Origin of the sequence: Arthrobacter pascens (assembly GCF_030815585.1) — a bacterium.
GTDB classification, from domain to species: domain Bacteria; phylum Actinomycetota; class Actinomycetes; order Actinomycetales; family Micrococcaceae; genus Arthrobacter; species Arthrobacter pascens_A.
This window is the reverse complement of the sequence record NZ_JAUSWY010000001.1, coordinates 3,088,920-3,319,605: the sequence shown is the minus strand read 5'-3', so window position 1 is coordinate 3,319,605 and position 230,686 is coordinate 3,088,920. Positions and strand designations below refer to the sequence as shown.

At 63.7% G+C, this 230,686-nt stretch carries 197 protein-coding genes, 1 tRNA gene, 13 pseudogenes and 1 riboswitch (2 of these 212 only partly in view); of the genes and pseudogenes, 119 read left to right on the top strand and 92 right to left on the bottom strand.

Annotated elements, in window-relative coordinates; translation table 11 throughout:
• On the top strand, positions 1-402 hold the end of the coding sequence (locus QFZ30_RS15285; RefSeq protein ID WP_307077612.1) for an FAD-binding oxidoreductase. 975 nt of this gene lie to the left of the window's left edge; 402 of the gene's 1,377 nt are visible here — the last part of the coding sequence; the start codon falls outside the window, past its left edge; it ends in the stop codon at positions 400-402.
• 96 nt (positions 403-498) lie between these two features.
• Here QFZ30_RS15285 and QFZ30_RS15280 read toward each other — a convergent pair whose 3' ends face one another.
• The 3 genes from QFZ30_RS15280 to QFZ30_RS15270 all read right to left on the bottom strand — a co-directional run bounded on the left by QFZ30_RS15280 (position 499) and on the right by QFZ30_RS15270 (position 2,477).
• Positions 499-1,524 (bottom strand): DUF808 domain-containing protein, encoded by a 1,026-nt coding sequence (locus QFZ30_RS15280; protein WP_307077610.1) that lies wholly within the window; start codon positions 1,522-1,524, stop codon positions 499-501.
• A 165-nt stretch (positions 1,525-1,689) separates the two neighbouring features.
• Entirely contained in the window at positions 1,690-2,106 is a 417-nt protein-coding gene (locus QFZ30_RS15275) for a hypothetical protein (RefSeq protein WP_307077608.1), read from the bottom strand.
• Complete coding sequence (locus QFZ30_RS15270) at positions 2,103-2,477, bottom strand: PadR family transcriptional regulator (RefSeq protein ID WP_307077605.1); 375 nt, start codon at positions 2,475-2,477, stop codon at positions 2,103-2,105. The genes QFZ30_RS15275 and QFZ30_RS15270 overlap by 4 nt, the downstream gene beginning before the upstream one ends.
• Positions 2,478-2,661: 184 nt before the next feature.
• On the opposite strand from QFZ30_RS15270, the gene QFZ30_RS15265 reads away from it, so the two are divergent.
• Entirely contained in the window at positions 2,662-3,249 is a 588-nt protein-coding gene (locus QFZ30_RS15265) for a hypothetical protein (protein WP_307077602.1), read from the top strand.
• Positions 3,250-3,366: 117 nt separating this feature from the next.
• Here the strand turns inward: QFZ30_RS15265 and QFZ30_RS15260 are convergent.
• Positions 3,367-3,738, bottom strand: a pseudogene (locus QFZ30_RS15260) (diacylglycerol kinase); the annotation flags it as partial.
• 326 nt (positions 3,739-4,064) lie between these two features.
• Between QFZ30_RS15260 and QFZ30_RS15255 the strand changes: the two are divergent.
• The gene (locus QFZ30_RS15255; RefSeq protein WP_373462895.1) at positions 4,065-5,138 is read left to right on the top strand and encodes a methyltransferase; all 1,074 of its coding nucleotides are present in this window, start codon (positions 4,065-4,067) and stop codon (positions 5,136-5,138) included.
• 21 nt (positions 5,139-5,159) lie between these two features.
• On the opposite strand, the gene QFZ30_RS15250 is transcribed toward QFZ30_RS15255, so the two are convergent.
• Entirely contained in the window at positions 5,160-6,116 is a 957-nt protein-coding gene (locus tag QFZ30_RS15250; protein WP_307077598.1) for a lipid kinase, read from the bottom strand.
• Between the two features lie 341 nt (positions 6,117-6,457).
• Here QFZ30_RS15250 and QFZ30_RS15245 point away from each other — a divergent pair, with 341 nt between their 5' ends.
• Positions 6,458-6,778, top strand: coding sequence for a GYD domain-containing protein (locus tag QFZ30_RS15245; protein WP_307077596.1), 321 nt, complete (start codon positions 6,458-6,460; stop codon positions 6,776-6,778).
• 106 nt (positions 6,779-6,884) lie between these two features.
• On the opposite strand, the gene QFZ30_RS15240 is transcribed toward QFZ30_RS15245, so the two are convergent.
• Positions 6,885-7,202, bottom strand: a complete 318-nt coding sequence (locus tag QFZ30_RS15240) for a hypothetical protein (RefSeq protein ID WP_307077594.1) — start codon at positions 7,200-7,202, stop codon at positions 6,885-6,887.
• 192 nt (positions 7,203-7,394) lie between these two features.
• On the opposite strand from QFZ30_RS15240, the gene QFZ30_RS15235 reads away from it, so the two are divergent.
• Complete coding sequence (locus QFZ30_RS15235; RefSeq protein ID WP_307077592.1) at positions 7,395-8,066, top strand: SRPBCC family protein; 672 nt, start codon at positions 7,395-7,397, stop codon at positions 8,064-8,066.
• Positions 8,067-8,210: 144 nt separating this feature from the next.
• Here QFZ30_RS15235 and QFZ30_RS15230 read toward each other — a convergent pair whose 3' ends face one another.
• Both QFZ30_RS15230 and QFZ30_RS15225 read right to left on the bottom strand, forming a co-directional pair.
• The gene (locus tag QFZ30_RS15230; protein WP_307077590.1) at positions 8,211-9,869 is read right to left on the bottom strand and encodes a thiamine pyrophosphate-binding protein; all 1,659 of its coding nucleotides are present in this window, start codon (positions 9,867-9,869) and stop codon (positions 8,211-8,213) included.
• 120 nt (positions 9,870-9,989) lie between these two features.
• Positions 9,990-10,493: an Lrp/AsnC family transcriptional regulator gene (locus tag QFZ30_RS15225; RefSeq protein WP_307077588.1), complete on the bottom strand. Its 504-nt coding sequence runs from the start codon at positions 10,491-10,493 to the stop codon at positions 9,990-9,992.
• A gap of 93 nt (positions 10,494-10,586) precedes the next feature.
• On the opposite strand from QFZ30_RS15225, the gene hisC reads away from it, so the two are divergent.
• Complete coding sequence (hisC, locus tag QFZ30_RS15220; protein ID WP_307077586.1) at positions 10,587-11,684, top strand: histidinol-phosphate transaminase; 1,098 nt, start codon at positions 10,587-10,589, stop codon at positions 11,682-11,684.
• Between the two features lie 54 nt (positions 11,685-11,738).
• A complete protein-coding gene (locus tag QFZ30_RS15215; RefSeq protein ID WP_307077584.1) occupies positions 11,739-13,151 on the top strand; it encodes an amino acid permease in 1,413 nt (470 codons plus the stop codon).
• Positions 13,152-13,674: 523 nt separating this feature from the next.
• Here QFZ30_RS15215 and QFZ30_RS15210 read toward each other — a convergent pair.
• Positions 13,675-15,810, bottom strand: coding sequence for a CHAT domain-containing protein (locus QFZ30_RS15210; RefSeq protein WP_307077582.1), 2,136 nt, complete (start codon positions 15,808-15,810; stop codon positions 13,675-13,677).
• Positions 15,811-16,076: 266 nt separating this feature from the next.
• On the opposite strand from QFZ30_RS15210, the pseudogene QFZ30_RS15205 reads away from it, so the two are divergent.
• Positions 16,077-16,643 (top strand): annotated as a pseudogene (locus tag QFZ30_RS15205) (IS3 family transposase); the annotation flags it as partial.
• Positions 16,644-16,674: 31 nt separating this feature from the next.
• A pseudogene (locus QFZ30_RS15200) lies at positions 16,675-16,950 on the top strand (IS1634 family transposase); the annotation flags it as partial.
• Positions 16,951-17,775: 825 nt separating this feature from the next.
• Here the strand turns inward: QFZ30_RS15200 and QFZ30_RS15195 are convergent.
• On the bottom strand, positions 17,776-19,590 hold the full coding sequence (locus QFZ30_RS15195; RefSeq protein WP_307077580.1) for a hypothetical protein: 1,815 nt from the start codon (positions 19,588-19,590) through the stop codon (positions 17,776-17,778).
• Positions 19,591-20,163: 573 nt separating this feature from the next.
• Between QFZ30_RS15195 and QFZ30_RS15190 the strand changes: the two are divergent.
• The 3 genes and pseudogenes from QFZ30_RS15190 (at position 20,164) to QFZ30_RS15180 (ending at position 25,326) form a co-directional block, all read left to right on the top strand.
• Positions 20,164-23,283 (top strand): annotated as a pseudogene (locus QFZ30_RS15190) (DUF3427 domain-containing protein).
• Positions 23,284-23,326: 43 nt separating this feature from the next.
• Positions 23,327-23,815 (top strand): hypothetical protein, encoded by a 489-nt coding sequence (locus QFZ30_RS15185; protein WP_307077578.1) that lies wholly within the window; start codon positions 23,327-23,329, stop codon positions 23,813-23,815.
• Between the two features lie 2 nt (positions 23,816-23,817).
• The gene (locus QFZ30_RS15180) at positions 23,818-25,326 is read left to right on the top strand and encodes a hypothetical protein (protein WP_307077574.1); all 1,509 of its coding nucleotides are present in this window, start codon (positions 23,818-23,820) and stop codon (positions 25,324-25,326) included.
• Between the two features lie 153 nt (positions 25,327-25,479).
• Here QFZ30_RS15180 and folE2 read toward each other — a convergent pair whose 3' ends face one another.
• Genes folE2 through queC form a run of 4 tightly spaced genes read right to left on the bottom strand, consistent with a single transcriptional unit; the run spans position 25,480 to position 27,970 of the window.
• Entirely contained in the window at positions 25,480-26,274 is a 795-nt protein-coding gene (gene folE2, locus QFZ30_RS15175; RefSeq protein WP_307077572.1) for a GTP cyclohydrolase FolE2, read from the bottom strand.
• On the bottom strand, positions 26,264-26,647 hold the full coding sequence (queD, locus tag QFZ30_RS15170) for a 6-carboxytetrahydropterin synthase QueD (RefSeq protein WP_307077571.1): 384 nt from the start codon (positions 26,645-26,647) through the stop codon (positions 26,264-26,266). Before queD ends, folE2 begins: the two co-directional genes overlap by 11 nt.
• A complete protein-coding gene (gene queE / locus QFZ30_RS15165; RefSeq protein WP_307077568.1) occupies positions 26,644-27,279 on the bottom strand; it encodes a 7-carboxy-7-deazaguanine synthase in 636 nt (211 codons plus the stop codon). Before queE ends, queD begins: the two co-directional genes overlap by 4 nt.
• Before the next feature lies 1 nt (position 27,280).
• A complete protein-coding gene (gene queC / locus QFZ30_RS15160; protein WP_307077567.1) occupies positions 27,281-27,970 on the bottom strand; it encodes a 7-cyano-7-deazaguanine synthase QueC in 690 nt (229 codons plus the stop codon).
• 111 nt (positions 27,971-28,081) lie between these two features.
• Here queC and QFZ30_RS15155 point away from each other — a divergent pair, with 111 nt between their 5' ends.
• From QFZ30_RS15155 to dbpB (QFZ30_RS15140), 4 genes and pseudogenes are all read left to right on the top strand, one after another.
• Positions 28,082-28,972 carry a hypothetical protein gene (locus QFZ30_RS15155; RefSeq protein ID WP_307077565.1) on the top strand — a complete coding sequence of 297 codons (891 nt, stop codon included), beginning with the start codon at positions 28,082-28,084 and terminating at the stop codon, positions 28,970-28,972.
• The gene (dbpB, locus tag QFZ30_RS15150; RefSeq protein WP_307077563.1) at positions 28,969-30,102 is read left to right on the top strand and encodes a DGQHR domain-containing protein DpdB; all 1,134 of its coding nucleotides are present in this window, start codon (positions 28,969-28,971) and stop codon (positions 30,100-30,102) included. Before QFZ30_RS15155 ends, dbpB (QFZ30_RS15150) begins: the two co-directional genes overlap by 4 nt.
• Before the next feature lie 15 nt (positions 30,103-30,117).
• Positions 30,118-31,347: pseudogene (dpdA, locus tag QFZ30_RS15145) on the top strand (tRNA-guanine transglycosylase DpdA); the annotation flags it as partial.
• Complete coding sequence (gene dbpB / locus QFZ30_RS15140; RefSeq protein ID WP_307077561.1) at positions 31,340-32,443, top strand: DGQHR domain-containing protein DpdB; 1,104 nt, start codon at positions 31,340-31,342, stop codon at positions 32,441-32,443. The pseudogene dpdA and the gene dbpB (QFZ30_RS15140), both read left to right, overlap by 8 nt.
• Positions 32,444-32,647: 204 nt before the next feature.
• Here the strand turns inward: dbpB (QFZ30_RS15140) and dpdD are convergent, their stop codons facing one another.
• The 8 genes from dpdD to dpdE are packed head-to-tail and all read right to left on the bottom strand — an operon-like array spanning position 32,648 to position 50,584.
• The gene (gene dpdD, locus QFZ30_RS15135) at positions 32,648-34,882 is read right to left on the bottom strand and encodes a protein DpdD (protein WP_307077559.1); all 2,235 of its coding nucleotides are present in this window, start codon (positions 34,880-34,882) and stop codon (positions 32,648-32,650) included.
• Positions 34,879-35,397 carry a phospholipase D-like domain-containing protein DpdK gene (dpdK, locus tag QFZ30_RS15130; protein ID WP_307077557.1) on the bottom strand — a complete coding sequence of 173 codons (519 nt, stop codon included), beginning with the start codon at positions 35,395-35,397 and terminating at the stop codon, positions 34,879-34,881. Before dpdK ends, dpdD begins: the two co-directional genes overlap by 4 nt.
• Positions 35,394-39,887 (bottom strand): protein DpdJ, encoded by a 4,494-nt coding sequence (gene dpdJ, locus QFZ30_RS15125; protein WP_307077554.1) that lies wholly within the window; start codon positions 39,885-39,887, stop codon positions 35,394-35,396. Before dpdJ ends, dpdK begins: the two co-directional genes overlap by 4 nt.
• A complete protein-coding gene (locus tag QFZ30_RS15120) occupies positions 39,884-40,588 on the bottom strand; it encodes a hypothetical protein (protein ID WP_307077552.1) in 705 nt (234 codons plus the stop codon). Before QFZ30_RS15120 ends, dpdJ begins: the two co-directional genes overlap by 4 nt.
• Positions 40,589-40,590: 2 nt before the next feature.
• A complete protein-coding gene (dpdH, locus tag QFZ30_RS15115; protein ID WP_307077550.1) occupies positions 40,591-43,626 on the bottom strand; it encodes a protein DpdH in 3,036 nt (1,011 codons plus the stop codon).
• On the bottom strand, positions 43,623-44,540 hold the full coding sequence (gene dpdG, locus QFZ30_RS15110) for a protein DpdG (protein ID WP_307077548.1): 918 nt from the start codon (positions 44,538-44,540) through the stop codon (positions 43,623-43,625). The genes dpdH and dpdG overlap by 4 nt, the downstream gene beginning before the upstream one ends.
• Entirely contained in the window at positions 44,541-47,144 is a 2,604-nt protein-coding gene (gene dpdF, locus QFZ30_RS15105) for a protein DpdF (protein WP_307077546.1), read from the bottom strand.
• Positions 47,141-50,584 (bottom strand): protein DpdE, encoded by a 3,444-nt coding sequence (gene dpdE / locus QFZ30_RS15100; RefSeq protein WP_307077544.1) that lies wholly within the window; start codon positions 50,582-50,584, stop codon positions 47,141-47,143. The genes dpdF and dpdE overlap by 4 nt, the downstream gene beginning before the upstream one ends.
• A gap of 320 nt (positions 50,585-50,904) precedes the next feature.
• Between dpdE and QFZ30_RS15095 the strand changes: the two genes are divergently transcribed.
• The 3 genes from QFZ30_RS15095 (at position 50,905) to QFZ30_RS15085 (ending at position 53,086) form a co-directional block, all read left to right on the top strand.
• Positions 50,905-51,453, top strand: a complete 549-nt coding sequence (locus QFZ30_RS15095) for a VUT family protein (protein WP_307077542.1) — start codon at positions 50,905-50,907, stop codon at positions 51,451-51,453.
• A 71-nt stretch (positions 51,454-51,524) separates the two neighbouring features.
• Positions 51,525-52,370, top strand: coding sequence for a hypothetical protein (locus tag QFZ30_RS15090; RefSeq protein WP_307077540.1), 846 nt, complete (start codon positions 51,525-51,527; stop codon positions 52,368-52,370).
• A 446-nt stretch (positions 52,371-52,816) separates the two neighbouring features.
• Positions 52,817-53,086, top strand: coding sequence for a hypothetical protein (locus QFZ30_RS15085; RefSeq protein WP_307077539.1), 270 nt, complete (start codon positions 52,817-52,819; stop codon positions 53,084-53,086).
• Between the two features lie 39 nt (positions 53,087-53,125).
• Here QFZ30_RS15085 and QFZ30_RS15080 read toward each other — a convergent pair whose 3' ends face one another.
• Positions 53,126-53,830: a hypothetical protein gene (locus QFZ30_RS15080; protein WP_307077537.1), complete on the bottom strand. Its 705-nt coding sequence runs from the start codon at positions 53,828-53,830 to the stop codon at positions 53,126-53,128.
• Positions 53,831-54,001: 171 nt separating this feature from the next.
• On the opposite strand from QFZ30_RS15080, the pseudogene QFZ30_RS15075 reads away from it, so the two are divergent.
• From QFZ30_RS15075 to QFZ30_RS15065, 3 genes and pseudogenes are all read left to right on the top strand, one after another.
• Positions 54,002-54,201, top strand: a pseudogene (locus QFZ30_RS15075) (IS630 family transposase); the annotation flags it as partial.
• A 665-nt stretch (positions 54,202-54,866) separates the two neighbouring features.
• On the top strand, positions 54,867-55,751 hold the full coding sequence (locus QFZ30_RS15070) for a hypothetical protein (protein WP_307077535.1): 885 nt from the start codon (positions 54,867-54,869) through the stop codon (positions 55,749-55,751).
• A gap of 342 nt (positions 55,752-56,093) precedes the next feature.
• Positions 56,094-56,537 carry an SRPBCC family protein gene (locus tag QFZ30_RS15065; protein WP_307077533.1) on the top strand — a complete coding sequence of 148 codons (444 nt, stop codon included), beginning with the start codon at positions 56,094-56,096 and terminating at the stop codon, positions 56,535-56,537.
• Between the two features lie 54 nt (positions 56,538-56,591).
• Here QFZ30_RS15065 and QFZ30_RS15060 read toward each other — a convergent pair.
• Positions 56,592-56,933, bottom strand: a pseudogene (locus QFZ30_RS15060) (fibronectin type III-like domain-contianing protein); the annotation flags it as partial.
• 160 nt (positions 56,934-57,093) lie between these two features.
• Between QFZ30_RS15060 and QFZ30_RS15055 the strand changes: the two are divergent.
• The 5 genes and pseudogenes from QFZ30_RS15055 to QFZ30_RS15035 all read left to right on the top strand — a co-directional run bounded on the left by QFZ30_RS15055 (position 57,094) and on the right by QFZ30_RS15035 (position 64,993).
• Positions 57,094-58,374 (top strand): MFS transporter, encoded by a 1,281-nt coding sequence (locus QFZ30_RS15055; RefSeq protein ID WP_307077530.1) that lies wholly within the window; start codon positions 57,094-57,096, stop codon positions 58,372-58,374.
• Positions 58,375-58,414: 40 nt separating this feature from the next.
• Positions 58,415-61,009, top strand: a complete 2,595-nt coding sequence (locus QFZ30_RS15050) for an alpha-L-rhamnosidase (RefSeq protein WP_307077529.1) — start codon at positions 58,415-58,417, stop codon at positions 61,007-61,009.
• A 113-nt stretch (positions 61,010-61,122) separates the two neighbouring features.
• A pseudogene (locus QFZ30_RS22060) lies at positions 61,123-61,491 on the top strand (universal stress protein).
• Between the two features lie 486 nt (positions 61,492-61,977).
• Positions 61,978-63,627, top strand: coding sequence for a S8 family peptidase (locus tag QFZ30_RS15040; protein WP_307077527.1), 1,650 nt, complete (start codon positions 61,978-61,980; stop codon positions 63,625-63,627).
• 16 nt (positions 63,628-63,643) lie between these two features.
• On the top strand, positions 63,644-64,993 hold the full coding sequence (locus tag QFZ30_RS15035; protein ID WP_307077526.1) for a flavin monoamine oxidase family protein: 1,350 nt from the start codon (positions 63,644-63,646) through the stop codon (positions 64,991-64,993).
• Between the two features lie 32 nt (positions 64,994-65,025).
• Here the strand turns inward: QFZ30_RS15035 and QFZ30_RS15030 are convergent, their stop codons facing one another.
• Positions 65,026-65,493 (bottom strand): ester cyclase, encoded by a 468-nt coding sequence (locus tag QFZ30_RS15030; protein WP_307077525.1) that lies wholly within the window; start codon positions 65,491-65,493, stop codon positions 65,026-65,028.
• Between the two features lie 327 nt (positions 65,494-65,820).
• Between QFZ30_RS15030 and QFZ30_RS15025 the strand changes: the two genes are divergently transcribed.
• A complete protein-coding gene (locus tag QFZ30_RS15025) occupies positions 65,821-67,038 on the top strand; it encodes an integrase catalytic domain-containing protein (protein WP_307077523.1) in 1,218 nt (405 codons plus the stop codon).
• A 114-nt stretch (positions 67,039-67,152) separates the two neighbouring features.
• Here QFZ30_RS15025 and QFZ30_RS15020 read toward each other — a convergent pair whose 3' ends face one another.
• Positions 67,153-67,350, bottom strand: coding sequence for a hypothetical protein (locus QFZ30_RS15020; protein ID WP_307077522.1), 198 nt, complete (start codon positions 67,348-67,350; stop codon positions 67,153-67,155).
• Between the two features lie 217 nt (positions 67,351-67,567).
• On the opposite strand from QFZ30_RS15020, the gene QFZ30_RS15015 reads away from it, so the two are divergent.
• Complete coding sequence (locus QFZ30_RS15015; RefSeq protein WP_307077521.1) at positions 67,568-68,305, top strand: hypothetical protein; 738 nt, start codon at positions 67,568-67,570, stop codon at positions 68,303-68,305.
• A gap of 127 nt (positions 68,306-68,432) precedes the next feature.
• Here QFZ30_RS15015 and QFZ30_RS15010 read toward each other — a convergent pair whose 3' ends face one another.
• On the bottom strand, positions 68,433-70,022 hold the full coding sequence (locus QFZ30_RS15010; protein ID WP_307077520.1) for an alkaline phosphatase D family protein: 1,590 nt from the start codon (positions 70,020-70,022) through the stop codon (positions 68,433-68,435).
• A 167-nt stretch (positions 70,023-70,189) separates the two neighbouring features.
• Here QFZ30_RS15010 and QFZ30_RS15005 point away from each other — a divergent pair, with 167 nt between their 5' ends.
• The 3 genes from QFZ30_RS15005 (at position 70,190) to QFZ30_RS14995 (ending at position 73,003) form a co-directional block, all read left to right on the top strand.
• A complete protein-coding gene (locus QFZ30_RS15005) occupies positions 70,190-70,714 on the top strand; it encodes an RNA polymerase sigma factor (protein ID WP_307077519.1) in 525 nt (174 codons plus the stop codon).
• Positions 70,711-71,907, top strand: a complete 1,197-nt coding sequence (locus tag QFZ30_RS15000; protein ID WP_307077518.1) for a hypothetical protein — start codon at positions 70,711-70,713, stop codon at positions 71,905-71,907. Before QFZ30_RS15005 ends, QFZ30_RS15000 begins: the two co-directional genes overlap by 4 nt.
• A gap of 76 nt (positions 71,908-71,983) precedes the next feature.
• Positions 71,984-73,003, top strand: a complete 1,020-nt coding sequence (locus QFZ30_RS14995) for an alpha/beta fold hydrolase (protein ID WP_307077517.1) — start codon at positions 71,984-71,986, stop codon at positions 73,001-73,003.
• Positions 73,004-73,126: 123 nt separating this feature from the next.
• On the opposite strand, the gene QFZ30_RS14990 is transcribed toward QFZ30_RS14995, so the two are convergent.
• The 5 genes and pseudogenes from QFZ30_RS14990 to QFZ30_RS14970 all read right to left on the bottom strand — a co-directional run.
• Positions 73,127-74,104: an ABC transporter substrate-binding protein gene (locus QFZ30_RS14990; RefSeq protein WP_307077516.1), complete on the bottom strand. Its 978-nt coding sequence runs from the start codon at positions 74,102-74,104 to the stop codon at positions 73,127-73,129.
• A 105-nt stretch (positions 74,105-74,209) separates the two neighbouring features.
• Positions 74,210-76,246 (bottom strand): ABC transporter permease, encoded by a 2,037-nt coding sequence (locus tag QFZ30_RS14985; RefSeq protein ID WP_307077515.1) that lies wholly within the window; start codon positions 76,244-76,246, stop codon positions 74,210-74,212.
• Complete coding sequence (locus QFZ30_RS14980) at positions 76,243-77,277, bottom strand: quaternary amine ABC transporter ATP-binding protein (protein ID WP_307077510.1); 1,035 nt, start codon at positions 77,275-77,277, stop codon at positions 76,243-76,245. Before QFZ30_RS14980 ends, QFZ30_RS14985 begins: the two co-directional genes overlap by 4 nt.
• A pseudogene (locus tag QFZ30_RS14975) lies at positions 77,274-77,510 on the bottom strand (aldehyde dehydrogenase family protein); the annotation flags it as partial. The gene QFZ30_RS14980 and the pseudogene QFZ30_RS14975, both read right to left, overlap by 4 nt.
• Before the next feature lie 11 nt (positions 77,511-77,521).
• A pseudogene (locus tag QFZ30_RS14970) lies at positions 77,522-77,687 on the bottom strand (Rieske 2Fe-2S domain-containing protein); the annotation flags it as partial.
• 232 nt (positions 77,688-77,919) lie between these two features.
• On the opposite strand from QFZ30_RS14970, the gene QFZ30_RS14965 reads away from it, so the two are divergent.
• The 8 genes from QFZ30_RS14965 to QFZ30_RS14930 all read left to right on the top strand — a co-directional run bounded on the left by QFZ30_RS14965 (position 77,920) and on the right by QFZ30_RS14930 (position 82,765).
• The gene (locus QFZ30_RS14965; protein ID WP_307077509.1) at positions 77,920-78,084 is read left to right on the top strand and encodes a hypothetical protein; all 165 of its coding nucleotides are present in this window, start codon (positions 77,920-77,922) and stop codon (positions 78,082-78,084) included.
• A 30-nt stretch (positions 78,085-78,114) separates the two neighbouring features.
• Positions 78,115-78,414, top strand: a complete 300-nt coding sequence (locus QFZ30_RS14960) for an FAD-dependent oxidoreductase (RefSeq protein WP_307077508.1) — start codon at positions 78,115-78,117, stop codon at positions 78,412-78,414.
• Positions 78,415-78,527: 113 nt separating this feature from the next.
• Complete coding sequence (locus tag QFZ30_RS14955; RefSeq protein ID WP_307077507.1) at positions 78,528-78,935, top strand: hypothetical protein; 408 nt, start codon at positions 78,528-78,530, stop codon at positions 78,933-78,935.
• A gap of 361 nt (positions 78,936-79,296) precedes the next feature.
• Entirely contained in the window at positions 79,297-79,689 is a 393-nt protein-coding gene (locus QFZ30_RS14950; protein ID WP_307077506.1) for a YciI family protein, read from the top strand.
• Between the two features lie 19 nt (positions 79,690-79,708).
• A complete protein-coding gene (locus QFZ30_RS14945; RefSeq protein ID WP_307077505.1) occupies positions 79,709-80,944 on the top strand; it encodes an RNA polymerase sigma factor in 1,236 nt (411 codons plus the stop codon).
• A gap of 421 nt (positions 80,945-81,365) precedes the next feature.
• Positions 81,366-81,650 carry an ArsR/SmtB family transcription factor gene (locus QFZ30_RS14940; protein WP_307077504.1) on the top strand — a complete coding sequence of 95 codons (285 nt, stop codon included), beginning with the start codon at positions 81,366-81,368 and terminating at the stop codon, positions 81,648-81,650.
• The gene (locus QFZ30_RS14935) at positions 81,647-82,060 is read left to right on the top strand and encodes a VOC family protein (protein WP_307077502.1); all 414 of its coding nucleotides are present in this window, start codon (positions 81,647-81,649) and stop codon (positions 82,058-82,060) included. The genes QFZ30_RS14940 and QFZ30_RS14935 overlap by 4 nt, the downstream gene beginning before the upstream one ends.
• Positions 82,061-82,204: 144 nt before the next feature.
• Positions 82,205-82,765, top strand: coding sequence for an SRPBCC domain-containing protein (locus tag QFZ30_RS14930; RefSeq protein WP_307077500.1), 561 nt, complete (start codon positions 82,205-82,207; stop codon positions 82,763-82,765).
• Between the two features lie 104 nt (positions 82,766-82,869).
• Here QFZ30_RS14930 and QFZ30_RS14925 read toward each other — a convergent pair whose 3' ends face one another.
• Positions 82,870-84,279 carry an MFS transporter gene (locus QFZ30_RS14925; RefSeq protein ID WP_307077498.1) on the bottom strand — a complete coding sequence of 470 codons (1,410 nt, stop codon included), beginning with the start codon at positions 84,277-84,279 and terminating at the stop codon, positions 82,870-82,872.
• A gap of 114 nt (positions 84,280-84,393) precedes the next feature.
• On the opposite strand from QFZ30_RS14925, the gene QFZ30_RS14920 reads away from it, so the two are divergent.
• Positions 84,394-84,942, top strand: a complete 549-nt coding sequence (locus QFZ30_RS14920; RefSeq protein WP_307077496.1) for a TetR/AcrR family transcriptional regulator — start codon at positions 84,394-84,396, stop codon at positions 84,940-84,942.
• Positions 84,943-85,064: 122 nt separating this feature from the next.
• Complete coding sequence (locus QFZ30_RS14915; protein WP_307077494.1) at positions 85,065-86,306, top strand: S8 family serine peptidase; 1,242 nt, start codon at positions 85,065-85,067, stop codon at positions 86,304-86,306.
• 7 nt (positions 86,307-86,313) lie between these two features.
• Here the strand turns inward: QFZ30_RS14915 and QFZ30_RS14910 are convergent, their stop codons facing one another.
• Positions 86,314-87,393, bottom strand: a complete 1,080-nt coding sequence (locus QFZ30_RS14910; protein WP_307077489.1) for a DMT family transporter — start codon at positions 87,391-87,393, stop codon at positions 86,314-86,316.
• A gap of 33 nt (positions 87,394-87,426) precedes the next feature.
• Here QFZ30_RS14910 and QFZ30_RS14905 point away from each other — a divergent pair, with 33 nt between their 5' ends.
• The gene (locus QFZ30_RS14905) at positions 87,427-88,038 is read left to right on the top strand and encodes a TetR/AcrR family transcriptional regulator (protein WP_307077488.1); all 612 of its coding nucleotides are present in this window, start codon (positions 87,427-87,429) and stop codon (positions 88,036-88,038) included.
• A 35-nt stretch (positions 88,039-88,073) separates the two neighbouring features.
• Here QFZ30_RS14905 and QFZ30_RS14900 read toward each other — a convergent pair whose 3' ends face one another.
• On the bottom strand, positions 88,074-88,859 hold the full coding sequence (locus tag QFZ30_RS14900; protein WP_307077486.1) for an alpha/beta fold hydrolase: 786 nt from the start codon (positions 88,857-88,859) through the stop codon (positions 88,074-88,076).
• Between the two features lie 190 nt (positions 88,860-89,049).
• On the opposite strand from QFZ30_RS14900, the gene QFZ30_RS14895 reads away from it, so the two are divergent.
• Entirely contained in the window at positions 89,050-89,574 is a 525-nt protein-coding gene (locus QFZ30_RS14895; protein ID WP_307077483.1) for a DUF2087 domain-containing protein, read from the top strand.
• Between the two features lie 101 nt (positions 89,575-89,675).
• The gene (locus QFZ30_RS14890; protein WP_307077482.1) at positions 89,676-90,431 is read left to right on the top strand and encodes a DinB family protein; all 756 of its coding nucleotides are present in this window, start codon (positions 89,676-89,678) and stop codon (positions 90,429-90,431) included.
• Here QFZ30_RS14890 and QFZ30_RS14885 read toward each other — a convergent pair.
• Both QFZ30_RS14885 and pdxA read right to left on the bottom strand, forming a co-directional pair.
• On the bottom strand, positions 90,428-91,204 hold the full coding sequence (locus tag QFZ30_RS14885) for a DeoR/GlpR family DNA-binding transcription regulator (RefSeq protein WP_307077481.1): 777 nt from the start codon (positions 91,202-91,204) through the stop codon (positions 90,428-90,430). The two genes, QFZ30_RS14890 and QFZ30_RS14885, sit on opposite strands and share 4 nt — an antisense overlap.
• A gap of 79 nt (positions 91,205-91,283) precedes the next feature.
• Positions 91,284-93,650: a 4-hydroxythreonine-4-phosphate dehydrogenase PdxA gene (pdxA, locus tag QFZ30_RS14880; RefSeq protein WP_307077479.1), complete on the bottom strand. Its 2,367-nt coding sequence runs from the start codon at positions 93,648-93,650 to the stop codon at positions 91,284-91,286.
• A 187-nt stretch (positions 93,651-93,837) separates the two neighbouring features.
• Here pdxA and QFZ30_RS14875 point away from each other — a divergent pair, with 187 nt between their 5' ends.
• The 11 genes from QFZ30_RS14875 (at position 93,838) to QFZ30_RS14825 (ending at position 104,234) form a co-directional block, all read left to right on the top strand.
• Positions 93,838-95,412, top strand: a complete 1,575-nt coding sequence (locus tag QFZ30_RS14875) for an ABC transporter substrate-binding protein (protein WP_307077477.1) — start codon at positions 93,838-93,840, stop codon at positions 95,410-95,412.
• A 3-nt stretch (positions 95,413-95,415) separates the two neighbouring features.
• Positions 95,416-96,351 (top strand): ABC transporter permease, encoded by a 936-nt coding sequence (locus tag QFZ30_RS14870; protein WP_307077475.1) that lies wholly within the window; start codon positions 95,416-95,418, stop codon positions 96,349-96,351.
• Positions 96,348-97,304 carry an ABC transporter permease gene (locus QFZ30_RS14865; protein WP_307077473.1) on the top strand — a complete coding sequence of 319 codons (957 nt, stop codon included), beginning with the start codon at positions 96,348-96,350 and terminating at the stop codon, positions 97,302-97,304. The genes QFZ30_RS14870 and QFZ30_RS14865 overlap by 4 nt, the downstream gene beginning before the upstream one ends.
• A 1-nt stretch (position 97,305) precedes the next feature.
• Entirely contained in the window at positions 97,306-98,253 is a 948-nt protein-coding gene (locus QFZ30_RS14860; RefSeq protein WP_307077471.1) for an ABC transporter ATP-binding protein, read from the top strand.
• Positions 98,246-99,079 carry an ATP-binding cassette domain-containing protein gene (locus QFZ30_RS14855; RefSeq protein WP_307077469.1) on the top strand — a complete coding sequence of 278 codons (834 nt, stop codon included), beginning with the start codon at positions 98,246-98,248 and terminating at the stop codon, positions 99,077-99,079. Before QFZ30_RS14860 ends, QFZ30_RS14855 begins: the two co-directional genes overlap by 8 nt.
• Before the next feature lie 55 nt (positions 99,080-99,134).
• Entirely contained in the window at positions 99,135-100,124 is a 990-nt protein-coding gene (locus QFZ30_RS14850; RefSeq protein WP_307077467.1) for an aldo/keto reductase, read from the top strand.
• 78 nt (positions 100,125-100,202) lie between these two features.
• On the top strand, positions 100,203-100,979 hold the full coding sequence (locus QFZ30_RS14845; RefSeq protein ID WP_307077466.1) for an HpcH/HpaI aldolase family protein: 777 nt from the start codon (positions 100,203-100,205) through the stop codon (positions 100,977-100,979).
• 7 nt (positions 100,980-100,986) lie between these two features.
• The gene (locus QFZ30_RS14840; protein ID WP_307077464.1) at positions 100,987-102,255 is read left to right on the top strand and encodes a sialidase family protein; all 1,269 of its coding nucleotides are present in this window, start codon (positions 100,987-100,989) and stop codon (positions 102,253-102,255) included.
• A complete protein-coding gene (locus QFZ30_RS14835; protein ID WP_307077462.1) occupies positions 102,245-102,925 on the top strand; it encodes an SDR family NAD(P)-dependent oxidoreductase in 681 nt (226 codons plus the stop codon). Before QFZ30_RS14840 ends, QFZ30_RS14835 begins: the two co-directional genes overlap by 11 nt.
• Before the next feature lie 229 nt (positions 102,926-103,154).
• Complete coding sequence (locus QFZ30_RS14830; protein ID WP_066274236.1) at positions 103,155-103,358, top strand: cold-shock protein; 204 nt, start codon at positions 103,155-103,157, stop codon at positions 103,356-103,358.
• Between the two features lie 189 nt (positions 103,359-103,547).
• Complete coding sequence (locus tag QFZ30_RS14825; protein WP_307077460.1) at positions 103,548-104,234, top strand: hypothetical protein; 687 nt, start codon at positions 103,548-103,550, stop codon at positions 104,232-104,234.
• A 41-nt stretch (positions 104,235-104,275) separates the two neighbouring features.
• On the opposite strand, the gene QFZ30_RS14820 is transcribed toward QFZ30_RS14825, so the two are convergent.
• From QFZ30_RS14820 to QFZ30_RS14805, 4 genes are all read right to left on the bottom strand, one after another.
• The gene (locus tag QFZ30_RS14820) at positions 104,276-104,725 is read right to left on the bottom strand and encodes a glycosyltransferase (protein WP_307077458.1); all 450 of its coding nucleotides are present in this window, start codon (positions 104,723-104,725) and stop codon (positions 104,276-104,278) included.
• A complete protein-coding gene (locus QFZ30_RS14815) occupies positions 104,685-105,368 on the bottom strand; it encodes a hypothetical protein (RefSeq protein WP_307077457.1) in 684 nt (227 codons plus the stop codon). The genes QFZ30_RS14820 and QFZ30_RS14815 overlap by 41 nt, the downstream gene beginning before the upstream one ends.
• A 121-nt stretch (positions 105,369-105,489) precedes the next feature.
• Positions 105,490-107,244 carry an aa3-type cytochrome oxidase subunit I gene (gene ctaD, locus QFZ30_RS14810; RefSeq protein ID WP_307077455.1) on the bottom strand — a complete coding sequence of 585 codons (1,755 nt, stop codon included), beginning with the start codon at positions 107,242-107,244 and terminating at the stop codon, positions 105,490-105,492.
• A 195-nt stretch (positions 107,245-107,439) separates the two neighbouring features.
• Positions 107,440-108,174 (bottom strand): FadR/GntR family transcriptional regulator, encoded by a 735-nt coding sequence (locus QFZ30_RS14805; protein WP_307077454.1) that lies wholly within the window; start codon positions 108,172-108,174, stop codon positions 107,440-107,442.
• A 191-nt stretch (positions 108,175-108,365) separates the two neighbouring features.
• Here QFZ30_RS14805 and QFZ30_RS14800 point away from each other — a divergent pair, with 191 nt between their 5' ends.
• The gene (locus tag QFZ30_RS14800) at positions 108,366-108,911 is read left to right on the top strand and encodes a gluconokinase (RefSeq protein ID WP_307077452.1); all 546 of its coding nucleotides are present in this window, start codon (positions 108,366-108,368) and stop codon (positions 108,909-108,911) included.
• A gap of 58 nt (positions 108,912-108,969) precedes the next feature.
• A complete protein-coding gene (locus QFZ30_RS14795) occupies positions 108,970-110,373 on the top strand; it encodes a GntP family permease (RefSeq protein WP_307077451.1) in 1,404 nt (467 codons plus the stop codon).
• Positions 110,374-110,494: 121 nt separating this feature from the next.
• Here the strand turns inward: QFZ30_RS14795 and QFZ30_RS14790 are convergent, their stop codons facing one another.
• Positions 110,495-110,872: a TfoX/Sxy family protein gene (locus QFZ30_RS14790; protein ID WP_307077449.1), complete on the bottom strand. Its 378-nt coding sequence runs from the start codon at positions 110,870-110,872 to the stop codon at positions 110,495-110,497.
• 182 nt (positions 110,873-111,054) lie between these two features.
• On the opposite strand from QFZ30_RS14790, the gene QFZ30_RS14785 reads away from it, so the two are divergent.
• Positions 111,055-111,873: an SDR family NAD(P)-dependent oxidoreductase gene (locus tag QFZ30_RS14785; protein WP_307077446.1), complete on the top strand. Its 819-nt coding sequence runs from the start codon at positions 111,055-111,057 to the stop codon at positions 111,871-111,873.
• Between the two features lie 67 nt (positions 111,874-111,940).
• Here QFZ30_RS14785 and QFZ30_RS14780 read toward each other — a convergent pair whose 3' ends face one another.
• On the bottom strand, positions 111,941-112,492 hold the full coding sequence (locus tag QFZ30_RS14780) for a dihydrofolate reductase family protein (protein ID WP_307077445.1): 552 nt from the start codon (positions 112,490-112,492) through the stop codon (positions 111,941-111,943).
• Positions 112,493-112,885: 393 nt separating this feature from the next.
• On the opposite strand from QFZ30_RS14780, the gene QFZ30_RS14775 reads away from it, so the two are divergent.
• A complete protein-coding gene (locus tag QFZ30_RS14775) occupies positions 112,886-113,431 on the top strand; it encodes a hypothetical protein (RefSeq protein ID WP_307077443.1) in 546 nt (181 codons plus the stop codon).
• Between the two features lie 15 nt (positions 113,432-113,446).
• On the opposite strand, the gene QFZ30_RS14770 is transcribed toward QFZ30_RS14775, so the two are convergent.
• The 3 genes from QFZ30_RS14770 to QFZ30_RS14760 all read right to left on the bottom strand — a co-directional run bounded on the left by QFZ30_RS14770 (position 113,447) and on the right by QFZ30_RS14760 (position 119,198).
• Positions 113,447-114,355 (bottom strand): GGDEF domain-containing response regulator, encoded by a 909-nt coding sequence (locus tag QFZ30_RS14770; protein ID WP_307077440.1) that lies wholly within the window; start codon positions 114,353-114,355, stop codon positions 113,447-113,449.
• A complete protein-coding gene (locus QFZ30_RS14765; RefSeq protein ID WP_307077438.1) occupies positions 114,352-117,759 on the bottom strand; it encodes a PAS domain-containing hybrid sensor histidine kinase/response regulator in 3,408 nt (1,135 codons plus the stop codon). Before QFZ30_RS14765 ends, QFZ30_RS14770 begins: the two co-directional genes overlap by 4 nt.
• Positions 117,760-117,863: 104 nt before the next feature.
• On the bottom strand, positions 117,864-119,198 hold the full coding sequence (locus QFZ30_RS14760; RefSeq protein ID WP_307077436.1) for an MBL fold metallo-hydrolase: 1,335 nt from the start codon (positions 119,196-119,198) through the stop codon (positions 117,864-117,866).
• Between the two features lie 284 nt (positions 119,199-119,482).
• Between QFZ30_RS14760 and QFZ30_RS14755 the strand changes: the two genes are divergently transcribed.
• The gene (locus tag QFZ30_RS14755; RefSeq protein WP_307077433.1) at positions 119,483-119,692 is read left to right on the top strand and encodes a hypothetical protein; all 210 of its coding nucleotides are present in this window, start codon (positions 119,483-119,485) and stop codon (positions 119,690-119,692) included.
• A 3-nt stretch (positions 119,693-119,695) separates the two neighbouring features.
• Here the strand turns inward: QFZ30_RS14755 and QFZ30_RS14750 are convergent, their stop codons facing one another.
• From QFZ30_RS14750 to QFZ30_RS14730, 5 genes are all read right to left on the bottom strand, one after another.
• A complete protein-coding gene (locus QFZ30_RS14750; protein WP_373462848.1) occupies positions 119,696-121,840 on the bottom strand; it encodes a putative bifunctional diguanylate cyclase/phosphodiesterase in 2,145 nt (714 codons plus the stop codon).
• Between the two features lie 167 nt (positions 121,841-122,007).
• Positions 122,008-122,274 (bottom strand): GlsB/YeaQ/YmgE family stress response membrane protein, encoded by a 267-nt coding sequence (locus QFZ30_RS14745; RefSeq protein WP_307077432.1) that lies wholly within the window; start codon positions 122,272-122,274, stop codon positions 122,008-122,010.
• Positions 122,275-122,366: 92 nt separating this feature from the next.
• Positions 122,367-123,776 (bottom strand): UDP-glucose dehydrogenase family protein, encoded by a 1,410-nt coding sequence (locus QFZ30_RS14740; RefSeq protein WP_307077431.1) that lies wholly within the window; start codon positions 123,774-123,776, stop codon positions 122,367-122,369.
• A complete protein-coding gene (locus tag QFZ30_RS14735; protein ID WP_307077427.1) occupies positions 123,773-124,924 on the bottom strand; it encodes a glycosyltransferase family 4 protein in 1,152 nt (383 codons plus the stop codon). Before QFZ30_RS14735 ends, QFZ30_RS14740 begins: the two co-directional genes overlap by 4 nt.
• 394 nt (positions 124,925-125,318) lie before the next feature.
• Positions 125,319-126,248, bottom strand: coding sequence for a hypothetical protein (locus QFZ30_RS14730; protein WP_307077426.1), 930 nt, complete (start codon positions 126,246-126,248; stop codon positions 125,319-125,321).
• Between the two features lie 188 nt (positions 126,249-126,436).
• Here QFZ30_RS14730 and QFZ30_RS14725 point away from each other — a divergent pair, with 188 nt between their 5' ends.
• Both QFZ30_RS14725 and QFZ30_RS14720 read left to right on the top strand, forming a co-directional pair.
• Complete coding sequence (locus QFZ30_RS14725) at positions 126,437-127,654, top strand: integrase catalytic domain-containing protein (RefSeq protein WP_307077424.1); 1,218 nt, start codon at positions 126,437-126,439, stop codon at positions 127,652-127,654.
• Between the two features lie 257 nt (positions 127,655-127,911).
• Positions 127,912-128,355, top strand: a pseudogene (locus QFZ30_RS14720) (PRC-barrel domain-containing protein); the annotation flags it as partial.
• 72 nt (positions 128,356-128,427) lie between these two features.
• On the opposite strand, the gene QFZ30_RS14715 reads toward QFZ30_RS14720, so the two are convergent.
• The 3 genes from QFZ30_RS14715 to QFZ30_RS14705 all read right to left on the bottom strand — a co-directional run bounded on the left by QFZ30_RS14715 (position 128,428) and on the right by QFZ30_RS14705 (position 130,969).
• On the bottom strand, positions 128,428-129,294 hold the full coding sequence (locus QFZ30_RS14715; RefSeq protein WP_307077420.1) for an HNH endonuclease: 867 nt from the start codon (positions 129,292-129,294) through the stop codon (positions 128,428-128,430).
• 135 nt (positions 129,295-129,429) lie between these two features.
• Positions 129,430-130,257: a DUF1206 domain-containing protein gene (locus tag QFZ30_RS14710; protein ID WP_307077418.1), complete on the bottom strand. Its 828-nt coding sequence runs from the start codon at positions 130,255-130,257 to the stop codon at positions 129,430-129,432.
• Between the two features lie 250 nt (positions 130,258-130,507).
• Entirely contained in the window at positions 130,508-130,969 is a 462-nt protein-coding gene (locus QFZ30_RS14705) for a DUF4383 domain-containing protein (protein WP_307077416.1), read from the bottom strand.
• A 134-nt stretch (positions 130,970-131,103) separates the two neighbouring features.
• Between QFZ30_RS14705 and QFZ30_RS14700 the strand changes: the two genes are divergently transcribed.
• Together QFZ30_RS14700 and QFZ30_RS14695 are read left to right on the top strand one after the other, a co-directional pair.
• The gene (locus tag QFZ30_RS14700; protein WP_307077414.1) at positions 131,104-131,796 is read left to right on the top strand and encodes a hypothetical protein; all 693 of its coding nucleotides are present in this window, start codon (positions 131,104-131,106) and stop codon (positions 131,794-131,796) included.
• 72 nt (positions 131,797-131,868) lie between these two features.
• Positions 131,869-133,179 carry a cell division protein PerM gene (locus QFZ30_RS14695; protein ID WP_307077412.1) on the top strand — a complete coding sequence of 437 codons (1,311 nt, stop codon included), beginning with the start codon at positions 131,869-131,871 and terminating at the stop codon, positions 133,177-133,179.
• A gap of 30 nt (positions 133,180-133,209) precedes the next feature.
• Here QFZ30_RS14695 and QFZ30_RS14690 read toward each other — a convergent pair whose 3' ends face one another.
• Entirely contained in the window at positions 133,210-133,641 is a 432-nt protein-coding gene (locus QFZ30_RS14690; RefSeq protein WP_307077410.1) for a hypothetical protein, read from the bottom strand.
• A 39-nt stretch (positions 133,642-133,680) separates the two neighbouring features.
• Here QFZ30_RS14690 and purN point away from each other — a divergent pair, with 39 nt between their 5' ends.
• Together purN and QFZ30_RS14680 are read left to right on the top strand one after the other, a co-directional pair.
• Positions 133,681-134,247 carry a phosphoribosylglycinamide formyltransferase gene (gene purN / locus QFZ30_RS14685; RefSeq protein ID WP_307077408.1) on the top strand — a complete coding sequence of 189 codons (567 nt, stop codon included), beginning with the start codon at positions 133,681-133,683 and terminating at the stop codon, positions 134,245-134,247.
• 475 nt (positions 134,248-134,722) lie between these two features.
• Complete coding sequence (locus QFZ30_RS14680; RefSeq protein WP_307077406.1) at positions 134,723-135,352, top strand: hypothetical protein; 630 nt, start codon at positions 134,723-134,725, stop codon at positions 135,350-135,352.
• Positions 135,353-135,412: 60 nt separating this feature from the next.
• On the opposite strand, the gene QFZ30_RS14675 is transcribed toward QFZ30_RS14680, so the two are convergent.
• A complete protein-coding gene (locus tag QFZ30_RS14675; RefSeq protein WP_307077404.1) occupies positions 135,413-136,765 on the bottom strand; it encodes an MFS transporter in 1,353 nt (450 codons plus the stop codon).
• Between the two features lie 140 nt (positions 136,766-136,905).
• Between QFZ30_RS14675 and purH the strand changes: the two genes are divergently transcribed.
• Positions 136,906-138,597 carry a bifunctional phosphoribosylaminoimidazolecarboxamide formyltransferase/IMP cyclohydrolase gene (gene purH / locus QFZ30_RS14670; RefSeq protein ID WP_307077402.1) on the top strand — a complete coding sequence of 564 codons (1,692 nt, stop codon included), beginning with the start codon at positions 136,906-136,908 and terminating at the stop codon, positions 138,595-138,597.
• A gap of 108 nt (positions 138,598-138,705) precedes the next feature.
• Here purH and QFZ30_RS14665 read toward each other — a convergent pair whose 3' ends face one another.
• The 5 genes from QFZ30_RS14665 to QFZ30_RS14645 form a co-directional block, all read right to left on the bottom strand.
• Entirely contained in the window at positions 138,706-139,671 is a 966-nt protein-coding gene (locus tag QFZ30_RS14665) for a trypsin-like serine peptidase (protein ID WP_307077400.1), read from the bottom strand.
• A 597-nt stretch (positions 139,672-140,268) separates the two neighbouring features.
• Positions 140,269-141,060: an ABC transporter ATP-binding protein gene (locus QFZ30_RS14660; protein WP_307080288.1), complete on the bottom strand. Its 792-nt coding sequence runs from the start codon at positions 141,058-141,060 to the stop codon at positions 140,269-140,271.
• Between the two features lie 52 nt (positions 141,061-141,112).
• The gene (locus QFZ30_RS14655; RefSeq protein ID WP_307077398.1) at positions 141,113-141,886 is read right to left on the bottom strand and encodes an ABC transporter permease; all 774 of its coding nucleotides are present in this window, start codon (positions 141,884-141,886) and stop codon (positions 141,113-141,115) included.
• On the bottom strand, positions 141,883-142,743 hold the full coding sequence (locus QFZ30_RS14650; protein WP_307077396.1) for an ABC transporter permease: 861 nt from the start codon (positions 142,741-142,743) through the stop codon (positions 141,883-141,885). Before QFZ30_RS14650 ends, QFZ30_RS14655 begins: the two co-directional genes overlap by 4 nt.
• 15 nt (positions 142,744-142,758) lie before the next feature.
• On the bottom strand, positions 142,759-143,766 hold the full coding sequence (locus QFZ30_RS14645; RefSeq protein WP_307077394.1) for an ABC transporter substrate-binding protein: 1,008 nt from the start codon (positions 143,764-143,766) through the stop codon (positions 142,759-142,761).
• 251 nt (positions 143,767-144,017) lie between these two features.
• On the opposite strand from QFZ30_RS14645, the gene QFZ30_RS14640 reads away from it, so the two are divergent.
• Both QFZ30_RS14640 and QFZ30_RS14635 read left to right on the top strand, forming a co-directional pair.
• Positions 144,018-144,488, top strand: a complete 471-nt coding sequence (locus QFZ30_RS14640) for a MarR family winged helix-turn-helix transcriptional regulator (RefSeq protein WP_307077393.1) — start codon at positions 144,018-144,020, stop codon at positions 144,486-144,488.
• A gap of 177 nt (positions 144,489-144,665) precedes the next feature.
• A complete protein-coding gene (locus tag QFZ30_RS14635; protein WP_307077391.1) occupies positions 144,666-146,885 on the top strand; it encodes an NADP-dependent isocitrate dehydrogenase in 2,220 nt (739 codons plus the stop codon).
• Positions 146,886-147,048: 163 nt separating this feature from the next.
• Here QFZ30_RS14635 and QFZ30_RS14630 read toward each other — a convergent pair whose 3' ends face one another.
• The 11 genes and pseudogenes from QFZ30_RS14630 to QFZ30_RS14580 form a co-directional block, all read right to left on the bottom strand.
• Positions 147,049-147,528: an SRPBCC family protein gene (locus QFZ30_RS14630; RefSeq protein WP_307077389.1), complete on the bottom strand. Its 480-nt coding sequence runs from the start codon at positions 147,526-147,528 to the stop codon at positions 147,049-147,051.
• Between the two features lie 223 nt (positions 147,529-147,751).
• The gene (locus tag QFZ30_RS14625; protein WP_307077387.1) at positions 147,752-148,246 is read right to left on the bottom strand and encodes a hypothetical protein; all 495 of its coding nucleotides are present in this window, start codon (positions 148,244-148,246) and stop codon (positions 147,752-147,754) included.
• Positions 148,243-149,511 (bottom strand): serine/threonine-protein kinase, encoded by a 1,269-nt coding sequence (locus QFZ30_RS14620; RefSeq protein ID WP_307077385.1) that lies wholly within the window; start codon positions 149,509-149,511, stop codon positions 148,243-148,245. The genes QFZ30_RS14625 and QFZ30_RS14620 overlap by 4 nt, the downstream gene beginning before the upstream one ends.
• 324 nt (positions 149,512-149,835) lie before the next feature.
• A complete protein-coding gene (locus tag QFZ30_RS14615) occupies positions 149,836-151,389 on the bottom strand; it encodes a hypothetical protein (RefSeq protein WP_307077383.1) in 1,554 nt (517 codons plus the stop codon).
• A gap of 89 nt (positions 151,390-151,478) precedes the next feature.
• Positions 151,479-152,288, bottom strand: coding sequence for a hypothetical protein (locus QFZ30_RS14610; RefSeq protein WP_307077381.1), 810 nt, complete (start codon positions 152,286-152,288; stop codon positions 151,479-151,481).
• Between the two features lie 268 nt (positions 152,289-152,556).
• The gene (locus tag QFZ30_RS14605; protein ID WP_307077377.1) at positions 152,557-153,627 is read right to left on the bottom strand and encodes a Gfo/Idh/MocA family protein; all 1,071 of its coding nucleotides are present in this window, start codon (positions 153,625-153,627) and stop codon (positions 152,557-152,559) included.
• Positions 153,628-153,753: 126 nt separating this feature from the next.
• Positions 153,754-153,906: pseudogene (locus QFZ30_RS14600) on the bottom strand (ABC transporter ATP-binding protein); the annotation flags it as partial.
• A gap of 282 nt (positions 153,907-154,188) precedes the next feature.
• Positions 154,189-155,283 carry a substrate-binding domain-containing protein gene (locus QFZ30_RS14595; RefSeq protein WP_307077375.1) on the bottom strand — a complete coding sequence of 365 codons (1,095 nt, stop codon included), beginning with the start codon at positions 155,281-155,283 and terminating at the stop codon, positions 154,189-154,191.
• 57 nt (positions 155,284-155,340) lie between these two features.
• Entirely contained in the window at positions 155,341-156,627 is a 1,287-nt protein-coding gene (gene mmsB / locus QFZ30_RS14590) for a multiple monosaccharide ABC transporter permease (protein WP_307077374.1), read from the bottom strand.
• An 18-nt stretch (positions 156,628-156,645) separates the two neighbouring features.
• Entirely contained in the window at positions 156,646-158,232 is a 1,587-nt protein-coding gene (mmsA, locus tag QFZ30_RS14585; protein WP_307077372.1) for a multiple monosaccharide ABC transporter ATP-binding protein, read from the bottom strand.
• Positions 158,233-158,363: 131 nt separating this feature from the next.
• A complete protein-coding gene (locus QFZ30_RS14580; RefSeq protein WP_307077370.1) occupies positions 158,364-159,554 on the bottom strand; it encodes an ROK family transcriptional regulator in 1,191 nt (396 codons plus the stop codon).
• Positions 159,555-159,755: 201 nt separating this feature from the next.
• On the opposite strand from QFZ30_RS14580, the gene QFZ30_RS14575 reads away from it, so the two are divergent.
• Entirely contained in the window at positions 159,756-160,553 is a 798-nt protein-coding gene (locus QFZ30_RS14575; RefSeq protein WP_307077368.1) for a nitrilase-related carbon-nitrogen hydrolase, read from the top strand.
• On the opposite strand, the gene QFZ30_RS14570 is transcribed toward QFZ30_RS14575, so the two are convergent.
• On the bottom strand, positions 160,532-162,157 hold the full coding sequence (locus QFZ30_RS14570; RefSeq protein WP_307077366.1) for a PucR family transcriptional regulator: 1,626 nt from the start codon (positions 162,155-162,157) through the stop codon (positions 160,532-160,534). The two genes, QFZ30_RS14575 and QFZ30_RS14570, sit on opposite strands and share 22 nt — an antisense overlap.
• A complete protein-coding gene (gene alr, locus QFZ30_RS14565) occupies positions 162,147-163,361 on the bottom strand; it encodes an alanine racemase (protein WP_307077364.1) in 1,215 nt (404 codons plus the stop codon). The genes QFZ30_RS14570 and alr overlap by 11 nt, the downstream gene beginning before the upstream one ends.
• A gap of 121 nt (positions 163,362-163,482) precedes the next feature.
• Between alr and QFZ30_RS14560 the strand changes: the two genes are divergently transcribed.
• Positions 163,483-165,021 carry an amino acid permease gene (locus QFZ30_RS14560; RefSeq protein ID WP_307080286.1) on the top strand — a complete coding sequence of 513 codons (1,539 nt, stop codon included), beginning with the start codon at positions 163,483-163,485 and terminating at the stop codon, positions 165,019-165,021.
• Positions 165,018-166,757, top strand: a complete 1,740-nt coding sequence (locus tag QFZ30_RS14555; RefSeq protein WP_307077362.1) for a flavin monoamine oxidase family protein — start codon at positions 165,018-165,020, stop codon at positions 166,755-166,757. The genes QFZ30_RS14560 and QFZ30_RS14555 overlap by 4 nt, the downstream gene beginning before the upstream one ends.
• Here QFZ30_RS14555 and QFZ30_RS14550 read toward each other — a convergent pair.
• The 3 genes from QFZ30_RS14550 to purU all read right to left on the bottom strand — a co-directional run bounded on the left by QFZ30_RS14550 (position 166,754) and on the right by purU (position 168,913).
• On the bottom strand, positions 166,754-167,272 hold the full coding sequence (locus QFZ30_RS14550) for a gamma carbonic anhydrase family protein (RefSeq protein WP_307077360.1): 519 nt from the start codon (positions 167,270-167,272) through the stop codon (positions 166,754-166,756). The two genes, QFZ30_RS14555 and QFZ30_RS14550, sit on opposite strands and share 4 nt — an antisense overlap.
• A 92-nt stretch (positions 167,273-167,364) precedes the next feature.
• A complete protein-coding gene (locus QFZ30_RS14545) occupies positions 167,365-168,048 on the bottom strand; it encodes a class I SAM-dependent methyltransferase (RefSeq protein ID WP_307077358.1) in 684 nt (227 codons plus the stop codon).
• Between the two features lie 4 nt (positions 168,049-168,052).
• Positions 168,053-168,913 (bottom strand): formyltetrahydrofolate deformylase, encoded by an 861-nt coding sequence (gene purU, locus QFZ30_RS14540; RefSeq protein ID WP_307077356.1) that lies wholly within the window; start codon positions 168,911-168,913, stop codon positions 168,053-168,055.
• A 42-nt stretch (positions 168,914-168,955) separates the two neighbouring features.
• Positions 168,956-169,041, top strand: a riboswitch (ZMP/ZTP riboswitch).
• Positions 169,042-169,186: 145 nt separating this feature from the next.
• Between purU and glyA the strand changes: the two genes are divergently transcribed.
• From glyA to QFZ30_RS14475, 13 genes are all read left to right on the top strand, one after another.
• Positions 169,187-170,485, top strand: a complete 1,299-nt coding sequence (gene glyA, locus QFZ30_RS14535; RefSeq protein WP_307077354.1) for a serine hydroxymethyltransferase — start codon at positions 169,187-169,189, stop codon at positions 170,483-170,485.
• Between the two features lie 8 nt (positions 170,486-170,493).
• On the top strand, positions 170,494-171,405 hold the full coding sequence (locus QFZ30_RS14530; protein ID WP_307077352.1) for a bifunctional methylenetetrahydrofolate dehydrogenase/methenyltetrahydrofolate cyclohydrolase: 912 nt from the start codon (positions 170,494-170,496) through the stop codon (positions 171,403-171,405).
• 115 nt (positions 171,406-171,520) lie between these two features.
• Positions 171,521-172,738, top strand: a complete 1,218-nt coding sequence (locus QFZ30_RS14525; protein WP_307077350.1) for a sensor histidine kinase — start codon at positions 171,521-171,523, stop codon at positions 172,736-172,738.
• Positions 172,735-173,400 carry a response regulator transcription factor gene (locus tag QFZ30_RS14520; RefSeq protein WP_307077347.1) on the top strand — a complete coding sequence of 222 codons (666 nt, stop codon included), beginning with the start codon at positions 172,735-172,737 and terminating at the stop codon, positions 173,398-173,400. The genes QFZ30_RS14525 and QFZ30_RS14520 overlap by 4 nt, the downstream gene beginning before the upstream one ends.
• 158 nt (positions 173,401-173,558) lie before the next feature.
• Positions 173,559-173,864: an SHOCT domain-containing protein gene (locus QFZ30_RS14515; protein ID WP_307077345.1), complete on the top strand. Its 306-nt coding sequence runs from the start codon at positions 173,559-173,561 to the stop codon at positions 173,862-173,864.
• Positions 173,865-174,035: 171 nt separating this feature from the next.
• Positions 174,036-174,965, top strand: a complete 930-nt coding sequence (locus QFZ30_RS14510; protein ID WP_307080284.1) for an ABC transporter ATP-binding protein — start codon at positions 174,036-174,038, stop codon at positions 174,963-174,965.
• Between the two features lie 10 nt (positions 174,966-174,975).
• The gene (locus QFZ30_RS14505; protein ID WP_307077343.1) at positions 174,976-175,809 is read left to right on the top strand and encodes an ABC transporter permease; all 834 of its coding nucleotides are present in this window, start codon (positions 174,976-174,978) and stop codon (positions 175,807-175,809) included.
• The gene (locus tag QFZ30_RS14500) at positions 175,806-176,639 is read left to right on the top strand and encodes an ABC transporter permease (protein ID WP_307077341.1); all 834 of its coding nucleotides are present in this window, start codon (positions 175,806-175,808) and stop codon (positions 176,637-176,639) included. Before QFZ30_RS14505 ends, QFZ30_RS14500 begins: the two co-directional genes overlap by 4 nt.
• Positions 176,640-176,787: 148 nt before the next feature.
• A complete protein-coding gene (locus tag QFZ30_RS14495; protein ID WP_307077339.1) occupies positions 176,788-177,357 on the top strand; it encodes a hypothetical protein in 570 nt (189 codons plus the stop codon).
• A gap of 10 nt (positions 177,358-177,367) precedes the next feature.
• Complete coding sequence (locus QFZ30_RS14490; protein WP_307077337.1) at positions 177,368-178,201, top strand: exodeoxyribonuclease III; 834 nt, start codon at positions 177,368-177,370, stop codon at positions 178,199-178,201.
• Between the two features lie 19 nt (positions 178,202-178,220).
• Positions 178,221-179,264, top strand: coding sequence for a tryptophan--tRNA ligase (gene trpS, locus QFZ30_RS14485; RefSeq protein WP_307077335.1), 1,044 nt, complete (start codon positions 178,221-178,223; stop codon positions 179,262-179,264).
• 4 nt (positions 179,265-179,268) lie between these two features.
• Positions 179,269-179,868 (top strand): 2'-5' RNA ligase family protein, encoded by a 600-nt coding sequence (locus QFZ30_RS14480; protein WP_307077333.1) that lies wholly within the window; start codon positions 179,269-179,271, stop codon positions 179,866-179,868.
• 37 nt (positions 179,869-179,905) lie between these two features.
• The gene (locus QFZ30_RS14475) at positions 179,906-180,955 is read left to right on the top strand and encodes a YihY/virulence factor BrkB family protein (protein WP_307077331.1); all 1,050 of its coding nucleotides are present in this window, start codon (positions 179,906-179,908) and stop codon (positions 180,953-180,955) included.
• Here QFZ30_RS14475 and QFZ30_RS14470 read toward each other — a convergent pair.
• From QFZ30_RS14470 to sdhC, 5 genes are all read right to left on the bottom strand, one after another.
• Entirely contained in the window at positions 180,912-181,682 is a 771-nt protein-coding gene (locus QFZ30_RS14470) for an alpha/beta hydrolase family protein (protein WP_307077329.1), read from the bottom strand. The two genes, QFZ30_RS14475 and QFZ30_RS14470, sit on opposite strands and share 44 nt — an antisense overlap.
• Positions 181,683-181,843: 161 nt before the next feature.
• Complete coding sequence (locus tag QFZ30_RS14465; protein WP_307077327.1) at positions 181,844-182,626, bottom strand: succinate dehydrogenase iron-sulfur subunit; 783 nt, start codon at positions 182,624-182,626, stop codon at positions 181,844-181,846.
• Between the two features lies 1 nt (position 182,627).
• A complete protein-coding gene (gene sdhA, locus QFZ30_RS14460; protein WP_307077324.1) occupies positions 182,628-184,433 on the bottom strand; it encodes a succinate dehydrogenase flavoprotein subunit in 1,806 nt (601 codons plus the stop codon).
• Between the two features lie 103 nt (positions 184,434-184,536).
• Positions 184,537-185,016 (bottom strand): succinate dehydrogenase hydrophobic membrane anchor subunit, encoded by a 480-nt coding sequence (locus QFZ30_RS14455; protein WP_307077322.1) that lies wholly within the window; start codon positions 185,014-185,016, stop codon positions 184,537-184,539.
• A gap of 3 nt (positions 185,017-185,019) precedes the next feature.
• Positions 185,020-185,400, bottom strand: a complete 381-nt coding sequence (sdhC, locus tag QFZ30_RS14450) for a succinate dehydrogenase, cytochrome b556 subunit (protein WP_307077320.1) — start codon at positions 185,398-185,400, stop codon at positions 185,020-185,022.
• A 258-nt stretch (positions 185,401-185,658) separates the two neighbouring features.
• On the opposite strand from sdhC, the gene QFZ30_RS14445 reads away from it, so the two are divergent.
• The 24 genes from QFZ30_RS14445 (at position 185,659) to QFZ30_RS14330 (ending at position 210,847) form a co-directional block, all read left to right on the top strand.
• Entirely contained in the window at positions 185,659-186,792 is a 1,134-nt protein-coding gene (locus tag QFZ30_RS14445) for a mannose-1-phosphate guanylyltransferase (RefSeq protein WP_307077318.1), read from the top strand.
• Positions 186,793-186,878: 86 nt separating this feature from the next.
• Positions 186,879-188,078 (top strand): amidohydrolase, encoded by a 1,200-nt coding sequence (locus QFZ30_RS14440; protein ID WP_307077316.1) that lies wholly within the window; start codon positions 186,879-186,881, stop codon positions 188,076-188,078.
• A gap of 132 nt (positions 188,079-188,210) precedes the next feature.
• A complete protein-coding gene (locus QFZ30_RS14435; RefSeq protein WP_307077314.1) occupies positions 188,211-188,645 on the top strand; it encodes a MarR family winged helix-turn-helix transcriptional regulator in 435 nt (144 codons plus the stop codon).
• Between the two features lie 94 nt (positions 188,646-188,739).
• Positions 188,740-189,171, top strand: a complete 432-nt coding sequence (locus tag QFZ30_RS14430) for an organic hydroperoxide resistance protein (protein ID WP_307077312.1) — start codon at positions 188,740-188,742, stop codon at positions 189,169-189,171.
• Entirely contained in the window at positions 189,168-190,190 is a 1,023-nt protein-coding gene (locus tag QFZ30_RS14425) for an NADP-dependent oxidoreductase (RefSeq protein WP_307077310.1), read from the top strand. Before QFZ30_RS14430 ends, QFZ30_RS14425 begins: the two co-directional genes overlap by 4 nt.
• Positions 190,191-190,521: 331 nt before the next feature.
• Positions 190,522-191,628: a BMP family lipoprotein gene (locus QFZ30_RS14420; RefSeq protein ID WP_444875972.1), complete on the top strand. Its 1,107-nt coding sequence runs from the start codon at positions 190,522-190,524 to the stop codon at positions 191,626-191,628.
• Positions 191,629-191,802: 174 nt separating this feature from the next.
• The gene (locus QFZ30_RS14415) at positions 191,803-193,437 is read left to right on the top strand and encodes an ABC transporter ATP-binding protein (protein WP_307077308.1); all 1,635 of its coding nucleotides are present in this window, start codon (positions 191,803-191,805) and stop codon (positions 193,435-193,437) included.
• Positions 193,430-194,803 (top strand): ABC transporter permease, encoded by a 1,374-nt coding sequence (locus QFZ30_RS14410; protein WP_307077306.1) that lies wholly within the window; start codon positions 193,430-193,432, stop codon positions 194,801-194,803. Before QFZ30_RS14415 ends, QFZ30_RS14410 begins: the two co-directional genes overlap by 8 nt.
• Complete coding sequence (locus QFZ30_RS14405; RefSeq protein WP_307077303.1) at positions 194,800-196,125, top strand: ABC transporter permease; 1,326 nt, start codon at positions 194,800-194,802, stop codon at positions 196,123-196,125. Before QFZ30_RS14410 ends, QFZ30_RS14405 begins: the two co-directional genes overlap by 4 nt.
• A gap of 5 nt (positions 196,126-196,130) precedes the next feature.
• A complete protein-coding gene (locus QFZ30_RS14400; protein ID WP_307077301.1) occupies positions 196,131-196,556 on the top strand; it encodes a cytidine deaminase in 426 nt (141 codons plus the stop codon).
• Entirely contained in the window at positions 196,553-197,875 is a 1,323-nt protein-coding gene (locus QFZ30_RS14395) for a thymidine phosphorylase (RefSeq protein WP_307077298.1), read from the top strand. Before QFZ30_RS14400 ends, QFZ30_RS14395 begins: the two co-directional genes overlap by 4 nt.
• A gap of 4 nt (positions 197,876-197,879) precedes the next feature.
• The gene (locus QFZ30_RS14390) at positions 197,880-198,509 is read left to right on the top strand and encodes a DedA family protein (protein WP_307077297.1); all 630 of its coding nucleotides are present in this window, start codon (positions 197,880-197,882) and stop codon (positions 198,507-198,509) included.
• A gap of 196 nt (positions 198,510-198,705) precedes the next feature.
• Positions 198,706-199,437 (top strand): DedA family protein, encoded by a 732-nt coding sequence (locus QFZ30_RS14385; protein ID WP_307077295.1) that lies wholly within the window; start codon positions 198,706-198,708, stop codon positions 199,435-199,437.
• A gap of 39 nt (positions 199,438-199,476) precedes the next feature.
• Positions 199,477-200,631, top strand: a complete 1,155-nt coding sequence (locus QFZ30_RS14380) for an adenosine deaminase (RefSeq protein WP_307077293.1) — start codon at positions 199,477-199,479, stop codon at positions 200,629-200,631.
• A gap of 82 nt (positions 200,632-200,713) precedes the next feature.
• Positions 200,714-201,295: a MazG nucleotide pyrophosphohydrolase domain-containing protein gene (locus QFZ30_RS14375; RefSeq protein WP_307080281.1), complete on the top strand. Its 582-nt coding sequence runs from the start codon at positions 200,714-200,716 to the stop codon at positions 201,293-201,295.
• 140 nt (positions 201,296-201,435) lie between these two features.
• A complete protein-coding gene (eno, locus tag QFZ30_RS14370) occupies positions 201,436-202,716 on the top strand; it encodes a phosphopyruvate hydratase (RefSeq protein ID WP_306905149.1) in 1,281 nt (426 codons plus the stop codon).
• Positions 202,717-202,841: 125 nt separating this feature from the next.
• Positions 202,842-203,543 (top strand): FtsB family cell division protein, encoded by a 702-nt coding sequence (locus tag QFZ30_RS14365; RefSeq protein ID WP_307077291.1) that lies wholly within the window; start codon positions 202,842-202,844, stop codon positions 203,541-203,543.
• Between the two features lie 28 nt (positions 203,544-203,571).
• Positions 203,572-204,240, top strand: a complete 669-nt coding sequence (locus QFZ30_RS14360) for a DUF501 domain-containing protein (protein WP_307077289.1) — start codon at positions 203,572-203,574, stop codon at positions 204,238-204,240.
• Entirely contained in the window at positions 204,237-205,184 is a 948-nt protein-coding gene (locus QFZ30_RS14355) for a Ppx/GppA phosphatase family protein (RefSeq protein WP_307077287.1), read from the top strand. Before QFZ30_RS14360 ends, QFZ30_RS14355 begins: the two co-directional genes overlap by 4 nt.
• 20 nt (positions 205,185-205,204) lie before the next feature.
• Entirely contained in the window at positions 205,205-206,581 is a 1,377-nt protein-coding gene (locus QFZ30_RS14350) for a S8 family serine peptidase (protein ID WP_307077285.1), read from the top strand.
• 34 nt (positions 206,582-206,615) lie between these two features.
• Entirely contained in the window at positions 206,616-208,106 is a 1,491-nt protein-coding gene (locus QFZ30_RS14345) for an NAD(P)/FAD-dependent oxidoreductase (RefSeq protein WP_307077284.1), read from the top strand.
• A 143-nt stretch (positions 208,107-208,249) separates the two neighbouring features.
• Entirely contained in the window at positions 208,250-209,194 is a 945-nt protein-coding gene (locus QFZ30_RS14340) for an N-acetyltransferase (RefSeq protein ID WP_307077282.1), read from the top strand.
• 20 nt (positions 209,195-209,214) lie between these two features.
• Positions 209,215-209,288, top strand: a tRNA-Leu gene (locus QFZ30_RS14335).
• A 206-nt stretch (positions 209,289-209,494) separates the two neighbouring features.
• On the top strand, positions 209,495-210,847 hold the full coding sequence (locus QFZ30_RS14330; RefSeq protein ID WP_307077280.1) for an ABC transporter substrate-binding protein: 1,353 nt from the start codon (positions 209,495-209,497) through the stop codon (positions 210,845-210,847).
• Positions 210,848-211,012: 165 nt separating this feature from the next.
• Here QFZ30_RS14330 and QFZ30_RS14325 read toward each other — a convergent pair whose 3' ends face one another.
• The 4 genes from QFZ30_RS14325 to QFZ30_RS14310 are packed head-to-tail and all read right to left on the bottom strand — an operon-like array spanning position 211,013 to position 215,057.
• Entirely contained in the window at positions 211,013-211,783 is a 771-nt protein-coding gene (locus tag QFZ30_RS14325; RefSeq protein WP_307077278.1) for an ABC transporter ATP-binding protein, read from the bottom strand.
• Positions 211,780-212,799 carry an ABC transporter ATP-binding protein gene (locus tag QFZ30_RS14320; protein ID WP_307077276.1) on the bottom strand — a complete coding sequence of 340 codons (1,020 nt, stop codon included), beginning with the start codon at positions 212,797-212,799 and terminating at the stop codon, positions 211,780-211,782. The genes QFZ30_RS14325 and QFZ30_RS14320 overlap by 4 nt, the downstream gene beginning before the upstream one ends.
• Positions 212,796-213,764 (bottom strand): branched-chain amino acid ABC transporter permease, encoded by a 969-nt coding sequence (locus QFZ30_RS14315; RefSeq protein WP_307077274.1) that lies wholly within the window; start codon positions 213,762-213,764, stop codon positions 212,796-212,798. The genes QFZ30_RS14320 and QFZ30_RS14315 overlap by 4 nt, the downstream gene beginning before the upstream one ends.
• 9 nt (positions 213,765-213,773) lie before the next feature.
• Positions 213,774-215,057 carry a branched-chain amino acid ABC transporter permease gene (locus QFZ30_RS14310; RefSeq protein WP_307080279.1) on the bottom strand — a complete coding sequence of 428 codons (1,284 nt, stop codon included), beginning with the start codon at positions 215,055-215,057 and terminating at the stop codon, positions 213,774-213,776.
• Positions 215,058-215,553: 496 nt separating this feature from the next.
• Between QFZ30_RS14310 and QFZ30_RS14305 the strand changes: the two are divergent.
• A pseudogene (locus QFZ30_RS14305) lies at positions 215,554-216,478 on the top strand (Bax inhibitor-1/YccA family protein).
• 98 nt (positions 216,479-216,576) lie between these two features.
• Here QFZ30_RS14305 and galK read toward each other — a convergent pair.
• From galK to QFZ30_RS14290, 3 genes are read right to left on the bottom strand one after another with little or no spacing between them, the layout of a single operon-like run.
• Complete coding sequence (gene galK / locus QFZ30_RS14300; protein WP_373462847.1) at positions 216,577-217,767, bottom strand: galactokinase; 1,191 nt, start codon at positions 217,765-217,767, stop codon at positions 216,577-216,579.
• Positions 217,764-218,924, bottom strand: a complete 1,161-nt coding sequence (galT, locus tag QFZ30_RS14295; protein WP_307077272.1) for a galactose-1-phosphate uridylyltransferase — start codon at positions 218,922-218,924, stop codon at positions 217,764-217,766. The genes galK and galT overlap by 4 nt, the downstream gene beginning before the upstream one ends.
• On the bottom strand, positions 218,921-219,802 hold the full coding sequence (locus tag QFZ30_RS14290) for a DeoR/GlpR family DNA-binding transcription regulator (RefSeq protein ID WP_307077270.1): 882 nt from the start codon (positions 219,800-219,802) through the stop codon (positions 218,921-218,923). The genes galT and QFZ30_RS14290 overlap by 4 nt, the downstream gene beginning before the upstream one ends.
• A gap of 137 nt (positions 219,803-219,939) precedes the next feature.
• On the opposite strand from QFZ30_RS14290, the gene QFZ30_RS14285 reads away from it, so the two are divergent.
• From QFZ30_RS14285 to QFZ30_RS14270, 4 genes are read left to right on the top strand one after another with little or no spacing between them, the layout of a single operon-like run.
• On the top strand, positions 219,940-220,902 hold the full coding sequence (locus tag QFZ30_RS14285; protein ID WP_307077268.1) for an aldose 1-epimerase family protein: 963 nt from the start codon (positions 219,940-219,942) through the stop codon (positions 220,900-220,902).
• A 40-nt stretch (positions 220,903-220,942) separates the two neighbouring features.
• On the top strand, positions 220,943-222,298 hold the full coding sequence (locus tag QFZ30_RS14280) for an AI-2E family transporter (protein ID WP_307077266.1): 1,356 nt from the start codon (positions 220,943-220,945) through the stop codon (positions 222,296-222,298).
• Positions 222,299-222,301: 3 nt separating this feature from the next.
• Positions 222,302-223,540, top strand: a complete 1,239-nt coding sequence (ilvA, locus tag QFZ30_RS14275; RefSeq protein ID WP_307077264.1) for a threonine ammonia-lyase — start codon at positions 222,302-222,304, stop codon at positions 223,538-223,540.
• 9 nt (positions 223,541-223,549) lie between these two features.
• A complete protein-coding gene (locus QFZ30_RS14270; protein ID WP_307077262.1) occupies positions 223,550-224,170 on the top strand; it encodes a rhomboid family intramembrane serine protease in 621 nt (206 codons plus the stop codon).
• Between the two features lie 78 nt (positions 224,171-224,248).
• Here QFZ30_RS14270 and greA read toward each other — a convergent pair whose 3' ends face one another.
• On the bottom strand, positions 224,249-224,743 hold the full coding sequence (greA, locus tag QFZ30_RS14265) for a transcription elongation factor GreA (RefSeq protein WP_307077260.1): 495 nt from the start codon (positions 224,741-224,743) through the stop codon (positions 224,249-224,251).
• Positions 224,744-224,894: 151 nt separating this feature from the next.
• A complete protein-coding gene (locus tag QFZ30_RS14260; protein ID WP_307077258.1) occupies positions 224,895-225,353 on the bottom strand; it encodes a DUF4307 domain-containing protein in 459 nt (152 codons plus the stop codon).
• A gap of 138 nt (positions 225,354-225,491) precedes the next feature.
• On the opposite strand from QFZ30_RS14260, the gene mca reads away from it, so the two are divergent.
• From mca to QFZ30_RS14245, 3 genes are all read left to right on the top strand, one after another.
• The gene (gene mca, locus QFZ30_RS14255; protein WP_307077256.1) at positions 225,492-226,397 is read left to right on the top strand and encodes a mycothiol conjugate amidase Mca; all 906 of its coding nucleotides are present in this window, start codon (positions 225,492-225,494) and stop codon (positions 226,395-226,397) included.
• Positions 226,398-226,504: 107 nt separating this feature from the next.
• The gene (locus tag QFZ30_RS14250) at positions 226,505-226,825 is read left to right on the top strand and encodes a hypothetical protein (protein ID WP_307077254.1); all 321 of its coding nucleotides are present in this window, start codon (positions 226,505-226,507) and stop codon (positions 226,823-226,825) included.
• Complete coding sequence (locus tag QFZ30_RS14245; protein ID WP_307077252.1) at positions 226,803-229,076, top strand: thioredoxin domain-containing protein; 2,274 nt, start codon at positions 226,803-226,805, stop codon at positions 229,074-229,076. The genes QFZ30_RS14250 and QFZ30_RS14245 overlap by 23 nt, the downstream gene beginning before the upstream one ends.
• Before the next feature lie 57 nt (positions 229,077-229,133).
• Here the strand turns inward: QFZ30_RS14245 and trhA are convergent, their stop codons facing one another.
• Positions 229,134-229,856: a PAQR family membrane homeostasis protein TrhA gene (trhA, locus tag QFZ30_RS14240; protein ID WP_373462846.1), complete on the bottom strand. Its 723-nt coding sequence runs from the start codon at positions 229,854-229,856 to the stop codon at positions 229,134-229,136.
• A 152-nt stretch (positions 229,857-230,008) separates the two neighbouring features.
• Here trhA and QFZ30_RS14235 point away from each other — a divergent pair, with 152 nt between their 5' ends.
• Positions 230,009-230,686: the 5' portion of an isoprenyl transferase gene (locus QFZ30_RS14235; RefSeq protein ID WP_307080273.1), read on the top strand. It continues 84 nt past the right edge of the window; only the first 678 of its 762 coding nucleotides appear in the window; the start codon lies at positions 230,009-230,011; its stop codon lies beyond the right edge, outside the window.

Sequence of the window (230,686 nt, the reverse complement as noted above, 5' to 3'; positions counted from 1 at the left end):
GAGCTGAGCGACGATGTGATCGGGGTTGCCCGGAATTTCGGAGCCGGCGTGCCCAGTCCCCAAACCGCCAATCATTTCTACCCGATTAATGGTGCGGCCCAACGCGTAGGACGGGATGAGACTGCCTTTCCTTACCGGGATGCCAACTTCTCGGTAGCCATCGCCGGAATGTGGGAGTCCCCGGAGGACAACGACGCCAACACGAGGTGGGTCAGAGAGTACCAACAGGCCCTGCATCCTTATGGATCCGGCGCCGGCTATGTTAATTTCCTTGATGCCGACGACCAGTCCAACATCGAGGACAACTACGGCGGCAACTACCCCCGGTTGGCCAAGATCAAGGCGAAGTACGATCCCGGCAACCTGTTCCATATCAACCAGAACATCAAACCGGTGGCCTGAGACGGCGTTGAGGCTGGGGAGTACGACGGCGGCGCTCGCCCAGGGTGCTGGGACCGGCTTCACCGCAAGGAAACGTAGAAAACGACGGCGAGACCGCTACGGGGAGGGATCCGCGTTACGTTTCGTCGGCCGATAGCCGGCAAGTTCGGCACGGAGGTCGCCCTCCTCGTGCCCGCCCTTCTTTTTGCCGAACGGCAACACGTTTAGCAGCGGATGCACGATAGCCATGACGATGAGGCCCCAGGCGAGCCCGATGACGGCTGAGCACAAGGTGTTCACGAGCCAGGCCAGGAAGGCGCCCACAACCGCGATCCCGGCGAAGGGGTGCTCGAGGACATGGACTATGTCATAGGGCGCATGCCAGCCGAGGTCGTAGGCCCCCTGCAGCATAATGTGGCCACCAACCCAAAGCATGGCTATGGTCCCAATGAAGGTGATTGCGGCCAGCACGGCGGGCATCCCCCTGACGAGAAGCTCGCCGAGGCGCTTGGAGCCTGCAGAATCTTTAGCGGCCAGGTGCAGGCCGATGTCGTCCATCTTGACGATCAGTCCGACGGCGCCGTACACGAGAACCGTGATCACGAGGGCCACGACGACCAGGATGATCGCCCTGGACAACAAGGAATCTGCGGCAACCTCGTTCATCGAGATAACCATGATCTCGCAGGACAGGATGAAGTCGGTGGTGATGGCGCCCTTGATGACCTTGGCCTCGGCCTCCGGGCCGCGCTCAACCGCGGGCGCATCCTCCTCCGCGGTGTGGTGGCCGCGCAGCTTGTGCCAGACCTTTTCGGCGCCCTCGTAGCAAAGGTAGGTGCCGCCCAGCATGAGGATGAACGGGATGGCCCAGGGGACGAAGGCGCTGACGAGCAGCAGGGCCGGCAGGATGATCAGCAGCTTGTTCCGGAGCGAACCCCAGAAGATCTTCTTGATCATCGGCAGTTCGCGGGACGGGTCCGCGCCGGACACGTACTGCGGGGTGACGGCGGCGTCGTCGATCACCACGCCGGCGGCCTTGGCCCCCGCCTTCGCCGCTCCGGCGGCGACGTCGTCCACCGAGGCGGCCGCTATGCGGGCCAGGGCTGCGATGTCATCCAGCAGGGCGACGAGACCGCCGCTCACAGATCGCTCCCGTACTGCTCGAGGGTGGACGGCTGAGTGTGGTTGCCTGGGTCGAGGCGAGTGATTGGCATATTTGGAGTATATCGACGGCGGGCAGCCCGTCGACGCCGTAGGGGTGGCCGTCACGAGATCAGCACGGCCTGCCGCGGGCTCCTGCCAGATCGTCTATTCGAACAGATCCTTGCCTCTGTACCCTTGGTAGGTCCGCCGCATTCTCATCTGGATAAGGACGGTGACTGCGGCGCACACGAGTGAGCACACCAGGACAGCGGTCCAGCTCAGCGGCATGATCGTGGGCCAGAAGAGTTTGCCGCCCAGGAAGACGACGATGGCCATGAGGAGAGAAAAAGCCGCGTAGCTCATAGCCGGATGGTATTGCCGTGTGGCAGCGTTGTCAGCGATACCGGTTATGAACCCGCTGATAAACCAGACCGCACCGTAGGCGACTCCCGTGATGCCGGCACCGAGCTGGGCTCCAGTGACAACGAACTGGTTGAAGAGTGGCAGGAATACGAGAGTGCTGATCGTGTTCACGAGAATAAACCACTTGAGGTTGGTGCGCAGGATGACCTGTAGGTTCATGTCTGGGTCCTCTCGATAATGTTCTGGACTTCGGGTTGTGAGAACGGCTGTATGTTCCGGTACGCGAACTGCTCCAGGACTTGACGCCCGCGCCTTGAGAGCCTGTACAGCTTCCTGGGCGGACCGGCGGGACTGTTTTCAAGCCGCACTTCTACCAGGCCGACATCCAAATGGCGGCGCAGCTGACGGTACAGGGTCTGGTCGGCCGGGTCATAGGTGCCGTTGGTCAGCTGCTTTACGCGGGTCTTCAGGCTCGCTACGTCGTGCCATTCTGCGTCCAGCGCCACGAACGTCCAGAACGTCAGTAGGCCCTGACGGAAAACGGCCTCCCAGTCCTTCAGGGTGCTTGCAAGCTCCTTTTCCTTGGCCATGCCAGTACTATACCGCATGTACAATACTGGCGATATAGAACGTGATGTTCTCCTGCCCGAAGTTCCTTACCGCCAGTGAGCAGTTCGACTCCGTTCCCAGCGGCGGCGCCAAAATCTATAGTGAGACATGGCCATGTTGAGGGTCTCTCTTCGCTTGTCAGCAGTGTCGTTTGCGGTTACCGGTGTGTTGCTCATCGCTCTGACGTTTTTGCATCCGAGTATTTTCGATCGGCCGGTCAGTGACGTGGTCCTGGAAGCGGCGGCGTGGTGGGTCCCTGTGCACCTGGCTGGCTTGGTTGTCTTTGTTCTGACAGTTTTTGGAGCGGCCGGCATTGTCGCCGCCCATGGGGACCAGATGGGCAGGCTGGGACGCGCAGGCCTGATAGTCACCCTGGTGGGTGCGGGCTGTACCGGCGCCCTTGCCGCCGTCGAAGCCGTAGTATTTCCCGTGCTTGCGGAGCGGGCTCCTGACCTGCTTCGGCTGGACGGGCCGCTGGTGGCTTCCTGGCCGTTTGCCGTCGTCGGCGTTGCAGCCCTCGGATGGCTGCTGGGTCTGGGGATGATCGGTGCCGCGGCGGCCCGGTGCTCCGTTTTCCCCCGCGCAGCAGGGGTGCTGCTGGCAGTCAGCAGCTTTCTATTCCTCGCCCTTGAGGGTCCGTTCGTTCCGGTGTTGGGCCTACTCGCGGGCGTGCTTTTTGGGGCCGTCCTGATCTGGTGGGGCTGGCTTTTGGGGAAGGCCGCTGCTGGACCTTCCCCGCTGCCATCGCCCTGACGACTCCGGCGCCCTGGCGTTCAGAACGGAAGAGCCCGACGTCGGCGCCAGGCTTGGGTGCGCCGCCGTACGCTCGAGGTGATCCGGCCGCCGGCCACGAAGGGGGCTAACAAGCTTTCAAAGGGACGGCCAGTCCGCGGCGCCCGGTCCGTCAAGCAACGCGCTGGTGCTGCTCTGGGGTACCACGACGTGGACGGCGTTGCGCTGGACGGTGAAGTCGGTGGGCGTGGTGGTCGCGATTTCGCCGTCGAGGTTCACCGGCAGCGGCAGCTCGGTGACCAGCCGGACACGTCTGGTGGTCAGGTGGTACACCCGGTTGTGTTCGATGAAGCTTCCGTCCTTGAGTAACCGTGCGATGTTCATGTGCTCCCGGAGCGGCGCCGCCAGGATTGCGTAGATATCAAGAGTGTGATCGTCGATCCCAGCCGTCGGGGAAACCGTGTTGCCGCCGCCGTAATGCCGGCCGTTGCCGACGGCCACCTGAAGCAGGGCGGCAGCCAGCTGCTGCAGCGGAAGCGGGGGCGCCGGCCACGGCACACCTGTATCCTGACAATGCAGGTTGAATGGTTCCAGCGTCCATCAACCAAGCTCGGTTCGCGGCCGGATGACGGTTCGGAATCCTGGGCCGTAGCCTGGGACGTCGTGGAATCGCCGCCGCAATCGTCAGTCTCCGATCGCCCCAACTCTTGGAATGGATCTATATCAGTACTGACACACCAGCTCCCCTGGAAATCCCGACGTCGGACCCCAAGCCCTCGCACACAGCTGCGGAGGACGAGCCCGCTCTCGTGTCCTGGGTCGAGGCTGGTGTCACCATGGCCGCGCGATGGCGTTCGGCGAACAGCAGGCCTGCGCCGACGCGCGTCGAAGTTGTCTCCGATTCCCTCACGGCCGATGATGCGAACCGGATGGCGTCACAGGGGATCGCGATGCTCTGGCACGGTGATTTCCACAATGCGCGGCAGATCCTCAACGCTTTGGACCGGCGGGTAGGCGCCGGAAAGAAGATCGCAGGAACTCCGGCCGAGACGTTCTATCGGCATCGCCAGTCCCGCTCACATCGGGCACGCATTCTCGGCCTCCTGCTGATTCCCCTTGATCCGGGCCCGGTGGTGCCGCTGCGCCGGGCACCGGATATCCGGGAGGCCGCCGCTGAAGCGTACGGCGATGTCGGCGAATCTTCCGTTGTGTCCCTGCATGAGCTTGTCGGGGCAATTGGCGCCCACGAGTGGCGACGGAACGGCGTCTACGTCGATGCCCTACAGGGCCGCATCCACCCGCACTATGGCACGTTCTTCCCCACCCGGAGTGAATATGTGGATCTCGTGGCCGCCGCTGCGCTGCCCTCTGACACGCTGGCGTTCGACGTCGGAACCGGCACGGGGGTGCTCGCTGCCGTCCTCGCGCGCCGTGGCGTCCACCGCGTGGTGGCGACGGACAATGAACCGCGTGCCATCGCCTGCGCCGCTGAGAATTTCCGGAACCTCGGTGTCCAGGACCGTGCTGAGGCCGTCCTGACCGACATGTTCCCGCCCGGACGGGCACCGCTCGTCGTGTGCAACCCGCCCTGGATTCCGGCCACGCCGCACTCCACCCTGGACAACGCCGTCTACGACCCCGGGAGCAGGATGCTGTTCCGCTTCCTGAACGAACTTCCCGACCACCTGGAGCCGGGCGGTGAGGGCTGGCTGGTCCTCTCCGACCTGGCCGAGCACCTTGGCCTGCGGTCGCGTGACGATCTGCTGACCGCCATCAAGGCGGCCGGGCTGACCGTGATCGAACGGCTCGACACCAAGCCAACGCATCCGAAGGCATCGGACCGCGACGATCCCCTGTTCGAGGCGCGCACGGCCGAGGTCACGTCCCTGTGGCGGCTCGTCAGCCGATAGTCACAAGCTTCCCGTCGGAAATTACGACGGCGGCCAGTTCGCGGCGCCCGGTCCGTCGAACAATGCGCTGTTGCTGCTCTGAGGTACCACGACGTGGACGGCGTTGCGCTGGATGGTGAAGTCGGTGGGGGTGGTCGTTGCGATCTCGCCGTCGAGGTTCACCGGCAGCGGCTGATCGGTGACCAGCCGGACGCGCCGGCTGGTCAGGTGGTGCACCCGGTCGTGTTCGATGAAGCTTCCGTCCTTGAGGAACCGCGCGATACTCACGTGCTCACGGAGCGGCCCTGCCAGGATGGCGTAGATGTCAAGGGTGTGGTCGTCGATCCCTGCCGTGGGGGAGACCGTGTTGCCTCCGCCGTAGTGCCGGCCATTGCCGACGGCCACCTGAAGCAGGTTTTCGAGCTCCAAAGGCTCGTGGTCCCCCTCGGGGAACTCGAGACGGGCCCGGAACGCCTTGTGCCCGGCATAAGCGCGCAGGGTGGCAACGCCGTAGGCCAGCGGCCCGAGATGCCGCTTCAGGCGGGGGCTGAGAGCTTCGGTAATAGCCACCGACAGGCCCACGGACGCGACGTTGAGGAATGGCTCGCCGTTGGCCCGGCCGAGGTCGATGTCCACCACCTTGCCTTCGGCGATGGAGGCGCACGCCTCGGCAAGATTATTCGGTATCTCCAGTGTGCGGGCGAAGTCGTTGGCGGTGCCCAGCGGAAGAACGCCGAGCACGACGTTGGTGGCGGCAACCCGACCGGCGGCGTAGGACACAGTCCCGTCGCCGCCACCGACAACCACCAGGTCGTGCCCGTCCGCAAGCACCCGGTCAAGCGTCCCGGCCAGGTCTGCCCCCGACAGCACGTGGTGCACGGCGGAGATGGGCACGCCTGCCTTTCGCATCGTGTCCACAGTAAGTTCGTGTGCCGCCCCTCTGCGTGATCCGGCGTTGATCACCACGGCGGCAGAGCGGGCGTCCCGGGCAGCCTTCATGTGGACATGTTAGGCCGTTGACCTGTGAATTCCCGCAGGGGCTGGGCGGGATCTAGTGCGTGCCCGGGGGACTGAGCCTGAGCCCGGAAGGGACCGGCCATTAGATATCCCCGCGTATTGACTGCCTGTAGCCCGAGGAATAGCGTCGGCGGTAGCGGGGTCATTCACCCCGTTTCCACGGGATAAGGGGCCGGATCTGGGCACCGTTCCTGCAAGGCCATGGGGGAGCCAGGTGAGGAGGATTCTGTGTGGACGTCATCCTGCATCAAACCTACGGGGTCCGCGGATGCCCTCCGGATGGCCGTGGAACACCGTGACAGGGATCCAGGGAAGGAAAGACTATGCCGAAGTATCTGTTTGAAGCGACGTACGTTGGCCAGGGAATCAAGGGGCTCATGGAGGAAGGCGGCACCAAGAGGCGTGATGCCTTGGTGGAGGCCCTCAGCTCCGTGGGAGGAACGCTGGAGAGCTTCTACTACGCGTTTGGCTACTACGACGTCCTCGGCGTTTTTGAGGCGCCGGACGATGCCAGTGCCGCAGCACTGTCGCTGCTGATCAATTCGACGGGGAGCGTCAACGTCCGCCTGAAGCCGCTCCTGTCCGTGGAAGACCTCGACGAAGCAGCCAGGAAGACGCCGTCCTACCGCGCCCCGGGACAATAGGCGCCGGGGACAATAGGGGAGTTTGGCACCCTGCCAGCGGGCCGCCGTCGTAAATTGCGACGGCGGCCCGCTAGGGAATGGGACTTACGGAGGCCATGTCCTGCGCCTAGCCGGTTTGCGCACCGTCTCCGGTGTCCTCCCACATGACATCCAGATTGTGGAAGACCACGGGTCCGTCGCACAGTGCCGCCATCTTGGCAGCGAACTCCGATGTTTCCGGCCGGCCGGAATTCTCCATCGCGGAGTCAAAGGAATCGAAGTCGACGATGGTGAAATAGGTCCCTGGGTGGTCCCTGTCCGCCGCGGCAACAATGCGACGGAACGTGGGCTGGGTGCTTCCCTCGGTTCTTGAGGGACGGCCCAGCTCTTCGATCTCCTTGATGCGGGAGGTCCTGAATTCGATGATCTGCACAAACCCGGCCATGACGACTCCTCGACGGCGGTGGACACTGATGCACATCACGCTAGTCCCCACGGCGGGCGGTGCACAGGGGAGAAATGCCCTTTTCAGGCCAGCTGCTGCGCGTCCGCCCGTCACTTTCAGAAGTCGCCTGCACGTCGGCGGTTCAATATCGTCCTGCTTCCTGGACCGGCGTCAACGTGTCACTGTTATCGAGTGAAGCGAGCAGTAAGTGTTTATGCGGCTATCCTCCAGATAACTGGATTTATCACACTCGCCCTGTACGGAGTGTCCCGATTCAAAAGCCAGGACCCCCGCGGCGTAGCTGTTCTTACCCTGTTAGGGTGCGGGCTATTACTGACGCTGGCCTACTTCGGGTGGCACTATTGCAATGTCAAAAACATGCGCCGGATGGCCGCGGGAGAATCATTCCGGGCGCACACCTTTCATTCACATGCCGCTGCAGAGTACGGACACGCGCCCGAGACTGTTTGGCAGCTGATCCGGCCCGCCGAGGCTGCCATGCTCATAGATGGTGATGCCCAGGCATTCAAAGTGCCTGGTACCCCGGATGGGGAAGGCGAGCGGCAGTGCTTCATCTCGGCAGATGGCGAAGTTTCGGTCATTGAAGTTCTCAGCGAAGTTCCTGGTCGCACTGCCGTGACGAGAGCGGTCTGTCCGCCAGATCTCCCGTCCGCTATTACGACGTACACCCTGGAACCCACCACGGTTGGCTGCAGGCTGACGATGGAAACCCTGATTGAATTCCCGGTTCCGATGTCGGCTGTCCAGAAGCAAGCGATACGGGCGTATGAGCGAAGCTTTGTGGAAAAAGTCGGGCACTTGCTGGAGAGGCAGTCCGTGCAGAAGGGCAACCAGAACCTCTAGCGGCGGGTAATCTGTGGCCCAAATCGACACTGGAAGGTAGCGATCTCATAGCCGGGACACTAGGGGAGTTTGGCAGCCTGCCGGCAGGCCGCCGTCGTAAATTACGACGGCGGCCCGTTGGGTGTGTGCGGCAGGCACCACCAGCTAGCCGGCCACCGCCGCCTTCGCGTCCTGCTTGGCCTTCATCCACTCGCTCATCCACGGGGCCCGGACGCTCGAGGTGATCCGGCAGTCGGCCACGAAGGTTCCCTTGGCGCCGTCGTCGATCCAGTCCCTGAGGTCATCAAGGTCCGCCAGTGAACGGATGATCGCAGACTCGGCACCGAGGGCGCGGGCGATGCCGCTGAAGTCCACCTCAGGGATCAGCATGGGCTTTTCGGTCAGGCCCTGGGAGCCGTACTGATGGATTTCGGCTCCGTAGGCGGCATCGTTGTAGATCACGACGACGGCACTGCTTGCCGCGGCAATGAGCGATTCGAGGTCGGACAGGCCCATCAGGAAACCGCCGTCGCCGGACGCCAGCACCACGGTGCGGCCGTCCTCCACGGCCCGGCTCGCCCCGACGGCGCTGGCAAGGCCGAGCCCGATGGTCTGGTACGCGGTCCCCACCATGACCAGGTCCTGGGGCCTCGGAATGCGCCAATACATGGGTGCCCAGCCCATGAAGTGCCCGCCGTCCTGGACCACCGTGCGACGCTCCGGCAGCATGGCATCCAGTGCCGCGGCAAGGGAGCGCGGGTCAAGCCGGCCGTCCGGGGTCTCCGCGGAGCCTGCAGAGTGGGCCGGTCCTTCGGCCAGGCGCCTGCGGGCTTCCGCGCGCCAGGCTTCACTCGAAGTTCCGCCATCCAGGACCCGGAGGATGTGGCCCGCAGCTGACTTCACGTCAGTGCTGACGAACGTGTCCACCCGGTGGTGCGTGGGCTGCAGGGCGGTGTCGATCTGGATGACCGTGCTGTCCGGACCGAGCAGGTGCCCGAAGCGCATGGTGAAGGGGCTCAGGCTCGCCCCGGCCACCAGGATCACGTCAGCCTCACCCATGAGCCCTGCCGCAGTATCCGTGCCGAAGCCGCCGGCGACGCCGAGGTACCCGTCGCCCTCGAGGAGGTTGAGCGCCAGGGCTGTTCCGGCGGTCAGGGCGCCCAGACGGTCGGCGAGCTCCCGGAGCTCCGGGCCGGCTCCGGCGAGATGCGCACCGCGGCCGGCGAGGATCAGCGGCCGCTTCGCCCCGGCGAGCAGCCGGGCTACCTGCCCAAGGCCGCCGTCGACGTCGTCCGTTACCTGAGGTGCCAACGACGCCGGAAGTTCTTCTTCCGCAGCCTCAAGTGCCACGAGGTCGTAGGGAATGGCAATCACGACGGCGGTGCGCTTGGTGAGTGCGTACTCCACTGCCTGCCGGGTGATGGAGCCTGCGGCGTCGCGGGTGACGGTGAAGGTGGCCGCGCCGAGGCCCCCGGCTATGGCCGTCTGGTCCACGTCCTGAGGCCGGGAGCCGCTGCTCGGAGCGTCCCCGGTGACCAGCACGACAGGGATTTGCGCCTGGACCGCCTCGGCCAAGGCGGTGAGTGCATTGGTGTAGCCGGGGCCGTAGGTGGTGGTGCCCGCTGCGAGGCGTCCCGACGCCCGGTAGTACGCGTCGGCTGCCGCGATGGCGGCGCCTTCGTGTCGGACGGGGGAGAAGCGGAGGCCCAGCTTCTCCGACGCGTCCAGGAAATGGACGTTTCCGTTGCCCATGACGCCGAAGACATCGTTGAGATAGCTGCTGAGGACCTGCGCCACGCGGCCGGAGACGGTAAGTGAATTCATGCAGGAATCTTCTGCCTTAGCCCCCAGATAGGCAACAGAGCCGAATTGGAGTGGGACTTTTGGCAGGAAGCCGAGGCTCAAACTGAAAATATGACTGCTTGTGGCGTGCGTCACCGTTGGTTAGTCAGAAGGGCGGGCTTCCTGCTTTGACAGCCGGCTCAGGAGGCCGTCGTAGCGGGGCGGCATGAGTTCCAGTACCGAAATGGCCGTGCTGGTCCGCTGGATCCCCTCGATTTCCAGGATCTGGTTGGTAATGCGGTAGAGATCGGCCGTACTCCGGGCCACCACCTTGGCCATGAGGTCCGCGTCCCCGGTGGTGGCGTGTACCTCGATGACCTCCGGGATCGCGGCGAGCCCGTCTTCCACCGCACCCGTCCGCGTCTGGCTGATGGACAGGGAGAGGAAGGCCATCAGGTCGTAGCCCAGCGCGGCGGGGTCCAGCCTGCGGCTGAAGGAGCGGAGGGCGCCGCTGCGCTCGAGCCGGGCCAGCCGGGCATGGACCGTGTTGCGTGCGACGCCGAGCGTCCGGGAGAGTGCCAGGGCGCTGGCTTCGGGATCCTTGTCCAGGGCCAAGATGATCCTGCCGTCGAGGGAATCGAGGGTGCGGGGGCTGGGGATGGTCATATTTTCACCAGAGTCACTAGAGGTTGAGCAGAAGTCCCAATGGGATGAGGGTATCTTGCATTGTGGGCCGGGTCACAACCATGATCGGTCCTCATGACCAGTGATCAACTCCTGACCGCACCGGATACCGTGCTCCCCGCCCTTCGTGGCGCTGTGGCCGGGCTTCCGTCCTACGTCCCGGGCCGGCGCAGCGCCGGCATGGACATCGCAGCCCTCGCCAGCAACGAAAGCCACTACGAACCATTGCCTGCTGCCGCGGCTGCGGTGGCCGAAGCGGCCAGCACCATGAACCGCTACCCGGATAGCGCCGCCGTCGAACTCCGTGAACGGCTCGCCCGGCACCTGGGCGTCACCGCCGGAGAAGTCGCGGTGGGGCCCGGCAGCGTGGGCGTCCTCCAGCAGATCATCACCGGACTGTGCGACGCCGGGGATGAAGTGATTTTCGCGTGGCGGTCCTTCGAGGCCTATCCCATCCTGGTTGAGCTGGCAGGGGCCCGGCGGGTCCACATCCCGCTGGACGAGGCCGAGGGCCACGACCTGGACGCCATGGCCGCGGCCGTCACCGACCGCACCAAGGTGATCCTGCTCTGCACCCCCAATAACCCCACCGGCGTGCCGATCAGCCACGAACGCATCGAGGTTTTCCTGCAGGCTGTGCCTTCCAGCGTCCTGGTGGTGATCGACGAGGCCTACGTGGAATACGCTGAAGCGGGCAGCGGCCCCGATTCCCTGGCCCTTTACCGCCGGTACCCGAACGTCTGCATCCTGCGCACCTTCTCAAAGGCCTACGGACTCGCCGGCCTGCGCGTGGGCTACGCCGTGGCGGCGCCGACCATCGCCGAGGGACTGCGCCGCACCGCACTTCCCTTCGCCGTGAGCGCGCTGGCCCAGATGGCCGCCGTCGCCTCGCTGGACGCGGGGGAGGAGATGGAAGCGCGGGTGGCCGCCGTCAGGCAGGAGCGTGCACGGATGGCCGCACATCTCGAAGCCCGGGGCTGGAAACTGAAGCCGAGCCAGGGCAACTTCCTGTGGATCCGTGCGGATGGCAGCCTCCGGGCGAGCCTGGTGGACGCGTTCGACGCCTCGGGCATCCTGGTCCGGGCGTACCAGGGCGACGGCGTGCGGATCACCGTGGCCGACTCCGCCTCCAACAACCGTGTGCTCCGGATTCTGGAAGCCCACGCGGCCTGACAACTAACTGACCCAACACCCCAACTAGTTCCACCTACAACCAGAGGAATCCCCATGGAACAACAGACAAAGACGTCTGGCCGCGCCCTCGGCGCCGCACTCAAACCTCGCCAGCTCACCATGATGGGCCTGGGAAGCGCCATCGGCGCGGGCCTGTTCATCGGCTCCGGCGCCGGCATCCAAGCCGCCGGGCCGGCGGTGCTGATCTCCTACCTCGTGGCCGGCACCCTCATCATCCTGGTGATGTGGGCGCTCGGCGAGATGGCCGCCGCCAACCCGGACAGCGGTGCCTTCTCCGTCTACACCGCCAAGGCCTACGGGCCGGTGGCCGGTGCCACCGTGGGCTGGCTCTGGTGGCTGCAGCTGGTGGTGGTCATCGCGGCCGAGGCGCTGGGTGCGGCGGGCCTGCTGGCCACCATCTTCCCGGCCCTGCCGGTGTGGCTGATGGCCTTCGTGTTCATCGTGGTGCTCACTGCAGTGAACCTCACCAGTGTGAAGAACTTCGGCGAGTTCGAGTTCTGGTTCGCTTTGCTCAAAGTTGCAGCAATCGTCGGGTTCCTCCTGGTGGGCGCTGCCCTGCTCTTCGGCTGGCTGCCCGGCGTCCAGTCGCCGGGCCTGGCCAACTTCACCGGACACGGATTCGCGCCCGATGGTTTCGCCGGGATCGCCACGGCACTCTTCGTGGTGGCATTCGCGTTCGGCGGCACCGAGATCGTGTCCGTGGCGGCAGCTGAGACCGCGGAGCCTGCCCGCAGTGTGCGGACAGCAGTCCGCACGGTGCTGTGGCGCATCCTGGTCTTCTACATCGGTGCGATCTTCGTTATTGCTGCGGTGGTTCCCGTGGGTTCGGCCGGGCTGAAAAGCCCGTTCGCTGCCGTGTTGGAGGCCGCGGGCATGCCCGGCGCAGCCACCGCCATCACCCTGGTGGCCGTGGCAGCACTGCTCTCCGCCCTCAACGCCAACCTCTACGGCGCCTCCCGGATGGCCTACTCCCTGGCCGAGCGGGGCGAAGCGCCGCGTCTGCTCGCTTCGGTTTCCACGGCCCGGGTTCCGGTGGTCGCGGTACTGGCAAGCGTTGCCTTCGGAGTTGTCACGGTTGTACTGGAGCTGGTTTTCCCCGAGATGGTGCTTGGCGTCCTGCTCAACATTGTGGGCTCGACGTGCCTGCTGGTCTGGACGTCCGCGCTCCTTGCCCAGCTCGCATTGCGCCTCCGCGCCGACCGTGAGGGGACGGAACTTCCGCTGCGGATGCCCGGCTTCCCGTGGCTGACGGTGCTGGGCCTGGTTATCCTCGTTGCGATCTTTACCGTGGGCTTCATCGGCGAGGATTCCCGTCCCCAGCTCCTGAGCACTTTCGCACTCGTAGCGCTTCTGGCGGTGGCGAACTGGCTTCACCACCGTTCCGGGAAGGTTGTGGGCGGCGTTGAATCGTCGGAGGGTGCTAAGCAGTCGGTGCTCATCGACTGAAACAGGCGCTGTAAACCACTCCGCGGGGACGCTGCCAAGTCGGCCACCTCGACTAGGCGTCGCGTCCACCGTGCTTCGTCATCGGCCTTCCAATGGGGCCCTGCCACCATCCCGGGATGGCGTCGAGTGCCGCCTGTAGACGGGGGAGGGACTGCCAGTCTCGGTCTCCTGCCTGGGCCGGTGCAGCCAAACCCAACGCACTTTCCAATGCGGTGGCGTCACTGCTGGTGGCAGCCAGCCCTCGGCTCTGTGCAGGGCTAGGACGGCCTCCAAGTTCCGCCAGGCTGATGCTGTCGCCCGAGGAGCACTGGGGGTCGCGTTGACTGCTCCTTCCGGATGGACGGTTCCAGGTGTGCGGCACCGGCCGGGTGATGCCGCACGGTGCTGGATGCCACCCCGGCGGCCGCGGGGATGATCCGGGTTGTGAGGCCCTGCTGGCGCATCTGCACTACTCCGGATCAGGGGCGGTCCGCCTATGCTCCCGCGCGGATGCCCTCTCGCCTACGGCCTTCGCCGTGTTCGCTTAGATACTGGATGGATCTTTGGGCTGTTGCAGATGAATCCGATCGGGATCACCGATGAGGCAATAGAAGGCAGACTCCGGAACATAGTCATTTTTCAACCAATTCGTAACGCGATCCTTGTCCCCGAAACCGTCGGCGATCTCCAACAAGCGGGCTTCCGTATCACCGTAGACGTTCCCGCGACGGAGCCGCTTCGCTGAACCGCCTAGCTTGAATATTTCGTGCGGGGAGGGACCGCCGGCAGGAGGCCGAGTCATGAACCACTTTTCAAACATCGGGTGCCCGGACGTCACATCGTGGACGGCGTTGCTCGTCTGAACGCGATGCCATACTTCGCGGACCGACCTATGATCCTCTCGGCCGGCCAGAACTTCGGTCATGTATACCAACAAGCGCTGCATCAACACCGCGTTGTGTAGGACGTTCACAGGCACCAGCGTCCCTAGCACGGCGATGGCCCCTTCGCGCAGAAGAAGATCGGCAACCGTAACGGCGCCGGTCCCTCTCGGTGCGACATGGCAGGCGCTCAAGATGACCAACGGCGGCAGCGGGCCAAGGTCGATGCCCAGCGAAAGCTCTTTTCCGACTTGGATGCCCGCCACATTCTGCGCGGGATTGGAAAACCCGTGGGCACTAATGACCAGTACGTCTGGCGTGTGCTCTGCGATGGCACTTCTTAAATCATCGACCGACAAGGTTACCTGGTATGTCATCGATGACCGAGGATCGTCTCGGGAAAACATTGCGGAGACGGCCCCCCAAGCCCGTCGAGAGGCTTGCCCGACCGGGTCCTCGGCAAGAATGCACTCGGCCACTAGCACCTTGAATCCTTCGCCAAGCTGCGCGTCGCGTCGTGGCAACAAACCGTTCGGGACCGACCTGGTCAAGGGCAGGAGCGGACGGTACGAAACAGGCATCAAACATGAGAGCGCGTCAGATGATCCCGGAGGGCTGCTCAGTCCGATGGGGAAGCTTCCAATGACGGTGAGGGCGGAGGACCGCACTAGGTTGTTTGCCAAGGGGGCTTCCCAAACTGGCAGCATTGCCTTGTTCAGCTGCTTTAGCAGTTTTCGCACAGCCGGCGGGCGCGCGCTTTGGCCACGCTTTGCAAGGTCGGAACAGTGCTGCTCTAATGCGGCCAGGGCTGTGAATGCTTTGGGAGGAACGGCAGGCATCATCATCCCTATGGAGTCGTCGGCGACGGCTTGATGCGCAACCAATAGCGCGATGGCCGAGGACTCAATCTCAGAATCGGAGGCAACCTCGTAACGTTCAGGCCAAGCTGAGATGGATGGGCCACCAGGGGTCACGACGGGCGTAGGCGTATCCTCGTGCTGCACCTGGTACAGACGCCGCTGCTTCGGGGACACACCCGGCAGCCCAATCGTTAGTGGGCGTCGAAGTCGCTGCGCAGCGGCTTCCCACTCCGACGATAATCGATCCCCTGCCTCTGCCGCTGTGCAGTTCTCGGAGTCAAGTCGAGCGAGTGCGGAGACAAATGCTTGTATTCTCCAGGCCTCAAGAACCATGCTCTCTGGATCGGTCGGCAGCTCCATGTTCTTGTTGCCGAGTTGTCGTAGTAGGCGACGCGTGGGCAGTTCGATTCCCGCCGTATCCAATGCCCTAACAGGTTCGATGTCGGTTTCGCGTAATCCTGCAGGAACAGGACCAGCATGGATCTCAGCAATGGCCTTCCAATGGGTCCGCAACGACATCGTGGACAGCTCAGAGAACACGGCCACGGGCAGGCCGAAGCCAAGGTCGCGGCCCAATCGGTCTAGCTCCGCGCGCTCATCATCAGGACCTATCAGCAGGGTGCGAGACCATTCGTTCGGAATCCCCATCACCGACCGGCGCACCAAACCCATAGGGACTAGCAGCACATTGTGCGCGAAGGCTGCCTTCTGAAGCCAAGGCAGGTATTTGATTCGAATATCGACAACGTCATGAGGGCTCTTGGGCAGATGAAGACAATACCAAAGAGCCGGAAGGGCTGGAACTATCTCTCGGCTTAGCAGTTGGGGGCGCGTACTGCCCTCTCCCGATTGCTCCCAGTCAGTAGTGATGGGGCTATATGCGGCATCCGAGTCGTCTTCCGAGGAGAAAGCCACCACGTAGAGGATTGGTTCGCTCATCTAGAAGTCTGCTCCAATGTCCGAGCCTCCCTTTGGCGGGCACGGGCCCTATTCTTGCATCTCTCCAGCTGTGGCCTGGGTGTCGCAATCATGCGTGGCGTTCCCCTTGGGTAAGTTTGAGTGAGCCGTGCTAAGGGAGGGCCCGTCCGGGCTTAGCTTGGCTCTCGGAACAGTCCCGATCTGATCAACAGTAAGTGCTTCTACACAGGAAGGTCGGTTGCCATGGTCGGCGTTCAACACCTCTCGATGCGGGTCCCGTGGCGGGGGGCCTGAACCGCAGACCCGGACCACCGGTACACGATGACCTGGTGGAGAGGGACTTCACCGCAGAGGCGCCGAACGAGCTGTGGCTGACAGACATCACCGAGCGCCCCACCGCCGAGGGCAAGCTCTACCTCTGCGCGGTCAAGGACGTCTATTCCGGAAGGATCGTAGGGTACGCGATGGACTCGCGGATGAAATCCTCGCTGGCGGTCTCCGCGCTGGAGAACGCGGTCCGGGCACGCCGCCCGGCAAGGACCGTGGTGCACTCGGACCGCGGCTCCCAGTTCCGGTCACGCCGGTTCGTCGAGTCTCTCCGGCACCACGGGCTGACAGGCTCGATGGGCAGGGTCGGCGCGTGCGCGGACAACGCCGCGATGGAATCGTTCTTCTCGCTGCTGCAGAAAAACGTCCTGGACCGTCAACGGTGGCTCACCAGGAAGGACCTGCGGCTGGCAATCACGACCTGGATCGAAAGGACCTACCACCGGCGGCGACGGCAAAGACGGCTGGGAAAACTCACGCCCATCGAATATGAAACAATCAACCGGACCGCGCTCACAGCGGCCTAAGACCCCGAGTCAACAAAAGCCGGGGCAGTCCCGGATGAGCAAGTCGGACCTGCGGGCCAGGCCCATGTTCCACCGCACGCGCGACGCGATCGAGGCACACCTGACCATCGTGTTCACAGCGCTTGCCGTCTCACGAACCGTCCAGAACAGGACAGGACTCGCGGTGCGTAACGTCATCAAACAACTCCGGCCCCTGCGCTCAGCGACCATCACCATCAACGGCACCACCCAGACATTTGCCCCCAACATCGCCGCCGAGCAGCAGGCCATTCTCGATGCCATCCACGGCCCGAAACTCACGCACTAAGCAAAAGAGCCAAGTCAGGTGGATGTCTCGCTTGACATGGTAGCGAGGGTGCGGGAGCTGTTCCCGATGTTCCGGCAGCGGCGGCTGTAGCGGGTTTGCGCCCACCGGCACCACCGTGCATTGATTGACATGCACAGCGGCGTAGCGGCCAGCGCCATTCAGCCGGCAGCCTAACGGATTGGGTTCGCCCTGCTACGGCGATGGGAAACTTCGAGTTAAGGCTGGTTATAGGAGCGGTGGTCGCGCTCAACGCCTTAGGCGCATGGTCGTCCGAAGTCGCTAGACCCTGTCGTACGTCCGTCTGGTCTAGCAGGTTCGACAAAGATCGGGATTGATAAACCGAATACTTGCAGGATCCGATTTAGGCAGCGATCATCGGGCTGCGACTGCCCCGTATCCGAAGGCGCATCCATCCACCCTTCATACCGGAACCGTTCACTGACTCTAGGGAATCACTCTGGGCATGTTAGAAGGCTGGGTAGACACGTCGATGGGAGGAAACGGTTATCGGCGGCGCACATGGAGCCCTAGGGCTACTTGCTTCGATTTGCCTGCGGAAGTCGAGGGAGAATGCTCGTGGAGGTGTCCTCAACCTTCCGAACGTACTCGCTGTAGATTTCTTTCATACTCTTGCCCAGAACCTCATAGGTGTGTTCGGACAAGGCCGGCAGTCCGACAAGCTGGGTCGGCTGACCCGACGGCACTAAAACCCCCACTGTGGCTCCCTACTAAGTTGTTCAAATGGGCTTACATGCGACCCATGCCCTCATGATGCTACAGAAGAGGCAAATGGGATAGATCCCACGCTGTCCTAGCCCAAATGTTTTACCAAGCGGCCAGTCGGTCGTTGTATCTCCAGCTTCGCAACAGGAAGTGCCATCCTATCGAAAAAAAACTTGCGGAGACACTCAAGCACAGCAGCCCAATGAGGATTGAGTCGGAATGCAGTTCAAGAAAATCGAACTGCTCTGAGCGATTTCGGGCATCGACCAGTGCGGACGGCAGTAACGCCGCAAACAGAGAGTTGACGATGTACCAAGCGATGTTGCCAGCGGTGGCCAGCGACATCCGTGCCAGAGAATCAGCGCTAAGTCGGCTGACCATCCAGCCTGCGAGGATTGCGGGGAGGCTGGCGAGGATTGCTGGGATCGAGCCCTCAGCCTGGTGCGCTTGGTAAAACCCGGTTACATAAAACACCAAGAAGCCGGTGGCAAGCGATCCCATCAACAGAGCCAATCCTGCTCCCGGAGGGGTCTCTCTGACATGCAGGGCGAAATAGGCCACTGGATCAGGCTCCTCGGTGGCGCCCGAAGACTCGGCCATTGAGCGAGAGGATTTTATATCCCTATAAGTTTCGTGGACTAGCGTTGTCCCGATGCTGCTGCTGTGCGGAAAGGCGACCCCGCGGCCGTCCGTTGAGGCATTACTGCTAGGTAGTTGTTTTCCGTCCACCACCGCCATGCCCTTGTAGTAGTACATTCCCTCCGGTATGACAGCCTCCAGATGGTAGCTATGCGCGCGGGTGACCGACAACATACGAACGAAAAATAGACGCGGCGCTAGGCCCAGGATAGCCCTAAGCTGTTCGGCTGCATGTCCTGGTCTATGGACGCCACCGGAAACTAGGCGCCGCTTAATGCTCCAACAACGTCCTACCGTGATGAAAGTACCTCGCTTCAAATCCTTAGTAACGCCGTAAATAAGTTGTTGTTTGGAGAGTTGCAATATCAACTGACACAAATAAACCAATAGCTTCTGTTGTTCTGAATCCTGATCCGATACGCATCGTCCTTTTATCTGATGAAGCAGCTTTTTGACTTTTTTATCGGGTAGCTGTCTGTCTGACAATATGACCTCTCGCACTTGGCGCTGGAGAAGGTCGTGGTGTTCCCCAAGAACTTGAAGCATTAATGAATCCACCGTCAGAAGAGATACCGCATGAGCCTCTTTGGAGCCTAAGAGGTCGACGTTATCGTCATCTATGGTTGCAGAAAATTCGTTAAGTAGAAATCCCTTTTCTATCCAGCCAAGGGGGATTATGTCATTTTTTTGCCCAGGGCGTGGGTCAGCATCAGATTCGACGTCGTCTTCTGCGGGTAATGAGGACCGAGGAACCCGTCTCGTTTCCAGCGTCTCTACGCCTATCGTGGGCGGCGTCAGGGTGTACTTGTCCCGAGCCCTAACTACTACTTCGAGGAAGGATAAGACGTAACCGCTTGCTCGCTGCACGTCGTCGGCCGTTGCCCACTTTGCCAATTCCATTATCTCCGGTAAGCCCAGGTGTTCGGCTTTTACGGACGAATCCACTTGAGTTCGGCTTCTGGCGAATTTATCGGACGGGTGCCCCGTGACAGATTGATCGAAGTGAACGAGGGCAGCATTCTTCATTGGACCATCTTCAAGTTGCCCTGAGATGTTTCTGCGAGCAATGCTACAAATTGCGGCGATCGAACCTAGGGCAATTGCAAGGACGATTTTATCTTTGGTTACACTTATATACGGCTCAAATAACCAAATTGATGCGAGCGCTGTTAGGGAGCCCACGACCAAAACATTCAAGATCAGGCGAGGAATTGAATAATAAAGATAGACAGAGACGTCATCGCGCGAGAGTTTGCTAAACCATGATCTCGGGCTCAAGGTGCTCCTGCCAATTGTGAACGACTATGCGTTGTTGTGTTCTGATCCTCATTATGGCTCGAAGAGGCAGCGGGATCCACTAGAGCCGGAGGTGCTTGCATCATATGGTCCCAACTCTCTCGGCTGTTACCACTACCGACATGCCCACTATCCACTAAGAGCGACACAAACGGGCGCCTAGATGCGAGCTTTGGTCATATCTGCCATCAACGGTCTCCAGGACGACCGCGCGCAGGGGCATAAAACCGGCGTTGGAAGGCATCACGACCAGCAACCAATGCGTCGAATATCTCGCTATGGCTACCAGTTGAGTGTATGAAAAACAGTGCGCCACGAAATGCCTTGATTGTACGTTTCGGCACGGCCTGTTGATGCCTTTGCCGATTCATCCGGCAGGTTCTGTGCGTCGGAACAGTGTGCTAATCACAATCTTCTTCGTCCCGTCTCGCAGGCGGCAATACCGGTTCGAAGTGAGTGGTCATCAGCTGATGTAGCGCAAAGTTCGTCATTGTCGTACTTACGCAATACCCTGGCGCAGTGACTACATCCACTGGGGGACAGGCGGCAGCGCGTTTGCCCGAGGGCATATATGAATTGCTGCACACAGAAGCCCTTGCCTTGAGGGTGGAACAACTGCCGGATCTAAGTCCGAGCTTCGCAGATGTTGATGACGAAGACACCCCAGACGTCCTGTCCCGTCACGTGGCCGACGCAGTCCGCCAGTCGCTCGCTGCGGCCAAGCCAGCAGACAGGGTTGCCCTGGCCAACCGACTTCTCCAGGAACTGAACACTGCAGACCGCATCGCAGACGGCCCAACCCAACTCCAGTCCCTCCACCGCCCGGACGCACTCAAGCGCAGACAACTCCGTCGCCCCACAACTAAGCTGAGCGATTCCGCGCTCCTAACCAACAGCAAGGACGATCCGAACCTCGCCGCGGAGCTCCGAGCAGAGATTGAGTCGGCCAACACCGTCGATCTTCTCTGCGCGTTCGTCCGCTGGACCGGCCTCCGCCTTCTCCAGCCGGCGCTCGAAGAGCTCAAGGAACGCGGCGCAAAACTCAGAGTCCTCACCACCACGTACATGGGCGCCACGGAGCGCCGCGCTATCGACGAGCTCGTCAAACGGTACGGCGCCGAAGTGAAGATCAACTACGAATCTCAGGCCACCCGCCTGCACGCCAAGGCCTGGCTGTTTCGCAGGGACTCCGGCTTTGACACCGCCTATGTCGGCAGCTCCAACCTAAGCCAGGCCGCCCTCCTTGACGGCCTCGAATGGAACGTCAGGCTCAGCTCGGTCGGCACACCCACGCTGCTGCAGAAGTTCGAGGTCACCTTCGACAGCTACTGGGAGCAGCGCGCCTTCCAAAGCTACGATCCGCAACGCGACGGCGAAAAGCTGGACGCCGCCCTGGAACGCAACGGCGGCCGGCGCACGGCAGTCCCAGGCGCGGCCACCGGGCTAGAAGTCCAGCCGTTCCTCCACCAGGAGGAGATGCTCGAGGATCTGGAAGCCGAGCGTCTCAAGGGTTTCAACGACAACCTCGTGGTCGCGGCCACCGGCACCGGGAAGACCGTCATTGCTGCCCTGGACTACAAGCGCCTGTGCGAATCGGCCGGCCGCGATCTGAAGCTGCTCTTCGTCGCCCACCGGCAGGAAATCCTGAAACAGGCCATGCGCACCTACCGTGACGTCATGCAGGACGGCGCCTTTGGCGAGCTCTACGTGGGGGAGCACAAACCCGCACAGTGGAAGCACATCTTCGCCTCCGTCCAGTCGCTGTCCTCGCTCGGCATGGAACAGCTGGAGCCGGACTTTTTCGACGTCGTCGTCATTGACGAATTCCACCACGCCATGGCACCCACCTACCGGCGCCTGCTGGACCACCTGCGGCCGCAGCAGCTCCTGGGACTTACGGCGACGCCGGAACGCGGCGACGGAGTCGACGTCGCCAAGCAGTTCTTCGACGGCCGCACCGCCAGTGAGCTCAGGCTGTGGGACGCCCTGGACGCCGACCTGCTGGTGCCGTTCCATTACTTCGGTGTCTCGGACGACGTCGACCTGAGCCAGGTGGAGTGGAAACGCGGCAGCTACGACACCGCGCAGCTGAACAACCTCTACACCGGCAACGACGCCCGCGCCGCCAAGGTGATCCGCGAACTCCGCGACAAAGTGACCGGCACCGACCAGATGCGCGCCATCGGCTTCTGCGTTTCGGTCCAGCACGCCCACTACATGGCCCAGGTCTTCAACCGTGCCGGCATCGCCTCCGTTGCGGTAGACGCCAGCACCGACGACGTCGAGCGTGCAGCGGCACTGGAACGCCTCCGCAGACGGGAGATCAACTGCATCTTCGCCGTCGACCTCTTCAACGAAGGCTTGGATCTGCCGCAGGTGGACACCATCCTGATGCTCAGGCCGACGCAAAGCGCGACGATCTTCCTTCAGCAGCTGGGACGTGGACTGCGCCGTGCCGAGGGCAAAGCGGTGCTGACTGTTATGGACTTCATCGGCCAGCAACGCCGTGAGTTCCGATTTGATCTGCGCTACCGCGCGCTCACGGGCTACGGGCGCAAGGAGCTGGAGAAGGCAGTCGAGGACGAGTTCCCGTACCTGCCATCGGGCTCGCAGATCGTGCTGGACCGGGTGGCGCAGAAAGTGGTGATGGACAACATCAAGACACAGCTGCGGTTCAACCGTGTGCAGCTGGTCCGGGACATTGCCTCGTATGCGGAGACCGAGCTGGAGGCCTATCTGGAGCGGTCCGGGAACGACGTGAAGTCGATCTACCGTTCGACCAGGGATTCGTGGACCGGCTACCTCCGCCAGGCGGGGCTGATTGAGGGGTTCTCACCCTTGGAGTCGGTCTTGATTGGGAGGATTCAGGAGCTCTCGGATGCCGGTGAGAAGAAGCTCCTCGGCCGCATGGCAGCGCTGATCCATGTGGACGATCCGGAACGCGCAGAGGCCTACTCAATGCTGGTTGGCGCCGATGCGCCCCGCTACGCGGAGCTCGGAAGGCGCGAGCAGGCTTTCGCCAGGATGCTGTTCTATACGCTGTGGGACGACGGCGGCGGTTTCCAGATGTACGACGCCGGCCTGGACTATCTGCGCGGCTACTAGTTCGTCTCCGGCGAGATTCGGCAGCTCGTGAAGCTCGGACTGGCCGCCTCAAAGCACGCCGCTAAGGGCTTGGGCGCAGGTCTCCAGGATGTTCCTTTGCTCTCGCACGCAACCTACCGCCGCGAAGAGATCCTTGCGGCTCTCCAGTATGGGTCGCTGGAGCTCGGCAAGAACGTTCAACACCGCGAAGGCGTGGCTTGGTGCCCGGCTACTTCCACCGACGCCTTCTTTGTCACACTCAACAAGGACGACCGAAAGCACTCGGCGACGACGATGTACAAGGACTACGCCATCAGCCCCGAGCTGTTCCACTGGGAATCGCAGAACGCGACCTCACCCGGCAGCTCGACGGGGAGGCGGTACCTGGACAAGGATTCGCACGGCTCGAAAATCCTGATCTTCATCAGAGGTACGGCCGATGACGCGACCGGTCTGACCGTTCCCTACACATGCCTGGGGCAGGTTGATTACGTTCAGCACGTGGGCGAGAGGCCAATTGCGATCACATGGAAGCTGCATCGGTCGATGCCGGCGGATGTATATGCGACAGCTGCTGCCGTGGCGCAGTAGGTTGACAGCATCTCTTCGCTCTATTGTAGGATCTCTTGAAGAGATGGGGGATTACTTGGAAGGGAACGATCTTCCGGCGGATGCTATTTTTGCACACGAATGTCGAATTCGAGATATGTATGCCAGTCGGCTTAGGGAATTCAGACCCACCGAAAAACTGCTTAAGACCGAATATAAGTTCGATGGTTCATTCATGCGGGCAGATATGCGGACCGTCGATATTTCGGACATCCTCCGGGTTTGGGAATTCAAGTTAATCGGTTCATATGAGGGACTGGGCCAGCTCCTGACGTACATTGCCCTCGCCCGATTGGCTGAAGACTTCTCGCGTCCAGTAAAAGGGGTATTTGCGGCCTTCGGTTGGCAGCCAGAAGTGAAACTTGCCGTTGAAGTCCTGAATTTGGGTGTGGAGCTCGTCACCATTCCCGCCAAGCTCCGCCTCGCGGGTGGAGTCCCGACGGAGAACGCTCCGATGTCTTCACCGCCAGTCATTCCCTTCCTGCCCAACCAGAATATGCTAAGTGAGGCGTAGCCATGGTCCTGCCCGTCATCCCTCAAGTTCACCTAATCCCAGATGCTGAGATACCCGGTGACCCGAAGTTCAAAGGCCTCAAGATCGTGCGCTTCCAGAGCAACCTGGACGCCCAGGACGCATACCTCAACCACAGGTTCGAGTTCCAGCACGAATTGTCCAGGCGTCACATGATCAACGGCGCAACGCTGAGCCTGAAGGGCGCCAGCCCGCACTACCGAATCACGACACTGATGCACCCGACGCTTCGCCAATTCATTGACATCGTCAAGTATGATCCTTCAGCACCGCCCATCGAAGACTTTGAGGCCCTGGGCATGAAGGAAGCGCACGATCAAACGCAGCAAGACTTCAAGGGCGCAAAAAAAGAAAACCTCGCCAACTTTAAGCAGTATCTCGTAGAAGCTGTCCGGGGGGATCGCTCGGCCTACCTCCCGCCGATCAGCGGATGGCAATCCAGCGAGGTCTTCGACGATACGATTTTCGTTACCCTAGATGAGTCGAACCCCATGGCGCTGTACGGCATTCTCTATCTACCGAAGAAACCGGTCATGCAGTCCGACGGTCAGACACAGACAGCGGCGCTCTTTCAGGCCGCCAGCACTGGTGTGGCCATCAAAGGGGGAGCGCTTGACTCCTTCGGCACAACTCTTGAAATCGAGCTTAACGTTACGACAGAAGAAGCTGGGCAGAGTTTCGCGGACCGAAACGGCCGTGGGTCCAAGAAGAATAAGAATTTAGTCGCTCAGATGGACGGGTCATCGGCACTCGCGAAGCTCCGCACGCAGGCCATCAAGGGAACTATTTTTGAAGGGCGCCTTGCTGATGGCCGCTCTGTGGGCGCCACCGAGACCGCGACCAAAAACATTGTTGATCTCTCCACTCTCGATCAGATGCTGATGAACGTGGTTTCACGCGGCACGAAGAAGCCGGAGCAGATCAAGCACTACCACGTTGAACCGCTCCTCCCGTTCTGCCGTGAGTTCATCGAACTTCTCCAAGAATTGTTCGGAGAGAATTGGCCGGATCCCACTCCGAAGGATTCGGAACCGTATCGGCGCCTGTATATCCACGGATGGGCCTTCGCGCTTAAAGCCATTGCGATTACGTACTACGACAGCCGACGTGACAAGATCTCGCCTCTTTCCAGCCCAATAGGCACCATGAGCCGAGACGAGCACACGACGGCGGATGAAGCGAAGGAAGCCTATCTAGCAGCGACCAAGAATGTCGCGACACAAGACCCAGTCGTGCCGCTCGAAGAACTAAAAGCACGTCTGAAGGCAATTGAATGGCTTCGGTACCGAAAGCACTGGATCGCCATAACAGGCTCCAAACTGGACCGAGAGGGTCGGTTAAAAACCCGAACCATCAAAGACGGCACTCCGCAAGGTCGACAGGTCGTGGAGGGGAAGGCCGAGAATACAGCGGCGACGATCAACAGCGTGGTCAATAAGATTCTGTCAGCGACCTGGAAGGACCTCACATCGAAGATCGATGCCAAGTTCTAAGGTTGCTCGTACGGGACTCGATGGCCCCGCGCGACTGACTAGACGATCTTCACCGGGAGACTATGCCGGCGGGCTTACCCGGGCAGCGTTACGCGGCGATCAAGAGACCAAGCGCCAGAAGTTGCACGGAATCGGCAGCGTCTCACGCTTGGTTTAGCTGGCGGACAAAGCAGCCGGAGTCCACGACACGGATGCGACTGCATCGTGGCTGTGTATGCTCTCCAAATTCCGGATGTTTACGCTGTGGCCGACGTTTCTCCTTCGCAACTCCAGCGAGAGGTCTCGGGCCATGTCTTCAACGAACGCGGGGTTGTCGTACGCCGTCATTGTGATGGCACGCTCATCGGGGCGCTTAACAACGGGGTAGACCGGGCATGAACCGCTAGCTCGAATGAGGTGGACAAGATCCGCAACGTTGAGCGGGTACGGGTCGCCATCCGTTCCGAAGACCGATACCTTCACGTCGCTGCGTTGATTATGGGCACCATAGTCACTAATGGTCTTGCTGCAGGGGCAAAGGCTGGTCACCTGCGCAGTCACTGAAGTGATTAGCGTGAATGAACCGGTGTCAATGGTGGCCGACAGATGCAGGTCACTTGCCTGGAACGCTTTCAGGCCGGACACAGGCGCGACGACGGCCGTGGCTATAGGCAATGCAACGCGGACATGGGCCCTATCGATGTCCATCCTGGCGGCTACTTGCTTCATGATGACCGGCAGTTCTCGGGGATCGATGACTGCCAACTGCTCCTGCACCAACTGAACCATGCGGCTCATGTGCGTACCCCTGCGATCTGAGGGAAGAGTCACAACAACATCGAACGACCCAATGCCTGCCTGCCGCGTTGCCCCGTCTGTGAACTCAGTCGGATACCTGAGCCCAGAGATTCCGACTTCATCTAGTGCAACGCCGCGGATATCGGCTTCGTTTTGTACGTCAGGCAGCATGATGTGAGTCTCCGCGATAAATACATCCCGACGTGCACGTTTCTCGCACCTGTATCGCCGAAAGATTGGGCAGCGCGTTTGCCAACCGGGTCCATATCCACTTAGCAAGTATCTCGCTCGTCGGGTTTTCCAAACCCGGCACCTCATTAAGGTAGTTGTGGTCTAGCTGATCTTCTAGAGGTTTGAAGGCAGCCTTGATGTCGCCAAAATCCTGCACCCAACCTGTATCGTCGCCTACTGCACCGGCGACATGAACCTCGACGCGATACGAGTGACCATGCAGGCGACTGCACTTATGACCGTCAGGCACGTTCGGGAGTCGATGAGCCGCTTCAAAAGTGAACTCGCGGTATATCTCTGCCAAGAAGGTCATGGAATTCCTAGGTACTTGTGGGTTTGCATGCTGAGTTGCCAGTTTGGGTGCTCCAAGCAGAACTCGACGGCAAGTCGAGTGTTCTCAACGATGTCCGGGCCGTCCATCGGTTGCACGCGAAATGTCCCGAAATCCAGTTGCTCAAAGATGGTGGGGTCAACTCCGGCCTGCGGGTAGACGAATTTCAATTCATGTCCCCCCGAGACGACTAGATCGGCACCGATTTTTGGGCTCACGCACAACCAGTCAATGCCGTCAGGAGGAATCTGCGTACCGTTGGTCTCGACTGCGACGTAAAAGCCACGCCGTTTCAAGGCCGCCACTGCGTCGTTGTCGAGTTGGAGAAGCGGTTCTCCGCCGGTGCAGACGACCATACGATTGCCCTCCCAGCCTGCCGGCCAGGCTGCCTCTACCGCGTCAGCCAGGTCCTCGGGCGTCGCGAACTTTCCTCCGCCTTCTCCGTCAGTTCCCACGAAATCCGTATCGCAAAACTTGCAAACCGCACGTGCACGGTCTGCTTCCCGGCCTGTCCACAAGTTGCAGAGACTAAATCGGCAGAAAACCGCGGGACGGCCGGCGTGCGTTCCTTCCCCTTGAAGTGTGTAGAAAATTTCCTTGACTTTGTAGTTCAAGCTACCCTTCCTGGTAAGCGATGGGGTCTTGGCTTCCCGCGTCCGCGAAGCCTTTGAGGCGGAGGAGGCATGAGTCGCAGTGGCCACATGCGCGCCCCGAATCATCCGGGTCGTAGCACGATGAAGTCAGTCCATAGTCGACGCCGAGGGCTAGGCCCATTTGGACAATTTCACCTTTGGTTTTTTCCATGAGCGGAGTGTGTATCTTGATCATGCCGCCTTCTACACCGGCTCGCGTTGCGAGGTTCGCCATTGCCTCGAATGCTTCTATGAACTCGGGACGGCAGTCCGGATAGCCGGAGTAGTCGAGGGCGTTCACGCCAATGAAGATGTCCATGGCTCCCAACACCTCGGCATAAGCCAGAGCATAAGACAGGAAAACTGTATTCCTTGCCGGAACGTAAGTAACTGGGATATTCTCTTCTACTTGGTCGACGGAATCGTGCTTTGGAACGTCAACGTCTGCGGTTAGTGCGGAGCCGCCGAACACTCGAAGGTCGATATCGCACACGACGTGATTGCGGACGCCTTGTGCCTCTGCGACGCGTTTCGCGGCCTCGAGTTCTATCGCGTGGCGCTGCCCGTATCGGAAGCTCAGGGCGTAGGGCTCGAAGCCCTCGCTCTTTGCGTGCGCTAGTACTGTCGTTGAATCCAGTCCGCCGCTCAGTAGAACGATTGCTTTGCGTGTCATGCCATCCCTAACTTCGATCTGCTCCTCGTCCCAAGGTGTGTAAACCCAGCCTAGCGAGAAACTACACGATACAGTAGGTACGGCACACCGACAGTTATGAGGCAAGGGCAAATGAGCGTGGCAGAGAAACTGACCCTGATCGTCACATGCACTGACCGAAAATCTGCGCAGCCCGTCGAGGGCCTGCGGGTCGGAAACCTTCCGTCTGCCCATCTCAAGGATCGTGCAATCCAGTGGCGCAATGCGCTTGCCAAGGAGCGCTCCCGCATCTGTCTGAGGGAGCTCTATCAGGGAGACGCATGGACTCAGGCACTCAAATTGGAATATTCGGCGCGGCGCGCTGGTTTCGATCCCACTTTGGTCGTTGCCTCTGCAGGGCTCGGACTGGTGGATGCGGATGAAGAGTGGCCAGCCTACGCGGCCACCTTTTCACCCCGACACGCCGATTCAATTGGCAGCGGTCCAAAGGAGAACAGGGACTGGTGGCGCCTAATGACGGATGGTCAGACGAACTTCACCGAGCAAACGGCTGGCCAAACGCTACTGGTTCTCTCTGAAACATATTCCGCAGCGATGGCCGCGGACGTCAGCACATTGGAAAACCGTGAAGATGTAGTTGTATTTGGGGGTTCGCCCGAGGTCCCTGACCATCTGCGTATTCCAGCGGATAGGGGCTTGAGGTCTGCCCTGGGTGGGACTACCGGCAGCCTGAACCTGCGGACTGCAGTTGCTTGGATCGAGAGCCTGAGCGCTCCGACGCTGGTGGCGCAGCGCGATCACATCGAGTGGAGAAACTGGGTCCAGGGGACCCGCAAGCTTGAGGCCTACAACAGGACCGTTATGTCGGATGCTGATATTCTCAGTTTTCTTCGTGACATCCGCCGGGTGCAACCAGAGATCTCGAAAAGCCGGGCACTGCGTGTGCTCCGTGACTCGGGCTCGGCCTGCGAGCAGAAGCGATTTGGCGGGCTCTTTAGCATCGCCACAAAGGAAGAGAAATGACTCAACAGTGGCTCGAACGTCGCGCCCTTAAGGTTCTTCAGAACGAGGGGACGCCTCTTTACTTGTTCGCTCTGGCCGCTGAAGAGATTGATCTCATTGCCTCCGTTGCCCGAATAAGCCGAAGCGAAGCGGGAAAACTCATCGGGTATCAACGGCCTGAGAAAAAGAAGCATGTGAAGCAGATACAGGACTACTTGGACAGCGCCGACGTTCTCTTTCCGAACGGGTTGATTCTCGCTCTTCCTCCGGAAGTGCGATTCAGATCCAGTCGCGGCCCAGCGACCAGCGACGGTCTTGTAATTGCGGGCACGCTCGAAATCCCAATGGGTGAAGGTCCTGATGGGCCCCGCCCAGCTTGGATCGTCGATGGACAACAGCGAAGCCTCGCGCTTTCACGGACCAAGAACCGCCGTCTACCCGTTCCAATTGCCGGTTTCGTGGCCGACACCTTGGAACTCCAGCGCGAGCAGTTTCTAAGGGTCAATACTGTGCAACCGCTGCCGGCCAACTTAGTAACAGAACTTCTGCCGGAGATAACTCGAGTGCCGTCCGGACGGATGCCGACGCGAAAGCTTCCGTCTGCCTTGGTCGACATGCTGAATCAGGACCCGCTGTCGCCATTCTCCGGAATAATAAAGCGTGCATCGACAACTGACGAGGCGAGGAAATCTGCCATTGTCACCGATACAGGCCTCGTGGAAGCCCTAAAGGAGTCCCTCGAGTCGCCATCGGGCGTCTTGTTTCCCTACCGCAATATCGCAACCGGAACAACCGACACTGAGGGAATTCGGGACGTCCTGATCACGTACTGGAGCGCGGTGAGGAATACGTTTCCTGAAGCGTGGGGTCTGCCACCGACCAAATCCCGGCTTATGGGAGGTGTTGGAATCCGAGCGATGGGACGGCTAATGGAGCGCGTAATGGCACATGTGGATTCCGCGGCACCAACGGCTGTTAAGGATGCGGAGGCAGAGTTGCGGCTCATCGTTGACTCGTGCTTTTGGACACAAGGGACGTGGCCCGAACTGGGCTTGCCCTGGGACGAACTCCAAAACACGCCACGTCATATCAGCGCATTGTCTAACTACTTAGCCAGGGCATACGTGACTAGCCGTGCGGCGTTGAAATGAACGTTCTTTTTTCCGGACAGTCAGGACCTGGTCAGCCCTGGTTACGACTTTAAGCACGATGAATATCCTGCGACGCGAGTCAGGCAGCGGGATGATCTGTACGCGCACGAGATTCTGGACACGCCGCCCTACAGTGGCATCCTGGTGAGCAAATCCATCGTGGACGGCGCTATGAAGGGCGCGGGGAAGTACACGGGTGCACAGCGAGCCCGACTCTACAGGTTGGGGATACGTCGTTTCTTCCGCTTGCCCGCTTCCGTCTTGTCGCTTGGAGACAACGGGGCTTTCAACTACGCCGATGAGCTAGTCCCTCCTGTGACGGTCGAAGAAACTCTCGATTTTTACGAAGGCTGCGGTTTCGATGCCGGAGTGAGTGTTGACCACATTATCTTCGGGTACGACCCACAGGCGTCCTTTGAAGAAGTCGACGCAGCATGGGCGGAACGCCGCAGAATCACCCTTCGTTTAGCAGAGGAATTTATTACTCGCATATCCGACGAAGGGCTAAAGGTCCAACCGGTTGGCGCTGCGCAGGGTTGGAGCCCGGCTAGTTACGCAGATAGCGTTCGTCAGTTGCAGTTGATGGGCTACAGTCGGATCGCGCTAGGCGGAATGGTTCCTTTGAAGACCAAAGATATTCTTGAGTGTCTGCGGGCGATCGATGCAGTCCGCTCACCATCCACAGAACTGCACCTTTTGGGTATCACTAGATTCGACTCAATGGATGCATTCAGCGAATATGGCGTGACGAGTTTCGACAGTACTTCTGCGTTTAGACAAGCCTTCATGGACGACCGGAACAACTTTCATACTGAGACCGATTCGTTCATCGCCTTACGCGTCCCTCAAGTCGATGGAAACCCCACCCTAAAGCGAGCAATCCTGGCAGGGAGAGTTTCCCAGAAAGAAGCTGTGGCGCAAGAACGAATGTGCCTTCGTGCCCTCCGCGACTTCGATGGCAGCGAACGGGCTGTCCAAACAACGCTCACGGAGCTCGGTACGTACGAGACGATTTGTCAGATCAACAAGAGCAACCTTCCTGAGTACGAGCGGACGCTAAGGGCCGCTCCGTGGACTGTGTGTGAGTGCTCGCTATGTCGGCAGTTGGGTATTGAAATTGCGATATTCCGAGGCACCGAACGGAACAAACGTCGCGGCTTCCATAACATGTCGGTGCTTGCAAGCAAGATGAAAAAACTGAAGAGCAATATGCTCGTGTCCACAATAAGGAGTAACCATGGCTGACCGCTACGAGATGAGGCTTCCGGCGATCCGTCTGCAACAAGGTGGACAGCATATCTATTGTTTTGGTGTGGATGGCAAGCGTATCCACGACTTCGCTACAGTGTCCCGCGTTCATCGCGACAACGACCTTCTTCAGGGATATCAGAGGCCCGAAGTGTTGAGCCACATCCGAGCAATTCGTCGCTATCTGGAGTCGGACTCGCCGCTACTGCCCAACGCTATTGTCCTGGCCTTTGACGAACGTGTGATATTTGAGCCCACTGCCCCGGTGGGAGATTTGGCGTACTCGACAGTTGGGGAACTCGTCATCCCAGTTGACGAATCATTGCCCGACGACGAAAAGCCGGCCTGGCTCGTCGACGGCCAGCAACGCAGCGCAGCAATTCGTGATGCCGACCTTGCTGAGTTTCCCGTGGCGGCGGTTGGCTTCATCGCACATGGTGAGGCAGAACAACGCTCGCAATTCATCCTCGTGAATAACACAAAACCCCTGCCCAAGGGTCTCATTCATGAACTCCTGCCGGACACGGCTGGGCACCTCCCCGCGGCATATGCGAGAAAGCAACTCCCGGCGTTGATCATGACGCACATTAATGCCTCAGCCAAGCAGATTGGCACACCATTCGGCGGAAGGATCGCTACTCCGACCACTCCCGACGGGTACATCAAGGACAACAGTGTCCTGAGAATGATCGAGAATAGCCTATACGAGGGGGCACTGTACCAATATCGCGATCCTAGTGATGGGTCAGCGGATGTCGCACAGGTTGAACTTCACCTCAACTATTTCTGGACCGTCGTCCAGTCTGTCTTTCCGGAGGCATGGGCGCTACCGCCACTCAAATCACGCCTTACCCATGGGGCGGGCATCCAGTCCTTGGGATATGTTATGGATTCACTGACCGAGGGCGTACCGGCGGCCGAACTCCCCGGTCTGGATCTCGAAAGTGCAATCTACAAGCTCAAGCCTCATGTCGCGTGGACGAGCGGAACGTGGGAATTTGCGACCGACAACGTGCGTCGATGGAATGGTTTGCAGAACACTCCGACAGATGTTCGGCTGCTGACGAACCATCTCCTCAGGGCTCTAAAATAACCGTGGTGAAGTCGTCCGACGAAATCGGCTACCCGGCCACTAAGGGCGGTGCGTCTCTGGGTGCAAGCTGTTATCAAGCCCCATCGCATAACAGATTTGCGCAAACCATTTGTGATGGGTAAGGACGGCGACGTCACGGCGTTTCCTATCGACTGTCTAGACGCTGAGACAGCGGGGCTCAAAAGCAGGACAAGTCAGCGGGGACTACCCATGCCCAGCAGTGACATGGGGCCGGTGTCCGGACCCGGGTGTGGACTTCGTAAGTTCGCGTAGGATTGCGGAGGATCCTCGAGAGTTGACCCAAACTATAGGACGGCTCCCGCGGTGGCCGGCGATGAATGTCGTCGCCGCGTGCTTTGCAGCAGCTGTGACCACGACGAAAACGTCAGCGTTGGCGCTCATCTGTGCAAGTTGTGTGCTGCCGTCGTGGTCGGAGTTTGTGCTTACGTCGACGCTCGGCACCAGGCGCTTTAGCACCTGCGCGGCGCGTGCAATGGCAGTTTCAGTCAGGGAATGTAGGACTACTTTTTTCCCTTCCAGATATCGGTACGAAGCAGTCGGATCAATCCCGCCGGCTTCGACTGCCGCCGCACGGAAGTCTGCCGGCAGTTCGGTGCCGAGTTCTGCAGCAACTATCGCCAGTGCTTCGACATCAGCGTTGGCGAGTGCTGTCCGGTATGGGCGGATGACCTCGATCGCTTTGAAGTAGAACGACAGCACTGACGCGGTACTGCCGGGCGCTGGGATCGCCGTGAGCGTCTGAACGATGTCACAGATCCACGCCACAGTGATTGCCGCGGCATTCGTCTCCATTATTTCAGCGGTCCAATCCAGGGCATCCTGGTAGATAGCCTGGGAAGGACTACTAGCGCTGAGCGACTCGATCAGTGCTAGTGTCTGCACACGAACGCCTGCCGAAGCCTTGCTCCCCAAAGCCATGGATGCAATCAGTCGCAACGTAACTTCCGACTCGAAAACATCACTGTGCGCAGCAAGGAACTGGCCACCGCATTCCCCAAGTTTGCCCAGTGTTGTATCTGAGGCCTCGGTTAGTAGTACCGTGAGCTTGTTCGCACTAAGAGGCTTCCACTCCTGCACAGTCTCGTTTGACAGCCGCAGGGTTGCGGACTCGGGGTCCTCGAGGCTCGCAAACCAATCGTCCCAGCCGCGAACCGGCCACTCAAGTCGGACAGACTCCAGCCAAGCCACGTCCGTGCGAAGTATGGGTGTCGTAGATGCGACCGCCTCCTTGAGGTCGTGTGCGACGAGATAGTCCACGACTTTGTTTGCCCAACTCGCGCTGGCCATCTGACGCGCAGCGTAAACAAGCGCACGTCCCGCTTCCAAACTCGGCTCGCTGGCTACACCCAATTCAATGCACGCGGCATACTCGCCTTGGAGCATCAAGGAGGCAATCGACGTCGTGGTGGGTGTCGGCTGTTCGATCCGCACCTCGGGAACTCGGTCGGGATTGTTCTCCATAGGAACGAAGGCTTCGACAATGCGGAGGAACTGCTCGTCGAGTCCCGACTGAATATTGGGTGCGAGACCGAGGAGTTCGATAACAGCCGTATCGGTCGCGGAACGGGTGGTCAGTAACCTGCAGACGAGTTCGACGACGGCTTCTGCTCGATTGTTAGGCGGGGCACCGGTGTAGAGGTCGCGGAGGGCAGGCTCCAACTCCTCGGCGGCAGCTCGAAGGTCGGCCTCCGCGCCCCGGTGATCGACGTCCCTGAACCGCTCGTAGTAGAGACCCGACTGGATAACCCGAGTGACCCCCAACGGACGCCGCATGGACAGCACATGGTCCAGGGCTGGATCTTTGAACATCGCGGCCCAATCGTGCATGCCTGCGTAGTTGCGGAGCCTGAGGAAGGCCAGATTCGCCTCATCCAGATCTGCCGACTGCTCGAGCTCGGCCATGCATGCTTCTGCCAGCGCCCGGTCATGCGCGGCGACGGCGTGGCCGAGGTCGTCGAGGATCTCCACGGTCGTTCGCATGGCGTCGAACTGCGAGGGCGGGCGCTCGTTCGCAAGTCGGGTTAGTATCGTCAGGGCGTTACGGACCGCTTCTTTGGCCTGGGCCGAGTGCGGAGCCACCCGCGGCAGTACTTCAAAGCGCAAGGGCATGACCTCACGACTGGCGAGTGCGGCGTCGAATGGATCGGATGGTTCCAATTCACCGCGGTTTTTTTCGAGGTCGCTGTAGGTTGGACCGACCCATGCGTCGAGGAGGCCGAGTAGTTCGCGGCGCTGTCGTTGGGAAGGCGCGAAGGCGTACCAGTAGGTGCGCTGCTGCGCGCGGCGTGGCAGGAAGCCGACCGCGCCGCGCCTGATCGCGGCTTGCCAATGATCGAGCAGAGCTTGCATCGTTGGGTCCACGGCGGCCGGCTTGATTTCGTTGCCGGCTTCGAAGAAATCATCAAGGACGTCACTCACGAAACCTGGTACCTCCTCTGGTAGTCCAGGCGGGCTCGGGCGATCGCGTCGGCATCTGATGTCACGGTGACGCCCTCCTCGTTTACTGCTTGTCCGTAGAACGTGAAGTTCATTGATCCGTATACGTGGAAGCGGTCGCTCAGCAACCCTTTGTCGTGAAGGTTGTCACGGATGAGGATCTCGGGACGAGAGCCGGACGCGGGCAGACTGTTGATTCGGGTGCGGACGGCGGTGTTCTTGTCATCGTTGCGGATCATGATACGCACCCGGGTGCCACGTCGGGCTAGTTCGGTCAGGACCTCGGTGAAGCGGATGGGGCGGGCCGGGATGCCTGGCAGGATGCTTTTGAACTGCCCTGCGGAGTTGTCAATGACAACGATGTCGGAGATCCACGGTGAGAGTATGAGCAATTCACTGGATGGGTCCAGCAGTTCGGTGACAAGCAACGTCTGAAGGAGGTCGTTGACCAGTCGTGCCTGCCCGCCACCTCGGGTGGCGATGCGTCGGGTGCTCATAGAGCCACCTCCGCAAGTTCGAGTGAGACAGTTGCTGTTCCGTCGGACAGATGTCTGATTTCGGTAATGCGTGGGTAGACCTGGAGGAAGTCCGTCTCGATCGCTTTGGTGGTGAGTCCCACCAGAAGGTCGGAAAGTTCGGCGGAGTGTTCGGGCCTGGCTGTGAGTTGCGCTGAGCCGTCTTGGGCGAGTAGTTCCCGGATGTGGCGGTCGGCTTCTTGTGTAGCCACGTCGATGGTGGTTTGGGAGGTGGTGAGCATGGAACGGAAGAGTTCGGGTGCTGACGGCAGGGTTTTGGCGTAGGGGTTGTACGATTCCAGTTCGCTGGCGCGCAACTGCCATCCCCGTGGCCAGAGTAGGCTCTGGATCGCATCGATTCGGTGTTGCTCCGTGTTCAATGCCGAGGTGTTGAGGCCGTCGTCTAGGTCGGTGCGCTGGCGCATGAGATAGGCCCAAGTTCGCGATGGAATCTCCACTTCCAGTCGATCTTCTTGTTGGCGCCATTCGTTGACGAGCGTTTGGAGAGTTTGGTCGGTTGTGGTGGTTGAGCCGGGGCGAAGGAGACGGTTGGCCATGCATGACACGACGGATTGCTCCGCACCGTATACACCGGCCTGGCGCATTTTCGTGATGATGGTGCCCAGGATTGTTACGCGCTCTTCCTGGGATGCTGCGGAACGGAAGCCGGAGATGGTTGTGCTCCACTGGGATTCGGCATTGATCAACTCCAGCAGGCGGTGCATGTGTGCGTCGACGAGTTCGTTTGTCCCTGGTTGGAGGGCGCGGGCAATGAGGCGTAGGAAGCGGCGTGGATCTGGGCGGACCCGGGTGGCAAGGGCCTCGATGAAGCCGCCGCCGCCGATGGATGCCTCCGTGAGCCATACCTCGTCGGTGCGTGGCCTCCCGGATGCTTCGAGGCCTGGTTCGATGTCGACGAAGAGGCCGTCGGGGTCGTGTTCGGGGCAGATCTCGCGGGCGGCCCACAACATGGCCTGACCGAACGTGCACAGCACGCGATTATGCAGCCAGGCCTGGTAGACGCCGGTATCGGGCTTCCACGCTTGTGCCACGAGGTAATCGAGGCGGGCCACAATGGCAGGATCGTGCAGCAACTCGGTGAGGCGCTTACCGAGTTTGGTCATCGTGCCGTCACCTTCGATGTCACTCTCGACGTCGATGTCGGAGCTGCGGAACATCGCTTTAAGGGTTTCTTGCAGTTTACTGGCGAAGCCCGTGCGCACCTCCGCGTATGCAACTTCGAGGGTGCATTGCTTATCCACCGCGGTCGTTAGCAGCATCGCTTCGACGGTCTCGACGAGCCAGGCCAGTTGGAACGTGTTGACCTGCTCCAGGAGTTGCGGGTCGGTCGTGACGACGTGGCGGAACCACGCGCTCTTGATACCGGGGGCGATCTCCTTGGGTAAGTCGATAACGGCAGGAAGTTCGATGTGGACGGACATGCCGTCCACATCGTGTGTCGCGCCGAGACCGACGCGTTGCCCATCGAGGTGGAAGCAGGTGCGCACACGCTGGTCGTCGCCGCCTTTCATCATCACGGTGGCTTCGGACTCGATCGCTGCCCGACGCACTTCGACGTGGGAGTTCTGCGCGTGAAGATAGAATCGCGCGTCTTTGACGAAGTGGCCAACGGGGTCGGTTGTCGGGATGCGTATTTCCAGACCTGCGCCGGTCACGGTGAATTGCATCGACCAGGTGAGCAATGCGTTCGAGGAGTCTTTGACCTCGTCCGGTGCGAGTTCGAGTTTGAGTTGGTCGGGTCGGACTAACTTGAGCATGGTCGGAGTCCTGTCGATGTCAACAAGGATGTCCGAGTCGTGGCGGAATGAGGTCAGGACTGTGGGGATGTCGATAACGGCATCGCGAACGTCCGTCGGTACCGGGATCCAGTGCCGATGGCTGAGATCATGTGTAGCGAAGCGACGGGAGACCCGACCCGGAGCGAATTCGCGCAGCATTTGCGTCATGCCCATTGCCAGCATCTCGGGTTCAGTGGAATCCCGGCGCTGTGGTGGCACCAAGACGTAACTCTCCGGGAGCGCGAGGTCGCTGAATAGGTTCAGAGGGAAGAAATCCGGGAGAGGATTGCCCCCGAGGACATCCTTGCCCGGGACGAGTTCGCCGGGTTCTGCCACCGCCCACTCGGCTCGCAGGCGACGGGCCAGCGTTGGCACTGCAGCCAGGATAACGGCACGAGGCGGGTGCCAGAGGATCTCATCGACGGCCTTATCGGGCAGGTTGAGAGCCCCCCCGATCCATCGGCGAAGGCTGTGCTGCAGTGACGGGTTGCGCAGCACCTTGGTGAGCGTGTCGGCGGCAGCGATTTGGGTCTCCCGCTGTTTTTGGCCGTAATCAGCGTTGTTGATGCTCGAGAGGTCACGCCAGAGGTTCGCGGAGGGCTTCTGGGAGCGCACCTGTTCAGCAAGCCAATCCATCGTGGCTAGTGCGGCCTGCATGCGGAGCACAGCACTGTTACGGATCGGCAGGACGAGTCGGGGTAGCGTCGGGTCAAAGAGCACGTCCCATGCTTCGTATGTCGCTCGGTCTCTGCCATAGTCAGAGAGGACAACGGCCGTATAGGGACGCATGCCGCGGACTCTGCCGGCACGTCCCTTGCGCTGCAGAAACGCAGCGACACCCCGCGGAGCCTTGTGCTGCAGCACGGCGCCGACGTCGGGATCATCGAAACCCACCTCCAGCGATGCCGTCGCGATAATCAATTGCGAATCGACATCGACTCCCGCGTCCTGGGACGACGTACGGCTCACCTTCAGGCCCGTGCTCTTGAAGTCGTGTCCAAGGTCCAGCGGCAGGTCCCAACTCTGGCCGGCGCGCCGCTGTCCGCCCCCATCGCCAGGAATGGGCATGCGCATCGAAGCGAGCGGAGCCTTCACCTGTCTGGCCCGTTGCCCCGCGTAATGCTGCCCCTCGGCATCAAGCAGATTGGAGAAGAGTCGGTTCGTGACGTCCAGGTCGTCAGTGAACACGAAGGCCTTGGTACCAAACGCCCCCTGGGAGTTTCTAGCCGTGGGGGCATCGAGGATACGTGGAAGCAGCATCGACGTTTGAATGGTCGTGGACAGGACGCTAGCACCACTCGTCGGGTCGCTCCGCACAGCGATCATATATTCGGCACCTTCGTACTCCATTTCCTCGGGCGCGGGTTCTATACTCGTGACGAACTCGTCGTCAACGCCAGTGAGATCACTGAAGTGACGCACGGCACTGGCAAGCGTGGCGGAGAGGCCCACGAAACACACGGGGCCCTGCACGCTGTGGTGCCAGCGGCGGATGGTCATCCCGGCCTGCGCACCGCTCGTGCCCTCGTAGGTGTGGATCTCGTCAAGAAGCAGGAGACGGGGCTTCTTCGTGACTCCTATTCCGAGCACGTGGCGCGTCTCCAAATTGCTGATGTTGCGATTCAACATCTCAGTCGTAGTGAAAAGCACGTCCGGCGGCGACTGGCTCATCCGCTTGCGCGTCAGCACAACAACGGAGGAATCAAACGACGTCTTGCATGAGCCGCAGACCAGGCGTTCCGTGCCTGCGGCGGCATCGGCCTCGGGCCAGTGGAGCGTGCCGCCATCGCTCGGGCAGGTGAGGGTCGGGCACCGGTAACCCTGTGGCGACCTCTTCCACGTCGAGTAACTGGCCTTCAGTGATGCGGTCGTCGTGGGAGTATCGCCGTTGAGCACACCCATGGTGAGCGGACGGCCATTAACAGCCACGGCAACGGAATCGAGTTTACGCGCATTCGCAAAGGCCGTAGAGAACTGGTCCCGCAGCAGTTCATTGCGCGGATACACGGCAATCGCCCGGGTCCATGCGCTGGAATCCTGGATCGCGGCGATATGGGCGAGCGCAGGCATATAGAACGCCAGTGTTTTGCCGCTACCGGTACCGGCGCCCACGACGGTGCCCGATGTGGTGTGGGCCTGTAGTGAGGCGAGGATGTGGGCGGTGGCACGCACCTGGAAGCCAGCGATGTCGAAATTCCCGGAACCGTGCTCGGCCGGCTTGGCAGTGAGGAGTCGCAGCACTTCTCGATATGTCGTGTGGTCGGGTTCGCCGGTGAGAGGAGAGTCCCATTTCTGGTCACGCTTTGGATAGGCGCGCGCTCGCCGGGCATAGCGGTAGTCCGCAACCAGTTGTGCGCCGTGTCGCCACGCTGCCTGAGGATTGTTCGAGAGAAAGACCTGCCGTAGCCGTGCCAGCAACCGCAAGGTTTCGCCATTGCGGGTGCGCCATAGTTGCGGGGAAATGGAGTCATCGCACAGGATGAGGCCCTGCTGTAGCAGGATCTCGGCGAGGTCTTCGGGGCTCCCGAACTCACCTGCTTCCAGGATGACCTGGTCCAGGGCTCGCAAGAGTTCCTCTTCGGTCAGGCCGCCATCTACAACACCCCAGCACAGGAGGGGGTCCTCCAGTGCCTCTAGCGCGTCGAGTGCCTGCAGGACGGTCGTCTTTTTCACGTCAGCACGACCCGGAACCGGTCGAGGATGCCGAGTTTCTCTAGCGCTACAATCACTTCAGAGGTCATCTCTGAGTATGGGACGCCGCCGTCTTGGGCCCGCACGACGAGGTCGGCTATTGCGGGGTCTATGAGTTCGCCGATGCGTGCGCCGATGGAGTTCAGAGTGTCGAGGGCTTGGCGCATTTTGGCAACATCGCCTGCTTGGGGGAGTACTCGGTATTTGAGAGTCAGCAGGGCTGATTCCGCGTTGTCGATATCGGAGCGGATCGCCTCCACGTCGATGCCACCGTGCTCGAGGGCATTCAGTAGGTCGTCGTGATCGGCGGATGTTGGGGAAGATACGTATGCCTTCCAGGTGCTGGTGACGAATTTCTCAGAGTTCTTGAAATGCGCCTCGACGCTATTTCCGTGAATCTTGATCAGGTCGAACTTCGTCTCAATCGGCAGGCTTTCGATTGTGTTGATGAGGTCCTTAACTACGGAGAGGGCCAAGGCGCGGTCCTGGTCGTAGCCGTCTTGCGTGTATCCGGCAGTCTGGAGCTCTTCACGTCCGGCAGTGACGCTTGCAGCGTTTGCGGTCGTACGCTGTAGGAGTTCGCGCAAGGCTGTGAACTCGCCGGAGCGGCTCTTGATCTTGTTTTCGTCATCGGCGGCGACAGCATTCAGACGCAACTTGCCGATTTTCTCGAGGTACGTCATGCCTACTCCTTCGTCTCTCCGGCTTGGTCAAGCAGTTCGGCCAACTCCTGCAGTGTGGTGAGGAGTTCAGCTCGGGTCTTTTCGTACTCTAGTTGGGCTGCGGAGTTGGCGCCGCCACCGAACTTGGTTTCCAAGGCTTGAATTGTGGTTGTGGCGAGGGTGTGCCACTGCAGTACCCGTGCGGCGGCTTCGTCCCAGTCGTCGGTGAGGAAACGTACTTGATCGTCAAGCGAGAGGGCATCCCAGTCGTCGAGTTTGGAGCGTGCCCCCTCGACGCGATTCTGGTCGCCTGGCCTGATCGCCTGGCCTGCCGTAGTGAGGCCATTTTGGTTTATCGCTGCCGGGATTTGTCCGACGGCGGCCCGTTCCGTGACGAGGCTGTCGAGTTGCTTGATGACTTCAGAGAGTTCGCCGCCCAGAGTGCTGAGGTCCGGGACCATCGTGCTTGCTTCATCACGCAAACTGGGCAGCATGCCCTGGTGCATTTTGATCCACTTGACGGTCTCCCCGAGGAGTCCGGTCGCGGCCGGCAGGTCAGTGCCGCTCTCCTTGCCTCGCAACGCCCGAGTCACGCGAGGCAAGTCTAGGGCCTGGGGGACACCAGCACCCTGTGTGAAGGATGCCAGGCGCAGCACACGCAGTTGGAGTTGCTCACGCGAGAGGCGCTGGGAGTCCTGGGAAAGACGCTGCTGCCACGCTCGCAACTTCTGGCGGGGTAGCGAGGGGTTGACTGTCACGGGAGCAAAGAGCGCGCGGGCACGGCTCAGTGAGTCGTCCTTGAACGCCTCAGGGATGCCCAACGCCTTGCTTGCCGCGAGCAACGCATGGGCGGTCACCGCGAGTTCGGTATCATCGCGCTTGTCACGATCCGGCAGGAGGGCGTCGCCGACGGCGGCCGTCCAGGCCGAGAGTTGTTCCTCGACCAGGATTTGGAGTTCTTCACCTTTCTCCACGGCATTCCACTCACCCGTTGAGTCGAACCAGACAAGCGCTCGCAGGGCACGGACAGCGGTGGGATCGGTCCTGTCGATCGTGATGAGTGGCTGGGCCACTAATTGGTCGCCGATCTTAATGGAAGACTGGGCGTTGAAGGCCGTATCCCACGGCTTCTTCGCGTCCGTCCACAAGGGGGAGCCGCCAAGCCCATCATCGAACATGAGTCGCCCGGTGACTGCCCCGTGGACGAGATTGCGCAATCGGTTGCGCACAGTCTGGGTCATCAGGCCTGTTGCGTTCCAGTCATCGAGAATCTGGACGAGTCCGGGTTTGTTCTTCTGCTTCGGCGGCTCCGGAGTCGGGGCTGGGACCGGAGCGGTTGGTGGCATAAGGCCAGGAGTGGGAGCAGGAGCAGTCCCGACACCGATGACGCCCGGGCCTGGCAAGCCTGCTATCGGGGGGATCCCGAACGCTTCGTGGATCGTGGGCAGGAGGTTGCGAGGCCCGGTACCCTCGGGGCCCCAGTAACGCACGAGGTTTATCCGTCGACTGGACATCTCGGGATTGCCTGGTGTTGCCAGTTGGTGTTCGTCTTCCACACTGTCGAGCGAGCCGATGGCTCCGGCTCGGAATTCTGTGTCGAAATCCATGGGCGGGAAAGTTCCAGCGTCGATGTCATCATGGTTTTTGAACAACACTGGGCGCAGGACTCGCGTCAGGAAGTCACGGACGCTGAGGCGTTCCTCGACAACTTTGCTCTTCACGGCTTTATCGAGCACGTGCTTGTTGAATGGGAAGAGGCCGTAACCGTCGACCGCCCCGAATGCCTTATGGCAGGCATCGTTGACCGGGCACTGCTCACATGCGTTGGGAGTCTCCGCCTTGCTTGCGTAGGCCTGTTCCAGGCCTTTGCTGCCGACACGGATCGCATTCAGATAGCGGGCCGCTAGCGCTTGCGTATCAAAGGAGACCTGGGGCTTTGGATCGTCGAGATCGAAGACCTTGTAGACGCGGGTATAGACGGTGTCGGGCATCTGGTTGCGGAAGTAGCCTGTGGTAACTGCCATGACCACGCGCATCGGGCAGATGTCGTTATTCTGGGTTGGGATCAGCGTGATCGCGTCGAGGAGACCGCCCTGGATACCCTGAAAGATCGAGAAATCTTCGATGAGGAGCAGGAGTTCGAGACCCTGCTTCTTGAACTCACCGCGGACCTCCACGAGCAGGTCTTTTAGATCGGCACCGCCGATGCCGAAAACCTGACTGACCGCCGGGCCGAGTTGCTCATTGAGCATCTTGGCCGCCACTTCACGAAGTTCGGGTCCGCTTATCAGGTTAGAGGCAACATCCGTGGCCGCTGCACCGGCCCGACTGACGTCATCAACTGACATGTTGAGATTATCGGCAGTGAAACCGAACGCCTCGTCCTTATCCTCTGCGCCTTTGCCGTTGAGCTTTTCGCGGACGAGTCGGGTGATCGGTCCCTTGTCACTGAGGAGGGCATCGCGAAAAACATCGTCTCCCAGCAGTGCCGGAAGCCCCTCGCGCGATGCGAGGTAGACGCGGAGGTCTTGTTCTTCGGAAGAACCTTCAGTAAGCGAATTCTGCGTCTCGATCAGGAGAGCAAGTTCGCTACGCAGACGTAGTTTGGCTACTTCCTCGTTTGCGAACCCCTCCGCGGCCGTGGCGACTTTGTGACGCAACTCGTTGGCGCGATCACCCGTGGCATACTTGAGGATCTCATCGAGGATGCCACGAAGTGACATCTGGTGCTTAGGCACGAAGATGTCGCGACGTGATTCCTCCGGTGGCAGTTTTGCGCGCAGCCACCGCACGAGGTGCGATTTTCCGGTGCCAGAGCCGCCGATGATCGGCAGGATCGGCTGATCAGCCGGTTGCTCCGCCACAGCCTGAAGAAGTGCTTCTTCGTTCGTTTTGTTGGCGCGCTTCGCGTTAACGACAACATCACGAAGGAATAGGGGGATTGAACTGTGGGTAGCCAGGAAGACGCCGTCTGAGGGTGTCTCCGCTTCGGTGGGGATGATCCTAGTTGCTTCGACTGCTTCCCAGCAGGTGGGGGCAAGAGGGCCTCGCCAACTCATCGCTTCTTGCCGCCTTTCAGTGTGACGTGTGTAGTGCGATTGTGGCTGCTGCGCGACAGGAATACGCCACTGGCGTCGGCCAGATTGTCCAGCGTAAGATGCCCACGAGCCTCGAGGATTCGAAGTACTTGGGCGATGGAGGTGTCGAGGGCATCGCCCTGCACGCCGGGATCCGGATCGACATTGAGCCGTGCCACGAGTCCGTTGCGGATTACTCCACCTGGAAGGACGGGAAGTTTCCGGCAGATGGAGTCGAGGAAATCCTGGATTGGCATGTGTCCATTCGGCAGTTCGGCGACGGCGTCGGCGATGGCGAGCGTGGGGAGCGGCACCAAACCTGAGTTGCCGCTTGCGATCGACGGCACCGCCAATCCAAGCGCCGGGGCCCAGCGCGAAAACGCGTTCCACCGGGTGTCGTTTGCGATCGGCCACTGGTCGTTTTGCGTGGTGCCGAACTGATCGGCTTGCATCTTCTGGACGTTGTCATTCCAGCTGAGGGCTGTGCCGAGTGCGTCTTGCGCAAGGAACCACGACAGCGCGCGAGTCAGGTCGCGAGCGCCGCTGGTGCTGGCCTCCTCATCACCCACAGCCCAGGGGTTGCCGTCCCTGCTGAGGTCAAGGACATGGCTGAGCATCAGGCGCCTGAATTCATCGCGCCCAAACCTGGAGCCACGCATGGTGACACGGTTGGTGACAGTGGTGTTGCCCTGGCCGTTGTTCTCAAGCATGCCGATGGCGCGGAAGGCGCTGAGAGTATTCTTGATGCTTTCGGCGCCTCCGTCGTCGTTCACGCCTGGGGGTTTGAAGGCATCGATGAGCTTTGCTTCATCCCAGTTGCTGCGGTTTTCGATCAGGAAGTTAATGATTGCCCTGCCCAGGCCCGGAAGGACACGAGGGGGGTTCAGTACGGCCATTCAGATTCTCCTCAGGAACTCTTTAAGGTCCCAAACTGGGGTGCGATAGTCCCTGATCTTTTGTCCGGGCTTTACGGGGTCGTTCATGTCCTCAGGTAAGACGACGACACGCAAAGGCCCGGTCGATGGATTGATCCAGGACAGACCGGCGGAGTCTCCCTTGTCGAGCAGGATAAGCGTGGGTACGGCAAAGGCAACCTGCGGGACTCTGCTGCTCACGGTGTCTACCATGACAAATCCTTCGTCGGCTGACTGAGCAGCAGTGGTTGTCACGGCGGAGACGCCTGCGAATGAGGGTGACGCCAGGAGTCCACGGATGCCGTGTGAGACGCAACGACGCACGAGGTTCGGCAGTGCAAGGCGCAGGCTGCCAGGATAGGTGACGATCACGACATTTCCGCCAGCGGAGAGGTCTTTCAGCGTGTTGCTGACTTCCCTGTGGAGGCACGGCATGGCCGCGTCAGCGATCACTGGCATGGCCGCGTCGTAGCGCGGACGACGCTTGTGTTTTTCAGCGGGGCACCCGGAGCACGCTGCGGCTGCCGAGAGCGTCGCGTGCATCGCGCCGACATCACTGAGGGTGTATTCGGAGGCGATCACGCTCGCCCAGCACTCTGACCTCGCCAGCAGTCTGTCGATGCGCGCTCGTGAAGCCTTCTCCGTGGCGCGGATCTCGCCACGGAGTTCACCGAGTCGATTCTCAAATGTGTCTTGATTGAGGTTGACCCCTCCCGCAACGCGTACACGGACCTGCTTGCTGAACGCCTCCCAAACCGCCGATCGCCGACGTTCGAAGTCGGACTCGTCCTCGTCATCACCTTTCACGACGTTGGGTGGGGGAGACGGCTCGACGGAGATGAGCCCTGCCCGCTCCATAAGCGTGAGTGTGTTGCGGTTCCAGAGCCGATTCTTCCCCGACTGGTAGAGAAGGGCCTCTGGCACAACATTCGTGTCGACGACGAGCAGGCCCGGGTCGGTCTCGGCCTTTGTAGATCGAAGGCGCATGGTCTCCCAGCGCGGCCATGCCTTCTTGTCACCGATCAGGGTGCTGCCCTCGATGTGGCGTCCGAGGCTCACATCGCCGGGGGCTGTGAGCCAGACCGCCACGGCAGCGTGCCCGTCGCGCCCTGCACGGCCGACCTCCTGGTAGTAACGGTCGACAGATGCCGGTACGCAGGCGTGAACGACAGTCCGCACGTCACTCTGATCGACTCCGAGGCCGAAAGCGCTCGTGCCGACGACAACGTCGATCTCCGTAGGACCGTGCGACCCCGACCATCCGTTCAGGATACGGAGGCGCTCGGGACCCTGGACGTCACCGTGGAACGCCTCCGTGCGAGCAAACCCGGCGCCGCGAAGTTGGCGGACGAGTTCCTCGGCATCAGCTTTGCGGCTGACGTACACGATGGCCGGCCGCGGCAGATGATGCATCGCCTCCACGACGCGGTTGAGTCGCTCTGCAGGCGACGGGGCTGCGCTCATGAGATAGCGGAGTTCTGTGCGGAGAAATGTGGAACCGATGAAGAGTGACTCGTCAGATCCGCGGAAGAGGGCGTCGTTGAGTTCGAGCCCCTCCTCGGAGAGCGTTGCGGTGAGCAGGGTGACCTGCGGTTCCTTGTGACCTGCGGCTGCTGCGATAGCGCGGACCTCACTGACCAACGCGCCGATCAGTTGGAACTCTGGACGGAAGTCGAGACCCCAAGTACGAACCAAGTGAGCCTCGTCGATCACAATGCTGGTGAGTTTGCCGGTGGCGGCCATCGCATGGAGTGGCACAGTAAGTCCGCTCACCAGCGCTTCAGGTGAGGTGAACAGTACCCGCTGGGTGCCCTCACGAAGACGCTGTCGGATCGCTTCCTTGTCGCCTGCTGGGCGGTCGCCATAGTAAGCAAGTTCAGCAGGAAGATTCATGCCGGGGAACTGCTTGTGGATGGTGCGCTCCTGGTCAAGGGCGAGCGCAATGGTGGGAACTACCACGACCGTGTTGCCACCGGGGCGCAGCATGCCCGGGGCGAGGCCGACGATGGACTTGCCGGTGCCTGTGGGGAGTACTACGTGGAGAGTAGAGGCAGGGTTCGCGAGGGTGGCGGTTCGGATTGCGTTGGCTTGTGTTCGGGAACGGTACTGAGCGAGACCGGGGGCGATTGCTTTGAGTGCGGGATCGATCGGCACGGGGGTGTCCGGGCGTGCATAGGTCGATGCTTCCTCAGTGGAGCCTCCGAGATAGGGCCCGGGGCTGGAGCATGCGACGTCAATCCATCGGGGATCACCTCGCAGCCACTCAGGGGCCCAGGTATCCGTGAGCGTGACGAGGTGCTCGGTCTTGCCGAAACGGGTGCAGTGGACGTTGCTCCGGGCGAGCACGTCCGTGGAGATTGCACGATCGTCCAGTTTGAGCCGAAGTCGGGGGCTTGCAATGGATGCCACGTCTCTCTCATGTCGAAGCACTTGCGAGATGAGCGCGGCAGCGTCCGCGGCGATCTTCCCGCCCGGGTAATCCGAAAGCCATGTATCGAGGAGACGACGGTGCGGTCCCGCGAGCTTGTCCAGTGCTCCGAAGTCCCCGTCTAGGGCATTCTGGAGGGCTTCGAATTGGAGTGTCATGCGTCACCGTCCATGGTCAGTTCCTCACCGGAGACGATCACGATGCCCGTGCCATCGAGACGAAGCGTCGGAGTTGCTATCGCCTTGGTGAGAGCCAGTCCTGCGGCCTCCTCGACAGTGGCCTCGTGCTCGAGGGCCACGCGTTCGCTGCCCGCGGCACGAGTAGCGCGCAACATCAGTTGCTTGACACGCTTCGCGGAGTCGGCCTGGGCCTGCTGGAGAGCCGTCGCGATGGCGTCCTGGACCTCGGCAAGACTCTGAACGAGACTCACCGCAGCAATCTCCGCATCGTGCCACTCCTGGGACCATTGAGCGGCCGGAACGTAGTGGTAGGCGGCCTCGATGCGTGAACGGCTGAGGGAGTAGTCACCACCGGCAGGCTTGTCCTGAGGCTTCCTGTATGGCTCCTGCAGAACTTTTAGGAGGTCGGAGTCGGTCAACTGATGGCCGGAATCATCGACCCACACAGTAACGATCAGTGGCGGAAACAAGCCGTCCGCCCGGTGCGCCAATGTAGCCCGTGCGGTCTCGTTACCGAGGGGTTGGGCCTCAACGGCATAGTCGAAGCGGTACGCGATCCGTTCGCCGTACCCCCAGTCCGGGACCCAGCGCCACATGCCGAAGGCACGCCCGCGGTCATCGTTCCACAGGAAGTCGGAGACCGCGTCGATGAAGGGATCACCATAACGGTAGAGGTGCGTGTCACGATGCTTGATCGCGATGCTGCGGAGATAAGTGCCGCGCAGGTCACGGATCGGGAGGAAATCGCGCTTTAACCGTTCTACAGGGACAAGAGGGATGTGCAATTTGCCGGGAAGGCCCGAGAGGACCTTGTAACCCCCCACGCCGTTTACCGGGTCCCCGACAACATTGAACCGGAGATTGCCCGGCACGGTAGCGAGGAGAGCATGGGTTAGTCCTGCGAACTCGGATTCGCTGGACTCGAACTCTGCCAGTTGGCTATAGACGGAGCCGCGCTCGCTGCTGGACTCGATGCTGTCAAGGGCATCCTGCTCGCGGATCCGACCGATCTCTTCCTCGAGGGACGAACGGACCGATTTGATGATCAGTTCCGTGGCCTTGATGCCTTCGGCGAAGAGTTGCTGCCAGGCGCTTTCAGTCGCGGCTTCGACTGCGAACTGCAGGCTTGCAATCGATGAGTCGAAGACTCCAAAGCCGTCCTTAAGGATGTGGGTCCACGCGGAATCGAATGTCTCAAATGTGCTGGATTCGGTGACCGTCAAGGAGCGCCACTCACCTTGAACATCATGCATCTGCCAGCGGTCACAGCGCCCAATCCGCTGCTCCATGCGGTTGGCATCGGATGGGACTCCGACGTGGACCAGAAGGTTGGCGAACTGGAAGTTGCGGCCCTCCTCCGCTGAAGAATCTGCGATCAAGACCGCCGTATCGCGAGCGGTCTCGAACCGCCGGATCACCGACTCGATGTGCTCCGGAATATCAGTAGCGCGGTGCTCGAGGACGGCATCGGCGGGGAGGAACTCACGGAGTGCGTTGGCGAGTTCGGCCACAAGGCCGCCGCTCGGGCAGAATACGACAATGCGTTCCTTCGCTTTGACCAGATAAGAGAGGGCGTCCGCGATTGGCCGGGCGACCATTTCGCGGCGGTTCGTGAACGCGAGGTCCTGGACTATGCGATCGAGCGCGGTCTGCTCTCCCGGCGTCGACGCCGCACGAGCAGACGCCCACCCGGCGAGCGCCTCGGGGTCGAGCGAGAGGCTGACGGCCTCGGCGAGCGCTCGTGCAGGGGACGGAAGCGTAATTGGGTCTTCCTCGTGGGCGGCGAGGGCTTCCTGGCGCCAAGCCTCCAGTAGTCGAGTCGTCTCGGTGAGCAGGTCTGATTCCAGTGTGAGCGCCTCTGGAGCTCTGCGGCCGGTGACGCGGTACGTGGCTTGCAGGGCTGATGTGCGTCGGGTGCGCAGCATGCGGCGGTGGACGCGGTAGATTTCGGCGACGTGTGTGCGGAGGCTGTCGATCGCGTCCTTGAGGATGTCTGGGTTTTTGGTGTCCAGAGCATCCGATGCTATGGCGAGGAGTTGTTCGACGTCAGTGTCACCGGGGAGTTCGTTGCCTAGTTCAGTGAGGCGCTTGCGGAGGAGTACCGCGGGGCCTTTGGGTTGGAGGCCGAGGAAAATGCGCCCGAGTTCGGCTCGTGCGGCGAGGCGCTTGCGGAAGTCTTCGACTGACACGTCGGCGTAGACGGCAGGGTCGAGGAGTTTCAGCATCTGCAGGAACACCGGTTCGTTATTGAGCGCTGGTGTTGCCGAGAGCATGAGGATCCGTGTTGAGTGGGTCCCGGTCTCTGTCAGTTTGGCGTAGCGCGCGGCAAGATCAGGTTGGTTGCTGTCAGCGAGAGCGGCCAGATTGTGGGCTTCGTCGATGATCAGCAGGTCGGCGGGGGCCCAGGTGCTGGGTTCGTCGTTCCGGGCGAAGCGGATGTTGGCCTGGGTGAAGTCGTTGAGGAAGAACTTGTCGGCGAGTTCTTGCTGCCATTGGCCGATTAGGAATGGCGGCAGGATGAGTTGGACTGAGAGTTCTGGGTGGTCGAGGAGCAACTGACGCAGGATGATGCCGGCCTCGATGGTTTTGCCGAGGCCTACCTCGTCGGCGAGGAGGTAGCGCTGTACAGGATCCTGCAGCACCCGCCACGCGGTTTCGACTTGGTGATCGTGGAGTTCGATTGCACTGGAGAGTGCGCCCTTCATACCGCGGGCGGCGGAGCGTTGCCGCAGGATTGCCTGGAGGAACGGCCGCCGGAGGTCGGCCAACAACGGTGACTCGAGCAGGCCGCCCGCAGCGAAACCAACCGGGTCGGTGAGCGGAGGGTGCCACCTCACAAACAAATCTTCCTCGGGGACGTAGCCTTCCCAATCGTGGGCTCGAATGTAGATGTCCCCGTGTGATGTGGTCTCTATAACGCGCCCCGAACGCCATTTTGCGGCCGAAATCCAGAAGACCCGTGTTTCCGCTTTCAGAGCGAATCGCCGCAGCCCGATGCGCGGGACGGAAAGCCGGGTGCGGGCTTCTGGGGCCTGGCCAGGGGTATCGAAGTACTCTAGGACCAGGTCATCTCCATCCTTGGCTACGAGTTTGCCGGGGCCGAGCGAATTGTTCTCGGAGGTGAGCAGGTCGCCTCGACGGAGACTCCTCGTTTTGCCCCGTCCCCCTGCGGGGTAGAGCGAGGCGGCGGTCTGATTGTTTGCGTTCTCTGCAACCGCATTCTTGGCCGCCGTCTTCTTCGCCGAGCGGTCGGGTATCGAGCCGTCTATATTCAGGCTGCCCTTGCAGTTGGGGTATCTCGTGCAGCCCCAGAACTCGTACCCAGCATTAGATCCGTATCTGGCTGTGCGTAGTGTCAGGGGGCCACCGCAAAGGGGACATCGACCTTCCGCGTCCACCCATTTCTCCCTTGCTATCATGCCCTTCGAGAAAGCTTACATATAGCTTACGAGTTTGCCGGGATGATGCGGGGCCGCGTGACCAGCCTGAGCGGTAGGAAGGGGCAGACCGTCTCGATGGTCATGGCGGAGAGGTTGATCGAGACGGAAGGCAAGGGAACAAGGCGTAAGTCTTGTGGGCCGTCCGGTTCTCCAAGGTTCGCTGTCGAGGACGGCCGCGCAGGTCAGTGAATAGTCGCTGTCAGGACGACCTGGTCACACTTTGAGCGTACTTCCGCCTGCGTGTCTCTAGGTGGTTGTAATGTCTATTGGCGGCGACAGTTCACGTATAGGAGACAGCCATGACCCAGACCGCGCTTCCCGTCGTTAGTGCCCGCACTAGAAGAGACGTTGTAGTGGCGAGCGTAGCGGCAAGTGGCCTGCTAGCCTGCATTCTTGCCGCTAACTTCGTGACTTCACGATATGGCATCGTTCCCGTTGGCTTTGGCTTGATGGCGACCGCCGGAACGTACTTCGCAGGGTTGACATTCGTTCTGCGCGACGCACTGCAGGACGCCGCTGGCAAGGTGTGGACACTAGGTCTAATTGCTGTAGGTGCAGCATTGTCCTTCTTCTTGGCCGACCCGTTCATTGCCCTTGCGTCTGCCGTGGCATTTCTGTCCTCAGAAGTAGCCGACCTCGTCGTTTACACTCCGCTCAGGAAGAGCGGCTATATCCGTGCGGCCGTTGCGTCTAACCTTGTCGGATCGTTCGTTGACACGATTATTTTCCTGACTATTGCAGGCTTCCCGATTCAAGAGGCGCTGGCGGGCCAAATGGTAGGAAAAATGGTTGTAACAGTTGCCGCTGTCGCTTTAGTAGTCGGTTCTCGGATCTGGCGAAAGTCTTGAGTGGGCTGACTGGCAAACAAAGTGGGTGCTCAGTATTAGGCTGCGGGAGTCTCTTCCAATAGCATCCACGTATGGCCAGTCTGCAAAACCTTCCCCCTACTGGTATTGCAGTTGAAGGCCAGTGCGTGCCTCCTCCAAGCCTATGGGTCCCCTCAGCCTACAGATCTGCATCCCGGCGCGGTTCGACATCAGCCGTCTTTGCTGTGGACTCCGAGGAGTCCTTTGTCAGCCCACAGGAGCAACGATTTTTTGACTGGGGCATTGGAATCCTTGAGGACGCGGGCATCGTCGGACTGATGAAACATGAATACCTTTACCGAGCAACAGCTTTGCACGCAGAAATCCATAATGAAGGAGGCTGGGTGTTTTCAGTCTCGCTGACAAGAACCAGCGTTGGCTTTCATCATGGCTCCATCCATGGCCACCCTGAGTCCGGACCCATTCACTATTCGGGTTCCGAAATCGAGACCGGAGGTGAGGACCTCGAAGCCAGTCAGGTACGTAAGGCATATTGCGACTTCCGCAGGCAATCCGCATTATTGCGGGCCTGGAACGCCACTACTCATCTTGCCAGTACTTCCTTCGTCGGTTTGCGGGATTTGCGTCTTCTCGTGAACGACACACAAATAGCCATGGAAGTGGAAACTAGCCTGGGGGAATGCACTGTGACTATCGACAGGACTTCTAAATCGGGCGTCTTCCGATATACGTTGGCCAACGAGGAGCACTCAACGGTCCACACCGCTCGAGTGGCTGACGCTCTCCTATCTGATGCGGCCGAAGATGTTGGGGGCCATCCTGAACCCTCTAGCATCCTTTTCGCGATGATTGGTGCGGCGGTTCTCGCCCAACGGGACACTGCATTGTTCGCTTCTGGGCCCGAGCGGCCACAGAATACAATCCTGGACAGACAGTAAATGGTGGTTCGAGAATTTGAAATCTGTCAATCACAGGGGAAAGCGAAGCAATCCCATCTCACTTCCAGTGCTCGGTGAGGCTCAAGTTGGCATACCAACGCTAGCCCCTGTCTGGCTGGCTCCGAGCACAGGAGCATCGCGTTCAACTTTTACCACAGCGAAAATCAGGCTCTGCTGAGGGAAGGCCCACCCGCGGACGTAACACCGGTGCCAATGCTCTCGCAGCCAGCCTCTGTGCCTCGATCCATTGTGGCGGTCGAAGTGTAGGCAACACGTCTGGGCGAAAGTCGGGGAACACGACCCTTTGCCGGCCGCCTGGCAATTTCGCCATAGACATCTGGGTTGCCTAGGGCGCGCCGAGGAAAAACTCGGCGCGAAAAGACCGGGACTGGATCCCCAACGACATTCCCTTTGGGCAGGGAAAGCCGGGGATAGTCCCACGCCATATGTGGACCATTGGCAGTGGGCTGGCAACCCCATGGCGTACTCTGGCCGTCAATGCGGCAGGGATCGCATTGCTGGTTGCCAGGCCGCGGCCGCGGGTCACGCCGGCGGTCGGGTGGCTGGGCGCCCTCTCCATCTTTGGCATCTCGTGGGAGCGGAGCACGCGGGAGTCGTTCCGGCACCCGGACCGGGAGACCACCCCGCTGATAGCCTCAGGACTGGCACTGTCCATTGCCATGGCGCTGCTCGGTCTCGGACAGAAGCGTCGGTAGCCGGTCTCACCCTTCGGCCTTGGCGCCACCCTGGAGTTTTCAGAAGTGGTGTGCGCAAATGTCAGTACCCGCCTGCATAACCGTTCCTTGTCCATATGCGGGATCCGTATCGCGTCCGGCCCAGACGGCACCGCCTCCAGGGCAGGGCGTCACCTCGAACGCCAGGCCATCACGCTCGGCCCGCAGGTGGCGCCCGTCATCCTCGACCACTTCCCAGCCCGCCTCTGGCAGCGCTGCACGATAGTGCTGCAACACATCGACGTCTTCTGAGATCGCAAACCAGCGGGCACAGCCGCCGACGCCACTGATGCCACCACCGCTGTAAAGGCCGACGTGTTTGATGGAATCGAACGCCTGCTGGGACTCACGGTCTGCGGTGGCCATGGGCTCATCCGTGCCCTCCATCACGCATTGCGGAGCGGAGTCGAACTTCTCGGTCTTCTGTCCCAGTGCCAAAGGGGTGACAGCGAGCATCCCGAGGAGCATGAGAACCGGGATGGCCCCGGCCGTCAGCCGCATCCACAGCCGTGGCGAGAGCACCAGGCCGATCACGGCAACCACAGCGACCAGACCGAGCGCCATTCCGGAGGGACCGGCCGTCAACCCCCAGGCGAGCCCTTCGAACGCGGTATCGGTGACATCGCCGTACACGGCCATGAAGCCCTGGTGGACCAGTACAGCCAGCAGTGCCAGTACCGCCTCGACGGCGAGCAGCACCACAACAGAGACAGCTCGGCCGGTCATGGACATGGCTCATTCTAGTTCCGCCTGACCAGGTGTCCACAGGTGCCGATCGCAGAAGCCCTCACCCCGAGATCGCCGACGCAGCCGGCGAAGCACTCCACGAACAACTTGTCCTGGCTCGCGGGTTTCGTTGGCGATGGCGTGGTCAGACTAATACGCGCGGGCTGGTGACCCCCGGAGAAGGCGATCGTGCTGTGCATGGACGAGAAGTCTCCATCCAGGCTCTGGACGGCACCCAGCCGTCCCTGCCGATGACCAAGGGCCGGGCGGAAACGATAACGCATGACTACAAACGAAACGGCACCACTACCTTGTTCGCGGAACTGAGACACACCACTGGGTGCCTCGCGGGAGGCGAACCGCCAACTCATTAGAAGCCGAACAGTTGAGCTGCCAGCGAGCATATCCCCCACAACCCGGCCGCTAACAGGATGCCCACGTAGGCCAAGACTGCCTCGTATCGCGGAGGTAGCACTTCAACTTCGTCAGGCCCTTCCGTCGCGCTTTCCAATAGCCTGTGAATCCGACTGCAGCGAACAAATGTTTGGTAAGAAACCTAAGAGTGCCACGAAACCTCAGGATCAGCGCAAGAAAGCCTGAGTGTTGACTGAGGATTCGCCCAGCACAGCGGCGGTGGCCCGCAAAGCAAATAGGCTCGTGTTCGACGAGGTTGTGGCGACACCGGGCACATTGGTGAATGTCCGCAATCCGGCCGGATGCCAGAACTAATGGATTAGCCCCCTGACCGACTGGCAGGCCGAAAGAGGCAACTTGCACGAAAAATTGGGGGCATCACTCTTGACCGAAAATAGTCCCTCTCAAGGGATTCCTGAGAGGCCGGCGGTGCCGCGTAACCTTCAAGCAGTTGAGCACCTGCCAACAGTTCCTGTCGCTCGCTAGGCCTCCTCCCTCGAAGATGGGCCTGCAAGCCGTTCGTGGCTCAAACAGTAACAAGCCACAACACGTTACCGAACTCAGCTTGCAATCTGGCTGAAGTCGAAATTTGAACACACTAATAGAAATATGGGGGAACAAAATGTCACATCAACAGGATTACCAGCAGACGGCACCCGGGCAGCCTGGGCAACCACCTCTCGCGCAGCCGGGTTATGGGGCGCCAACGCAGACGTTCCCGCCCCAGCCGACGAAGGCGAAGAAGCAGTTGAACGTCGTCGGGCTCATCGCGCTCGTCACAGCGGCGCTCGGGTTCATCTTCGCCTGCATGCCCGGTGCCCTCATCGTTGGCTGGATACTGCTGCCAATCGCATTCGTTCTGGCTCTCGTTTCACTGTTCCTAAAGGACAAACCCAAAGGGATGGGTATCACTGCCTTGATCCTGTCAATCGTTGGAACAATTGTCGGGGTCGTCGTGTTCTTTGCCGTCGTCGGGTCGTCCATCGACAACGCCCTCGGCAGCGGCGACACCAAAGTCGTAGCACCGTCCGGCGACGCGGGTGCCACTGATGGAGCAGCAGTTCCGGCCGCCGAAGCCGGAACCCGCGAGAACCCACACCCGATTGGCTCGGTCATTGCGTCTGACGACTGGCGTATTGTGGTCAACTCGGTCTCCCTCGCCGCCACGGATGCTGTTGTCGCTGCCAACCAATTCAATGACCCGCCTGCTGAGGGGTCGGAGTACATCCTCGTGAACTACTCCGCTACCTACATCGGCGATGACCCTAACGGGCAGATGCCTGCCTTCGTGTCGGTCGAATACGTGACGGCAGACGGCAGGACTGTGAACGCTTTTGCCAAGTCCGTCACTGAACCGGACCCCATCGACACCACGAGTGCGCTCTACAAGGACGGCACAGCAACAGGCAATGAGGCTTTTGAAGTGCCGACTGCCACGGCTGGCCAAGGTGTCCTCGCCGTCAGGCCGGGCATGTTCGCCGACAAAGTTTTCGTAGCCGTTCAGTAACACTCACAAGGCAAGTGCAAAGCCTCCGGGTGCATCACCCGGGGGCTTTGCCGCGCCGCTCGTGGGGGGCCATGGCCGCCCTGTTTGCGACGGCCAACTCCCGAAGAGGGGATGGAACGATGGCCTACCGCCCGACGCATAGTCCCTGATGACGCAGCCGAGCGTCTATTCAATCGCTTGTGTAATCGCGCGGGCCATCTCACAGACCGACCTCCTACCGAACGAGTGTCTCGTAACCTCTGTGTCTACTAACGCCTGACGGGATAGGAGACATCTCTACTGGGTGTCGGCGAGCCTGGTTGGTCCGTTGACTTCGGCCGTCATGAGGTTCATTCTCGCCTCATGAGAAGGCTCCAACTGGAAACGCGCACCGAGCTGCGGGCTCCGGCTTCAAAGGTCTTCGACTTCGTCGCAGACCACACGAACGCGCCCCGATGGCAAAGCGGCATCGATGAGATACGGCGCATCACGCCGGGTCCTATCGGCGTTGGCACGGAGCATGAATTAACGCGGCGATTCGCAGGGATGAAGGTCGTCGCCCGTAACCGCTTCATCGCCTACGAGCCTGACCGCTTCGTCGCCTTCGAGATTCCCTCGGGCAAGATGACCGGAGTGGCCTCGTATTTGATCGAGCCCACTGGTGCCAACACCTGTCGGCTCATCAGCAACGTGGATTTCCAAGTGGCCGGGCTGGCCCGGTTCGCCATACCCCTTCTGACGCTGATCTTCAAGCGAGACGACGAGAAGGCCCTAGCCACCCTCAAGGTCCTGCTAGAGCGCCCCTGAGCCGTTGATTGATCCGTTGATGAGACCCCCCCGCATTGAAGACTGTTACACAAAGGCCGGAATGCGCACCTCTACACTCTCGGTGCCGCCGGGTGCCAGGTGGGTTCCGGCGTAGCCCGCCAGCCAGCGGACGGGGCGCTCTACCGCGGATGCAACGCGTTCCAGGTACACCTGGACCACTTCGCGGCCTGAACGGCTGCCCGTGTTCCGCACCGGAACATGCACCACAACGTCATTGCCGGCCGGAACCGACTGCGGTGCGTGCGGTGCACTCAGCTCGAAAGTGGTGTAGCCCAGCCCGAAGCCGAACGGAAGAGCGGGCGCGGGGCCTTCTCCTGCCTGCTGCTTGAGCCAGGCCCGGTAGCCCACGTGGATGCCCTCGGAGTACACAACCTTGAAAAATCTTGCAACAAAAGTCGAGTCCGACTAGATTTTTTCGTAATCCGGTTGATGAAACGTTTCATTATGCCGTAGCCTTAATGTGACATGCAGCACGGCGACTGGCGTCACCGGCAGAGCTGCCAATACGACTTCGACTCGTCCAAGGGAAGAAACAATGAACGTTTCAACTGCAGTACCCTCCGTGCGTAAGGCGTGGTGGATAGCCAGCGTTGCTGGCATGGCGTCCTATTTGGACGCTGGAGCTATCGTCACTACAGGCATCGCCCTGGTCCTATTCCAAGAGCCCTTTGGGATTACACCCGGGCAGATCGGCCAGCTCTCGGCGCTACTTACGGTGATGATCGCCGTCGGTGCCCTGATTGGAGGCCGGCTGGGCGACAAGTACGGGCGGCGCCGGGTGTTCTCGGTAACGATGGTCCTCTTCGCCTTGGGTGCGCTGCTGCTGACGCTGGCCCCCGGGGTGGGGATCCTCTACCTAGGGGTGATTCTGATAGGTTTCGCGGCCGGGGCGGACCTGCCGGTGTCGATTGCCATGATTGCCGAGAGCGCCCCGGGGGGCAAGCAAGGCAAGATGGTGGCCTTCTCTCACGTGCTGTGGATGGCCGGGGTGCTGGTAGTCCAGCTGCTGGCCATCTTCGTCGGTGGCATGGGGGTGACCGGTGCGCGGATCCTCTATGGGCACCTATTTGTGCTGGCCGTGGTGGTGCTGATTCTACGGGCGTTCCTGCCGGAATCCCCGGCCTGGGCGAGGGAACAGGCCGCCGTAGTAGCGGGAACAGTCGACCGGGTCGCGCTCAGGGGACTGTTCTCGGCACGTTATCTAGGCCCGCTGGTGGGAACAGGACTGTTCTACGCTTTGGCCAACATTGCCGCAAACACCGGCGGCCAGTTCGGCACCTATCTTTACGTCAACGTCGCCGGCGCTTCGGTTTCCACGGCCGCCACCATCGGCTTCATCGCCTTCACCGCCAGCTTCTTGGCCACCTTCGCGCTGATGCGGGTGGTGGACACTCGGTACCGGATGCCGGTGTTCATCGTCTGCAGCGTGGTGTGCGTGGTGGCCTTGGCCATCCCGTTGGTACTCGGGGTGGCCGTTCCCACCTTGGTCGCCTACGGGGTGCTCTACGGCATCGCCGGCATAATCTGCGGGGAGCCGATGTATAAGGTGTGGTCCCAAGAGCTGTTCCCCACCCAGTACCGCTCCAGTGCACAGGGCATCACCATCGCCTTTACCCGAGTGGTCGCTGCAGTGGCGGCACTGTTCACACCGGCGATCATTGAGTACGGCCCGGAGGTGCTGTTCTACTTCCTGATCGCCACCACCGTCGTAGCCGCCCTGATCGGCATCTTCTGGGTGTCGCGCGTGCCCAAGGTTTTCACAGGCCTGCCCGTCGGGGAGCGAACGGCCGCATCGTTGACCGACTCCGCCGCCTGACGTCTCTTCCGCTCCCACCGTTCCGCACGAAAGGCCCCTGATGTCCGCCACCATCACCCGCGTCCGCTTCGAGCACCATGAAAACGCCCGTTTGGGTATCGAGGAAGCCCGGCCGCGGATTTCCTGGCAGCTCGGCGAGGCGCCGGAGGGCTTCGTGCAGACGGCCGCCCACGTCGAGGTGAGCCTCGGGGTGCCGGGAATGGAGACGGACACGAGCCTGCACGTCCTGCGCGGGGAGGCCCAGGTGCTGGTGCCGTGGCCGGCCCGTCCACTGGTCTCCCGGGAGCGGGCCACGGTCCGGGTCCAGGTTCAGGGCCCGGACGGGTGGGGCCCGTGGAGCGAGCCCGCGTCGGTGGAGGCTGGGCTGCTCGAGCCAGGTGACTGGGTAGCCGGCCTTGTCGGTCCTGCTTGGGACGAGGAACCCGGCACGCTGCGACGGCCGGGCAGGGTCCGCACGGAGTTTGTCCTGCCTCCCGACCTCGTCAGTGCCCGCCTGTATCTGTCCGGCCACGGCTTGGTCGAGGCGGAGATCAACGGTCGCCGCGTCGGTGACGAGGAGTTCACCCCGGGGTGGACCAGCTACTCCCACCGGCTGCGCTACGCTGCCTTCGACGTTACCAACCTCCTTGAAGCCGGGCAGAACGCGATCGGGGTGTGGTTGGCCGACGGCTGGTGGCGCGGGCGGATCGGTTTCGAGGGCGGGGTTTGGGACTACTACGGAACCGACCTCTCGGCTCTGGTCCAGCTGGAGGCCGTCACCGCCGACGGCATCCGTCACACCATCTGCAGTGACAAGAATTGGCAGGCCGGTTTCGGCCCCATCCTCACCGCCAGCCTTTACGACGGGGAGACGTTTGACGCCCGCCTCCACGACCCCGCGTGGTCCCGGCCCGGTTGGGATCTGGACGGCTGGACCCCGGCGCGGACCACCGCGCTGGTCGCCTCCGTGCTCGTGGCGCCAACGGGCCCCCCAGTGCGCTGCATTGAGGAGTTGGTTCCGGTGAGCGTGGAGGACAAGGGAGAGGGACGGTGGTTGTTGGACTTCGGGCAAAACCACTCCGGACGTCTCCGATTGCGCGCCACCGGCCCGGCCGGACATGTCATCACTGTGCGCCACGCCGAGGTGCTCCAAGCTGGGGAGATTTACACCCGAACCTTGCGCGAGGCGGCCGCCACTGACGTCCTAGTTCTCGGCGGGAAGGAGCTGGAGTGGGAGCCACGCTTCACGATCCACGGATACCGCTACGCTGAGGTCTCCGGCTGGCAGGGGGCGTTGGAGCCCGGTGACGTCGTCTCCCGGGTACTCCACAGCGACATGGAACGCACCGGCTGGTTCCGCTGCTCCGATCCGGAACTGGAACGCCTGCACGAGAACGTCCTGTGGTCCCTGCGCTCGAACTTCGTGGATATTCCCACCGACTGCCCCCAGCGCGACGAGCGGTTGGGCTGGACCGGGGACATTCAAGTGTTCACCGCTACCGCGGCCTTTCTCTACAATGTCACCGGCATGCTCTCTTCCTGGCTGCGAGACCTCGCCTTACAACAGCAGAAGATCGGCACCGTGCCCTTCTACGTCCCCTGGATTCCCCTAGGGGGATGGGCTCAACTGCCACCTGATCCGGTGGCAGTGTGGGACGACGTCGCGGTGCTCACTCCCGACGTCCTGTACCAGCGCACGGGGGACCTCCAGCTACTACACCGCCAATACCCCAGTGCTCGCTCCTACGTCGAGCAGGTCGCAGCCAAGGCTGGACCGACTCTGCTCTGCGAGGGTTGGACCCAGCTGGGCGACTGGCTGGATCCGGCCGCTCCGCCGGAGAGCCCGTTTGAGGCGACCACCGAGCCTGGCTTGGTGGCCACTGCATACTTCGCCTACTCCGCCCGCCGCCTTGCTGCGGTCGCCTCCCTGCTGGGAGAGGATGACGATGCGGCCCGATACACCGACCTCGCCGAAAAGGTGGTGGCCGCTTTCGTCACCCGCTACCTCACCGACGAGGGCCGGGCGACCAGTGACACCCAGACCGCGTATGCCCTGATCTCGGCCTTTGATCTCTATCCCAATATGCAGTCAAGGCAGGCCGGCGCTGACCGCCTGGCTCAGCTCGTGCGCGAGGCGGGCGGGCGGATCTCCACCGGATTCGCCGGCACTCCCGTCGTCACCGATGCCCTCACCCGCGACGGCCACCTGACCGAGGCTTATCTCATGGTCCAAGCTACCGGCTACCCGTCATGGCTCTACTCCATCACCATGGGAGCGACCACTATCTGGGAACGCTGGGACTCCATGCTGGCCGATGGCACCGTTAACCCCGGAGACATGACCTCCTTCAACCACTATGCTCTGGGCGCGGTTGCTGACTGGATGCACCGGGTGGTCGCAGGCTTGGAGGCCGCGGACACCGCATACCGCCGCATCCGCTTCGCCCCCCGGCCAGGCGGGACGTTGACCAGCGCCGGAGCCACCCACCGGACGCCTTACGGAGTGGCCCGCATCGACTGGACGCTAGAGGACGGCGCGCTGCGCACCACTGTGGTCGTACCCGTCGGAGCCCGCGGGATCGTCGAACTGCCCGGGGCGGAGCCAGTGGAGGTCGGCCACGGTATCCACGAGTTCGCCCAGGAGTACGTCCCCTGACAGGTCTTCCCGCCCCACTGCCTGTCGAAGTTGCCGCAGCATCTCGCGAGCCGGCAGCAGAGTGATCAGTTCGTACCACCACACCATCCCGAAAACCCAATTTGGAGGAATCCATGACCGTCATCATCGCCCGCACCGGCACCCCGAAGGTGAGGCCGCCCTCACCGCTGCCGTCGCCGAGGCCCAGAAGCGGACAGAGAACCTGCTGGTCTTCAATCTCGAGGGCGCCCAACTCGACCCTGAAGGCGACCACCTCGACGGGGTGCCGGTCACGTTCCGCACTCCCGATGTCCGACACCGCGATGCCGTCAGCGAACTCCTGGACGCCTCCGAGCCAACTGAATGCCTCGGTCATCGTCGTAGGCGTCAAGCGGCGCAGCCCGGTAGGCAAACTGCTGCTGGGTTCCGCCGCTCAGCAGATCCTCCTGGAGGCAAACATTCCTGTCATTGCGGTCAAGCCCCGCGGGACTGAAGCAGGCTGAGGGCGGTGGTGGCAACATCCGCTGATCTTTGGTGATGCGCGTGCTCTCATCGTTCAATAATCCACTGCGTCGTGGACCTGGGGACGATGCCAGGGGTGTCAAAGGCGCCCACCGGTTGCAGCAAGATGTTCGTGCCGGACAATAAAGTTCGACAAGCAGTCCGCTGAGGTCTAATATCTGGAAACCTCCTCGTTATCATTTGGATGGCTCTCGGTAATGCAGCTCTTATTAATGCTCGTTATCACAAATGGCTGCTCCTGCGATGAGGGGGATCCTTCGTAGGAAAGAACAGTGCAGATGTCCGTACCGCCGTATTTCCTTAAAGCCGTGACATCCGTATTCCTTGCCTCAATGGCTCTATCTCTAGCCTCTGCTGTTGCTCATGCCGATCTTGCAACTAGTCCGCCATCTGCCACTTTTCCTTCTCCTTCGCCCTCTGCTCTACCCGGAGGAGAGCAAAGGTACATCGTAAAATATGGAAATGATGTGAATGCAGAAGCGGAGTCTACGTCCCTGCAGCAACAAGGGATTGAAGTTAAGGCGACTCTTTCCCATGCAATGAAAGCTTCAGTAGTTGTAGCGACACCGAAGGAAATGGAGTCGCTGAAAAGATCAGAAGACGTGGCCTCAGTTGAACCTGACACTCCCGTTTCCATCTCTGGAGCCACGTCTATTTGGGGGCTTGACCGAGTAGATCAGCGATCAGGAAGGGACGGGCAGTACAGCATTGGTGATGAAGGTGCTGGGGTCAATATCTACATTGTTGACACTGGGCTACATGTTTCCCACACAGAATTTTCCGGGAGAGTTCCTGCTGTCTGGTGGGGAGTCCATGATGGTAATGGAATCCATGACTGTAATGGTCATGGGACGCACGTCGCTGGAACCGCCGCCGGAACAACATACGGCGTTGCCAAGAAAGCTAAAGTCATCCCCATCCGAGCGCTTGCGTGTGATGGAAGCGGTTGGGCTTCAACGATCATGGCAGGGATTGACTGGTCAGTTCAGCACCATGTTGCTGGTCAGCCGGCAGTACTAAACCTGAGTATTGGCGGTTTCACTAATGCTTCATTTGACGAAGTCGTTCAAAGCGCTGCTAACGACGGGATGACAGTAGTCGCATCAGCCGGCAACTCCGGCGCTGATGCCTGTGCTGCTTCTCCTGCTCGTGTTCCGTCTGCCATTACTGTTGCAGCAACGGATATTAACGACGTTCAAGCTTCTTGGTCTAACTACGGCTCTTGCGTTGATATTCAAGCGCCGGGAGTGTCCATCAGGTCTGCTTGGAGCAACGCTCCTACCGGCTACAACACTCTGGACGGTACTTCAATGGCTGCTCCTCACGTTTCTGGTGCGGCTGCAATCCTGCTTTCCCGTGACCCTTCGTTATCCCCGGCACAAGTTCACCAATCGATGACAAATAGCGCGATGACGGGTGTCATCAGTGCCAGCAAGGGCGCAACCCCGAACAGGTTGCTGTTCATTCCCGCGCCTAATCCGGCTCCTCCCTCCTGCTCGAATCTCCAACCTGGTGATGCATGGGCCGGGGTAGGCACGCATTGTGGGTTGCAGGGATCAGCAGGTTCTACCCTGTCTACTGCTGAAGCTCCCCCTGTAACTGCTGTTGAAGTTCCCGCTCCCGTTATTACGGCCAATGCTGCGCCCGCACCTGCTACTGCGGCCCCAACTCCAGAGCCTGCACAAGCCGCTCCCGCACCACCGGCTCCCGAACGGGCTGATGCTCCCTCCCAGCAGACTGCAGCCGCTTTGCCCCAAAATATCCCTGCTGCGGCCAATGCGGCGCAGGAAGTGGCGAAGGCTGAACCTGGAGTGATTTCACCTGAGCCGGTGGTGGATGAAGTCACTAAACGCCCTGAAACGACATTCTCGGAAACAGCAGCGTCATCAGCGACAGCGAACTCTACCTCTACTCCATTACCAAGTAGCGGTGCCACAATTGCCCCTGTTGCGGACACATTCGAAGATGCTGCGGAGGATAAGGTGCTCGCTGCAGCGAACAACTCTGTTTGGGTAACCACGATCGGATTAGTCCTTGGTGGAGTGGTTGTCGCCTATGCAATCAGGAGATTGAAACGGAGCGGCTGGCGCTCGCCGTCCTACGTTCGCCTCAACTGATGTGGAGGATCGCAAGATGCACGATGTGGATGTCGTCGTCGTGGGCGCGGGCCTGGCCGGCCTAAGTGCAGCCCGCAAGCTGGTTCAGGCCGGCAGGACAGTTGCCGTGCTTGAGGCGCGCGGCCGGGTGGCCGGGCGCACGCTGGGAGGATTTCTCAGCAACGGGGTGCCGGTGGAGATGGGCGGCCAATGGGTCGGCCCCACACAGGACGCGGTGCTCGGGCTCGTAGAGGAACTGGGACTCAAGACCTTCCCCAGCTTCGACCAGGGCGAAGCCCTGACCGTTTTCGACGGCAACGTGGTTCGGTACGCCGACGAGACCTTCGGCCTTCCGCCGGAGTCGGCCATGGAGGTGGGCCGGCTCTGGGAGGACCTGGAGACCTTGGCCTCGACGGTGGCGATTGAGGCACCGTGGGAAACTGACGGCGCGGAAGACCTGGACCGGCAGACGCTGGACGGGTGGCTGGTGGCCAACACCGAAGACAGCATCGCGCTGCGCTTCTTCCGCCTGGTGGTGCCTGTCCTGTTTTCCGCCGAGTCTCCGGAGCTTTCACTCCTGCACTTCCTCTTCTACGTCAGGTCCGGCACCAGCCTTGAGGCACTGATGACCATAACAGGGGGTGCCCAGGAGAGCCGCGTCGTCGGCGGCACCCACCAAATCTCCGAGCGGATGTCCGCCGAACTGGGCGGCTCGGTCCGGCTCAATACCGTGGTCCGGACCATTCGCCAGGATGAGACGGGCGTGCTTGTCGAATACGAAGGCGGCAGCGTCACGGCCGGGCGCGTCGTCGTCGCCGTACCGCAGACGCTGGCCGGCCGGCTGCGGTACGTCCCGCCCCTGCCTGCGCTGCGCGACGGGCTCACCCAGCAGATGCCGGCCGGGGCCGTGATCAAGGTCCAGGTCGGCTACGACACTCCGTTCTGGCGCGAGGACGGACTAAGCGGAGTGGTACTCAGCCTCGATGACGCATTCAACATCGTCCTGGACAACAGCCCGGACGATGGCTCCTGCGGGGTACTGGTGGGCTTCCTCGAGGGCGCCCACGCCCGCGCCGCGAACTTGATGAGCGCAGCGGAGCGCCGCGAGCTGGTTATCGCCGCGCTGGTGAAGTACTTCGGGCCGGCGGCGGCGCACCCGTTCGACGTCGTCGAGCAGGACTGGACCGCTGAAGAGTTCACCCGCGGCTGCTACGGCGGGCGGCTCGGCGCGGGCGCCTGGACCCAGTACGGTCCGGCCCTCGCTGCGCCCGTGGGCCGGATCCACTGGGCGGGCGCAGAAACCTCCACGGTCTGGAACGGCTACATGGACGGTGCCATCCGCTCCGGCCGCCGGGCCGCCGACGAGATCCTCACGAAACTCTCCTAGCCAGCGTTCTCATACGCCGCCTGACGTGCGATCTACGTCAGGCCAAGTTGCTCCTGCTGACTCGCGAGATCGTAGTAGCGGCGCTCCTCCACGATTTTGCCGGACTCGTCGAAGCGGCTGAAGAAGGCCATGGGAAACTCCAGCCGACGGCCCGTTGCCGGGATCTCTTCTGCCCCAGGCAGCTGGATGGGACCGCTGTTGGTGCCCGCGATTTTGCCCTCGCCGGCGACCAAGCGATCGTCGACCAGAATATTGTTCAGAGAGAATTGGAGGTCTGGGAATGCCTTGAGGAACGTCGCCACGTCCTGTTCAATCGCCGCCCGGCCGCGCAGCGGCTCGGGGTACTGGGGATCGACGACGACGGCGTCTTCCGCATAGAAGCTGGCAAAAGCGGGGCCGTCATGCGCGTTAACCGCCTGAGTCTGCGCCTCGAGGGCCTGCCTGACGTCTATGGGTCCCGCCTGCCCGGGGCCGCTCGTGCCGTAGCTCTGGGTGGTCATGAGAATTGCCACGAATCTGCGAATGAACATGTGCGTGCTTCTTTGCTTGAGAAGGCCTATTAAGGTGCCAGTCCCAGCCCGTGGCGTTGAGTGCGGAGCAGCAGCGAAAGTCTGCAAAAGCCTTTCGCGGTAATCCGTGAGCAGGGCCGCTTTAGAGGCGGCTATCCCAATTTTAGGACAGGAGCAGAGCGTAAAAAAGGGTCCGCGTTGACTCATCAAAGATGCCCGCGTAGCTGCTATCGAAGAATCATTCGAGAATGCCCGCGTAGCGGCGTGTCCGTCGGGGTGGTGTCCGCCGCTTCGGCATTGTGAGCCATGGAGCTTTCGATGAGTGAACGCAGGGCTGTCACGAAGGTCATCGCCACGCGGTATGCCCGGGCGGACCGGGCGGTGAAGAAGCAGATTCTCGATGAGTTGTGTGCAACGACCGGATGGCACCGGGACCACGCCCGCAAGGCGTTGCGGCAGGCCCTGGTGCTCAAGGCCGTCCGGGCCCGGGCGTCCCGGGCGCCGATCTACGGGGAACCGGTGATCGAGGCGCTGCGGTTCTGCTGGGCGGTTCAGGGAACGCCTTGCGGGCGGCTTCTGGCGGCGGCGCTGCCGGACCTGGTTCCGCGCCTGCGGCGGTTCAAGGAACTCCGTATTGATGCCGGGACCGCCGCGCAGCTGCTCAGGATCGCACCGGCGACCATCGATCGCCGGCTCAAGGCCGACCGGGCGAAACTGCAGCCCCGCGGCCGGTCCCATACCAAGCCCGGAACGCTGCTGAAGGACTCGATTCCGATCCGGACCTGGGCTGAGTGGAACGACGCGGTGCCCGGGTTTGTCGAGATTGATCTGGTCGGCCACGAGGGTGGCAACAGCCAGGGTGAGTTCTGCTTCACCCTTGATATCACTGACATCGCGACGGGCTGGACGGAAACCCGTTCGGTGATCAACAAGGCGCAGAAATGGGTGTTCGCTGCCGTCAAAGACGCGACCGCCGCGTTCCCGTTTCCCATCCTGGGCCTGGACTCGGACAACGGTTCGGAGTTCATCAACTGGGAGCTGTTCCGCTGGTGCGAACAGGAGAACCTCACCTTCACCCGCTCCCGGTCCGGGAACAAGAACGATGGCGCCCACGTCGAACAGAAGAACTGGCACATCGTCCGCCAGACCGTCGGCTATCACCGCTGCGACACGGCCGCTGAGCTGGAACTGCTTAACCGGATCTGGGCGCTCCGGAGGCTGCTGACCAACCATTTCGGGGCCCAGCAAAAACTCATGTCAAAGGTCAGGGCCGGTGCGAAGATCAGCAAGACCTACGACGCGCCAGCCACTCCATACCAGCGCGTCCTGGCCGATACCGGCACCGTCAGCAAGACCACGAAAGCCCGCCTGAAACGCGAAAACAGGCCCCTGAACCCCGCCGCCATCCAACGACAAATCCAAGCTCTCTCCGCGGAGCTCCTCACCTTGAGCACCGCGAAACGAGCCCCCGACAAGCAGCCAGCCATCCGGGCAAAACTAAATGATTCTTCGAAACAGCCCAGGCGGGCATCTTGACATGATTCCTCGGGGGGTCATCGCATGAGGCGGGGCTCGCTCCTTGGCTGCGCACGGAAGAGTTCGACATGGGCACGGAAGCGGCCCGCGAGATCCTTCCGAACGCCCGGACCGTTAAGCAATGGCTTGGGCAGCTGCCTGTATGACGGCAGGGGAGCAGGCGGGATGCCGGGCAGGACCCTTCGCCGCCTGGCGCACCTGCACGGGATCCTTGCGCTTCACGTCCCTGGCCTGGATGATCGCGGCGATGATGGTCAGGCCGACGGCGAGTATGCCAGGAAGCGCGACGGCCGCCAGCACGCCGTCGAACATCCCTGTAAAACGGCAGTCACAGTATTAAGCCGCCCGCCCACCGCTAGCTGGGACAGACCGTACCTTCACTGACGCTGCGGGGCTGTGCCTCTCCACAGAGTGTTCGTGGAGGGTGTTCAGGTTCAGGACGGACTGGACTACCTTTCTCCTATGGCCATGGGCAAGCAACGCTCTGACCCCCTGCAGGAATTTCTACTCAGAAGGAGTGGGAAAGGTCATGAATCAACGAACCAAAATATTCTTTGCCCTCGTCGTCGTGCTGCTGGTGGTTGGCGGGGCGGCACTTTTTTTCTTCGACAACACCAAAAGGAGTAGGGCCGCGGAATACAATCCGCAGGTCAACCCTGCCGATTTCACCACCGAAATCACCAATAAATACTTCGCCCTCCCCGTCGGCAAAAAATTGACTTATGAGACCACCGAGCAAGGACGCGTCACGGAGAGGATTGAAATCGAAATCCTGCAGGAGACCATGACCATAGAGGGCGTTGAGACGGCCGTCTATCTGGATAAGGAATACAAGAACGGGCAGCTCGTAGAGGAAACCCGGGATTACCTGGCACAACACAAAAACGGTGACGTGTGGTACTTCGGCGAGGACGTGAACAACTACTGGAATGGGATGCTGATGAACCACTCCGGCAGCTTTCTCCACGGAAAAGACGGGGCAAAAGCCGGCATCTGGATGAAGGCCGAGCAGCGCGTGGGCGATTCCTATAAGCAGGAATTCTACGTTGGTCATGCAGAAGATATCCGGGACACCGTCGCTACCGGCGAGACCGTCACCACGAAATCCGGCACCTACACCGACTGCGTCAAGGTTTACGACTGGACGCCGCTTGAAAAGAATGCCCGGGAGCATAAATACCACTGCCCCGAGGTCGGTGCGCTGGTCCTGACCGAGGACCTGCAGACTGGAAGCCGGTCAGAACTCGTGAATGTTGTCCAGCCCTAGCTTTCCACCAGCACATCCGCCTGCCGTCCGTACCTCCACCGCGGCGCCGCGGAAGCCATGCCGGACGATGGAACGTCCGGCCGGTGTGCGACCGACCGGACGTTCCGCTAGAAGCAGTTGCCAGAGCCTACCCCCGCGCCTGCAGCCCCGGAACTCCGTCCTGGAGCTGGAAGGAGGCCTTCGTGCTGACGGGGGATCCCGGCGTCGTGACGTAATCAAGCACGCGGAAGTCCGCGCTGAGGGCGTCCTTGGTGATCTTCGTGTTCACGTAGCCGCGGTTGTCGTTGTAGAACTTCAGGTGCGGGTTCCAGGCCATCACCGGATCGGTGGTGGAACCTGAGCCGTTGCCGGTGGAGGTGATGGACGTGCACACCAGTTCCGATCCCACCACGGGGGACGCCGGGTCCTTGTAGTCCACCTTGAGGTCGTTGGCCCAGTTGCGGTGCACGTCGCCGGTGAGGACGACGGCGTTGCGCACGTTCGCGTCCACCCAGCCCTGCGTGATGCGGCGGCGCGACGCGGCGTAGCCGTCCCAGCCGTCCATGGAGACGTCGTCGATCTCCGGGGCCTGGTTCCTGTCCTTTTCGGCGAAGAACACCTGCTGGCCCAGGATGTCCCAGCGCTGGGTGGAGTTCTTGAAGCCGTCCAGCAGCCATTTCTCCTGCTCGGCGCCGGTGATGGTGCGGTCCTCGGCCAGGCGTTCGGCTACGTTCTTGCGCCACCCGTCGCCGGCGAGCTGGTCGTCGCGGTACTGGCGGGTGTCCATCATGTGGAAGTTGGCCAGCTGGCCCCACTGGATGGTGCGGTAGATCTTCATGTCGAACCCGGCGGGCACGGACGAGGCCCGCAGCGGCATGTTCTCGTAGTACGCCTGGAACGCGGCGGCCCGGCGCTGCCGGAAACGTTCGGTGGTGTCGTTCAGCTGGGCGGCGTCCCGGTTCTCCGGGATCTCGTCCGCCCAGTTGTTGTCCACCTCGTGGTCATCCCACACCACCAGCCACGGTGCGATCGCGTGCGCGGCCTGCAGGTCGGCGTCGGACTTGTACTGGGCGTGCCGCTGCCGGTAGCCGGCCAGGCTGGAAGTCTCGGGACCCTGGTGGTCGCGCGGGTTGCCGCCGCCGATCACGTAGCTGTCCTTCTTGTACTCGTACATGTAGTCGCCCAGGTGCAGCACCAGGTCCGGGTGGTCCTGGGCGAGACGGGTGTAGGCGGTGAAGTAGCCGTGCTCGTACTGGGAGCAGCTGGCGAACGCCATGGCCAGCGCAGCCGGCGTCTCGTGCGGCGCTGGGCTGGTGAGGGTGCGGCCCACTGCACTGACGTGCCGGCCGGTGCGGAACCGGTAGAAGTATTCGCGCCCCGGCCTGAGGCCCTTGAGTTCGACGTGCACCGAGTGGGCGGTCTCGATCCGGGCCTGCTCGACGCCGCGGGCTACTACGGTGCGCATGGCGGCGTCCTCGGCCACCTCCCAGGCCACCGGGACCTGGCGGGTGGGCATGCCGCCCAGGCCGTCCTCGGCGATCGGGTCCAGCGCCAGCCGGGTCCAGATCACGAAGCCGTCCGGCCACGGCTCGCCGGAGGCGATGCCCAGCAGGAAGGGATCGGTGCGGAGGCCGGCGTCGTCCGCTGTTGAAACGGCGACGGCGGCACCCGGCCAGGCGGCGACGAGTCCGGCTCCGAGGCCGGCGGAAATCAGGGATCTGCGTGAGATGTTGTCCATGGCTTCCAACGTAGGGAGGCCGATTGGACGGGTCCTGAGGACGACATGAATGGGTGGTTAACTGCGTGACAAGAGCTGTTGACTGGTTTCGAGGGCCCAACGTGCTCCGGAACAAGGAAATCATGGATCCCCGTTACACTTGCCGGGCTGCCGGACATTAACGGGGTATGAGCTTACAAACGCATCTGGGGGAGCGTGTGGAACTGGAGAGACAAAAGCGGTTCATGGCTGCCCACGCTGCCTGCCACGACCGCATCTACCGCTACTTTCGCCGCCGGGCTGACAGCCCTTCCACCGCCGAGGATTTGTGCGCGGAAGTGTTTCGGATCGCCTGGGAGAAATCGGGCCATGGGGAGGAACTCTCTGCCATGTTCCTCTTCGGGGTGGCACAGAACGTGCTGCGCAATCATCTGAGGTCCGCCGCCCGATCGGCCAATCTCATGCTGTCGCTCCAGCTGGAACGAACCGAGCAGGCCTACGCCGACGGTTCCGTCCACGAGGCGCTGGCCCGGCTCAAGCCCGATGAGCGGGAAGTCCTGCTGCTCACGTACTGGGATGGATTCAGCTCCAGTGAGCTGTCCGACCTGCTCAACACCACCGCCACAGCCATCAGGATGCGCCTCCACCGGGCACGCAAAGCACTCGGCCGCCTGCTTGAGACTGAACGAGAGTCAGAGGAGTACCTACGATGAAGGACCTATCCGCTGCCGACGAGCAGCGCATCCTCTCCGCCGACCCCGCTGCGGATGTCACCGAGCCCGAGCTGGCACGGAGTCGGTCCCGAAGCCTGGCATTCATGGAATCCGACGTGACCCACATCTTCGCCGGCGACCCAGAAGGTTACAGAAGGCCTCCCGCAAAGCGCTGGCGGGCGGCCGGAGCCTTCCTGGCAGCAGCCGCCGTGGCCGCAGCAGTCCTCACGGCCAGCTTCCTGCAGGCTGCCCCGGTGGAAACGCCGGCCGCCACCGAATCCTTCTCGCCGCCCTCGCCGGCTGCCACCACCTCCCCGGAACCGACACCTCCCGCCGGACCTTTCCACAGCCTCTTCGTCTCGGCCGACGAAGTGCTTGTCCTGGAGGCGCTGCCCAACGCGGCCCGGAGCCTCCGGGGAGGGCTCGGCGTCGAACCCGTCAACGTGCGGCAGGTGCTGAAGGGCGATCTGACCGCGGGCGAAACCGTTCTTGACGTGGCACAAGCAGAGCGCGCGATCAACGGCTCGCTCCATTGGCGGGACAGCCAGGAGGAAGCGCCCTTTACCTACCTTGGGTTCTTCGCCAAGGGCGCCGACGGCGGGCTGCATCTGATGGAGGCGCCGCATTCGCTGCTGCAGATCCAGAACATCAGGACGGCGGCCACCGTGGATCCCGTCACTGACGAGCCGGTGGAGATTGGTGAAGACCTGCAGTCCCGCATCAACGTGGCGCCGGTTGGGGACGTGCCGGTGGCCACCCACCCCGGCGGTTCCTGGGCTGCATCCGCGCCCAATACCATCTGGGGCACCCAGGCCGCGGACGGTACCAGGGACGGCCAGGTACGCGGCTACGTTTCCCCGTCCGAGGCCTGCTTCACCTTTGAGAACAGCACCGAAAAGGTCTACCTGCGCTGGCCGGCGGGGTTCACCGCGAAGGTCACGCCTCTGATGGTGGACGCGGAAGGCCACGTTTCCTACTTTGGGACCACGCTGGCCAACAAGGCGGTCATTCTCAACGAATGGGGCTTCATCTACACGGCGGACCTTGATACGCGTCCGCAGGTTAAGGGGCAGCTGACCACAGAGACTGCATCGTGTGAGGGTGAGACCCTGCCGGTCTTCGACATATGGCCGGAACGGGCAGGAGGCAGCCCGTTCCAGAAGGGCCGCGGTGTAGTGCTGCCCACACCCTGATCATGAATGCTTGGTGGCCTTGACTGGAGCGCCAGCCGGAGCCGCTCCCAACATTTACCACTGATTTCGTCATCGCATGGCTCTGCAGCGGTGGTGGACACCCGTCGGATGCGAGCGTACCGAAATCTTCGTCTCCTCAATGGTGGGGATGTTCGCTACCCGGCCCGGTCCCGTCAAACAAGCACACGGCAGTGTGCCGCTTGAGGTGAACGGCGGCCTGCTGAATGATGGACTGATGTTCGAGGGTTTCGTCATTGAAGACATTGCTGTGGACGGGGCGGTTGTCCATGCCCGGCATAGCGGGGAGGGACCTGCCGTGCTCCTGCTGCACGGGCACCCCCGCACCGGTGCGACCTGGCACCGGGTGGCGCCGGCATTGGCAGAGAAGGGTTTCAGGGTGATTGTCCCCGACCTGCGCGGGTATGGCGCATCTCGCGGGCCGGCACCCACCCTGGATCACGCGCCCGCCTCAAAGCGAGCGATGGCGGGCGATCTCGTTAATCTCATGAAGGCCCTGGGGATTGAGAAATTCTCCGTTGCGGGCCACGATCGCGGAAGCTACGCGGCTTTCAGGCTGGCCATGGATCATCCGGAAGTGGTGTCCCGGGTGGCGCTGCTTGACTGCGTTCCCATAGTGGAGCACCTCGAACGCATCAGTGTCGAGTTCGCCACCCAGTGGTGGCACTGGTTTTTCTTCGCCCAGCCGGATACTCCCGAACGCGTGACCAACGCTGACCCGGACAGCTGGTACCACGGCGACCCGCGACGGATGGGTGGCGGAAACTACAAGGAGTGGCGAGCCGCTACCCGCGATCCTGTTGTGGTGCGGGGCATGCTGGAGGACTACCGGGCCGGTCTGACCATTGACCGGGCCCACGAAGAAGCAGACCGTGCAGCCGGCCGCCGATTGGACCTTCCCCTCCTGGTCCTCTGGTCGCTGCGCGATGACCTCGAACAACTGTGCGGCGACCCGCTCGTTATCTGGCGCGACTGGGCGACCAACGTGCAGGGACGGGGCATCGACTCCGGACACCACATGGCTGAGGAAGCACCGGAGATACTAACCGAGGCGCTGGCGGACTTCTTCGAAGGTTGAGCCACTATCCCGATCGGTTGGGCAGGTGATTGGTAAGCCCACCCAAGCAGGTCAGCCGCCCAGGGATCTCCCTGGGCGGCTGACGATACCGGCCCGGCGTTTACCAGCCGGGCAGGGACTCGCTTACTTGAGCCAGGAGGTCACGACATCCTGGTGTGCGTCCACCCACTTCTTGGCCGCGGCCTCGGGCGTCATGCCGCCCTGTATGTCCGTGGCTACGGCGTTCTGGTCCTCGTTGGTCCACTTGAAGCCCTTGGCCAGCTTTGCTGCGGGTGAGCCGCTGTCCGCGAACTTCTTGGAGATGATCTTGTTGAGCGTGTACGTCGGGTAGTCACAGGCCACTTTTTCGGCGTCGGAGTCGCACCCCGGCGTCCAGGCCGGCAGGGAGACCTTCTTCAGTGGAACCTCGGACAGGAACCACTGCGGCTCGTAGAAGTAGCCCAGCAGGGGTGTCTTATTCTGCTCCGCCGTCCGGAATGACTGGATCAGGGCGGCCTCCGAACCGGAGAACACCACCTTGTAATCCAGGCCCAGGTTCTTTACCAGGGCCTCGTCGTTGGTGACGAAGGCGGGATCGCCGTCGAGGAGCTGGCCTTTCCCACCCGATTCGGACGTGGCGAACATCGAGGCGTACTTGTTCAGGTTCTTCGAGTCCGTGATGTCCGGGTACTTTTCGGCCATCCATGGCGGTACGTACCAGCCGATCTGCCCTTCGTTGCCGGTGGGACCGGCGTCGACGGCCACCTTCTGGTCCGTGATGTACTGCTTAACCAGGTCATCATGGCCCCAGTTTTCGATGATGACGTCCACCTCGCCTGAGGCAAAACCCTGCCAGGAGATCTGCTCATTCAGGTCCTTCTGGACCACGGAGCAGCCAAGCTGGTTCTTCGCCACATAGCTGTACACGGCCGCATTCGCCGTGTAGCCCACCCAGGCATTGAGCGCCACATTAACGGCTCCGCAGGGCGCATCCGTGGCACCGGCGGGGGCAGCCACCTGGTTCACGGAGGCACCGCCGCAGCCTGACAGCAGCAGGGCAGCGGCAGCAGCACTTGCTACTGCCGGGACAGTTCGTTTCAACAGCAGTCGAGCTTTTTTCATTTGTTACGTCTCCTTGTTGGGGGGGGCGGGAGGGCGTGGGGTCCTGTGCCGAAGCGCGGGGCGGTTGCGCTGCGACCTGGCGCAGCGCGCCTATTCGCAGGTCGGTTATGTTGCGGGGGTCTTGCTTGAGGGGATTTTCCGCAGCGGTGCCGCTGCGGCCGCCTGGGTCATCCTGTCCAGCAGGATGCCGAGGAAGACAATGGCAAGGCCTGCGGCGAGGCCCTTGCCGAAGAGGGTACTTTGGACAAAGCCGGCGACGACGTCGTACCCGAGGCCACCTGCGCCGACCAGTGCACCGACCACCACCATGGCCAGGACATAGATCAGGCCCTGGTTGGCGGCGAGGGCCAGTGTTTGCCTGGCCATCGGAAGCTGGACCTTGGTGATGACCTGCCAGGGGGTGGAGCCGCTGGAGATGGCAGCTTCGACAACAGTCGGGGAAATCGCTGCAATGCCGTCAGCGGTGATCTTGATGGCCACGGGCGCGGCGTAGATGATGCCGGCAATGATCGCCGTGAAGCGGGTGGCGCCGAAGAGGCCCAGAAACGGAACCAGGTACACAAAGGCGGGCATTGTCTGGCCGGCGTCCAGCATAGGCCGCAGGATCTGGTCCACCCGCTCGGACCGTCCCATTGCGACGCCGAAGATGATGCCCAGGACCATGACCACTGCTGTGGCTACCAGCGTTCCGGCCAGGGTGACCATGGAGTCGCTCCAGAGGCCGAGGCAGATGATCACACCCAGGCACGCGGTGGTGATTGCCGCGAGCTTCCAGCCGCCCAGCGCGTAGGCCGCGATGGCAATGACGGCCACGAGGATGTAGAAAGGGGTGTCCGTGAGCAGGGACTGGAACGGGTTGAGGATTCCGGTGGTGACGGCCTCCCGGAAGGACACCGTGAACAGGGACAGGTTGTTCTGCATCCACTGGCTGGCTGAGCTCACGGCCTGGATGATCGCCGGGCCGATGTTGAGGTCTTTCGGGAACGCCGCAGCCCACAGCATGCTGCGGGAGAGCTGCACCATGGCCAGTGCCAGCACCAGCGTGACGCCGAGGAGGAGGTACCTGGTCTTGCGGGAAACCCTGCGGTTCCGGGCCGCCCCGGGTTCTGCCCGGCGGCTCGCAGCCGTGGTCACGCGGTCCAGCACGATCGCGAGCAGGACGATGGAGAGCCCGGCGTTTACGGCAGTGCCAACGTCAAGCGATTGCAGCGCACGGACCACCACCTGCCCAAGCCCCGGGGCTGCAATCAGTGCCGCGATGGTGACCATGGACAGGGCCGCCATAGTGCTTTGGTTGATGCCCATGACAATGGTGCGCCGGGCCATTGGGAGCTGCAGGGTGAGCAGCCGTTGCAGGCCCGTTGTACCCAGCGAGTCGGAGGCTTCGCGGGTGTTCTCCGGGATGGCGCGGATGCCGTGCGCCGTCAGGCGGATAACGGGCGGCGCTGCGTAGATCACCGTGGCGATAACGGCCGATGCCGGGCCGATGAGGAAGATCAGGGCCAGCGGGGCCAGGTAAACGAATGTGGGCAGCGTCTGCATGAAGTCCAGTACCGGCGTGATCACCTTGGCAACCCGGCCGTAGATGCCGGCCAGGACACCGAGCGGGATCCCGACCAGGAGGGTCAGCAGCACGGCGGTGAGGACCAGGGCGAACGCGTACGTGGCCTCGACGAACAGGCCCTGGAGGCCGAAGAACGTAAAGACGGCGACTGTCAGCAGGGCCACCCGGGCGTTTCCGACGGCGAAGGCTATCCAGCCCAGCAGGCCCACGGTTCCGAGCCAGCCGATTTCCGGCAGGCGCAGGCCGGTGGAACTCGCGGCGAAGATGGTGGTGAAGAGGTTGGCCACGCTGTCCACTGCTGCCCTGAGGGGCGTGAAGATGTACAGGAAGACCGGGTTGTCGGCGCGGTTGGCTGCCACCCATGCGTTGAACTGGTTCAGGGAGCGGTGCAGGTCCGTCAGTTCGGAGGCGGGCAGGGCCAGGGTGGACGTCCCGTGCAGGAACAGGAATCCCAGGATCCAGACGACGACGGCGGCTGCCAGCAGCGTGGTGCGGCGGCTCGGCCGGCGGCGGGGTTCCTTAACAGCGGGGGGTGCGGGCTGCACCGACGATCGATCACGGACGAGGGTAGACATCATGCAGCAGCTTCCGCGGGCTGCAGCACTGACAGGATGCTGTCGCGGTCGATCTGCCCGGTGATCCTGCCGGCGTCCTCGACGAGAACCGGGCAGGCGGAGTGCATTACCGCTGCTATGGCATCGCGGATAATCATCCGGGAACTGAGGACCGGCGCGTCTCCCGGCGTTCCGGCCGCAACGGGCCGGGTGATCCATTTCAGGGTCAGGACATCCGCGCGGGGGACCTCGGACACAAAATCCTCGATGTACTTGTCTGCCGGGGATCCCACCAAGTCGTCTCCCGTGCCGCACTGGACCGTCTCGCCGTTGCGCATGATCAGGATGCGGTCTCCGAGCTTGAGGGCCTCGGAGAGGTCATGGGTCACGAACACCATGGTCTTGCCCATTTCCTTGTGCAGCCGGATGACTTCCGCCTGCATGTCGCGCCGGATGAGCGGATCCAGCGCGGAGAAGGGCTCATCGAAGAGGATGGTGTCCGGATCGCCGGCCAGGGCCCGGCCAAGGCCGACGCGCTGCTGCATTCCCCCGGAGAGCTGGTCCGGGTAGTGCTGTTCGTAGCCTTTCAGGCCAACCAGCTCGATGATTTCCCGCGCCCTGGCGTAGCGTTCGTCCTTGGCCGCACCGCGGATCTGCAGCCCGTAGGAGACGTTGTCCAGCACGGTCCGGTGCGGGAGGAGGCCGAAGTGCTGGAACACCATGGACATCTTCCGCCGGCGCAGTTCCCGCAGTTCCGCCAGGCCTGCCTGCAGGACATCCTTGCCGTCCACCAGTACCTGCCCGGAGGTGGGCTCGATCAGCCGGGTCAGGCAGCGGACCAAGGTGGATTTCCCGGATCCGGAAAGCCCCATGACCACGAAAACCTCGCCTTTGGCGACGTCAAAACTGAGGTTCCGCACGGCCGCCACGCAGCCGGTGCGTTCCAGCAGTTCCGCTGAGCCGAGGGCCGACAGTTCCGGATCGTTGGGGATCTTGTCGCCCCCGGGGCCAAAGACCTTCCATAGGTTGCGCACTGAGATGTCTGGACTGTTCATTGCTGTACTCCTGCCTGTCGAGGCTCGAACCAATGGCTGGGCTTCGGATTGATGTTTTGCCAGATGTGCTTGGTTTCGCGGTACTCCGCAAGACCCTGGAGTCCCAGCTCACGTCCGTTTCCGGACTTGCCGAATCCGCCCCACTCGGCCTGGGGAACGTAGGGATGGTAGTCGTTGATCCACGCTGTGCCCTGCCGGAGCGCCCCGGCCACGCGCTGTGCACGCGATCCGTCGCGCGCTCTCAGCCTTCCACCCAGCCGTCGGCAAGCGACGCATCCTGGTGGGTGCAGGTGTCGTCCAGGGCGAACAGCTCGCCGTCCCTCCGTGTGGAGGACGGCGATGGGTGGGGACGTAGCGAGGCGGACGGCGTCTCCGGGGGCCAACGCGGTGAGTGGGCAGGCAGCGTGCATCTGTGAAAATCTCTTTCTTTGTTGCGGGCTCAGCCGGAATGGCCGGGTTGTGTCATCATCAACGCCAGTCGCAATACGCAACAGAGTGAAAGATCTCACTCCGCTTTGTCAAGGGTTCCCTGCTAATAAAATCAACCCTTGACACCTCCCTGTGGTCTGGTGACGCCATCTCAGATACAGAATGTTGTTGCGTTATACGCACTCCGCGCCCGCTAGGGCAAGGAAGGGCGCCATGCAGACTTTGGCGCCCCTGTCCCAGGACTTCCTGGCGGCAAAGATCACCGTCCAGGACCTGGGGCTGGAGAGTCCGAGGATGCTCAAGGCACCGATCCGCTCCGTGCGGAGTGGCCGTTGGGAGCAGCGGCCCGCAGCCTGGATGCCGCCACCAGGACGCTGACTCTCACTGATGGCACGGAAATAAAGGCCGATGGCATCGTCATCGCCACGGGGCGTCCGCCGGACGCTGCCGGTCCTCGCGGGCCTGGCTAACGTCCGCCCACTGCGGACGCTGGAGGATGCGCAGGATCTGGCCCGCCAACTGGTACCGGGCACCAGGCTTGTCATTGTGGGAGCCGGCTTTATCGGTGCCGAGGTCGCCTCCACCGCCCAAGCCCTCAGAGCCAAGGTCACGGTTGTCTGTTCGGACGCTGTTCCGCTCAGCCGCCCCTTTGGACGGGACATGGCGGCCGACATCTCGGCGTTACATGAAATTAACGGGTGGAGCTGATTTGTGACGCCGCCATCGAGTCGTATTACGTGGGCCGGAGCGGTGGAGGAACAAGCGGGTACACGCCTTCTGGCAGAGCGTTGAAAACCCCCTTTGAACACCCTGCCGACCGCATGGGACGAGCGGATACGGCTCCCCACGGGCGAAACGATCCGACGGCGCGACGCAGCGTCGCCGTCGCAGCCGTCCATGAAGACGTCGTCGATCTCCGGCGGCTGAAGGCGCTGACTGAACCCGGACTCTACGATGGCGAGACGCCCGGGGAGGTCGTCGCTGAAGGTGAGTCCGCCGTCGTCGAACAGGCCCGGCAGTGGCCCCTACTTGCGGGTGTTCAGGGCGTCGAACTGCTCCTGCCAGAGGGAAAGCTCGCGGTCCACGTACCGCCTGTGCGAAGCAGTCCATTTGGGCCATATGTCGGACTCTATTTGGGGTTCGGCCCGGACAAGGACCGGGGGTTTGTTCCGGACGGGGACGGGGACCCGGGGTTTGTTCCGGGCCGGGACGGGGACCCGGGGCTTTAGGTCCATGAGCCAGAGTATTAGTCTGCACAGGACCCAGAGGGTGACGGACAGGACCAAGCCAACGAGCAGGAAGGCAATCCATAACAGGAGTCCGATTGCGGGAAAGACCACCATGATCCATTTTACCTATCCGGCCCTCGTTTGGATCAGGTGGTACTAGAGGATTTGGTAGTGATTGTGCATGCCACCGGCAGCAGTCCAGGAGAAAGCCGGAACGGCTGACGGGATGCCCGACCTGCAACGAGACGTCTACTGCCCGCTGTTTCGACAAAGTAGGCTCGGCGATGTCGATCTCAGGACCTCGGCCTCGACATCTTAGGTGTCAAGGCCGTATGGCCACGTTCCAGAAAGGCGCAAGCTCATGAAGTTCGTCATTCTTATCCACTCCAACCCCCAGCCATGGGGACACCCAACAGGTGACTACGTCGCCGAGAACCAGGCGCTGCCCAAGGAGCAGCGCGAGCAGATGAATGCCGAGTTCGACGCGCTGCTCACGCAGTTGCAAGCCAACGGGGAACTCCTTGGCGGCGAAGCGCTGGCCGACCCGGCGACGTCGAGGCTGTACCGGTGGCAGTCGGGCAAGCCAATCGCCACCGACGGGCCGTACGCAGAGTCCAAGGAGCAGTTCGCCGGGTTCTTTATGATCGACGTTGCCACCCGAGAGCGGGCCGAGGAGGTCGCGGCCGCGTTCTCCGGCCCTGGCGAGACCATCGAGCTGCGTCCCGCGATGTGGCCCGGGGGCAACGATCAGTGAGCCCCGATCGCTAGAGGATGTGTGGCGTTCGGAGACGCCACACATCCTCGCGGCACTGCTGCGCCGCAGCGGCGACTTCGAAGCCTGTGAGGACGCCGTTCAGGAAGCGCTGCTAGCGGCCGCCGGACAATGGCCGGCGCAAGGTGTGCCGGATGACCCCCGCGGGTGGCTCATCCGTGTCGCCTCGCGCAAGCTCATCGATCAGCAGCGCAGCCATGCCGCCCGCACCCAGCGCGAGCTCGATGCCGCGACACGAGCCCCGGCCGATGCCCGTTACGTGGCATCGGCTGACAGTTCGGCTTTTGAGGCCCGTGGCGATGACACACTGCAGCTGCTGCTCCTGTGCGCCCACCCCGCACTCAGCGACGCCTCGCAGGTCGCCCTCACCCTGCGGGCCGTCGCTGGGCTGTCCACGGCGCAGATCGCCGCCGGATTCCTCGTCCCCGAGGCCACGATGGCGCAGCGCATCAGCCGAGCCAAGGCGACTCTTCGCACGGCAGGAGCAAACTTCGAATCCCCGACCTGGGCAGAACTGCCGGACCGGCTGCACGTGGTGCGCCACGTCCTGTATCTCGTCTTCAATGAGGGATATACGGCATCCAGCGGTGCGGGTCTCGTCGACGTCGACCTTGCCGATGAGGCGATCCGCCTCGCGGAGCGGTTGCACCGCTCGGTCCCCGAGGACACTGAGACCAGTGGACTCCTCGCCCTGATGCTCCTGACTCACGCGCGTACACCCGCGCGCACCGACCCCCACGGTGACTTGGTGCCTCTCGCCGAACAGGACCGGACCCGGTGGCATCGCGACATGATCGTGCGCGGAACTACGCTCATCGAGCAGGCCCTTCCTGGCGGACCAGTCGGTCCGTTCCAGCTTCAGGCAGCCATCGCTGCGATCCATGACGAGGCCGCTACCGCAGAGGCCACCGACTGGCTGCAGATCACCATGCTGTACCGCATGCTCAACCAGCTCGCGCCCTCGCCCACGGTGACCCTTAACCTTGCCATCGCCGTCGGCATGGCACACGGGCCAGATGCCGGGATGGCCGCCCTCGCACCACTGCTCGAGAGGGCTGACCAGCAACGCAACCACCGCGTCCACGCCGCACACGCCCACCTCCTCGAACTGACTGGTGACGCTGCTGCAGCCAAGAACGCCTACCGCTTGGCTGCCAGGCTCACCGACAGCATCCCCGAACAGCGATACCTCAACCGAAAAGCCGGAATGCACGACACGTGGTCCAAGACACCATAGGATTCCAGGACGCGCCGCCGATCACGGCGGCATTCGGAACTGGATCCTGAAAGTTGAAGTACCGCGACTCCTTCCTAAGCCCGGACCTCGCGCTCTACGGTTGCCTTATGGCTCGAATGACACCGCAGGAAGCGACGGCTGTGAACGTGCTGCTCGGATACTTTGCAGGTAGGCCCGAGCTGCCGCCTCGGGAGATTGTGCGGTCTCTCGAAATACTGGCAAATCGGGCGCACAATCGGTTGCAGGCTGGTTGGGACGAAGTAGCGGTGCGTCGCCAATGGCCATACGCATATGAGGATGACGTACGAGAACAAGACAGCTCGGGCCAGCCCCCGGAAGACCAGGACTAGGACTCGGGGTCCAGCGGCAGCCGTGATAACGGGCCTTGATATGCAAGCCATTACTTGCCTATAGTTATCCAATGGTCGATGTGTTCCGAGCTCTGGACGATGAGACGAGGCGCCTCGTCCTTGACGAACTGTCAGCGCGCGACGGGCAGACCCTGTTTGAGATCTGTTCTGTGCTCGCGATGCGCCATGGCCTCAGCCTCACTCGCCAAGCGATCTCGCAGCACCTTGGTGTGCTTGAGTCGGCGGGACTCGTCGAGACGGAGCGACGCGGACGCTCCAAGTTCCATTACTTCAACCCCGAGCCCCTCGCCGAAATCACCGGACGATGGCCCACCAGAAAGCGGACGGAACAATGAAAATTGCCCTGACGAGCTTGTTCGTCGACGACCAGCGAGCAGCCCTCGCCTTCTACACCGAGGTGCTCGGCTTCAATAAGCGCCATGACATCCCCCTCGGTGACGACTTCTGGCTCACCGTCGTGTCGCCTGAATCGCCTGACGGTCCGGAGCTGTTGCTGGAGCCGGCGGGCCACCCAGCTGTGAAGCCGTATCGGGATGCCCTAGCCGAAGACGGTATCCCGCTGGCTCAATTCGCCGTCGACGACATCGAAGCGGAGCACGCCCGGCTGACCAGCAAGGGCGTGGTGTTCACGCAGCCACCGACTGACATCGGCACCGCTTTCGTGGCCGTCTTTGATGACACGTGCGGCAACCTCATTCAGCTCATCGAAATGAAGCCGGACGAGAACCACGCCGACGCCCATTGAGAGATGGAGGCGTTGCGTAGTCCGTCTGTCGTGGCATGACGGCAGTTACCGGCGGGCCGGAATAATGTTCACGTTCGCATCCTTGTCTCTTGACAGTCAGCAAAGGCACCGAGCTGCCGGCTACTCGAGAAGGGGAGGATACGCATGTCGGAAAATCCGGAGCGCACAGAAGAGCTAAAGCCCGGGTCCGAAGATGGTGGGTTGACGCCCGCGGCTTCCGCTGAGCCGGCTGGACCTGATTTAGGGATCCGGCACGAAACGTTCGTGATCTCCCATTACATCGCCGCACCGCCACACAAGGCGTTTCAGGCTTTTGCCGATACTGCGATTTGGCGGCGATGGTTCAAGCTTCCTGGCAGCGACGCTTCGTATGGTCACGACTTCCGTGTAGGGCATGGAGACAGGGCAACGAGCGTCTTCACCTCCAGCGACATGCCATCAGAATCTCTTCGTTACCAGTCCAGATACATCGACATTGTCCCTGCTCGCAGAATCGTCTACACCTACGAGGCGGTCGTCGACGATGTCTTGAGGTGGGCCTCGCTCGCGACCATCGAATTCGACGCAGCCCAGGACGGCACCCAGTTACGTTGGACGGAGCAAGTTGTATTCGTCAAACTCTCGGGAGACGGAAGCCACGATCTCCCGCACCTCCGGGGAGCGACCCGCCTCCGCCTGAACGGCCTCCTGTCAGCCCTGGATTGAGGACGCAGGACGGGCCGGAACATTCCAGCCCGTCCTGGAGCAGATTCAATGGCATCTTTGACCTTGCCCGGAGCGTCCACGTCCACAAGGAATCGATTGTTCCCTCATGCCACCTTCCGGGGCTTGATGACCAGCCCGATGACGGCTGCCAGCGCGAGGGCGGAGAGGATGGTCGCCGACCAGAACCCGGCCCGTCCGCCGGTCAGGAAGTCGCCTGGGACAGCGAAGGCCGCATAAGTCGAAGCCACGATGGCCAGTCCGACGGCGCCGCCAAGTTGCTGCATGGTCTGGAAAAGCCCGGAGGCCGACCCTGCGTGCTCGGGTTCGACGTCTCGAAGCGCGAGCGTCGTGAGCGGCATGAACGTCATGCCGGCCGAGATTCCCGTCAAGAGCAGGGCAGCCATGACGATCACGAACGGGGTGTCCGGACCCAGTTGCGTGAGCGGCAGGAAGGCGACCACACGAAGGGCGGCGCCGACGATGACCAGGCGGACGGCCCCGAAACGCTCGACCAGTCGCGGGACGATCCGCGACATCGCGAAGATGCTCAGGGGCATCGGCAGGAACGCCAGCCCCGTCAGCAGCGGCGTGAGGTGCAGATCGTTTTCGAGGTACTGGACCATGAGGAAGAACATCGCCAGCATCCCGCCGTAGGTGGCCGCCATCGCCGCCAGCGCCGCCACCCGGCTCGGGCTGCGGAGCAGCTGCGGGCGGAGCAGGGGATGGGCCACCCTCCGCTCGGTGAAGGCGAGCACGGTGATCAGCGCTGCGCCGACCACGAGCCCGCCGATCGTGCGGGGACTGGACCAGCCGTCGTCGCCCGCCTGGATGAGGGCCCACACGATGGCGACGGCGCCGCCCGTTGCGGACACCGCTCCAAGAACGTCGAAGCGCCCGGGTCTCCGGGGAGTTTCGGCGACGAGGCGGGGCACGGCAAGGAGGACGACGACGCCGATCGGCACGTTGATGAAGAGGGTCCACCGCCAGCTCGTGAGGTCGGTGAGCAGGCCGCCGAGGATGAGCCCGAGCGCTCCGCCCATCGAGGCGACGGCGGAGAACAGTGCGAGTGCCCGGTTCCGCGCGCCGTCGTCCCGCGCGCTCGTCGTGATGAGCGCCAGCACGCTCGGGGCGGCGAACGCGGCACCGAGGCCCTGGAGTGCGCGTGCGATGACGAGGAGGAGGGGTGAGGTGGCCAGCCCGCCGAGCAGCGAGAAGACCGTGAAGACTGCGACGCCCACCAGGAACGTGCGGCGACGGCCGAAGACGTCCCCGATCCGTCCGCCGAGCAGCAGGAGGCCGCCGAAGGCAAGGGCGTAGCCGTTCAGGACCCAGCTGAGCTCGGCCCGGGTGAAATCGAGGTCTGTGGCGATGTGGGGGAGCGCGACGTTCACGACAGTCGCGTCGAGGACAAGCATGAGTTGGGCAAGCATGACCAGCCAGAGGCCGATGCTGCCGGCGCGGCGGCCGGATGGCACGATCCCGGCGGGCGCCTGTGTGGCGATTGTGGATGTCATGATCTGGTGTCCTGTTCTAGCCGAAGGCTGACGTACACTAAGAGGAGAGATGCTCCGGTTAGAACTATACGGAGACACTCTCCGTTTGGCAACCATGTTTTGGAAGGTGTTTCTGTGCGCGCTGACGCCCAACGCAACCGCGACCGGATCGTGGAGGTTGCCCGTTCGTTCTTCCGCGCCAAAGGCTTCGACGCCGTGTCGATGGATGAGGTCGCCAAGGGGGCCGAGGTGGGCCCCGGCACGCTGTACCGGCACTTCCCGACCAAGGAGTCGCTGTACGACGCGGTCCTCGAGGCGTGGGCGGGGAAGGTCAACGCCGCTGTCGACAGCGCGCTGGCGCTCGATGCCCCCGCGCGGGAGAAGCTGCTGACCTGGCTGACCGACTATGCGGCCATGCTGACAGAGCACAAGGGTGCCGCCGCGCGGATCACCGCTGCCTTGGGCGATCCCGGGTCTCCCTTCGCAGCAAAGTGCACCACGTACGTCAATGCGAATCAGCGCCTGATTGACGGGTTGGACTCGGCCCTGCGCCCCGGGGTCGAGGCAATGCAAATCAGCCGGCTTGTCGGCGGCATGGCTGCAGTCGCAGATAACAGCGAGCTTCCCGCCGAGTCACTCGCACCGATGCTTGCGATCGTGGCTGACGGACTGCTCGCTCCCTGACGGGTTCTGCTGTCCTTTTCTGGAAGTACGACGGCGGCGCTTGCCGCGGGTGCGTCTCTCGCCGATACTTTTTAGGGCCTTTCCCCCTATCCGGCCGGCGCAGGCAGGCGCAGGATAGCCCTATGAAAAAACTCCTGATCGCCGGATTCACCGCAGCAATTATGGGGGTTGGGGCACTCACGTTCGCCGCCCCGGGCAACACAGCGCCCGAGCAGTCACACATCACGGGGCAAGTCATCGTTAAGTTCGGCGACGATCGCGCGGCAGCGGGCGTACTTCGCCAGCATGGCCTCAGCGAGGGCCCTGGAATCGGCAGCACTGGCGCTCATCTTATTAAGGTGCCTGCCGGCAAGGAACTTCAACTCATCGAAGCCTTAAGCCGGAACCCGGCTGTTGAGTACGCCGAGCCGGACGAGGTGGTTACTGCCGCTACAGATGACCAGTACTTCCCTCGCCAGTACGCGCTACAGAATACCGGTCAGTCCTTTACTAACACCGCCGGAACGCTGACCATAGCCAGCGGCAAAGTGGACGCTGATGTGGACGCCGTCGAAGCGTGGAACGTCACCACCGGGAGCGGCATTAAAGTCGCTGTTCTCGACTCAGGAGTCGCAAACGACAACGACGACATCAACCCCAAGGTTGTTGCACGAGCCAACTTCACTAATGGGGAAACCGGTGACGACAATTATGGCCACGGCACCCACATGGCCGGCACTGTTGCCGCCACCGCCGACAACACTCACGGTGTGGCTGGTACGTGCAGGGGGTGCAACATCCTGGACGGCAAAGTTCTGAACGACAGCGGGGTTGGATCCAGCTCGGGCCTTGCGGAAGGTATCAACTGGTCGGTCAGTAATGGCGCGAAGGTTATCAACATGAGCCTCGGAGTGCGCGCGTCACGTACTCTCGAAACTGCCGTCAATAACGCCTGGAGTAAGGGTGTTGTGCTCGTTGCCGCAGCAGGCAACGGCGGTAACCAGACCAAGATTTACCCAGGCGGATACCCCAACGTCATTGCCGTCGCCGCTACCGACAACTTTGACGCCAAAGCATCCTTCTCGACCTACGGCGCCGCGTGGGTGGATATCGCAGCGCCTGGTGTCAATGTCTACTCGACCTTCCCGAACCACCCCTTCGTCCTGGGTACGCAGAACAACCGCTCCCAGGGTTATGACGTCGGCAATGGCACCTCAGTGTCCTCAGCAATTGTGGCCGGCGTTGCCGCGCTCGCCTGGAGCTCGCATCCTGGCGCCACTCACACGTCAGTCCGTGCATATGTCGAATCAACAGCAGACAAAATTACCGGCACTGGCACCTACTGGCAGCATGGCCGCGTGAACGCAGGCAACGCGGTGCGGTAGTCGGGCGCTAGCGACTGGCTTCGTCAAGGTGCTGGTGAAGGGGCGCTTCGCCTGTCTGGAAATCGGCGTCGACCGAATCGGCGGCGGAAGCGCAGGGGGATTGCGTCGAGGAACGCTCGGGCCACAGGACCAGCGCGACGGCGGCGGACCCGAGGATCAGGCCGGCGAGGGTGCCCGGAGTGAACGGTTCCCCGAACAGGAGAGCCCCGGCGACGGCGGTGGTCGGGGCGACCAGGAACAGGAGGGCATTGAGCGTGGTGACGCCGATCCGGCGCAGGAGGAACCAGTACAGGCCGTAGGCGATGAGGGTGGGGACGATCGCGATCACCAGGGTGGAGATCCAGAACTCCGGCGTGGCCGGCGGGGCTAGGGTTCCGGTGAGGAACGCGAGCAGGGCAACCGCCACGAGAGTGACGGCGGCATGCGTGGACAGGGTGGCAACGACGCCCAGGCGTGCCGAGGTGCGGCGCTCCAGGAATGTTGCCGCGACGAGGCTCGCGAGGGCGACGAGCGGGAGCAGATAAGCGGGGCCCGGAGACGCGACGGCGGATGCGTCCGAAGCCACGATCAGGGCGACGCCACTGGCGCCGAACACGAGGCCGAGCCATTGGAGGGCCCGGACGCGGAGCCCGAGGAGCGGGCCGACGAGGGTGGCGACGACAAGGGGCTGGATGGCATCGATAAGCGCGGTGGTCCCCGACGAGACGCCGGCGGCGATGGCCAGGTAGATAGGTACGACGTAGCCGAATTGGGCGAAGAAGCCGATGACGAGATGGGGGCGGATGAAGCGCCAGGACGGCACGTCCGCGCCGGGAATGACTGAGCCGCGGAAGGGCCTCCCGGGGTGGTTTTTCGAACCGCTGCCGTCCGCCCGACGACGGGTGATGCTTACTCGGAGGGCGGTTCCGGCGAGGGCGAGCGCCAGGATCACCACGACAATGAGGAAGCGCCAGAAGACTACCGTGAGCGCCGGGGCGCCGGCGGTGCCGATCTTGGCTACAAGAAAACCGGAACTCCAACTGAGAACGAACGCGACGGAAGCACCGATCAGGACAATGCGCTGAGGTATACCGTTCTGTTTACTCATGCTCATTAGTATACAGAACGGTATAGTTGATGCATGATGTCAGAAGATCGCCGTGAAGAGCTGGCCCGGGACACAAATGAGCTGCCCAAGTACACGAAAGGAGCGGAACGGGTTCTGCGCGCCGCGTCCGAGCTGTTCTATCGAGAAGGAATCCACGCGGTAGGGGTGGATACGATCGCCGCGGCGGCCGGCGTAACCAAGAAGACTCTGTACGACCGGTTCGGTTCGAAAGAGGCGCTGGCGGTGGCTTACCTCCGACGGCGGGACGCCCGGTGGCGCGAGTACCTCGAAAATGAACTCGCGGAGGTACCCGCAACCGGCAACGAGCGGATCCTCGCGATTTTTGACATCTCCGGGCGGTGGGCCGTCGACAATAGCGAGAAAGGGTGTTGCGCGATCAACGCGCGGGCCGAGACAGGTGACCCGGAGAGCCCTATCGCGACGGAAGCGATCCGCCAAAAGAAATGGTTGAGGGACCTGCTCGAGCAACTGTGCAGGCAAGCGTCCATTGCTGATCCTGCCCAGACAGCCGATTCGTTGATGCTTCTGTACGAAGGCGGGCTCGTGACAATGGGAATGGGTACCTTCCCGGAGCCCTTCGCGGTAGGGCGAAACGCAGCAGCGCGACTGCTCGCCACCAGTTAGTCTCCTGGCGTCTCAGCTCTTTGGTGACTGCAAAGTCAGGAGCCAGCGGATGCCTCGCTCCCGCTCTCTGCCCGCGCCCAGTGCCTGCGCAGCATCTCCGCCAGCCGCTGGGGCTCGATCCGGTGTGGCGGGTCGAAGTGGTGGCGCTTGGGGAACACTTCCAGGTGGAAGTCCGGGAAGAAGACCCGAGACAGGCGGCTGGCAATCTCGCCGTATTCGTCCGGATTGCTTAGGCCGCCAAGGGCAAAGAACACCGGCCGGTTGAACTTGGCGAGCCGCTCCCTCTCCAGGTCATAGCTCTTGAAGGTCCGCAGGAAGGCTTTGATGCCGGCTGGCCGCTTCGCCATCCACGGCGGCGGGGCGCCTTCGGGCGGTGGCGGAAGGACGACGTCGGGCCTCACCCCCAGCCTCATGAACTCCAGCATGAACTCATCCGGAGGGAGTCCTTCCAGCTCCTCGTACTTCTTCCACAGTTCCGTGTGGGCCGGGCTCCAGTCCCAGCTTCCGGCCCAGGCGGGCTCGAGCAGCGCAAGGCTCAGCAGGCGTTCGGGGTGTTTGGCGGCGAAGGCCAGGGCCGCTGCGCCGCCGCCGGAGTATCCGACAAGGTGGAACGTCTCCCAGCCGAGGGCGTCGGCCTCCCGCAGGACGCCGTCGATCTCAGTGTCCAGGCTCCAGCCGGGCGGGGGCTCGTCGCCCTCGTAGAGTTCCAGCTCCTTGGCGATGGCTTCCACGCCGGGGGCCAGGGCTTGAATCAAATCGCCATAGGCCAGCTGGGCAGGGAGCACGCTCCCGGGAAGCAGGATGGCCCGAATCGGTTCCATGGGAGAACCCTACGCCGGGTGTCCCGGCCGGCCAACAGGTGTCAGCGGTGTCCTTCCGGGAGAGGCCCGGGCAGGCCCATTGGCCGTCCGATATGCTGTCCCCATCGGCTGCTGATCCTGGAATTCCGGCTGCCGGTTTTGCGACGTAGCCAGGGCTCGTCGCGGCGCAGCAGTAGGAGGTGAAACGCCATTGAGCGGAGCATCCGGTCACAGCGGACCGCACTGGCGCCGGGTGGCGGCAGCCCTCGCAAACCGGGATGCGCGGATGGCCTACGCACAGATAGTGCTCGGGGCCAAGCCAGCCGAGGTGCTTTCCCATATGCACGGCGAACGGCGCACTCGTGCCATCGGGTTCCTGCTTGAAGCCGGCTTGGTGGAACGGACTGGGAGCGATGAGCTGGAAGCCTCCGGCACCATCTTCCGGGACCTCCTCACCCAACAACCCAGGCGTCTGCCGCAGACCGGGGTGGCCCGTTTCATGCACCTGGGCCGGATTGAGAGGTACCCGGCCAACATGGCGCAACGGCGGGAGCTCCTGGCCTGGATTGCCAGCGAAGCAATCCGGCCGGGCGAAAAGCTCACGGAGAAGCAGGTCAATGCACGGCTCCTGAGCTACACCGACGATGTAGTGATGCTGCGCCGCTACTTGATCGACTTCGGCCTGCTGCGACGGACCCCCTCGGGATCCTCCTATTCCCGCCCGGTAGAAGAATAGGCGAGCGATCCGATTTGGCCGGTCGTTCTATTTGCCCGCCATTTGGCTGACCATCCCGAGATCCTTGATGCGCCGAGATCCAGTGTGAGAGATTAAGCGTCATGGCAACCTTCACCGGATCCGACGACCTGCGGAGTGCCGAGTTCGTCGACGCGAACCTGCAAAAAGCTCGCTTCGTGCGGACTGACCTGTCCGGCGTTGTGATGCGCGGAGTCGACGTGGCCGGAGCGGACATCGACGCGCCGTGGCTCCTCGAAGGAAAGGACTTCCTGCGGATCAACGGTGTGGACGTGACCCCATTCGTCGAGGATGAACTCAACCGCCGTTTTCCCGGCCGCGAGACCAGGCGCGCTCAGGATCCTGATGGCCTGCGCAGCGCCTGGGCCATGCTCGAGCGCACGTGGGCGGCCTCCCTGGAGCGCGTCGCAGCGATGCCTGCCGGCACGGTGGACATCTCCGTGGACGGCGAGTGGTCCTTAGCGCAGACACTGCGGCACCTGATAATGGCCACGGACACGTGGCTGGGCCGGGCCATCCTGGAGATCGAACAGCCATTCCACGCCATAGGTCAACCAAATGTCGAGTATGAGACCGACGGCCACGATATGTCGATCTTCACGACGGTCACACCGTCCTACGCGGAAGTGCTCGAAGTCCGGGCAGGCCGCGTCGCCATGGTGCGCGACTTCCTCGCCAGCGTCACAGCGGACGACCTAACCGGGACGCACAAGAACCCCTGGGCCCCCGAATACCCTGAGACCACACTCTCGTGCCTCCATACGATCCTCCAGGAAGAGTGGGAGCACCACCGCTACGCCGTCCGCGACCTCGACGCCATCGAGGCGGAGCTCGACTAGTCCAGCGAAACCGCCGCCACCTCAACCGCAACCCCCGCCTCACGGAACTTCGCCAGCTCCCCGGCGTCGGCGCCGTCGTCAGTCACCAGCGTCCAGGGCAGGGCCAGCCGCGCCCACGCGTGGAACGGCCGCAGGCCCAGCTTGGACGAGTCCGCCAGGACATATACATGGTTGCCGCGCCGGGCCATGAGCTCCTTGAGCCTGGTCTGGGAATGGTCCGCCTCGCAGATGCCGTCCTCGGCGGTCACTGCGTCGGCGCCCAGGAACACACGGTCGAAGCTCATCCGCTCCAGGGCTGCCTCGGCCAGCGGGCCCACAAAGCTTTGGCTCAGGCTCCGCAGCCGGCCGCCCAGGCAGTCAACCTCGATGCCGTCCGAATCGGCCAGCTCCTGCATGGTGTTGATGCCCGGCGTGGTGACCGAGAGCTTGTCGAACGAGCGCAGCTCGTGGGCCAACGCACCCACCGTGGAGCCGGCGTCGAGCAGGATGTTCTCGCCGGGCCTGATCACCGAAGCCGCCCAGCGGGCAATGGCATGCTTCTGCTCAAACGCCTCGCCGGTACGCTGCCGCAGTGACGCCTCAGGGTGCGCGCCCAGCGCCATGGCGCCGCCGTAGGTCCTGGCCAGCCGGCCCTGCCCGTTCAGGAGCGCCAGGTCGCGGCGAATGGTGGATGCGGTGACCTCGAAACGGGCGGAGAGCTCCTCCACGGATGCCAGCCCGGTGGTGAGGGCCAGATGGTAGATCTCCTCGCGCCTGGCATTTGCCTGCAGCATTCCCGGTTTCCTTCCCGTGGGCGTGGTAACCATGCTAGTTCCGGCCAGGGAAAACAGCCCGCAGCATCGCCCGCTCCGCCTACACGGCCACGCTGGGCCGGGTGGCCATCTCGGCCGCCTGGTGGAGGGCCTCCACCATGCTGCGCGAATCGGCGATCGCCTTGCCCGCGATGTCAAAGGCAGTCCCGTGGTCCACGGAAGTCCTGATGACCGGCAGGCCCACAGTGATGTTCACGCCGGCCTCGATGCCCAGCACCTTCACGGGGCCGTGCCCCTGGTCGTGGTACATGGCCACCACCAGGTCGTAGTCGCCGCGGCCGGCCAGGAAGAACAGGGTGTCCGCCGGCAGCGGGCCCGTGACGTCGATGCCCTCGGCCTGGGCCGCTTTCACACCGGGTGCGATTTTCTCCGCTTCCTCGCCCTGCCCGAACAGCCCGTTTTCGCCTGCGTGCGGGTTGATGGCGCACACGCCGATCTTCGGCTGCGGGATGCCCGCCCTTATCAGGGCCTCGTGGCCGCGGCGGATGGTGCGTTCCACCAGGTCCGGGTTGATCTTCCGGATGGCGTCCATCAGCCCGATGTGCGTGGTCACGTGGATGACCTTGATCTTGGGCGTGGAGAGCATCATGGACACTTCCTCGGTCCCGGTCAGCTGCGCCAGCAGCTCGGTGTGTCCGGGGAAGATGTGCCCGGCAGCGTGCAGTGCCTCCTTGTTCAGCGGCGCGGTGCAAATGGCCTGCACCGTTCCGGCCATGGCCAGCTCGCTGGCCACCCGGATGTACTCATACGCGGCATGGCCAGCCACGGGGGAGAGCTCGCCCCACGCCAGGTCCTCCGGCAGCAGCGCCAGGTCGATCACATTCACCCGTCCCGGCGTGAAAACCGCGTCCTGCACGGTGGCCACCGGCTGGATTTCCGCATGGATGCCCAGGATGTCCGCGGCCTGCCGGAGCCGCAGGGCGTCCCCGACCACCACGGGCCGGCACTCGGCGTTGATCTTGGGATCCAGGACGGCGGCAACCACCACCTCCGGCCCCACTCCGGCGCCGTCGCCCATGGTGACGGCCACGTAGGGGAGGGCATTCTGCTCGGTCTTGCTCGTTGCGACGGTTGTCATTTCTGCTCCAGATCGTTCGGAAGGCTTGCTGGGAAGGGTGTTGGCGGGAGCCTGCGCGGACCGGCCGCGTTGCTCCCGGATCTCGTCGTAAAGCTGTAGGAGGGCCAGACCGTCACCGAAGCTGCCGGGCTTGGTGCCCACCAGCGTTCCGTCATCGGCGCGGCTGAGCACCGCCCCGTGCTGCACGGCAGCGAGCGGCACCAGGCGTTGGAGGCCGACGGCGTCCAGGACTTCCCGGGCCGTCTCGCCGCCGGTGAGGATCAGGTCCGCGTCTGCTCCCTTTGCCGCCTCGGCAGCGAATTGCGACAATGCCCGGATGATGCTGGCTGCTCTGGCCGGGTCCACTTTGCCTGCGGCCAAGGTGACGGCCACGTTGGTGCCTTTTGCCAAGGCCTGCCGCGCTCCGGCGAGCTGCGGTTCATAGGCGCCGATGGCACCGGTGTAGTGCGGATGCAGCCGTACCAACGTGAAGCCGCGCGCTGCCAGCTGGGCCAGCTGGGCCTGCGCAGTTCCGGACGCAGAGCCGACGACGGCGAGCACCGGTCTGGCAGCCCACTGCGGTTCCGCGCTGGCTGCTTGAGTTCGTGCCCCACGTTGCGCATTTCGCGCAGGTTCTGAAGCGAGCCGTTGCGCGAGGACGTCCGCGGTTCCACCGGTACCAACGAGCACGATGCGGCGGCCGCCGGCCGTGAAGCCAAGCTCCCGCAGGGCATCCACTATGTCTTCCAGGTCCTGGACGGTCTCGCCGTCAGCCACCACCACTGTTGGCCGGTCGCTTTCCAGCACTCCGCCCAGCTTCTGGGGGAACGAGCCGGACCGTACCTCAGTCAGGCCCAGAGTCTGCACCGAGGCCGGTTCCTCCGAGCGGAGGAGGGACGGGATGTCAGCGGGCGGAGCGGTCAGCTCGGCCTGCCACAGGTCCGTCTGAGCCAGGGGAGTACCGGCAACAAACGGCTGGCCGTCCCGGACCGACCGCCGCAGCTGGGGGAGTGCGCCTGCAACCACGGTGTGAAAGCCGAGGCCTGTCAGCGCGGCGACCTCTGCGCGGACATTCCCGCGCCACAGGGAGTCGATCTTCTTAAAAGCAACCTGCGCAGCCGAAGCTGGGGGGCTGGAGAAAGCTTCAGCCACGAGCGCCTCCGCGGCGGCTTCAGAAAGCCCGCGCGAATGAGTATCGATGACCACAACGTCGGTGACAAACCTTGGCAAGGCCGCGCCGCCGTCGTCCGTTCCCAGCAACACCTGCGCGGACAGGCCATGCTGCACAAAGCAGTAGCCAACCTCTGCGGCACCGGAGAAATCGTCGGCCTGCACAAAAACGGAAGCCACGGTGCTCCTCTCCACGTCCTAGTCGGCTGGACCCCGCGAAGTGCGGGATGCTTTCCAATATCATGACACGATTGCGCGAATCACGCTAGGAGGCTTGCGCAATTCACGCAGAAGTGGCAAAGTGATGGACACAACATTCGGCACAGCCAAACCGGCGGGCCGTCCCCGTTCAACCGAGAGGTCAACGATGACCGTTCTTCCTCAAGGAAGTGAGATTTCCCGCCGCCGCCTGCTGCAGTTTGGCGCCGCGGCCGGTTTTCTGCTGGGCACAGGCAGCCTCGCCGGCTGCGCCGGCCCTACCGGCCTGCCGGGGCCCAGCACCCTGACCCTGGCGCTGAACCGGTCCCTGGTCAGCCTGGACAACAAGCTCAACCAGTTCGACGCCGCTGTAACTGTCCAGCGGGCGGTCCGCCAGGGCCTCACGGCCATCGGCCCCGAAACCAAGCCCGTGCTGGTCCTCGCCGAACGTTTCGAGATGACCGGCCCCACGGAGTGGACCGTCACGCTCCGCGAAGGCATCCGCTATTCGGACAACAGCCCGGTGCAGGTGGCGGACATCGCCACGGCGCTGAAGATGTACCAGCAGGTGCAGGGGTCCTTCGTGGCCGGATTCTTCCCCGAATTCCCCGAGGTTGTTCCCGTGGATGACCGCACGTTCAAGATGGTCTCCACCAAGCCCATCCCCATCCTGGACTCGCTCATGAGCATGATCCTGATAACCCCCGCCGCGCAGAATAAGCCGGAGGAACTGCAGGAAGGCGTTGGCACCGGCCCGTACGTTGTTACCAAGTTCAACCGCGGCGCCGGTACTTACAGCCTGGAACGAAACAAGAACTACTGGGGCCCGGCCCCCGAGGTGGACAACGTGGAGGTCCGGTTCCTCCCTGAGGAATCCAGCCGCGTCATCGCACTGCGCAGCGGCGAGGTGGACGTCATCGACTCCATCACGCCCGACTCCCGCGAACAGCTCGCCGGACTCCCCGGCGTCGAACTCCAGGAGGCGTCCAGCCTCCGCCTGAACCAGATCTTCTTCAACTTCCGCAAGCCCGCCGGCCACCCGCTGGCGGATCCCCGGGTGCGCGAGGCACTTAGCATGGCGATCGACGGCGAGTCGCTGGTGCGCGACGTACTGGTGGACTCCGTGACCCCGGCTGAGGGCGTCACGCCGTCCAGCCTCACCGGCTACCACAAGACCGGCACCTACACCTACGATCCGGAGAAGGCCAAGGCCACCCTCGAGGAGCTGGGCGTCAAGGACCTCAGCCTCAAGATCATCTGGGAAACCGGCGAGTTCGCCTCCGACACGTCCGTGATGGAGGCCCTGGTGGAAATGTTCGGCGCCATCGGCGTGAAGGCCGAGCTGCAGCAGTTCGAACCCGGCGGCAACATCCTGGCCTGGCGCCAGGGCAAGCAGGGGGACTGGGACTTGCTGGGCAACGGCTATCCCAGCCCCACCGGCCTGGCCATCACCATGCTGCAGGGCATGTACTCCGGCACCCCGGAGAAGGAAGCAACCCGCGACACCTACCAGGGCTACGTGGTCCCCGAGGTCACCGCCAAAATCCAGGCCGCGTCCGCCGAAGCTGATCCAGCCCGCCGGCAGGTCCTGCTGGAGGATGCGCAGCAGGCTGTCTGGGACACCTGGCCCTGCGCCTGGGCATTTGTGCCCAAGTCCGTCCTCGCCCACCGGGAACGGGTGTCCAACGTTAATCTGGCTCCCACCAACTCCTACCCGCTCGTTGATGTCCGGCTGGAGGCCTAAGCCATGACGAACTACATCCTGAAGCGCCTGGGACAGGGCCTGCTGACCGTGTTCCTCACGGTGTCCACCGTGTTCATCCTCATCCGCATGGCCCCCGGTGATCCCGCCGTGTCCTACGCGGGTCCGCTGGCCACCTCCGAACAGCTCGCTGCGGTCCGGGAACAGTTCGGCCTGGACCGGCCGGTACTGGAGCAGTATTGGATTTTCCTGCAGCAGCTGTTCACCGGCAACCTGGGCACCTCCTACTCCTTCCAGGCGCCGGCCATGCAGGTGGTGGCCGAGCGGATGCCCTACACGCTGACGCTGGCAACGGCGTCGATCCTGCTCGCGGCGGTGGTTGCCATCCCGCTGGGCGTCTGGATGTCCCGCCGCCCGGACACCGGCAAGGAACTCGGAGTCAACGTGCTGACCATCGCCGGGCAGTCCATGCCCGACTTCTGGACCGGCATCATGCTCCTCACCGGTTTCGCCGTCCTCATACCGCTCTTCCCGGCTTCCGGGTTCGCCACCTGGGGTGGGCTGGTTCTCCCAACCATCACCATCGCCATCCTGCAGATCGCCCTGATCTCCCGGATGGTCCGGCGGGAAATGACCGCCAACTTCGCCGCCCCGTACCTTACGGTGGCCCGCTCCCGCGGCGTCCGGAACTCGGTGCTCACCTGGCGCTACGCCATGGGCAACTCTGCCATCCCCGTGTTCACGGCCCTGGGCACCCGGTTCGCCGCCATGCTAAACGGTGTGGTCGTCGTGGAAGTGGTGTTCGCCTGGCCCGGCGTCGGCTCCCTGATCGTGCGGGCCCTCGAAACCCGCGACTACCCCCTCATCCAGGCCACGGTCCTCCTCACCGCACTGCTGGCGGTGGCTGTCCAGCTGCTCATCGACCTCGCCTACCCGCTACTTGATCCCCGCGTTCGTCTTGGAAAGGCGGCAACAGCATGAGCCTCAGCGACACAGCAACGCCTACTGCCGGCGGCCCCGGTTCATCCGGCACCGCCGCAGGGCAGCCCGCCCGGCAGCCGAGCCCCAGCGCCGTCACCAAGGCGGACATCGCCAAGGCAGGCGCCACCCGCCGTCGTAATGCCGCCAAGTGGAAGCTCATTGTGGGCACCGTCTGCACCCTGCTGGTGATCATCCCCATCATCCTGGCCCAGGTGCTCCCCCTGCCGGACGCCAACTTCCAGGATCTCGGGGCCCGGCGCCTGCCGCCGCTCACCGACGGCCACTTGTTCGGCACCGACCAGCTGGGCCGCGACCTTCTTTCCCGCGTGCTGCACGGCGGCCAGGTCTCGCTGACCATCGGCCTGCTGGCGGTGTTGGTCTCCGGCGCCATCGGCATCATCCTTGGCGCTGCGGCCGGCTACTTCGGCGGCTGGGTGGACACCATCGTTTCCCGCGTCCTGGAAGCGCAGATGTCCCTGCCGCTGCTCATGATGCTCCTGCTGGTGGTGGCCCTGTTCGGGCCATCCATACCGGTGATCACCTTCGTGATCGCGATCGCCCAATGGCCCGAAGTTGCCCGACTCACCCGGTCGATGGTGCTGGTGGAACGCGAAAAGCCCTACGTTTCCGCGGCCAGGATCCTGGGCCTGCACCGGATCCAGATCCTCATCCAGCACATCATCCCCAACGTCATCAAGCAGGCCACCCTGGTGGTCCTGCTCCTGCTGGCCCAGGCCGTGCTCCTGGAAAGCGCGCTCAGCTTCCTCGGAGCCGGCCCGCAGCGACCCTTCGCCACCTGGGGCCGCATCATCTCCGACGGCCAGGACTACATCACCACCTCCTGGTGGATGGTCACCCTGCCCGGCCTGGTCATTGTGCTCATGGTGGTGGGCGTCAACCTGCTGGGCGACGGCCTCCGCGACCGTCCCCGCCGCAAGAAGAAGGGTGCCTGACATGAACGCACAATCAAACACCAGCAGCCAATCCAACGCCACCAGCCATACGGAGCAGGCGCTCCTGGACGTCCGGGACTTCCAGGTTGAGCTGATCACCGACGCCGGCATCATCCGCGCAGTGGACTCCGTCAGCTTCAGCATTCACCGGGGCGAGACCGTCACCATCATCGGTGAGTCCGGTTCCGGCAAATCGACGACGGCGATGGGCATCCTGGGGCTCCTGCCTGAGGACCTGGCCGTGCTCTCCGGAACCGTGCTGATCGACGGCGTGGATGTCACGGCAGACCCCAAGGCGATGGGCCAGGTCCGCGGCAAGACCCTGGCCCTGATCCCGCAGGATCCCATGACGGCACTGAGCCCGGTCCATTCGATCGGGAGCCAGCTGTTCGAGGCCATCCGGATCGCCGGGGCAGCATCGTCCAAGGACAAGGACGCCGTCCGTGCCCGCGCCGTCCGCCTGCTGGAACAGGTACACATTCCCACCCCGGACAAGCAGCTGAAGAAGTATCCGCACCAGCTTTCCGGCGGCATGCTGCAGCGTGTGCTGATCGCCATCGCGCTGGCCAGCGAGCCACAGCTCCTGGTGGCCGATGAACCCACGTCCGCCCTGGACGTCACGGTGCAGGGCGGGATCCTTGACCTGCTCCTGGAACTCCAGGAACAGCGGGGGATCGGCATCCTGATGATCACGCACGACCTGGGCGTTGCCCGGCTGATTTCAGACCGCATCCACGTGATGAAGGACGGCTCATTTGTGGAGTCCGGCGACGTCCAGCAGATCGTGGAGCACCCCGCCACCGAGTACACCCGCACGCTGCTGGCCGCCGTGCCCGTCCTGGGGCCGTGGGATGAAACCCCCGACGCCGGCGACGCTTCTGCGAAAGCCGGACCTCCCGCCGTCGACCCCCAGACCGCCCTGACCCAGACCGGAGCCCGCCATGAGTAAACCCTTCCTCTCCGTCGAAAACCTGGTGGTGGACTACCACGTCCCGGGAGGCACTTTCCGTGCCGTGGACGACGTCTCCTTCACGGTGGACAAAGGCAAGACGATCGCCGTCGTGGGTGAATCCGGCTGCGGCAAATCCACCATCGCCAAGGCGCTCATGCGGCTGATCACCCCGGCCAGCGGCAGGATCGAACTGGACGGCACGGACCTGGCGTCGCTGAGTGAAGCGAAGCTCCGGCCGCTGCGCTCCAAGTTCCAGATGGTGTTCCAGGACCCGTACGGATCGCTGGACCCGCACCTGACCGCGCAGGACATCGTTGCCGAGCCGCTGAAGCTGCAGGGTGTCAGGTCACGGGCGGAGCGGAACAAGGCCGCCGCGAAGCTGATCGACCAGGTGGGCCTCCCGGCCAACTCCCTGGACAAGCACCCCGCGGAATTCTCCGGCGGGCAGAGGCAGCGGATCGGCATTGCCCGGGCCCTCGCCTCCAAGCCGGAACTGCTCGTCTGCGATGAGGCCACCAGCGCGCTGGACGTTTCCGTCCAGGCCCAGGTGCTGCGGCTGCTGAAGTCCATCCAGGAGGAAACCGGCATCACCTACGTTTTCATCTCCCACAACCTGGGCGTGGTGCAGGAAATCAGCGATAGCGTCATGGTGATGCAGCGCGGCAAGCTGGTCGAATCCGGCACCACCGCGTCCGTCCTGACCGCCCCCAAGGAGGACTACACCCGGAAACTCCGCCGCGCTGCGCTGGACCCTTCCACGATGCGCGGCGTCAAGCCACGGCACCTGGTCCGCTCCCTGGCGCTGTCCGGCCAGTCGCGCTGACAGCAGCGGCCCCCAAATACACCCGACTTCCACTGCAACCACGAGGAATCCAGACATGAGCAATCAGCCAGAAGGCACCCAGGTGGACGGCCTGAAACTACCCGTCTCCCGGCTGGTCCTGGGCACCATGACGTTCGGCGACACCGCTGACGAATCCACCGCGGGGCGGATGGTGGACGAGGCGCTCGACGCCGGCATCACCACCATCGACACTGCCAACGCTTACGTCGGGGGAGCCACAGAAGACATGCTCTCCCGCCTCCTGAAAGGGCGGCGCGACGACGTCATCCTCGCCTCCAAGGCAGGCATGCCGCACCCGGACCACGGCCAGCACTCGCCGCTGTCCGCCGCGGGACTGCGGAACAGCGTGGAGGGTAGCCTCCGCCGGCTGGGCGTGGACAGCATCGACCTGTTCTACCTGCACCAGCCGGACCGCACCGCAACATTGCAGGAGACCCTGGGCACCGTGGCCGAACTCGCCGCCGAAGGCAAGATCCTGGCCCTGGGCGTCTCCAACTTCGCTGCCTGGCAGATCGCGGACGTCATCCACGTAGCCCGCGAAGTTGGCGCACCCCGGCCTGTAGTGGCGCAGCAGCTCTATAACCTCGTGGCCCGCCGGGTGGAGGAGGAATACCTCGAATTCGCCTCCGCGCACAACGTCCACACAATGGTCTACAACCCGCTGGGCGGCGGGCTGCTCACCGGCAAGCACAGCTTCGAGTCCAAGCCGTCCGAGGGCCGCTTCGGCGACTCCAAGCTGGCGGCCATGTACACCCAGCGCTACTGGGACCGGCAGCTGTTCGACGCCATAAATGAACTCTCCCTCATTGCCCAGGAACTTGGCATCACACTGGCCGAGCTGTCCCTGCGCTGGCTGGCCTACCGGAACGGCGTGGGCTCCATGCTGCTGGGCGGATCCAAAGTGGAACAGCTCCGCGCCAACATCGCCGCCGTGGCCAACGGGCCGCTGCCGGCCGACGTCGTCGATGCCTGCGACGCCGTGGGTGCCGGGCTCCGCGGCCCGATGCCCGCCTACAACCGCTGACGCCTCCAACCGCTTACCCCGTCTGGACACGGCAACACGCCAAGCCCACACCCTCTGACTGAAGGTAGACAGATACACATGACAACGGAACTGGCCCTCGAATTCGCCCGCAAGATCCGGGCCCGCGAACACGCCGTCGGCTACTGGGCAGTATTGGACGCGCCCGTGGCCACGGAACGGATCGCCCGGCTCGGCTACGACTACGTGGCCCTCGATGCACAGCACGGGCTGCTCGGCTACTCGGGCGTGCTCAACGGTCTGATGGCCATCGACGCCGGGAACACCGCCGTCGGAATGGTCCGGGTGGAGGACAACAACCTGACCGCCATCGGCAAAGCGCTCGACGCAGGCGCCGTCGGAGTCATCGTCCCGCTGGTCAACACGGCAGCGGACGCCGCGGCAGCCGTGGCCGCCGCCAAGTACCCGCCCATGGGAGGCCGCTCCTATGGGCCCATGCGATCAGCGCTGCGGGTCGGCCCTGTCCCCGCCGAGGCCAACGCCGCCACCCTGGTGTTCGCCATGATCGAGACGCCGGACGGCCTGGCCAACGTCAAGGAAATCTGCGCCACACCGGGCTTGGACGGCATCTACGTGGGCCCGTCAGACCTGGCCATCGCCGTGGGCGGGGCATTCCCCGGGGATCCCGCCATCGAAGCGGAATTCAACGCTGCACTGGAAACCATCGCCGAGGCCGCCGCCTCCGCAGGCGTGGCAGCGGGCATTCATACGCCCGCCGGTGAGGTGGCTGCACTCCGGCTGCGCCAGGGCTACACCTTCGCCACCGTAGCCTCCGACCTCACGCACCTCGAACAGATCGCCAAGTCCCACCTCGACGCCGCCACCACCAAGGACTGAATCCCCGATGCAGAACACCCTCAGCAATGCCTACAGCACCATCACCCCGGACGGGACCCTCAAGCGAGCGGACGGTGCGGACTTCGCCTACCTTCCCGCGCCCACAGTGCAGAGCCACGCGGCCAACCTGCTGACCCTGCCTGACGGACGCCTTGGCTGCGTCTGGTTCGGCGGCACCCAGGAAGGCGTGCCGGACATCTCCATCTGGTTCTCCACCCTTGACGCCGGCAGCAGCCAGTGGTCAGCACCCCAGCAGCTTTCGGACGACCCTGCCCGCTCCGAGCAGAACCCCATCCTCTTCACGGCCCCGGACAAGGCGCTCTGGCTGCTCTACACCGCGCAAAAGGCGGGCAACCAGGACACCGCCGAGGTCCGCCGTCGGATTTCCACCGACAGCGGCCGCACCTGGGGCGAGGTGGAGACCCTGTTCCCGGCAAATGAAACGGGCGGTGTGTTCGTCCGCCAGCAGCCCGTGGTCCTGCCGTCCGGCCGCCTCATCATCCCGATCTTCCGCTGCATCACCACGGCGGGGGAGAAGTGGGTGGGCAACAGTGACGACAGCGCCGTGATGATCTCCGACGACGCCGGCGCAACATGGACCGAGCACGTGCTGCCCGGCAGCCTGGGCTGCGTCCACATGAACATCCAGCCCGTGGCCGACGGCTCCCTGTTGGCCCTGTTCCGCAGCCGCTGGGCGGACTCAATCTACGAATCCCGGTCCACCGACGGGGGCACCACCTGGACGGAACCGGTCCCCACGGAACTGCCCAACAACAATTCCTCGATCCAGTTCACTGCCCTCGCCGACGGCCGGCTGGCCCTGGTCTACAACCACAGCCGGGCAGAGGAATCAACGGAGCGGCGGCTCTCCCTCTACGACGAGATTGACGACGACGGCCTGGCCGAGGAGCAGGGCCAGCTCGCGGAACCCGCTCCCGGCGCTGCTGCGGCTGCCGACGGCGACACCCGCCGCGCCTTCTGGGGCACTCCGCGGTCTCCGATGACCCTGGCTATCTCCGAGGACTCCGGACGTTCCTGGCCGATCCGCCGGAACCTCGATGTGGGGGATGGCTACTGCCTGTCCAACAACTCCCGCGACGGACTCAACCGCGAATACTCCTACCCGTCCATCCACCAGGGACCGGACGGCGCCTTGAACATCGCCTACACGTACTTTCGGCAGGCCATCAAATTCGTCCGGGTTGGTCCGCAGTGGGCCTATGAAGGTACTGGAACTCCCGGAGACACCGAAGGAATCCGGGCCAATGCCGGATGAACAACATGCCGTAGTGACCGGCTGCAGCTCGGGCATCGGCAAGGCGATCGCCCTCAAGCTGTTGGCCGACGGATGGTCCGTTACCGGGCTCAGCAGAAGCGAAACATCCCTCGGCCCAGGCTTTGAGTGGAAGCATGCCGACCTTGCCGACGCGGAGTCCCTGCAGGATTCGGTAGCGGGCCTGCGCCCGGCCAACGCCCTGGTGCACGCTGCCGGCTTCCAGCGGACAGCGGCACTCGGCGATCTCGATCCGGCGGCACTTGCCGGAATGTTTACCGTCCATGTGGCGGCTGCCAGTGTTCTGGCCAACGCCCTGGTCCCTGCCATGCCCGACGGCGGCAGGGTGGTTCTTTTGGGCAGCAGGACGTCCACGGGCTCGCCGGGGAAAAGCCACTACGCCGCGACCAAAGCCGCGCTGCTTGGACTGGGACGGACGTGGGCCCAGGAACTGGCGCCGCGGGGGATCACTGTCAACGTGGTTTCACCCGGCCCGACGGACACACCCATGCTCAACGATCCGGGACGGGCAGCCACTCCGGTGCGGATGCCGGCCCTGGGCAACCTCGTGGACCCGGATGATGTGGCCGCGCTGACCGCCTTCCTGCTGGGGCCGCACGGGAAGTCCATCACCGGCCAGAACTACGTCATCTGCGGAGGCGCGTCACTGTGAAGTGTGCTCCGCCGTTGGCGGGCCTTCGGTGGGTCTGAAGGGGCCGGTGGTAAATGGTCACCGGAATCTCGTGTAGAGTCGTTCTTGTTGTTGTGTTTATGCAGTTGGTAATTCAGGCAGTACGCGCGGTCGAAAGTCCGCGTTCTTCTGAAGTAGCGGTTTTGAACACCCCACACCGGAGGACCCGAAAGTCGGGACTTTTCCTCCACCTTCACGAAGGACAAAAATAATGGCTACTGGTACCGTCAAATGGTTTAACGCTGAAAAGGGCTTCGGCTTCATTTCCCCCGATGACTCCTCACAGGACGTTTTCGCTCACTACTCCGCGATCGCCTCTTCCGGCTTCCGCTCACTCGAAGAGAACCAGAAGGTCTCCTTCGAAACCGAGCAGGGCCCCAAGGGTCCCCAGGCCGTAAACATCCAGTCCCTCTAATTCCTTAGAGACTCTGGGGCCTTCGGGTTTCATTTTCAAAGCAGGGCCGGTCACTGACCGGCCCTGCTTTTGTTAAGCGTACTTGGCTGTCCCAACTGGCAACTTGCGGGAAAAGCCCGCAAGCTAGATACACCGGGGGTAAGCAGGGGCGTGATCGACACGTACCCGCGCCGCACAGAAAGGCCCCCGGTGCCCAGACCAAAACGGCAACTCAATCCGTTGATCCGCAAGTACATCGGGGGCAGCGACCCCGCCCAGGCAGAGGCCAGGGGCCTCGGCGAGCTCAGGCCGGTGGAGCCGGCCGCCCGGCGGCAGGGGATGCCCGTCCTGGGCGATGGCCAGGTCTACGTGATGAAGTACGCGTCGCAGTACCACACGGCGTGGTGCCAGGTTGTGGCCGACAAATGGGACCACGCACCCAGGGGGCTGCTCGTGACAATGCTGGCCGACGTCGGGGCGCGGACCCGCTGCAAGGAATGCGACCGGCCCCTGAATGCAGCCGGCGCGTCGTCTGCGCCGGGACGCCACATGCAACCCCGGCCCACACAGGAAGCTCAGCCGCACGAAATAGTGATTCCGCTGAATGTCATTGCGGTCGCCCATGGAATCGCCTTCCTCGCGGCGGGGCCGGAATACCGGGAACTCTTTAAGGAAACCGCAGTGGAGCCTGCCACCCCGCTGTCCGTGGGCGGGCGGCGTGACGGCATGGTGAAGCGCCTGGACGCCGGCGGCGACGAACCGCTTGTGGTTGTCCAGTTGGACCCCCGCGCTAACTTCCAGGATGGGCCGTACCAGTTGCGCATGCGCCGTCCACTGCTGCGGTCGGCGACCAAGCCCTATGCCGTGGAGTCCGTTGAACCGGCGCCGCAGGCATAGCACCCTCGTTTAACCCACGTGTGCCAGCATCCTGACGCTCCTCAGCCGGCGACTCCGGCGAGCAGCCCCGCGCCGGTCCTGGCGCCGTCGGCCCCTCGGAGCCGCTGGCCTGCCGTGGCGGCGGCAGCGCGGAAGGTCGCTGAGTTGACGACCTCCCCGACGGCCCCGGCAATCCCATCCGTAGACGCTGACGCGTTGATCAGCAGACCGGCGCCCGCATCCTGGACCGCCTGGCCCACCATCCGCTGATCGAGCAGGGGATGCATCGGGGCGATCACCAGGGGCAGGCCGTGCGCCAATGCGAGCATGGTGGTGGCGTGCCCGCCATGTCCCACCACCGCAACGCACTCCGGCATGACCTCCCTGTGCGGAAGGTAGCCGTGCACCGTGGCGTTCGGCGGTGCCCGGAGCGCCGCCGGATCAATGGCCGGCCCGGTTGTCAGGACCACGTCAAGGGGCAGCCCCGCCACCGCATCGAGGGCCTTCTGCATGAACACATCCTGCCTCTTGAAGACAGTGGTGCTCAAGCTGATCAGGATCCTGGGCCTCGAACCGGGCGGGACAGGACGGGACGGCCGGTCCCGCCCACACCACCTTCCCGTTCCCGTCCAGGTTGCCGGCCGGGTCAAGCCGCGGGTCAGCGCACACAAGGATTCGGTGTGCCTGCTGCATCACCCGCCGCGGGCCCAGCCCGCGCATTGCCAGCGCCGCCGTGATGGGAGTCCGGCGGAACGGGCCGTCGAAGAACGCGTAGAAGCTGTGAACCAGGGCCACTGTGCGGAGTCCAGTCTTGGCCGCCGCATTAATGGCTGCCAGCAGCAGGCAGTCCACGACCAGCACGTCCGGCGGTTCCTTCCGGGCTTCCTCCACAACGTCCCGTGCGATGCCGGCGTCCGAGAACACTGACACCATCATGGACACCTGCCGCAGGGTGGGCATCTGCTCGGCGGGGGCCATCCGGACCGCATGACTGTACGGCTGGAACTCCGCACCGGAAGCCCTTATCGCGGCGGCCTGCTGCGGGTGGCCCAGAAATCGCACCCGGTGCCCGAGCTCCAGCAGCTCACGGGCAATGCCGACGGCGGGAGGCAGGTTCCCGCCGGCGTCGAGCGTTGCGAAGAGGAAGTTGGACACCGGAGCCTCCTGACCTCACGACCACCGGCCCCGGTTCGCTCCCCACCCGTCCCCTTACCTAGCAAGCTCAGCCAGGGAACGCTGCGGGCGTGGGCCCAGGCTCAACCACCGGCCCAGTGGTCTACTTGTCGGGGTTGGGATCCCGCACGTCCTTCTCCCCAATGTCCGCGGCACCCAGGGCGGCAGCTGCGGGACCGTGGACGGGTTCGTGTTCGCGGACCCGGATCTCCGGGTGGTGAAGGTCCAGGGCCGGGCGCTCCGATCGGATCCGGGGCAGCGAAGTGAAGTTGTGCCGCGGCGGCGGGCAGGACGTGGCCCACTCGAGTGAGGCACCGAAGCCCCACGGATCGTCAACGGTGACCTTTTCGCCGGCCCGCCAGGTGATGTAGACATTCCAGAAGAACGGGATGAGCGAGGCTCCCAGAAGGTATGAGCTGATGGTGGAGAACTGGTTCATCCAGGTGAAGTTGTCCTGAGGCATGTAGTCCGCGTAGCGGCGGGGCATTCCCTTGGCGCCGAGCCAGTGCTGGATGAGGAATGTGCCGTGGAAGCCCAGGAACAGCATCCAGAAGTGGATCTTGCCGAGCCGTTCGTTGAGCATGGAGCCGGTGAATTTTGGCCACCAGAAGTAGAAGCCCGCGAACATCGCGAACACCACGGTTCCGAACACCACGTAGTGGAAGTGCGCCACTACAAAGTAGGAGTCAGACACATGGAAATCCAGCGGAGGCGACGAAAGGATGATCCCAGTCAGGCCACCGAAGAGGAACGTGACAAGGAAGCCGAGGCTCCACAGCATTGGAGTCTCGAACGTCAGCGAACCGCCCCACATGGTGCCGATCCAGTTGAAGAACTTCACACCGGTGGGCACCGCAATCAGCATGGTCATAAAGGCGAAGAACGGCAGCAGCACCGAACCGGTCACATACATATGGTGGGCCCACACCGTCATGGACAGGGCGGCGATGGCGATGGTTGCGTAGACCAGACCCTTGTAGCCGAAGATCGGTTTGCGGCTGAAGACCGGGAAGATCTCGGACACAATACCGAAGAACGGCAGCGCAATGATGTACACCTCGGGGTGGCCGAAGAACCAGAACAGGTGCTGCCACAGGACCGCTCCGCCGTTTTCTGGGTCATAGATGTGCGCACCGAAGCGGCGGTCCGCGCCGAGGCCGAACAGCGCTGCGGCCAGCGGCGGAAAGGCCATAATCACGAGGATGGATGTGACAAGGGCGTTCCACGTAAAGATGGGCATGCGCCACATCGTCATGCCGGGAGCACGCATGCAGATGATCGTGGTGATGAAGTTGACGGCACCAAGAATCGTTCCGAAACCTGAGAGCGCCAGGCCGAATACCCAGAGGTCCCCGCCGACGCCTGGGCTGAAAGTGGTGTTGTTAAGCGGGGCGTAGGCGAACCAACCAAAGGACGCCGCACCCTGGGGGGTGATGAAACCGGAAACGGCGATGGTGGAGCCGAAGAGGAAGAACCAGAACGCCAGCGCATTCAGCCGCGGAAAGGCGACGTCGGGGGCGCCGATCTGCAGGGGCATGATCACGTTCGTAAAGCCGGCGAACAGCGGAGTGGCGAACATCAGCAGCATCATGGTGCCGTGCATCGTGAAGAGCTGGTTGTACTGCTCCTTGGTCTGCAGGATCTGCATGCCCGGTTCGAAGAGCTCTGCACGGATCAGCAGGGCCATCACTCCAGCCATCATGAAGAATACAAACGACGCGATCAGGTACATGTACCCAATGACCTTGTGGTCAGTGGAAGTGATCCAGGTGACGATGAGGCTGCCCTTGCGCCGCGGTACCACTGCGGGCGCGGCCGTAGCGGCGACCCCTTCAGATGAATGCCCTGTGATGGCCATTTTCACCTCGTCCGGACGGCACCAGTGGGGCCTCTTGCCTGAGCCCCATCACCGCCCCGAAAGATTTTCCGAGACCGCGATTTCCTTCAGGTTACCCATGAATACAGCTTCGGGAAAGAGCACGAAGGTGACGCAGGACGGCTCGAATATTCGCCTCCCCGGTGCGTCCCCTCTATAAGGAAAAGCGAGGCACTCCTAGGGCAGCCCCATCGCATTCCGCACTTCGTCCAGGATGTGGTGCATCGCGGTCTCGGCCGTGGTCGCGTCCCCACCGGCAACCGCAGCGGCAACATTCTCGTGGGCCTGGAGCGCTTCTTCCCGGGGTTTGAATGGCATCAGGCCTTGCTTGGTCCGGCTGGTAAGTACCTCGGCCACCATCCCCTCCAGCGCCGTAAACATCTCATTGCCGCAGCTCTGCAGCAGCAGGCAGTGGAACTCGATGTCGGCGGCCAGGAATGCCTCCAGTTCTCCCGCCTCGCCGAGGCGCCTCAGCTCCGTTGCCAGGGCAACCAGCTGGGCGCGCTCAGCAGCGCTGGCCCGCCGGGCAGCCCCCGCGGCGGCAATGGGTTCGACGGCGATGCGCAGTTCCGTGAGGCTGCTGTACTGCTGCGCACGGCCGTCGGAGGCAAGGCGCCAGCGCACCAGTTTCGGGTCGAAGACATTCCACAGCGCCCGCTCCTGCACCACAATGCCCACCCGCCGCCGCGAGTACACCAGGTTCATCGATTCCAGGACCTTCATGGTGTCGCGGGCTACCGTCCGTGACACCCCATATTCCTGCTGGAGCTTGTCCAGGGTGAGGCGGCTGCCCGGAGGAAGGCTCCCGGAGGCGATGGCAACGCCAACGGCCTCAAGAACGCGTCCTTGCATCGCGGGGGAAGCCCCGCCGTCGTCCGCGCCATCCGCGGGCCCTGCTGTCGCCGTCGACAATCTGCTGCCTCCATCTGCGCCAGAGGCGCCTTCACAGCGTACCGAATATGAAGCAAAGGTATGACTTGTGACACTAAAAGATAGTATCTATTGGCTTTAATGGTGATACCTTATCTCCAGTGCATCTCACAGCGGGGTGCACGGCGAGCTTCTTCCCTAAGCCAAAGACGTCTTCTCCGGAGGTAAAACACATGCTGTATCCAGCCACGCACCTGGTGGTGATGGGCGTTGCCGGCTCCGGCAAGTCCACCATTGCAGCGGCCCTGTCCCAGCAGCTTGGCTGGGCCTGTGCCGAGGCCGACGAGTTCCATCCCCAAACGAACATCGACAAGATGTCCCAGGGAGTTCCCCTGCAGGACGAGGACCGCTGGCCCTGGCTCCTGCAGATCCAGAACTGGATGACCGGGCAGGCAGCGGCCGGCCACAGCACAGTCCTGACCTGTTCCGCGCTCAAGCGGAGCTACCGCCAACTCCTGTCAGCGGCTGAAGGCCGGGTTCTTTTTATCCACCTGGACGGCGAGGCCGGCCTGATCGGCCAGCGCATGCAGGGACGGGAAGGCCACTTTATGCCGCCCACCCTGCTGCCCAGCCAGTTGGCCACCCTGGAACCTCTCAGCCCCGAGGAGCTGGCGGCAGGGAGCCTCCGCCTGGACATCTCCCAGGCTCCGGAGGAGCTCGTGGAGGCCACCATCGCCGCGCTGAAACTCCCCGCGGTACCGGCAACCGGAGTTTCCTGAACCCTCCGGCCCCCTTTTTCATCTTCACCCCCAATAAGTTCTGTTTCAAAGGAGAACCATGACCATCGAAGGATGGACCCAGACGATGGGCGCAGGCCCCCTGCTGCTCATCGCTGCGGCCGCGATCGTCGCCCTGCTGTTCCTGATCATCAAACTGCGGATGCACGCACTGGTCGCCCTGATCCTGATCAGCCTCGCCACCGCTTTTGCCACCGGAATCCCCGCCAACCAGGTGGTGCCAGTGTTGATCAACGGCTTCGGGACAACCCTCGGGACGGTGGCGCTCCTTGTTGGCCTGGGCGCCATGCTCGGCCGCATCGTTGAAACCAGCGGCGGTGCCAAAGTCCTGGCGGACTACCTCATCGGTGTCTTCGGCGAGAAGCGTGCCCCGTTTGCGCTGGGCCTCGCGTCCCTGATCTTCGGCTTCCCCATTTTCTTCGACGCCGGCCTGGTAGTGATGCTGCCCGTCGTCTTCGCCGTCGCCCACCGCCTGGGCGGGGGAGTGCTGCGTTACGGTCTTCCCGCTGCCGGCGCGTTCTCCGTGATGCACATTTTCCTGCCGCCGCACCCGGGACCCGTCTCGGCAGCTGCCTTCTTTGACGCGAACATCGGCCTGGTCCTGATCGCCGGCCTGATCACCGCCATCCCCACCTGGTACGTCACCGCCTACCTCTTCGGCCTGTGGACCGGCAAGAAGCTGGTCCTGCCCGTCCCGGAAATCCTGGGCCACGCCAGCGCCGAAGCCGAGTCCCACCCGCCGCGGTTCCGCACCATCATCGGGCTGCTGCTCCTGCCGCTGGTGCTCATCTTCATCAACACCGGCCTCAACACCCTGGCCTCCTCCGGCGCGCTGTCCGAGTCCGTCAAGAACGAACAGTGGTTCCAGATCCTGCGCACCATCGGTGAAACTCCGGTGGCGCTGCTGATCGCGGTGCTGGTGGCCGTGTTCGTCCTGGGTGCCCGCCGCGGCAAGGACGCGGGCGCCATAGAGAAGCTGCTCGAATCCTCGCTGGGCCCGGTCTGCTCCGTCATCCTCATCACCGGCGCCGGCGGCATGTTCGGCGGCGTGCTGCGTGCCTCGGGCATCGGCGATGCACTGGCCGACGTACTGGGCAACCTGGGCATCCCGCTCATCCTGGCGGGCTTCCTGATCTCCGCGATCCTGCGCATCGCCCAGGGCTCCGCCACCGTGGCGCTGACCACCACCGCGGGTCTCATCGCCCCGGCCGTGGCGCTGGCAGGACTGACGGGAATGCAGGTGGCCGCCCTGGTCATCGCCGTGGCTGCCGGTTCCGTGGTGGTCTCACACGTCAACGACTCCGGCTTCTGGCTGGTGGGCCGCTTCTTCGGCATGGACGTCAAGACCACACTGAAGACCTGGACCGTCATGGAAACCCTGATCGGCGTGATGGGCTTCGCCATCGCCGCGGCGCTCTTCGTGCTCGCCGGAGTGGCGGGCTAGCGCCAGCCACAACTCACTGAAGTATGACGGCGGCGGGACGGTCAGCGGATGACCGTCCCGCCGTCGTCGTACCCGCGGATTACCAACCGCTGCCAGCGGGCGTTTGTTGCCTAAGAGGAGCCTACGCCCGGGATTTGCGTTCTTTGGGTGCCTTCGGCGGGAGCCCGGCCACGTACGCGAACGCCTTCTCGACCCAGGCCCTTGCCCGCGCCTCGTCCCCCTCGCCTTCAGCGTTCCACACCTCCGGGAGCCCGGTGTAGCCGCCCATGGGGCGCTCCACGGGCCCGAACGGGACGGTCCGCTCGGTGCCTTCAAGCTCTGCGCGGTCTTCGCTGGAGAGCCTGACGCCGATGGTCGGGCCGAACAGCCCGGCGAACATGTTGCCGTTCACGAAGGCGCCCAGGTTGCCGAACATCGGTTTGATGACCACCTCAGGCCGGTCCGGCACCACCGACCGGAAACGTTCCTTGTCCGCCTCGGACGCTTTGGGCATCTCCATTGCTTTCTTCTCCCGGTTGCGGTGGACATGTAGGATCCGAGTGCAGGATATGCCCGTTGCGGCATCCGGTACAGGCCGGACGCAAACGCACTGGCGGGAACACCCGCGGCTCCGCCGCCGTTATAACAGCGGCACGCACTCCAAAACTGCCCGCCGTGATTTGCCCGATCAAAGGACACGCCATGACCCCTCGCACCATCGTGATCACTGGCGCCAGCGACGGCATCGGCGCAGCCGCCGCGCGGACGCTGGCTGAGGCAGGGGCGCGGATGGTCGTCGTCGGCCGTTCCTCCGAAAAGACCCGGCGCATCGCCAAAGAGCTCAACGCTGACTACTTCGTCTGCGACTTCGCCGAACTGGCCCAGGTCCGCACGCTCGCCGCGCAGCTGAAGGAAAACTATCCCCGGATCGACGTCCTGGCCAATAACGCCGGCGCCATCATGGGCCAGCGCGAACTCACCGTGGACGGGCACGAGTCCACTTTCCAGGTCAACCATCTGGCCCCGTTCCTGCTGACCACGGAGCTCATGGATGTGCTTACTGCCAGCAACGCCAAGGTCATCAACACCTCCAGCGGGGCCAACGGCTTCGGCAGACTGGATCTGGAGGACCTCAGCTCCGCCCGCAAGTACACCACCAACCGCGCCTACGGCACCGCCAAGCTCGCCAACATCCTCTTCACAACGGAACTGAACCACCGATACGGCAGTGAAGGAATCACGACGGCGGCGTTCCACCCAGGCGTGGTGGCCACCAACTTCGCCGCAGACTCCACCAGCCACATGCGCCACGCCTACAAGACGCTGCTGAAGCATTTTATGCTCACCCCTGACCAGGGCGCCGACACCCTGCTGTGGCTCATCAACGGCACAGCCGGCACTGACTGGGTCTCCGGCGCCTACTACGCCAAACGGGCCTTGGCCAAGGCAAACCCCCAGGCATACGACGCCGAGCTGGCACGCGGCCTCTGGGACCGCAGCGCAGAGCTGGTGGCGCGTTAGGCCTGGCACCTACGCCGATAGGGCCACCTGGAGTTTCGCATTGAGTGAAGCCTGAGCACGGCCGGAATTATTCGCCCAGCAGCCCGTACGTGCTGATGACGTTGCCCTTGCTGGTCCGGTACTGGTCCTGCAGGCTGAGCCGGGTGACGGGATCGTCGGTTTCGAACAGGCGCCGGCCACGCCCCGCCACCACCGGGTGAGTCATGAGGGTCAGCGAATCCAGCAGGCCGGCGAACAGTAGCTGGCGCACCACTGAAATGCTGCCGCACACGGCGATCTCGCCGCCGTCGCGCTGCTTCAGCCCGGCCACGAAACCCTCCAATGAGCCCTCGATAAGGTGCGAGTTCTGCCACTCCAGCGGCTCCGCCAGGCTCCGCGAGGCCACGTACTTCTGCACCGGGTTGATGAAGCCGGCAAAGTCCTCATCCACGGACGCGTTGGGCCAGTATCCGGCCCACTCCTGGTAGCTGACTCGGCCCAGCAGCACTGTGTCCGACCGCTCCATGAACGCCGTCATGCCCTGGCCCAGTTCCTCGTCGAAGCTGTCGAACTGCCAGAGATTCGGCTCGGACACCACCCCATCCACGGAATGGAACAGGCCGGCGGTAACTTTGCGCATGGGGACCTCCAGATTGGTGCCAACGGTTGGTTCGGGCCGGCGGCGGCCGGACAGGTCCTACGGTATTCCCAGGAGTGGCGTTGGGGAAGACTCTGCTCCCTGCTTGGGTAGCCGGATGCCAGCCGCAAATGCGTAACTTTTGAGCACGCGGCCACGCGCGGCCCGCGTGAATCCGGCCTCGACGTTCTCCCAATCACTCAAATGATACGCATTCCGGGCGGTGTAAACGACGGTGCCGTCGGGGCATCCAACAGTGGCCCAAAAGGCCCCCAAAACGCGGCCCAAAGTTAGGTTCATCACGTGCCTCTGCGTGTTGCGCGATTCCTCCCCCTGTCAGCCGCATACTGATCTTGAGCGGCTCTCACCCCGCCCCGGACAGTCAGGAGGTAATGTATGGAAACCCTGAAGAAAATCGTACGAAACCAGTATTTCCCCGCAGCCGCGGTGCTCATTGCTGTCCTGCTTTTCTGGGCCGTTGGCCTGGTGGGTGGCCTGTCCATGCTGAACGACGGCAATCCGCCCATCGCCACCCTGACCTGGATGCTGTTCGTCTACATGGCCGCAGTCATTACCCCGCTCGCCGGAGTGATGGCAGCCATTGACCTGGTCCGCCGCTGGCGGCGCAACCGCCAGTACGAACTGGTCCAGTTGGCTCACGGCGAGGCGGCACAGGACGCTCTGGTCCAGGACAACATGGTGCAGGACAACCCGGCTCAGAACAGCACAGGCCAGGACGACACGGCACAAATTGATGCGGTGCGGGAGGAACCTGTACAGGACAAGCCTGCCGAAACTCAGCCAGCCGAGACTAAGTCTGCAGTGAAGCAGCTTGCAGCGAACCAGCCCGCCCAGAACCAGTCAGCCCAGAAGCCAGCCCGGAACCAGCCTGCCCAGTCAAAGCCCGCCCAGGCTAAGTCCGCACGCAAAAAGGCAGCCTAGCCGCGCGGGCCCATGCTACCGGGCCAGTTCCACGCGGTTCCTGCCGGCGGCCTTGGCTGCGTAGAGCGCGGCGTCGGCTTCGCCCAGCAGTTGCTCGGCGCCCACACGGTGCTCCGCCGTGAAAGCCGAAATCCCCGCGCTGAGCGTCAGCTGCCCTAAAGGATCCCCGGAATGCGCGATCTCCAGCTTCCGAACACGGTTCAACGCCCGTTCCATAAACGCCCCGGCGCCGGCCTGTGTCTGGTTCGGCAGGACCAGGAGGAATTCCTCGCCGCCGAACCTGTACACGCCGTCGGTCTTCCGCGCCTGGCCGACCAGCGCCGCAGCCACAGCCCGCAGCGCAAGGTCGCCCGCCTGGTGGCCGTATATGTCGTTGTAGCTCTTGAAGTTGTCGACGTCGCACATGGCCAGGCAGTAGCCCTCCGCATACCGGTGGCTGCGCGCGTGCAGCTGTTCCAGGTCCTCGGACAGTTTCAGCCGGTTGTGCAGCCCGGTGAGGGGATCGGTCCGCGCCTGGTGCGAGAGCACCTTGCGGTAGTGCGCCAGATCGGCGTGCAGCGTGGTCACCCGCAGCGCCACCAGCAGCCGGGTGTGCATCACAAACGGGTCCAGCGGCTTGGTGACATAGTCATCAGCGCCGGCCTCCAGTCCGGCCAGCACATCGTCCCGGGAGCCCTGCGAGGTCAGCAGCACGATGTACGTGTACAGCTCCGCCTCGCGCGCCCGGATGGCCCGGCACAGCGCCAGCCCGTCCATCCCGGGCATCATCCAATCCGTGACCACCACGTCCGGCTGGTGCGCCAGGTACAGCGCCCACGCTTCGTCGCCGTCCGCCGCCGCCAGGCAGAAATGCCCATAACTTTCGACGGCGGCTTTGGCCACCAGGAGCGAGCCCGGATCGTCGTCCGCCACCAGGACTTTCACCGCGCCACCGCCAGCGCCTCATCCAGTTCCGCGTCCACCAGCGCCAGCTCTGCCTCGAGCCTGCTGACCAGTTGTGGGCCGTCGTCGTGGTTTCCGTTGCGGCCAATCCCTTCCAGCTCCTGGCACAGGCCGGCCACGGCCGTGGCGCCGATGTTGGCTGCCGCCCCCTTGAGGACGTGGGCGGCCCGCACCAACGCCTGCCCGCCGCCGTCGTTCACGGCCTCGCGGAGTGAGGCAAGCCGTGCGGGGACGTCCCGCCGGAACGCATCTGCGGTCGCTGGCAGCAGGCCCCGGCCGTCCGCGGGGCCGAGCTCACGCAGGATGGCAAGCCGGTCCGGATCCACCGACGGCGGCCGGGAAGTTTCCGCGGCCGGCTCGGGAATCCAGCGGGTCAAGGCAGCCTCAAGCTCAGCCGCGTCCACAGGCTTGGCGAGGTAGTCATCCATGCCCGCGGCGAGGCAGCGTTCACGGTCACCGTACAAGGCCCCCGCGGTCATGGCAATGATGGGGAGGCGGCTGTGTTTTCCGTCGCGGCTGCGGATGACCCTGGTGGCATCGAAACCGTCCATGACCGGCATGTGGCAATCCATCAGGATCGCGGCATATTGGGTGGTGGTCGTGGCGGAGACGGCCTCGGAGCCATCGGCAACGACGTCCACCGCGTAGCCCAACTTCGTCACCGTTGCCCGGGCCACCAGCTGGTTGACCTCGTTGTCCTCCACCACCAGGACACGGCCCCGGGAGGGCACGGCCTGCGCGGACGGTTCGGCTGGCGCTGCCGGTAAAAGCGCCGCGGATCCGGACCCCGCGGCAGGAGTCTTCGCTCCGGACATTCCTGTGGCCCCCGGTTCGTGGGCGGACATCAGACGGACCAGGCGGTTGTACAACTCGGAGCTGCGCACCGGTTTCATCAGCCATTCACGGACCCCGGCCTCGGAAACCTCTGCCGGGTTGACCTGCATAGTGGAGGTGAGCATGATCAGCTCGATGTCCGCCAGGCCGGCGTCGGCCTTGAGCTCGCGTGCCAGTTCCAGGCCGTCCGTGTCCGGCATGCAGAGGTCCAGGACCGCGATGTCGAAGGGCTCTCCGGCAGCGGCCGCCTCCCGGGCTCGGGCCAGGGCGGACTGGGCATCCGGCACCGCCTCCGGCCGCAGGCGCCAGCCGCGCAGCTGGGATTCCAGCACCAGGCGGTTGGTGGCGTTGTCATCCACCACCAGCACCCTCAGCCCGTTCAGGAAACCGGCGGCCGGGGCGGGGGCGCTGGAGCCGGTGACCACCGGCAGGGGTATGCAGAACCAGAACGTGCTGCCTTCCTGCAGTTGGCTCTTCAGCCCTATCTCCCCGCCCATTGCCTCCGTGAGCCGCCTGCAGATGGCCAGCCCCAGTCCGGTGCCGCCGTATCGCCGTGTGGTGGAGGCGTCCGCCTGGGAAAATGACTCGAAAAGCCGTGAGTGGTGGGCCGGATCAATGCCGATGCCGGTATCGCTGACGTCGAAGCGCACAATTGCGCTGCCATCCTCCTGGACCTCCGCCCGGACCCGGATGGACACCTCGCCGGAGGACGTGAACTTCACCGCGTTGGAGGTCAGGTTCAGGAGAATCTGGCGGATCCGGCCGGAATCACCGGACAGCAGGGCCGGAACTTCCGGATCGCAATAGGCAATGAGTTCCAGCTGCTTGGCCTGCGCGGCCTCAGCGAGCAGCCCGGCCACTTCCTCCACCAGGAGCCGCGGATCGAAGGGCCTGACGTCCAGGTCCACCTTGCCGGCCTCCAGCTTGGAGAAGTCCAGGATGTCGTTGATGAGTCCGAGCAATGCCTCGCCGGCACCCTTGACACCTTGTGCGTACTGCTTCTGGGTCTCGTCGAGGGGGGTGGCCAGCAGCAGGGCGGTCAGCCCCACCACCCCATTCATGGGCGTGCGGATCTCGTGGCTCATGGTGGCCAGGAATTCGGACTTCAGCCGGCTGGATTCCAGTGCGGCCTCCCGGGCGGCCTGCAGCTCCAGTTCCGCGGCCCGGCGCTGCGTGATGTCACGGGCGATGGTGGCGATGCCGCGGAGCTGCCCGGCGTCGCGGATGGGGGAGATGGTCAGGGACACCGGAATGGCGGTCCCGTCCTTCTTCAGGTGCTCAGTCTCGTGCCTTATGGCTCCCCGGCCTTCGGCGAGCTGCTGGAAAGCCTCCATGTCGCGGTCCCAGTTGCCAGGCACCAGGAGGAAGCTCCCATCGCGTCCGATCACTTCCTCGGCTGTGTACCCGTACTGCCGTTCGGCGCCCGCGTTCCAGCTGGTGATGATGCCCTCCGGAGTGGTGGCCAGGATGGCGTCGGCCGACGCATTGACGATCGCGCCAAGTCCTTCCAGCTCCGCGGTGCGGGCCGCGACTTGCTGCTCCAGGCCGCTGGTCAGGGTGATGTTCTCAATGATGATCAGCACCTGCCGCACCAGTATGAAAACCACTGTTGCCCTGCCCGCCACCAGCAGGAAGGGACTCAGCTCGTGAACGTGCGGCGCTGCAAACAGGGCCACGGCGGCCATCATGGGAACGTACGGGAGCAGCTCCAGCGCCAGCGCATAGGCCTTCCGGTCCGGTCCCGGCTTCTCTTCAAACGGCATCAGCGGTGCCACTGCAATCAGCAGGAACGCCGAGACCCATCCCAGGGCCAAGGGCGAGCCTGTGACACCAAAGATGCCCTCGAAGGTCAGCCGGACGTAAATGGTGTCAGTGACGGTGAGGAGCAGCAGCCCGCCGCCGAAGCACAGCCACGGCAGCCGTTCGCCGTGCCTGCGCATCGCCAGCACCAGGACCAGGGACGTGATGACCACATCCACCACCGGATACCCCAGGTTTGTCAGCCAGGTGAGGAGATCGCCGCTCCCGGAGCTGAAGACGGGCCCCAGAGCCGTGAACCAGCTGACCACCAGGACCGAGCCGGCTATGACGGCGGCATCCATGACTGTCCGGAACAGGGCCACCCGGCTGCCGCTGCGCCGTTTGAAGGTGAAAAGGGCGACGGCGGCCGGCACCGAATATGACAGGAACAGGGCATCCGCCAACGACGGGAAAGGATAGACGTTGTTGTAGGCGAGGCCGTAGAAGGTGTAGACCGCCATCCCTGCTGCCCAGACGTAGGCAGCCGCCGCCATGAACGCCCAGGCGCGGGCGTTCACGCCGCCGCGCAACGCTGCCCGGCTGCAGCTGGCGCCGGCCAGCAGGGCCGCCACAAGGATGGAAAAGTCGCCGGCCACCAGCGCCGGAGGGGTGCCGCTGTTGGCAGCTAAGTACAGCCCGATCACAGCCAGCACCACAGCAGTCAGCAAGATCAGCCATCCCAGCGTCGCCTTGCTGCTACCGATACTGGGCCGCTTCCCTGGCCGCCGCGCCAGGAGACCAGTCTGAGACACGCGGATCCCTCCCCCTAGGTGCGCCATTCACCCAAGACCAGGTTTAACCGGGAATTGGCCACCCGAGACCAGAGTGCAGACGCAAGGCTATGATATCCCTCACGTCAAGAAGTCGTCTGGGACCGGAACTTCGCGTCCACGTGGACCACGTCCCTGCCGGCGCGCTGCAGCAGGCTTGCGGCAACCCCCGACCGGTAGCCTGACTCGCAGTGGACCCATACCTTGCCGCCGGGTACCTCCTCCATCCGCTTCAGCAGCTCATGCAGCGGAATGTTCACGGCGCCGGCGAGGTGGCCGGCGTCGTACTCGTCAGTGCGCCGGACGTCCAGCACCACGTCCCCGTCGCTGCGCTGGCGCAGCATTTCCTCCCAGCCCACCCGCGGATAGGACACGACGGCGGTTCCTACGGCGAGTGCCTCCGGTTCCGTCCCCAGCGCTGCGTCGGGGGAGTCGATGCCGATGCGCGAGAGGTCCCGGATGGCCTTCTCAACGTCCGTGCGTCCGCCCACCAGGGTGAGCTGCCGGCCCCAGGGCAGGACCCACCCCAGGTAGGCGGTGAAGCTGGATCCGCGGCCGTATTCGAAGCTGACTGAGCCCTGTAGATGGCTGCTGGCGAACGCCACCCGGTTGCGCAGATCCACCACCCACTCGCCGTCCTCCAGCCTGCGCGAGAGTTCGGCAGGATCAAGCGATTCCGGGACGGTGAGGTCCGCCGGACCCGGGCCCTGGATGTTGGCCGGCGCCATGTGCGCGTAGTAGGACGGGTACGCCGTGAGGTTGGCGATCAGCTCCCGCACAAAGTGGTCCTCGTCCGGATCGGTCAGGGCGTGGTTGGTTTCCAGCTGCTGCGCGATGGTGGATTCGTGTGCGCCCGACGCCGGACCGGACGAACAGAACGAGCCGAAGCCATGCGTGGGGTACAGGGCTGCCTCCGGCCCGGCCTCCTTCACCAGACGGCGGACCGACGTGTACTGGTCACGTGTGAGCTGCTCGGTGTCTTCGGGGGCCACGAGGTCAGTCCGTCCTACCGATCCGTACAGCAGGCTGCCGCCCGAAAACACCGCTTGCTGGTCGCCGTCGGTGACCACATAGGAGAGGTGATGGTGGGTGTGGCCGGGCGTGGCCACCGCCTTCACGGTGAGCCTGCCCACCTGGACTGTATCGCCGTCGGCTATTGGCCGGTGTTCAAACCCGACGGCGGCTGCCGGGTTAACCAGGTACCACGCGCCGTGGGCGCCGGCCAGAACGAGGCCACCGGTGAGGTAGTCGTTGTGCAGGTGCGTTTCGGCGACGTGGGTGATCCGCACACCGGCCTCTGCGGCGGCCGTTTCAACCCTGTCCGTGTCCCGCTGCGGGTCGATGACAAGCGCCACCTGGCCGTCGTGAACCAGATAGCTGCGGTCTCCGAGCGGCGGTGTTTCAATCACAACGACGTCCATGGTTTTCATTGTCCTCGTTCCGGGTGCTCAAACGCGGCACTTGGATAGGGTGGAGGAATGACCGATGCCCCCTTGAACGTTGTTGTGCTGCTGTTTCCCAGTGTCACGCAGCTGGATTTCACCGGGCCCGCCCAGGTTTTCTCGAAGATTCCGAACGCCCGGGTCCATCTGGCGTGGCACGATCTGGACCCGGTCAGCACCGACGGTGGATGGTGCATCGTGCCCACCACTATGTTGGAAGACTGTCCTCCCGCTGACGTGCTGTTTGTGCCGACTTCGCGTTCGTGCTCGCAGCCGAACTCTATGGCGACGAAACCGCCCGCCGCACCCAATTGGCCATCGAGTACGACCCGGAACCTCCCTTTGATCACGGTTCACCCATGAAGGCAGACCCGGCGCTGGTGGCCGAAATAACGGCCGCCACCCGCGGCCTGCGGATCGAAATGGTCCGCAAAGGCGCCAAGGCACTCGGCGTGGCCAACCGCCAGGCCTAGTCCTTACCGGTTCTTCAGCGCGTCAATCGCCTCTTGAGCCTGCTGCACGGCCAGCTCAAGCCGGGCTCCGGTTTCCGGCAGGGAAAACAGGTAGCCCTGCAGCGAATCGCAGTCCAGGGCCGTCAGGTAGTCGGCCTGAGCCACGGTCTCGACGCCCTCGGCCGTGACCGTCAGGCCCAGGCTGTGCGCCATGTTGATCATCGAACTGAGGATAGGGAGGCGTTCAGCTCCGGTCCGCACCATGGAGACAAAGGTCTTGTCGATCTTCACAGTGTCCACCGGCAGGTCCTGCAGCCGGCCCAGCGAGGAGTATCCGGTGCCGAAGTCATCCAGGGCAACCCGGACGCCCGCCTCGCGCAGGCTGCTGAGCTGTTGGATCAGGCTGCAGTCGGCGTCGAAAAATACACTCTCCGTGACCTCCAGGACCAGTTGGTAGGCGCCAACTCCGCTGGCCTCGGCGAGGCTCAGCACCCGACTGGCAAAATCCGGTTCCAGCAGCTGGACTCCGGACACATTCACGGCCACCGACCGCGACAGGTCCTCCTTCAGCCACGGCGCAAGCTGCACCAGGCTGAGGGCCATCACCTCCGCACCGATCTCGCTGATCAACCCGCTGCGCTCTGCCATCGGAACAAAGACCGACGGGGGGATGCGTTCGCCGTAGCGGTCCCACCGCGCCAGGGCCTCGACTTGGACCACCTGGCCCATCCGCGGGGACACGATGGGCTGGAAGGCCACGGAGATCTCCCTGCGGGGGATGGCCAGCTGCAGTCCGGCCTCCATATCCGTGCGCTGGATGAGCGCCGTCATCATGTCCGGATGGAACCGCAGGTAGCGGTTCTTGCCCGCCGCCTTCGCCGCGTACATGGCGATGTCCGCATGGCGCAGCAACTCGGACGTCCCGATTGCCTCCTGGCTGACGGATGCCAACCCCAGGCTCAGGCTGGGCCGGAGCACGGTGCCGTTGATGGTCAGGGGCACACGCAGGCACCGGAGAATGCACGCGGCAAGGGCATCGGCGTCAGGGCAGGCTGTCAGCAGCACCGCAAACTCGTCGCCGCCGAGCCGGGCCACGACGTCGGCAGTGGGAGCGCAGCCGCGGAGCCTGCGCGCCATTTCCATCAGCATGTCATCACCGGCCTGGTGTCCAAGGATGTCGTTGACTTCCTTGAAGTCGTCCAAGTCGATCAGGAGCACGTCCACGGATTTGAGCCGCGGTGCGAGCAGGGCCGCGGCCAGCCCGTCGTTGAACACCGCACGGTTGGCAAGTCCGGTCAGCGGATCCTGGAACGCCATGGCCCTTAGCTGTTCCGCCTGCGCGGCCAGGTCCTGCATGGCCTGCTGTGCCTGCTCCTGGGCTTGCCGGCGCGGAGTGACGTCACGGAAGCTCCACACCCTGCCCACAATTCTGTCGCCGACTCTTTGGGGGCGCGAGTACCTTTCGAACGTCCGGCCGTCCCGGAAATCCAGCACGTCATGGCTTTCCGCCGCCATACTGTCCTCCACCTCCTTGATCCGGGCCAGAAAGGCTTCCGGGTCAACGACCTTGGACAGCACCACACTCATCACTGGCTCCCTGGTATCAGCCTGGATCAGCTCGGGCGGGATGCCCCACATGGTGAGGAACTGGGTGTTGAGTCCGGAAATCTTTCCCGCCGAGTTGATCACCAGGATGCCGTCCGCCGTGGATTCCAGAGTGGCCGTTAGCAGGGACAGGGCCTCACGCAGATCTGCGGCTGCGGCTTCCCGGTGCGAGGTGCTCCGGAAGGAAACCAGCAGCTGGGTTTGATTGCCGTAATTCAGCAGGGAGCCGGCCACCTCTGAGGGGAACTCCGTCCCGTTACTGTCCGTGCCGTACACCAGCAGCGGCTGCAGTGGTTCCTCCGGCTGCTCCTGCAGCTGCTGGAAGAGCCGGACGATTTCCTTCCGGAACCCCTCGGACAGCAGCAACCGGTGGTCACTACCGATCAGCGCGTCCCGCGAGATACCGAAGAGCCTGCTGGCAGCGGAGTTCGCCAGGCTGATGGTGCCGTCGGCTGCCACCACCAGTACGGCGTCGGGGTTGGCGTCAAGGAGGGCATTGCCGTCCATGTCGGCCTGGAAAACTTGTGCCGACAGATCCTTGTTGCGACGCCCGGATTTCACCATGGCACAACCACCCCCAACGCACATCATAAAGTGCCGATGCCCGATATCAATGGGACGGGCTGGAACGGCCTGCCGATTGGTGTAGACCGATACCGCAGGGTAGATAAAAGCGCCCTTCCCCAAGAGCATGGAGAAGGGCGCTTTCGCCTGTGGAAGTTTGCTTTAAGTCAGACGCGGCTTCTACGGCCAGCGACTGCGCCGTAAATGAGCAGGACGATGACTGAACCCAGGATGGCCAGCAGCCAGGTCCTGATATCGAAGAAGTCACCCAGTCCGCCGCCGAAGATCAGCGAGCCGATCCAGCCGCCCAGGATCGCGCCGACGACGCCAAGGACGAGGGTAATCAGCCAGCCTCCTCCTTGCCTGCCAGGGAGGAGCATCTTGGCTATAGCTCCAGCAATCAGGCCCACAATGAGAAATCCGAGAATTCCCATGATCACACTTCCTTGTCGATAATCGGTGCCGACGCTCTCCCCGGTCATCCAATTCAATCAGTGTACTTACTATTCTGCAAGGATTCCGGATATCAAGGGGTGGGAATGTTTGCTGGCGCGACACTCGTGCAACCGAAATGCGTCACTTTTGGGTCCTCCCGGTCCGGGAACGCCCGCCCTAGCCCGCGGACCGTCCAGCCTTCCGCCTGCCACGCCTCAGCGTCCAGCACGTTCCGAGCATCCAGCACCACCCGCCGCCGCACCATCCCGCCGGCAAGCGCAGGCGAAAGCAGCCGGTACTCCTCCCACTCGGTGAGCAGCAGAACCAGTTCGGCGCCCTCCAGCGCCTTCTCCACGGACGTTTCAAAGCGAAGCTGCGGATAGCGCATCCACGCGCTGTTGACGGCCTTCGGGTCCGTCACCGTCACGTGCGCGCCGGCGGCCGCCATCCGGGCCGCGACATCCAGGGCGGGGGAGTCGCGGATGTCGTCCGTATCCGGCTTGAAGGAGGCGCCAAGCACAGTGATCGTGCGGCCGCCCAGGCCGCCGCACAGTTCATGGGCGAGATTCACCGTCCGGGTCCGCTGGCGCAGGTTCACGGCATCCACCACGCCCATCCACTCATCCACCGAGCCCACGCGCAAAGCAGATGCCTGCGCCCGGAAGCTGCGGATGTCCTTGGGCAGGCAGCCGCCGCCGAAGCCCAGACCGGCGTGCAGGTACCGGTTGCCGATCCGCGGATCCAGCCCCATCGCTTCGCTGAGTTCGGTCACGTCGGCCCCGGAGGCGTCGCACAGCTCCGAGACGGCGTTGATGAAGCTGACCTTTGTTGCCAGGAAGGCGTTGGCCGCCGATTTGATGAGTTCCGCCGTGGCAAAATTGCACACCAGGCGCGGAATGCCGGCGTCCAGCAGCGGCCCGTAGACGGCATCCAGCGCCGCAGTGACAGCCTTGGGTGCGCCCGTGGCGGCGTCGAAGGCAGCCGCCCGCCCGCCTGCCACCCCGTAAACCAGCCGGTCCGGAACCAGCGAATCCTTGACCGCTGTGCCCTGCCGCAAGAACTCCGGGTTCCATCCCAGCAGCACGTCCGGGCGCCGGGAAAGGATTCCGCGGAGCATGTCCACCGTGCCTACCGGCACCGTTGATTTACCGACGACGACGGCGCCCCTCGCCAGGTGCGGGAGCAGCGCCTCTGTGGCGGACACCAGATAGGTGAGGTCGGCGCCGTCGGACGTTTTGGCCTGCGGCGTCCCGACGCACAGGAAGTGGACCTGCGCGCCGGCGGCCTTGGCGACGTCCGTGGTGAACGTGAGCCGGCCGGTGGCGCGGCCGTCCTGGAGGAGCTCGTCGAGGCCGGGTTCGAAGAACGGGGCCAGTCCGCGGCCCAGCTGGTCCACTTTGGTGGCGTCGACGTCGATTCCTACTACGGTGTGGCCCATCGAAGCGAGCGTGGCCGCGTGCACCGCGCCCAGGTAGCCGCAGCCGATCACTGAGATTTTCACAGCACTGCCCCACTTCTCGAGACGGACGTTTGGGTTGGGAGCGCCGAGACCTCGCGGTAGTGCCGCACCAGTTCGGCGCTCAACGCCGGCCAGGTCCGGCCCTGGACCGATGCGTGCGCTGCGGCGGCGAAAGCCCGGCGCTTGGCGTCGTCGCCCATCAGGTCCATAACGTGTGCGCGCATTCCGGACAGATCGCCCGGTTCATATAGCCATCCGGTGCGGGAATTCTCCACGAGGTCCAGGGGACCGCCGCGTCCGGTGGCCACCACAGGCACGCCCGACGCCATGGCCTCCTGGATGGTCTGGCAGAAGGTCTCGAACTCGCCTGGATGGACAAACAGATCGAACGACGCCACGGCCCGGGCGAGTTCTTCGCCGCCCAGGAAGCCGGTGAAGCAGGCGTTCGGCAGGGCCTCTTCGAGTGCGGCACGCTGCGGGCCGTCACCCACGATCACCAGCCTGGTGTTGGGCACGTCGGCCAGTGCGGCCAGGTCCTCCACCTGCTTCTCGATGGCCAGCCGGCCCACATAGCCGATGATCCGCTCACCGCCAGGAGCCACGGCAGCCCGCCAGCCGCCGTCGCGCTTTTCCGGTGCAAACCGCGCGGTGTCCACACCGCGCCGCCACATGTCCACCCGCGGAATCCCGCGTCCGCGCAACTGGTTCAGCGCGAACGTGGACGGCGCCAGGGTCCGGGTGGCCAGCAGGTGGATGTTCTCCACCCGGTTCCACGCCCAGTTCTCCAGGAATGGCACACCATACCGTGCGGCGTAGCTGGGGATCTCGGTCTGGTAGATGGCGACGGTGGGGATGCCCAGCTGGTGCGCAGCCTGCACCGCCCGCCAGCCGAGCACAAACGGTGAGGCAAGGTGGACAACGTCCGGCGCGTAATCGGCAAGGATTCGCTTGACCCGGTACACACCGCCCATCGCCACGCGCACGTTGGTGTAGCCGGCCAGGGGCACGGACGGGAGGCGGTGCACCTGTGCGCCGTGGACCACGTCCGGGACATCGCTGTCCTGGGTGGACGGCGCGATCACCAGCACCTCATGGCCACGCTCCTGCAGATGCTCAAGCACCCGCAGGATGGAGTGCGTGACCCCGTTCATCAATGGCAGGAATGATTCGGCAACAATTGCGATCCTCACACCTCTACGGTGCGCCCGTTGCCTGACGCGGCGGGGGAGGGGGCGTTGCGGGGAGGGAAAGGTTGGGTTAACAGCTCGTTGGCTCACCGCGGGCGAAGCCGATCCCGGCTCCTCGACGGCTTGGTGGTCAGGGTTTGGTGGTCCCGGTTTGGTGGGGGTTGGGTGGACAGAGTCGGGTGGACAGGAGGGCGACCCCTCCTGTCCACCCGCTCGGCGGCCCCTAGGTGAGCCCGCGGACGGGGTCGGGCCAGTTGCCCACGACGGAAGTCACTCGGGCACTGTGGAACTCACGGATGTTGAAGGACATGACTGTAGCTCCTGACTGACTTTGGTGTCCGGACGCCGACGGCGTTCGGTGGTCGTTTTCTGCCGGAAATGGGCAGGGCTGACCTGTTCAGTCGGGAGTGGACCCGGGATCGAAGGAAGGACCTGGGGGTATGGTCTCTGCCTCGGTGCGGTTCGCTGCACCTGCGGCAGTGGGGAATGCAGGCCAGGATCCGGCGAGATCCGCTGGGCCGCCAAACCCGCCGAAGGATCCCGAACTGGCATGCCCGGCGTGTCCGGGCAGTGCGGAGGCCCGGAGCGGGCCGGTAGTGCCCTGCGGGCCTGCGGGCGCAGATGGGCCTGCACCTGTGACGGCAAGCGGGGCCGATCCGGCGAAGTCCCGGGCGGGAGTGAAGCCGAATGTCCAGGTGTTGCTTGCTGCGCCGCCCGCGGGGACCAGTGGAATGCCGGCGGCTGAGGCGCCAGTGGTGCCATCACTGGGTTCTGGGGCTGGCAGCGGGGCTGAGGCGCCGTTGTCCGGCGCCGGGGTCCAGGCCGGGCCACTGCGTGCCGCAATGGGCACAACACCAGGCACTGGCGCTGGCAGCGGGACGACGCCTGGCAAGAGGGCCTGGACGGGCGCAGGCAGCAGGGCCGGCAGTTGCTCAGGCAGGGGCAGGATGCCAGGCAGAGGAAGCGGGAGTGGCGCCTGAACCGGGGGAAGCTCGGGAAGCGCAGGGGCGAGCCCGCTGACCGCCGCGGTGGTCCCCGGGACGACGGGACTGCCCGCAGCGGTCAACGCGTCGGCGATGTCGGCGGCCGGGCCAAGGATGGTGGTTTCTGGGGCCACTGCCGTGTTCTCCGCGCCCCGGACGTCCGGCGATGCCGGGAGGGGGACAGATTGAACGACAAGCGGGCCGGCAGGTTGCACGAGAGCCCCGGCGTCCGCGGCAGGAGTGTCGGCCTGGGCTGTTCCGGCGCCCCAGATGAGCCAAGCCAGGGCGGCTAGGAGAGCCAGCAATATGGTGCGGACGGCAGGCGCCAGCGGTCTCGTGGCCATCGGGTCACCCCCCTCGCAGATGGACAACAGATTACGCCGGGCCCACCCCTCCGTCTAGCCCTCGCGTTGACTCATAGAAAATGCGCGCGAAGCAGGTATCGAGGAATCATTTGAGAATGCGCGCGTAGCGGTGTGCCTGCCCGCTCCGGTTCGCCGGCGGCGGTAGGCCTGCGACTATGGAGCTGACAATGAGTCAACGCAAGGCTGTGACGAAGATGCTGGCATTGGAATACCGCCGGGCATCCAAGGTCGGGAAGGGCCTGATCCTTGACCAGGTTTGCGGGCTCAACGGGTGGCACCGCAACCATGCACGTAAAGCTCTCACACAGGCATTGACCATTAGGGCGGTCAAGCCCCGGCCACCGAGGCCGCCGCTCTACGGGGAACCGGTGATGAAGGCGCTGCGGCTCCTGTGGGCGGTGCAGGGCACCCCGTGCGGGCGGCTGCTCGCGGCGGCGCTGCCGGACTTGGTGCCGCGGCTGCGTCGGCTCAAAGAGTTGGAGATCGACGATGGATGCGCAGGCCTGCTGCTGAGGATCGCCCCTGCCACCATCGATCGCAGACTCAGGGCCGACCGGGCCAAACTCGATCCGCGGGGCCGGTCCCATACCAAGCCGGGGACGCTGCTGAAGGACTCGATTCCGATGCGGACCTGGGCCGAATGGGATGACGCCCGCCCCGGGTTCGTGGAGATCGATCTGGTGGGTCACGAGGGTGGCAATTCGCAGGGCGAGTTCTGTTTCACCCTCGATATCACTGACGTCGCGACCGGCTGGACGGAGACCGTTTCGGTGAGGAACAAGGCGCAGAAATGGGTGTTTGCAGCAATCAAGGAAGCCACCGCGAAGTTCCCGTTCCCGGTCTTGGGCATCGATTCGGACAACGGTTCAGAGTTCATCAACTGGGAGCTGTTCCGCTGGTGCGAACAGGAGAACCTCACATTCACCAGGTCCCGGTCAGGGAACAAAAACGACGGCGCGCATGTAGGGCAGAAGAACTGGCACATCGTCCGGCAGACCGTCGGATACCACCGCTACGACACTCCCGGCGAGCTTGACCTGTTGAACCGGATCTGGGAGCTGCAACGAATCCTGACGAACCATTTCGCGCCCCAGCAGAAGCTCATTTCCAAGGAACGCCACGGCGCAAAGATCACCAAGAAATATGATGCCCCGCGAACACCATTCCAACGGGCCCTCGCCGACGAAGGCACCGTCCGGAAGGCGGTCAAGACCAGACTCACGCGGGAAAACAAACCTCTAAACCCGGCCGCGATCCAGCGACAGATCCAAGCTCTCACCGCCGAACTGCTCACGCTGACCACCAGCAAACAAGGACCCAAAGCCAAGCCGTCCATGCGCGCACATTCAAATGATTCCACGATGAAAACCACGCGCGCATCTTGACATGATTCCTCGGGGCCCTAAACCGTCGAGAAGAAATCAAACAGGCAGTCTTCTCTTTCGATGCTAAGCAAGCTTACTGTATAGGAGCAGCGACAGCGGAAACACAAGAAGACGGGGCGGCTGGCAACGTGGCGGAGGCCGTTCCCGGCTCCACAGGCGGATTCGCCGCGAGTCAAGCCGCCGCAAGCCAAGCTGCCGCAAGCCAAGCTGCCGCAAGCCAAGCCGCCAGCGCCCGGGCGCCATCCAAAGGAGAAGTCATGCTCACGAGGGAAGACATTGAAGGCCTGCTCAACAGAGGCGGAAACGTCATTGGATCGGATGGCGAAAAGATTGGCTCCATTGGCCAGCTCTATGCCGACGACGACACCGGCGAGCCTACGTGGGTTGCCGTTGATACCGGGCTCTTCGGCGCCTCGCAGTCCTTCGTTCCAGTGGAGGGGGCCCGGATCCAAGGCGACGATCTGGTGGTTCCGTACACCAAGGACTTCGTCAAGGATGCCCCGCGGGTGGAATCGGACCGGCACCTGGAGCCGGCAGAGGAGGACCGGCTTTATGCCCACTATGAGAGGGACGGAAGCCGGACGTACTCCGAAGCGCGTGCCGAGGCTGCGGACATGACCCGCTCGGAGGATCCCCTGAACGTGGACACCGACCAGCAGGCCACCGGGCGAAGCGGCCTGCGCAAGTACGTCACCGTCGAGGAAGGCCGCAGGGAAGGCATGGAACCCGACGGCGCCGACGACGCCCGTCGCTGACTGGAGCGCAACGATTCGCTATTTCTCGGGGCCCAGTATCTCGCGGGCTATTCGCTGGGCTTCGAGTTCTTCAGGGGACACCGTGGTTCCACGCAGGAATCCCGAGTCGGCGATGATCTGCCTCAGCTCCACGAGGCTCCTTGGTATGCCCACTCCCTGGTGCGCCATGGCGTGGCAATTGGCGCAGAGCGGAACCAGGTCCGTGAGCGGATCCAACTGGTAGCCGTTGCCGAGCTGGGACACCGGCACAACATGGTGGGTGTGGATGAAGTCCTTGCCTATATCGCCGTAGGTGGCTTCAAAGGAGAACCCGCAGGCCGCGCAGTTGATGCCATGATGCGCGATGCAGGCGCGCCGCGCCTCGGGGTCGTGTTCGTACCGGTTCACCTCCACCCGGGTGACCGCGCCCTGCGGATAAGTGCCAGGCACAGGTTGGGTGGGGTCGGGTCCCGGGGCCGGCCCGAAGGTTCCCCAGAGGGCCCGTATGTTGGCCTCTTCGGCCGGCGCGACGGCAAAACCCGAGACATCGACGCTGCCCCACGGAACCCCGGGGGCGGCTTGTGTGAGAACGTCTGAGGCTATCTGGTCGCCCAAGGGCAGCAGCGCATCGAACGCTACCTGCACGTAGATCGCAGTCTCGTCCGCCCCTGCATCGTGGGACCCGGGTTCCGGCTGCTCCGACACCACAACACCGTGGCCGATCAGCGCCGGGCCGTGGTGCCCCTGTAGGAGCAGCCAGGCATCAGCGCGTGCCGGGATGTTCAGGTCTTGGTCCACTCTCCATGGCATGAAGCACAGGCCGGCTTCGGCCACCTGTTCGATGACCGCCGCGTAGTTCCAGTGGTCCCGGCGGTCTGGGTTCCAGCCCAGGATGATGGCGGTCATGGGCTTATTGTTCCACCCGGGGCCTTATGGCTGGGGACTTGCGGAAGGCTGCCGCCGCAGATTAACTGCCGTCGCGGTAGGGCCGGCCGCTCCATCAAGCCAGCGGAGCAGGAGCCTGCCGCGTCGGCTGGGAGCTCACATCCGCGCGAATTTGGCCTTCACCATCACGTAGAGCCCGTAACAGATCAGACCGGCGCCGACGGCGGTCAGCATGTAAACCCCGTACGGCTGCTCGCGCAGCGCATTCAGTCCGCCATCCAGGCCAGTGGACTCCTGAGGGTTGGCGTTAACGGTGGAAATGATGAACAGCAATCCCACCAGAAACAGTGCGACGCCCTCGGCTACATAGCCGACCACTCCCAGCCCCGTCACAACGGACCGTGCGGTGCCCGAGGGTGGCAGCCGCAGATCCTTCTTGAACGATCCTTTGACTCCGAGGACCACGAAGACAAGGCCGGCGATGGCGATCGCCGCCCCGATGGCGATCAGCAGGAACGCACCCCCGGGCGCTTTGATGATGGAGACCGTGAAATCGCTGGTGGACTGTCCACTGGTCTGGCTGTTTCCGCTGGCGGAGGCAGCAAACGTCAGAGCCATGACAGCGAACACCACCGCCTTGCCGGCTGCGGAAAGCTTCTTTCCCACCTTTTTCTTGGCCTCCAACTGACCGTAATCGAACACGGCGTTGCTGGTTTGCCAGAGAGCCAGAGCAACGCAGGCGGCGAATCCGGCCCACAGCAGCAGCAGGCCCTGCGGCTGGGCGGCAAGTTGGGCGACTGCACCGGCCTGATCAGCGGGTCCCGCCTGTCCGGCCTTGCCCAGTGCCAACTGCATGGCGACGAACCCGACCAGAAGGTGCAACAGGCCGCTGACGGCAAAACCTGCCCTGGCGGCAATCACGAGAGCCCTCGAGTTCGATGCATCCTCGACCGCGTTCGCGGCGTCCTTCAGCTCTCTCTTCATTTCCGATCCTTAGCGCAAGATCAAGCGCAGATATGGTGGTGCGTAACGCCTATTTTGTCACGGGAGTACGCCCACGGACAGGCCTGGTCGGAGCCAGCGAAGACAGCATCCGGGGCGGCTCCCGGCACAAGAAAGCTGGTGCAGCTGTTCGCGTAACGCGTCAACTGCACCAGCCATAGGACGAATATTCAGAACTTTATGGATCTTTTCTCATTCGCGGCTCCTATTTCCCGGCTTGTAATGTCCGGGTTTATTTCCTCTCGCCGGTCATGTCCCGTGAGAACAGCCAGCCAGCAGCAATCATCAGTACACCCAGCACGAGGTGGGTCCAGTTGTCCGGCATGTTCAGCGACAGGAAATTGGCCGCCGAATCTACGCCGACACTGAGCCCGAATATGCTGAGGACGATATACAGCGCGCCGGCGCCCATGAGGTAGTTTCGTGCGCCATGTTCGGTGCGGGACATGGCCCAGCCAGTTGCGCCGATGGCCAGCTGCACAATATTCAGCAGCATGGACACCTGGAACAGGCCAAGGAACATGGCGTGGGAATCAGGCCCAAGGAACATCAATTCGCTGTACTGAGTGGTGATGCCCGGGATAAAGCCCAGGACACCCACCAACATCAAAACAATACCCACACCCATGCCAGCGTTCTGGACGTCTGCACGCCCAAAATGAACACCGTGCGCATGTGGGGATGCGGTAGTCATTTTTCTGCCTCCAACCATGGATTGCGGACATTCCAATTTTACGGCGGACCTGTGCAAAAAGCGCCGGAAAGCGCCGGCGATGGGGAGTTCTGCCCAGCGACATCCCAGCCTTCTTCTGCTGGACTTGGACCCTTATGCGATCCGACCCCCCACTCACCCGAACCCTCCTGGCCGCCGCTGCCTTCCTGCTGCTTGGCGCGGGGTGCAGCATCGCGGTGCCGGAGGGCCGGGCACCGGCCGTGGGCGCACTTCAGGCGAGCGGTCAGCGGGAGGCCCAGCAGCCTGCTGACGGCCCGACGACGGCTCCACCACCGGCGGATGATGCCCCGGCGTCGTCGTCGGCTGCTTCTGCTGCCCCGGCTTCTGCTGCCCCGGCAGGCAGGCCGCTCAACAGGGCCGAAGTGCTCCTGCCCAAGGTGAACGTGAAGCCGTGGCGGACAACGCTGCCGGTGGTGGTGCAGTCGGTGAACAAGGACATGCAGTGTTCCATCGGTACCGAGGGCGCGGCCTGCCACCTGCTCAACGAGGTGCCGCCACGCCCTCCGGACATCAAAGGCCAGTGCAGCGGCCTGAGCCAGTACTACGGCGGCTACGCCGTGGTCACAGTGAGTGCCGGTGCGCAGTACGGGCTGTGCGGGGACGGCGTCTCGCCCATGGAGGCCGAAGAAGTTGCCAGGCCCATATTCCCGGGCCCATGGATGGAGGACGGGCAGACGGTGAGGATCGGGAATATGGTGTGCTCGCGGGATCCGGGAAAGATGGTCTGCGCCCACCTGCGCACCGGCTACGGCTTTGTGATCAGTACGGAGAACTACGAGCTCTGGTGACGCCGGTCTCCTGCGCTGATTGAGCCTGTCGCAAACCGGGGAGGCGGCCCTGCCGTGACACCATGGAACACGATGAAACTGCGCGCTGATCAGACCGGGGACCGTGGGCTTCCCATGCCGTTGTGGCTGCAGGGGGCGCTGGAAACTGCGCAGGCAGCCATCATTTCCGCGCTGGTGGTCCTGGCGCCCATCGTGGCGGTGTGGGCTACGGCAGGCTTCCAGAATTCGGCGTTCGACGTCCTGGCGCGCCTCGGCGGGCAGGCCTGGCTGCTGATCCACGGTGTGCCGCTGGAATTGGCAGCCTCGGGATCCGGGACCGCGGGCAACGCCGGGTCGGGCATGCTGACGCTCATTCCCCTGGGACTCACCGTGGTCCCCTTCCTGCTCGCATGGCGGGCAGGGCGCAGGCTGGCCCGGGCCTCCTACACGGACCAGTTGTGGCAGGCGCTCCTCGGCTCCTGGGTGGTCTACTCGGCGTTCGGCGCGGCCACGGGATTCGTGTGCGGCACGGCCGACGTCGCGATCAACCCCTGGTACGCCATGCTGATCCCGCTGATCCCGTTTGCCCTGGGCATGGTGATCGGCGCGCGGCGGGAGGCCGGCTCCTGGAGCCGGCTGATCGGCGTCGACGCGGTGGCCTGGATCTCGCGTACCAGCCAGCATTCCCGCTGGGCCGGGTCCTACCTTGCGTCAGCCGCGAAGGCCGGTGTTGTGGCACTCGCGGCTGCGCTGGCGTTGTCCTGCGTGCTGCTGGCGGTGGATCTGTTTATCCACTGGAACCTGGTGATAGCCGTCTATGAAGCGCTCGACGCCGGCGCTGTTGGTGGTGCTGCCGTCACCATTGCGCAGCTGGGCTTCCTTCCCAACCTGGCGGTGTTTGCGCTGGCCTGGGTATCGGGGTCCGGCTTTGCCATGGGCGTCGGCTCGCAGGTGGGGCCGCTGGGCACAGCCACCGGGCCGCTGCCCTCCATTCCAGTCTTCGCCGCCATCCCGTCAGGTTCCCTGGACTACGGTTTTGTGGCGCTGGTGGTTCCGGTCCTTGCCGGTGTGCTTGCGGGGTGGTGGTTCCTGCGCGAAGGTGAAAACCACTTCGACGAATGGCTCGCCATCAAGGTCCACGCCCGCTGGTTTACCGCAACCGTGTCCACCCTGGCGCTGGGTGCGCTCGTCGGAGTGGTCTCCGGCCTGCTGGCTGCGGCGCTGGCCTGGCTTGCCGGCGGCTCAGCCGGGCTGGGCCGGCTCACGGACATCGGACCGGACCCCCTCTGGACGGCAGTCTGGCTTGCTGCGGAGGTGGGCATCGGCGTCGTGATCGGTTATGCGGCTGGTCCGTGGCTGGAACGCCAGCAGCAGGTGGCAGAGGAAACGGAACTGGCGCGTTAGCTGCCTGCCTGTCCGCTTGCCCGGCCCGGCTCAGCGTAGCTGCGTTGGCAGCGAGTCCTCCAGCTGGATGCGGCATGCGGACGTTGCCTGGTCCGTGATGGCCTGCCGCGAGCACTCCTGGAACGCACGCACCTGGTCGAAGAACACGGCCGTGGCAAGGATGAGCAGCACCATGACCAGCGAAACCACCAGCCCCGAGATGGTGCCGAACAGGACCAGCTTGGACTCCTTGAGCTTCGCGGCCCGGACCAGCAGCAGGGTTCCCAGGACGAAGCTGGCTGCCGTCAGGATGCCCGCAAGCCAGAGGTAGCTGACGTCCAGCTGGTAGACGAAGAACGAGCCCAGTACCGTGACAATGAAGATCCGGAACAGGTTGCGGGTTGTGCTCAGCGAGCTCTTGGCTGCCTCGCTTAGCGGCGTCTTGGTCCGCTGTTGCCCAGTCGGGTCCGGTGTGGAGTTCATGTTTTCCAGCCTACGCGAGCCAGCCCATAAGCTAGAGCCATGCGCATCGTAGTCCTCGTTTCCGGTACCGGGTCCAACCTCCAGGCAGTCATTGACGCCGTCAAGGCGGGGGAGCTGGACGTGGAGATCGCCGCGGTGGGCGCCGACCGGGAGGGGACCTACGGCGTCGAGCGCTCCTCCGAGGCCGGGCTGGAGACGTTTGTGGTCAACTTCAACTCATTCCCCACCCGCGCCGAATGGGATGACGCACTGACCGCAAGAGTGGCCTCCTACGCCCCTGACGTTGTGGTGTCCTCGGGCTTCATGCGGATCGTCAGCCCGGAGTTCATCGACACCTTCAACGGCAAATACCTGAACACCCACCCCGCCCTTCTTCCCGCTTTTCCGGGAGCCCACGGGGTCCGCGACGCCATGGCTTACGGCGTGAAGGTCACGGGCTGCACGGTGCACTGGGCCGACGCCGGCGTGGACACCGGACCGATCATTGCGCAGGAAGCCGTGGTCATCGAGGACTCCGACACCGAGGAATCCCTGCACGAACGCATCAAGGTGGTGGAGCGCCGCCTCCTGGTATCCACCCTGGCCACCCTCGCCGCCGCCCCGTAGCCCGTTTTCCTCCCTCCCGCCTGTCCTCTCCCAACTGACTCGCATTTAACGTCGCCATTCACGGATTTCAGGACGTTATCTGCTAGCCAGTTGGGTGGGGAAGACCGTCCTGTGGATAACTTCCGAGTCTTCACGGAGGATTTGAAACCATGGGCCATGAGGAATCCGCAACCGTTGCCCCTTGAGCTCGGCGAAAAGCCCTTCACCATATACGAAGCGGCAGACGCAGGCGTCACCGTGGGGCGTCTCAGGTATCGGGGTTTCCGTGTGCCAAGCCGAGGCATGCGGGCCCTGGCGGCCCCGGCGGCCTTGGGGGAGGCAGCCAGGGTTCGGCCGTATACCGTGGTGACGCCGTTCTCGGCCGCATCCCATGCAACAGCGTTTCTGCTGTGGGACCTTCCGGGATTCCTGCCGGGCAGCGACGATCCCAGGATCTACATCTCACGGCCGGATACTATGGCGATTCCGCGGCGGGGTGGCTGGTCACGTAGGACAGTTCTTTGCAGACGAAATCGTGGACCTGCATGGTCTGCTGATCACATCGCGGGCCAGGACGTGGCTGGACTGCGCCCGGAAGATGAGCATTGATGAACTGACCGTGGTTGCCGATCACCTGCTGCGCGTTCCGAGGCCTGAGTTCGAAGGGAGATCTGAGCCCTTTGCAACCCGGGAGGACCTCGCCGACATGCTGGACAGGCATAAGGGGACACCCGGAATCCGGAAGGCGCGCCTTGCGCTGGAGCAGGCCCGGGTCGGATCCGACTCCGCGCCGGAAACCCGACTTCCGCTGGTATTGGAGCGGGCCGGCTTGCCCGAACCGCAGCTGAACGTGCCCCGGGAGCTGAGTGGCGGCGTCGTACGTCAACCGGATCTCGCCTATCCGGAGCAGAAGGTGGCGGTGGAGTACGACGGCGAGGGGCATTCCGAGGTGGAGCAGGTCGTCCGGGACATTGCCCGCGAAGAGGATTTCGGCCGGGCCGGTGGTCGCTCGTCAGAATTTCCAAGCGCCACATGGTCAACGATGCGCGGGCGGGCGCGGCCAAGGTCCGGACGGCGCTGGAGAACCGCGGCTGGATGCCCAACTGACTCGCAGTTAATGTCGTGAAAAGCGTTTTTGACGACGTTAAATGCGAGTCAGTTGGGGAGGAGAGGGGAGGGAGAAGCGTTAGTCGAGGCGGCGCTGCTTGGTCTCGGGCGAGAAGAACGCCATCCACAGCACCGCCACCAGCACCAGCCCGCCGGCCAGGGCAAAGGACGTGGCCAGCCCCAGCTCAGGCCAGAAGTAGTTGGCAAAGATCAGCGGCCCGAAGCCTGCCCCAAGCCGCGAGAACGTTGAGGCCCAGCCAAAGCCGGTGCCGCGCAGCTCGGTGGGGTAAAGCTCGGACACGTAGGCGTAGAGCACAGGGATGGCCACCTGCACCACAAACCCGAACACCAGCAGCCAGAACACCGCGGCAGTAGGAATGTCCACCACAAAGGCCACAATCACCAGGGTCAGCGCGGACAGCGGACCGGTGATGGCCAGGATCCACTTTCGCCCCACCCGTTCCACCAGCAGTGCGGCCACGATCACGCCGAGCAGGCCGACGGCCGCCATGGACGCCGTGGTCACAAACGCCTTGTACTCGGCGAACCCGGCACCGATCAGGATCCGGGGCATCCACGTCAGGGACAGGTAATACACCAGCAGGATGCTGAAGAACAGTGCCCAGGCCGTCGCCGTGATCTTCCAGTTGAACTGCCACACCAGCCGAAGCTGCTGCCAGGCGCTTCCGGCGGAGAGCCGCGGGACGGACTGGGCGTCGGGCAGGCTGTAGGCGCGGGGTTCGGCGCCGGTGGCTGTCACCAGGTCATCGATGACCCTGGCTGCTTCCTCCCGGCGGCCTTTGCGGATGAGGAACAGCGGGGACTCGGGCACGCTGCGACGGACCCAGAACACCAGGAGCGCGGGCAGGACCATGACCAGCATGGTCAGCCGCCAGTCGCCGAACAAGGCCACCAGCGCCGCGGAGACGAATCCTGCCAGCGCGGCACCCACAGGCCACCAGCCATCCATCGCCGTGAGGACCCTGCCGCGCTGCTTCCTGGGCGTGAACTCACCCACCAGGGCGTAGTCCACGGGAATACAGCCGCCCAGGCCGAACCCGGCCATGAAGCGGAACGCACAGAACCAGATGAAGTCGGGGGAGAAGGCGCCCAGGACGGTGAAGAGCGAGAAGATGAGCAGCGTGGCCGTGAACGCCTTCTTGCGTCCGATGGTGTCCGCAATGGTGCCCCACACAAACGCGCCCAGGGCCATGCCGATCAGGTTTGCCGTCCCTACCCACGCAACCTCGCCCGGAGCCAGTGCCCAGTGGGTGGAGAGCAGCGGTATGAGGATGCCGTTGAGGGTCACGTCCCAGGCGTCGAACATAAAGCCGAGGCCGCCGATCAGAAAGATCCGGCCCTGGACCCTCCATCGCCATGGCAGTTCCTGGACCACCTGTTCGCCGCTGGGCACAGTGGTGTACGTATTCATCTCAGCCTCCTGTGAAAACTCTAGCCGGGCCCGCAGACCTTCACACTCCAGCCCGCAAACGGACGCGGCCCGGCTTCACGATAAACTGGCCGTATCCCCACCAACCGCGGCCTGAACCGCGAGATAAGACGGAGACTTTTGTGAGCTTCACGCAGCTTGACCGTGTATCCCTAGACCGTGTTCCCATCCGCCGGGCCTTGATCTCGGTTTACGACAAGACCGGACTGGAGGAGCTCGCCAAGGGCCTGCATGCAGCAGGCGTGAAGATCGTTTCTACCGGCTCCACGGCCAAGAAGATCGCCGAGGCCGGCATCCCGGTCCAGGAGGTCGAGGAAGTCACCGGTTCCCCCGAAATGCTGGACGGCCGCGTGAAGACCCTCCACCCGCGCGTGCACGGCGGCATCCTGGCGGACCGCCGCGTCCCGGCGCACATGGAAACCCTTGCCGGCATGGAGATCGAAACCTTCGACCTGGTGGTGGTGAACCTCTACCCCTTCGTGGAGACCGTAAAGTCCGGCGCCGCACCGGATGACGTTGTGGAGCAGATCGACATCGGGGGCCCGGCCATGGTGCGTTCGGCAGCGAAGAACCACGCCGCCGTCGCCATTGTTGTTGACCCCGCGTTCTACGGCGATGTGGTCACCGCCGCGGCTGAAGGCGGCTTCGATCTGAAGACCCGACGCCGGCTGGCCGCCAAGGCTTTCGCCCACACCGCCACGTACGATAACGCGGTGGCCACCTGGACCGCCAGCCAGTTCCTGGATGAAGACGGCGACGGCGTGATCGACTGGCCGGCGTACGCAGGCCTGGCCCTCGAGCGCTCCGAGGTCCTCCGCTACGGAGAAAACCCGCACCAGCAGGCCGCCCTCTACGTGGACAAGGCTGCCCCGGCTGGCATCGCGCAGGCGGACCAGCTGCACGGCAAGGCCATGAGCTACAACAACTTCGTCGACGCCGACGCCGCCCTCCGCGCCGCCTTCGACTTCTCCGAGCCGGCCGTTGCCATCATCAAGCACGCCAACCCGTGCGGCGTGGCGGTGGGCTCGGCTGATGCCACGGACCCCATCGCCGATGCCCACGCCAAGGCCCACGCCTGCGATCCCGTCTCCGCATTCGGCGGCGTCATCGCCGCCAACCGCACCGTGACCGCCGGCATGGCCCGCACCGTGGCCGGCATCTTCACCGAGGTTGTCATAGCCCCCGGCTTCGAGCCGGAAGCCGTGGAGATCCTGTCCAAGAAAAAGAACATCCGGCTGCTGGCCCTGCCCGAGGGCTTTGACCGCTACCCGGCCGAGATCCGCCAGGTCTCCGGCGGCGTGCTGGTGCAGATCACCGACAAGGTGGACGCCGACGGCGACGATCCCGCCAACTGGACCCTTGCCGCCGGCGTAGCCGCTGACGAGGCAACGCTGGCCGACCTCACGTTCGCCTGGACTGCCTGCCGCGCGGCCAAATCCAACGCCATCCTGCTCGCCTCCGAAGGAGCGGCGGTAGGCATCGGCATGGGACAGGTGAACCGGCTCGATTCCTGCCGCCTCGCGGTTGAGCGGGCCAACACCCTTGGCGTAACAGTGAGCTCGGATGTGGAGGGAGCAGGCGGGGCCTCCAACGCGGAACCCGGCGCTAACCATGCCCCGGAACGCGCCCGCGGCGCAGTGGCTGCCTCGGACGCGTTCTTCCCGTTCGCCGATGGCCTGCAGATCCTGATCGACGCCGGCGTCCGCGCCGTGGTCCAGCCCGGTGGCTCCGTCCGGGACGAGGAAGTCATCGCAGCGGCCAACGCGGCAGGGGTCACCATGTACTTCACGGGTGCCCGCCACTTCTTCCACTAAGAGGTTGAACGGCGACGGCGCCTGTCCCCGCTGCGGGGACAGGCGCCGTCGGGCTTTGACCGACCAGCCAGTTAGGAATCAGTTGTTAGCGTGTCCGGCGAGGCTTCGCTAGGACGCTGCCGCACCTGTGTAGGTCTGCTGGATGACCGAGCCCCAGTATGGGCCGTACATCATGCGTGACCCGCTGTAGCCGTAGCTGTTGATCGAGTTCTGGACGCCATCGGAACCGCTGCCGATGAACCAGGGTCCGCCCGAGGAACCACCGGTCATGTCGCAGCTGATGCCCTGGGTGTTCAACCGCGGGTTGTTTCTGTCGTTGGACGCCTTGCCCGTGCAGCTCTTGAGGCTCTCGCCGTTGAAGGGCGGGGCTGCGGGGTAGCCGTAGGATTTATAGGTCAGGCCCCGTGCCGCGTTGAACTGAACGGCAGAAGCGCCCACGACGTCTGACAGGTACTTGCCGTTGAACTGGTTCATCACCGCAAAGCCGGTGTCGTACTGCATGTCGCCTTTGGCGCTCCACTCCGTGGGCGCATACAGGGCCCTGGCGGTCCACTTGCCGTAGGGTGCGGCGCCGTTCAGATAGGCAGGCACAAACACAAAGTTTGTCGCGAACGCGCCGGGCCCTTCATTGAGGCAGTGGCCAGCGGTTGATACGGTGCTCTTGTTGCCGGACTTCACGGCATTGCCGGAGCAGACGTAGTTCCCGCCGGCCAGGGTGAAGAAGACCTTGCCGATGTGCTTTACCGGGTTCTCGTCCTTGGCAATGGTGGGCTTGCCATTGGTCGCGGTGACCTTGGTGTTGGAGCCCTTCTCCACAGTTCCTGCGCTGGAAGAGTTGCCGCGCTTCAGTGCCTTAGCGGCCAGGACATCACCGGGGATTGCAGCTCGCATCCGCTCTGTGGTCCAGTAGTCGGCCGCGCCGGAGGTGTCCACTGTTGCGCTGGCGACGGACGGGGTTTTCTGATCGTCCGAGGCTGCAGGAGCGGCCGACGCCCCGCCGGCGCCACCAAGAACCAGAAGGGCGGCAGCGGAAAGACTCAAAAGGCTGGTAGCCATCGACCTGATACGTGTCATTGCTGTCCTGTCTCAACGCGTGCGGAGGGCTGCGAGGGCCCCGCCGGGGAACTTACTGAATTTATCCCGGCATGACAGCTTTGTATATAGGAATGACCGTCATATGTGGATACCCATGTGGACACATACGCGGATATATATGTGGAGGGGGGATCCGCTCGTTTTGGGACGTGGAAAGCGGTGCGTCCTCTGGCACAGGCGCCTGCCGAAGGGTACCTTTCTCCTATCAGCATCAGCTTGTCCGACTGGGCTCCGGGCACTTAGCGAATTGGGGCCCACGTCATGTTTCGATTCCGGCAATCCGCAAAAACAGTCCAACCGTGACGGCCGTCAGGTTGCTACTGGCGAAGGTAAACGGGACGTAGTCTCGGAGATCACGTCCACGGCCGAGGCGCTCCAGTTGCGCGACGCGGGTCCTGTCCACACGTTCACGGCTACGGAACTGCTGCGCTTCCGGGACCCCAAGTACGTGCCGTTGTGGCCCAGCGATGGTCCCCGCAGGCGCCGCTGACTGAGATGCACCTCGGCCTGTATTCACCAGTGCGCAGCGGCCTGATTCCAGTCAGCGGCCGCCGTTGCGGGTGAGATTGCTCCGGGTCACGAGACGCTGGCCGCAGGGCGGTGGCCTTTCTTGGCGAGCTGGATCTGCTCGTACACGTGGTGGCGCAGTTCCGTGAACCGGGGGAGGGCCCGCGTGTTGAGCTGGTCGCGCTCCTGGGGCAGGTCGATGATGATGTCCTCCTGGACCACTGTGGGCGAACTCGAGAGGATGATGACGCGCTCGCCGAGGTAGACGGACTCGTCAATGTCGTGGGTGACGAAAAGTACGGTCACGCCCAGCTTTTTCCAGACGGCGCGGATGAGGTCTTCCAGATCGGCGCGGGTCTGGGCGTCGACTGCTGCGAAGGGTTCGTCCATGAGCAGCACCTCAGGCTGGTAGGCGACGGCGCGGGCGATGGCGACGCGTTGTTGCATGCCGCCGGAGAGCTGCCAGGGGTAGGACTGCGGGACGTGGGACAGTCCCACCGCCTCGAGTGCCTCGTCGACGAGGCGGTCGCGTTCGGCTTTGGGTACGCCCTGGTTCTTCAGGGGCAGTTCCACGTTTTGGCGGACCCGCATCCACGGGAACAGGGAACGGCCGTATTCCTGGAACACCACAGCCATTTTCTTCGGCGGGCCGCTCACCCGGGTGCCGTCGAGGAGGACTTCGCCTTCAGTAGGCGCCATCAGGCCGGCGATGCATTTGAGCAGGGTAGTCTTGCCCGAACCCGACGGACCCACGAGGCAGGCGAGCTCTCCCGGCCGCAAATCAAAGGTGAGGTTCCGGACCGCCTCGATCTCGCCGCCGTCGGTCTGGTAGACCTTCTTCAAACCGCGGACGGAGAGCATGGCGGGGGCGGGGGTGCCGCCCACGGCGTCGTCCGCGCTCGCGGACGTCTCACTAACCAGCATTTTCTACCTCTTTCTGACCGTGGTACCAGCGCAGCACACGGCGCTCGGTCCACTGGAAGATGAATGACAGCGCCACGCCTATCAGGCCCAGGACGATAATCCCGGACCACATTTCAGGGATGGCGAAAGAGCGCTGGAACTGGACAATGGTGAAGCCCAGCCCCGACGATGAGGCGAACATTTCCGAAATGACCATCAGGATCAGTCCAATGGACAGACACTGGCGGATTCCGGCCATGATCTGTGGGCTGGCCGAGGGGAGCACCAGGTACCGGATCCGGGCCCAGCCTGCGATCCCGTAGGTGCGGCTGGAATCGGACAGCACACCGTCTACCGCACGGACGCCTTCGATGGTGTTCAGCAGCACCGGCCAGATGCAACCGGAAATGATCACCACTACCTTCATGGAATCGGTGATCCCCATCAGGAGCATGAGCACCGGCACCAGCACCGGCGGCGGGACGGCACGGAAGAATTCCAGGGTGGGTTCCAGCAGTGCCCGGAGCCATTTGACGGATCCGATCAGCAGCCCGGTTGTCACGCCGATTCCGATCGCCGCGATAACTCCGGTGAGCAGTCTTCCGAGGCTGGGCATGACGTCGGTGATGATTCTTTCGCCGAACCAGACGTCACCGAACGTGTCCATCAGGAGGGCCGGTGCGGGGAAGAAGAAGTTGGGCCTTCCCATCGTGGTGGCCCACCAGATGAGGACCAGCAGGAGCGGAAGCCCCACCACATACCCGAATGATTTCGCCCAATTCATACGATCACCTCAGAACGGACTGACGAGTGCCAGGACAGGGTCTTCTTTTCAATGAACCGCATCAGCATGTTGATAAGTACGCCGATCAGGCCCGTTGCCAGCACCAGGGCATACATGCCGGCGATGGAACCGCCCGACTGGGCCAGGGCGATCTCGCGGCCCAGGCCTGGTGAACCGATGATGAGTTCCGCGGTGATCGCCAGGATCAGGGCGACGGCGGCGGCCAAGCGGACGCCGGTCATCAAATACGGCAGGGCGGTAGGGAACACCACGTAGCGGATCCTCGCCATGGGGCCCAGGCCGTAGGACTTGGCCGTGTTGTTGGCCACCATGTCGATATCGGCCACCCCGTAGAGAACCTGGATGAAGACCTGCCAGAAGGACGCGTAGACGATCAGCATCAGGGAAGACTCGATTTTCACGCCGAACAACAGCACTGCCAGCGGGATCAGCGCCACTGAGGGGATGGGCCGCAGGAACTCCACGGTGGAGTTCGTCGCCGTCCTCAGGAAGGTGGACGAGCCGATGAGAAACCCAAGAACGATGGCGGCAATGACGGCCATCAGCAGGCCCAGGAACCAGGCCAGCAGCGTTTCACCCACGCTCACCCAGAAGGCGGTCAGCCCGGAGTACCGCAGCAGTGCGGCTATGACGTCACTGGCCGGGGGCAGGAAACGCGCTTCAACGATGCCAACCCGTGGAATCAGCTCCCAGGTGAGCAGGAACCCCAGGATTCCCACCGGACCCAGGATCCGCTGCAACGGCCACGCGCGTCGGGGAATCCGCGGTGAAATGGCCCTTGATCCCTGTTCCCGGGATTTCAGGCCCAGGGCGGGCGTCTCGATGTTGCCGTTCATATTTTCGTGACTTCTCTATTTGACGGTCATCGCGTTGACGTCTGGATTCTTGTCCACGTAGTTGTACTTGACCATCAGGGATCCAAGGTCCGCGAGCACGGCGGTGGGAACTTTGCCGTCGAACGATTCCATCTTCAGCTTCTGGGCGACGGCCGGGTCCATGTTCATGAACTTGGGCAGGAGGGCACGCACCGCGTCAGGATTCTGTTCGGCCTTCGCCAGCGTTTCTTCCATGGCTTCCCTGAAAGCCTTGACCGTGCCGGCATTCTGCTGCGCGAAGTTGCCGCTGGTGAAACTCACCATCGTTGGCAGGCCCGGAAGGGCCTTCTGGTTTGGACTTCCCACGAGTACGTTTTTGGTGTCTGAGAGCGCTTTGGCCAGGAAGGGCTGCGGCAGCCAGATGGCGTCCACTGATCCGCGGTCCAGCTGGGCCTGCATGTCGGGAAACGGCATTTCGACAAATTTGATCTTGGCCGGATCGGCGCCAGCCTGTGCTGCGCTTTCCATGATGGTCAGGTCGCCTTGGGTCTTCAGCGTGTTGACCGCCACTGTCTTACCTTCAAGGTTTCCGAAGGACGTGATGCCCGAGGCCTGGGCGGCTACAACGCCGTTGATGTCCTCGCCCTCGGTCTTCGAATTGCTGAAGCCGCTGACGATCTTCATGTCCAGGCCCTTGTTCACGGCGAGCATCACGGAGAGAGGATTTCCGACCGAGAAGTTCATGGTCCCCGTGGAGACTGCCGGCAGCATGGCTGCTCCACCTTGCCCGGTCTGGAGTTCAACGTTGAGGCCGTGGTCAGCAAAGATGCCTTCATCGACCCCGTACTGGAGCGCAACAGAAGGGGCTATGGACAGGACGCCGACCGTGATCTTCTTCAGGTCTCCGCCTGCTGCTGTCGAGGAGCCTGGAGAGGAGCCTTCGGCGGTGCTGGCCGGGCCCGAGAGTGAGCCGGAACCGCAGCCTGTGAGTGCCAAGGCCGCGAGGGCGCCGGCGGCGAGCAGTTGAGCGAGATGCCTTTTCATTTTTTGACTCTTCCTTGAGTTCCATGGCTTGCTGGGCCGGACGCTGTTGCGTCAGCCGCCGGGGGTTGGCGGAGAAACGGTAAAGCTAATGCCCGACGACGGCGGGCTGGTTCCGCCGTCGGGCGTCACTAACCATGTGAGTTAGCACACAACGGATGTATCTATGTCAACCCGAATGATTGAAAAAGTCAATAGTTATGTTTTTTCTGTAAACGGATGGTGATAAAGGACATCAACTATAGGATTGACCAATGAACCAGCTCCCCAGCACGGAAGTCTCGCCCCCGGAGGGCCTCGATCGGCTCCTGGATAGCCCGCTTGTGGCCGAGATTGAATTCCTGACCGCCCGGGCACGGGCGATAGGAAGTGCCAAAGCCAATGCCCTGCTGGCGCCGCTTGACCTGAAAATCCGCTCGTATGCGGTCCTGTCGCTTGCCTGCAGTGGGGAAGCACCGTCGCAGCGGGAACTCGCTGAATTCCTGCTGCTGGATCCAAGCCAGATCGTTGCGCTCGTGGACGGGCTTGAGCAACGGGGACTCGTGAAACGGGAAACGGATCCTCAGGACCGCCGCTCCAAAGTTATCAAAGGCACCCCGAAGGGGTTGCGGCTGCTTGCCAAGGCCGCTGAGGCCACGCAGCTGGCGGAGGACCAGGCTATGGCGAACCTCACGCCGGCTGAACGTGCCCAGTTCCGGGATCTTTTGCGCCGCATCGCGTTCTAGGGCCCGAGTGCGCTGACCCAAGGCCAGCAATGGAGTTCCTTGATGTAGCCGCCAGCAGTAACGCAACTGTATTCTGCGCTCCCGGTAGGCGCCGACCCCGCCTCCTCGGGTAAGTTAGACCCGTTGAAATAACACACGACTCCAGCTATACGCATATACCAGGGAGACACCCGAACTATGGCCAAGATTATCTATACCCACACTGACGAAGCGCCGATGCTGGCGACATATTCGTTCTTGCCCATCATCGAGGCCTACGCGTCGACCGCAGGTGTGGAGGTGGAAACCCGTGACATCTCGCTCGCCGGCCGCATCATCTCCGTGTTCGGTGACTATCTCACGTCGGAGCAGCAGATCGGTGACGCCCTTGCCGAACTGGGTGAACTGGCAAAGACGCCCGAAGCCAACATCATCAAGCTTCCCAACATCAGCGCTTCCATTCCGCAGCTGAAGGCGGCCATCGCCGAGCTGCAGGGCCAGGGCTACAACCTGCCGGATTATCCGGACAACCCTGCTTCCGACGAGGAAACGGCCGTCCGGTCCCGATACGACAAGATCAAGGGCTCCGCCGTGAACCCGGTCCTGCGCGAGGGGAACTCGGACCGCCGTGCGCCGCTGTCCGTCAAGAACTACGCCCGCCAGAATCCGCACTCCATGGGCGCCTGGTCCCCGGACTCCAAGACCAACGTTGCCCACATGACCTCTGACGACTTCCGCTCCAACGAGAAGTCCGTGGTCATCGGATCCGAAGGCACCATCGCCATCCAGCTGGTCCGCGAAGACGGCTCGGTCAAAATCCTCAAGAAGGCCTTCCCTGTCCTGTCCGGCGAGGTCATCGACGGCACTGTCATGCGCGCCGCCGCCCTGGATGAATTCCTGGCCGCCCAGGTTGCCCGCGCCAAGGAGGAAGGTGTTCTTTTCTCCGCCCACCTCAAGGCCACCATGATGAAGGTCTCGGATCCCATCATCTTCGGCCACGTCGTCAAGGCCTACTTCACCGAACTGTTCGAAACTTACGGCAAGCAGCTCACCGCCGCCGGCCTGAGCGCCAACAACGGCCTGGCCGCCATCCTGAACGGCCTCGAGGACCTCCCGGAGGACGTCCGCGAAGGTGTCAAGGCCGCCATCAAGAAGGGCCTCGAAGACGGCCCGGCCCTGGCAATGGTGGATTCGGACAAGGGCATCACCAGCCTGAACGTCCCCAGCGACATTATTGTTGACGCCTCCATGCCGGCCATGATCCGCAGCTCGGGCCACATGTGGGGGCCGGACGGCAAGGAGGCAGACACCCTTGCTGTGCTGCCGGACAGCTCCTACGCCGGCATCTACCAGGTTGTGGTGGATGACTGCCGCGCCAACGGTGCCTTCGATCCCACCACCATGGGTACTGTCCCGAACGTTGGCCTCATGGCCCAGGCAGCCGAAGAATACGGCAGCCACGACAAGACCTTCGAGATCCAGGAAGCCGGAACGGTTCAGATCGTTGACGGCGCCGGCACCGTGCTGATCGAACACGTGGTTGCGCCGGGCGACATCTGGCGCGCCTGCCAGACCAAGGACCTCCCGATCCGCGACTGGGTCAAGCTGGCCGTCACCCGTGCCCGGGCCTCCCAGATGCCGGCCGTGTTCTGGCTGGACGAGGAGCGCGCCCACGACGCCAACCTGATCGCCAAGGTGCGCGAGTACCTCAAGGACCACGACACCGAGGGCCTGCAGCTGGAAATCATGTCCCCGGAGAAGGCAACCGCCTTCACCTTGGAGCGCATCCGCAAGGGCGAGGACACCATTTCAGTCTCCGGCAACGTGCTGCGTGACTACCTCACGGACCTGTTCCCCATCCTGGAGCTGGGCACCAGCGCCAAGATGCTGTCGGTTGTTCCGCTCATGAACGGCGGCGGACTCTTCGAGACCGGTGCAGGTGGATCCGCACCCAAGCACGTCCAGCAGCTGCTGAAGGAAAACCACCTGCGGTGGGACAGCCTGGGTGAATTCCTCGCCCTCGCGGTCAGCTTCGAACACCTGGCCACCACCACGGGCAACGCCCGCGCTCAGGTCCTGGCCGACACCTTGGACAAGGCCACCGGGACCTTCCTGCTGGAGAACAAGTCCCCGAGCCGCCGGGCCGGCGAACTGGACAACCGCGGCAGCCACTACTACCTGGCCCGCTACTGGGCCGAGGAGCTGGCCAAGCAGACCGAGGATGCAGAGCTCGCAGCTTCGTTCTCCGCGGTTTCAGAGGCGCTGACGTCGAATGAGGAAACCATCGTTGGTGAACTGGCCGCAGTCCAGGGCGCTCCGGCTGACATCGGAGGCTACTACCGTCCGGACGAGGCCAAGGCTTCCGCCATCATGCGTCCCTCCGCCACTCTCAACAAGGTCATTGAAACCCTGAACTAGGTGGCATGGAGCTGGCAATAGACTGAGCCGGCAGGACAGAAGGCGGCATCCCGGAGACCGGGGCGCCGCCTTCCGCTCTGTCCGTAAGTCTCTGTCCGTACCCTTCTGGCCGTTCTGCCGGTACGCACGTCTCGGCCCGGGGGGCCGTTGCAACGCGGGTGGGTTAAATACCCTCCCGGCCCTCCACCTCGCCGCCGCTGATGCTGTCCCGCCAGGCACCCGTTTCCGCGGGCCGTTCCTCGATGAACTTCTTGAACCGCCTGAGATCGGCGGCAACCTGGTGGGCGTCCAGCCCCACAGTGGCGCCGATGTTCTCCACGGCGGAATCCGGCTCCCAGGTCAGCTCGACGTTGACCCGCGTGTCGGCGGGGCCCAGCGACGCGAACCAGACGCTTCCAGCGTTCCGGGGATCGGTGAGGCTCTCCCACGAAACCCGCCGGTCGGGATCCTGGACCGTGATCTGCGCGTCGTATTCGCGCTTCACCCCGGCGATGCTGGTGGCGAAGTGCACAGTGGCGGCATTCAGCTGCCTGACGGACTCCACGCCGCTCATGAACTGCGGGAAGTCCTCAAACTGCGTCCACTGGTTGTAGGCCTGGCTGAGCGGGACATTGACGTCGATGGATTCTTGAACGGTGGCCATGGATAGTCCTCCTTCAGTCGGCAGGCGCTGGCCTGCGGTTCCGGTGTGCCGGATGCTGGTGCGGCACCTTACCAACGTAACCGGTAGCCGTGGCCATTTGAAGCGGCACGGCTTGAGTCACGCCAAGGCCACTGGAACCTGAGGCCACCGGAACCTGGGGCCACCGGGGTGGGGAGGGCCGCCGTCGTACGCAGTGTACGTGACCCGGCCTTCCCTCGTTGCCTCAGCCGTCTTTTCCCTTGCCTTTGCCCGCGTTGCCGCCCTTGGCGTTGTCTTCCGACGGCGCCGGTGCAGGCACCACGGGGACAGAAGTCTCCCGGGCGGCCTTTTCTGCCGCATCCGCGCCAGCTTTGGCCTGTTCAGCGGCATCTGCGGCGGCCCTTGCCTGAGCCTCCGCTGCAGTCAGATCAGCACGGACTGCGGCGACGGCCGTCATGATGGTTCGCCGGCGGTCCTCCGAGACCCGTCCGCTTGCGGACGCTGCGGACAGGTCCGACTCCAGCCGTTCCAAGGCCTTCAATGCCGCAGCGTGGTCGTTGCCCGCAGCGGCCTGGCCCACGCTCAGCACCCGCTCCTGAAGCTGGCGTGCGGTCTCGCGCTGCAGGCCCGTATCCGGGGTAGCGCAGCCCGCCAATGTTGCTGCGAGAATCAGCGCAGCAGCAAATGGAAGCGCGCGTTGCCGCCCGAAGCGCCAGTGTTTGTCTCCCAGGCGGGTCACGGTTGTACGCTCTTTTGCAGTTCCTTGAGATGGTCACCCAGGGTGCCTGTAACAGTCGGGTAAGGGACGACGTCGGGCGTAGACGATCTGGACAGGCTCGCGGTAAGTGCCGCCATCCCTGCCAGTGCCGTAAGGACCGCCAGTACGGTCCAAAGCCAGATCCGGTTGCTCCTGCGTCTGCCGTTGCCCCTGCCGTTGCGCCTGCCTTTGCCCTTTCGCCGGACCCGGGACCTGGCAGGGCCTTTGTCCGGACGCCGTGAACCTGCTGTCTTTTCGGCCGGGAGCGCCAGTTGACGCAGGCTGGTACCGCCAGAAGGGACACTTGAGGGTGGATCGGAGGCAATGGACGGTGGCCTGAACGGCATGGCAGGCAGCACACGCGTGGTTTCCGGCTGGAGTTCCCCCGGGGTTGAGACCGGCGAGACAAGGGCCTGGCGGAGTGCTATTTCAACGTCCCCGGCTGACGGGCGTTTCAACGGCTCGATGGCCGTCATAGAGCGGATCAAATCAGCCCATTCCGCCGGGACATCGTCCGGGATTTCCGGTGCCCGGTGCAGCCTGGCCACGGCCGACTCCACCGCGTTTCCCGGGTATTCCACTGTGCGCTTGATGCATTCAAGGAGGACCAGCCCCAGGGAGTAGATGTCGGTGGCCGGCGACAGGGGCGAGCCCATGGCCTGCTCCGGGCTGAGGTATGCCGCGGTTCCCACCATGGTGCCTGCGGCGGTAAGCCGTGTTCCGTCCACAATCCTTGCTATGCCGAAGTCTGTCAGCTTGGGCCGCAGCGGCTCGCCGGGGCGGAGCTGTACCAGCAGGATGTTGGCAGGCTTGACGTCGCGGTGGATGATGCCGAGCCCATGCACGTAGGCAAGTGCGTCAGCGATGCCCGCCCCGATCACCGCAAGCTCATCCAAGGGTACGGGGCTGAGCCTGATCCGGGTCCGCAGGTCCTGGCCGTCCACGAGTTCCATGGTCAGGAACGGGCGGGGTTCGTCCGGGATACGACGGTCGATGCCGGCGTCGAACAGTGTCACCAGACTGGGGTGGTTGAGCGTTGCCAGGAGTTGAATTTCGGCTTCCTGACGCTTGAGCTCGTCGGCGTCGGGGGCCTGCGGCGCGAAAAGCTTCAGGGCCACGTCGCGGCCCAGATTCTCATCGCTGGCACAGTAGACGGATGACATTCCGCCGCGGCCGATCACCTCGCCAAGCCGGTAGCGTCCGCCAACTACTTCATTCCTGATGGAGCTGGGCGAATCCGCCACCATGACCTGTTCCTCCCGGTGCGCTACGGCACTGTCCTACCCCAAATTATACGGGCGGGAACGGTGGGTTGTGTACGGTATTCCGGCGTGCGGCGGCCGTTCCGACGGCGCGGCTTGGCTCCCTGATGGCCAACAGGCACACCGGCGGTCCGGCAGCGAGATCAGGCGAGATCTTCGGGGCCGGACCACCGGTCACAAGGACAAGTGCTGGTTAGTTGAGTTGAACGGGCGCCCACCTCCTTCCATAAAGCGGTGCATGGTGCCGCGAACGGCAAGGCTTCAGGGACGGTGAGTTGATGTCCTGCAGGCCCCCACGTGCAGAGCCGTTCAGGACGTCCTGCGCCGCTTGAGCATCAGCAGGCCCGCAACCAGGAGGAGCAGGGCCACAGGAACCAGGGTCGTGTCACCGCCCGTGTTGGCCAAGGGGCTGGAGCCCTGAGCGGGACTGCTGCCCGTGGTGGTGGTTCCTGCAGTTGCTACGGAGCCAGCTGTGGTTGATCCCGCTGGAACAACCGTGATTCCGGTGTTGCCGTTGGTGTTGCCGGTGTTGCCGGTTCCAGTGGTGCCGGTAGTCCCCGTTGTGTCGGTGCCAGTCCCGTTGCCGGTACCACCCGGGGTGTCTGTGCCGCCAGTTGTCCCTGTCGACCCCGTGCCGGTGCCGGTGTCGGGGGTTCCGGTGCCGGGGGTGCCGGTGCCGTCAGAAACTCCGCCGATGATGACAGCTCCACCTACGCCGGCGGTCACGTCATCCAACAGACCGGAGGTGCCGAGGCCTAGACCGAGATCGATAGCGGCGGCGAGGTCAGCGGTGGTGCTGTCCGTGCCGGTGAGGTTGCCGGTGCCGAGTCCGAGTGCCACGTCGGCTGCTGCGGCGAGGTCGGCGGTGGTGGTGTCCGTGCCGGTGAGGTTGCCGAGGCCTAGGCCGAGGTCGGCTGCCACTGCCAAGTCGGCAGCGCTGTCGGTGAGGTTGCCGGTGCCGAGTCCGAGCCCGGGCCCGAGTGCGACGTCGGCTGCTGCGGCGAGGTCGGCGGTGGTGGTGTCCGTGCCGGTGAGGTTGCCGAGGCCAAGACCGAGGTCGACGGCGGCTGCTGCGGCCAGGTCGGCGGTGGTGCTGTCCGTGCCGGTGAGGTTGCCGGTGCCGAGTCCGAGATCGATGGCTGCGGCGGCTGCTGCGGCCAGGTCGGCGGTGGTGCTTTCCGTGCCGGTGAGGTTGCCGAGGCCGAGTGCGACGTCGGCTGCCACTGCCAAGTCGGCAGCGCTGTCGGTGAGGTTGCCGGTGCCGAGTCCGAGGTCGATGGCTGCGGCGGCTGCTGCGGCCAGGTCGGCGGTGGTGCTTTCCGTGCCGGTGAGGTTGCCGAGGCCGAGTGCGACGTCGGCTGCCACTGCCAAGTCGGCGGCGGTGCCGGTGCCTTCGGTTCCGGTCACGTTGCCGAGCCCGAGTGCGACGTCGGCTGCTGCGGTGAGGTCGGCGTTGGTGGTGTCCGTGCCGGCCAGGTTGCCGAGTCCGAGTGCGACGTCGGCTGCCACTGCCAGGTCGGCGGTGGTTCCGGTGCCGTCCGTTCCCGCCACGTTGCCGAGTCCGAGGGCGACGTCGGCTGCCACTGCCACGTCGGCGGTGGTGTCGGGGACGTTGGTGGCGGTGCCGTTGCCGAGTCTGATGGCGACGTCCACCACAGCGGCGACATCCGTTCCTGACGGCGTTGGGCCACCCAGCCGGCCCAACGACGTCGGATTAGCGGATGTCGCCGCTGAGACCAGGGCGGATGCGGTGAGGTCCGATCCGCTTGTTGTGTCCGCAGCGCTGGCCGCGGTCGCGCCGAGGGCTAGGAGCCCGCCGGCAAAGAGGGTGCTAAGCAGCCCCCTGCGAAGGTTGGAATGCATGATGTTGTCTCCTGACAAGTTGATGTTGGGCGCTGGTCGGCAACCCGAATGGCCGTGTTCTGCCAAAAATCGGCAGAGAGGGGGCCCAACTAGTCAGGAGAAGAGCCGGGGTCGAATGACACCGGCGAAGGGGCATGCTCAGCGGATCCGCTGATCGGGAAGACGCCCGGGAGCGGAAGATAGAGACCGTTGGTATCCAGCCAGGCAACAAAGCCAGGGGAGCCGGACTGCGAAGAGCCGCTCCCTGGCCCTGAAGATGGTCCGGCAGGTGCAGGGGCAGGCGAAGGATCGTCTGTCCAAGGGATATCCGGCGAAGCCGACTGCATGCCGGCGCTGGCCGAGGGTGTACCCGTCGAGGCCAGCTCCGACGACACTGTCCAGCCCACGGTGCCGGCCACGGTCTTTAGGAAACTTCCGTCCTGGTCGGCAAGTGGCATGGGTGGCAGGCCGCCGGCTGTGCCGGGGTCCCCTGAAACTGCCTCGGCCGAGGCGTCGGTGGCGGCGACAGGAGGCTCAGGCCATGAAACCGGCAGCGGCGTATCGCCATTTACGAGGTCTGCAACGGGCTGCAGCACGGGTTCAAGCACAGGGAACGCATCAGCCAGCGGAGGAGAGACGGTGTCCACCAAGCCGGCCCCAGCATCATCCGCCGCCGCGGCCACTGGCGCAGAGACGGCGGTAACGGTTCCGGCAGGCACCACGCGGTTCACCACCGGGAGTGCGGCCACGAACTGGTCGGATCCACCGGCGAGGCTGCCGGCCAGGGGCTGCAGGAGGCCGGGCGAGGGTGCCACTGGCGTGGGTGCCGGGGCACTGGAGAGGGACGAAACCGAAGAAGTCACTACGCCGCCCAGCAGGGAACCAGAGTCCGCCGTGGCAACAGAAGTTGATAACGTCATCCAAGTGAGAGTGGCGGCGCCAGCCAGGAGTGCCGGGCGGAGGACACGCCACGGCCATAGAGCTTTGGCCATGCGTACCACCCCCAATACCGTTGAAACCGCCGGTTTTTACAGCGTAGGACTGAGCCGTGGAGCGCGTCTAGGGCGAATCGACGTAAACCCATCAAATCTACTTACACTGTCACCGATCCACGAAAGACCTGTAATAAGCTGTCAATTGTCTTTACGGATCCTGTATTGACATATCGGGCCACGTTATTACCTACTGTCAGTGCGTATCATTCGGGTAGCTCACACCGAGCTGGGCCCGTACCCCATCAAAGAGTCGCATGGTGTTCAGCGAGTCCTCCAACGGCATCACCGGACTTTCGGTGAGGCCTTGCTGGATGCAGCGGGTCACCTCGCGGAGCTCGTAGCTGTAACCCAGTCCGACGACGTCGAATTCCTCTTTGCGAAGCTTTTCTCGGCCGATGCCGATCACCAGTTCGCGCGGATTATTGATGGAACCGACGCTCTGCAGGTAGCCCAGGCTTCCGGCGACGGTTGCGGTGCGGGGGCCATGTGCCAGGAGCGAGGACGTGAGCTGCACCTGGGCTCCGTTGTGGTAGCCCAGCGTCATCGCATTCTGGGCGTCCACGCCGTCGTCGTTGACAAAGCCGGTGGCGCTGACTGTCTGCGGGAACCCCAAGGTTCCCAACGCCCACAGCAGCGGGTAAACGGACAGATCGAGCAACGCGCCGCCCCCATCCTGCCGTGCCCAGAGCCTGGCAGTGCGCGAGTAGGGCGCCGGGAACCCGAGGTCAGCCGTGACCCAGTGGACCTCGCCGAGTTCTCCGGAGGCAGCGATCTCGAAGGCCCGCTGCATGCTTGGCAGGAAGCGGCTCCACACCGCCTCCATCAGGAAGAGTTTCCGCTCCCGGGCAACGTCGATCAGCTCGGTGGCTTCCCGCGCGTTAATGGTGAAGGGCTTTTCGCACAGAACGTGCTTGCCTGCCGTCAGTGCCGCGAGCACGACCTGGTGGTGCTGGGCATGCGGCGTGGCGACGTAAACCACGTCCACCGCATCGTCGGCGAGGAGCCGCTGGTAGCCGTGCACGCCGTCGTCGTCCCCGTAAGCTTTGGCGAAACCGCAGGTTGCCGCGAAATTGTCAGCCGTGGCCTGGCCGCGGGAACTGACGGCGTAAAGCTCCGCGTCAGCCAGCAGGGACAGGTCCTGTGACACGGACCGGGCGATCCTTCCGGTGGCGATGACTCCCCAGCGCAACGGGGCTCCGGTAGCGGAACGGGGGTCCTGGTCGGACTGGCTGGACAGCCACGGCGTGGCGATTGGCGCACTCATGGTGCCCATCCTCTCATTGAGGTGAGAGAGCGTTCGGATATTACCGGCAGGTTGTGAGAGGGCATCGGGGAAATGGGCGCGAAAGCTGAGAGAGGGTCCTGTGGGTGGCCCTCTCTCAGCTACGGGTTACGCCCAGGCGGCCACCGCGGTCCGGGCGCGGACCGGCTCCTCGGTCAGCTTGCCCTGCTGGAGCCTGAAACGGCGCTCCGTTTTGTTGGCCAGGGCCCTGTCGTGCGTGACCACCAGGATGGTGGTGTTGTGGTCGCGGCTCAGGGAGTTGGCTTCCTTTGAACACCACAAGGCCGAAGCGCTGACCCAGGCGCAGCTGAGCGGCACCGCTGCACCGGACTGGACCGCGTGGGACTTCCCCACCGACGTCGGCTGGAACCGGCAGACGTCTACGGCTACAAGACGTTCACCACGCCGCAGGCGGTGCGCAACCAGGCACTGAACTTCACGGGCCCGGGCATATCCGGCGTCGTAGTCTCCCGTAAAGCCGGTAGCCATCAAAAGAGGAATGCCCGGCTCCCTGTGGGGGCCGGGCATTCTGCCGTCAGCGTGTTACTTGGTGATCGGGCCCAGTGTCGGATCGTCGACGTAGGCCGTCTTCACGTTGGCTGCGGTCACGATTGTCGGCGGCAACAGGAAGGCCGGAACGCGCTTGAACTCGTTCTTGTAGTTGCGGTTGTCGTTGATCTCCAGGGCAAGACCCTGCTGGAGGTCCTTGACCATGGTGATGGTGTGTTCAACGATCTTGCGGGTGTCCTTGTTGATCGTTGAGTACTGCTCGCCGGCCAAGATGGACTTCACGGACTCCACCTCGGAGTCCTGCCCGGTCACCACAGGGACGGACTTGCCGGCACTCTTGACGGAGGTGATGATGGCGCGGGCAAGCGTGTCGTTGGGCGACAGCACGCCGTCAAGTTCACCAGACGCGTAGCTGCCCGAAAGCAGTGAGTCCATCCGGCGCTGGGCATTTTCCGCTTTCCAGTCCTGGGTGACCGCTTGCTGGAAATCGGCTTGGCCGGAAACCACCTTCAGCGTGCCGTCGTCGATCTTCGGCTTCAGGACGCTCATGGCACCGTCGAAGAACACCTTCGAGTTGGCGTCGTCCGGGGAACCGGCGAAGAGCTCGACGTTGTACGGGCCCGGCTTCTTGGCCTGCATGCCTTCAAGCAGTGCCTGGCCCTGCAGCTCACCGACCTTGAAGTTGTCATAGGCAACGTAATAGTCAATGGCCTTGGTGTTGGTCAGCATCCGGTCGTAGGCGATGATGACTGCGCCGGCGTCCTTGGCCTGCTGCAGCTGGGTCCCCAGCTGGGCGCCGTCCACGGCACCCACAACAATGACCTTCGCGCCGGAGGTGATCATGGTGGAGATCTGGTTCTGCTGTTCGGACACGCCGTTGTTGGCGAACTGCACGTTTGCCTTGAAGCCGGCCGAGGAGAGTCCGTCGTTGAACAGCTTCTCCGCCAGGGTCCAGTTCTCGCTGGTCTTCTTGGGAAGCGCGACGCCGATTACGGCGTCCTGCGGGAAGCCCGACAGGGCGGTGCCCGCCTTGGCGGCCTCGGCGTCGACGTCGGACCGGCCGCACCCTGTCAGGGAGAGCGTGGCGACGGCCGCGAGGACGGTCAGGGTTTTTGCGATTTTACGCATGTGAAAATCTCTTTCTTCGGTCCAGAGGCAACCGGCTGCACCGGCCGCCGTCGCGGGCTATTTTGACTCGGCTGGTTCTGCGGGAGTGATGATGTCGGAGGTCTTGGCGATCTCCTTTTCCGGGGTGGGCGGCTGGTTGGAGCGCAGTCCGTTCATCAGCATCCCGATGATGGAACGCCGGCCCTGGCTCTTGTTGTAGACGTCGATGGCGACAGCGATCAGGAGCACCAGGCCCTTGATGATCGACTGCATGTCTGCGCCGACGCTGAGCAGCTGGAGGCCGTTGTTGAGCACGGCCATGACGAGGCCACCCACAATTGAGCCAATAACCGTGCCGACGCCGCCGCTGACAGCCGCACCGCCGATGAAGACGGCGGCAATGGCGTCCAGTTCCCAGCCGACGCCGTCGGCCGGTCCGGAGCTGGTGGAACGGGCCACGAACATCATGCCGGCCAGTGCCGCAAGGATGGACATGTTCATCATGACCAAGAAGTTGACCTTTTTGGACTGCACACCGGACAATTCGGCGGCATGGCGGTTGCCACCCACGGCGTAGACGTGGCGGCCCAGGACGGTCTTGCTGGTGATGAAGACGTATACCGCGACCAGACCCACCAGGATCAGCCCCGAGACGGGGAACGAGGTTCCGAAGCGTCCCGTCGAGAAGAGCCAGGTCACGTAGAGGACGGCCCCCGCGAGCAGGACGAGCCGGGTGACGGGCACCCAGAGGGGGTCCGGGACGGCGCCCGTGCGGGCCTTGATGCGTCGGTTCCGGAACTCCGAGAACACTACGACGGCGATCAGCAGGAATCCGAGGATGACGGTAGGGGCGTTGTAGCGGGCGAAGTCACCGATTTCCGGCAGGAAGCCTGCGCCCATGACTCGGAATTCGTCGGGCACGGGCACGGTCAGGGACTTGCCGACAAACTGGTTGGCACCACGGAACAGCAGCATTCCGGCCAGAGTGACGATGAAGGCGGGAATGCCCACATAGGCCACCCAGAAGCCTTGCCACGCACCGATGATGGCGCCAAGGACCAGGCCCAGGACGATGCCGAGGTACCAGGGAATGCCCCAGTCCCGCATGGCTATGGCCACCACGATCCCCACCGCTGCGGCAACGGAGCCCACGGACAGATCAATGTGGCCGGCAATGATGACCAGCACCATGCCGATGGCCAGGACCAGGATGTAGGAGTTGCCGTTGAACAGGTTGATCATGTTTGTTGGCGTCAGGACTTTGCCGCCCGTGAATAACTGGAAGAACAGCACGAGCGCCACGAGGGCGATGATCATGCCGAACTGGCGGGTGTCACCGCCGAAAATCCTTTTGAGTGCATTCATAATTGTTCCGTCCTGGGCTTATGCGGTTTGTGCAGTGGGGGCGGCATTGGTGCCGGTGCGGGGGGCTGACGTCATGAGGCGCATCAGGTTCTCCTGGGTGGCCTGTTCCTTGTCCAGCACTCCCGTAATGGAACCTTCAAAGATGGTGTAGATCCGGTCTGAGAGTCCGAGCAGCTCGGGCAGTTCGGACGAGATCACGATGACCCCTTTTCCTTGCTGGGCCAACTGCTGGATGATGCCGTAGATCTCGTATTTGGCCCCGACGTCGATGCCTCGCGTGGGCTCGTCGAGGATCAGGAGGTCCGGGGCAGTGAACATCCACTTGGCCAGCACAACCTTCTGCTGGTTGCCGCCGGAGAGCTTCGACACTCCTTCGTTGACAGTGGGCGCCTTGGTCCGCAGGCTCTTGCGGTAACCCTCGGCCACCGTGAATTCCCGCTGTGTGTCCACCACGAGGCCCTTGGTGATGGCTTTGAGGTTTGCCGAGACCGTGGTGGTCTTGATGTCGTCCAGCAGGTTCAGGCCCAGGCTCTTGCGGTCCTCGGTGACGTAGGCGAGTCCGGCCTTGATGGCTTGCGGAACGTTTCGGATGTGGATTTCCTTGCCGTTCTTGAAGACCTGGCCGGAGATGAAGTTCCCGTAGGAGCGTCCGAAGAGGGAACGGGCCAGTTCGGTGCGGCCCGCGCCCATGAGCCCGGCGAAGCCGACGATCTCGCCGCGGCGCACCGTGAAGTTTGAATTCTTGCAGACGAGCCGGTCAGGAACCTGCGGGTGGCCGACGGTCCAGTTGCGGACCTCGAACAGCACCTCTCCGATCTCGGGTACGTGCTCCGGGAAGCGCGACTCGAGCGAGCGCCCCACCATCCCCTTGATGATGCGGTCCTCGTCCACGCCATCTGCCACGATGTTGAGCGTTTCGACCGATTTTCCGTCGCGGATGATGGTGATCTCGTCCGCAATCTGTTCAATTTCGTTGAGCTTGTGGGAAATGATGATGGAGGTGATGCCCTTGGCTTTGAGGCCGAGCATCAGGTCCAGCAAATGCTGGGAATCGGATTCGTTCAGTGCGGCAGTGGGCTCGTCAAGGATGAGCAGTTTCACGGACTTGTTCAGCGCTTTGGCGATCTCCACCAGTTGCTGCTTGCCGACGCCGATCTCCTTGATGGGGGTGTCCGGGTCCTCGCGCAGGCCCACCCGGGCCAGCAGCTCCGTGGACCTCAGGCGGGCCTCGGCCCAGTCGATCACACCGCGCTTGGTGGGTTCGTTGCCCAGGAAGATGTTCTCGGTGATGGACAGTTCAGGGATGAGTGCCAGTTCCTGGTGGATGATCACAATGCCTGCATGCTCGCTGGCTCGGATGTCCTTGAACTGCTGGACTTCGTTCTGGTACACGATGTCGCCTTCGTAGCTGCCGAACGGGTACACACCCGAGAGCACCTTCATCAGGGTGGATTTTCCTGCGCCGTTCTCGCCGCAGATGGCGTGGATCTCGCCTGCCTTGACCCGGAGGCTTACCTCCGAGAGCGCCTTGACGCCGGGAAACTCCTTGGTGATGGAGCGCATCTCGAGGATTACCGGGTCCGTGTTCGTAGTGAGGGACGTCATTTGCCGTTAGGCCTCCAATGCATGACTTCTTTGTCTTCCCCGCAAATCGCAGGGCGTTCTGATGAGAAAGTAAACTGGATCACAGCCATTGTCGTCAAGTCTTTAACGCAATCGCCGGATAACGTTACGGTCTACGTCCGCCGGATCCCGGCGTGTTGGAACACTAAGGCGGCGGCGCCCAGGGCTTCGGCGCGGGCACCAAGCGAGGACATGGTGAGGGTGGTCGTTTCGCCGATGACAGGCACGGCATGCCTCACCAGCCCCCTCCTGATGGGGTCCAGCAGCAGGTTTCCGAGGCCAGCGAGCGGGCCTCCAATAACGATCACCTCAGGGTTGATCAGGTTGGCCACATTGCCCAGCGCTCGCCCCACAGCCAGGCCGGCATCGTCCACCACCCGGAGTGTGGCCGAGTCCCGCGCGAGCCCTTTCCGGACGATGTCCGCAGGGGTGAGCGGCCGGTCTTCGCTGCGGCTCAGGAGTTCGATCATGGTAGTGGTGGAAGCAATGGTTTCCAGGCAGCCGCGGTTGCCGCAACGGCACACCAGGCCGTGCTCGTGGATGGTGGCGTGGCCTATTTCGCCGGTGATTCCCACGGTGCCGTAGTAGGGCGCCCGGTTGAGGATCAGGCCGGCACCGATGCCCGATCCGATCTTCATGAACATCAGGTTGCTCACGCCCGTATGCGGGCCCCACGTCACCTCGGACCAGGCCCCCAGGTTGGCGTCATTATCAATGAATACGGGGATTTTCAGGGTGGCTTCAAGGTGGGGGAGGATGTTGATTCCCACCCATTCGGGCAGGATGGCGCCCTGTGCCACCGTACCCGTCCTGCGGTCGATGGGTCCTGGAATTCCGACGCCGGCACCTACCACCGCGGTCCGGTCCACGCCGCTTTCCCGCAGCAGTTTTTCCAGCAGCACCACTGCGGCCTGGATGCCTTCCTCGGACTGGTGGCCCAGCGGGAGCATGACGGATTCTTCGGCAATCACGTGGTAGCTCAGCGACGCGAGAACCACCCGGAGGTGCCGGCGGCCGAAGTCGATTCCCACCGCCACTGCCCCGTTGCTGTTGAGCCGCACGTTCAGCGCCCGGCGGCCGGAACTGGTGGTGGGTTCAGTGGAGGCGAGGCCCGCATCCTGCATTATTTTGACGATGTTGGAAACGGTGGCGGTGGAGAGGCCTGTTTTGCGGGCGAGCTCGGCCTGTGTGGAGGGCCCGCTCATCAGGGTTTCGATGATCCGCTGCTGGTTCAGCCGCCTCAGGGCGGATTGGGAACCTGGATTAGTGGGCTTGCTCCCCGTTGAGCGGGGTGTTGGGGACATGCAAAGAAGAGTGCCTTATGTTTGCTCTTGTAGTCAAGAAGTTAACGCAAACATTTTGCCGTGGTCACTTCCCGTGAGGGGGCAAAGCGTCCGGGGATGCGCCGTTTCCGGTGCAAAATGCACCCGGAGGCTGCGCGGTAGGTAGTTAGGCTGGGAAAAACGGCTGCTTCGGTGCGGCCGTCCCGATGTTGTGAGGTGGTAATGGTGCTGCTGGCGCTGATGCAGGCAAACTCTGCAGTCCTTGATGTTGACGCCAACTGTGCTGCCGTGGAAGCCGCCACGCAGGCAGCAGCCGCAGCAGGGGCAGCGGTCCTAGTGACGCCTGAACTCTTTCCGGTGGGCTATGCTCCCCGCAGGCTCCATGCTGATCTGGACCCCGCCCGGCTGCCTGCCATCAGGGAGCGCCTGGCTGACATCGCGCGCCGCCACGGCGTCGGCCTGGTCTACAGCCTTCCGGCCGTCACGGGCCAGGGCGAATGGCACATCACCTCAACCCTGCTGGATGCTGCCGGCAAAGAGCTTCTCAGCTACGCCAAAGTCCACCTGTTCGGTGAGGAGGAGCGCTCGGCCTTCAGCCCGGCAGAGGCGCGTCCCGCCGTCGTCGATTTCAACGGGATCCGGACGTCCATGGTGATCTGCTATGACGTGGAGTTCCCGGAAGCGGTCAGGGCCGCCGCAGCGGGCGGTGCAGAGCTGCTCCTGGTCCCCACGGCCCTGGCGCACGGATTCGACGCCGTGCCCCAGGTGCTGCTCCGGGCGCGCGCGTTGGAAAGCCAGCTGACCATCGCCTACGCCAACCACAGCGGCGTGGAAGACGGCTGCGAGTTCCTGGGCGGCAGCGTGATTGCAGCCCCCGATGGCTCGCTGCTCGCCGTGGCCGGTACCGGCCCCGAACTCCTCTTTGCAGAGGTAGGCGCGGAGGCTGCGCATGAAGCCCGCGCCGCCGTTCCCTACCTGCGCGAACGCAGGCCCGATCTCTACCGTTCCTGGGAGGCCTGAACAGGGGCCGAAGCGGCAGCCGTCGCGGAAACGTCGGCGGCAAACTGCAGCGCAAACCAGAGCTCCGCGCGTACCTGGGCCTCGTTGAGGTCCATCTCCAGCAATTCCGCCAGGGCATTGATCTGCCGGCGCACACTGTTCCGATGCAGGCCGAGCGCCTTCGCCGTCGCGTCCCAGCTCCCGTTCTCACCGAGCCAGGTCCGGAGTACCAGGAGCTGGGCGTCCCGGCGTTCGGGGTCCTGGTTGAGGACGGGTTCCAGGAGCCGGGCGGCCAGCATGGTTCCGGCGTCCCGGCCCAGCAGGCCGGCAACGGACCAGCTGACGTCGTCCACCCTGGCGCTCCTGCCCGTTGTCCTGACCCGTGACCGCAGGGAGGTCACGCGTTGGTGGGCGGCTGCGAGGCCGGCAAGCTCGGTGGCATCCCCGATGGCCAGCCTCCACCCCAGCTTTTCCACCTCGGCCAGCAATCCGTCGTCGACCTTGAGCCGGGTAATTGCCGCAAAGCCGTAGTCCGTGACCTCCACAAGCTTGCTGTCAAACATCCGCCGCCACTGCAGCAGCTCGCGTACAGGGCTGTCGCCGGCAGGCCACGCGGGAGCATCTGCCTTGATTCCCTGCACCACGCGGAGTGCCGCCGAGCGGGACGATGAGGTACTTTGCGCCAGCAGATCCCTCAGGGTGTTGACGTGGCGCGTTCCTCCGGACATCACGCTGTCCGGGTGCAGCAGCAGGGCAGTGGCCAGCTGGCTGGGAGCCAGGGAGCCGCTGGTCCGCTGGCGCACCAGCAGCTCCAGCAGTCCGACGGCGGATGACACCACACTGTTCTGCGCGGGAGTCAGGGCCGAATGGCTGCCCAGGATCAAGGCCCCCAGGTTTGCATCCCTGGTACTGCGGAGGGGATGGCCAAAGACCAGGGCTGAGCCCGGCAGGTCCAGCGAGTCCGTCTCCACCCGGGGGCCGCTCCCAGCCAAAAGCCGTGCCAGCAGCGGTTGAAGCATGGCCGATTCCGGGCCCGCTCCGGCGCGGGCGCGGACCCGGCCGTCGGCCCCCACCAGAGTGGCCCAAACGGGAACGCGCTGCACCAGGACGGCCAGGAGTTCGTGCTCAGGCCGGGCTGAAAGGACTGCCCGCATCAGTTGCCGGTTGGTGTCCGCCAAGTGCCTGAGCAGTTTGGCCTTGTCCGATTCCAGCAGCTGGGAAAACTTGAGGCCAAGCGCCGCAAACGGAACGGTGTCCGGAACCTGCACAAGGGTCAGGTTGTGGCGTGCACATGCTGCCAACACGGCGTCCGGCACGGAGTGGAAATAAGGCTCAAGACCGAAACCAAGAGCCGCGACCCTGGCACGCACCAGGCGTCCCACGTACGCGTCAACCTTTTTGGGCGCTGTGCCCCCTTCTCCGACGAAGGGAAGCCCGGACGTGAGGAGGAACTCGCCGTCGAGCAGGTACGGCGTTGGGTCCTCCAGTTCGCTCGGCTCCACCCATCGCAGGGTCCCGCTGCCGTTGCCGCCGTCGTGCAGGATCTTCAGCTCCGGCGGCAGCTGCTCCAGGAACTGCTGCAGTGTGACTGCACTCAGACCCTCCGTTCCGGCCTCAGGGGACATGGGGAGCGCCTTCGGGGCTGTCCTGGTAGTCGGGGCATTCGTAGGCCCGCGGCAGACGTGGTGCTATGCGGTTGATGATTTCGTCGCCGTGGCTGCCGATGGCTGAACCCCATTCGTCGGCGCTCGCCGCCCCCGTGTCCGGATCGCCAAATAGCACGGCTGTGTCACCAACACGGACCCCTCCCGTTTCAGGCCCCAGATCCACCATGAACTGGTCCATGCAGACCTTGCCGATCACCGGAACGCGGCGTCCCCCCAGCTGCACGATGCTGCGTCCGGAAATGCCTTTGGGGATGCCGTCGGCGTAGCCAAGGGGGATCAGCCCCAGATACCGGGATTCATGGGTGATGGCCTGGTGCTCGTAACTCACTCCCGTTCCGGCAGGGACCTTCTTCACCAGCACCACCGGGGCCGTCACGGTGAGGGCTGGCCGCAGTCCGAATTCGGCGGGATCCAGGTGGTCGGCCGGTGCCAGTCCGTAGATCGCCAGACCCGCCCGCACCATGTCAAAAGCGAACTCCGGCCGGTCCAGGATGTTCGCGGAGCTGGAGACATGGCTCAGCTCCGGCTCCAGGCCTGCTTCCCTGGCCTGCCGCACCGCATCCTCGAAGGCCGCTACCGCTGCGGCATTGGCGGGGTGGGCCGGAACATCAGCCCAGGCCAGGTGTGTCCAGACACCACGCACCCCAAGGCTGCCGTTAAGCTCTGCCTTCCGGGCAGCTGCAATCAGTTCGGGCCAGTCCTCCATGCGGGCCCCGCCGCGGCTGAGTCCGCTGTCCAGTTCCAGGTGGATTGCCGCGGAGCGTCCAACCTCGCGGGCGGCGCCCGCCACGACGTCCAGCTGGGCAACACTGCCCACTGACATGTCGACGTCGTTTTCTACTGCTTCCCGGATGACATCGCTGGAGGCGGAGGCCAGATATAACCAGGAAAGGACCGGTGCGGTGATGCCGGCCCGGCGGAGAATGATGGCCTCGGTGAGCTGGGCGGTGCCGAGCCAGTCCGCGCCGGCGGCGAGGGCCGCGTGGGCCACGTCCACCAGGCCGTGGCCGTAGGCATTTCCCTTGACGACTGCCATGAAATGCCGGGCGGGAGAGAGCTCCCGGAGCCGGCGCACGTTGTCTGAAATGGCCGACAGGTCCACGCTGACCTGCCCTGAAAGCACCGTGCCGGGAGCGCTTGTGTTTTGTGCAAAATGTCTCATGCCAGAACACTATAGGTCATTTTGCACACGCATGAGAGGTGGCTCACACGCCTAAGCTGAACCAGGGAATACCGACAACTACTTCTGAAAACCGACAACTACTTCTGAACGGACGTCAATGATGACTGTGCCAACCCTCACCGGACAGCGGCCCCCGGCAGCCACGGGCCGTCCGGGACTGACCGCCCAACTGCTCCGCCGCAAGCCGATCGGTCAGATGGTCAGTGAAGCCGACGAAGGCCACGGCGGCACCAAGCTGGTGCGCAGCTTCGGTGTCCTGCAGCTGACCATGATCAGCGTCGGCGCCACCCTTGGAACCGGCATCCTGGTGATCCTGGGCGAATCGGTGCCGCTCGCCGGGCCCGCCATTTGGATTTCCTTCGCCATTGCAGGGCTGGCCGCGCTGCTTTCCGCCGTGTCCTACGCGGAGATGGCCGGCCTGGTTCCGGTTGCCGGCTCCAGCTACTCCTACAGTTATGCCACCATGGGCGAGGGCATGGCCTGGATCTGCGGCTGGTGCCTGGTATTGGAATACGCAGTCTCCGTCGCCGCTGTGGCCGTTGGCGCGGGCCAGTACGTCAATGAGACCCTGGCCGTCTTTGGACAGGTCCTGCCGGACGCAATCTCGCAGCCGCCCGGTGAAGGCGGGCTGATGAACATTCCGGCGATGGTCATAGTGGTGCTGGCAATGCTCCTGCTCGTCAAGGGCGCCAAGGAAAGCGCCTGGATCAACACCTCGATCGTCGTCGTCAAGGTAGGCATCCTGCTCTTCTTCTGTGCCGTGGCCTTCACAGCCTTCAACGCCGGCAACTTCGAGCCACTCCTCCCCATGGGTGCCGCCGGTGTCTCTGCCGCGGCCTCCAGCGTCTTCTTCTCCTACATCGGCTTCGACGCCGCCTCCACTGCCGGCGAGGAAGCCCGCAACCCGAAGAAGGACCTGCCCCGGGCGATTATGCTCTCCATGGTCATCGTGACCACCATCTACGTTCTGGTTGCCGTAGCAGCCATCGGAGCCCGCCCTTGGGGCTGGTTCGACGGCACTGACGCCGCCCTGGTGCGAATCCTGGAGGAGACCACCGGGCAGCCGTGGATCGCGTTGGTCTTTGCAGTCGGTGCGGTACTGGCCATCGCCAGCATCGTGCTGACCGTTCTTTACGGCCAGACCCGCATCCTCCTGTCGATGTCCCGGGACGGCCTGGTACCCAAGATCTTCGGCCGTGTCTCGCGCCGCACCGGCACCCCCGTGGCCGGCACGCTGCTGGTGGGCACCGCCGTCGCACTGACAGCGGGCCTGGTCCCGCTGGGCGCACTGGCCGACGCCACCAGCATCGGCACCCTGTTCGCCTTCGCCCTGGTCAACGTGGCAGTCATTTACCTGCGCCGCACCAGGCCCGAGCTGGAGCGCACGTTCCGCGTCCCGCTGTTTCCGCTGACGCCCATCCTCGGTGCCCTCATGTGCGGCTACCTCATGCTTAACCTGGGCGCCGACACCTGGGTGGTCTTCGGAATCTGGATGCTGGTGGGCGTGGCGGCCTACTTCGGCTACGGCCGCCGGAACTCCAGGGTGGCTTCCTTGACTCACGAGGAATACCGTGAGCTGAGCGGGCGAGAATCTTCAACATTGTCCACCCCCGAACCGACGAAGGCAGAGATTTCATGACCATCGCCACCGAGCTGCCGGCCTCAGATCCGTCCAGCACCATCGCAGAGCAAGCCGCGGACGCAACCGCGGCCCCCGGCGGACCGGACCAGGGCCCCATCACCATGCTGAACCCGGACTTCCCGTTCAGCTATGACCACTACCTGGCCCACCCGGCCGGCCTGGGCGCTGTTCCGCCCCAGCTCTACGGCACCGAGGTAGCAGTTGTGGGAGCGGGCCTTTCCGGGCTGGTGACGGCCTATGAGCTGATGAAGCTGGGCCTTCGGCCGGTGGTCTATGAGGCAGACCAGATCGGCGGCCGGCTGCGTACCGCAAGCTTTCCCTCCGCCCCAGGAGTAGTGGCAGACCTCGGCGGGATGCGGTTCCCCGTCTCCGGCAAGGCCTTCTACCACTACGTGGACCTGCTGGGCCTGGACACTCAGGACTTCCCCAATCCTTTGTCGCCCGTAACCTCCAGCACTGTGATCGAACTCGCCGGGCAGAAGCATTACGCCGCGACGGCCCACGACCTGCCGCCGTTCTTCCGCGAGGTGGCGGATGCCTGGAAGGCCGCAGTGAACGACGGCGCGAAGTTCAGCGAGATGCAGGAAGCCATCCGCGCCCGCGACACCGACCGCATCAAGGAACTCTGGAACGCGCTCCTGCCCCTGATGGACGAACAGACCTTTTACGGGTTCATCGCCGGCAGCGAGTCCTTCAAGGAAGCCGGGTTCGCGCACCGTGAGGCCTTTGGCCAGGTGGGCTTCGGCACGGGTGGCTGGGACACAGACTTCCCCAACTCCATCCTTGAGATCCTCCGCGTTGTCTACACCGACGCCGATGACCAGCACCGGCTCATCACCGGAGGAGCACAAAGGCTCCCCGAGGCACTGTGGCAGCACGCGCCGTCGGGCATTGCCCACTGGCCCGAAGGAACATCACTGGCGTCGCTGCACTCAGGCGCGCCCCGCGGCGCCGTCGGAAAAATCAGCCGCGATCCCAGCGGCGACCTGCGCATCCGTGAGAGCTGGGGCAGGGAAGCCACCTACCCCGCCGTGGTGACCACCTGTCAGTCCTGGCTGCTGTCCACGCGCATCCACACCGAGGAAGCGTTGTTCCCGGCGGAGCTGTGGACCGCAATCGAACGCTCGCACTACATGCAGTCATCCAAGACGTTTGTGATGGTGGACCGGCCGTTCTGGAAGGACATCGATCCAGACACCGGCCGCGAAGTGCTGTCCATGACCTTGACTGACCGGCTCAACCGGGCCACGTACCTCCTGGACGACGGACCGGACAAGCCCGCCGTGATTCTGCTGTCCTACACCTGGAACGATGACGCCCTCAAGTGGCTGGCCTTGGACGCGGACGAGCGTGTGCAGCTCATGCTGCATTCGCTGGAGCAGATCTATCCGGGTGTGGACATCTCCAGCCACATCGTGGGCCAGCCCATCACGGTCTCCTGGGAAGCGGACCCCAACTTCATGGGGGCGTTCAAGGCCAATCTCCCCGGGCACTACCGCTACCAACAGCGGCTCTTCACGCACTTCAAGCAGGACAGGTTGCCGGAGGGCCAACGCGGGATCTTCCTCGCGGGGGATGACGTGTCCTTTACGGCGGGCTGGGCAGAGGGCGCCGTGACCACCGGCCTGAACGCGGTGTGGGGTGTGGTCAACCACCTCGGCGGTTCGTCGGCACAGGGCAACCCCGGTCCCGGCGAGCTCCTTGATGCAATCGGCCCGATCAGCCTCGACTAGCCGTGCAGCCCGCGGTGGGCGCGGGCCAGTTCGACATAGCGGGCGGCGTTCTGCTTGACGCCCTCGAACTCCTCGTCGCTGAGTTCCCGCCGCACTTTGGCGGGAACTCCGGCCACCAGCGAGCGGGGCGGGACCACCGTACCTTCCAGGATCACCGCGCCCGCAGCCACCAGCGAGCCGGCGCCGATCACTGCTCCGTTCAGGACGGTGGCGCCCATGCCGATCAGGCAGTCGTCCTCCACGGTGCAGCCATGGACGACGGCGGCGTGGCCCACGCTGACCCCCGCGCCGACGCTGCACGGGAAGCCGGGATCCGCGTGCAGCACCACATTGTCCTGCAGGTTGCTGCCGGCGCCCACCGTAATGGCGGCAGTGTCAGCCCGGACGGAGACGCCGTAGAAGGCGCTGGAGTCCTGGGCCAGGCTGGCGTTGCCGATGATCGACGCGGTGGGGGCCACAAAGGCCGATTCGTGGACAGCCGGGGTGTCGCCGGCAAAAGCGTAAAGGGGAGCCATCCGCCTAGCCTAGGACACCCCCGGCCCGCCCTTGTCCCAACTGACTGGCAGTTAAGGTCGCCATTCGCGCGTTTGACGACGTTAAATGCGAGTCACTTGGGGGAGCCGGGGGTGCGGAGAATGAGGAACTGGTAGTGCTGGGTCCACTGGCCGGCCCCGGGACCGGACTCCGGGCCCGGGCCTTCCGGCCACGTGACAAAGTCCTCGATGGCACCGTGGCGGCCAAAGACCTGCCGTACCGTCTGGTCGCTCCGCCGGCTGAAGAATCGACGGGGTTCGACGTCGTCCTCGGGGTTGAGCAGCTCTTCGTCCTCACCGGACCAGAGGCCGACGGCGATGGGCCCTCCGGGGGCCGTCACCCGCACCAGCTCCCGCAGGACGGCGTCGATGTCGCTGGCAGGGATGTGCAGCAATGTGCTCATGGACCAGACCGCCGGGAACGCACTATCCGGGAACGGCAGCCTGCGCGCGCTCGCAACCGAGACTTCCAGGCCCTTCGCCCTGGCCAGCCGGACGTGCCCTTCGGACAAATCAACACCCATATAGTGGATGCCGGCCTGCACGAACTTCAGGCCGTCCAGGCCAGGGCCCGAACCGATCTCCAGGACGCCGTGGCGGCCCTCGGCCTTGAGCAGGCTAATGAACCGCTCCCGCTGTTCAACCCGCCGGGCAGACAGGGGATGTTCCGTGCCGGAAGCCGCGCGGCGGTTGTAGAACTCCGCGAGGCGCTGCTCACTGCTTTGTTCCTCCATCGGCGGCTCCACAACGCTGTTCATAGTGTCAGTTAAAGACCACGGTGCGGTTGCCGTCCAGCAGTACCCGGTGCTCGGCATGCCATTGGACAGCCTGGGCGAGGGTGCGGCCTTCCACGTCCCGGCCCATCTGCACGAACTGTTCGGGGGTGCGCGCGTGGTCCACCCGGATCACTTCCTGCTCAATGATGGGCCCCTCATCTAGGGCGGCAGTGACGTAGTGGGCGGTGGCACCGATCAGCTTCACGCCGCGCGCATGGGCCTGGTGGTACGGCTTGGCTCCCTTGAAGGACGGAAGGAAGGAATGGTGGATGTTGATGGCCTTGCCGGTGAGCTCGGCACAGAGGTCATCCGAAATGATCTGCATATAGCGGGCCAGGACCGTCAGCTCAATATCGTGCTCGGCCATGATGGCTCGGAGCTTGTCCTCAGCCTGGGCCTTGGTGTCCGGCGTGACGGGGATGTAGTGGAACGGAATGCCGTAGAACTCGGCCAGCCCGGCCAGGTCCCGGTGGTTGGACACGATCGCGGGAATCTCGATGGGCAGCGTGCCCGACCTCTGCAGGAACAGGATGTCGTTGAGGCAGTGTGCGGACGTGCTGGCCATCAGCAGGGTGCGCACCTTCTGGCCCACGGCGTTGAGGCTCCACTGCATTCCGAAGGACTGGGCCACAGGCTCCAGTGCGGCCCGGAGCTCGGCTTTGGCGGCCGTCGTCGTGACTTCGACGCGCATAAAGAAGTTGCCTGTTGACGGGCTGCCGTATTGCTGGGAATCCGTAATGTTGCAGCCTGCCACCAGCAGGGCTCCGGCCACTGCATGGACAATTCCGGGGCGGTCAGGGCAGGACAGTGTTAATACGTACGCTTGGTTCAGCTGCTGTTCACTCACGCCTACCAGACTACCCGCGGCACGTGCCGGTGTTTGGTAGTCTTGTGGGGTCGCAACTGGCGTTGGGTGGCTTACCACCAGGGAGCGGCAATCACGAAGACCACGGATCGTACGCCTGGGCCGAGGGTCATGTTTTGCCGGAAATGAGCTGCAGCCCCTGGGGAAGCGGCGTCATCCTGTGCACTTTCACGCCCTGTCATCAAGGGGGCGGGGCGGTGCGCCAGCCGGTAGCCTGACCTTAGCAGTGCCCGTATCCCTAGCCAGGAGTTTTTCGTGACTACTACCGCCACCACAACAGCCGCAGTCAGCAACCAGTCGCTGGCCGAGCTCGATCCCGAAATCGCCGCAGTCCTCGACCAGGAACTTGGCCGCCAGCGCGGCACCCTGGAAATGATCGCTTCCGAAAACTTCGCCCCGCGGGCCGTGATGGAAGCCCAGGGCTCCGTCCTGACCAACAAATATGCCGAAGGCTACCCGGGCCGCCGCTACTACGGCGGCTGCGAATACGTTGACATCGCTGAGCAGCTGGCCATCGACCGCGTCAAGGAGCTGTTCGACGCCGAATACGCCAACGTCCAGCCGCACTCCGGTGCGCAGGCCAACGCCGCAGCACTCTCCGCCATGATCACTCCCGGCGACAAGATCCTGGGCCTGTCTTTGGCCCATGGCGGCCACCTGACCCACGGCATGAAGCTCAACTTCTCCGGCAAGCTCTACCAGGTTGCCGCCTACCAGGTTGAGCCGGACAACTTCCGCGTGGATATGGACAAGCTGCGCGAACAGGCCATCGCCGAAAAGCCGCAGGTCATCATCGCCGGCTGGTCCGCGTACCCCCGCCACCTGGACTTCGCCGCCTTCCGCTCCATCGCCGATGAAGTGGGCGCGCTGCTCTGGACCGACATGGCGCACTTCGCCGGACTGGTCGCAGCAGGCCTGCACCCGAGCCCGGTGCCGCACTCCGACGTCGTCACCTCCACCGTGCACAAGACCCTCGCCGGCCCCCGCTCCGGTGTGATCCTGGCCAAGCAGGAGTGGGCCAAGAAGCTGAACTCCAACGTGTTCCCCGGCCAGCAGGGCGGCCCGCTCATGCACGTCATCGCCGCGAAGGCCGTGGCCTTCAAGATCGCCGGCACCCAGGAATTCAAGGAGCGCCAGGAGCGTGTCCTGGAAGGCGCCAAGATCATCGCGGACCGCCTCAACCAGTCCGACGTCGCCGAAGCGGGTGTCTCCGTCCTCACCGGCGGCACCGACGTGCACCTGGTCCTGGTGGACCTGCGCAACTCGCAGCTGGACGGCCAGCAGGCGGAGGACCTCCTGCACTCGGTGGGTATCACCGTGAACCGCAACGCGGTCCCGTTCGACCCCCGTCCACCGATGGTCACCTCCGGCTTGCGGATCGGCACCCCGGCGCTTGCCACCCGTGGCTTCGGCGCAGAGGAGTTCACCGAAGTGGCGGACATCATCGCCACCGCGCTGAAGTCCGGCTCCGCCACGGACGTGGACGCGCTGCAGACCCGCGTGGACAAGCTCGCCGCCGACTTCCCGCTCTACCCGCAGCATGAGCAGTGGTAAACCCGTCCATGGCGCAGACCGCGAAGATCCTTGACGGCAAGGCAGCGGCTGCCGCCATCAAGTCCGAGCTGGCTGAGCGTGTCGCGGCACTGAAGGCGCACGGCGTCACTCCCGGCATTGCCACCGTGCTCGTCGGGGCGGACCCGGCCTCGCAGCTGTACGTGTCCATGAAGCACAAGCAGTCCATGGAGATCGGGATGAACTCGATCCAGCGTGAGCTTCCGGCGGATGCCACCCAGGCCCAGGTTGAAGCTCTCATTGACGATCTCAATGCGGACCCCGCCTGCCACGGTTACATCGTGCAGCTGCCGCTGCCCAAGCACTTGGACACCGACGCCGTCCTCGAGCGGATCGACCCCGCCAAGGATGCCGACGGTCTGCACCCGACCAACCTTGGCCGGCTGGTGCTCAACGTCAGTGGCGAGATCACCTCGCCGCTGCCGTGCACGCCCCGTGGCGTCATCGAGCTCCTGGAGCGCAACGGCTACAGCCTCGCGGGCAAGCACGTCGTGGTGGTCGGCCGCGGCGTCACGATCGGCCGCTCGATCGGCCTGCTGCTCACCCGGCGGGCCGTGAACGCCACTGTGACGCTGACGCACACCGGCACCAAGAACCTCTCCGAGCTGCTGCGGCAGGCGGACGTCATTGTGGGCGCGGCGGGTGTCAAGCACATCGTCAAGGCTGCTGACGTTAAACCGGGTGCGGCGCTGCTCGACGTCGGTGTCACCCGTGAAACCGACCCCGAGACGGGCAAGAGCAAGGTCCACGGCGACATCGATCCCGCCGCTGCCGAGGTAGCCGGCTGGATTTCGCCGAACCCCGGCGGCGTGGGCCCCATGACCGTGGCGCTGCTCATGACCAACGTGGTCGAGGCCGCGGAACGCCAGCTGGCGGCGGAAAGCCCTTCGGGCATCGCCTAAAAGCGGGGATCTGCACCGCAGAAGCTGGTTCAGTAGGGCGCCTACTCCCGTGGGAGTAGGCGCCCTACGCCGTTCATCAGACGACGGTGTCTTCCGGCGAGGCTAGGCTCGGACTATGCAGCGCCGTTTCCGGGGACCACCCACCGCCGTCATGGTGATTGTGGTGGCAGTGATCCAGGTGGTGGGCACGGTGTTCGCCTCGGCGCGGCAGCCTGATCACCGGCCCCTCGACCTGCTTGCTTTCGCACTCCTGCTGCTCGGCCCGGCTGCTCTTTCCCTGCGCCGGCGCGCGCCCGGGGCGATGCTGCCCTTGGCCGTGGTTGCCATGGCGTCCTACTTGTCCCTCGGGTATGCCTGGGGCCCGGTCTTCCTCTCCTTTGCGTTGGCCCTGGTCCTGACCGCCGCGTCCGGAATGCGCGGGCTGGCGTGGACGGTGGCAGGTCTCTGTGCGGTGGCGGTGGTTGTCGGTTCCGTCCTTGGCGGCGATGAGGCCGCGCTGATCCGTGTCTTTGCCGCCACGTCGTGGCTGGGCATCCTGGTCCTGCTGGGTGAGGGCATCCGGCTGCGGAGCGAGCGGGTGGCCGAACGGCACCGCCAGCGCGAAGCTGCGGAGCAGGCCGCCCGGGACGAATACAGGCTGACCTTGGCACGCGACATTCACGACGTTGTGGCGCACTCGCTGTCACTGATCAATGTGCGGGCATCGGTGGCGCTTCACCTGGGGGAGAAGAATCCCGCGCACTTCCGTCCCGCCCTGGAGGCCATCAAGGCCGCGAGCAAGGATTCGCTGGCCGAGATCCGGCAACTGCTCGGCGTGCTCCGTGATGACGCCCCGCTGACTCCAGCGCCACCACGTACCATCGCCCGAATTCCCGAACTTGTGGATAATGCCCGCCGCGCAGGGCTGGACGTCCGGCTGGAGCTGAACCTGCCTGCCCAGGTGCATGTCCACGCGCCCGTCCAAGAGGCCGCATATAGAATAGTTCAGGAGGCACTGACCAACGTGGTGCGCCACTCCGGGGCGCGGAAGGCCGTCGTCGTACTTCGTTCCCAGGCAGCTGCTGCGCGGGCGGCTGAATCCCTTGGTACCCCTGCTGCCACCGCCACGGAGCTGGCAGGCGGGCAGCTCACGGTGACCATTGATGACGACGGCGCTGGCGCAGCCGGCATGCCAGAAGGCAACGGAATCACGGGGATGCGGGAGCGCACGGCGGCTCTGGGCGGCAGGCTGGATCTGGGCACCGTGGACTCGGGGACCGCGCGCGGGGACGCGGGCTGGCGCGTCCGGGCGGTTTTCCCGCTGCCCGGCACCGGCAACGGGGACCGGCCATGATCCGGATCCTGCTGGCGGACGATCAGAACCTCATCCGCGCCGGCTTTCGGGCGCTGCTGGATGCCGAGCCGGACATGGCCGTGGTGGCAGAATGCGGGACAGGCCGGGACGCTGAGCGGCTGGCATTGCGCGAGAAACCCGACGTGGTGCTGATGGACATCCGCATGCCGGAGGGCGACGGTCTGGAAGCAACCCGGAAGATCCTTGCCAGCCCTGCACTTCCGGGCACCCGGGTCATCATCCTCACCACGTTCGAGCTTGACGACTATATCGCGGAGGCCGTTCGCGCCGGGGCGGCCGGCTTCCTGGTCAAGGACACCGAACCCGAGGAACTGCTGCGCGCAGTCCGAGTGGTGCACGACGGCGATGCGTTGCTGTCGCCGGCGGTTACCCGGCGGATCATGGCCCAGTTGGCCCTGCAGTCGAGAGCTGCGGAGCTTCCGGCGGCGCTGGACCGGATCACTGAGCGGGAGCGGGAAGTCCTGCGGCTGGTCGGGGAGGGCTTGAACAACACGGAAATCGCGCAACAGCTGTTCATCACCCCGCTCACGGCCAAGACCCATGTTTCGCGGATCATGACCAAGCTCATGGTCCGGGACAGGGCACAACTGGTGGTGCTCGCCTACGAATCCGGCCTCGTGCGGCCCGGCTGGGCAGGGTGAGTGCCTGAGACTGGGTGTATTCGCACGTCTCCCACGGGAGTACAGTGCCCCGCCAAGGTGACTCCCGACGTCGGACGCGGCGCCGGCATCCGACGGCGAGACTCGAGACAGAGCCGAAAGGCGGCTCAGTATTGAGAACCAAAAGGTAGGAAACGCACATGTTCACAGCATCAGCACTGGCCGCCCTCCCCGCAGCACAAGACATCACCGGCACGGTCCCCGCCCACGGGCCGTGGCTGGAGGGGGGCGCTTTCTCGCCCTGGTTCCTGCTGTTCCCGCTGTTCTGGATCCTGGTGATCGGACTGATCATCTTCGCGGCACGGAGGACCTGGCGCCGGAACCATCAGTGGGACGTTGCCCGGGGTGGCGAGAGCGTCCTGCGTGAGCGCTACGCACGCGGCGAGGTCGATGAAACGGAATACAGGCAGCGGCTGGAAGTGCTGCGGTCCGAACAGCCGCGCTAGCCAAGCTGCGCCGCAGCAATGTCCCCCACAATATTGGCCCTCAGCCACGGCCACCCGAAGGTCAGGCGTGAACGTTCACGCCAACCCCTTCCGCATTCAGGAATGCTCCACTAGTCTGCTGAGGTGCACAACGAAGCCATCCTGTCCTCCAACACCTCAACCGGCAGCCCGATGAAGCAGCAGACCGTGATCGCAGCGGAGAACCTCAGGAAAACCTACGGCGAAGTGGCTGCCGTCGATGGCATCTCTTTCAGCGTTCCGGCAGGGGAGTCCTTTGGGCTGCTGGGCCCCAACGGCGCCGGCAAATCCACCACGATGAAGATGATCGGCGGCGTCACCCAGCGTACCTCCGGAACCCTGAGCATCATGGGCCTGGATCCGGACAGCCACGGGCCCGAGGTTCGGGCGCACCTGGGGGTGGTGCCGCAGCAGGACAACCTGGACGAGGAACTGAGGGTGCGCGAGAACCTCCTGGTCTACGGCCGCTACTTCGGCCTGCCCATGAGCTACCTGAAGCCGAAGGCCGACGAGCTGTTGGAGTTCGCCCAGCTCACGGACAAGGCGAAATCCAAGGTTGATGCGCTCTCCGGCGGCATGAAGCGGCGCCTGACCATTGCCCGCTCGCTCATCAACGAACCCCGCATCCTGCTCCTGGACGAACCCACCACCGGGCTGGACCCGCAGGCCCGGCACATCCTCTGGGACAGGCTGTTCCGGCTCAAGGAGCAGGGCGTCACGCTGGTCCTGACCACGCACTACATGGACGAAGCTGAGCAGCTCTGCGACCGGCTCATCGTGGTGGACAAAGGGCGGATCATGGCGGAGGGTTCGCCCGCGCAGCTGATCCGGGAACATTCCACCCGCGAGGTCCTTGAGCTGAGGTTCGGCTCCGAGCGGAACACGACCATCGGGCCGGAGTTGCAGGGAATCGGTGAACGGCTTGAAGCCCTGCCGGACCGGGTGCTGATTTACGCCCACGACGGCGAGGCGGCCCTTGAGCAGGTTGCGTCCCGTGGCCTGCGGCCACTGACCTCGCTGGTGCGCAGGTCCTCGCTGGAGGACGTGTTCCTCCGGCTCACCGGTAGGAGCCTCGTTGAGTGATTCTGCCGGGTTGACTGAGACTGCTCCGCGGGCGCACAGCCCGGAAATCTCCGCTGCGAAGGCCCGCCGCTGGGGTGCTTTCTACTACGCGGAACAGGTGCTCAGGGTGCTGTGGGGCTACGGTTTCTCCATCCTGATGTACAGCGTGGGCCAGCCTGTGGCCTACCTGTTCGCGATGGGGGTCGGACTGGCAACGCTGGTTGACAGCGACGGAGCAGCGGCCTTCGGCGGGGTCAGCTACCTGGCCTTCATCGCCCCTGCGCTGCTGGTGTCCGCTGGCGTCATGACGGCGGCAAATGAATTCACGTTCCCGGTCATGGGGGGCTTCAAGTGGCGCCGGACCTACTTTGGCCCGCACGCCTCGCCGCTGACGCCGGAGCAGATCGCGGCCGGGCACATCATTGCGGTGACGGTGCGCCTGCTCCTGCAATCGGCCATCTACTTTGCGGCCGTGGCCTTGTTCGGGGCTTCGCCCGGCGGTTGGGGATGGGTGTCCGTCCTGGTGGCGACCCTGGCCGGGCTCTCCTTTGGCCTGCCGTTGATGGCCTACTCGGCCTCCATCACGGAGGACAAGGGACAGTTCGCACTGGTGATGAGGTTCATCGTGATGCCGCTCTTCCTGTTCTCCGGAACGTTCTTCCCTTTGGACACGCTGCCGTTGGGCGTGCGTTGGATCGGCTGGATTTCGCCCATCTGGCACGGCACCGAGCTTGGCCGCGTCTTCACGTACGGCTACCAGGAACAGCCGTTGCTCACACTGGTGCATGTCGTAGTGTTGCTGGGGCTCGCGGTCCTGGGCTGGATCCTCACCAAGCGCCAGTTCATTAGGAGGATGGGGCAATGAGCATCCTTACCGGTGGCCACAGCGTCACGGAGGAGGCCCGCAACAGGACGTTCGGGCCGCTGTATTCGCGCAACGCCAAAGCTGTGATTTCCCGCGGCCTCATGGCCACCAGGAGCAGCAACTGGCTGGTGATGCTCTCCGGTTTCTTCGAACCCGTACTGTTCCTGATCTCCATGGGTGTGGGGATGGGCTCTATTGTGGGCGCCGTGCAGGGGCCCGGCGGGGAAGAGGTCAGCTACGCCGCCTACATCGCCCCGGCGCTGCTGGCCGTTTCCGCCATGAACGGGGCGGTCTACGACTCCACCTGGAACGTCTTTTTCAAGATGAACTTCGCCAAGCTGTACCAGGGGATGCTTTACACGTCGCTGGGCCCGCTGGACGTTGCGCTGGGGGAGATCTTCCTGGCACTCCTGCGCGGGCTACTGTACGCCACAGGCTTCACGGCCGTGATGGGTCTGATGGGTCTGATCACCACGCCCTGGGCCATCCTGATGGTCCCCGCCTCCGTGCTGATTGCCTTTGGCTTCGCAAGTATGGGAATGGGCATCACCAGCTTCCTGAAGACGTTCCAGCAGATGGACTGGATCAACTTCATCATGCTGCCTATGTTCCTGTTCAGCGCCACGTTCTACCCGCTCAGCGTCTACCCCCAGTACATCCAGTGGCTCATCCAGGCCATGCCGCTCTGGCACGGAGTGGAACTGCTGCGCCAGATCAGCGTGGGCACATTCACGCCGGCAACAGCCATCCATATCGGCTATTACCTGCTGATGACGGCGGCGGGGATGCTCCTGACCACCGTGAGGCTGCGGAAGCTCTTCCTCAAGTGAGCCGCCCAGACCCAACTGACTCGCACTTAACGCACTGAAAACCGGTTTTGAGAGCGTTAACTGCGAGTCAGTTGGGCGGGCAGGGGGGTGCTGTTCGCCGGAGGTGGAAGGGTCGGTGGTCTGCCGCGGCGTTTGAGACAATAGCCTCATGCAATCTTTGGGCAGCTCCAAGTCATCGTCACATTCCCTTCCCCGAAAGGGTGGATTCTCCATGCTCCGCATCAGCGGACCGGGAATGATGGTGTTTGTCATCGCCTTCATTGTGGCGGTCATCTTCGCAGCCAACCAGAACGACGTCGTCGGCTGGGTTGTGGCGGTCATCGCCGCCTTCTGGCTCGCCCTCGCTGCGTTTGTGGTCTTCAGCATCCAGAAGGCCGCCAAAAAAGCCGGTGCCAAACTCACCGAAGCCCAGAACGCCTTCAACAGCGCAACTGGCCGCGCGCCGTCGTCGTCCTCTGCCGACCATGGCGGCACACGGATCGTGGCCGAGCGAAACGAAGCGGACGAAGTCCGCGACCTCAAGCTCGATCATTCCTTCAAGATCGTGCAGGTGCAGATCCGAGTGGTGGAGGAGGAGCGCGCCAAGGGGGAGGCAGCTGACCAGGACACCATCCGCCGCGCCTTGGAAACCATCGAAATCACTGCCACGAATGCCCGGGACATGATCAGGTCCTCCGGCGGCACCGGGGACCCGGTCACCGGAACCATCATCGACTAGAGTAGAGCGGGTGAGCTCGGCATTGAAGAAGGACCACCTTCGCATCGCATCAGTCAACGTTAACGGCCTTCGGGCTGCCTACAAGAACGGTATGGCGGCATGGCTGGAGCCGCGCGAGGTGGATATTCTCTGCCTCCAGGAGGTCAGGGCACCGGACGCGATTGTCCGTCAACTGCTCGGCGAGGGCTGGCATATCCTGCACGCTGAAGCAGAGGCCAAGGGCCGCGCAGGTGTGGCCATTGCTTCCCGTGAAGAACCGCTGGACACCCGTAACGGCATCGGTGATGACTACTTCGCCACTGCTGGGCGCTGGGTGGAGGCTGATTTCCGGATCGCCGACGCCAGCGGAAACCCCGTGCAGCTGACCGTTGCCAGCGCCTACGTGCACTCCGGTGAGGTGGGTACACCCAAGCAGGTGGACAAGTACCGGTTCCTGGATGCAATGAGCACCCGCTTGCCTGAACTGACAAAGCACAGCGACCATTCCCTTGTCGTGGGCGACCTCAACGTAGGCCACACGGAGCTGGACATCAGGAACTGGAAGGGCAACGTTAAGAAGGCTGGCTTCCTCCCTGACGAGCGGGCCTATTTTGATCGCTTCTTCGGCGAGGAGATCGGCTGGAGGGATGTCCACAGGGGCCTGGCGGGCAGCGTCGACGGCCCCTACACCTGGTGGTCGCAGCGTGGCCAGGCCTTTGACAATGACACTGGCTGGCGCATCGACTACCACCTTGCGACGCCGGCCCTGGCTTCCGCCGCAATCTCGGCGGTCGTGGACCGGGCGGCCTCGTGGGACACACGCTTTTCTGACCATGCCCCGCTGGTAGTGGACTACCGGCTCTAAGCACCTAAGGTTTTTCTGAATGACTAGCTCACCATCCCCTGTCACCAAGAAGCGCATCCTTTCGGGCGCCAAACCCACTGCGGATTCACTGCACCTGGGCAATTACATCGGTGCTGTCCGTAACTGGGTGGACATGCAGGCTGAATACGATGCCGTGTTCTTTATCCCCGATCTCCACGCCATCACCGTGGACTTCGAACCGGCCGAGCTTGCCAAACGCACCCGTGTGGTTGCCGCACAGTACATCGCAGCGGGCATCGACCCGGACAAGAGCATCTTTTTTGTGCAGTCGCATGTGCCCGAGCACGCCCAGCTCGCCTGGGCGCTCAACTGCATCACCGGCTTCGGCGAGGCGTCCCGCATGACGCAGTTCAAGGACAAGACCCAGAAGTCAGGTGCCGACTCCGCAACGCTCGGCCTGTTCGCCTACCCCACTCTCATGGCGGCCGACATCCTCCTCTACCAGAGTGACCTGGTTCCGGTAGGCGAGGACCAGCGCCAGCACCTGGAGCTGACCCGCAACCTGGCGCAGCGGTTCAATATGCGGTACGGGCAGACCTTCACGGTGCCTGAGGCCACCATCCTCAAGGCCAGCGCCAAGATCTACGATCTCCAGAATCCCAGCGCCAAGATGTCCAAGACCGGAGAGTCACCCAACGGTTCCATCCAGCTTCTGGAGGACCCCAAGACCGCCGCCAAGCGGATCAAGACCGCCGTCACGGACGCCGGCACCGAGGTCCGCTTCGATTCAGAGGCCAAGCCCGGCATCTCCAATCTCCTGACCATCTATTCGACGCTGACGGGCAAGTCAGTGCTTGACCTTGAAACCGAGTACCAGGGCAAGATGTACGGCCACCTGAAAGCGGACCTGGCAGAGGTCGTAGTGGACTTCATCACGCCGCTGCGGAACCGGACCAACGAGCTCATGGATGATCCCGCGGAGCTGGACAGGCTTCTGGCACAGGGTGCCGATCGGGCACGCGAAATCGCGTCCGTGACGCTCGGCCAGGTCTACGAGCGGATGGGTTTCCTGCCTTCCCTGAGCCTGGCAGGGGTCCGCTAGCCCAATGCCGGCCACCAGCAATGTCAGCAACGGAATGAGTGTAGGTGTCATTCTGGGATTCCCTCCGGCCATCGCCGAGGAACTCCAGCAATGGCGGGCTTCCTTCGGGGACCCCATGGCCGGGGTTATTCCCGCCCACATCACACTGGTCACCACCACGCCCACCCAGGACTGGGAGGCAACGCGGGCGCACGTCCGTGAGGTGGCCCGCAGGCAGGCCCCTTTTATGATCACCATCGCAGGAACAGGAACGTTCCGGCCGGTGTCGCCGGTGGTCTTCATCAACGTGGAGGAGGGCTTCGGAGCCTGCGTGGACCTCCACGAGAAACTCCAGACCGGTCCGCTCCAGCGGGACCTGCCTTTTTCGTACCATCCGCATGTCACCATCGCCCACGATGTTGCCCCGGAAAGCCTTGACGAAGCCGAAACGGTGCTCAAGGACTATAGGGCAACCTTCCCAGTGGTTAGCATGGGACTTTACGAGCACGATGCCGATGGCATTTGGCAGCTACGGGAAGAGCTGGACTTTGGGACCGAAACCGAAAACGACGCCGGGACCTGGTCCGCGAACGCCGACGCAGACGGAGCCACCGCTTCCCACTGAAGGTGCCCGCCTGAAGCTTGCCGTCATCCAGAAGCGGATGGACTGGGGCAAGGCCAGAAGATCCGACGGCGGTCCGGTAGCCAGTCTGATGGCCATGTTCCAGTGGCTATTGGCCAGGCTTAATGCCTTCAGGCCGATGAGGGCATGGCAGCACTACAACCTCCAGCACGGCCCGCTCATGAGCGCCGGCATCGGTTTTAGAATGTTCTTTTCCATCACGGGCCTACTGGCCACCGGCTTCTCCATTGCAGGGCTGGTGCTGCGGGGCCAGCCTGCCCTTCTGGACATGATCATTAGCAGCGTGGCGCAGAGCGCGCCCGGACTGCTGAAGGTGGGCGGCGGCGAGGGCCTGGTTGATCCCCAGGACCTGCTGAACCCGGAAGGGCTGGGATGGACGGCGGTGATCGCCGCCGTGGTTACCATCGTCACCTCGCTGGGCTGGATTGCCGCCCTGCGCGACGGCCTCCGCGGCGTGCTGCAACTGCCGCCCCTGAAGACTAACCCCGTTGTGCTGAAACTCCGCGACGCCGGGACCCTGCTGCTGCTGGGCGTCGCCCTGGTGATCAGCGCGGGAGCCTCCCTCATCTTTGGCACAGCGGCAGGATGGGTCGCTGATTTCCTGCAGCTGGACGACGCCGTGGCGGGCCCGCTGACTACGCTGATCAAGATCGGTGTTCCGCTGGGCCTGAACTGGGCCACCGCAGTCATCATGTTCCGCCTGGCCGGCAGCCTCAAGCTGTCGCGGCGGGCACTCCTGGAGGGCACCATCCTCGCCGCGGTGGGGACCACCGTACTCCAGGTCTTCAGCACGGAACTGCTGGCGGGTGCGGGACGGAACCCCATCCTTGCCCCGTTCGCCATCATCATCGGGCTGCTGATCTGGTTCAACCTGGTCAGCCAGGTCTACCTGGCCTCCGCCGGCTGGGCCGTTATCCGCGAGGAAGACCTCAAAAGCATTCCCGCAGCCCACGAAAAAGCAGGCTGGGGGTCCCGGCAGGTGCAGCCCGGCAAGGTCCCGGTGGACCACGACGGTTCCGCCGCGGTTACTTCCCGGCGTCGAGGTATTGGTCGGCCCAGGCAGAGATGATCCTGGCCGCCCGGGCCGCCTGGCCCTTGCCGGTCAGCAAGTGGTCGCTGCCTTCGAGCGAGACGAAGTTCCGCGGGTGACGGGCCGTCTGGAAAATGGTGCTGGCGTTTTCGATGCCCACCGTGTTGTCCGTGGGGGAGTGCAGCACCATGAGTGGTTTGTGGAGCTGCCTGATGCAGTCGGTGAGGTCTGCGTTCTCCAGGTCCTCCACAAAGTGCTTGCGGATCTCCACCCGCTTGCCGCCGAGGTCCACTTCGGCGCTGCCCTCGCTGAGGATCTTGTCCAGGGCGGCGTCGAAGACGTGTGCCACATGCTTGGGCGAGAACGGGGCAGCGACGGTGGCAACGGCGTCGAGCTCGGGGATTTGCCGGGCGGCTGAAAGCACGGCGGCGCCGCCGAACGAATGGCCCACCAGCAGGGAGATCGTCTTGTCCTGGGCGCGCATGAATTCGGCGGCCTTTACCGTGTCGGCCACCTTGTGGCTGAAGGAGCCCTCGGACCAAAGACCGGCGGAATCGCCCAGGCCCAGGTTGTCAAAACGCAGCATGCCTATGCCGGTGTCCGCCAATGCCTTGCACATCCGTGAAGCGGCGGGGCTGTCCTTGCCCAGCGTGAAGCCGTGGGAGAAGACTCCCCAGCCTCTGACCGGCACCTCCGGGACGTCCAGGATGCCGGACAGGATCTCCCCGGTGGATCCTTCGAAGCTGACTCTTTCGGAACGGGACACTGCCTCGCCTTTCGTTTGGGCGGTAATTGCCGTGAAACAACGACGGCGCCACACATCCCCATTCATTCCCTACCCTCGCAAGCTGGGGCAGGGGACCCTATGTCTGTGGGCCCTGTGGGGAGGCGACGCCGTCGGCTGTAACGTCCGTCTGGAAACGGGTGCTAGATCTTGCGGGAAAGGATTGCCTGCTTGACCTCGGCGATTGCCTGCGTCACCTGGATGCCGCGGGGGCATGCTTCAGAGCAGTTGAAGGTGGTGCGGCAGCGCCACACGCCTTCCTTGTCGTTGAGGATCTCCAGGCGCATGTCGCCGGCGTCGTCACGTGAATCGAAAATGAAGCGGTGGGCATTCACGATCGCGGCGGGCCCGAAGTACTGGCCGTCGGTCCAGAACACGGGGCAGGACGACGTGCACGCGGCGCAGAGGATGCACTTGGTGGTGTCGTCGAAGCGCTCACGGTCCTCGGCGGACTGCAGGCGTTCCTTGGTGGGTTCGTGGCCCTTGTTGATCAGGAACGGCATGACTTCGCGGAAGGACTGGAAGAACGGTTCCATGTCCACAATGAGGTCCTTCTCCACCGGCAGGCCCTTGATGGGCTCAACGGTGATGGGCTTGGATGTGTCCAGGTCCTTGAGGAGGGTCTTGCAGGCGAGGCGGTTGCGGCCGTTGATGCGCATGGCATCGGAGCCACAGACGCCGTGGGCGCAGGAGCGGCGGAAGGAGACACTGCCGTCCATCTCCCACTTGACCTTGTGCAGGGCGTCCAGGACACGGTCTGTGCCGTACATGGTCAGCTTGAAGTCATCCCACGTGGCGTCCTCGGAAACTTCCGGGTTGTAGCGGCGGACGCGCAGGGTGATGTCGAAGGTGGGGATTTCGCCGCCGCCTCCAACGTGGGCAGGCAGCTCAATCTTTGAGGCTGGCTCAGCAAGTTCAGCGGACATCTTAGTACTTCCTCACCATTGGCTCGTAGCGGGTAAAGACAACCGGTTTGGTGGCCAGACGGATTCCCGCGATTGCTTCCGCGGATCCCGTACCGTCAGCCGAGGCGTAGTCGTCCTTGTACGCCATGGAGTGCTTCATGAATTTGTCGTCGTCACGGTCCGGGAAGTCCTCGCGGAAGTGGCCGCCGCGGGATTCTTCACGGTGCAGGGCAGCCACGGTCATGACCTTGGCGAGCTCCAGCAGGAAGCCGAGTTCCACAGCTTCAAGCAGGTCCAGGTTGAAGCGCTTTCCCTTGTCCTGGACGCTGATGCGCTTGTACCGCTCCTCGAAGGACGCAATGTCATTCAGAACCTGGTTGAGCGTGTCTGCCGTGCGGAACACCTGCATGTTGGCGTCCATGGTGTCCTGGAGTTCCTTGCGGATCACAGCCACCTTCTCCTCGCCGTTGCCGTTGCGGGCAATGTCCAGCAGCTCAATTGTGTAGGCTTCCGGATCCTCGGGGAGGTCCACAAACTGTGCTGTCTTGGCGTATTCAGCGGCGGCAATACCTGCGCGCTTGCCGAACACGTTGATGTCCAGCAGCGAGTTAGTGCCCAGGCGGTTGGACCCGTGGACGGACACGCAGGCCACCTCACCGGCGGCGTAGAGGCCGGGAACCACGGTGTCGTTGTCCTGCAGCACTTCGGTGGTGATGTTCGTGGGGATGCCGCCCATGGCATAGTGCGCCGTCGGGAATACGGGGACGGGCTCGGTGTAGGGCTCTACACCAAGGTAGGTGCGGGCGAACTCTGTGATGTCCGGCAGTTTGGCGTCGATGTGCGCCGGCTCCAGGTGGGTCAGGTCAAGGAGGACGTAGTCCTTGTTGGGGCCGCAGCCGCGGCCTTCACGGACCTCGTTGGCCATGGAGCGGGCCACGATGTCACGTGGCGCCAGGTCCTTGATGGTGGGGGCGTAGCGCTCCATGAAGCGCTCACCCTCCGAGTTGCGCAGAATGGCGCCTTCGCCGCGGGCTGCCTCTGAGAGGAGGATGCCCAGGCCCGCGAGGCCTGTCGGGTGGAACTGGAAGAACTCCATGTCCTCCAGCGGGATGCCCCTGCGGAACGCGATGCCCATGCCGTCGCCGGTGAGGGTGTGGGCGTTGGAGGTGGTCTTGAAGACCTTGCCTGCGCCGCCGGAAGCGAACACCACCGACTTGGCCTGGAAGACGTGCAGTTCGCCGGAGGCGAGGTCGTAGGAGACCACACCCGCAACGCGCTTCTGCTTGTACGGGGTGCCGTCCTCACGGACAGCGTCCTCCTCGACGGTCAGGAGGTCCAGGACGTAGTACTCGTTGTAGAACTCCACGTTGTGCTTGACGCAGTTTTGGTAGAGCGTCTGCAGGATCATGTGGCCGGTGCGGTCCGCGGCGTAGCAGGCGCGGCGGACAGGGGCCTTGCCGTGGTCACGTGTGTGGCCGCCGAAGCGTCGCTGGTCGATCCGGCCTTCGGGCGTGCGGTTGAAGGGCAGGCCCATCTTCTCAAGGTCCAGCACGGCGTCGATGGCTTCCTTGGCCATGACTTCAGCGGCGTCCTGGTCAACCAGGTAGTCGCCGCCCTTGATGGTGTCGAAAGTGTGCCATTCCCAGTTGTCTTCCTCGACATTGGCAAGGGCCGCACACATGCCGCCCTGCGCTGCACCCGTGTGCGAGCGCGTGGGGTAGAGCTTGGTCAGTACTGCTGTGCGGGCGCGCTGACCGGATTCGATCGCGGCGCGCATGCCAGCGCCACCGGCACCGACGATGACGACGTCGTACTTATGGACCTGCATACCAGACGCTCTTTCTCTCAAAATTCGCTATAAAACAACGGGCCGGCGAAGCCTGCTCCGCAAAACACAGCCCGCGGCTCACCGCGGGCTCCAGATGCTGCTGTTACGCAGCCGGGCAGAAGCCGCCGGGCAGCGGAACACCGTCCACCACGGGGCACGGGTTGAAGGTGAAGATCACCAAGGTGCCCAGGACGATGATCACGGTGGTGGCCGCATAGAGGACGATCTTGAGCCAGAGACGCGTGGAGTCCTTCTCGGCGTAGTCGTTGATGATGGTGCGCACGCCGTTGGTGCCATGGAGCATGGCCAGCCACAGCATGGCCAGATCCCAGACCTGCCAGAACGGGTCGGCCCACTTGCCGGCCACAAAGCCGAAGTCGATGGCGTGGATGCCTTCGCCCACCATGAGGTTCACAAAAAGGTGGCCGAAGATGAGCACCACCAGCACGACGCCGGACAGGCGCATGAACAGCCAGGCCAGCATCTCGAAGTTGCCCCTGGATCCACCGGTGCGGCGGTACTGCGGGGAGATCTTTCCGCTGCTGATTTTTCCGCTGCGCGGGGGCTGGATGGTTGCAGTCATGGCTTAGTGACCTCCGAAGGCGAGGGACAGGTGGCGGATGGAGAAGGCCACCATGGTGACGACCCAGAGCGCCAGGACGGCCCAGAGCATCTGGCGCTGGTACTTTGCGCCCTTCTTCCAGAAATCCACGGCGATGATGCGCAGGCCGTTGAAGGCGTGGAACACAATCGCGGCGACAAGGCCCGTTTCACCCAGGGCCATCAGGGGATTCTTGTAGGTACCGATAACAGCCGTGTAGGCCTCGGGGGACACACGCACCAATGAGGTGTCCAGCACATGGACCAACAAGAAGAAAAAAATCACAACACCGGTAATTCGGTGTCCTACCCAGGACCACATGCCTTCACGGCCGCGGTACAAGGTGCCAGCTGGTTTTGTCGGCACTGAATAAACCTCCCTGCAACACAGCGGCGCTGGCATGGGATCCACGCGGGGGGAACGCCTGCTGCGAGAGCACTCGTAAGCTCAGGCCTAAATCTAGGCTTCGCTCACAGCTTATTCAATTTAGGAGTTCCTTGGTGACTCTCTCAACTGCGGATTTCCTTGCTGATTGAGACGAACGCCACACGATATGGCTTTTTTAGGCGTTACTCGGCCATGTGAAAAGGGAGCCCGACGGTGGGTCGGCTAAAGTAGGCGGTGATGAGTACAGACAAAGTGACAAGCCCGGATTCACCCCTGAACCGATTTATCGCGGTCATTCCGGCAGGCGGAGTGGGGACCCGCCTCTGGCCCCTGTCACGTGCAGCAGCTCCCAAGTTCCTTCACGACCTCACGGGTTCGGGCAGCACTTTGTTGCGGGCCACGTATGACCGGCTTGAGCCCCTCGCGGGTAAACGCGTCCTGGTGGTCACCGGAACCGCCCACCGGGCTGCCGTGTGCAGCCAGTTGCCCGAACTTCAGGATGCGGACCTGGTCCTGGAGAGCGAACCAAAGGATTCCGGTGCCGCCATCGGCCTGGCTGCGGCCATCCTGCATGAGCGCGATCCGGACACCATCATGGGGTCGTTCGCAGCAGACCAGGTGATCAGCCCGGTCCATCTTTTCCGGGAAGCAGTCCGGGAGGCCATCCACACCGCTGCCGCCGGAAAGATTGTGACCATCGGCATCAAGCCGACGCACCCCTCCACCGGCTTCGGCTACATCCGTGCCGGGCGCGGGCTCAACATCGAAGGCGCCCCCAGTGCGCAGGCCGTGGTGGAGTTCGTTGAGAAGCCCGACGAAGAAGTTGCCCAGCAGTATGTGGACAGCGGCGAGTACGTCTGGAACGCTGGCATGTTCGTGGCGCCCGTGGCCCTGATGCTGAAGCACCTGGAGGCCAACCAGCCCGAGCTTTACCAAGGGCTGCAGGAGATCGCCCGCGCCTGGGACACCCCTGAACGCGACGAGGTCACAGCCCGCGTGTGGCCCACCCTGCCTAAGATCGCCATTGACTATGCGGTGGCTGAACCCGCGGCCGCGGCCGGGGATGTTGCGGTTGTACCCGGCACTTTCGGATGGGACGACGTCGGGGACTTCGCTTCGGTGGGACGGCTCAACAGTGCACGCGAAGTGGATGACGTCACCGTCATCGGCAACGGCGCCCGCGTGTTCACCGAAAACGCCAGCGGAGTGGTGGTTTCAGACACAAAGCGCGTGATTGCGCTGATCGGCATCAAGGATGTAGTCATTGTGGACACCGGAGATGCCCTGCTGGTGACCACCAAGCAGCACTCCCAGCGGGTCAAGGCCGCCGTGGACGCGCTGAAGGCCAGCGGTGATTTTGACGTTCTCTAGCAACCTGAGTGGTTGGCAAACCGGGCAAATCCGTAACGCGCCGACCGTGATGCCGCTATTCCGTGGACGCTCGCTAGAGTAAATCTGTGCGTAATTACACTACTGAAGCTGAGCCCACCGCGTTGGTGGGGCCATGGCTGGAGCCGCTCCTTCCGGAACTGATCGACTTCCGCAGGGACCTGCATGCGCACCCTGAGCTTTCCTTCAAGGAATTCCGCACCACCGACAAGGTGGTGGAGCGGCTCGAGGCGGCGGGCCTCGCCCCCCGCAGGCTTGAGGGCACCGGCCTTACGGTGGACATCGGCGAGGGGCCCATTGCCACGGCCCTCCGCGGCGACATTGACGCCTTGCCCATCATTGAAGAGACCGGTCTTCAGTTCGCCTCGAAGAACCACGGCGTCACGCATGCCTGCGGCCATGACATCCACACCGCCACCATGCTTGGTGTGGCATTGATCCTCCAGCGTATGCACTTGGAATCCCCCCTGACCGGCACCGTCCGGATCATTTTCCAGCCTGCCGAGGAGACAATGCCCGGCGGTGCGCTGTCCTGCATCGAACAAGGCGTCCTGGACGGTGTGCCCCGCATCCTGGCGCTGCACTGCGATCCAAGGATCGACGTCGGACGCATCGGTACACGCATCGGCGCTATCACGTCTGCCTCGGACACCATCAGGATCGAACTGAGCGGCCGTGGCGGGCATACTTCCCGTCCGCATCTCACGGAGGACCTGGTGTTCGCCCTGGCGCAGATCGCCGTGAATGTTCCGGCCGTACTGTCACGCCGGGTGGATGTCCGCAGCGGCGTCTCCGTGGTGTGGGGCCATATCTCCGCCGGATCGGCACCAAATGCCATTCCCGGCACCGGTTTCATGGCCGGGACCATGCGCTGCCTGGACCGCGATGCCTGGAAAGACGCCGGCGAACTCCTGGACGAAGTGGTACATCAGGTGGCCGCGCCCTACGGTGTGGACGTCCGCCTGGAGCACACCAGGGGAGTCCCGCCCGTGGTCAACTCGGAGCACGAGACCGCCCTGATCGAGGCCGCTGCCCGGGCCGAGATCAGCGAAGGCGCCGTGGTGCTCACGCCACAGTCCATGGGCGGGGAGGACTTCGCCTGGTTCCTGGCCGAACGTCCCGGGGCCATGATGCGCCTCGGCACCAAGACACCAGGCGGCGAAGAGTACGACCTGCATCGTGGCGACTACGTCGTGGATGAACGTGCCCTCGGATTCGGCATCCAGGTGCTCACGGCAGCAGCCCTTCGAACCATCCGCGACCTCTAAGGCCCCGCGACTCCGGCGCGAACTGGCAGCTAATGCCCTCAAATCCTGGATTTGAGGGCATTAGCTGCCAGTTCGCGCTCCTCTTTGGTGGGTAAGTTGTGCACAATTGAATTGTGGTCTATCGTTTTAGGCATGACTGAAGCCCCCCGCCTCGACCGACAGGTGTGCTTTGCCCTCTACTCGGCCTCGCGCGCGGCAACAGCGGTGTACCGGCCCATGCTCGAAGAGCTGGGTCTGACGTACCCGCAGTACCTCGTGATGTTGGTCCTGTGGGAAAACGAGCCGCGGGGCGTCAAGGAAGTTGGGGAGGAGCTGGGCCTCGACTCCGGCACGCTCTCGCCCTTGCTGAAGCGCCTTGAGGCGCTGGGTATGGTGGAGCGTCGCCGGTCGGGGGAGGACGAACGCCGGGTCGCCATCCACCTGACCTCCGCCGGGCGCGCCCTGAGCAGCAGGGCCACCGGGATACCCAAGCACCTCGCTGATGCCGCTGGACTTTCTGCCGACGAGCTTGAGCAGCTCCGCGCCACGCTGGCCAAGCTCACCGCCGCCCTCCACGGCCCGCACTGAGACCACCCGCGCCGAGATCCACCAGCACCGAGACCAATCAGCGCTGAGACGAATCACCGATTTTGATATCCACATCCAACAGGAAGGACACACCGTGAAGACTCTTTATACTGCCGAGGCACTGGCATCCGGCGAAGGCCGTGACGGCAATGCGCGCACCCAGGATGGAAAGCTGGATGTCTCCCTCGCCAGCCCGGTGGAGCTGGGCGGCGACGGCCAGGGCACCAACCCGGAGCAGCTCTTTGCTGCCGGCTACGCAGCCTGCTTCCACTCCGCCCTTCGCCTCGTCGGGCGCAAGGAAGGCGCCGACCTCACAGACTCGGCCGTCGCTGCCCGCATCCACTTCGGCGCCCTGGATGGCGGTGAAGGCTACGGACTTGCCGCTGAACTTGAGATCGCCGTCCCCGCCCTGGACCTTGCCACTGCGGAAGCCCTGGTGGCCAAAGCACACCGGATCTGCCCCTACTCCAACGCGACGCGCGGCAACATCGCAGTTGACATCAAGATCCTGGAGTTCGCAGCATGAGCACAACTGCCGCACTGCCAACGTCAACCCGCGAGATCCGCCTCGCGTCCCGCCCCGCAGGGCGTCCGGCCCCGGAGAACTTCCGGCTGGCCGAGTCGACACTGCCCGAACTCGCGGAGGGCCAGATCCTGGTCCGCAACCGCTATATCTCCGTTGACCCGTACATGCGGGGACGCATGAACGACGTCAAGTCCTACTCAGCGCCGTTTGCGCTGGATGCAGCGCTCGACGGCGGGGCCCTGGGTGAGGTCATCGCGTCCAGGGCCGACGGACGCAAGGTGGGGGACGCCGTCGTCCATCAACTCGGCTGGCGCGAATTCGCCGTCCTGGATGCCAGCGCCACCACGGTTGCCCGGACGGACCTTGCGCCGGCATCTGCATTCCTGGGGGCGATGGGCATGACCGGGTTGACGGCTTACGCCGGGCTGCTCAAGGTTGCAGAGTTCAAGCCGGGCGATGCTGTGTTTGTCTCCGGCGCGGCTGGTGCCGTGGGCTCGCTGGTGGGCCAGATTGCCAAGGCCATGGGTGCGTCCCGCGTGATTGGCAGTGCCGGAACACCCGGGAAAGTGGCCCGGCTGCTGGAGCTTGGCTTCGATGCTGCCTTCAACTACCGCGACGCCCCGGTCAGGGATCAGCTCAAGGCTGCTGCCGGCGGCAACGGGATCGACGTCTACTTCGACAACGTGGGCGGTGACCACCTCGAGGCGGCCCTCGCCGAACTTAACGTGGGCGGCCGGGTGGCCATGTGCGGTGCCATCTCCCAGTACAACGCCACCGAGGCAACGCCCGCGCCGCGGAACCTCATGCTGGCGATCGGCAAGCAGCTGACCCTTCGCGGCTTCCTGGTGGGGGGCCAGCGCCAGCACAGTGTGGAGTTTGCAGAAAGGATGTCGACCTGGCTCGGCGACGGTTCGGTCCGCTATGACGAGACGGTGGTGGACGGACTTGAGAACGCACCGCAGGCGTTTATGGACCTCCTGGACGGTGCAAACACGGGCAAAATGCTGGTGCGGCTCTAACCAAGCCAGCCGCGTGAAGGAACAGCGGGAACGAACCCTTGAGGTCCCAAAAACAGGGGCACAAGTGTTCGTTCGCGCCTGGCTGGGGAGGGATAGTGGCTGGTCGGGGCGGTCAGCCGGCCGCGGCCTACTGATTGGTAACAAGTTCCCAACAATCCTCAGGATCCGGCGCTGAGCATCATCCGGACGTGTCGCAGGACACTAATGTTAATTCCATAAGTGCGCTTCGGCGCAGTGCTGCGAAGCCCTCAGTGAAAACAGAATTTCAGTGCAGAAACGGACACTCATTGAATTCGAGTCGTAGCGCCACTCTCTTCATCCTGGAGGAAAATTGAAGAACTCACTGCGTGCCCATTTCAAGCGCGGTTCAATGGCCGGCGTGGCCACTGCGGGTGCGGCCGCTCTCCTGCTGTCCGGTTGCGGTGCGCCTCCCGAAGCCGGCAGCCCGACCGCGACGGCCAGCGACTACACCGGCTGCATCGTCTCGGACTCCGGCGGATTCGATGACCAGTCCTTCAACCAGTCCTCGTATGAGGGACTGAAGAAGGCACAGGCCGAGCTGGGCATCAAAGTCAACCAGGTCGAATCCAAGACCAACAATGACTTTGAGCCGAACCTGCGTGCCATGGTCGCCGCCAACTGCGACCTCACCCTGACGGTGGGCTTCCTGCTCGGTGACGCCACCGAGGCCCAGGCCACGGCCAACCCGAACAACCACTTCGCCATCATTGACTACAGTTACGACCCGCCACTCAGCAACGTCAAGCCGATCGTCTACGACACCGCCCCGGCCGCGTTCCTGGCCGGCTACCTCGCTGCAGCCAGCACCAAGACCGGAACTGTGGCCACCTTCGGCGGCATGAAGATCCGTACCGTCACGATCTTTATGGACGGCTACGTCGATGGCGTGAAGTACTACAACGAGCAGAAGGGTAAGGACATCAAGGTCCTTGGCTGGGACAAGGCGGCCCAGGACGGCAGCTTCACCGGCGACTTCGTCAGGCAGGACGTCGGAAAGCAGCTCACCCAGAACTTCCTGGACCAGGGTGCGGACATCGTCATGCCCGTCGCGGGCCCGGTGGGTGCAGGCGCCGGCGCAGCCCTCATGGAGGCGAAAGCGGCGGGTAAAGACGTCAAGCTCATCTGGGTTGACTCCGACGGCTTCCTGACCGCACCGGAGTACAAGGACATCATGCTGACCTCAGTCATGAAGCTGATGGGCGAAGCCGTTGAAGCAGTGGTTAAGGACGACAAAGACGGCAAGTTCACCAATACGCCCTACGTGGGCACGCTGGCGAACGACGGCGTCCAGCTGGCACCCTTCCACAACTTCGACTCCCAGGTCCCTGTGGAAGTGAAGTCCGAACTGGAACAGATCAAGAAGGACATCATCGACGGCAAGCTGAAGGTCGAGTCGCCGGTAAGCCCCAAGGCTTAGGCATCCTGGCCAAGCGCCGCCCCCGGATGGTCTTCCACTGGCCGGGGGTGGCGCTTTTCGTTGGAGTTTTACGGACCGGCGAGACCGCCATCCAAGACTGCACGCACTAGGCTGGTGCTGCAGCCACATACCTCGTCCAGTCGGTATACGGACGCTTCGAGATTGGTCAGAGTTTTGAAACTTGAACTCAGAGGGATCACTAAACGCTTCGGCTCCCTGCTCGCCAACGATCACATCGATGTGGTGGTTGAACCCGGACAGATCCACTGTTTGCTGGGGGAGAACGGGGCCGGCAAGTCCACCCTGATGAATGTGCTGTACGGGCTCTACGAGCCCACCGAGGGCGAAATCCTCATCGATGGGAAACCAGTTTCCTTCCGCGGCCCCGGCGACGCCATGGCCGCCGGCATCGGCATGGTGCATCAGCACTTCATGCTCGTTCCCGTATTTACCGTTGCCGAGAACGTTGCCCTCGGGGCCGAGTCCACCAAAGCCGGCGGCTTCCTGAACCTGGATGACACCCGGCGAAAAATCAACGAGATTTCCGACCGCTACGGGTTCGACGTCGACCCCGACGCCCTGGTGGAGGACCTTCCCGTAGGGGTACAGCAGCGGGTGGAAATCATCAAGGCGCTGGTTCGCGACGCCCGCGTCCTTATCCTCGATGAGCCGACGGCGGTGCTGACGCCCCAGGACACCGATGAGCTGCTGGACATCATGCGCCAGCTCAAGAGCAACGGAACCTCGATCGTATTTATCTCGCACAAGCTGCGTGAGGTCAAGGCTGTGTCAGACACCATCACCGTGATCCGGCGGGGCAAGGTGGTGGGTACCGCCCAGCCCGCGGCCTCGACGTCGGAACTGGCATCGATGATGGTGGGCCGGGCCGTCAGCCTCACCCTAAAAAAGGCTCCTGCAATACCCCAGGAGAAGACATTCCAGGTTAAGGACCTCACCGTCATCGCCCCGAGCGGCCAACACGTGGTGGACGGCCTCAGCTTCGATATTGCGCGCGGCGAGATTCTTGCCGTGGCAGGGGTACAGGGGAACGGGCAGACCGAGCTGACCGAGGCGATCCTTGGCCTCCAGGAACGGGTTCACGGCTCGATCATGCTCGACGGCGAAGAGATCCTGGGCCGGAGCGTCAAGGACATCCTGAACTCCGGTGTGGGCTTTGTTCCCGAGGACCGGTCAGTGGACGGGCTGATCGGCACGTTCTCCATCGCCGAAAACCTCATCCTGGACCGCTACGACCAGCCCCCGTTCGCCAAGGGGATCAGCATGAGCCCGGCGAAGGTCCTCGAGAACGCGAAGACAAGGATTGGCGAGTTCGATGTCCGCACACCGTCGGGATCCCTGGCCGCAGGGACGCTGTCCGGAGGCAACCAGCAGAAAGTGGTCATGGCCCGGGAGCTGTCCCGGCCGCTGCGGCTCTTCATCGCGTCGCAGCCCACCCGGGGCGTCGATGTCGGGTCCATCGAATTCCTGCACAAGCGGATTGTGGCTGAACGCGACCAGGGGACGCCGGTCATGATCATCTCCACCGAGCTGGATGAGGTCATGGAACTCGCTGACCGCATTGCCGTGCTGTACAAGGGAAAGCTGGTGGGCATCGTCCCGGCCGGAACCGGCCGGGACGTCCTTGGCCTCATGATGGCCGGGATCTCGCCGGAGGACGCCGCCCGGACGGACGCTGCGCGGACGGACGCTGCGCCGGCGGAGAAGTCGCCCGCTGACAAGAGGCGGACAGAATCGGACATCCGTGGGACCGCACAAGCCTCCACCGCCGAAGGAGGCGATCATGACTGACAAGCATCCCCACAAACACGTTGCCGGGCAGCATGCAGAAAAACCCCATGAAGCCAGCCCTGCAGCCGAAGAAACAGCCGCGGTGGTGGCACTGGATACTGCAGGTGGAGCCAAGGAGCCCTCCGCGGTTCCGGCCACCGCGCAGAGCGGCAAACTGCCCGGCGGTCCGGACTCCCTGGCCCGGAGGATCTTCACGGGCAGCGGCATGGTTTCGGTCCTGGCTGTGCTGCTGGCCCTCGTCATCGGCGGCCTGCTGATCGCCAGCACCGACGAGCGGGTGGCCGCAACCTCCTCTTATCTGCTCGCCCGGCCCACTGACTTCCTCTCCGCTGTCTGGAGCGCGGCTACCGGCTCCTATATCGCCCTGTTACAAGGGGCGGTCTTCAACCCGCGGGCCTCCGGCCTGGCTCTCCAGTTCGCCCCGCTGATGGAAACCCTGACCATAGCGACGCCACTGATCACCGCCGGTCTGGGCGTGGCGCTGGCCTTCCGCGCGGGCCTCTTTAACATCGGCGCCCAAGGGCAGATCATCATGGCGGGCATCCTCGCCGCCTGGGTGGGTTTTGCACTGCACCTGCCTGTTGGACTGCATCTGCTGCTGGTCCTCCTGGCCGGCATCGTCGGGGGCGCGCTTTGGGGCGGGCTCGTCGGGCTCCTTAAAGCACAGACAGGCGCCCACGAGGTCATCGTGACCATCATGTTCAACTACGTGGCGCTGTACTTCCTGGGATACCTGCTGAACACTCCGGCCTTCCAACGGCCGGGGGAGTCCAACCCGATCTCCCCCATCCTGGACCCCACGGCCGTGTACCCGCAGATTCTCGGCTCACAGTACCGGCTGCACCTGGGCTTCATCCTGGCCATCGCCGCTACGGTCCTGGTCTGGTGGCTGCTCAACCGGTCCACGGTCGGCTTCGAATTCCGGGCTGTCGGGGCCAACCCCAAGGCGGCCCAGACAGCGGGCATCAATGTATCCCGGTCCACCATCCTGGTGATGGCCATGGCAGGCGCCCTCGCCGGAATGTCAGGCGTGGCCCAAGTCGCGGGGACGGAAAAAGTCCTCACGGACGGCGTAGCCGCAACATACGGCTTTGACGCCATCACCGTGGCGCTGCTGGGACGCTCGACGCCGTGGGGCACCTTCGCAGCCGGCCTCTTGTTCGGCGCCTTCCGCGCCGGGGCCGTCCAAATGCAGATCCAGACCGGCACCCCCATCGACATCGTCCTCGTCGTCCAGTCACTGATCGTGCTTTTCATCGCGGCCCCGCCACTGGTACGGGCGGTCTTCGGGCTGAATCCGCGGCGCAAAAAGCCGGCGAAAACCGGAAAGTCCCAGCAGGCAGCAGCCACCGGAGGTGCAGCATGAGCACAACAGCAACGTCGCCCCTGCCGGGAAAGCGGCAGCCGGGAACCCCACAGGCTGCGGACCAGTCCCTGGCAGTTTCGGCCAAACCGGCCACCTGGAAGACCCCGGTAATGCTCGGCGCCCTCGGACTTGTCGCGTTCATCGTCTTTGGCCTCATGGGACCGAACCAGACCGCGAAGTTCGGCATTTCCACCGGCAGCGATTTCTTTCAGCTCCCCGCCCTTGAAGTGCCCGCGTTCCTCGGCGGCATGGTGCTTTCCCTGGTCCTGCTGGGACTCGCAGCCTATGCAATCTTCCTCAAAATGAAGGAGCAGTCTGCACCCGCCTGGTTGCCAATTGCCTTCACTGTCCTTTTTGCAGCAGCGTTCCTGATCTGGGTTGTTGGCGGAGCGCGCACTCCCAGCATCTCGCTGGCAGGCCTCATCGCCGGATCCGTCACGCTTGCCGTGCCGCTGGTCTTTGGATCCCTCTCAGGTGTCCTGTGTGAGCGTGTCGGCGTCGTGAACATCGCCATCGAAGGGCAACTCCTGGGGGGTGCCTTTACCGCGGCCATTGTGGCAACCATGACCAGGAGCCCTCTCCTTGGCCTGCTGGCAGCCGCGGCAGCCGGTGCCGTCGTCTCCATGGTCCTGGCATTCTTCAGCATCAAATACCTGGTCAACCAGATCATTGTGGGCGTAGTCCTCAACGTCCTGGTTTCCGGCCTCACAGGCTTCCTGTTCAGTACCGTCATGCAGGCCAACAAGGCGCAGTTCAACTCGCCGCCGGGTCTGGACAACATCGAAATCCCGGTTCTGTCCGGCATCCCCATCATCGGTCCCATCCTGTTCAAGCAGTCTCTGGTGGGCTACCTGATGTACGTCGCCGTCATCGTCGTGTGGGTGGGCCTTTTCAAGACCAAATGGGGCCTCCGGGTCCGCGCCGTGGGCGAACACCCGCAGGCCGCCGACACCATGGGCATCAAGGTCAACGCAACCCGCTTCTGGAACGTCACCCTCGGCGGCGCTATCGCCGGTATTGGCGGATCATTCTTCACCCTGGTGGCGATCGACAGCTTCACCAAGGAAATCTCCGGCGGACGCGGGTTCATCGCCCTGGCCGCACTGATCTTCGGCCGGTGGAACCCCATCGGTGCCTTCTTTGCCGCCCTCCTGTTCGGCTTCGCGGACAATCTCCAGAGCATCGTGACCATCATCGGAACTCCGGTGCCCAGCCAGTTCATGGCCATGCTGCCGTATCTGGTGACCGTCTTCGCCGTCGCCGGGCTGGTGGGACGTTCCAGGCCGCCGGCCGCCAGCGGCATCCCGTACGTCAAGGGGTGACTGCCGTGAAAGGGAGCGGGGCCACGGCAGGGCCGGCCACCGTTGACTGGCAGGCACTCGAAGCGGCCGCGGTGGACGCCATGAAGAACGCCTATGCGCCGTACTCGAAATTCCCTGTGGGTGCCGCAGCCCTCACCGACGACGGGCGGATAGTCAGCGGCTGCAACGTGGAGAATGCCAGCTACGGCCTGACCCTCTGTGCCGAATGCGCGCTGGTAGGCAACCTCCACATGACCGGCGGCGGACTGCTGCGTGCGTTCTACTGTGTGGACGCCGCTGGCAACGTGCTGATGCCGTGTGGCCGGTGCCGCCAACTGCTTTACGAATTCCGCGCTCCCGGAATGGAGCTGATGACCACGCAGGGCATCAAGTCGATGGACCAGGTGCTTCCTGATGCATTTGGTCCCCAACACCTGGAGGAACCCCGGTGACGCAAACTAAGAACAAGACCGAAGCTTTCGACGCCGTCGACATCATCCGCACCAAGCGGGACAAGGGCGTACTGAGTTCCCGGCAGATCGACTGGACAATCGACGCCTATACCCGCGGCGTCATTGCGGACGAGCAAATGGCTGCCCTCAACATGGCCATCCTGTTGAACGGCATGGACCGGAGCGAGATCTCGCGCTGGACCGCCGCCATGATCGCCTCCGGGGAGCGGATGGACTTCTCCAGCCTCCGGCGGCCCGACGGCGGCGTGAAGGCCACCAGCGATAAACACTCCACCGGGGGAGTGGGGGACAAGATCACTCTCCCGCTCGCGCCGCTGGTGGCGGTGTTCGGCGTCGCAGTGCCGCAGCTGTCCGGCCGCGGACTGGGCCATACCGGCGGGACCCTGGACAAGCTGGAGTCAATCCCGGGCTGGCGGGCAGCGTTGAGCAACGACGAAATGATGGCGCAGCTGCAGGACGTGGGTGCCGTGATCTGCGCAGCAGGAGCCGGGCTGGCCCCTGCTGACAAGAAGCTCTACGCCCTGCGTGATGTCACCGGAACGGTGGAGGCCATTCCGCTTATCGCCTCGTCGATCATGAGTAAGAAGATCGCCGAAGGAACCGGCTCGCTGGTCCTGGACGTCAAAGTGGGGAGCGGTGCCTTTATGAAAGACGAGGCGCAGGCGCGCGAGCTGGCCGAAACCATGGTGGCCCTGGGCAAGGACGCGGGGGTCAACACTGTGGCGCTGCTGACCAACATGAGCACGCCGTTGGGGCTCACTGCCGGCAACGCGATCGAGGTGGAGGAATCCGTGGAGGTCCTGGCCGGCGGGGGCCCTGACGACGTGGTGGAGCTGACGGTGCGGCTGGCCGAGGAAATGCTGGCCTGCGCGGGCGTCCACGATGCTGATCCCCGGGCCGCTTTGAAGGATGGACGGGCCATGGACGTCTGGAACCGGATGATCGAGGCGCAGGGCGGCGATCCGCGGGCCAAGCTGCCGGTGGCCAAGGAATCCGAAGTCATCTATGCGCCGGCTGACGGCGTGCTGGTCGAACTCGACGCCCTGGCGGTGGGGGTCGCGGCATGGCGCCTGGGCGCAGGCCGTGCCCGAAAAGAAGACACGGTCCAGGCTGGTGCCGGCATCCGGATGCATGCAAAGCCTGGCGCCGTGGTCCGCGCAGGTGAACCACTGATGACCTTGCTGACGGACACTCCGGAGAAGTTCGCGCGTGCCAAGGAATCGCTGGAGCACGCCGTGGTGATCGCGCCCGAAGGTTCCCGGTCGGCCCAGCAACTCATCATCGACCGAATAGCATAGGACGATGCAGGCCATCAACGATTTCATCCTCGCTGCCGCCGGGCAGCCCTGGGTGCTTTTCCTTGTGCTGGCCTGCTGCATCATTGACGGGTTCTTTCCGCCCATACCCAGTGAATCAGTGGTGGTGGGGCTGGCCGCAGTCGCCGCCACTGCGGATGTTCCGAACCCATGGCTCCTGATGCTGGTCGCAGCGCTGGGCGCCTTCTCAGGCGACAACATCGCCTACCTGATCGGCCGCAGGGTGGGCACCCGCCGCTGGCACTGGATGCGCGGCCCCCGCATGCAGAGCGCGTTCCGGTGGGCGGGGCAGGAACTGCGGAAACGGCCGGCGTCGCTGATCCTGGTGGCGCGGTTCATCCCGATCGGCAGGGTCGCCGTTAACCTCACCGCGGGGGTAAGCCACTATCCGCACCTCCGTTTCGTGGGGCTGACGGTCCTTTCCGCCACCCTGTGGGCCGCCTACTCGGTGGGGATCGGCCTGTTCTTTGGCCAGTGGTTCGAGAACAACCATCTCCTGGGCGCGGCCATCGCGATCGTCTGTGCTGTGGCTCTTGGAATCGTGGTGGACCTGGTCATCAACCGTGTGCGGGGCAAGGTGCCGGTGGTGGAGCGGATGAAGGAGCCAGAGTCCTAGTCTCCACCCATGGGTGGACGGTGAGGGAGGCGGGATATCACTCCGCAGGACGACGCCCTGGGCCACTTGACGGGCTAGCGTTGAGAGAGTGTTCCCAGGGCTGGGGCGTAGCGAACGACGCCTTGGCCGTGGGACACTGATAGCGATTTCCGTCACTTTTTGGCTGCGTCATTTTTCGTCTAGGAGCAAGACCCGCGTGGAGTTTATTAATGAGGCCGTGCTCCATGCAGCGGGCCAGTGGTGGATTTACCCCGTCCTGCTCGTGTTTTTCTTTGTGGACGGCTTCGCCATGGTGGTGCCCAGCGAGACGCTCATCGTCGCGCTGGCGGCATTTTCGCGGCACAGCGGCGAGCCCAACCTCTGGATCCTGGGTGGAACTGCACTGACCGGCGCGATCGCCGGGGACAACATGGCCTTCCTCCTGGGCCGCAGAATCGGCCTGGAGCGCTGGAAATGGATGCGCCGCCCAAAGGTCCAGAAAGCTTTTGGCTGGGCTCGGTACGAACTCGAAAAGCGCGGCGCCGTCCTTATTTTCACCGCACGCTATATCCCGTGGGGCCGTGTTGCCGTGAACTATGTGGCCGGCTCCACCGGGTTTGCCCACCGCCGGTTCTTCCTGCTGGACGCCTTCGCGTGCATCACGTGGGTGGGGTACTCGATCGGAATCGGCATCCTTGCCAGCTCGTTTCCCTGGCTGCACCATAACCCGCTGCTGAGTGCGGGCATCGCCGTGGTGTTCGCCATCGTGCTGGGAATCCTCATCGACCACCTCTTGCGCTGGTGGCACAAGCACCTTGCCCGCAATGACGCCGAGGTGGTGGATGAGTGGCTCGACGGCGGCCCAGCAGGGGCGTCCGTCAAGGGATCCGGCCCGGCACCCATCCTTGCCTCCGCTGCCGGGGATGCCGTGGAGCCCGGCGCAAAGTAGCGGCTGGCGTCAGGCGCGTGCCGACCCTAAGGTTGGATGGTGACTGAGCCTATTGTTGACGCTGCCCCTGCCCTCGACTTCGACCTGAAGAGCCTGCCCAAGGTTTCCCTCCACGACCATCTGGATGGGGGTCTCCGTCCGGCCACCATTATCGAGCTGGCCGAGGCCGCTGGACATACCCTTCCCTCCACCGATCCGGTGGCCCTCGGGGAATGGTTCCGCGAGTCCGCTGACTCCGGATCCTTGGTCCGCTACCTGGAGACCTTCGACCACACCGTTGCGGTCATGCAGACCAAAGAAGGACTGTCCCGCGTCGCCAAGGAATTCGTGGAGGACCTGGCGGACGACGGCGTAGTGTACGGCGAAGTGCGCTGGGCGCCTGAGCAGCACCTCCAGAAGGGCCTCTCCCTGGATGAGGCAGTGGAGGCTGTACAGGAAGGCCTCGACGCTGGCGTGGACGCCGTGGCTGAAAGCGGCCGCGATATCCAGGTGGGTCAGCTGATCACTGCCATGCGGCATGCCGACCGTGGCCAGGAGATCGCGGAACTCGCTGTCCGCCACCGCAACAACGGCGCCGTGGGCTTCGATATCGCCGGAGCGGAAGACGGCTTCCTGCCTGCCCGTTTCAAGGAGGCCTTCACGTACCTGGCGCAGCACAATTTCCCGGCCACGGTCCACGCCGGCGAGGCCGCCGGACTGGAGAGCATCCAGTCCGCGCTGGTGGACGGGCGCGCGCTGCGCCTGGGCCACGGGGTCCGGATCGCCGAGGACATCACGGTGGAATTCGACGACGAAGACGACATCGCCGGTGCCGAAGGCGGGGAGGAGAGCATCGGGCTGGTCACGCTGGGTGATCTTTCCAGCTGGATCCGGGACCGCGGCATCGCCCTGGAGATCTGCCCCTCCTCGAACCTCCAGACCGGCGCCATTGCAGGGTTCGGCGAGGGCATCGAAAGCCACCCGCTGGACATGCTCTACCAGTTGGGCTTCAACGTCACCATCAACACCGACAACCGGCTGATGAGCGGGGTCACCCTGACGGACGAGTTCGAACTCCTCGTGGAGACGTTCGACTACGATCTGGATGACCTGCTTGAGCTCACACTCAATGCCGCCGAGGCATCCTTCCTGCCGCTTGAGGAAAAGGAAGCACTGGTGGAGTACATCAACGACGTCTATGCCAATCTTGGCTAACGAACTCCCTGCCGACGCCGTGCACTCTCCAGTGGGGGAGCTGGTGGCCGTCGTCGCCGCGCTTCGTGAGCACTGTCCCTGGATGGGTGCCCTCACCCATGCGTCCCTCGTGGAGTACCTCCTCGAGGAGGCCTATGAAGTGGCCGAAACCATAGAGGCCGGAGCTGACGAAGCCGAACTCCAGGGCGAGCTGGGTGACGTGCTCCTCCAGGTAGTGCTGCATGCCCGGCTCGCCGAGGAGCGCGGAGCGTTCGCATTCGACGACGTGGCCCGCGGCCTGAGCGCCAAGATGGTCCGCCGTAACCCGCACGTGTTCCGGCCGGACGGGTCGCTGCAGGAGAGCTTCCCTGCCACGGTGGAGGAAATCGTGCAGAAATGGGACGCCGTCAAAAGGGCAGAACGTCCGGAACGCAAGAACCCTTTCGAAGGGATCCCGGATGCACTGCCCGCCCTGGCCCGCGCACAGAAGTCGCTTGACCGGGCCGAACGTGCCGGGTTCGTTCTTCCACCGGAAATACCTGTTCCAGCTACTGAGGAGGAGTTGGGCGGGCTGCTGTTCGCCGTCGTCGGATCTGCACGGGTCAAAGGATTCGACGCCGAACGCGCCCTGCGGGGCGCCGTCCGGCGCTACCAGGAGTCATACGCTGAGCAGCACGAGAAGTAGTGCCCATTACCATCATGACGTCCGGGGGATGGATAGGTTTCCGTAACCTGTACCACTCTCGACTACGCTAGTCCCTGACGAGGACGTCGAGTCTTTCCGCTAGTTTCCCAGTAAATCGCTTCACCATAAGGAGCATATTCATGGCGCTTATCGATGCCATCCACGCCCGCGAGATCCTCGATTCCCGTGGCAACCCGACCGTTGAAGTTGAAGTCCTGCTCTCCGATGGCCAGATCGGCCGCGCGGCAGTTCCCTCCGGTGCCTCCACCGGTGAGCACGAGGCCGTTGAGCTTCGCGACGGGGACAAGGGCCGTTACCTCGGCAAGGGTGTCCAGAAGGCCGTTGACGCAGTCATCGACCAGATCGCTCCCGCCCTGACCGGCTTCGACGCCACTGACCAGCGCAGCATCGACCAGGCCATGATCGACCTGGACGGCACGGCCAACAAGGGCAAGCTCGGCGCGAACGCCATCCTGGGTGTTTCCCTGGCCGTGGCGAACGCAGCCGCCGCTTCCGCAGACCTGCCGCTGTACAAGTACTTGGGCGGCCCAAACGCCCACGTGCTGCCTGTGCCGCTGATGAACATCCTCAACGGTGGCTCGCACGCCGACTCCGACGTCGACATCCAGGAATTCATGGTTGTCCCGCTGGGTGCCGAAACCTTCTCCGAGGGCCTCCGCTGGGGCGTTGAGGTCTACCACGCGCTCAAGGCCGTGCTCCAGGAAAAGGGTCTGTCCACCGGCCTCGGCGACGAAGGCGGCTTCGCGCCGAACCTGCCGTCAAACCGTGCCGCCCTGGACCTGATCCAGGAAGCCATCAAGAACGCCGGCTACACGCCGGGCACGGACATCGCCCTGGCCCTGGACGTTGCCTCCTCCGAGTTCTTCAAGGACGGCGCTTACCAGTTCGAAGGCAAGGCACTCAGCGCCACCGAGATGAGCGCCTACTACGCCGAGCTCGTTGCCGACTACCCGCTGGTTTCCATCGAGGACCCGCTGGACGAGAACGACTGGGACGGCTGGAAGACCCTCACCGACACCATCGGTGACAAGGTGCAGCTGGTCGGCGACGATCTCTTCGTGACCAACCCCTCCATCCTGCAGCGCGGCATCGAGACGAAGACCGCCAACTCGCTGCTCGTGAAGGTCAACCAGATCGGTTCCCTGACCGAGACGCTGGATGCTGTCAGCCTGGCGCAGCGCGCCGGTTACACCACCATCACCTCGCACCGTTCCGGCGAGACCGAGGACACCACCATCGCCGACATCTCCGTTGCCACCAACGCCGGCCAGATCAAGACCGGCGCCCCGGCCCGGTCCGAACGTGTTGCCAAGTACAACCAGCTGCTGCGCATCGAAGAGGAACTCGACGACGCCGCACGGTACGCCGGCCGCAGCGCCTTCCCGCGTTTCAAGGGCTAGTAGCCGCTTAAACCGCTGACCGGTGGCTATGGTTGAAATACCATAGCCACCGGTCTTTGTTTCAGCCTGGTTAGTTTCAGCCCAGACAGTTGCGGCCACAGGCGGCCGAACGTTTCAGGAGTGTCATGGCTACCCGCCGTCCAAAAGTTCCCAGGGCCGCTTCCAGGCATCCAGCCAAAACCGACCCATCGAAGGAAACCGCCGACAACGCGGACGTCATCCTTGCCGATTTCGGCGGTTCGAAGGAAAAGACGGCCAAGGACAAAGCCGTACGGGAAAGAGCCGCTTCGGGGAGGAGCGCAATCCCGAAGGGCACAGCCTCCGGCACCCGGGATGGCCTCACCCGGGATAATACCAAAGCCGGGAGCGGGGGCGCCGCAGGGGCGGCCCGGACGGAAGGCCGCTCCACGGGCAGCGAAGCAGAGGATGAGGCCCAGCCGGTACCGGCCAAGGCGTTTTCCGGCCGCATGCTGGCCTTGGCAGTGGTGATGATTGCCATCACCATCATGCTGGCGCCCACGGTGAAGATTTTCTTCGATAAAAGGGCGGAGATTGCTGCCCTCAACGCCGATATCGCTGCCAGCCAGGCCGAGCAGGACAGCCTCCGGCAGCAGGTCTCGCGCTGGAAGGACCCTAACTATGTGAAGCAGCAGGCCCGCGACCGCATTAACATGGTTATGCCGGGTGAAACAGGCTACTGGGTATTCGGCAGCGACCTGCCGGCCGGAACAAGCAGTAGCCAGACCGGCACAGCAGCACAAGACCCCGCCGATCTGCCGTGGGTGGATTCCCTGTGGGAGTCCATCAGGCGTGCGGCCACAGACTGAACCGCTAGAGGAAGGATGGCCCGCGCCAGTGGAAGAAAACACAACTGCGCCGGAAGATTCCCGTCAGCCATCGGCACATGATCTCGAAGTACTGAGCAGGCAACTGGGACGGCCGGTCCGCGATGTGGTGGAAATCCCGGCGCGTTGCGTCTGCGGCAACCCGCTCGTGGCCGCCACGGCGCCGCGACTGAGCAACGGCACGCCTTTTCCCACCACTTTCTACCTGACGCACCCCGTCATCACCTCAGCGGTCTCCCGCCTGGAGGCGGCCGGACTCATGAATGACATGAACGAACGCCTGGCTGCCGACGAACATCTTGCCGCCGCCTACCGTTCGGCGCACGACCACTACCTGGCAGCGCGGTGGGCCATCGGTGAACGTTCGGCCATCGGCCCCGTCCCCGAGATTGACGGCGTTTCCGCCGGCGGCATGCCCACCCGGGTCAAATGCCTGCACGTCCTTGTGGGACACTCGCTGGCCGCCGGGCCAGGGGTAAATCCCTTGGGGGATGAGGCAATCGCCGGTATCAGCGAATGGTGGACAGCCGACCGCTGCTATTGCGACGGCGCCTGGGACACCACGGGGGACGCTCCGTCCAGGGACCTGAGCCGCCACGGGCCACAGGGCCTGCCGGAAATCGTGGGCCGTCCCGCCCCGGTCCGCAAAGCCGCGGACACGGCAGGGGGCGGCACGTGACCCGTGTTGCCGCCATTGACTGCGGCACCAACTCCATCCGCCTGCTGATCGCCGATATCGAACGCAGCAACGGAACAGTGAAGCTCACCGACGTGGTCCGGGAAATGCGCGTAGTACGGCTGGGCCAGGGTGTGGATGCCACCGGCGAACTGGCTCCCGAAGCGCTGGAACGCACTTTCACAGCCACTGCCGACTACGCGCGGCTGATCCGTGAACATGGTGCCGGAGCCGTGCGCTTTGTGGCCACCTCGGCCAGCAGGGACGCGCGCAACCGCCAGGTCTTTGTGGATGGGATCCGAGGGCTCCTCGGAGTTGAACCCGAAGTCATCTCCGGTGACGAGGAAGCGGCGCTGTCCTTCGCCGGCGCCAGTAGCGTCCTGCCGATCCTCGACGGCGACCAGGTGCTGGTGGTCGACCTGGGCGGCGGGAGCACGGAATTTGTCCTCGGCACGGCGGACGGCGTGACAGCGGCCAAATCCGTTGACGTGGGATGCGTCCGATTGACCGAGCGGCACCTCCGGAACGACCCGCCAACAGCCGAACAGATCGCCGCCGCAGAGGCCGACGTCGACGCCGCCATCACCCGTGCGGGACTGGACGTTCCGCTGGAGCGCGCCACCGCCGTCGTCGGGGTAGCGGGATCCGTCACCACCATCACCGCCCACGCGCTGCGCCTTCCGGAGTATTCGCCGGCAGCGATACACGGTACCGAGCTGTCCATCGATGCGATCCGGGGGGCGGCCACGGACCTGCTGGAAATGAGCAGGGCCGGACGCGCGGATCTGCCGTACATGCATCCTGGCAGGGTGGACGTGATCGGTGCCGGCGGTCTGGTGTGGCGCCGCATCCTGGAGCGGCTTAATGAGCTCACCGCGGGCCGCGTCGTCGCGGCCACCGCCAGTGAACACGACATCCTTGACGGCATTGCCTTGAGTATCAGCTAACCGACCATGGGGGACCCCAAATGACCAGAGCAACAGCCCGGTTCCGCCGGACCGCCTCCGCTCTTGTGGCGATGATCCTTGCCGGCGGCAGTATGGCCGCCGGCCTTGTGGCGGCACCCGCGGCACAAGCCGACTCCTGGCGGGACAAAGAATACTGGCTCGCAGAGTCCGGCATTACCAAGGCGTGGCAGGTCTCCAAAGGTGCCGGAGTGAAAGTTGCCGTGATCGACAGCGGTGTGGACGCCGCCCACCCCGATCTCAAGGGCGCCGTGGTGGGCGGCTACGACGTCTCAGGTGCCGGAGACCCGGATGGACAGAAGAGCATCGGAGGCAAGCCGGAACACGGGACACTGGTGGCCACCATGCTGGCCGGCCGCGGCCACCAGCCGGCGGATGCCAAGGCCTCTCCCAGCCCCAATGCATCCAGCACAGGTCCGGACGGCATTGTAGGCGTGGCCCCGGAGGCGCAGATCCTGTCCGTCTCCACGTGGCTGGGTTCGGCGAATCCCGCCGGCAAAACCGACCAGGACCAGATCCCGGAAGCTGTCCGCTGGGCCGTGGACAACGGCGCCAAGGTGATCAACATTTCGTTGGGCAGCACCACCCCGCAGTGGCCCCAAAGCTGGGATGCAGCCTTCCTGTATGCGGAGCAGAAGGACGTGGTGATTGTCGCCGCGGCCGGAAACCGGGTAGGCGGCAATATCCAGGTGGGTGCCCCGGCCACCATCCCGGGCGTTCTCACCGTTGCAGGCCTGGACCGGAAAGGGGTTGCGAGCAACGACTCGTCCTCGCAGGGAATCAGTATCGGCGTAGCGGCCCCCGCGGAGAACCTGCTCGGCGGAATGCCCGGCGGCGGCTATGCAGAGTGGGCGGGCACTTCGGGAGCCACTCCTATCGTTGCGGGCGTTGCGGCCCTCATCCGTTCCAAGTGGCCGGACATGAGCGCCGAGCAGGTCATCAACCGGATCGTCAGCACCGCAAAGGACACGGGCGCGCCGGGCAAAGACCCGCTCTACGGCTTCGGGGTACTCAATGCTGAAGCTGCCCTGAAGGACCCCGTGCCCGAGACGGCGGGCAACCCGCTTGGCTCCATCTCGGAGTGGATCAGGGTGCACCGCCGTGGGAACCTGGGCTCGCCCGCGCCGGTTCCCACCAGTGAGTTGCCAAGCGCCGTCCCGACGCTCCCGGAAGCCACTGTGCCGGCGGCGAAGGCACCGTCGCAGCGAGACTCTGCCCTGGGCGCCGCCGTCGTTATTGGCTTTGCGGCGCTGTTCGCGGCGATCATTGCGGCAGCCGTGTTCCAGTTGCGCAAGGCTGCCCGGAACCCCCGGCTCGCAGGGGAAGAACCGGATACCGGAGTGCTGAATACCGTGGATTCAGGCGGTAAAGCTAGCTAGTGAAGATTTTCACAAAGTAATGTACTCTTAAATCATGGCAACCACCCTTGAGCTCCAGGACCGTCCCCGGGTACTCGTCGTAGGCGGCGGGTACGTCGGCCTGTACGTAGCACTTAAATTGCAGAAGAAGATCGCGAATGCCGGTGGCATTGTCACCCTCGTTGATCCACTGCCCTACATGACCTACCAGCCGTTCCTGCCGGAAGTTGCGGGCGGCAACATCGAGGCCCGCCACGCAGTGGTCTCCCACCGCCAGCACCTCAAGCAGACCGAGCTCATCCAGGGCAGCGTCACCTCCATCGATCACGCCAACCGCACCGCCGTCGTGGCCCCTGCGGCCGGCGGCGAGAACATCGAAGTCCCCTACTTTGACATCGTGGTAGCCGCAGGCGCCATCACCCGCACCTTCCCCATCAAGGGACTGGCAGACAAGGGCATCGGCCTCAAGACCATTGAGGAAGCCGTAGCCCTGCGCAATAAGGTGCTGGAGCGCATTGAAGCTGCGTCCACTATTTCCGATCCCGCGGCACGTGCCAAGGCCCTCACCTTCGTAGTGGTCGGCGGCGGCTTTGCCGGCATCGAATGCATCACGGAGATGGAAGACCTCGCCCGCGCTGCCGTCAGGAACAACCCGCGCATCAAGCAGGAGGAAGTCCGCTTCGTTCTGGTCGAGGCCATGGGGCGCATCATGCCCGAGGTCACCGCCAAACAGGCGGAGTGGGTTGTGGAGCACCTGCGCAGCCGCGGCATCGAGGTCCTGCTGAACACCTCCCTGGACAGCGCCGAGGGCTCCCTCAAACTCATCAACCTCCCGGATAAGTCCCTTGCCCAGGAGTTCGAGGCAGACACCCTGGTTTGGACTGCCGGTGTGCAGGCAAACCCGATGATCCGCTCGTCGGACTTCCCACTGGAGCCGCGTGGCCGCGTACGTGTCCTCACGGATCTGCGCATCGCCGGAGATGAGGGCATCATCGAGAACGCATGGGCTGCCGGCGACATCGCAGCCGTTCCTGACCTCGCGGGCGGCGGGTTGCCGGACGGGACCTGTGTCCCGAATGCACAGCACGCACTCCGCCAGGCCAAGCGCCTCGCCAAGAATCTGTGGGCTTCCCGCTGGGACAAGCCGCTCAAGGACTACAAGCACAAGAACCTGGGGGCCGTTGCCGGCTTCGGCGAATGGAAGGGCGTTGCCAACATTAATCTGGTTGGCAGCATCGGACTCAAGGGCGGCCTCGCCTGGCTGGCGCACCGCGGCTACCATGGGCTGGCCATGCCCACGGTGGAGCGCAAGATCCGCGTCATCTTCGGTTGGATCCTGGCCTTCTTCATGGGCCGCGATACCACCCAGCTGATTGATCTCGACAACCCCCGCGGTGCCTTCGTGGCAGCTGCCACACCGGCGCCCAAGCCGGCCGCTTCCGGCGCACCCAGCACGCCTGGCGCCACTCCAGGCGCCGGCCAGCCCGGATCCGCCGCCGCTGCAAGCTTCGATCCCAAGCAGTCAGTGAGTGCCAACGCCAAGTAGTCCCAGGTTTCCTGAGGGCCACTCTGCAGCAAACGTCCGACGGCAGCCGTCCCCGAAGGGGGGGGTGGCTGCCGTTTGCGTTGGGTGACGTCGGCGGTGCGCCGCGCTCCTTCGCGGGCGCCCGCCGCTTCTAGACTGGCACCATGACTGGTGAAAAGAACCTCCAGACCCTGCTGGCCTCGGTCCACCCGGAATTGCGGGAAGGGGAGTACGTCTACGTCCTCTGGCCCCACGGCAGGCCGCTCGCACCGGGTATCGAGGCGGCAGTGCGCGAGGCCGAGGGGCTCACGGTGGTGCTGCCCCGTGCGGAAGCAGACAGCCTGGGCCTTTCATACGACTTCGTGGCTGCGTGGATCACACTTCAGGTCCATTCCGAGCTGGAGGCCATCGGCTTGACCGCTGCCGTGGGCAAGGCCCTGACCGATGCCAGGATCAGCTGCAATGTGCTGGCAGGTTTCCATCACGAGCACCTTCTGGTGCCGGTCGCGGACACCGCCCGTGCGCTCGAGGCCTTGGCAGAACTGTCCGCGGAAAGCAGCCGGCAGCCGCGGCCTGAATTGTTGCTGCGCAATGAGTCCGTGGCGGACCGGGAACAGATCCTGGCCCTGACCGCGGAGGCCTTCGCCATCTCGCCGGCCACCGGCCTACCTGCAGACGGGGAACCCGTGGAAGTCGAGCTGCTCCGGCAGCTCTTCGAGTGCGAGGAATACCTGCCGGAGTTCAGTGTTGTGGCGGTTCTGGACGGGGAGGTGGTGGGCCACGTTATCAGTACGCGGGGCTGGGTGGACGACCATAAGCTGCTGGGGCTCGGGCCCATCGGCGTGACTCCCAGGCTCCAGCGGCACGGCATTGGTACGGCCCTGATGAACGAAACCGTTTCGCGGGCCAACGCCGCGGGCGAGAGCGGCATCGCGCTGCTTGGCAGCACTGACTACTATCCCCGCTTCGGTTTCGTCCCGGCTACATCCCTGGGAGTGCTCCCGCCGGAGCGAACATGGGGTGACCTCTTCCAACTGTTGCCGCTGGCGGTGTGGCCCGGGGGAGTTCACGGGACATTCCGGTATGCCGCGCCCTTCGACAGGATATGACGGGATACCATTGACCGGGCGCCCCAGTAGCCCAATTGGCAGAGGCAGCGGACTTAAAATCCGCGTGTTGCGAGTTCGAGTCTCGCCTGGGGCACAAATTCCCCTTGGCGCCTTAGGTCTGCGGCACCCTCCGCGAGGGACATCTTGTCACTTAATTTCGGATATGCAACGACTGTTATAAGGATGTGACCTCAGTCACTTATGTTCGCACCGGATATGCAATAGCTTGAAGTTATATCAGGAACACCTGATGATCCGCGTCAAAGGCCGTTTCGCACCTTTCGATCCAGGAGATTGTCAATGATTACACTCCCCCCTGCGGCGCCCCGCGTTGCTAAGCTCACAGCGCTTAGCGTCGGCGTCGCCCTTCTGGCTACAGCATGTGGTGGCACCTCCACCCCTAGCTCCACGGAAACCGGCACCACCCCGGCGGCATCCGGAATTTCCTGCCCGGCTCCCGGCCCGTCCGGCGGAAGCACAACTAAGCCGGGCGCCGGCGGCCCTGTTCCGGCCTCGACCACCACTACACCTACACCGCTCAAGCTTGGATCGCTCCTGCCGACGACAGGTTCGCTGGCGTTCCTTGGCCCGCCCGAAATCGCCGGTGTCGACCTTGGCATCAAGGAAGTCAATGACGCAGGCGGCGTACTTGGCAAGCCCGTTGAGGTGATCCACCGCGACTCCGGTGACACCAAGACCGATATCGCCACCCAGTCCACCACAGCGTTGCTCGGCTCGGGCGTCAGTGCGATTATCGGCGCCGCATCATCCGGCGTGTCGAAGACTGTCATCAACCAGATCACCGGTGCAGGCGTTATCCAGTTCTCGCCCGCAAACACGTCCCCGGACTTCACCGCCTGGGATGACAAGGGACTCTACTGGCGCACCGCGCCCTCAGACGTTCTGCAGGGCAAGGTCCTGGGCAACTACATGGCAACCTGTGGTGCGCAGACAGTGGGCATGATCGTCCTCAATGATGCCTACGGCACCGGCCTGGCGAAGAACGTCAAGTCCGCTTTCGAGGCAGCAGGCGGCAAAATTGTCGCCGAGGAGCTGTTCAATGAGGGTGACTCCCAGTTCAGCAGCCAGGTGGATAAGATCATTGCAGCCAAGCCCGACGCCATTGCCCTGATCACTTTCGATCAAGCCAAGAGCATTGTGCCGCTCATGACTGGCAAGGGTGTCAAGGCAACCCAGATGTTCCTGGTTGACGGCAACACGTCAGACTACAGCAAGGACTTCCAGCCGGGCACGCTGAAGGGCGCCCAGGGCACCATCCCGGGCACGTTCGCCAAGGAGGACTTTAAGAAGAAGATGCTGGCCATTGATCCGGCCCTGAAGGACTTCAGCTACGCAGGCGAGTCCTACGATGCCGTCAACCTGATTGCATTGGCTGCTGAGGCCGCCCAGAGCACTAAGGGCACCGACATCGCGAAGCAGCTCAAGGCGGTTTCCGAAGCCGGCGAAAAGTGCACCGACTACGCATCGTGCGTCACGCTGCTCCGCAATGGCAAGGATATCGATTACGACGGACAGTCCGGTCCGGTGACCTTCTCCGATGCCGGCGACCCGACGGAAGCCTACATTGGCATCTACGAGTACCAGGACGACAACAACTACAAGCCGTCCAAGGAAGAATTCGGCAAGCTGTAAGCCGCTTCCACAGACCACAGAAGCCCCCGTTCAAACCCGGACGGGGGCTTCTGTGCGTTCGGGCGACGCCGGGACGTGGGGCGGCACGCAAAGGGGGCCGCCACCGGCTGGTGACGGCCCCCTTTGCGTGTTCCGGGACGGGCTCCGGAGGCGGGAACTCCCGGTCTAGGTTTCGTCGGCCAGGGTTCCCAGGTAGAGCTGGATGACCTTCGGATCCTTCATGAGTTCCCGGCCGGTGCCCGTGTATGCGTCCTTGCCCTGGTCCAGCACGTAAGCACGGTCGCAGATCTGCAGGCAGCGGCGCGCGTTCTGCTCCACCATAATGACCGATACGCCTGCCCGGTTGATCTCGTGGACCCGCAGGAATGTCTCATCCTGCTTGACGGGGGAGAGGCCTGCCGATGGCTCATCGAGCAGCAGCACTGCCGGCTCCATCATCAGGGCACGTCCCATGGCAACCATTTGGCGTTCGCCACCGGAGAGCGAGCCCGCCCGCTGGGCACGGCGCTTGCCGAGCTCAGGGAAGAGGCTAGTGACGAAGTCAAACCGTTCGGCGAAGTCCTTGGGCCGCTGGAACATGCCCATCTGCATGTTTTCCTCGATGGTGAGGGTGGAAAACACGTTGTTGTTCTGCGGGACGAAACCCACACCCTTGGAGACGAGCTTGTTGGCCTTTAGTCCGGTGATGTCCTGGCCGCGTACCACAACGGTACCGGAATGGACTTTCACCAGACCGAACATCGCTTTGAGCAGTGTGGACTTGCCCGCGCCGTTGGGGCCGATGATGCCGATCAGTTCGCCCTTGCGGGCTTCGATGCTGCAGCCGTTGAGGATGTTCACGCCAGGAAGATACCCGGCTACAAGGTCGGACACCATTACGACGGAGTCGTGCGCTGCTGCGCTGCTTGCCGCGGGCGCCGCGCTGGTGGCGCTCATTCGCTGTCCTTCTTCCCGGATGCGGGCTCGTCGGACTCTGCTGCGACGGTGTCGAGGGCGATGATGCCGGCGTTTTCGGTGCCGACGATGGACTCCTCGTCGGCTACGAGTTCGGCTGCAAGTTCCTTGATTCCCTCGGCGTCGCCCAAATCGACATCGTGGTGCGCGCCTAGGTAGGCATCGATCACCGCGGGGTTCTTCATGACTTCACCCGGCGGGCCTTCGGCAACAATCTTGCCTTCGGCCATCACCACCACCCAGTCGGCAATGTGGCGGACCATATTCATGTCGTGTTCAACGAACAACACGGTCATGCCTTCTGCTTTGAGGTTCTTGATGTGGTCCAGGAGTGATTGCGTGAGTGCTGGATTGACACCCGCCATGGGCTCATCGAGCATCACCAGCTTGGGCCGGACCATCAGGGAACGCGCCATTTCCAACAGCTTGCGTTGTCCGCCGGACAAGGACGCCGCATAGTCGTCCTTCTTGGCGTCGAGCTTGAACTTCTCCAGCAGGACGCCTGCCTGAGCGGTTATCTCTTTTTCCCGGCCGCCCCACATGCCCTTGAACAGCGCCTTGGACAGCCGCTCACCGGGCTGCTCCGAACCGCCAAGACGCATGTTTTCCATGACCGTGAGCTTGCCCATGACCTTGGTGAGCTGGAACGTGCGCACCATGCCCATCCTTGCTACTTTGTACGGTGAGATGCCAGCCAGGCTGTTGCCTTCGAACTGCCATTTGCCGGAGTTCGGAGTATCGAACCCGGTGAGAAGGTTGAAGAGTGTGGTCTTGCCAGCACCATTGGGGCCGATCAGCGCCGTGATCTTGTGGCGCGGAATCTCAAGGTATTCGACGTCCACCGCGTTGATGCCGCCGAAGCTCCTTGTGACGTTCTCCGCCACCACGATTGGGTCCCGTTTTTTGCAGCCCGGAGCAGTCTCCCCAGCGGCGATGGGACGGTCGTCCGTCATGTAATCGACGTTTTTCTCTGCAGAACTTTCGCTGTGATTGCTCATGCGAACGCCAACTCCTTTTTGTTGCCAAAGACGCCCTGAGGCCTGAAAATCATCAGCAGCATCAGGGCGATGCCTACCAGAATGTAACGCAGTTGCCCGGCCTGGACCGTATTCAGCCAGGTGACGGCCCCGGATTCAATCAGTCCGTACAGGATGCCTTGAGTGAGGGAAAGAACCACCCAAAAAATCATTGCACCCACTACAGGACCGAGCACTGTACCAAGACCACCGAGCAGCAGGCAGGTGTACAGGAAGAACGTCAGTTCCGTGCCGTAGTTGGCGGGCTGGACCGCGCCGCGGGGCAGCGTGAAGACCATGCCCGCGAGAGCGCCGAGCACGCCGCCGATCACGAGGGCCTGCATCTTATACGCGTACACGTTCTTCCCGAGGGAGCGGACGGCGTTCTCGTCTTCGCGGATGCCCTTCAGGACACGGCCCCAGGGGCTGCGCATCAGGAGCCACACGAGGATGCAGCAGACGATGACAAGTCCCCAACCGACAACGCGGATGAAGAGATCCCTATTGTTCATGCCGAAGTAGGATCCCTCCGGGAAAGGGTTCATCGAATAGAACCCGCCCTCGAACGCGGCCAGTCCATTGGCGGAGCCCGTCACGGATGTGAGCTGGTTGGTCGTGACAATGTACCGGACGATTTCCGCAGCGGCGATGGTGACGATTGCCAGGTAGTCAGCCCGGAGCCGGAGGGTTGGGATACCCAGCAATAAGGCGAAAATGGCCGAACAGATGATGGCGATGAGAAGTCCGACAAAAAACGGAACGCCGAACGTGAGGGTGGAGATGGCGAAGCCGTAGGCTCCCACCGCCATAAAGCCGGCCTGGCCGAAGTTCAGCAGGCCCGAGTAACCGAAGTGGACGGCAAGTCCGAGAGCAGCAAGCGCGTAGGCCGCCGTCGTCGGGCTGAACAGTTCACCGGCAGCACTTGAAAAAATGAATCCTAAGTCCATGGCTGTCTCCTAACCCACGCGCTCGCGACGGCCCAGGATGCCTTGGGGCCGGAACAAGAGGACAACAATCATGATGAACAGTGCTCCCACATACTTGAGGTCGGCCGCGAGGCCGAAAACGGTGGTCAGCTCCACAAAGATGCCGACGATGATTGATCCGATCAGGGCACCGAAGACCGTGCCCAGGCCGCCGAGCGTCACGCCGGCGAAGATGAGCAGCAGGATCTGGGATCCCATATCGAAGGTGACGCCGGGGCGGTAGTACGCCCACAGAATGCCGCCGAGGGAGGCCAGCATGCCGCCAGCCACCCAGACAATGCGGATGACATTGTCTACGTCGATGCCGGAGGCAGCGGCGAGGGCCGGGTTGTCGGCCACAGCGCGGGTGGCCTTGCCCAGCCTGGTCTTCAGCAGAATGATTCCAAGCAACGCCATCACGACCGCACTGATGATGAGGGACCAGAGGTTATTGGGCGAGATGGAGACGGGGCCGAGCTGGATTTCGGTGCTCTGTGCATAGGGCAGCTGCTGCGTGGCGCCGCCGAAGTAGAACTGGATGACGTAGCGGACGGCGAGGGCGAGGCCGATGCTGACGATCATCATAGGAACCAGGCCCGTCCCGCGCCTGCGCAGCGGCTTCCAGAGGCCGGCGTCCTGGACGTAGCCGAACAGTCCACCGCCGAGCAGGGAAAGGATGATCGCCAGCCAGAAGGGAAGGCCGACCGCGTTGAACGTGAAGACGAGCACTGCACCCAGGGTGACCATTTCACCGTGCGCAAAGTTGGTCAGTCCCGTGGTTCCAAAGATCAGGGACAGCCCGACGGAGGCGAGTGCCAAGAGGAGCCCAAAGCTGAGTCCCGCTACAAGCCTGTTGAGCAGGTTCTGGCCGAAGTCCTGCTGCTGGACGACGATACCCTTGCCAAAGGCGAAGATCACCGACAGGTTGGAGGTCTGGCTGAACGTGACACTGCGGGGATTTTCCTGACCGTCCGCGAGCTTTATGCCCTCCGGCAGGGTTGATTCGTCCAGTTCGATTTCGTAGGTGCCCTGGACCGGGACTCCAATGGACCAGGCTCCGTTGGCACCGGATTTTGCGGTTCCTTCGAAGTCTCCGCTTTTGGCGGTGATGGTCACATCTGCGATAGGTGCGCGGGCATCATCCCGGAGGAAGCCGCTGATGTTGTTCTGGAAGGTCTGGTTCGACGGGGATGGCGTCGGAGACGGGGAAGTGGCCTGGGACGCCGGAGCGGCAACGAGCAGGATTGCCAGAACGGAGGCGGAGACTGCCCCCATCATTTTCAGCAATCCGCCGAGCCGTCTGTGCGGCAGGCCTTTGGATGTACTTCTCAAATTGAAAAACCTCCACTTGGGGGGTGGTCTGGGCTGCGCCTTTGCAACCACTGCGAACAACACGGGGCGGATGGTGGTGCGCACTCGGTTCGCCGAACCATTAATTCTGTGAGATCCGTCACCGTGTGTGGCCTATGTTACCGCTCGTCAGGGGCATTATTTGCCGCCAAATCAAGCGTTCCGGTAGCGATCAGATAACAACTGTGAAGCAGGCATGGCAGGCCAGATTAGAAAAACTAAAGAAACTTTTGTTGATCCCCGGTATTTCTTAACAGTCAGCCCGCTGGCACAGGCGAATGTCACCGGGCGCTCCCCGGCATGAAGTCACAGTTGGGTTGCGGCCCGCGTGCGTGGGAACTATCAGAGGCGCCAGCACGTGGAAATTGGTAACGTAAACCTTAAGTTCAGTATCCACCCCTTTATATGGAGGACACCCGCAATGGCACTTGGCGGAAACCCGATCTTCAACGGAAAGAATTTCCGTGGGAGCCACCCAGGCACCGCCTGTCCCGCAGGCTCCCTACGGTCAGGCTGGTTACGGCCAGCAGCCCTACGGCCAGTACGGCCAGCAGGTACCCGGCCGGGCTCCCGGCCCCGTCATTGATCCGCAGGGCGGCTGGGGATCCCAGCCGCAGAACATGACCAATGAGCAGCTGCAGCAGATGTACAACCAGCCGGCCGCCGGTCCTGCCGACACCGGCCGCATGACGTATGACGACGTCATCGTCAAGACCGCTGCCTGCCTCGGCGTCCTGTTGGCTGGCGCCGCTGTGACGTTGTTCGTCAGCATGGGACTTGCGAGCATGCTGATGATCGTCGGCGCACTGGGCGGCTTCGTCCTGGCATTGGTGAACACCTTCAAGAAGCAGCCATCGCCCGCACTGATCCTGGCCTACGCGGGCCTTGAAGGCCTCTTCCTCGGCGGCCTCACCCGCATCCTTGACGGTATGTTCCCGGGGGTCGGCCTGCAGGCTGTCATCGGAACCCTTTCCGTCTTTACGGTGACGCTCGTGCTGTTCAAGAGCGGTAAGGTCCGCGCCACGCCCAAGGCCATGAAGTTCTTCATGATCGCCATGATCGGTTACGCACTCTTCTCGGTCGTAAACCTCGTCCTGATGATGACGGGTCTCCAGACCGACATGTTCGGACTGCGCAGCGGATGGGTAGGCGTCGCTATCGGCATCCTGGCCATCGGCCTGGCCGCCTTCTCCCTGATCATGGACTTCACCAGCATCGAAGCCGGTGTTCAGAGTGGTGCTCCCCAGCGGTTCTCGTGGACGGCAGCGTTCGGCCTGACAGTCACCCTGGTCTGGCTGTACGTGGAGATCATCCGCCTGCTGGCCATCCTGCGCGGCGACGAATAGCACCCAAGGGCGTGTGACGCCGTCGTACTTTCCACAGGAGAGGGCCCCACCTGCAATTCAAGCAGATGGGGCCCTCTCCTGTTGTGCGCCTGCGGGCCCTAGGAGATGCGCATGGCCCCGGCTGCCGGCGTCACCGTGAAGATGTCCGGAGCGGTGAACCCGGCTTCCGAGAAAGCGCGTTCGACGGCGGTGCGCACCTGCTGCTCTGCCCCCAACGGAGTCAGGGCTATTGCCGCCCCGCCAAAGCCGCCTCCGGTCATCCGGGCACCGATGGCGCCGTTTGCCCGGGCGGTGTCCACTGCGAGGTCAAGCTCAGGGCTGGAGATCTCGAAGTCGTCGCGCATTGACACATGGCTGGCGTCCAGGAGCGCGCCGATGGAGCCCGGGCCTTCGGCCGCGAGCAGCTCCACGGTCTGGAGCACCCTGTCGTTTTCGGTGACCACGTGGCGCACGCGCCGGAAGGTCACCTCATCCAGGAGGCCGCTGGCTTCTTCAAGCTCGCCCACCTTGACGTCGCGGAGCGCCTTGACGCCAAGAACCTCAGCGCCGAGTTCGCAGGCGGCACGGCGCGACGCATAGCCGCCGTCGGCGTGGGAGTGGGAGACCTTGGTGTCGATCACCAGCATCACCAGACCTGCGGGTTCCGCCTCAAAAGGAACCAGGCGCACGCTCTGGTCCCGGCAGTCCAGGAATACAGCGTGGCCCTTTGAACCGCGCAGCGATGCGGACTGGTCCATGATGCCTGTCGGGGCGCCCACGAAGTCGTTTTCTGCCTGCTGCGTGGCCAGGACCATCTCTTCGGGACCCAGGCCCGCGCCCGTCAACTCATTCAATGCCGAGATGACCGCGCACTCGATGGCGTGCGATGAGGACAGCCCGGCACCAAGCGGCACATTGGAATCAAGAAGCAGGTCCAGTCCCGGTACGGTGATTCCGCGCTGCTGCAAGGCCCAGATGACACCCAGCGGATACTTGGTCCAGCCCTTGGCGGCCGCGGCATCCAGGTTTCCAAGGTCCGTGGTGAACACCCCCTGGTCGCCGTAGGTGGACAGGAGTCGGACGGAGGAGTCCGCGCGGACTCCAACGGCAACCCGTGCTGTCTTGTCGATGGCGAACGGGAGCACAAAGCCCTCGTTGTAGTCCGTGTGCTCACCAATCAGATTGACGCGCCCCGGTGCCTGCCAGACGCCGTCGGGGAGCCTGCCGAATTCATTTTCGAAGCGGCCAGCCAGCTCCGCTGTGGTAGGCGGGACTGCCGGGGTGGTCAGGGGGCGGGGTGCGGCACTCACGCGCGTGCTCCTTCGGATACGGCGGCCAAGGCGGCGGCGGGGGAGGGGGTGGAATCCGGGACGATGACGGAGCGGAGGCGTTCCGCCACGCTTTCCGGAGTCGTGTCGTTGATGAAGGCGCCCATTGCCGCCTCGGAGCCAGCAAGGAACTTGAGTTTGTCCGCAGCGCGGCGCGGTGATGTCAGCTGGAGGTGCAGGTAGCTGGCGGGCCGCAGGAGATCGTCAAGCGGGGCCTGGTGCCATGCCGAAATGTACGGCGTTGGCGTGGGGTAGAGGGCATCAAGCCGTTTGAGCAGGTCCAGGTAAACGTGGGCAAGTTCGTCCTTTTCCTCGCCGCTCAGGGCCGCCAGGTCGGGGACCTGGCGGTGCGGGACCAGATGGATTTCCAATGGCCAGCGAGCAGCGAAGGGTACGTAGGCGCTGAAGTTTTCACCTTCCATCACCATCCTGCTGCCGTCTTCACGTTCGGCGCGCAGCAGCGAACCCGTGAGCGTCTGACGTCCGTCTGACTCATCATAGAATTTGCGGGCAGCGGCGCCCAGGACCCCGGCGCGGGGCGTGACGAAAGGATAGGCGTAGATCTGTCCGTGGGGATGGTGGAGGGTAACCCCGATGTCGGCTCCCCGGTTCTCGAACGGGAAGACCTGCTTGATGCCCGGCAGCGCACTCAGGGTTTCAGTGCGGTGCGCCCAGGCTTCCACCACGGTCCGTGCGCGGGCCTCGCCCAGGCCGCTGAATGAACCCGTGTGCTCGGGGGTGAAGGCCACCACTTCGCAACGGCCATAGGCGGGGCCGCTGGTGCCCCAGGCAGGATCTTCCGGTACCGGGCCCAGGGCAGGGCCGAGCGACGGGAAGCGGTTTTCAAATACCACGACGTCGTAGTCGGGCGCGGGAATTTCCGAGGGGTTGCTGTCGGTCGTCGGGCAGATGGGGCACTGGTCCGCGGGCGGCAGGTGGGTGCGGGTCTGCCGGTGCGCGGCCACCGCCACCCACTCGCCGGTGAGCGCGTCGAACCTGACTTCCCCTGGCTCCCCGCGTTCCGGAAGGTCGCGGTGGTCCGTGGTGGTTTCGGCGGTGCGCGGCTTGGGCGTGGCGGCATCGTCGAAATAGATCAGCTCCCGGCCGTCGGCAAGCTTGGTGCTGGTGATACCTGTCATGGCTGGTGTCCTTTGGGTGCTGGTACCGGGGGCTGCTGGGCCCCCGGCGTGGTGGCGTGTTCCATTGGCCGGTCCCGGTCAGCCGGGTGCCCGGCGATCCGGACATCGGCGACTATCTTACGCAGGGCGGCCAATTGGCCTCCTGGGACCTCCGCGATGCGGACGTCGGTTATCAAAGTGTCGACGGCGGACACGGGGGCGATGCAGGCAAGGCCGACCAGCCCGTATTTGGTAGCGTCCGCGAGGACGATGAGTTTCCTGGAAGCGTCGATCATGGCTGCGTTGAGCTCGGCTTCGAGCAGGTTGGGTGAGGTGATCCCCGCCTGGAGCTCCATGCCGTGGACGCCCATAAAGCACAGGTCGGCGTTCACCATCCTCACAGCCTGAGCGGCCAAGGGGCCGACCAAGGCCTCGGACGGAGTGCGTTCCCCGCCGAGGACCAGGGTCCGGATGGCTCCGCCGCCGTCGGACCCGACGCCAGCTGCCAGGGCGTTGGCCACCATGATCGAGTTGGTGGCCACAGTAAGATCAAGGTCCCTTGGCAGGATCCTGGCAAGCTCAAAGGTGGTGGTGCCGCCCGAAATGAGCAGGGTCATGCCGGGTTGGATGAGCCGCACGGCCTCCGCCGCTATGGCTGCTTTGGCGGCGAGCTCCCGCGTTGACTTGCTGGCAAAGGCAGGCTCCAGGGCGCTGAAGCCGTCGGTGCGGGCAGCCCCTCCGTGGACCCGGAGCAGCAGGCCGCCTGCGTCCAAGGCATCGATGTCCCGGCGCACTGTCATCTCGGAAACACCCAGGTCCTCGGCGAGGGCAGCAACCCGCACTGTTCCCGCCGATTGGAGCTCCTGGAGGATCAGTTGCTGCCGTTGCGCTGCCAGCATGGATTGCTCCTTTTGATCCGGGTGCCACGTGTACTCCCAATTGTGGCATATTTCTCCCAAAAAGGAATGGTTTCAAACAAAAGGTAACAATTCCTCGGTGATGCTGGACACTCCTGCGGCCATGTACGGTAGTGCTCATGACTTCCAGTTCAATTCCGGATCCCAGCTCGTCCGCCGACGGATTCGGGGCCTGTGCAACGGGGCGCCAGTACGAAATCCGACGCGGAAACGCACGCGCCGTGGTCACCGAGCTTGCGGCGGGGCTGCGTCTCTACAGCCGGTCCGACGTGCTGCTCACCGAGACTTACGGAGACGCCGAGATCCCGCCCGGGGGCGCAGGCATCACGCTGGCACCCTGGGCGAACAGGGTGGAGGACGGGGTCTGGTACCTGGACGGGAAGAAACAACAGTTGGACATCACGGAGGTCTCAAAGAACAACGCGAGCCATGGACTACTGCGCAACGCCTCCTATGCCTTGGTTGACGAGTCCCCGTACTCGGTGGCCCTTGAGGCTACCGTTTTCCCGCAGCACGGTTACCCGTTCCTGTTGCGGCACCGCGTGCAGTACCTCTTGGCGGAGGACCTGGGCCTGGTGGTAAGGCAGACGCTGATCAATGACTCCAGGACGCCGGCTCCCTTTGTTATTGGGGCCCATCCCTACCTGCGGCTGGGGGACGTTGACGTGGACGAACTTGTTCTGACCGTTGCGGCTGACACCCGACTGGTGGCGGATGAGCGGCTGATCCCGCGCAGTTCGGAGCCCGTCGGTGGCGAGACCGACCTTCGCTCGGGCCGGAAGGTAGGGGGCCTCGACGTCGATGTCGCCCTGACGGACATAGCGTTCGACGGCGGCGTGGCGCGCCACACACTGCGCGCTCCGGACGGCCGCAGCGTCTCCCTTTGGCAGGACGATGCGTGCAAATATGTCCACGTTTATGTCAACACGAAATTCCCCGGCCGGTCACGGGCGGTGGCGATTGAACCCATGACCGGACCGGCCAACGCCTTCAACTCCGGTGACGGACTCCGGTGGCTGCCGCCCGGGGAATCATTCGCGATCTCCTGGGGGATCGATGCCACGCTTGGCGACGCCGGGTAGCGGTTTCCCATAAGGCCACGGCTGGGGAAGTATTAGGGCTATGACGCCAGCAGAGGACGCCACCCCATCGAACCAAGCCGTTGCCCGACAGGCTGAAACTGCCCTCGCAACCGACACGCCCCCGCCGCGGCGGGTACTGGCGGACCGGGAACTTGACCGGGACATCCCTTACGGCGTCCGCATCGCGGCTTCATGGGCGTGGAGGTTGGGACTGATCCTGCTGGTGGGCGGCGCACTGGTATGGCTGCTCAGCCGGATCAGCTTCCTGATCATCCCCGTCATGGTGGCTGCGCTGCTTGCCGGGCTGCTGAGTCCCGTGGTGGGCTGGCTGAGAAGACGCCGGCTCCCCAATGGGGCGGCCGTGGCGGTCACCGTGCTGGGCTTCATCGGCCTCATCGCGGGCTCCCTTGCACTGGTGGGCCGACAGCTCGTGACCGGCTTTGGCGAACTGTGGTCCGAAGCCCTGGCGGGCGTCAAAAAGGTCCAGGACTGGCTGGCAGAGGGCCCGCTTCACCTGACGGCGGACCAGATGGACCAGTACCTCAAGGAAGCCACGGCGGCCCTGCAGAGCAACAGCAGCAGCATCCTCAGCGGCGCACTGTCCTTCGGCAACACCGCCGGACACTTCGCTGCGGGCCTTGTGCTGGCGCTTTTCATCCTCATTTTCTTCCTGCTCGAAGGTGACCGGATCTGGGCCTTCCTGGTCCGGCTGCTCCCGAAGAAAGCACGTCCCGCAGCGTTCGGCGCCGGACGCCGGGGGTGGACCTCCATGGTGATGTATGCGCGGATCCAGATGTTTGTTGCATTTGTTGACGCAGTGGGCGTCGGCGTCGGAGCAGCCATCATTGGAGTGCCCCTGGCGCTGCCACTGAGCGTTCTCGTGTTTATCGGCTCCTTCATCCCGGTGGTGGGTGCCCTGGTGACCGGGGCCATCGCGGTGCTCCTGGCACTGGTGGCCAACGGAGCGGTCAACGCCCTCATCATGCTGGCCATCGTCCTGCTCGTCCAGCAGCTGGAGAGTCACATCCTGCAGCCCCTGGTGATGGGCAAGGCTGTGGCGCTGCACCCCGTTGCAGTGATCCTTTCCGTGGCGGCAGGTTCATACCTTGCCGGAATCCCCGGAGCGTTGTTCTCCGTACCCATCCTTGCTGTAGCAAACTCGGCGATTCGCTACATCGCGGCCAGAACGTGGGAACATGAACAAGTGCTGGCAACCCCCGGAGGGGCCGTGACACTTGGCGCGGGCCCTGACGACACCTTCAAGGAGGTCCACCTGCCGGGCGTCAGGTTCAGGCGCGGCAAGGATGCCGCAGCCAGCACGGAAGCACACAATCCGGATGCCCAGACCGGACCTTCGGGACCGGGCGCCGGAGCCGAATCCGCCAAAGGAGAATAGTTCGTGAACATCCTTGAAACCCTTCCCGTCACGCTGGACGATGTCCTGGAGGCGCAGAAGCTGCTCGAGGGGATTATTGCGCGGACACCGGTGGAATCGTCGCGGGCCCTGGGGGACATGGTGGGCGGGGATGTCTACTTCAAATGCGAAAACCTGCAGCGGGCCGGATCGTTCAAGGTCCGTGGGGCGTACGTGCGCATGGCCAGGCTTTCACCGGAGGAGAAAAAGCGCGGAGTTGTAGCAGCCTCCGCCGGCAACCATGCCCAAGGTGTGGCCGTGGCGGCCAAGAGCCTTGGCATCAAGGCCCGCATCTACATGCCGCAGGGCGTCGCCCTCCCCAAGCTGGCCGCAACCCGCAGCCACGGTGCGGAGGTGATCCTCCACGGCCACAACGTTGATGAGGCGCTCGCGGAGGCGCAGCGCTACGCCAATGAATCCGGCACGGTTTTTGTCCACCCGTTCGACAACGTGGACGTTGTGGCGGGCCAAGGCACCGTGGGTCTTGAGATTCTCGAACAGATCCCCAACGTGGACACCATCCTGATGGGGGTGGGCGGCGGCGGGCTGCTTGCGGGCGTTGCCGTCGCCGTCAAGGCGCGGGCCAAGGAACTGGGACGGGAAATCCGTATCATCGGCGTCCAGGCCGAGAACGCCGCCGCCTACCCGCCGTCGCTGGCGGCAGATGCCCTGGTTCCGCTGAAGCGAGTATCAACCATGGCGGACGGCATCGCCGTCGGCCGTCCCGGACAGCTGCCGTTCAGCATCATCCGCGAATTGGTGGACGATGTGGTGACCGTCAGTGAGGATTCACTGGCACGCGCCCTGATCTTCCTGCTGGAACGGGCCAAACTGGTGGTGGAACCGGCGGGGGCCGTGGGGGTCGCGGCCCTGATGGACGGCAAGATCGAGAATCCCGGCACCACGGCGGTGATCCTGTCCGGCGGCAACATCGATCCCATGCTGATGCTCAAGGTCATCCAGCGGGGCCTGTCGGCCGCCGGGCGCTACATGACTGTGCGGATGATGCTCGACGACCGGCCGGGTTCCCTGGCTACGATCGCCCGCATCATCGCGGAGAACGATGCGAACGTGACAGGCCTGGACCACACGCGCGTTGGCGGCTCCATCAGCATGGGAGACGTCTCCATCACGGTGAACCTCGAAACCAAGGGCCACGAACACTGCGAGAAGGTGCTTGGTGCCCTCCGCGCGGAGGGCTTCCAGCCCATCGTGGTGCACTAGGGGGCGGCCATGCTTGACTCGATGGGGGACGGAAGCCCAAGGAGCCGTGCGATCACTGCTTCGCGTGCCAAGGGCGGGCTGGTGGTGGTGGGCGGCTTCGCCCTTGTGCTTCTTGTGATCGAGCTGATCAACATGCTCACCCTGCACGCCCTGAACAGGACATTCGGGCTCCGGCCCCGAAGCCTGGACGGGCTCCTGGACATTTTCACTTTTCCGCTGCTTCATGCCAGCCTGAACCACCTGCTGTCCAATACTTTGCCACTGATCATCTTCGGCTTCCTGGTATTCCTCTCAGGCCTCCGCGTGTTCCTGACAGCGCTGGCATTCAGCTGGCTGGGCTCCGGCCTGACCGTCTGGCTGATCGGTGACGGCGGGATCACCGTGGGGGCGTCCGGGCTCGTGTTCGGCCTGTTCGCCTTCCTTCTGGTGCGCGGCTTCTTCAACCGCAGCTGGTGGCAGATCCTGCTGTCCATTGTGCTGTTCATGGTTTACGGCGGCATCCTGCTGGGCGTGCTGCCCTTTGTTGCCGGATACATTTCCTGGCAGGCACATCTGGGCGGGGCCGTGGGCGGCGTGGTTGCCGCCATGCTGTTGCGCCCACGCGGCTCCGCAGGCCTCCGCCGCTACTGACCTCCAGGGGGACCAGCCGGGAAACGGAAACACCGGCCGCCCTCAGGGGTGGCCGGTGTTTCCGATGCAGCTGGTTTACTAGGCGGCGTAGGGCTTGGCGGAGAGGATCTCCACCGTGATGTCCTTGCCGTTGGGTGCTGTGTAGCTCAGTTTGTCGCCTTCTTTATGGCCCAGGATGGCGGCGCCGAGCGGTGACTTTTCACTGAACACGTCGAGGTCCGAATCGCCGGCAATTTCACGGGATCCCAGCAGGAAGGTTTCCTCATCTCCGGCGATCCTGGCCACAACGATCATGCCGGATCCTACAATCCCGTCATCCGCGGCGGCTTCCCCTACATGGGCGTCGCGCAGCAGCGTCGTCAGTTGGCGGATGCGGGCCTCAATCTTGCCCTGCTCTTCCTTGGCAGCGTGGTAACCGCCGTTTTCCTTGAGGTCGCCCTCCTGGCGGGCTGCTTCAATTTTCTGGACGATCTCTGCCCGGCCGGCGCCGGAAAGGTGGTCCAGCTCTGCCTTCAGGCGGTCAAAAGCTTCCTGGGTAAGCCAGGCTGCAGGCGCGCTGTTGGTGGTAGACACGGACTTCTCCTCTTGGGTCATACAGCAAAAGACCCCGCCACGGTGGCCACTTGTGGAACTCAGTAACCAGCTCAGCGGGGTAAAGGTATTGATCCATTGTAATCAATCCCGTGGATTAAACCCAACAAGGAAGCGGTGCAGATCACAGTTTCTAGGTGCCGGCGGCAGGAACCCAGCAGCTGTCCACCAATCCCGAGACGGAAAGTGACTCCGTCCGAAGGACCACCCGCTGGGAGACCGTGCGTCCGTCGTCGGCCGTCCCGTCCGGCTCTCCGGGCGGGATGTCCACCACTTTCCAGCCAACTATGGCGAACTTGGAGTCCAGCGCCTTAACCGCGCACTTGACGGCGGTGCCCGGTTCCCGGGTCACCTGGAAATCGACTTCTGCCTGGGTGGCGTCTGGAATGCTGTAGCCAATGTCCTTGAATGTCACGCCGGAGGTGGCTGAGGAAGTGGAAACCCAGGCCATGAAGCCTACTGCGGCTGCCAGTGCGGCGATGCCGATGGCGCGTTTCGCCGCTCCGGAGAGCCGACGCTTTTGGCTGCCGTAGCGATTGGCTAGGCTAGTGTCTGCTGGCGGGGAAAGGGCCGGCTGGTCCTGGGAAGTCACCAGTCCAGTTTAGTGCGGATCCAGGCGATGGTTCTCCGGGCCGGGAAGTCCTGCCGCACCCCACACCACTGCCTCCACATGTACACCCGGCCCAGGCAGCCGGAACAGCAGCTACAGAAGAAAAAGGAGCCGTCCCCGATGACAGCGTCCAGCACACCCTCGGCCCCGCTCCGGCTGCTCGCCGTCCACGCCCATCCTGATGACGAGTCCAGCAAAGGCGCGGCCACAATGGCCATGTATGCCGATGCTGGGGTTGAGGTCATGGTTGCTACCTGCACTGACGGGTCCAGGGGCGATATCCAGAACCCTGCGGTGGAGGGGGAGCCGCATCCCAAGCGGGACATGGCGGGCGCCAGGCGTCTCGAGATGGACCGGGCTGCGGCAGTGCTGGGCATCCGGCAGCGCTGGCTTGGATTCGTGGACTCCGGGCTTCCCGAAGGCAACCCTCTCCCGCCTTTGCCCGCGGGTTCTTTCGCCTCCCAGCCGCTCGAGCGCGCTGCGGCACCCTTGGTGCGGCTGGTCCGCGAATTCAAGCCGCAGGTGATCATCAGCTATGACGAAAACGGAGGCTACCCCCACCCGGACCACATCATGGCTCACCGGGTGGCTGTGGAAGCGTTCGCGGCAGCGGGGGACCCGGACCGCTACCCGGGAACCGGCGAGGCCTGGGAACCCAGCAAGCTGTACTACGACAAGGCCTTCAGCCCGGAGCGGTTCCGGGCATTGCATTTCGCCCTCGAAGAGGCCGGACTGCAGTCCCCCTATGCGGAAAGGCTGGCGGCGTGGCTGGAGACCGACGCGGAAGGTCACACCCCGCCCCCGGCGGCCCATCCCACCACCACCCAGATTGACTGCGGGGACTACTTCGAGGCGCGCGATGACGCCCTCCGCGCGCACCGTACCCAGGTGGATCCGCTCGGGTTCTTCTTCGCCGTCTCGTCCGAGATGCAGCGCCGTGCGTGGCCTTGGGAGGACTACTCCCTGATCGAGTCCAGGATCCCGGCCGTACTCCCGGAGAAGGATCTCTTCGCGGGGCTAAGATAGAGACAGCAGGCAATTTCTATGCCGCGTAGAAGATGAGCCGGGTCCGGCAGGTCCGTGCCCGGAATCCACAGCCGGCTGCCTATCAGTTCCCATAGAAGGTTTTGAACGTGCATCACTTGCTCCTCGTAATGGCCACCACCCCGACACCCTCGCCTGGCCCGTCGCTCCGCGAGGGTATCTCGGAGGACCAGATAACCCCTGGTCTGTGGGGGTTCATCATGACTGCCTTCTTTGTGCTGGCCACAACATTGCTGATCGTGGACATGGTTCGCCGCATCCGCCGCGTCCGCTACCGGGCCCAGGTTGAGGAAGAGCGCATGGCTGCAGCGGCCGCGGCAGACACCGCCGGTGAGGACGCCGTTCCCTACGGCCATGCTGAACCGGCCCAGCCGGAATCGAACGGCGATGCAGGCCGGCCAGAACGCTGACGCCGGCGCCCGTTCAGGCGAAGACCCCCGCGGGATGCAGAACCTCCTGGGGCGGGAGCCTTCGGCCTACCTCCGCCAGCACGCCAACAATCCAGTCCACTGGCAGCCGTTCGGCGATGAAGCCTTCGCTGTCGCCGCCGCCCGCGACGCCCCGGTTTTCCTCTCCATCGGCTACGCGGCCTGCCACTGGTGCCACGTCATGGCCCATGAATCCTTCGAGGACCAGGAAACCGCCGACTACCTGAATGCCCACTTCGTGGCGATCAAGGTGGACCGGGAAGAGCGCCCGGACGTGGATGCCGCCTACATGGCGGCTACGCAGGCCATCAGCGGCGAGGGTGGCTGGCCTATGTCCGTCTTCCTTACCCCCGATGGCCGGGCGTTCCACGCAGGAACGTACTTTCCTCCCCGCCCGATGCCGGGCAGGCCGTCCTTCCGCCAGGTCCTGGAAGCAGTCCGGGAAGCGTGGCAGGAACGCCGCGACGCCGTCGAGCAGAATGCCCGCGGCCTGGCAGAAAGCATGGGCGAGGCGCAGCTGACCGCGGCTGTCACGGTGGCCGGTCCCGCTCCGCTCTTTGATCCCGGCCTCCTGCCTCTTGCCGTCGCGTCCTTGGCACGCTCAGAAGACCAGGCCGACGGCGGCTTCGGGGCCGCCCCGAAATTCCCGCCGTCGGCTGTGCTTGAGTTCCTCATCAGGCACGCCGCTGCCGCCACCGCCGGCTCAGTGACCGCAGAGGCGGCCCGAGACATGGCGGGCCGGACGCTGGCGGCGATGGCGCGGTCAGCACTGTTTGACCAGCTGGACGGCGGCTTTGCCCGGTATTCCGTCACGCGCGACTGGTCCGTTCCGCATTTTGAGAAGATGCTCTATGACAACGCCCAGTTGCTGCGCGTCTACGTGCACTGGGTGCGGCTCGGCGGAAACGATGTCTTTTCGGCGGCGGAGGCCGCCGAGGTTGCTGCCCGAACCGCCGGATGGATGCTCGGATCACTGGGCCTTGCTGGGGCGGACGCGACGGATCCTTCCACGGAGCATCAGCCCGAAGCCCTGGCATCCTCGCTCGACGCAGATTCTGTGGTGGACGGTGAACACCATGAAGGTGCCAGTTACCTGTGGACAATCAGCGGGCTCCAGGACGCGCTTGGCGCTGACACCGGGGCTGCGGTTGCCCGGATGATGAACGTGGGCCCGGAAGGAACCGTGTCCGGCTTCGGCTCGCCGCTCCACCCCGCGAGGACCCTGGACGCCGCAGAAGCGGAACTGTGGGCCCACGCCAGGCCTGCACTGCTGGCCGCAAGGAGGCTGCGGCCGCAGCCGGAGCGGGACGAGAAGATCGTGGCAGGGTGGAACGGGCTGGCCGTCGCAGCCCTCGCGGAAGCTGGTGCCGTGCTTGGCCGTGACGATTTCCTGGCCGCCGCTGAGGCCATTGCCGCATATCTGCAACGGGTTCACTGGAAGGCCGGGGGAAGCGCGGCAGCTGGGAAGCCGGGGGATCCGGAAGATCCGGAGGACAGTCCGCCCGCGCTGATACGCGTTTCACACGCCGGGACTGCACGCGGGATCGGCGGGCTCCTGGAGGATTACGCCTTCTGCGCCGAAGGGCTGTTCGCCCTTTACGCGGTCACCGGCAGGACCCGTTGGTATGGCTTCGCCGAACAGCTGGTGCAGGCGGCCTGCCGCCGCTTCGTAGTGGCAGGCCGGCTGGTGGACTCGTCCGGCGGCTCCGGACAGGTCCGTTCCGCGCAGGGAGGGCAGTCCGGCCTCGATCCCTTTGATAACGCCACACCGAGTGGTGCCGCTGCCTTTGCCGGGGTCCTGCTGAGCTATGCGGCGCTCTCGGGGTCTGCAGAACACCGCGGGATGGCCTCACATGTGCTCTCGCTCCTCCCTCCCCTCGCAGGGCGGGCCCCCCGCGTGGCCGGCTGGCTGCTGGCGACCGCCCAGGCCGCCCTCGCAGGGCCGGTGGAGGCCGCCGTCGTCGGGCCGGAGAGTCCTGAAAGGACTGCCCTGCACCGGGAACTGCTGAAGTCCGCCAGCCCGGGGCTGGTGATCGCAGTGGAGGACGACGGCGTCCCTTCAGTGCCGCCGTCGGGCGCACCTTCCGGGGACGCAGGCGTACCCCTGCTGAAGGGGAGGCCTCCGGCACGCGATGGTTCCCCGCTGGTGTACCTGTGCCGGAACATGGTGTGTGATCTGCCCGTCGGCACGCCGGAGGATCTTCGGAAGCGGCTGCAGGCGATGACCGGATGAGGCACTCCGCTTCAACCGGGCCTGCGGGCTGCCGGCGAACCTGCGGAAAGCGGTACGTCAGCTGAGGACGGCTATGGCGATCGCCAGAAAGTGCGCGCTGAAGGCAAGCACGGTGAGGGCGTGGAAGAGCTCGTGGAAGCCGAAGTGTTGGTAGCTGAAGTTCGGCTTCCTGAGGGCGTAGAACACCGCGCCGGTGATGTACAGGACCCCGCCCAAACAGATCAGGACGGCCGATGCGACGCTGGCCGCAAAGAATTCCGGCAGATAGAACAGCGCGCCGCAGCCCAGGGCTATGTAGATGGGCACATACAGCCAGCGCGGGGCGTGTGTCCACAGGAGCCGGAAGAGGACCCCGAGAATCGCGCCGGACCAGATGACCCAGAGCAGCAGGACTGCTTTGGGCCGCTCGAGCAGTGACCAGGCCAGGGGTGTGTAGCTGCCCGCGATGACCAGCATGATGTTGGTGTGGTCCAGGCGTTTCAGGACGATCTTCACGCCCGGGGACCAGTTGCCACGGTGATAGATGGCGCTGATGCCGAAGAGCAGGACGCCTGTGGCAGCGTAGATGGCTGAGGTGATTTTCCGGTCGGCGGTAGGGGCCAGCGCCACCAGGACGATCCCGGCCAGGAGTACCAGCGGCGCCGTGACGGTGTGGATCCAGCCACGCCATTTGGGCTTGATCGTCAGGAGTTCGGCCAGGCGGACGGCGGCATCATCCACAGCGCTCGGTCCGGGCTCCGTTTCAGGTCCGCGGGGGCCGTCCGGGGTCTCGCTGGTCATGCCTCCACAATAACCTGCGTACCAGCAAGTTACTTATGGGTAACCGGTTTGCGTCCAGCGCCAGGGGCTCGGCGGCGCGATCCTCACGGCTGCGGACGGTAGCCTAGGATGTGCATGCCGTCGTTCAGCAAGGAAGTCAGGTGAGTCTCCGCGTGGAATTGTCCGGGTTCCTCTATGGCTTTTATGAGCGCAGGCTGCTCAGGAGCCTCGCCGGAGACCGCATCCCCGGGCACATCGGCGTTATGGTTGACGGCAACCGGCGCTGGGCCAAGCAGTTCAATGCCCCCACCAGCCAGGGCCACCAGGCCGGCGCGGACAAGATCCATGAGTTCCTGGGCTGGTGCCAGGAACTCGGCGTCAAGGTGGTCACGCTGTACATGCTGTCCACGGACAACATGAACCGCTCCAGTGAGGAACTTGACCTCCTGATGGGGATCATCGCCAATACGCTGGACCGGCTGGACGAGGACGCTAATATTTCCGTCCATGCCATGGGTGCCCCCGAATTGCTCCCGGATTATCTGGCTGAGCGGCTCAACAAGCTGACGGCCCGCACTCCGGCGCGCGAAAAAATCCATGTCAATGTGGCGGTGGGGTACGGCGGACGCCGCGAGATCGTGGATGCCGTGCGCGAGCTGCTCCATGATGCGGTCGCCAAGGGAGCGGACATCACCAGGCTGGCGGACAACCTGAGCGTGGACGACATCTCCCGCTTTCTGTACACCAGGGGCCAGCCGGATCCGGACCTGGTGATCAGGACCTCCGGTGAGCAGCGGCTCTCCGGGTTTTTGATGTGGCAGAGCGCCTACAGCGAGTTCTACTTCTGCGAA

What these genes read in the sequence shown, in the direction of transcription:
- QFZ30_RS15275 (WP_307077608.1), bottom strand. Translation starts at nt 2,106, where the DNA reads ATGAACCTACAGGTCATCCTGCGCACCAACCTCAAGTGGTTTATTCTC.
- QFZ30_RS15270 (WP_307077605.1), bottom strand. Translation starts at nt 2,477, where the DNA reads ATGGCCAAGGAAAAGGAGCTTGCAAGCACCCTGAAGGACTGGGAGGCC.
- QFZ30_RS15255 (WP_373462895.1), top strand. Translation starts at nt 4,065, where the DNA reads ATGGCCGCGCGATGGCGTTCGGCGAACAGCAGGCCTGCGCCGACGCGC.
- QFZ30_RS15250 (WP_307077598.1), bottom strand. Translation starts at nt 6,116, where the DNA reads ATGAAGGCTGCCCGGGACGCCCGCTCTGCCGCCGTGGTGATCAACGCC.
- QFZ30_RS15245 (WP_307077596.1), top strand. Translation starts at nt 6,458, where the DNA reads ATGCCGAAGTATCTGTTTGAAGCGACGTACGTTGGCCAGGGAATCAAG.
- QFZ30_RS15240 (WP_307077594.1), bottom strand. Translation starts at nt 7,202, where the DNA reads ATGGCCGGGTTTGTGCAGATCATCGAATTCAGGACCTCCCGCATCAAG.
- QFZ30_RS15230 (WP_307077590.1), bottom strand. Translation starts at nt 9,869, where the DNA reads ATGAATTCACTTACCGTCTCCGGCCGCGTGGCGCAGGTCCTCAGCAGC.
- QFZ30_RS15225 (WP_307077588.1), bottom strand. Translation starts at nt 10,493, where the DNA reads ATGACCATCCCCAGCCCCCGCACCCTCGATTCCCTCGACGGCAGGATC.
- hisC (WP_307077586.1), top strand. Translation starts at nt 10,587, where the DNA reads ATGACCAGTGATCAACTCCTGACCGCACCGGATACCGTGCTCCCCGCC.
- QFZ30_RS15215 (WP_307077584.1), top strand. Translation starts at nt 11,739, where the DNA reads ATGGAACAACAGACAAAGACGTCTGGCCGCGCCCTCGGCGCCGCACTC.
- QFZ30_RS15210 (WP_307077582.1), bottom strand. Translation starts at nt 15,810, where the DNA reads ATGAGCGAACCAATCCTCTACGTGGTGGCTTTCTCCTCGGAAGACGAC.
- QFZ30_RS15185 (WP_307077578.1), top strand. Translation starts at nt 23,327, where the DNA reads ATGGGGGATTACTTGGAAGGGAACGATCTTCCGGCGGATGCTATTTTT.
- QFZ30_RS15180 (WP_307077574.1), top strand. Translation starts at nt 23,818, where the DNA reads ATGGTCCTGCCCGTCATCCCTCAAGTTCACCTAATCCCAGATGCTGAG.
- folE2 (WP_307077572.1), bottom strand. Translation starts at nt 26,274, where the DNA reads ATGCTGCCTGACGTACAAAACGAAGCCGATATCCGCGGCGTTGCACTA.
- queD (WP_307077571.1), bottom strand. Translation starts at nt 26,647, where the DNA reads ATGACCTTCTTGGCAGAGATATACCGCGAGTTCACTTTTGAAGCGGCT.
- queC (WP_307077567.1), bottom strand. Translation starts at nt 27,970, where the DNA reads ATGACACGCAAAGCAATCGTTCTACTGAGCGGCGGACTGGATTCAACG.
- QFZ30_RS15155 (WP_307077565.1), top strand. Translation starts at nt 28,082, where the DNA reads ATGAGCGTGGCAGAGAAACTGACCCTGATCGTCACATGCACTGACCGA.
- dbpB (WP_307077563.1), top strand. Translation starts at nt 28,969, where the DNA reads ATGACTCAACAGTGGCTCGAACGTCGCGCCCTTAAGGTTCTTCAGAAC.
- dbpB (WP_307077561.1), top strand. Translation starts at nt 31,340, where the DNA reads ATGGCTGACCGCTACGAGATGAGGCTTCCGGCGATCCGTCTGCAACAA.
- dpdK (WP_307077557.1), bottom strand. Translation starts at nt 35,397, where the DNA reads ATGAGCACCCGACGCATCGCCACCCGAGGTGGCGGGCAGGCACGACTG.
- QFZ30_RS15120 (WP_307077552.1), bottom strand. Translation starts at nt 40,588, where the DNA reads ATGACGTACCTCGAGAAAATCGGCAAGTTGCGTCTGAATGCTGTCGCC.
- dpdH (WP_307077550.1), bottom strand. Translation starts at nt 43,626, where the DNA reads ATGAGTTGGCGAGGCCCTCTTGCCCCCACCTGCTGGGAAGCAGTCGAA.
- dpdG (WP_307077548.1), bottom strand. Translation starts at nt 44,540, where the DNA reads ATGGCCGTACTGAACCCCCCTCGTGTCCTTCCGGGCCTGGGCAGGGCA.
- dpdF (WP_307077546.1), bottom strand. Translation starts at nt 47,144, where the DNA reads ATGACACTCCAATTCGAAGCCCTCCAGAATGCCCTAGACGGGGACTTC.
- dpdE (WP_307077544.1), bottom strand. Translation starts at nt 50,584, where the DNA reads ATGATAGCAAGGGAGAAATGGGTGGACGCGGAAGGTCGATGTCCCCTT.
- QFZ30_RS15095 (WP_307077542.1), top strand. Translation starts at nt 50,905, where the DNA reads ATGACCCAGACCGCGCTTCCCGTCGTTAGTGCCCGCACTAGAAGAGAC.
- QFZ30_RS15090 (WP_307077540.1), top strand. Translation starts at nt 51,525, where the DNA reads ATGGCCAGTCTGCAAAACCTTCCCCCTACTGGTATTGCAGTTGAAGGC.
- QFZ30_RS15085 (WP_307077539.1), top strand. Translation starts at nt 52,817, where the DNA reads ATGTGGACCATTGGCAGTGGGCTGGCAACCCCATGGCGTACTCTGGCC.
- QFZ30_RS15080 (WP_307077537.1), bottom strand. Translation starts at nt 53,830, where the DNA reads ATGACCGGCCGAGCTGTCTCTGTTGTGGTGCTGCTCGCCGTCGAGGCG.
- QFZ30_RS15070 (WP_307077535.1), top strand. Translation starts at nt 54,867, where the DNA reads ATGTCACATCAACAGGATTACCAGCAGACGGCACCCGGGCAGCCTGGG.
- QFZ30_RS15065 (WP_307077533.1), top strand. Translation starts at nt 56,094, where the DNA reads ATGAGAAGGCTCCAACTGGAAACGCGCACCGAGCTGCGGGCTCCGGCT.
- QFZ30_RS15055 (WP_307077530.1), top strand. Translation starts at nt 57,094, where the DNA reads ATGAACGTTTCAACTGCAGTACCCTCCGTGCGTAAGGCGTGGTGGATA.
- QFZ30_RS15050 (WP_307077529.1), top strand. Translation starts at nt 58,415, where the DNA reads ATGTCCGCCACCATCACCCGCGTCCGCTTCGAGCACCATGAAAACGCC.
- QFZ30_RS15035 (WP_307077526.1), top strand. Translation starts at nt 63,644, where the DNA reads ATGCACGATGTGGATGTCGTCGTCGTGGGCGCGGGCCTGGCCGGCCTA.
- QFZ30_RS15030 (WP_307077525.1), bottom strand. Translation starts at nt 65,493, where the DNA reads ATGACCACCCAGAGCTACGGCACGAGCGGCCCCGGGCAGGCGGGACCC.
- QFZ30_RS15025 (WP_307077523.1), top strand. Translation starts at nt 65,821, where the DNA reads ATGAGTGAACGCAGGGCTGTCACGAAGGTCATCGCCACGCGGTATGCC.
- QFZ30_RS15020 (WP_307077522.1), bottom strand. Translation starts at nt 67,350, where the DNA reads ATGTTCGACGGCGTGCTGGCGGCCGTCGCGCTTCCTGGCATACTCGCC.
- QFZ30_RS15015 (WP_307077521.1), top strand. Translation starts at nt 67,568, where the DNA reads ATGAATCAACGAACCAAAATATTCTTTGCCCTCGTCGTCGTGCTGCTG.
- QFZ30_RS15010 (WP_307077520.1), bottom strand. Translation starts at nt 70,022, where the DNA reads ATGGACAACATCTCACGCAGATCCCTGATTTCCGCCGGCCTCGGAGCC.
- QFZ30_RS15005 (WP_307077519.1), top strand. Translation starts at nt 70,190, where the DNA reads ATGAGCTTACAAACGCATCTGGGGGAGCGTGTGGAACTGGAGAGACAA.
- QFZ30_RS15000 (WP_307077518.1), top strand. Translation starts at nt 70,711, where the DNA reads ATGAAGGACCTATCCGCTGCCGACGAGCAGCGCATCCTCTCCGCCGAC.
- QFZ30_RS14995 (WP_307077517.1), top strand. Translation starts at nt 71,984, where the DNA reads ATGGCTCTGCAGCGGTGGTGGACACCCGTCGGATGCGAGCGTACCGAA.
- QFZ30_RS14990 (WP_307077516.1), bottom strand. Translation starts at nt 74,104, where the DNA reads ATGAAAAAAGCTCGACTGCTGTTGAAACGAACTGTCCCGGCAGTAGCA.
- QFZ30_RS14985 (WP_307077515.1), bottom strand. Translation starts at nt 76,246, where the DNA reads ATGATGTCTACCCTCGTCCGTGATCGATCGTCGGTGCAGCCCGCACCC.
- QFZ30_RS14980 (WP_307077510.1), bottom strand. Translation starts at nt 77,277, where the DNA reads ATGAACAGTCCAGACATCTCAGTGCGCAACCTATGGAAGGTCTTTGGC.
- QFZ30_RS14965 (WP_307077509.1), top strand. Translation starts at nt 77,920, where the DNA reads ATGCAGACTTTGGCGCCCCTGTCCCAGGACTTCCTGGCGGCAAAGATC.
- QFZ30_RS14960 (WP_307077508.1), top strand. Translation starts at nt 78,115, where the DNA reads ATGGCATCGTCATCGCCACGGGGCGTCCGCCGGACGCTGCCGGTCCTC.
- QFZ30_RS14955 (WP_307077507.1), top strand. Translation starts at nt 78,528, where the DNA reads ATGGGACGAGCGGATACGGCTCCCCACGGGCGAAACGATCCGACGGCG.
- QFZ30_RS14950 (WP_307077506.1), top strand. Translation starts at nt 79,297, where the DNA reads ATGAAGTTCGTCATTCTTATCCACTCCAACCCCCAGCCATGGGGACAC.
- QFZ30_RS14940 (WP_307077504.1), top strand. Translation starts at nt 81,366, where the DNA reads ATGGTCGATGTGTTCCGAGCTCTGGACGATGAGACGAGGCGCCTCGTC.
- QFZ30_RS14935 (WP_307077502.1), top strand. Translation starts at nt 81,647, where the DNA reads ATGAAAATTGCCCTGACGAGCTTGTTCGTCGACGACCAGCGAGCAGCC.
- QFZ30_RS14930 (WP_307077500.1), top strand. Translation starts at nt 82,205, where the DNA reads ATGTCGGAAAATCCGGAGCGCACAGAAGAGCTAAAGCCCGGGTCCGAA.
- QFZ30_RS14925 (WP_307077498.1), bottom strand. Translation starts at nt 84,279, where the DNA reads ATGACATCCACAATCGCCACACAGGCGCCCGCCGGGATCGTGCCATCC.
- QFZ30_RS14915 (WP_307077494.1), top strand. Translation starts at nt 85,065, where the DNA reads ATGAAAAAACTCCTGATCGCCGGATTCACCGCAGCAATTATGGGGGTT.
- QFZ30_RS14910 (WP_307077489.1), bottom strand. Translation starts at nt 87,393, where the DNA reads ATGAGTAAACAGAACGGTATACCTCAGCGCATTGTCCTGATCGGTGCT.
- QFZ30_RS14905 (WP_307077488.1), top strand. Translation starts at nt 87,427, where the DNA reads ATGATGTCAGAAGATCGCCGTGAAGAGCTGGCCCGGGACACAAATGAG.
- QFZ30_RS14900 (WP_307077486.1), bottom strand. Translation starts at nt 88,859, where the DNA reads ATGGAACCGATTCGGGCCATCCTGCTTCCCGGGAGCGTGCTCCCTGCC.
- QFZ30_RS14890 (WP_307077482.1), top strand. Translation starts at nt 89,676, where the DNA reads ATGGCAACCTTCACCGGATCCGACGACCTGCGGAGTGCCGAGTTCGTC.
- QFZ30_RS14885 (WP_307077481.1), bottom strand. Translation starts at nt 91,204, where the DNA reads ATGCTGCAGGCAAATGCCAGGCGCGAGGAGATCTACCATCTGGCCCTC.
- QFZ30_RS14875 (WP_307077477.1), top strand. Translation starts at nt 93,838, where the DNA reads ATGACCGTTCTTCCTCAAGGAAGTGAGATTTCCCGCCGCCGCCTGCTG.
- QFZ30_RS14870 (WP_307077475.1), top strand. Translation starts at nt 95,416, where the DNA reads ATGACGAACTACATCCTGAAGCGCCTGGGACAGGGCCTGCTGACCGTG.
- QFZ30_RS14865 (WP_307077473.1), top strand. Translation starts at nt 96,348, where the DNA reads ATGAGCCTCAGCGACACAGCAACGCCTACTGCCGGCGGCCCCGGTTCA.
- QFZ30_RS14860 (WP_307077471.1), top strand. Translation starts at nt 97,306, where the DNA reads ATGAACGCACAATCAAACACCAGCAGCCAATCCAACGCCACCAGCCAT.
- QFZ30_RS14855 (WP_307077469.1), top strand. Translation starts at nt 98,246, where the DNA reads ATGAGTAAACCCTTCCTCTCCGTCGAAAACCTGGTGGTGGACTACCAC.
- QFZ30_RS14850 (WP_307077467.1), top strand. Translation starts at nt 99,135, where the DNA reads ATGAGCAATCAGCCAGAAGGCACCCAGGTGGACGGCCTGAAACTACCC.
- QFZ30_RS14845 (WP_307077466.1), top strand. Translation starts at nt 100,203, where the DNA reads ATGACAACGGAACTGGCCCTCGAATTCGCCCGCAAGATCCGGGCCCGC.
- QFZ30_RS14840 (WP_307077464.1), top strand. Translation starts at nt 100,987, where the DNA reads ATGCAGAACACCCTCAGCAATGCCTACAGCACCATCACCCCGGACGGG.
- QFZ30_RS14835 (WP_307077462.1), top strand. Translation starts at nt 102,245, where the DNA reads ATGCCGGATGAACAACATGCCGTAGTGACCGGCTGCAGCTCGGGCATC.
- QFZ30_RS14830 (WP_066274236.1), top strand. Translation starts at nt 103,155, where the DNA reads ATGGCTACTGGTACCGTCAAATGGTTTAACGCTGAAAAGGGCTTCGGC.
- QFZ30_RS14820 (WP_307077458.1), bottom strand. Translation starts at nt 104,725, where the DNA reads ATGCAGAAGGCCCTCGATGCGGTGGCGGGGCTGCCCCTTGACGTGGTC.
- ctaD (WP_307077455.1), bottom strand. Translation starts at nt 107,244, where the DNA reads ATGGCCATCACAGGGCATTCATCTGAAGGGGTCGCCGCTACGGCCGCG.
- QFZ30_RS14800 (WP_307077452.1), top strand. Translation starts at nt 108,366, where the DNA reads ATGCTGTATCCAGCCACGCACCTGGTGGTGATGGGCGTTGCCGGCTCC.
- QFZ30_RS14795 (WP_307077451.1), top strand. Translation starts at nt 108,970, where the DNA reads ATGACCATCGAAGGATGGACCCAGACGATGGGCGCAGGCCCCCTGCTG.
- QFZ30_RS14790 (WP_307077449.1), bottom strand. Translation starts at nt 110,872, where the DNA reads ATGGAGATGCCCAAAGCGTCCGAGGCGGACAAGGAACGTTTCCGGTCG.
- QFZ30_RS14785 (WP_307077446.1), top strand. Translation starts at nt 111,055, where the DNA reads ATGACCCCTCGCACCATCGTGATCACTGGCGCCAGCGACGGCATCGGC.
- QFZ30_RS14780 (WP_307077445.1), bottom strand. Translation starts at nt 112,492, where the DNA reads ATGCGCAAAGTTACCGCCGGCCTGTTCCATTCCGTGGATGGGGTGGTG.
- QFZ30_RS14775 (WP_307077443.1), top strand. Translation starts at nt 112,886, where the DNA reads ATGGAAACCCTGAAGAAAATCGTACGAAACCAGTATTTCCCCGCAGCC.
- QFZ30_RS14760 (WP_307077436.1), bottom strand. Translation starts at nt 119,198, where the DNA reads ATGGACGTCGTTGTGATTGAAACACCGCCGCTCGGAGACCGCAGCTAT.
- QFZ30_RS14750 (WP_373462848.1), bottom strand. Translation starts at nt 121,840, where the DNA reads ATGGTGAAATCCGGGCGTCGCAACAAGGATCTGTCGGCACAAGTTTTC.
- QFZ30_RS14745 (WP_307077432.1), bottom strand. Translation starts at nt 122,274, where the DNA reads ATGGGAATTCTCGGATTTCTCATTGTGGGCCTGATTGCTGGAGCTATA.
- QFZ30_RS14730 (WP_307077426.1), bottom strand. Translation starts at nt 126,248, where the DNA reads ATGGCCACGAGACCGCTGGCGCCTGCCGTCCGCACCATATTGCTGGCT.
- QFZ30_RS14725 (WP_307077424.1), top strand. Translation starts at nt 126,437, where the DNA reads ATGAGTCAACGCAAGGCTGTGACGAAGATGCTGGCATTGGAATACCGC.
- QFZ30_RS14715 (WP_307077420.1), bottom strand. Translation starts at nt 129,294, where the DNA reads ATGACCGCCATCATCCTGGGCTGGAACCCAGACCGCCGGGACCACTGG.
- QFZ30_RS14710 (WP_307077418.1), bottom strand. Translation starts at nt 130,257, where the DNA reads ATGAAGAGAGAGCTGAAGGACGCCGCGAACGCGGTCGAGGATGCATCG.
- QFZ30_RS14705 (WP_307077416.1), bottom strand. Translation starts at nt 130,969, where the DNA reads ATGACTACCGCATCCCCACATGCGCACGGTGTTCATTTTGGGCGTGCA.
- QFZ30_RS14700 (WP_307077414.1), top strand. Translation starts at nt 131,104, where the DNA reads ATGCGATCCGACCCCCCACTCACCCGAACCCTCCTGGCCGCCGCTGCC.
- QFZ30_RS14695 (WP_307077412.1), top strand. Translation starts at nt 131,869, where the DNA reads ATGAAACTGCGCGCTGATCAGACCGGGGACCGTGGGCTTCCCATGCCG.
- QFZ30_RS14690 (WP_307077410.1), bottom strand. Translation starts at nt 133,641, where the DNA reads ATGAACTCCACACCGGACCCGACTGGGCAACAGCGGACCAAGACGCCG.
- purN (WP_307077408.1), top strand. Translation starts at nt 133,681, where the DNA reads ATGCGCATCGTAGTCCTCGTTTCCGGTACCGGGTCCAACCTCCAGGCA.
- QFZ30_RS14675 (WP_307077404.1), bottom strand. Translation starts at nt 136,765, where the DNA reads ATGAATACGTACACCACTGTGCCCAGCGGCGAACAGGTGGTCCAGGAA.
- QFZ30_RS14665 (WP_307077400.1), bottom strand. Translation starts at nt 139,671, where the DNA reads ATGACACGTATCAGGTCGATGGCTACCAGCCTTTTGAGTCTTTCCGCT.
- QFZ30_RS14660 (WP_307080288.1), bottom strand. Translation starts at nt 141,060, where the DNA reads ATGCTCTCCGTCCGCGGTTTGAAGAAGGTCTACCAGACCGACGGCGGC.
- QFZ30_RS14655 (WP_307077398.1), bottom strand. Translation starts at nt 141,886, where the DNA reads ATGAATTGGGCGAAATCATTCGGGTATGTGGTGGGGCTTCCGCTCCTG.
- QFZ30_RS14650 (WP_307077396.1), bottom strand. Translation starts at nt 142,743, where the DNA reads ATGAACGGCAACATCGAGACGCCCGCCCTGGGCCTGAAATCCCGGGAA.
- QFZ30_RS14645 (WP_307077394.1), bottom strand. Translation starts at nt 143,766, where the DNA reads ATGAAAAGGCATCTCGCTCAACTGCTCGCCGCCGGCGCCCTCGCGGCC.
- QFZ30_RS14640 (WP_307077393.1), top strand. Translation starts at nt 144,018, where the DNA reads ATGAACCAGCTCCCCAGCACGGAAGTCTCGCCCCCGGAGGGCCTCGAT.
- QFZ30_RS14635 (WP_307077391.1), top strand. Translation starts at nt 144,666, where the DNA reads ATGGCCAAGATTATCTATACCCACACTGACGAAGCGCCGATGCTGGCG.
- QFZ30_RS14630 (WP_307077389.1), bottom strand. Translation starts at nt 147,528, where the DNA reads ATGGCCACCGTTCAAGAATCCATCGACGTCAATGTCCCGCTCAGCCAG.
- QFZ30_RS14620 (WP_307077385.1), bottom strand. Translation starts at nt 149,511, where the DNA reads ATGGTGGCGGATTCGCCCAGCTCCATCAGGAATGAAGTAGTTGGCGGA.
- QFZ30_RS14615 (WP_307077383.1), bottom strand. Translation starts at nt 151,389, where the DNA reads ATGCATTCCAACCTTCGCAGGGGGCTGCTTAGCACCCTCTTTGCCGGC.
- QFZ30_RS14610 (WP_307077381.1), bottom strand. Translation starts at nt 152,288, where the DNA reads ATGACGTTATCAACTTCTGTTGCCACGGCGGACTCTGGTTCCCTGCTG.
- QFZ30_RS14605 (WP_307077377.1), bottom strand. Translation starts at nt 153,627, where the DNA reads ATGAGTGCGCCAATCGCCACGCCGTGGCTGTCCAGCCAGTCCGACCAG.
- QFZ30_RS14595 (WP_307077375.1), bottom strand. Translation starts at nt 155,283, where the DNA reads ATGCGTAAAATCGCAAAAACCCTGACCGTCCTCGCGGCCGTCGCCACG.
- mmsB (WP_307077374.1), bottom strand. Translation starts at nt 156,627, where the DNA reads ATGAATGCACTCAAAAGGATTTTCGGCGGTGACACCCGCCAGTTCGGC.
- mmsA (WP_307077372.1), bottom strand. Translation starts at nt 158,232, where the DNA reads ATGACGTCCCTCACTACGAACACGGACCCGGTAATCCTCGAGATGCGC.
- QFZ30_RS14580 (WP_307077370.1), bottom strand. Translation starts at nt 159,554, where the DNA reads ATGTCCCCAACACCCCGCTCAACGGGGAGCAAGCCCACTAATCCAGGT.
- QFZ30_RS14575 (WP_307077368.1), top strand. Translation starts at nt 159,756, where the DNA reads ATGGTGCTGCTGGCGCTGATGCAGGCAAACTCTGCAGTCCTTGATGTT.
- QFZ30_RS14570 (WP_307077366.1), bottom strand. Translation starts at nt 162,157, where the DNA reads ATGTCCCCTGAGGCCGGAACGGAGGGTCTGAGTGCAGTCACACTGCAG.
- alr (WP_307077364.1), bottom strand. Translation starts at nt 163,361, where the DNA reads ATGAGACATTTTGCACAAAACACAAGCGCTCCCGGCACGGTGCTTTCA.
- QFZ30_RS14560 (WP_307080286.1), top strand. Translation starts at nt 163,483, where the DNA reads ATGACTGTGCCAACCCTCACCGGACAGCGGCCCCCGGCAGCCACGGGC.
- QFZ30_RS14555 (WP_307077362.1), top strand. Translation starts at nt 165,018, where the DNA reads ATGACCATCGCCACCGAGCTGCCGGCCTCAGATCCGTCCAGCACCATC.
- QFZ30_RS14550 (WP_307077360.1), bottom strand. Translation starts at nt 167,272, where the DNA reads ATGGCTCCCCTTTACGCTTTTGCCGGCGACACCCCGGCTGTCCACGAA.
- QFZ30_RS14545 (WP_307077358.1), bottom strand. Translation starts at nt 168,048, where the DNA reads ATGAACAGCGTTGTGGAGCCGCCGATGGAGGAACAAAGCAGTGAGCAG.
- QFZ30_RS14530 (WP_307077352.1), top strand. Translation starts at nt 170,494, where the DNA reads ATGGCGCAGACCGCGAAGATCCTTGACGGCAAGGCAGCGGCTGCCGCC.
- QFZ30_RS14525 (WP_307077350.1), top strand. Translation starts at nt 171,521, where the DNA reads ATGCAGCGCCGTTTCCGGGGACCACCCACCGCCGTCATGGTGATTGTG.
- QFZ30_RS14520 (WP_307077347.1), top strand. Translation starts at nt 172,735, where the DNA reads ATGATCCGGATCCTGCTGGCGGACGATCAGAACCTCATCCGCGCCGGC.
- QFZ30_RS14515 (WP_307077345.1), top strand. Translation starts at nt 173,559, where the DNA reads ATGTTCACAGCATCAGCACTGGCCGCCCTCCCCGCAGCACAAGACATC.
- QFZ30_RS14510 (WP_307080284.1), top strand. Translation starts at nt 174,036, where the DNA reads ATGAAGCAGCAGACCGTGATCGCAGCGGAGAACCTCAGGAAAACCTAC.
- QFZ30_RS14500 (WP_307077341.1), top strand. Translation starts at nt 175,806, where the DNA reads ATGAGCATCCTTACCGGTGGCCACAGCGTCACGGAGGAGGCCCGCAAC.
- QFZ30_RS14495 (WP_307077339.1), top strand. Translation starts at nt 176,788, where the DNA reads ATGCAATCTTTGGGCAGCTCCAAGTCATCGTCACATTCCCTTCCCCGA.
- trpS (WP_307077335.1), top strand. Translation starts at nt 178,221, where the DNA reads ATGACTAGCTCACCATCCCCTGTCACCAAGAAGCGCATCCTTTCGGGC.
- QFZ30_RS14480 (WP_307077333.1), top strand. Translation starts at nt 179,269, where the DNA reads ATGCCGGCCACCAGCAATGTCAGCAACGGAATGAGTGTAGGTGTCATT.
- QFZ30_RS14475 (WP_307077331.1), top strand. Translation starts at nt 179,906, where the DNA reads ATGGACTGGGGCAAGGCCAGAAGATCCGACGGCGGTCCGGTAGCCAGT.
- QFZ30_RS14465 (WP_307077327.1), bottom strand. Translation starts at nt 182,626, where the DNA reads ATGTCCGCTGAACTTGCTGAGCCAGCCTCAAAGATTGAGCTGCCTGCC.
- sdhA (WP_307077324.1), bottom strand. Translation starts at nt 184,433, where the DNA reads ATGCAGGTCCATAAGTACGACGTCGTCATCGTCGGTGCCGGTGGCGCT.
- QFZ30_RS14455 (WP_307077322.1), bottom strand. Translation starts at nt 185,016, where the DNA reads ATGACTGCAACCATCCAGCCCCCGCGCAGCGGAAAAATCAGCAGCGGA.
- QFZ30_RS14445 (WP_307077318.1), top strand. Translation starts at nt 185,659, where the DNA reads ATGAGTACAGACAAAGTGACAAGCCCGGATTCACCCCTGAACCGATTT.
- QFZ30_RS14435 (WP_307077314.1), top strand. Translation starts at nt 188,211, where the DNA reads ATGACTGAAGCCCCCCGCCTCGACCGACAGGTGTGCTTTGCCCTCTAC.
- QFZ30_RS14425 (WP_307077310.1), top strand. Translation starts at nt 189,168, where the DNA reads ATGAGCACAACTGCCGCACTGCCAACGTCAACCCGCGAGATCCGCCTC.
- QFZ30_RS14410 (WP_307077306.1), top strand. Translation starts at nt 193,430, where the DNA reads ATGACTGACAAGCATCCCCACAAACACGTTGCCGGGCAGCATGCAGAA.
- QFZ30_RS14405 (WP_307077303.1), top strand. Translation starts at nt 194,800, where the DNA reads ATGAGCACAACAGCAACGTCGCCCCTGCCGGGAAAGCGGCAGCCGGGA.
- QFZ30_RS14390 (WP_307077297.1), top strand. Translation starts at nt 197,880, where the DNA reads ATGCAGGCCATCAACGATTTCATCCTCGCTGCCGCCGGGCAGCCCTGG.
- QFZ30_RS14375 (WP_307080281.1), top strand. Translation starts at nt 200,714, where the DNA reads ATGGGTGCCCTCACCCATGCGTCCCTCGTGGAGTACCTCCTCGAGGAG.
- eno (WP_306905149.1), top strand. Translation starts at nt 201,436, where the DNA reads ATGGCGCTTATCGATGCCATCCACGCCCGCGAGATCCTCGATTCCCGT.
- QFZ30_RS14365 (WP_307077291.1), top strand. Translation starts at nt 202,842, where the DNA reads ATGGCTACCCGCCGTCCAAAAGTTCCCAGGGCCGCTTCCAGGCATCCA.
- QFZ30_RS14350 (WP_307077285.1), top strand. Translation starts at nt 205,205, where the DNA reads ATGACCAGAGCAACAGCCCGGTTCCGCCGGACCGCCTCCGCTCTTGTG.
- QFZ30_RS14345 (WP_307077284.1), top strand. Translation starts at nt 206,616, where the DNA reads ATGGCAACCACCCTTGAGCTCCAGGACCGTCCCCGGGTACTCGTCGTA.
- QFZ30_RS14340 (WP_307077282.1), top strand. Translation starts at nt 208,250, where the DNA reads ATGACTGGTGAAAAGAACCTCCAGACCCTGCTGGCCTCGGTCCACCCG.
- QFZ30_RS14330 (WP_307077280.1), top strand. Translation starts at nt 209,495, where the DNA reads ATGATTACACTCCCCCCTGCGGCGCCCCGCGTTGCTAAGCTCACAGCG.
- QFZ30_RS14325 (WP_307077278.1), bottom strand. Translation starts at nt 211,783, where the DNA reads ATGAGCGCCACCAGCGCGGCGCCCGCGGCAAGCAGCGCAGCAGCGCAC.
- QFZ30_RS14320 (WP_307077276.1), bottom strand. Translation starts at nt 212,799, where the DNA reads ATGAGCAATCACAGCGAAAGTTCTGCAGAGAAAAACGTCGATTACATG.
- QFZ30_RS14315 (WP_307077274.1), bottom strand. Translation starts at nt 213,764, where the DNA reads ATGGACTTAGGATTCATTTTTTCAAGTGCTGCCGGTGAACTGTTCAGC.
- QFZ30_RS14310 (WP_307080279.1), bottom strand. Translation starts at nt 215,057, where the DNA reads ATGGGGGCAGTCTCCGCCTCCGTTCTGGCAATCCTGCTCGTTGCCGCT.
- galT (WP_307077272.1), bottom strand. Translation starts at nt 218,924, where the DNA reads ATGACAGGTATCACCAGCACCAAGCTTGCCGACGGCCGGGAGCTGATC.
- QFZ30_RS14290 (WP_307077270.1), bottom strand. Translation starts at nt 219,802, where the DNA reads ATGCTGGCAGCGCAACGGCAGCAACTGATCCTCCAGGAGCTCCAATCG.
- QFZ30_RS14285 (WP_307077268.1), top strand. Translation starts at nt 219,940, where the DNA reads ATGACTTCCAGTTCAATTCCGGATCCCAGCTCGTCCGCCGACGGATTC.
- QFZ30_RS14280 (WP_307077266.1), top strand. Translation starts at nt 220,943, where the DNA reads ATGACGCCAGCAGAGGACGCCACCCCATCGAACCAAGCCGTTGCCCGA.
- QFZ30_RS14270 (WP_307077262.1), top strand. Translation starts at nt 223,550, where the DNA reads ATGCTTGACTCGATGGGGGACGGAAGCCCAAGGAGCCGTGCGATCACT.
- mca (WP_307077256.1), top strand. Translation starts at nt 225,492, where the DNA reads ATGACAGCGTCCAGCACACCCTCGGCCCCGCTCCGGCTGCTCGCCGTC.
- QFZ30_RS14245 (WP_307077252.1), top strand. Translation starts at nt 226,803, where the DNA reads ATGCAGGCCGGCCAGAACGCTGACGCCGGCGCCCGTTCAGGCGAAGAC.
- trhA (WP_373462846.1), bottom strand. Translation starts at nt 229,856, where the DNA reads ATGACCAGCGAGACCCCGGACGGCCCCCGCGGACCTGAAACGGAGCCC.